The sequence below is a fragment of the Aquihabitans sp. McL0605 genome, assembly GCF_049993875.1.
Taxonomy (GTDB): Bacteria; Actinomycetota; Acidimicrobiia; order Acidimicrobiales; family Iamiaceae; genus Aquihabitans.
In genome coordinates this window covers 2,723,314-2,952,360 of record NZ_CP188252.1, presented here as the reverse complement: position 1 = coordinate 2,952,360, position 229,047 = coordinate 2,723,314, and the positions used below count along the sequence as shown (strand labels likewise).

Sequence of the window (229,047 nt, the reverse complement as noted above, 5' to 3'; positions counted from 1 at the left end):
CGCATCCGTCCGTCGGCAGCGCCGGGAGCTCGCCGTCTTGAAGGCCCTCGGGCTCACGCGGCGGCAAGTGGGTGCCACCCTCACCTGGCAGGCCGCGGTGACGGTGACCATCGGTGCGCTGGTGGGAGTGCCGGCCGGCATCATCGTGGGCCGCGCCCTGTGGGTGACGTTCGCCCACCAGCTCCACGCCGTGGTGCGTCCGGAGATCCCCGTGGTCGCCGTCGCCCTGGTCACGGCCGGCACCGTCATCGTGTCGGTGCTCGTCGCCGCCATCCCGGGTCGGGCGGCGGCACGCGTCCCCATCAGCGTGCTGCTCCGGAGCGAATGACCGACGCCCGATCGGTCGGCACCGGCACCCTCAGCCCTCCGACGCCCTCGCCTGCCAACGGTCGCCAGGAAGCCACGGTCCACGCGGCGGGGCGACGACTCCCGCTGCCGGTGCATCCGCCGTGCACGTACTGTTGGGGACCATGACGATCCGGGTCGTGGTGGCGGAGGACAACTACCTGCTCCGGGCCGGCGTCACCCGGTTGCTCGAGGCCTACGGCGAGATCCAGGTCGTCGGTTCCTGCGGCACGTTCGACGAGTTGCTGGAAGCGGTCCAAGACACGCTCCCCGACGTGGTGGTGACCGACATCCGGATGCCGCCGACCGGCACCGACGAAGGCATCAGGGCAGCCACCGAGCTCCGGTCCACCCATCCCGACATCGGCGTGGTGGTGCTGTCGCAGTACGCCACCCCCAGCTATGCCCTCGCGCTCTTCGAAGCCGGCTCCGACGGCCGCGCCTACCTGCTCAAGGACCGCGTCTCCGAACTGGACGAGCTGGTCACGGCCATCCAGGTCGTCGCCGACGGCGGCTCGGTCGTCGACCCGAAGGTGGTCGAGGAGCTGGTCAGCGCCCGGTCCGCACGGGCGTCGTCGCCGCTGAAGCACCTCACCGCACGCGAGCGGGAGGTGCTGGCAGAGCTCGCCACCGGCCGGTCCAACTCGGCGATCGCCGCGTCGCTGTTCCTCTCCGAACGAGCCGTGGAGAAGCACTCGAACTCGATCTTCTCCAAGCTCGGGCTGAACGAGGAGCCCAACGTGAACCGTCGGGTGAAAGCGGTGCTCGTGCACCTGGCCGCCAGCGACACATGACGACTCGTGGTAGCACCCCTCCAGAGCCGGAGCGGATGCGTCACGATGACCAGGTGGCTGTCAACGTCGTGGTCCGCGTCCTGATCGTCGACGATCAGCTGCCGTTCCGCAGCGCGGCGAGATCGGTGGTCGATCGCCTGTCGGGCTTCGAGGTGGTCGGCGAGGCCGAATCGGGCGAGGACGCCGTGACCATGGCGGCGGAGCTGACCCCGCACCTGGTCCTGATGGACATCAACATGGGCGCCATGGACGGCATCGAGGCGACGCGCCACCTCGTTGCCCAGGACCCGGCGGTGATGGTCGTCCTGCTGTCGACCTACGAGTTGAGCGACCTGCCGCCGGACGCCCGGACATCTGGCGCGTCGGCCTACGTCCCGAAGGACGACTTCGGCGGCCGAGAGATCCGAGCGCTGTGGGAGTCCGGAGGGGACGAGGGGTTCAGGCGTCCAACGGGATCTGGCCGCTGATGGTCGTCCCCGCACCGGGGCTCGATCGGACGTCGAGGCGACCGCCGATCGCTCCGAGGCGGTCGGTCATGTTCACGAAGCCGTGCCCGAGGTTCGCCGAGCCACCGATCTCGAACCCGGCGCCGTCATCGCGGACCTCGAACCGAAGGTCACGTGCGTCATCGTGGACCGCGACGACGATCGTCGCGCCATCCCCGGCGTGCTTGCCGGCGTTCTGCAGCGCTTCGAGGCAGCAGAAGTAGACGGTCGCCTCGATCTCGGCGCGGTACCGGCCCACTCCCTCGAGCTCGACCGTGGTCGGCAGCGCGGCCCTCGACGCGGCGGCGGGCAGCGCCTCGGTCAACCCGCCCGAGGACAGCAGCGGCGGGAAGATGCCGTGGGCGAGCGCTCGGAGCTCGGCGATCGCGTCCTTCAGATCGGCCCGCAGCTCGCCGATCACCGAGGCCGCCTCGCCCGGATCCTCGTCCGTCAGGTCCTCCGCCAGCCGCAGCTTCACCGCCATGGCCACCAGGTGTTGCTGGGCGCCGTCATGGAGGTCGCGTTCGAGCCGGCGGCGCTCGGCGTCGCCGGCGCTCACGATGCGGAGCCTGGAGCCCCTGAGCTCCTCGTTGGCCCGCTGCAGCTCCTCGAGCGACTCCTGGAGCGCGGAGTCGAGCTGGACGTTGTGGAGCGCGAGCCCCACCTGGCGCGCCAGCTCCACCACGACCCGGTCGTCCTCCGCAGAGAACGAACTGCCGTCGGCGCGGCGCTCCAGCACGATGAGGCCCAGGAGCTCGCCGCCGTGGGCGACGGGGCCCACCCGGATGAGCATCGGGTCACGCTGCGCCGCCAGCTCCGGCAGCCACACCTCGATCCAGGTTCCGCCCGACACCCCGGCACGAGCGACCACGGTCCGCTCCTTGTCGGCGATGCCCATGGAAGAGGCCTCGCGGTGGGGCACCCCGGCCGCGAGCTCGAGCCGCCCGTTCGCACCGGTCCAGACCTCCGCCGATGCCAGGTTCATCGTCTTGCGCAGCGACTCGGCGAGCTGCAGGAGCAGCTCCTCGAGCGGAATCGCCCGGCTCAGACGGGAGCCCCAGGTCCGAAGGGCCTCGTCCGGCGCGAACTGCTCGCCGTAGACCAGGCGGTTGGCCAGGGCGGTGAGCCGCTGGCGCGCCGGGATGTAGAGGAGAGCGGCGACAGCGGCGGCGACCATGGACGCCAGGAGCAACGACCGTTCGGTCCCGCTGGGGGTTCGACCCAGACCGATCACCACCACGACGTACGCGGCCAGCACGAGCGCGGTGAGCCCCGCCAGCGCCACGGTGTGGGCCAGCAGGTGGTCGACGCTGGCCAGGAGTCGTCGATCGGTCCCGGCGATCAGCGAGAGCGGGAGCAGTGCGCTCACCACCGCGACGATGAGCCAGGGCTGCGGCGGCCAGTCGGCGATCACCTCCAGGGCCGCCACCACCACGACGACCTCGGCCGAGACGGCCAGCGCCCACCCGATCCACTGCATCCTCCGACGCTCATCGGGACCGGCCCGACGGTACCGGTGGTTGGCCAGCGCCACGCCGCCCACCACGTACACGGCGACGAGGATCGCCCAGGCCCAGTCGAGCGCGCCGCTCGAGCTCCGCGAGAGCAGACCGCCGGCGACCGCGGCCGCGACGTAGCCGAGGGCCACGATCCAGCGCCGCGACGGCTCCGACAACCGACCGCTCGGCAGACCGACCAGCAGGTGGAGCAGACCGCCGCACGCCAGACCCGCCAAGACCCAGGAAAGGGTCCGCCAGGACGCGACCCCGCCGTCGGGGAGCCGGTGGAGCCACACGGCGTGGGCCAAGAGCGCCGCCCCGCCCAGCACGGCGATCGCGAGCACGATCGGCGCCTGCCGGTCGGTGCGCTGACGCAGGCCGATCAGCAGTCCGGCGACCGCCCAGATGCCGACCAGCACCGCCGCGACGATCGCTCCCCCGGCCACCCCGCGATCATCAGCCGCCAGCGAGAGGAGGGCAGCGGCCGCCAGCACGATGGCGAGCGGCGCCGCGAGCAGGCAGAACGCCGGCCCCAGCTCCGTCGGCTCGTCGGCGACGACACCGGCCGGCATGGACCGCGACGGGGAGTGGAGGGCCTGGCTCACCTGTCACCGGCGGCGGCGTCCACGCGTGTCGCAGCCGCCCCTACCAGCCCGTCATCGACCACCCGGCCATCGCGCATGCGCACGATGCGCTCCGCCGCATCGGCCACTGGCTGGTCGTGGGTGACCATCAGGATCGTCTGGCCCGCCGCGTGGAAGCGACGGAACAGCTCGAGCACCTCCTCGCCTCCCTCGGAGTCGAGCGCGCCCGTCGGCTCGTCGGCCAACAGGACCGTCGGCTCGTTCGCCAACGCCCGGGCGATGGCCAGCCGCTGGCGTTGACCGCCGGACAACGTGACCGGCGCCGCCTTGGCCTTGTCGCCCAGACCGAGGAGGTCGAGCAGGTCGCGCGCCCTCGTCTCGGCCGCCTTGCGCTTGGTGCCAGCAACCACCGCCGGCATCACCACGTTCTCCAGCGCGGTCATCCCCTCGAGCAGGTTGAAGAACTGGAACACCATCCCGATGTGCTGCCGTCGCATGCGCGCCAGGTCGTCCTCGCTCATCCCGGTGAGGAGCACACCGTCGATCGAGATATCGCCCTCGTCCGCCACATCGAGACCGGCGATCAGGTTGAGCAGGGTCGACTTGCCGCAGCCCGAGGGGCCCATCACCGCGACGAACTCCCCTCGTCGGACCTCGAGGTCGGCCCCGCGCAACGCTCGTACCGGTGCGAGGTCGGCCTCGAACGTGCGGTACGCGCCACGGACCGATGCCGCCGACACGTACGGGATGCTCAGGTCGACGCTCATCTCGGTCTCCTTCGTCTGGGATCATTGGATGCGACGTAGCGGCCGCGCGCAAGCAGGCTGCCCACATCGCGACCGGGTGCCAGCCACACCGTCATCCGGGCCTCAGCGCCTCGGCCGCGCGGGAGACCGGTCGCGCGCGGCGCTCACAGTGGTCCGATCCGCCACGGCGCGACCGGCGTGTCCCTGCCCTTGACCAGCTCTGGCGCGAGGTGCTCCGCATCCGTCGGGCGCTGAGACAACAGCTCCCAGGTGGGCTCGGAGATGACCACCTGCCCCGGCGCTGCGAGCTGCTGCAGCCGTTGGCTCAGGTTCACCGCATCGCCGACGACGGAGTACTCGACGCGCTCCTCGGACCCGAGGAGCGCAGCGGCCACGTCGCCCGTCGACAACCCGATGCCGAGGTCGAACACCGGCAGCCCCTCCTCCTCCCAGCCCCGGTTCACCGCGTGCTGGGCCTCGTGCATCGCCATCGACGCCTCGAGCGCGTCGTCGGCGTGCGCGGCCGACGGAGCCGGCGCACCGAACACGGCCATGACGGCATCACCGACGTACTGCATGACCGTGCCGTGGAAGTCGATGATGGCTCGGTTCATGGCCGAGCGGTGGGCGTTGAGCTGGCCGGCGAGACGAGACGGATCCGCGTGCTCCGCGATCGTCGAGTAGCCGCGGATGTCGGACATGACCACGGTGACGGTCAGCCGCTCGGTCTCGCCCACGCCCCGACCCTCGGCGAGGAGCTTGGCCGCTACGCCTCCGGGCAGCAGCCGGGACAACGACTCGCCCTGCTCCTCCCGGGTGACGATCGCCTCGTGCAGCACGCGCAGCCGTCGCACGGCACCGGCCGCCCCCGCCGACGCCCCCTCGGCGAGGGTCGCGAACAACCGATCGACATCGTTGCTCGCCGCCGCCGCCGTGGTTTTGCGGACGGCCGCGATCGCCTTGATCGGCTTGCCTTCGGCGAGCATGGCCAAGAGCGCCTCATCGTCCGGGGACAGCCCGTCGGTCGACGCGGTCACCGGCCGCAGCATGGCGTCGACGATCGAGGGGTCGAGCGACGAGCCACCGGACGCGACCGCCCGGATCGCCTGCGCCAGCTGATCGCCCTCGGCGATCCGGTCCTTGAGGAGGTAGGCGTAGCCGGCGGCCCCTTCGGAGAGGAGCTTGATCGCGTAGTCCGGATCGTCGAACTGGCTGAGGATCACGACGCCGGTGCCGGGGTGGCGCTTGCGGATCTCCTTGCAGGCATCGATGCCCTCGCTCTGGAACGCCGGCGGCATCCGGATGTCCGACACGACGACCTGGGGCGCGGCCTCGTCGGCGACGGCCACGAGGGTGTCGTAGTCCTCCGCGACCCCCACGATCTCCAGGTCGCGCTCGCGAGCCAGCATCGCCCGGACGCCCTCTCGGATGATCACGTTGTCGTCGGCCAGCACCACCGAGATCGAGCGGTCGGAGCCCACCTCGCTCACCGGGCGCTCACTCGGACAACGGGTGCTGCGAGGGACCGACGCGCCAAGAACGACATGGTGATATTCGACACCGTGCCGCGCGGAAGGAGAAGGGTGCTGGCACCAACTCCGCGCGGGGTGGCCCCTCCCTCAGGGAGCGAGCGGCAGCGCGCACCTGTGCGCCTACGTGCTCAGCGCCGCACCGCGAGCACATCGTTGGCCGCGAGGAGCCCGCACATCCCATGGACCCCCGCGCCCGGCGGCGTCGACGAGGAGCACAGCCACACCCCATCGATGGGCGTGCGCCACGGGTGCAGCCCAAAGGTCGGTCGAGCGATGAACTGCCGAAGGTCGGCGACGCCCCCGCCGATGTCGCCGCCGACGTAGTTGGCGTCGTGAGCCTCCATCGCCGCCGGCAGCATCACGTGGCGGTCCGCGATCACTTCGCGGAACCCTGGAGCGAACCGCTCGACCTGCGCCTCGATGCGACCGGACACGTCCAGCGTCGAGCCGTGGGGCACATGGCAGTAGGCCCATGCGGTGTGGGTGCCCTCGGGTGCCCGAGTGCGGTCGAACAACGTCGGCTGGACGAGCAGCACGAAGGGCCGCTCCGGATGCCGGCCCTTCTGCACCTCGCCCTCGGCGGCCACGACCTCCTCGAGCGCGCCTCCCAGGTGCACGGTCGCACTCCGGGAGCAATCCGGATCGGCCCACGGGATCGGCGCATCCAGCACCCAGTCGACCTTGCAGACACCCGGCCCGTAGCGGAACCGTTGCAGGGCCCGCCGGTAGCGCGCCGGGACGCGCTCGCCGGCGATCGCCAGGACCTGGCGCGGGGTCAGGTCGAGCAGCACGGCGCGGGTCGGTGGCAGCTCGTCGAGCGAGGCGATGCGCCGGCCGCACTCGACCGTGCCACCCAGCGAGACGAGCAACGACACCAGGGCGTCGGCGATGGCCTGGGAGCCGCCCTCGGCCATCGGCCAGCCCACGAGGTGGCCCAGCATCCCGAGCATCAGGCCGTACCCAGCGGTGGCGGGGGCACGCAGCGACAGGACCGAGTGGGCGGCGAGCCCGCCGAACAAGCCCTGGGCGGCGTCGCTGGAGAACCGTCGGCCGGCCAGCCCCCTTGCCGACCCGACACCGACGAGGCCGTACCGGGCCAGGGCGACCGGATGCTCCGGCGGGACCGTCAACGGCGCCAACAGGCCGTCGGTCAGGTCCAGACCCGACCGCATCAGGGGGTCGAACAGCCGGCGGTAGGCGGCCGCATCCTCCCCGAGCCCCGCAGCCGTCTCAGCGACCGACCGGTGGAGCGACGCGCTGCGGCCGCGGTCGAGCGCATGGACCAACGGGACATCGGGATGGATCCAGCGCAGCCCGTGCCGCTCGAGCGGCAGGTTGCGCAGCGCGGGCGAGCCGAGGCCGAGGGGATGGATCGCGGAGCAGATGTCGTGGGTCACCCCCGGCCGCATCAGCTCCATCGAGCGGGTCCCACCCCCTGGCCGATCAGCGGCTTCGACCACCAGGACCCGCTGGCCCGCCTGAGCCAAGGTGATCGCCGCCACCAAGCCGTTCGGTCCCGCGCCCACCACCACCGCATCCGGATCGATCACGACGCCATGCAATACGAACGCGCTCCCCCGGACAAGGGCATTGCTGTTGAACGGGAGGGGAAGCCAGCACCCCATCCGGACACCGGGTGGCCCCATCGTCCGCCAGGACCCCGATGCCTACCCTCCGAAGGGAGGGTCGACGCGACTGCTGCCGGCCACGAAACGGAGGCCGAGGGCCATGCGAGTCGAATCGAGTGTGACGAGTCTCTCCTGGATCCCGTCAGAGGCGGTGACGGGGCTGAACAAGGCCATCTTCGGAACCGGGTTCACCCACTACGACGACCCTCCACCCGACGAGATCCACGACCTCCACTCGCTGGCCGACACCGATCGGTTCCGCTTCGCGAACCACTTGGCGGCGTGGATCTCGGTCGAGGACGGCCAGATCATCGACGCCGGCTACTCCGGCAGCGGCGTCATGGGCGCGACCACCGTCGCCATCGGCCCCAAGCAGGCCACGTTCGCGGCGCTGTCGTTCCCCGACCTGACGCAGCCGGTCCAGATCGAGGGCTCCTCCGCACGGTTCGTGCAGACCGTGGGCGGGCACACCGCCATCCCTGCCCCCCGCCGGGTCAAGCGCCCGCCGTTCGTGGCCTTCCAGGCGCCCGTGGTCTGGACGACGCTCGCATTGACCATCCATGCGGATGGGACGTCGGAGCACGAGTTGGTGGGGGCGAGCCCGTTCCCCCGCCACTGGGTGTACGACGCCGAATCCAGGCTCACCGCCAAGGGGGGCCTCGCGGACTTCAAGGAGTGGTGGCGAACCTCGTTCGGCCTCCACACCCCCTGGGGTGACGAGGAGTCAGCGGCGCTGGTCACCGAGGTGGAGACGGCGCTCGAGCGCGAGGTCGCCGGCCGCATCATGCGCGGTGGCGAGAAGCCCTCGTACCGGCAGTTGCGAGAGGGCGAGCTGCTGACCACGGAAGGGGCGGCGGGTGCCGCCATCTACCTCCTGCTCAACGGAGTCCTGGCCGTGGACGTCGACGACGAGACCGTGGCAGAGGTGGGCCCTGGCGCGATCCTGGGCGAGCGCGCCGTGCTCGAAGGCGGGACGAGGACCTCGACGCTGCGAGCGCTCACCCGGGCGAAGGTCGCGATCGTGCAGGCCGACCAGGTCGATCCGGCGGCCCTCGCCGACATCAGCCAGGGTCACCGCCGAGAAGAGCACCGCGTCGGATCGGGCGGGGGAGCAGCCGACGGGTGAGGCTGCGCTTCTGCGGTGTGCGCGGCTCCACCCCCGCGCCGGGAACGGCGTTCGCACGGGTCGGAGGCAACACCAGCTGCGTCGCGGTCACCCCCCACGGGGAGGGCGCGCCCCGCCTTCTGCTCGACGCCGGCACCGGGATCCGCGCCGTGACCCCGATGCTCGGCGGAGATCCGTTCCGCGGCACGATCCTGCTGACGCACCTGCACTGGGACCACTGGCAAGGCCTGCCGTTCTTCTCCGCCGGCGACCGCGACGATTCCGAGGTCCGGCTCCTGGTTCCCGCCGGCTCGGACCAGCCGCTCGACGTCCTCCGCCACGCGATGTCGCCACCGCACTTCCCGATCGGCCCCGAGGGGCTGAAGGGACACTGGTCGTTCGGATCCATCGACCTGGGCACCAGCACGATCGAGGGGCTGACCGTCACGGCGGCGGACGTTCCCCACAAGGGAGGTCGCACGCTGGCCTACCGGGTCGAGGACGAGGGGTCTTCGTTCGCCTACCTCCCTGACCACCTGCCGGCGCGCACCGATCCCGAACGCCGAGCTGCGCTCGACCTGGCCGCGGGAGTGGATCTGCTGATCCACGACGCGCAGTTCATCACCGGGGAAGAAGCCGTCGCCGCGGAGTACGGCCACGCCACCATCGATCAGGCCCTGGCCTTCGCCATCGAGGTCGGTGCGGGCGAGCTGGTGCTGTTCCACCACTCCCCCGCCCGGACCGACGCGCAGATGGAGCGGATCGCTGCCGCGCTGGAGGCGTCGCCGATCACGGTGAGCATCGCCATCGAGGAGACCGACCGAGACCTGCCCCGACCGCGTGCGCTCGCCGCGCGCCGAACCAGCTCCGGGGCGGCCACCTGCCCTCGCCTACCATCGGACCTTCCGCCCGCGTGGGGCCGGTAGGAAACCCCTCCCGACCAGGTCCAGGCGTTGCCCGCAGCCTGCTTGGGGACGTTGCTTGGTGGATCAGGGACGCGCTTCGCTCGGGCGACCCGATCCGAGCCGAACATCGGTGAGCGGACACCCTCTCTGACCTGGGCATATGTGGTTGTCAAGGAGCGTTGGCCCTCGCTTAGCGGGACGTCGGCGTGTCCTGGTTTGTCCTGCTTTGTCCTGTTCCACTGCGGCTCCAAGGGTCGGGCGGCAGGTGGAGAACGGGGTTCAGGTAGTAGCGGGCCAGCAGGCACCACAGCTGACGGGCGCGGGTGACTTCGTCCGCCGCGAGCCTCGGGGAGACTCCCTTCGTGTCGCCACGGGCGATTCGATCGAGCTCATCGCGGGCGGCGATCCAACCGGGGCTGTTTGCCTCGTGGTTGAGCATCGCATGGACTGCCCGCGCTGCCAGGCTCCTGTTCTCGTCATGCACCGGCATCATGAAGCCCTCGATGAGGATCGGGAGGTGCTCCAATCCCTCCACCTGGGCCATGGCCTCCTCGCTCGTGACGACGTGGCGGAGGTCAGGGGGCTCCTCCTGCAGTGGGGTCAACTGAGCTTCCACCCGAGCCAGCCGTTGTTCAACCGTCGACATGGTGCACCTGCCCCGGCACTTCTGGGATGGGTGGGGGATTCCAGGCTGGGACCACGCCGGTGATCTGGAGCTTCGCCTCGACGGCGTCCAGCCGATCTTCGAGATCGGTCTGGGCAGCTAGCGTCCCGAGCTTGATCGCTATCGCTGCCGCGGCGAGCTGGACACGCTCGGACTCGGCGCCCGCCACTAGGTCGTTGATCACGTCCACGGCTGGGTTCATCGAGGCGATGAGCCGCACCCGGACGTTCTCTGCGAGGTCCCGCTGCGCCGAGCGGAACGCCGCCTGGAACGCAGGGCGCTTCTTGCGCCGAGAAGCGGTCCTCTCCGAGATGCCTGTGAGCGACGCAGCTCGAACGAGGGTGACGCCTTCGAGCAGGAGCTCCATCAGGCGCATGTCCTTGGGGCTCAGGTTGTCGCCGTCCGCATCAGCGTCAGCAGCGTTGGGCGCCGCCTGTTCCGGGGAGGGGGTCAGGATGTCGTCGTCATCGTTGTTGGGGTCTTCGGTCATCGGTGGTTCCTCTCTTTCGTCCTTTCCGCCGGACCCATGGGCGCTGGCACAGGACGTCGATCGAAGAAGTTCGTCGGGCCGAGAGGCAAGAAGCGCGAAGTTCACGTGCCGTCTGGCGGTATGCCACGGCCGACGACAGGGCCCGCAAGGTGACCAGAATTCGACGCGGCGCCCGAGAGCGGTGTCCGTAGCGTGGGCTGCGTGAACCCGTCTACCGGCACGCTCGCCGTGTGCACGCGCTGCGGCGGGCTCCGCGGAGAGGTCCTTCAGCACCCCAACCTTGTGCAGCACTGCGCCTGCCAAGCCGACGCCGACCAAGCGCCGTGGCCCGGCTTCGACTTCCGACGCCACAGCGAGCTTTGCGGGTTGTGCGCGGCGGTGGTGATCCCCTCGGGGAGCCGGTGGTCTTCCATGTTGTGCCCCGCATGCTCCGAGGTAGCCCAGTTGGCAAACGACGCGGTGGGCTTCGTGCTCGTGCCCGTGGGACGCCACTCCCTCGCCCATCGGATCGCCCTCCCTGCCCGATCGGCGGCCGACCCGAAGAAGCGGGGCAGGTTCGTCAACGGCCTCGGCGGACTTCGAGCTGGCATCGACGGACTCGGCGCCTGGAGGGCGCAACTGGTGGCGCGGCGCGTGCCAGACCAGCAAGACCCGGTCGCGCTCGACGCCTACATCAGGATCACCGGCGAAGAGCCGGCAGACCGAGGCAAGGTTCTCGACGAGTTCATCGGCTTCAGACGCAGTACCCCCCGGCCAGCCTGAACGAGACCAGAGGGCCGTGGGGAGATGGAGCGCCTTGGGAACGGATTGGTGCGAGGAAGCCCGGGCTGTTCAGCCCATCAAGTGACCGCCGGGATGGCGGCCTGGAAGGCCGATGCCGGCACTGCGAACTCGACGACCTCGTCGGGCTCGGGCAGGTGCTCGCCGATTGCACGGTCGAGGTTGCCCGAGAGGATGCTCACGATCTCATGAGCGTGCTTGCGGTCTTTCGAGCTGAATGGGTTCTTCCAGATGCTGGCGTCGATCTCGTTACGGGCGAGGGCGGCGAGCCGGTTGTGAAGGTCGAAGTAGTCGTGGCGGATGGACGAGCGCACGCCGTCGATGATCCGGAAGGCCGACATCGCATCACCTTCGGTGACCAGGAGAGCAGCCGATGCCGTCGAGATCCGCGCACGAGTGAGCATGGCCTGGAAGAACACCACCAGCTCCGCCACGGTCGTGGAGTTGTCCTCGACAAGGGCAGCGACGACTTCTGGAGTCCAGGTAACCGGCTTGCCGTCCTTACGGACAGCTTCGACCTGCCATCGCTCGAGGTCGACCTTGAAGCGCTCAACGAACCGGAGCCTTGATCGGTAGATCGCCTCCACCTGTCGATGGGCGACGGCCAGCTCGGCGCGGATCTGGGGTGCCAGGTCGCCGAACGCAGCGCGATCACCGATCACCTCGAGGAGCGCCTCCGCCCCCTGGAGCGTGCCGAAGTCGTCGTCACGGAGACGGGTCTCGATGCGGGCGAGCGCACGCTCGACGCCGGCGAAGGTCTGCTCTAGCCAGCGCTGCTGGGCCCAACTTGCGGCGAGCGCAGCACCCGCGGCGATGACGAGCGGAAGGGCAACGGTGGCCGTGATGCCCGTGGCACCCGCCACGCCGGCGGCTCCCGCTGCGCCAGCCGCGCCGGCACCCGCGACACCGGCACTCCCTACGCCGCTCGCTGCAACCACGCTTCCAGCGGCGGCGGTTGCACCGATGGCTCCGACCACCTCGGCGGTCTCGTCGAAGTGGCCGTTGAGGGTGTTCCTGACCTTCGGCAGCGTGCGGAGGCCGGTCCGCACCAATGCGTAGGAGCCATCGAGAAGGCCCTTGCGGATCTCGGGCGAGAACCGGACGACGAGGTCGCCCGCCTCGCCAACGGCCTCGACCCCCGCGCCGGCCACGGGCGCTGCCTTCTGCAGCAGACCAGCAAGCTCAGGGAGCGAAGTCGCGAGCGCCTGGGCGACGGCAATAGCGGCAGGGGGCGGGGCTGTCACCGAGGGCGTCGGCGCGAGATCGATGCGGGGCATCAGCTCCACGATCCAAGACCCAGTCGCCTCGCTCTCCAGCCAGATTGCACCATCGTCACCCTGCGCTGCTCGGACCAATCCGAACCCAGGGACCTCGATCGCTTCGCTCACAATGCCCTCCCGATCGTCGTGCGACGGCCACCCTCGTGCACGAAGCCGTGCATCCCGCCGCAGGAGGGGGATCCTTGCGTGGGCCGACATCCTCCGCAAGCGCTCTGCCATGCCCTCGCGAAGGAGGTCAGTCTGGGAGGACGGCGAGATCGGCCACCGTGACGAGGCGCTGGCTGATGGCGATCGACACCATGGTCTGACGAAGGTTCGGCGTGTACCGATCGAAGCCGAGCTGGTCCCTTACCTCGTCCATCAACCGACTGCCGATGACCTTCTCGCTCGTGACGAGTCGATGTGCGATCTGGGAGTTGGTCGGAACCACTGCGTCTGGAACGTGCCGGAGGAATGGCTCGCACATGGCGACAAGGGTCTGATACCACCGCAGCGGCTTGCCGGTGGTCGAATCCTTCCAACGGATCTCCCACGGGATGTGTGTCTCGCCCGGGGCAGGTGGCTGTGTCCCGTCGCCGATCGTCGACGCCCAAGACCCGGCCCATCCCGGTGCGCCAGGTCCCTCCACCGTTACTGCGTACCGCCTCAGCTTGACCTCGATAACCACCGAGGCACTGGCGAAGGGAACAACGACGGGGCCGACGCCTCGGCAGAGCAGCAGCCGAGACGGCGTCTCGTGGTCGTAGACCACGAGACCTGATCGGGTACCGGTGGCTTCCACCGTCCAATGGGCCTCGCCTGCTGTGATGATCCCGTGGCGTCGGCTGACCGTCCGGTCCTCTGCCCCCAGTTGTCCTGGCCCCGCATCGCGCCCGATCACGAGGTGGCCTCCATGGGCGAGGCGTAGAGGCCGCCCCTCGCCGACCCCCACCGTGACCGTCATAGCTGGACCTCCGCGACCTTCCGGGGGCCACGGTGGCTCCCGGTCGCCCGAGGCTAAGCGGACTGAGGCAACGGCATCGCGTCAACGAACGGGTGCACCGGGACGCCGGTGAGCCGTAGTGCGGCTGAGGTGCCGCCGGGTCGACCGACGACCTCGACCGGGACCGAACGTGCGAGCAAGCCGAGCACGGTACGAACGAAGATGTGGTCGCCCGATCCGATCACCACCCGGCGGTTCCTGCGAGCGACGTGATCCAGGTCGATCGAGTCGATGAGAGCCTGGTCGGCACCGTCGGGACCGCCACGGACGACGAGGCGGCCACCACCGATGGCGAGGCCGACCTCGAGTCCGATGCCAGGGTTGCACCCGACGATCAGGTGGTCGCCGACGGCGATGGGGACGATCGAGTCGTAGCGCTCAAGCAGCGCCGTGGCACGGCCGACGTTGAGCGTTCCCCGAGGGCATGCGCCGTGGAGGTTCTCGATGTCGATCAGGTGGAGGGTGGGCAGGACAATTGGGGTGGGCATTTCTGGCTCCGTTGGGTTCGGGTACCGCTTGCACCCTCATTTCCTCAGAGATCCAGGTCGCCAGGTAGTGGAACGTTCCACGGTCGACACTGCCGATGCCGCCCCACTTCAACCCCGAGCGGAGTTGTTCAGCGCGGCGGCGTGGTAGTCGGTGGCGCGGTGGTCGGCGCCACCGGGGGTATCCCACCGATCGTGGTCGTCGGCGGAGCGGTCGTGGCGGTATAGCCACCGTCGTCGGACCAGTCGGAGCCGCTTGGACCCAGCGTCGTCGTTGTTGCATCTGGGCTGGTGACCACCGTGCCAGCGCCATCGTCCACCCCACCTTGGTCGCCAGCGGCGCCGATGCAACTGAGGCTGCGGACATCCGCTCCGGCGCTCAGCCGCTGCGGCTTCTTCCCGTTTGCAGGCACCAATACCAGCCCATCCCCTCGAGTGGCCGTCACGATCCCTTCCGGGCACCACGCCACGGCGACTTCGTCCTCACTCGTGTACTCCACCTTGCCCTCCTCCTCGTTGCCAGGCGTCAGCACGGCGACGTCGCTGCTGCCGCTGCTGGTCTCGATAATGAGCACATAGTCGGAGTAGAAACCGTCCCGGCTGGGGCGGACCGCCATAGACCGGACACGCACGGTCTGGTCTTCGAGTCCTGGAAGGGCCGTCAGGTCGATCGACCAAGGTGCGGGCAGGTCATGCAGATTCGGCTCGCCATCGAGGTTGAGGTACTGGATGCCATCGGCATCGTGCCCACCGACGTCGGTGGGAGCGGAGGAGACGTAGTGGAGCCTCGTAACCGGACCCCCGGTCACCTCCTTCTCCTCCCAGACCGGGTCTCGCTCGTCCCAGGAATTGCCGGCGATGGTGACAACCTCCTCGGTGCTCAGGTCGAGCGCCATGACGTCGAGGTCACCGGTCGCGTCGCTCACGAACGCAACGAGGGTCCCGTCCGGCGACAAGGACGGCTCCGAGGCGTTGCCCGGCACGTCGTAGATCCTCGACCGATCGCTGCCAACGTCGCCGACCACGAGCGAGTCGCCGCCGTCTGTGGTCGTCGTGCCCACGTAGCGGCCCGATCTGGAGACCGAGAGGTCGCTGAGGGGAGCGGTGCCGGTCTCGACCTTCGTCGCCTCGTTCGTTGCTAGATCGAGTCGGTAGACACCGGATCCACCCGCGCTGGTTGGGATGAAGTACAGGCTCGACCCAGAACCTGGCGCAGGTCCCACCTCGGTCACCGGCGGGTCAGTCGTCACTACCGGGTCGCGAGCCTCTGTGGTGCTCGAGGATGCAACCGACTTTGGTGCCAGCGTCGTTGTCGCCGCCTGTTTGCCACCCTCCGAGCGCAGCCCTGGCCGCAATGCAGCGGCTGCAAACAGCGCAAAGACGAAGGCGCCTGCGAGGGCCGTCACCCGTCGCCTCCGCCGACGACGGGACAAGGAGGGGGCATCGGGGATGCATGCCGTAATCGCGTCAGAGACCGGCAAGCGGATCTTGCGGGGCAGCGCTCGGCGGATACGCACGCGCCCGCCGGAGGTGAACGGCAGCACACCAGTCGCCGCCAAGTGAACCGTGAGGGCCGCCGAGTAGCGGTCGTCAGCCACCGAGGCCCGACCGGTGCTCAGGACCCCCGGCGAGGAGTATGTACGGGTAGCCCCCGCGACCGCCGTGCGGCTGAGCCCGGCGGACACCTCCGCTGACATGCCGAAGTCGGCCAGCCTCCAGTCCGTGCCGTGGTCGGTGTCGTACACGAGCACGTTGGCGGGCTTGATGTCCCCGTGGACAACCTGCTGTTCCTCCAGGTACGTCAGCGCATCTGATAATTGGTGCCACAGACGAACGGCGGATGCCGCGCCGATCGGCCGAGAGGCGCTTCCAGCGCGTTCGTCGATCTGGTCCGCGAGCGAACCGCTCGCTCGCGGCATCACGATCCAGATCAGGTCCTCCCCCGGTTCTGGAGGGCGGTGAAGACCAAGGTCCCGCCAAAGGTCGGAGCTGAGGAACCCGAAGTCGCGATAGGTCGCGAGGTGACGGTGCTGGAGCTTGAGCAGTGCGTTCAGTTCGCTCTCACCGGTGCGAGACCAAGTGATCTTCACGGCGACTCGGGCACCCGCGGCTGCGTGCGACCCGGCACGACCGTTCGCTCCGTCGATGGGCTCGGCGGCGTACACGATGCCTTCCCCACCGCCGCCCAGACGTTCGCCGATCTGCCATCGGCCCGCAAGCGGAGGAATCGACGGGGGGACCTCGTCCACCGTGTCCTCGGAGATCATCGCTGCCCATCCCCGCGGCTGGATCTCGGCCAGAGGACCGGGTCCGCCAACCACGGATCGATGGGCGCGCACCAAGTGGTCCGACGCCTGAAGCCCGTGACGTGCTGACCCCCCGCAACCACCGATCCCTCCCCGGCGCAGCTCCAGCTGCAGCGCAGGCGAGCTTAGGAGGTGGCTGGTCTGGACGAACCAGCCAACGGAGCTGGGCAGTCGCCGGCATCACCTGCGTCAGGTCGGCGCCCGGTTCCCGGCCCATCGTCCCGTCGCGAGGACGGGATAGCCATGCGTGCTGGGGGTGGATCGTTCCACTGTCAGCCGGAATGCCATGGGCGGATGATGAGGCCGTGAACAACAACGCACATCACCCTCAATCCGAATCGCAGTGGTGGCTGGCCTCGGACGGCCGCTGGTATCGGCCGGAGTTGCGCTCGAGCCCCTTGCCTCCGCCCCCTCCGGGGTCGTCCTCCCTGCCAACCCAGGCCACGGGTGAGGTCGCCGGGGCTGCCAAGGTCACGGACGTGGTCGAGGGCGGCGTCGGCATCCGCCGAGCCCCCGAGGCGATGTCGGCCCGGAGCTGGCGCCTGTGGAGCTCACTCGCAGCTCTCGCCGTGTTGGTGGTTGTTGCGCTGGTCGCCGGCTCGATCTCATTGCCTTCCCGGGAGAAGGTCTTGGACAGACCTCACCCGCGCATCAAGGATCCGCTCGCCGAGATTCGTGCCGATGCCCATACGGCCATCCAGGCTCTCGGCACCAGCGATCTTGCGGCACTCGATGTCCAGCTAGCGGACCATCGAGGCCAGGCCGACTTCGCCTATCTCTTCGCATCACAGACCACCCCGCGAGCTCTTGGGGATGCACTCGCAGGTGTCGCGGGAAAGCGTGCCCCGCTGAAGGAAGGGATCGATGCCCATGCCTATGACGCCGCCCTCACCGACCTGGCGGGCACCCTGGGTCTGGCGACCTTCGGGACGGGTTACCGTGCCCTCCCGGCCAAGTGGACGGAAGACTTCATCACCGCGACGACCGATCCAGCGTCGCTGCCTCGAGAGGCGGCACGCGGTTCGGGCGATTCGGGGCGGGGTCGTGCCGACCAGGATCTTGCCAACAAGCAGAACCTGCTCTTGCTGCTGTCGCGGGCCTCCTGGTCAACCAGGTTCCTTGAAACCGTCACCGACGCGTACTGGCACTACGACCAATACAAGGGCGACGACCCGTGGCCCGACGCCTCCGTTGGAGACGCAAAGGTGGCCCCCGCGCCGACAGGCCACTACCTAACCGACGGCATCGTTGCTCTTACGGCCGCCCTCACTGCGAATCCGGAAGCCAGCGCTTGGGCGTTCACTGAATTCCAGCCGGGTACCCGACGGATCGATGGGTCGGACTTCGCCATTGGCAAGTTCACGTACTACCTGCTGTTCGAGCATCGCTTCCCTGAATCGTCCGGCGGCGAGAGCCTGGGCATGACCGCAACTCTCACCGCCTTGTCTTCAGCGATCGACGCCACGAGCGGGACCCCCGACGCGAAATCGGCGTCGTCCACACCGAAGGCGGCGGATGAGGCCGGTCCAAAGCACGACTCTGACGTCCTGCAGACCATAGCCCAGGAGCACTCCGACAAGAGCCAGTGCTCGTGGAGTCTCCGCGACTACTGGAACTGTGCTGTGGCCGTTGCCGACGCCGTGATGCACTTGATCGGGGACTGGGGGCACTTGGTGCTCGATGTCCTGACCTTCGCCCCGCCGCCCTTCGGAGTTGTAGCGGCAGTGACCAACGCGACTTGGTACGCCATCGACGGCGATTACGTCGCAGCCGGCCTATCGCTCGCTGCGGCGGTACCTAGCCTCGCGTTCGCCAAGATCGCCAAGAGCGCAAAGGCCGGAGATGTGGTGCTTGAGACAGCCGCTGAGGCCGACGACATTGCCAAGTCCGCGAACGAGTTTCGGACGGCGATTGGTGCCGAAAGCGAGGCGTCCAAGATTGTTCGGCCGACCCTCTCGGCGGCGACCAAGGACGAGGTCCTCGCGAGTGCCAAGCGGAATTGGCGTGGCAAGTTTGTTGACCCCAATACCGGGGAGGTGATTCGCGGGGAGTACGACTTTGGCCACAAGCCGGGCTACGAGTGGCGATGCTTGAAGGCAAAGGCGCTTGCTCTGGGCTGGACTCTCCAGGAGTTGAAAGATGCCTACAACAATCCGGCTCACCTCCAGATTGAAGATCGTGCCTCCAACCAGAGCCACCAGTACGAATCAGATGTTTGCGCAGCGTAGAACGGTGAATCCGCGAGCGGATAAGAGACCTCAGCGAGCAGGTCGTCGCCTTGCGACCTACCGGCACGGTCATGGGTCGGCATGCGGTGGATCGAGCTCGTGGGGCGTTGGTGGGGTTGGCGGTGGGTGACGCGGTCGGGACGACGCTCGAGTTCCTGCCACCGGGGTCTTTCGAGCCGATCGACGACATGGTGGGCGGCGGCCCGTTCCACCTGGAGCCCGGGCAGTGGACCGATGACACGTCGATGGCGCTGTGTCTGGCGGACTCGATCGTCACCGTCGGCGGGATGGACCTGGCCGACCAGCTGCGGCGCTACCTGCGCTGGCGCGACGAGGGGCTGTGGCCATCGAACGGGCGGTGCTTCGACATCGGAGGCACCACGAGCTGGCAGCTGCGCCGCTTCGAGCGCACCGGCGAGGCGATGGACCCCGACAGGAACGAGGAGCAGGCCGCCAACGGCTCGCTGATGCGGTTGACGCCGGTGCCGATCGCCTGGCACCGATCGGTCCCCGAAGCCGCCGTGCGGTCCGGCGAGTCGAGCCGCTCCACGCATGCGGCCACCCGGCCAGTCGATGCCTGCCGGCTCCACGGGGCGATGGTCGCCGCGGTGATCGGCGGCGCGTCGCTCGACGACGTGCTCGCCCCGACGTTCTGGGCGTGGGGTGAACTGCACCCGCAGGTGGCGGCGATCGCGGCCGGGTCGTTCCAGGAGAAGGAGCCGCCGGCCATCCGGGGCACCGGGTTCTGCATCGACGCGCTGGAGGCCGCTCTGTGGGCGGTGCACGGAGCGGACGACTTCCGCAGCGCCGTGCTTCGCGCCGCGAACCTCGGCGATGACGCCGACACCACGGCCGCCATCGCCGGACAGCTCGCCGGCGCCTAGTGGGGCCTGTCGGGCATCCCGAAGGAGTGGCGCTCGAAGCTGACGATGCTCGACGAGACCACTCAGCTCGCCAATGCCCTCCACGCTCTGTTCGACGAGGCGCCGACCGACATCGCGTCACAGCCGGGCGAGACCGAGGAGCGATGACCATGACGACCTGGCCTCACGACGATGTCGCCCATGCCTGGTGGGTGACCCCTGGCTCGGTGCTGGCAGGCGAGTACCCGACCGACAGGGAACGCACGACCGCCAAGCTGGACCTGCTGCTCGACGCAGGCGTCCGCACGTTCGTCGACCTGACCACGCCGAACGACGGACTCCACCCCTACGAGCCAATGCTCGCCCACCTGGCCGCCGAACGGGGCCTCGACGTGCGCCACGCACCGTTCCCGATCCCGGACCTGAGCGTGACCGACGTGGAGGGCTACACGCCGATCGTCGAGCTCATGGCGACGGAGGTCGACGCCGGCCGCCCGGTCTACGTGCACTGCTGGGGTGGCATCGGCCGCACTGGCACCGTGATCGGCTGCTGGCTCGTCCGCCACGGCCGCAGCGCCGACGAAGCCGTCGCCGAGATCGCCGACCTCCGGATGGGCACCCGCAGGCACCGCCGCCGATCCCCCGAGACCGACGAACAGATCCGCACGATCCAGCGCTGGGCGGCGCTCGATGCTCGCCGGCCCTGAGGGCCGTCGGCGGCTCTTCCCCTCGGGGTGCCTCCCAGCGAGCGCCACTCTGGCAGACCCCTGCGCGCCGGCCGCCGCGGCTGGTCCCGACCTCCGCCAGGCCTTCGAACGGCGACGTCATGCGCCCGAGCCCGGGCCGCCGGGCTGGCCCGGGCTGCCATCTAGGTCTGCAGCAACTCGGTGACGATGCCGCCGACGAGCTTCGAGAACGCCGCACGCAGATCCGCGAAGTCCTCGCGCACCCGCTCGGACCCCAACTTTCGCTGGACGTGGCGTCGGCATCGGTCCGTCCGGCTCGCTGTGTGGGGTCCTTCGGGCCGCACAGCCCGATCCGCAGCCGGCGGGATCTGGGGCGACGGCCGGATTCCCAAAGGGGGATCGTCCCGCCCCATAAGGCGGATGGGGCCCGCCGCCTGGTCCGGTGCCGTCCATGGCCCCGGTCGCGGATCCCCCGCATCGTCGAGCGCAGTGGTCATTTCCATGAGGTCTACCTTCGTTTCAGCTACGGACACGGGGATCGTGCCTGCTACGCTTATAACCATAGCCGTATACGACACGGCGTCAAGATGTCCTTCGCAGAAATGTATAATCGTCCGCATGGACCCTCACACGATTGCGTCGAACGCGGCGCTGAGGCGCCAATTCCTGAGCGAGATCGTCTACCGGGATCGCGTGCCTCCGTCGGAGGACGAGCAGCAGGGCGACCTCGAGGTGCTGGCGCGTTCGGACGGCCCCCTAGTCGTGGCGTGGCTCTGGCCGGGGCCCTTCTACGTGCGAGACGACCCTTTCGAGGAAGTCGCCCGCTACGACGAGGGGATGCTCGAGTGGGCAAGAAAGCAAGACCCGACCGACCCGTTCGCTGACGCGGCCAGGCTCCTCGATCGACGGCGGGTCGGCCCGCGCCGCATCATCGCCGAACGGTTCCGCAAGGTCCTCGACGCGGTGGCGCGTGCCATCCAGCGCTCGCCCGAGGACATCGCGACCCACCTCCATTGGTCGGTTCCCCTGACGCCGGCAACGCTGGATGGACTTCAGCGAGGGAGCATCCCCTTCGCGCTCACAGACGTCGCGGCCCTGTGTCAGGCCCTGCACCTGGACCTCGATGTCGGCTTCGGGCTGGTCGACCCGCAGGCACTCGCGCACCGCGTCGACCAGTCAGTGCTCGCCAGCGCCATCGCCGACCACCTCCACCGGCTCACGCCCGAACAGCTCACCGTCGTCGGCAAGCACCTCCCGAAGGGGTCACCGCCGGAACCCCGATCGGGCGGGCGGGAGGTGTTCCCCGCACCCGCCGCAGACGGCCGCTACTCATCGCTCTACGAAGCACTGGCCGCCGACGAGCGCGAACAACCGACCTACTCGTTCCCCGAGATCGACCGGATCCTCGCTGCTGCCGAGGAGAAGTCGCTCCCGCCGAGCGCCCGCGCCGATCGTTCGTGGTGGGCGGGAAGCGGCACGAAGCCCGATGGTCGCCCACAGGTGAGCGCGTGGTGGGGTGCTGGCTACCGCATCGGGCACATCGACACGGACCGGTCGGGCCAGGTGAAGTCCGTCGGATTCGAGGCCTTGCCCGGCCGCGACCGATGGTTCGCCGACCCGGCCCGCGTCGCACGTCGCGAGTACCGAGCGCCGGACCCAACCCGTGTTCCCCTTTATCCGATGGACGCCCAGTACCTGGACAACCTGCGGACGGCGCTCGAGCCGACCATGCGAGCACTCGACGCGTACATGGCGAAGATCGATGTCCGGGGAGCCGCCGCCATCCTCAAGGGCCTTGGCGAGGTAGCCGATGCAGCTCGAACCCAGGCGAGCGAACCGAGCGACCCTGACATGGTGGCACTGATCGCCTTCCTGACCGAACACGACGGCGCCGACCGCGCCGAGATCACCGATTACTTCCGCGAGGTGCAAGCGGAGCCCCTCGAAGCCGCCTGGGTCACGAACCTGCTGACGCGTGCCCGCCGGCAGGGCTGGGCCGTGAACACCGGGACGAGGAAACACCCTCGTTGGGTGGCGGTCGACCGGACGTGCCCCGAGTGTGGTGCGCACGCCCTCGAGCCTTTCGCCAAGGGCCAGCTCCACTGCACCGCGTGCGATGCGGTGGTGCCCCCGACACCGAAGGCGTGAGGGAGCTGTTCGCGCCGACCCGCCTCGACCGGCACCGATTCCCGGACTGGGACGGATGCGGCACCCGCTGGCCCAACATCGACCGGCGAGGTCACAGCCAGCCGCCCGGTCCACGTCACTTCTGGGGCGGCATCGATCGCACCGGCACGGTCATCGATGGCTGACTCGTCCGCAACGGCCGAACCGCGGACGAAGCCATCGCCGAGGTCACGCATTTCCGAGCTGGCACCCGCAAGGACCACCACCGCTCCCCCGAGACCTACGAGCAGATCCGAACGATCTACCGCTGGGCTGCGCTCGATCGACGAACGACACATGAGCCATCCGCACCATGGCGGCCGACTACCGGATCCGCGGACCCAGGCGGTAGCGATGAGGATGCGTCGAGGGGTCCTTCTCGGCGAGTTGGTGACGCACGAGCGCAGCAAGGGTCAGGTACACGTTCGGTTGATCGTAGGCCAGCGTCCGTGAGATCGATCCCGTGTCCGTCCCATCAGGCTCAGCAATCTCCAGAAGCTGGATGATCTCGGCTTGGCGCTCACCTAGTTGCGGGTGCGCTTTCCGAGCTCGTTCGACGGCGGTCGTGGACCCCGCTCCCTGTGCCTCAACGGCAGAACCCGGGCCTGAACCATGTGCGCGGGCTGCCGTTCGCAAGGAAGCTGCAGCGGCCTCCAGAGCATCAGCGAGAGCGGTAGCGAACTGGGCGTTGTCCATGGCTGGACTTTATACCTTAATTATGTAACTGTCTATAGGTACCCCTAACCGAAAGGCACAGCCGAGATGTCGATGGATGACCCAGGCTTCACGATCGCCCAGGTGGACGCGGCGATCGAATTCGTCACACGAAACGGAGCGGAGAACAGGGCGATGTCGGTGAACTACTCGCTCGTCTTCGATGCCGCTGATCTCCCGGCACCCCAGCAGCTGCACCAGGGCGGGGAGTCCGAGATCGTTACCCAGTTCATGGGCGCATTCCATCGCCGCTGCCTGGAGCTCGAGTATCCGCCCCTCGACTCCCTGGTCGTGCATGTCGCAGGTGAACGGGGAGGCGTGCCCGGCGGCGGTTACTTCCGCATCAATGGGGTGCCCGATCCGTTCGGCAAGCGCACCTCGGTCGAGGACCAAGCGACAAGCGGTCGGTTCCTCGAGGAACAACGCGCCAAATGCCGCTCATGGGGGGACGCCCGACGCCGCAGACGTCCGTGACCGATCCGGCACTCGACCCCAAGTTTATGGAGTCCACAGTCTCGCTTGTGCCGCCATCGACCTGCGACGCGAACTGACCAACGGCCTCCAAGGCGTCCGAACCTTGTCGAGGTTCAACGGGGGCAGAAGGGCTCGAAGCACCTCGGTCTCAACATCGTCGAGCACGACCGGTTGTTGGGGCGCCCACGTCGCCAGTCGTAGATGCTCGAGCATCCATTGGGTCAGCTGCGCGTCCCCCTTCGGCTCGAACGCAAAGCTCGAGAAGTACGCAGGTTTCGCTAGGTTTCGAGGTTGAGCCACCAGCCCAAGCTGATCAGCCAGCAGTGCTCCGACACTCCGGCGAAGCGTCGAGTGGCCGGTCTTGCCAGTGCCATAGTGGGTCGCGACGTCGCGACTCACCAGGCTTCTCTCCGCCTTCCCCACGTACAGCGGCCGGGAGTCAGGCGGATCACCCAGACCCAACTCACGCCACACCCATACAGATCCCCGGACCGCGTAGAGGCCAGGGGCGGTCGGCACCGAGGCCGCGTGGTTAATGATTGAGACACCGTCGAGTGCCAGGGCAGCCAGCGCCTGTTGAGCGACCTGCAAAAGATTCACCGGCCTGGGTCGACACGGGTCTCGGCCAGTGTCCGCAGGCGGGCCGCTGCGTCATCGGCCTTGAAGCTCTGGACCGTGTGTTGACTGTTCATCGTCCTCAACAGATCGGCTCCTAGGGTCGCCCGGTCGATGCCGACTCGCATCCACCTCACCGATCGGCGGTGTCGTGCTCGCTCGTCCCCGTCGGCGAAGTAGGTGTAAGGGCCTGAGAACTCGCCAACGGCGACCTTCCGGTCGCGGGTCCCGAGCACGACCACATCACCGACCTCGGCTTCCCACAGAAAGCGACGCCAGTAGCCCACATAGATGGCGATCGCGAGCGAAGGCTTCTCCGGCATCGACGCCGTCAGGAGGGCGCGGATCGCGTCCGCGTGTCGAACCTGCGAGAGGTCACTCAGCTCGTCCCCGCCGATGCTTACGAACCCGTCATCGAGCATCGCTCGCTCTAGCGCGCGGTCCTTCCATGCGTGGACCCGGTACGCCTGCGTTCCCACGGATGCAGGGCCTGGAACGTCGCGCTCGCCCATGTCAAACGCCCGGACCTGCAACTCGACCGCAGGCGGAGTGAGATCGACGCGCACCTTCGCGAGGAGCTCCATGAGCTCAGCGTCGGTCCGTTCCGCGTTGAGGAACTCGACGAGTTCCTCCTGCCGCGGCTGGCCGAAGGCCAGCCGGTACGCAGCCAACGTCCGACGCAACCGCGGAAGGGAGGTCGCATCGCGGCTGAACGGGAGCACCGGCACGTGCCGTTCGACCTTGGCTGGGCCGGCATGGAAGACCCAGTAGGGCACCATCTCGTCGTCGTGTGGGCCACGGGTCGCAGCCGCACGGGTGAAGAGTTCGTCCCAGGGGTCCAGCCCTGGCGGGAACCCCTCCGCTACGAGCGCCGGCCCGAGGGTCGCTGCAATGTTGCGGCGAACGGCGTGGCCCTTGAACCGGTGGACCCGACCCTCGCGCTGTTCCAGGTCGACCGGGTTCGATGGCAGGTTCCAGTGCACCACCGCGTGGCACCACAAGTGGAAGTCCAAGCCCTCCTGGCCAACTGAGGTCGACGTCAGCACGAACGGCCAGAACGGCGAGTTGAACGAGGTCGAGACTGATTCGACGCGGGCTTCTCCCCCGCCGTCGACCGACTGATTTCCGAACGCGACGGCGAAGCGCGACCGCATCCGGTGCTCCTGGAGGGCAATGCGGTCCTTCCGCCGACGGGGGATGTCGACCCGGAACGAAGAAGTGCGGACCTCGAGCGCATTCGCGAGAGACACGGCGATGTCATCCGCAGCCAGCGCCCGGCGTTCAGCACCGTCGAGATTGAGGTGGCCGAGCCAGTCACGGAGGACGTGGACGTGCTCGTCGAGCACGGCTTGGAGGTTCCCCTCGATCGAGTGTCGCACGACCTCCCGCCAGTAGCGGCCGGCGCTCTCGTCACTATTAGCGAGCTCCTCGCGTTGGCCGACGACGATGCCGGTGACCTCGGGGGCGTTGAAGAAGGCTCGGAAGGCAGAGCCGATCCAGGCCCCGTTCAGCAGGCAGGCATCCTCGGACACGGCGAGCCCGGTCACGGCGCTGAGTGCGCGAAGGGCGCACTGGCTGGGCCCGCCGACGGCGACCTCCGCCAGCACCTCGGCCAGATCATCGGGGGCTCGCCCCAGCGCCGCGGGCCCGTACGACAGCACCGCCCGTGCCTCAGCCAGGTGGGCGAGGAAGCCCTCGCCCACCTCGTTGCCTTCCCAATGCCGGCCTGCGTCAGGCGCCAGGAGAAGGTCGATGGCATACGGGTGGCTCTGCTGGTCGAGGAACAGCGGGGCCGCCCAGTACCAGCGAAGGTCGACGACGCCATCCGAGGATGCCGTCTCCAAGAGCGGACCAAGCCGTCGGCGCAGCGCCGCGGTGACCTCGGCGAGCACCTCGCTCACTTGTGGCGCCGAAACTCCTCCTCGGGGACGGGGGTCACCGATCTCCGCCAGCGTCGGGCTGGGCCAGACGAGGAGGAACGTGGTCATGGCGGCGGCTCGGCGTTTGGTCTCGGCCTCGCCCGGTCGAGTTTCGGCAGCGGTGCGTTCCGTCGTGCGGAACAGCAGCCGTTGACCCCCGCGCCGGCCGTAGTCGACCGAGTACCGATGGTCCCGACCCTGGTAGGCGCGCCGTTCGGCCTCGAAGCTGACCATCGACGAGACGACCTTCGGGACCACCGCCCACCCCGAGAAGATGAGGCGCTTGGTCAGCGATGCAGCCTCGGGCTCCTCGTAGACCGCACCGGTGTCGTAGTACCGGAGTGAGGGCGGCATCCAGAGCAACTCGAATGCACGTCGACGCTCGAGGTCGTCGAGCAGCCATCGCAGTCGGCCGTTCTGTGGATCCACGGCCTTGTAGGACTCGATATCGGCCCACGACAGCAACCCAGGGCCCGGGGCGAGCCGTTCGCCCTCGTCGAGAGTGCCGTTGGCCGCAGCCCGGTCGATGGCCTCCTTGAGCTTGTATCGCTCCATGAAGTTGACGAGGTAGGGCCCGGCCTTCCAGTACTCGGTCGGTTCGTGCTGCTCTACGGTCTCGGCCAGGTTTCCCAGACGGACATAGGCCCGTAGATCATCGGAGGCGATGGTGGCGAGCGCGTCGTGCTCGGTGAGCATTCCGTCCCGGTCGGGGGTGGCCGAGAGCCGCTCCGTGCGAGCCATGACCGACCGGAGCTTCACCCCGATGTCCTCGCAGATCGCCTCGGCGCCGGCGAGCGATTCGGTCGACGTCAGTGCGTTGCGCAGCGCGGCAAAGTCGTCAGCGACCGAAGCGACCTTCTCGTCATCCTGGAAGAGGAAGCCACACGTGGCGAGGAAGTCCTCGTAGTGGTCACCCCCGACGTCGTCCGCGGTGGTGTACATCCGATACGGCGTCGCAGAGAGCAGCAACGTCCGCGTCGGGCGCTCGCTGTCGGGGTCGACGTAGTTGAACAACCGGTAGGACAGCTCGGCCGCGAAGTTCTCAGCATCCGGCTCGAGCAGGTCCTTGAAGCGCTGGAACTCGTCGAGGATCACCAGATCCGGTTGCAGCGAGGAGATTCCGACGATCGCCATCGTCCGCCGTACCTCACCGATCAGATCCCGGCGCAGCTCTGCATGGTCGCCATCGATGGTGCGCTGCCACTTGAGCTGCTCCACCAGTTCGTCGAACATCTCGCGAACCGTCGGCTTGCCGAGGGATCGGCGCGCCGAGTCGAGGACAGCGAGTTCCTCAGAGAACGCCGCCCGGCACTGCTTTGTCACCCTCGACCGGTAGGAGGCGGCCCTCGACCGGAGACGCTCGTCGGGATCCCCGGCCTCAACGCCGTGCCAGAAGATCCGCCGAGCACGCGCGCTCATCGAGCCCGTCCCCCAGAGGCCCCGTAGGAACTCGTAAGCCAGGCATCGCTCGGGGAACGTACCCGTGCTTCGGCCGAACTTGAGCGACGTCCCCGGCGTGATCGCGAGCAGGTTGACCCCGGAGCGGCCCGCTCCTCCTTCGTCCAACGTTGCGAGCGGCAGCATCGTCAGCCGCTCGACGCTGTCAATCGGGTTGATGCCCTTCGGCACGAGCTTGCGAACGTTCTGTCGAGCGATCGCGCCGTTGGAGCAGACGTAGACGATGTCATGGCGCACGTCTCCCGCCCGCTGCAGATGATCGATGACTTGGGCGACGACGCCTTTGGCCACGTGGGTCTTGCCCAGCCCGACCTCATCGGCGACCAGGAACCGCATTGTTGGATCGGAGTCTTCGAACATGCGCCGGAACGCCCAAACAGCGGTGCGCTGCTGGAAGTCCTTCAGGTCGGCGAGCACGGCCTGCGGATCCACATGGCGTTCCGTCACGGCTGGGCCTCCCCTGCCAGGGCGACGTCGTAGATCGTCGACCAGAGCTCCGCGAAGCCTTCCGGAAGCGCATCATCGGCAGCGAGATCTGAGATGAGCGGATGAAGACCAGCAAGCTTCGATGGGTCGCGTCGCATGGTGCGCAGCAACTTCTCCAGCACGGGCCGGCTGAACGCGCCGGCCGTCTCGTCGCCATCGCCGTCGGTTCGCTCGACCGCATCGAGCAGGTCCATCCGCGTCGAATCCTCGTCGAGGAGCGCCAGCAGGTATCGCATGAACCGTTCCGCATTTCCGATGAGCGCCTTGAGGAGGAATCGCTCTCGGTGCTCGGGCACGCCGGTGAGCGGGACGGGTACGACGAACTCGGTGACCGTGCCGGTCTCGTGCTCGACTTCGAAGGCGAGGAACCCGCTCATGGTCTCGAGGCTGGTCTCAAAGCGCGCCTCGAACGGCTGCTCGGGTGGGACCAGACGGCGATGGCCGGCCGCGGCGAGCGGCCAGCAGTGCACCACTGCACCTCCAACCTGCGGCATCGGTCCGCTCGATCGGTAGGTCACCGCCCACCCGTCTTCGCTCTCCTCGACGAACCCCTCGATCGCGAGTCGGGCGATGCTGCGACGGGCGCCATCGAGCGACACAGACTCGTCGGCCTGCTCGCTTCCGTCGGGGCCGGTGTAGGTGTGGAAGAGGGAGCGGAGACCCACCTCGTCGTCGGTTCCGTCGCAGAGGCGATCGATGCCCAGCGTGGCTCGAGAGGCCACGAGCTCGAGGAGGATCTCCACGTTGCTACCAAACGCGGCATCGGTGGCGTTGGCCGAGCCGAGGAACAGGCGAGCCTGACCACCTTGTTCGAAGGCGAACACCTTCGCGTGGAGGCCGACGAGCGGGCGACCTGGATCGTCAGCGGCCAGATCGTCGGCGATGGCGAGCTCGGGCATGCTCCCGTCGTCGAAGCTGTACACAGAGCCGATGTGGCTGGTCGCCTTGGGCCCGAGCTGATCGAGCCACTCGGGTCGGCTGACCAACTCATCGATGGGAGCCCGGTGGATGTGGGTGAAGAACCGGTCGTTCACGAACGGCGAGATGATCAGCGAGCGATCGGTCGCCAGAGGCAGAGGTGAATCCGTCGTGGTGAGTCCCAGAACGTGAGCTCGGATGTCGTCCATTCCGGCGGGGAGGGCGAACTTGGCGGTGGCGAGCGCAGCCACGAGGGACTGCACCCGGTCCAAGTGGTCGGACGCGATCGGGATCTGTGCTTGGGCGACGAGCCCATCGAACAGTCCACCGATCTCCGGGAGTGCGACTCGCTTGCCCGTCGTTGTCTCGTCGAGCCGCACGACGGTGTCCCAGCTGGCGTCGAACGTGAGGTTGCGGCTGGCGCTCAGGACCCTCAGGCGACGCCCGGTCGCCGCTGGATCGTCGCTCGGTTCGTATCGCAGCACCCACACCTTCGGGTGCACCACGCCGCCACGGGGCGCGGTGACCGGGATCACGCATCGCTCGAGGAACGCAAACACTCGGCGCGATGGTGGCAGCGAGATCTCTCCCACTTGGCTAAACACTGTGATCTTCCCGGCGTTCGAGCGCAGGGCGTGCAGCAGCTCGATCGGTTCCTGGTTGCTGCCATCAGATGTGAGTCCGTCAGGCCCGGTCAGAGCGAAGGCGGCGGGAGCCGCTAGCAGTGCTCGGAGGTCGAGGGTGAAGGTGACCGCCATGGCGGACTCGAGGCGAAAGCCCGCCGGTGGGCGCATGGCGTCGATCAGCGTGAGCCGGTTGGTGGGCTGGAGCATCAGGTACCCAGCTCGAGGCCGGCCGCGAGATCCGCGAGGTATTCCTTGGTGATGGGCCACCGGTAGTTCAGCTGCCCGCCGAAGGGCACCTGGTTCCAGTTCTCCAACGCCGATCGGTGGGCCAGGCGAGCCCGCTTGCCCTTGAGTCGGATCTCACGGTCTCGGACCAAGCCTTGCATGACCGGATCATCGGCGAGTCCCGCCGGGTTGACCATTACTCGGGGAACCATCGACTCGATGAACGACCGGGTCGGGTCGCTGACCGCGTTCCCGCTGAGCAGCGCCCAGAACGACGGAAGGTCATCGGCCCAATCCCGAAGCTCGTCGTGGCGATCCGCCATCAGGTCGACCCAGTCGTCGAGCTTCAGCCGCTCGCTCGACTCCAGTTCCGACGTGTCCCACCCGAGGTCCTGGCGAGCCTTCTGGGCGAGCATCACGTTGTAGACGTGCTGCGGACCAACGGTGATCTCCGAGAAGCAACGGGCGTGTCGAAGCAGGTCCACGAGGTTGGCGGGCAGGCCGGACTCTGGCACCTCCCACGGGAACTCGGCCGCCGCAGCGGCTGACGGGTTCCCACACATGACGGCGAGCAGCGTCCCGGGGTGACGGCTCCGGATCAGGTCAGCCAGGAGCTCCGCCTCACTCAGCTCGAGGTCAAACGTGAGGTTGGCCTGCAAGAAGTCCGTCGGCGCATCAGGTACCTGCGCCCACATCGAGATCACACGCTCGGTCGTGTTGCCATCGTCATCGCGCTCGTGCTGCAGGCGACCCAGCGCCGATGAGCGCTGGGCATACTCAGCGAGGCTGTAACTAAGGCGGGCCAGACCCCAGCTACGCAGCCCACCCCAGTAGGCCTCGCTCGGCATCCGCTTGACCTTGTTGCCCGCCGAGAAGCCGACTACGCCGTTGTTCGGCCCGAGATGGCGAAGGCAGTCGATCAGCCGAGCCTCGTCACTGCGGAGCCGAGCGGCATAGCCGGCTGGGGCAATCCGTTCGGCTTCGAGCTGAGTGAAGATCCATGGCAGGAAGATGAAGTAGCGGAGCCGGGTCTGAATCGTCGACGTGCCCGGACTCAACATGGCGGAGAACGAATCTCGCACCGAACCAAGCCCTATGGCATCCAGCGTCCCTGGCTCCTCCAGGGCGCGCATCATCGTGCCGACGCGCTCGCTCGCGGCCGCATCGAAGTCCAGCCACCCCACCGAAGACGCCGGCGCATACGTACTCATCTCAACCTCCCGCACCCCAGCCCGCCGCTGCTCCCAACCCGCAGGAGGACAGTACGGGAGGAAGGTGATCTCCCGAGACATCGCCCCCGCCCACCTTGCTCTGTGCGTTCAGGGTCGCCCCTGTCAGCTCGAGGCGGAGGGGGCTCCGACGAGTTGCATCAGTTCGGTGTAATCGGTGACCACGTCGTAGACGACCGGCCTTGGATGCCCATCGGACAGAGCCGCAAAGAACTTGCGGGCGCACTCGATCTTGGCGTCCTCGATTCCCTTGAGCTGGAGGGTCGAAAGCGAGCCCTTCGTTTCTGCAACGAAGTAGACGTGCTGGACCAGTCCCTCTTTGAACGCGATCGCCCAATCCGGGTTGTAGTCGCCTACCGGCGTCGGGATGAAGAAGCCACGCGGCAGCTTGGCGTAGACGACGACCTCGGTGCCGGTGTCGAGCGCAGCGACGAACTGGCGCTCGACCTTCGAGTCGGTCACCACGTAGTCGTAGATGTGTTTCTGGAGCTTGTGGCCGGCGTTGGCGAAGTCCTGCGTGGTCTGATTCTCCGTGAAAATGGCGCTGTCATGGCGGTCGTTGAGCGGGTCGTAGGTGAGGTGCTCGACGATCACCGTGGCCTTCTGCTCGTTCACGAGACGGGCGCACTCGGTGATGAACTGTTCGGGGTTTTGCCGGTACTTGCTGAACGTCCCGGGCTGGATGCCTTGGAGGATCAGACTCACCGTCCGCCGTGTCAGCTGGGTCTTCTCGGCAATCTCTCCGAGGAGGTCGTAGCGGACATGGGAGGACGCCGTCTTGGTCTCGGTGTGGGTGGTGGTCGTGTCGACCTTGAAGCCCGAGCCGGCTGCAAGGTCATCCGCTTCGAGGTCGGCGACCTGGGTGCCCTTCTCGACCACGTACTGCAGGGGCGCGACGCGGAGCTTGGCGTCGAGCGTGGTGATGCACTTGTCGATGAGCTCGGCTGAATCGAACTCCACCTGGTACACGGCCTTGTGGTTGATGCGGTTCCACAGGTCCTGGAACTCCTGACGTGCGAAGTTCTTCTCGTTGAGTGGAACACGCTTGGGCTTGCGGCCATCGATGGGCAGAGGGATCCCCAGATCAAGCGAGTCCACGAGTTCAGCGACCTGGTAATGAAACGCGTCGAGGTCAGCGGGCAGCCGCGGGAGTTCAGCGTCTCCCCGCTGCAGCCAGGCCTCGGTGAGGTGCTGGTCGTAGTCGATGAAGCCGTTGACGGTGAGCCAGTGCTGCAGCTGCTTGGCCTGGTCGAGGGTGATGGCCACCCGCTCCCCCGAATGGACATCGACGAGCTCCTTGCCGACGAAGAACTCGGGGGTCGCCTTGCGGGGACGGGCCGAGAGCGACTCGACGATCTCCCTCTGGAGGCCCCCGACGAAGTCGGTGTACGACTCGTCGGTCACCACGGTGAGCACGTTGATGTCGTGGACGGTCGCTGGGTTGTCTTGGCGTTCGCCCTGCTGATCCACCGAGAGGCGCAGGCCTCGGCCGATCTCCTGACGGCGCGAGATCGTGTTGTCGCTCTTCTTCAGCATCCCCATCACGAACACGTTGGGGTTGTCCCACCCCTCTCGAAGCGCAGAGTGAGAGAAGATGAATCGCACGGGCTCCTCGAGGGAGAGCAGGCGTTCCTTGTCCTTGAGGATGAGGTCGTAGGCGCCAGCATCGGTCGACTGGCCCTTCTCATCGCCACTCTTCTTGATCTCGGGGTCGACGAGCTGCTTGGTCTTCCGGTCGATAGCGAAGTAGCCCTCATGGACGGTGCTGACGGAATCTCGCCGTAGGTACATCTGGTAGGCAGCAGTCGTCGGGTCCAGGGCGAGCTCGCCCAGGATGTCGGCGACCGCGTCGGCGTACTCCACTTCGAACACGCGGGCGTAGTCGCCCATGGTGTCTTCCTGGTCGTAGTCGCGATACTTGGCGACCTCATCGATGAAGAACAGGGACAGGACCTTGATCCCCTGGCTGAAGAGCTCTCGCTCCTTGTCGAGGTGAGCCTGGATCACCTCGCGGATCTGGATCCGCCGCTTCGACTCCTCAGTCACGTCGCGGTCGGCCAGCTGCCCGGCGATGACCTCATCGCCGTTGCTCAGCTCCAGCACGTCCTGCGTGGCGTCGATGTCGGTGACGAACAAGTCCTTGTATGCCTCGATGCCCCCGGAGAGGATGTGCAGGTTGCTTCCTTGTTCGAGACGCTTGGTTTGCCGCTTGATGCCGGTCTTGGTCTGGACCTCGATCTCGACCCGCGCCCGGGGCTTGGCACCCTTGGCCACCTCGATTCGGTCCAGGTAGAGGTAGGCGGAGGTCCCGGCCAGGCCCTTCACGGTGATACCTCGCACCGCAATCCGCTTCACCAACCTCTCCTTGTAGGCGTCGATGGCATCGAGGCGATGGACCTTGGTGTGTTCCATCCGGTGGGTAGCCGAGTACCGCAGCACCATCAACGCGTTGAAGCGAGACAGTGCTTCGAGGGACTTCGGCGCGCCGATCTTCTGTGGCTCGTCGATGATGACGATGGGCCGATTCGCACTGATGACGTCGATGGGCCGTCGCGACTGGAAGTCATCGAGCTCGTCGTAGATGCGACGGTTGTCCTTGCCGGTGGCATTGAAGGCCTGGATGTTGATGATCATCACTTGGACGCCCCCGTCGGAGCTGAAGCGCTCCAGCTCGTGCAGCTGAGACGAGTTGTAGATGAATGACCTGGGCTTGGTGCCGTAGAGCTCCTGGAAGTGATCAGCTGTTACCTCGAAGGTCTTCTGCACGCCTTCGCGGATCGCCACGCTCGGCACGACCACGATGAACTTGCTCCAGCCATAGCGCTGGTGCAGTTCCATCATCGTCTTGATGTACACGTAGGTCTTCCCAGTCCCCGTCTCCATCTCGATGTCCAGGTTGGGCGCCCCGGGGGCTGCCTTGCTGTCCACGAGCTGCTTTGAGAGCGGGAGCTCGCCAATTCGCTGGACCGCGTTGACGTTCTCACGGAGCTGCTGACCCTTCAGTGCGATCTCAGCGTTTCGCAGGCCTGAGTCCAGCCGGCCGTCAAGGTCGAGTGTTGGTTGGGGCGCCGACACTCGCGTTCCAGGGTCGATCAGGTATGAGACTCCGTCCGTCCGGGGTTGTCCTGCGAAGCAGTCCACCACGGCATCCGTAGCCTCCGTCTGAAACCCTTGCACCTTGAATCGAAGCTTCATGGGAGCTAGATGACCTTGACGTCGGTGTTCGGTGACACCTCAGCGAAGATCTGCTGGGCATTGATCCGATCGGCATCTGAGGTGAACCCGGAATCGCGAAACACGGCTCGGAGCGGGGTTCGAGCAGCGATCGCTTGGAGCACCTCGCGGTCTACTGAGGGATCGAAACATCCGATGAGAGCGCCACTCTCAACAACAAACAGATCGTGTCGGCCTATCCGATCGATCTCAATGGACATGGCGAGATCTAGGGCCCAATCAACGAGCACCTGGAACAACAAATCCTCAGACTTCCTATCGGCCTTTACGCTCGCCTCGAGCAATCCCAACTCATGCTGGATGAGATCGTCCGGCATCGATGTCAACTCGACAAGGTTCGTGGAATCGACTCGCAGCGCCCGGAAACCCAGGTCGCGACTTTGATCCTCGCCGCCCTCGGCAGCGAGGGTCTGCCCCACCCTAATCATTCGCTGCCTGGCAAGCTCAGCAATGTTCTGGATCCCCAGCTTCCCAGCCTCGGATGTAACCGGCACCGGATCGTCGATCTGGACCAACACGTATCTACGACTTCCGTGATCCTCTTCGTTCATCCGAAGTACCGCCTCGCCCAGGGAACCGGACCCGGCGAAGAAGTCCAGAACCAGGGAATCCGGGCGGGCTCCGATCTGCAGCAGGACTTGCAGTAGACCAACCGGCTTCGGCGTGTCGAACACGGCCACGCCGTCGAACAGCGCCTTCAGCTCGTTCTTGGCTGACTCGTTCGTCCCCGCCTCCGCTGCGAAGATCATGGTCTCTGGCGTGAGGCCTCGATCTTTGGCGTTCAGATAGGTCTTGATTCTTGGGACCCCATTGCCATCGCGTCCGAACCAAATGCGACCATCCTCGATGGCCGCATCCATTACTGCCTTTGTGTACGCCCAACAGCGGCCGCTCGGCAGTGCGTGGAGCCGCCCGTTCGGGGCAACGAGGTCGTAGAACTGCCCTGCGGTACCGTGCCCCGCCTGCGCGTGTGCCGGGTCCGACTTCCAGGCGCCACGCGGATCATTGTCGGGATTCGTGTACGCCGCGAGCGCTTTCTCAGACATTGGCAACTGTTGAATCGAGAGCGGATTGTCGGCATTGCGCCCGTAACAGAGGACGTAATCATGCCGATACGATACCACCTTGCGGTTCTCCCGATTCGTCCTCTTCTCCCACACGAACGTGGCGATGAAGTTCGCTGCACCAAAGATAGAGTCGCACAGCTGACGAGCGCGCGGACCTTCGTTGTCATCGATCGACATCATGATGACGCCATCCGGACTCAGAAGGTTGCGGGCCAACCGCAGCCGCGGATACATCATGCTCAGCCAGTCGGAATGGAACCTGCCATTCGATTCGGCATTCGCAACGAGCCTTGAGCCCTCCTCGTTGGCCTGACCCGAACGCTCCAGGTACTCTTCCGTGGATTCCGCGAAATCATCGTCATAGATGAAATCATTCCCAGTATTGTAGGGCGGATCGATATAAATGAATTTGACCTTGCCAAGGTACGGTTCCTGGAGGATCTTCAGAGCATCCAGGTTGTCGCCCTCGATGAAGAGGTTCTTCGTGGTGTCGAAATCCACCGATTCCGCGCGGACCGGACGCAAGGTCTTTGCAATCGGCGCGTTGGCAGCGAAAAGGGCAGCCCGCTTACCCGGCCAGTCCAGTCGATAGCGCTCCTGCGGTCCCTCCACCACGTGGTCTGAGAGTTCCTGGCGAAGCAGGTCGAAGTCGATTGCCTCGATGGGGTTCCCCTCCTCGTCCCGCCCCTCGGTGACGACGGCCGGGAAGAGCTCCTTGAGCCGCGTCACGTTCTCGGCTGTCAGGTCGGGCGAGTGCATCTTCAGCTTGTCCACGGAGTTCCCTTTCCGAGCGCGGGCTCGGCAGTGAGTGGTGCGGGTGCAGTGAGTGGTTCGGGTGCAGTGAGTGGTGCGGGTGCAGTGAGTTCGGCGAGCTCGACGGAGAGGGCACGGACCTGCCGCCGAAGTTCGATCTTGCGATTCAGTTGGGGTTCCGAGCCCATTCGGCGCTCGAGCGCGACGATCTGGCGCTCCAGCTTCCGAGCTTGCTCCAGCCTCACTGTCATCTCGGCCAGGCGCTCGCCGGGCAGGGGATCGAGGGGAAGAAGCGGCCCGAGTAATGCGGCGTAGAGGCCGGCGAGGTCGAGTGCGGTTGGCAATGGCTGGCGGGCACAACCGCTTGGCGCCCAGGGGGTGCTGACGTACGGGGCCAACCTGGGGGTTTTGCCATCGAGACGCTTGTAAGCCGCCACCATGCGGGTCTCGGCCTGCGCACCCGCAGCCCGAGTGACCTCGAACACGATGGGGAAGGGCACCGACCGATCAATGGCCGCCAACACCGTGTCACTGACCTCGTCGCCCTTCGCGTCGATGACGAACACCTGGATCTCGGGAACCTCGTCGCTGCCTCGGAGGTGAATGGTCGCGTCGGCCAGCTTGTAGGCCCAGGTGATTCGTTGGACCTCCGTCACGAACAGGTCACGCGCGGATGCTGAGACCCCCCCACGTTCGTAGAACTTTGTCTTCGGCACCACCCGCCCGAAGCGGGCAGCCGCCGGCCAGCGGTAGAGGATCACCTCGCTCATTCCGCTTCACCATGGTCCGGCTCGACCACTGCGAGAAACGCAATCAGCTCGAAGTCATCGAGCCCGTTGATGGCTTGACTCAGCGCCGAGGTCGATCCGGGAGTGAAGAGGCTGTCGAGATCCTGCTCGTCGGTCACCTCGACCATCGACCGGATCGCCGAGGTGAGCAGACCCGAGTAGTGGGACATGTCCGCGCCATCGTGCGTTGCCGCGTTGAATGCGTCGCAGACCGCTGCGATCGGCTCGTCCTGCGACCGGCACCCGACACGGATGAGGTCCAGCAGGTGCTTGACCTCGGTGTGGTCGGCGATCACGTTGCCATCGTCGTCGAGGTACAGGAGGTAGTGAGGGTGGAGGCGGTTACCCCGGTTGATGTGCTCGTCGGCTTGCGCGTTGCGCAACGCGAACAGCACTCCTGGGCGCAGCCCACGATCCGGCTGCGCGGGGATGACGGCGTGGAGGCCCTTGGGCGCGGCGGCAAGGTCCCCGTACTCCTTCACGTAGCCGAGGAGGTCCATCCGGAAGTCGTTGAGCCCGAGGTCCGTGATGGAGATACCGGTGCGCACGTCCTCGAGCTCGATGACCTCTTCCTGCAGCTTGCGCAGCTGCTCACGCCGGAAGGCGGTGTCACTCGATTCCTGGGTGAGTACGTTGTCGTCGGCGGTGGCGGCCAGGTCGGCGATCACCATCCGGTTCTCCACGCGCTCTTTGAGGTTGATGTACTCGTCGAGCGAGAGGTCAGGCCAGAAGTTGACGAGCTGGATTCGTGCGTTCGTCGAGCCGATGCGATCAATCCGGCCGAAGCGTTGGATGATCCGCACCGGGTTCCAATGGATGTCGTAGTTGACCAGGTAGTCGCAGTCCTGGAGGTTCTGCCCCTCACTGATGCAGTCGGTGCCAATCAACAGGTCGATCTCGCGTTGTTCTCCTGCCATCACGAGGTCGCGTGACTTGGAGCGGGGCGAGAACAGGGTGAGCACTTGCTGGAACGCGAAGCCCTTGCCCAGAGTGGTGCGGGGGCTTCCCCCACCGGTCACCACCGCTGTCTCGAGGCCCAGATCCGCCAGCCGTGGGGTCAGTTCTCGATAGAGGTAGTTGGCGGTATCGGTAAACGCTGAGAACAGCAGCACCTTGCGATTGGCTGGGTTCAGTGGGTCGGCGACCTTGGCTCGGATGCGCTTGGCGAGTTCCAGCAGCTTGAGATCGTGCTCTGGCGTAACCGGAGCGATGCCAGACAGGAGTTCAGCGATCACTGCTGCGTCGTGGTTGAGGTCTCGCCGGAACGATTCGATGTCGATGTCGGCGAGGTCGACCTGCACCTTGTTGCCAACCGTGTTTGCTGGTCCGATGTCGAAGTCGTCATCGTCCGCGTCGAAGTCGGCCAGGGAGGCGGCCAGATCAGTGAACGTGGCGCCGCCGCCATGATCCTCGACCGCCTGCACGGATTCGGCGACGGTCTCCTGCAAGCGGCCGAGCGTGAGCCGGAACGCTTCCACGGAGCTCTCCAGCCGCTTGAGCAGGTTCACCGTCATCAGCTTCTGGATGCCGCGCTCACGACTGGCCTGCCCCAGGTTCGACACGGCACCACCCCGTGTGTTCAGGCCGGCTGTCACGTTGCCGTACTGCTGCTCGTATTTGGCGATCCTGCTCGGGAACACGTAGGTGAGCGGCGCATACACGGCGAGGGTTAGCGAGGACAGAAGCTCGAACAAGTCGTTGAACGAAGGCACCTCGGGCAGGTCGGTGAGCGCCGACCGGATCGAGATCGGAGGAAGGCGTTCGGGGAACGCGCCGATCTCGGACGTGTCGTAGAACGCTTGGATGTGCTTGCGCGAGCGGGCGATGGTCACGGCATCGAGGATCTCGAAGAAGTCGAAGTCGAGCCGATCGAGGATCGTCTTGGTGGTCCGATCGGCGACGGGCAGCTTCGACCACTCGTTGAAGACTCGCTGGGCCTGGCGGAACACTTCTTCGATGCTTGTCGAGATCCCGAGCCGCGACGACAGCTGCTCCGAGTCCCCTTCGTAGGCAAGGGCCAGTTGATTTCGCAGATCAGTGAAGTGGTTGTTCACCGGAGTGGCCGACAGCATCAGGACCTTGGTCTTGACACCCTGCTGGATCACCTGGCGCATCAGTCGCTGATATCGGGATTCCTTCTCCTCAGAGAAGAGCGCGTTGCGGAAGTTGTGTGACTCGTCGATGACCACGAGGTCGTAGTTGCCCCAGTTGACCCGATCCAACGGGATCCCCAACGATTCACCTCGGGTCCTCGAGAGGTCCGTATGGGCCAGCACGTCGTAGTTGAAGCGGTCCGCCGCGAACAGGTTCGTGGTGAGGTTCGCGTTGTAGTTCGTCCAGTTCTCGGCGAGCTTCTTCGGTGCAAGGACCAAGACCGACTTGTTGCGCAGCTCGTAGTATTTGATGACTGCGAGCGCTGTGAAGGTCTTCCCGAGGCCGACGCTGTCGGCGAGGATGCAGCCGCTGAAGGTCTCGAGCTTGTTGATCACACCGGTGGCAGCGTCCCGCTGGAAGTTGTAGAGCGCCTTCCAGATCGCAGTCTCCTGGTAGCCGGTGAGGTCGTTGGGCAGTACGTCTTCGCTGATGTCTTCGAGGAAGTCCGCGAACAGGTTGTAGAGGATCAGGAAGTAGATCCGGGCAGGGCTGTTCTCGGCATACACCGAGGCGATGTGGTTGTGGACTGCCTCGGTTACGTCTTCGAGCTGTGTCGCGTTGTGCCAGATCTGATCGAACAGCGCCACATACTGCGCCGCCATCGGTGCCTCGTCGACCTTGGTCACCACATTCGATACCGCGTCGCCCCGTTCGTATCCGAGGTCGGCTGAGGTAAATCCCTGTAAGGGCAGGTACGCGGCGCGGTCGTCCACGACGGCGAACTGTTGCATCGGTGCACCAGTGGTGTTTGAACGGAACCGCACTTTCTCTCGCACCCAGGCAGCGCATTCCCGGGCGATGGCCCGCTGCGTCATTTTGTTGCGCAGCCGGATCTCGAACTCCGAGCCGTAGAGGCTCGACTCGCCATCGTGGGCGTGGGGGATGAAGAACTCGCGACGCTCCTTGGGCAACCGATCGGTGGCCTTGTCCTGCACGAACGACGGCGACGTGAAGATGAACTCGAGTTCCCCGATTCGCTCAAGCTCGTCGCGCAGCGCTTCGAACGCATAGATCGAGAAGGTGGACGCAGCGACCCGCAACTTCGAGCCGCTGCCAAGCTCGGAACGCAGATCGTCGCCAAGTAGTTCGTTGACGTTGTCGATGATCCGCACTCCCCGCCCCTCCCCATCCTGGCTCCGCGCTGGCCGAGCGTCCCATCTTGCCTGCCCTGGAAGCCTCGCGCTGCGGAGTCCGCCAGTCGCCAGAGATCATGCACCTTCAATCGAGGATGTGGTGAGACCAAATCGACCAGTCGGCCACAGCTGCAACGCCGGTGGCATGATCAGTGCCCGACCGTCCTCAGGTCGGGCCTGGGGAGGTTCACGTGGCGGAGCGACTGCTGACGCCGTCGAAGATCACGGCGTGGCTGGACTGCGCCCACTACCTGACGCTCAAGCATGAGGTAGAGGTCGGGACGCGTGCCGAACCGGCGCAGGTGTTCGGCACCTTCGCCGAGCTCCTGAAGCAGAAGGGCGAAGAGCACGAGGCCACCTGCCTCGCCGACTACGAGGCGCGGGGCAAGACCGTCCACCGCGTCGAACCCAGGGACTTCGCTGCGCATGAGACCTTCGCTGTCTGGACGGAACGAGTCCGCCCTGCCATCGACGCCGACGTGGACGTTCTCTTCCAGATGCCGTTCGTCCATGACGGCATCCGGGGCATCGCTGACTTTCTCGAGCGCACCATCGATCCCGTGACCGGAGCGACCACATGGGAACCGGTCGATGCCAAGCTCGCCCGGAAGGCGGCCAAGCCCGGCCACGTCCTGCAGCTCTGCTTCTACGCCGACGCCATCACGGCACTCACCGGCTCCAAGCCCACGTCGCTCAAAGTCTGGCTCGGCTCCGGCCGCACCGAGGTCATCAGCTACGAGGCCGTCCGTCCCTACTGGGACCGCCTGCGTAACCAGTTGCGCCAGGTGCTCGACGCCGACCCAGCCCCCGACGCCGACGCCTCGACCTACCCAGAACCGTGCGACCACTGCGACTTCTGCGAATTCGATCAGACCTGCAAGGACATCTGGGAAGAAGCCGACTCGCTCATCTACGTATCGGGCATCCGCAAGGCCGACCGTGAGGTTCTCGAGCCCGCTGGGGTTGTCACACTCACGGCCCTCGCCATCCGATCGGCCGAGGTCGCCGACCTGAAGGCCGACCGCCTCGACCGCCTCCAGGTCCAGGCCCAATTGCAGGTCCAGGCCAAGGCCGGTGCGGAGGCGCACGACCCACCGCCCCCACCTCCGTTCCGGCCGACCGTCCCGGTCGACGAATCGCCCTGGGGCCACGGCTTCGAGCAGCTCCCGGCACCGGACGCAGCAGACATCTTCCTGGATTTCGAAGGCCATCCGTTCTGGCGCGCGGACCGAGGCCTGTTTTTCCTGTTCGGCTACATCGCCAGCGACGACGGCGGCACTACGTGGGCGTTCCACCAGCTGTGGGCGCACGACGAGGCCGGCGAACGAGACCAGGTCAAGGCACTCGTTCAGTACATCGCCGACCGCCGGACCAGTCATCCCAGCATGCACGTGTACCACTACAACCACACCGAACGGTCCTCCCTGGAAGCGTTGACCGCCGAACACGCCGTGGCCGAGGGCGCCTTCGCCGAGCTCGTCAACGACGGCGTGTTCGTCGACCTCATGACCGTCGCCAAGAGCGCGGTTCAGGTCGGCGTGCGGTCCTACGGGCTCAAGCACCTCGAGCACTTGGCGGGGTACGAGCGAAGCCACGAGATCGACAAGGGCGCCGGCGCCGTCATCGCCTTCGACCAGTACGGCCACGACCACGACGAAGCCCACCTCACGTCGATCGCCGCCTACAACGAAGACGACGCCAGGGCCACCAAGGCGCTGCGGGACTGGCTCGTCGCCCAGCGACCGGCCGGCCTGGCCTGGCGCGTACTGGTCGAGGAGGACCCCGACGACCCGGTCGACCCGTCGGAGATCGACGAGCTGCTTGAGCGCCTCGCGCCCTTCGACGAAGGCTCGATCGAGCACCTCCTCGCCGACCTGCTCGGCTACTGGGGAAGGGAGTGGAGCGCTTACATCGCCCCGATCGTCGGCACGCTGTCCGGCGAGCCCGACCTGCTCATCGACCACCCCGAGGTGGTCGCCGGCCTTCGCGATCCGGAACCGGTCGGGCGCCTCACGCCGACCGGCAAGACGTCCACGGTTCCCGGACGCCGGTTGACCTTCCCGCCACAGAAGCTGTCGAACGACTTCACCAACCGGCCTCCGAGCAAGGCGATCTTCCTTGCGCCCGACGGAAAGGTCATCTTCATCGGCATCGACCCCGTCGACGTCGACGCCCATAAGTTGGTCCTGCAGTGGAACGCAGCCGCCGACGAGCGCCGCATCGTCCCCGGTGCTCTCGTGGCCGACGAGTGGTTCAACATCAGCTCCAAGCTGTCAGCGCTGGTCAACCTGACCAAGCAGGTGCTGGATTCCGCCGAGAACGGCGACCCCAATCCGGCAACCCTCGCCTTGCTCCACGCCGATTCCCCCGTTTTTTCACCAGGGGGCGGACCCGTGGGCGGGGCCTTCTCGGACCACGTCGAAGACCTGGCCACCTGGGTGACGCAGCTCGACGCCAGCGTCCTCGGTGTCCAGGGCCCACCTGGCACCGGCAAGACGTACCGCGGCGCCCACATCGCAAAGGCTCTTGTGAAGAAGGGAAAGCGAGTCGGCGTCACCGCCATGAGCCACCACGCCATCGGTAACTTCCTCGCGGAGATCGCCGATGTGTTCGCCCAAGATCCGGTCGTGCCGCTAAGGGCGATCCGCAAGCAAGACCATCCGGGCGAGCACATTCCCGGCGTAACCACCACCAAGAAGAACGGCGACCTAGCCAAGCCCGAGTTCGACGTGGTCGCCGCCACATCGTGGGGATTCGCCGGCAAGGACTTGCTGGGCGCTCCCGTCGACGTCTTGCTCATCGACGAAGCGGGTCAGCTGGCGTTGATCGACGCGGTCGTGTCGTCGATGTCGGCCCTCAGCGTGGTCCTGCTCGGCGACCCTCAACAGCTCCCACAGGTGGCCCAGGCGTCCCACCCTCGCCAGAGCGGTGACAGCGCTCTCGGCCATATCCTCGGCAACCACGCCACCATGCCCAGCGAACGCGGTGTGTTCATCAGCGAGACCCGACGCATGCATCCGGACGTCTGCGCCTTCATCTCCGACCGCATCTACGACGGCAAGCTCACCAGCCACGCCGATTGTGCCAAACAGGGCACTGACCTCGGCACGGGGCTGCGATGGATTGAGGTCGAACACACCGGCTGCTCCACCGAATCCGAGATCGAGGCCGATGCCGTCGTCGCCCAGATCCACGACGTCCTCGGCCAGCACTGGACCGACAAACACCGTGTCTCGCACACGATCACCGCGGATGACGTCATGGTCGTCGCCCCTTACAACGACCAGAAGGACCTGCTACGAGCCAAGCTCGACGCCGACCCCGCCACGAAAGGGCTGCAGGTCGGCACAGTCGACAAGTTCCAGGGACGCCAAGCGCCGATCGTGTTCTTCACGATGACGAGCTCCAGCGCAGAGGACATGCCACGCGGCACCGAGTTCCTCTTCTCCACCAACCGCCTCAACGTCGCGATCAGCCGAGCCCAGTGCTTGGCCTACCTGGTGTGCACAGAGAAACTGCTGGCAAGCCGCGCCAAGCGCGTCGAGGACATGCTCCTCATTGGCAACCTCTGCGCCTTCGTGGAATACGCAGAACGCTGAGGCCGACACCGCCAACTTCTCACCGACGTCTCCTCTTCCGCTTCTTCTGGGGTCTGCTCGTTCGTATCGGATCTGGTCCCCGACGTGCTCCTCTGCCGTGCAGATCATCGATGAGATCGTCGAGCTGGCGAAGACTGGCGGGTCCCCAGTCGAAGCACTTGCGACAGGCCTTGCGGTCTGCGCACACCGGAGAGCGAAGGGTCACAACGGAAACGACCGGGTCTGCCTCGTCGGGATGGCGGAACCCTCGCATGCCGTGGCAGTTGCTGTACATGTGGACCACGTTGCCAAGGGGCGTGATGTAGACCGACGTGTTGGGTCCCCAATCCCGGATAGCGGTCGGCCCAATGCCCCGCTTGATCGGGCTGATGGCGCCGCGCGCCGGCGAAGCTGGAGGAGGTTTGGGCTTCGAAGCCACACTCTGGGCCCCGGGCCGCACATGGGCAGGGCGGTCAAAAGTCGTTCGTAGCGGGGCCAACGAGAGGACCTGCCGAGCAAGCTGGCGAGGCTGTGGTCCATGGCGTATCGGCACGGCGTGAGCGGTCATGGCCGCCCGTAGGACCTTGAGCTCAGCCGGGATGATCGACAAACGCCTTGCAGTCAGGCTCGCTCGTTCCTTCGCCGAACCCGTGAGGTTCGATTCGGCGGCCTGAACCTGCTGACGGACGTACGTGAACTCATCGGGGATAAGGCCGAATGCGCTCGCCTGCATGCGGAGCCTTTCCGCCTTCCCCTTCGGGATGCGTGGTGCGATCGGCGGACCGAGCTGTGCGGCCCGTTTGGCCGCATTCGCCGCGGCCATGCGATTCCTCACGAAGGCCTCGGGGCTGACGTTCTTGGCGGCTTGAACCTTCGCCTCATCCACTTCAACACCCGCCTCGATCCAGCCTTGGATCTTGGCCCAACCCAGGCCGCTGCCATCCCACCTGGCACCGGCATGGGCGCCAACGCCATGCTCCCGGTACCAACCGGCGCGATTCGGCTTCCCGACCAGACGGCGGTAATCCGCCGCCTCCGCAGCGGGGATCCCGACACCCGACCACAGGATCGCCGCTTCAGGGTCGAACTTCCTCCCGATCCACAAGGGCCACTCAGTCGCCGGGAGGCCCGTGGTCACCCAGCGAGCCGCAGTCTCCGGGTCACCCACGCTTGCAGCCGCCACGGCCCGGTCCGCGGGCAACACCTTCGCGGCTCGCCAGCGAAGCGAAAGTTCAGGGCCAAGGCCCGTTTCGATCCAGGCAAGCGCTGCGAGCAGGTCCCAGCCGGCGCCGAGCCAGTCCAGGCCGGCGGTGGTGCTCGAGTACTGGACCCATGTCTCCGCCACGAGGACCGTTGCCCCCGTTGCCACCAAGGGCCCAGCGGGTGTCGAACCCTGGACGGTGGGGGGCAGGGCGAAAGTCTCCGGGGTCAGCCCCTGCTGCTTGGCCTGCCATGCCGCCATCGGCTTCGCGCCCGCTTGAAGCCAGGCCAGCGCCTCGGAGGCATCGAATCGGTTCAACCATTGCTTGAGCACTCCGTCGGGAATCCCATTGCTGGCAAATTCCTCAGCAAGGTTCTCGTCGTGACCACCGCGCCGCAATCTCGACCGCAACGCGGCAACGTGTTCGGGGACGGGTGTGGCCTGCCGGATGGGTGCCTTTTGAACTGGAGGCTGACGCGACGATGACGAGCGGCCGAGGATCCAGTCGATGGACACATCCAAGGTGGCGGCCAATGCATCCGCGACCTCGGTCTCGGGAACATCCTGGCCAGTCTCGAAGGCCCGAAGCATTGGCCAGTCGAGCTCTCCCGCCAGGCGACGGGACGCACCCCGAGCGACCTCGTCGCCCGTCTTGTTGGCTTGGGCCCTCGCCGTCCTGAGCTTGGACCCCACATGCCCGGCCGCAGCCGAGGCCGGCTTCGGCCGCTTCACTTGCACAACCCGAGCCGGGTGCCGACCATCTCCGGCGCGATCACCACGAGTTCGCTGACGGCTCGGCTCACGCCGACATAGAGCAGAGCGTCCGGGACCCCAGCACCTGCAACCAGGATCACGGTGTCGGACTCCAGGCCCTTCGCTCGGTGGACGTTCTCGCATAGAACGCCCTCGCCTCGGTGTTCCCAGCGCACAAAGCCCTGGCCGGCTAGGAGTCGATCCCGGATAGCGCTGGCGCAGCTCAACACGGAGATCCCCGTAGGTGAGCGACCTTCGTCCCCCACCAGCCACTCGAGCTCGTTGCACACCGCCTCCGCTGCGGCGCGCACATCGTCCACAGGCACCTCGATGAATCGCACGCCCAACGCCTCGGGCGCCACCGCCGGCGCCGCACCACCGCACAACCGGGCCCGCAGCAACCGGGCGATCTGGAACGAGTTGCGGCAGTTGCTGACCAGCTCGCACTGGGCCCAACCCTCGCCCTCGCCAGGCACGGTGAACCCGCGCGGGTAGATCTCCTGTGAGGCGTCAGCCACCAGTAGCAACCGGCCGTCCTGCTCGAGCAGCCCGTCGAGCCACGCCAGCCACTGCGGGCTGAAGTCCTGACCCTCGTCCACCACGATCGTGTCGAACCGCTCCGTGACCCTCGCCCAATTGTCGGCGAGGTGCTGCGGTGCGGTGATCGTCCACCAGTCGAAGTCGGCCTCATCTGGGATCGGCAGCGACGCCATCCCGTCCAACCCCAGCGCCACCCGCAGGAACGGTCCGACGGTGAGGTCCGGGTCGTCGGGCAACCGGGCGGCCACCGCATCGGAGAGCGGCTCGTTGTAACAGGTGAACAGCACTCGCTGACCGTCCATCAGCGCTCGCCGCGCCCACGCCTCGGCTAGGCGCGTCTTGCCCGTGCCCGCCGCGCCGAGCACCAGCACCCGCGCGTTGCGGTCCAGCGTCTCCAGCGCGCCAACCTGCGCGGCGCACAGGTTGTCGAGCCGGTTGCGAGCGAAGTCCACTCGAGCCGTCGGGTTCCAGACGAAGGTGGCGTCGGGCCTCAGCACGTCGATGATCGCCTGCACGTCATCGCCGTCGAGCATCAGCTGGCTCGCCCACATCGTCGCCACCCGCTCGACGGCGTCGGCCAGATCATCCAGCTGCGAGCCGACGATCACCTGCTCGGGCTTGAGGTCGGTGCCGAGATGCCCTTCGAGGCCAGATGCGTTCGGCAGCACGACGGCGTACGGGACCTTCAGTTTGCCGAGCGCTTCGATGTTCCGAAGCTTGTCCCGTAGTACATAGGAGTTGTCGTGCGCCTGCTTGGGCGGCTGTGGCTGCATTCGGGAACCACGAGCGAACCACACCCCTTGGCGCAGCTCCGGGCGGTGGCCCTTGACCTCCAGGTCGAGCACCCCGAACGTCTCGTGGACGAGCACAACATCGAGCTCATGGTCACGCGTCCCCGCCTTGATCACGACGTTGGGCAGCACCAGCCACCCATCGCTCAAGCCGTGGACGCAGGCGTCCACCACCCGTCGCTCTGCCTCGTTCTCGAGGCCGGCGACATCGAAGTCCTCCGGAACCAACACGCCCACCGAACGCCCCTCCCGCGCCGAGTCCGCGCAGCGTAGACGTGCACCGAATCGAACGCGCCGCTGGTGGGGTTACCCGTGACACGTTGGCCCCCCGATCGTGGGCCCTGGCGGCAGCCTCACCTCAGCGTGCACACAGAGATCGGCGGCTCCCGGACGGCCGCATGGTGCTGGCTGGATCTCGGAGTCTCCGGATGAAGCCGAGTCCGTCTTTCCTACGGGACGCGCCCCGTCGACCGAGCCCACCGCTCCACATCCGGCCAGACCCAAAGCAGACCCATGCTTAGGTGGGCGACGGGCACCGGGAAATCCGAGTATCGCCGCCTCCAGGCGTGGACGGCCTGAACCGAACAGTCGAGGCGCGCGGCAACCTCAGCAACCCCCACCAACTCACCCGGGTCCACCTTTCGCGTCACGCCGGCAACCCTACGACTGGGGTACGACACCCAACGTTTGCATGCGATCGCATACGGAGTATGCTGTAGATGATCATATGCAGTGGCCCCGGCGCAGTTGGCGCTGCCCGGGGCCTGGCCGGAACCTCGTGAAAGGTACCGACAGATGAATCGTACGCAACCCAACTCCCAGATCTCCGTGTCAGCCGCGGTCGACTTGGCGATCACCCACCTGGCCTCCGCCTGGCTCTCGACCGATCAACGGACGCGGGTCGCCCGGATCCTGGAGGGCTTCGTTGGGTTCTGCCGCAACGGTTTCGGTATCGGCCTTCTCAGCGACGTCACGGCGGACGTGGCTGCGAGCTTCGTACTGGCCACTGGGCCAAACCAGACCCTTCCGTCAGACCAACTCGTCCGTCTTCGCCGGACCTCCGTGCGGCTACTATTCCGAACCGCTCGGAAAGATGGTTTCGAGGTTGGCGATCCAACGCTCGACCTGGCGGTCCCAAGTCGACCGGGGCGTCAGACTCGGCCGCTCACGGACGAGGAAGTCGTGGCCTGCCGCGGGGCTTCGATGTGGTCCCTCACCGACACCCGCCGATCTGCGGCGTGGGCGCTCGCAGAGGCGACCTGTCGCACGGGCGAGCTTCCGTTCATCCGCGTTTGTGACGTCGATTTCGACAACCGTCGAGTCTGGCTCCACGGGGGCCGCCGCACGACTCCTCGCTGGGGGCTGCTGACCGATTGGGGCCTGCCGCACGTCGAGCGACGCCTTTCGAGGCTCGATTCGCAGGAACCTGATGCACAGCTCGTCTACCAGGGCCGGAACAACCTCGAAGGTGGACGCGTCTCATCCTCACTGGCGATCTTGGATGTTCTGCGCCGGGCAGGGGTCGCTGACGACCCAAGCGTGCGACCAGCGTCGATCAGCGCCTGGGCCGGACGGCAGATCCTGGAGGAGACCGGGCGCGTCGACGTGGTCGCCCAGCGACTCGGCCTGACCCGCCTTGATACTGCGGCCGACTTCATCGGCTGGAACTGGCGCGAGGATCCCCTCGATTGACCCGCCCCACGAAGGTTGGAGTCGGCTCACTCGACCGACTTGAAGCGCTCGTCGCCAACGACGCTCTCTTCGAGCTTGCCGTTGCTGTTCCGGCCACGCCCCCGGAGCACGGGGGGCGGCCTCGGATGTACCCGCCGTATGCCTGGGTGCTCTTCGACGCCCTCCTGTCCGTCTATGGCTCTGCCCGTAGAGCCGAAGCGGAGCTTGCCCACCCGATGGTGTGGGGACACCTCCGCGGACTCATCCGACGGAAGCTGCCGGACCAGCCCGAACTGTGGCTTCCCGCACAGCCGATGCGCCGACACCACTACTCCTACGGACGTACCGAGTGGCTGACACGGCCCGACGTCCTCGCTGAGCTCCGCCACATCCAGCAGGCCACCGCCATCCGCACAGCTCAAGCGATCGGACTGCTCGACCCCGTCGGTCCCGGATCGTGGACCCATCCCCACCTGAGCCGGATGCTGTACGCCGACGGAAAGGTGGTCACTCCGCTGTTCCGCGCAAAGCCCGGCGACACCAAGCTCGACCGCGAGACCGGCGAGCTGCGGCCCGTCCGAGCCGAAGCAGACGCGGGCCTGCACGTCGAGGGCACCGGCGAGATGGTGTGGGGCACCAAGTTCGTGATCGTCGCCGTGCGCACCACCGACATCCATGGCCGGGTGATCCTCGACGCCGACTGGGTCCCAAACCCGGGAGGCGAAGCGGCTACCGCCATGGGGTCATTCGCTCAGCTCGCACCGCAGTGTCCTGGTGCACAAGGAGTGATCTACGACACCGCCTTGCGGGGTGTTCACCACCAGACGCTGCTGCGCGACCTCGGGTGGCTGCCGGTCAACAAGGTCACCGCCGCCAAAGCCCGCGTCAAGAGGCCCCGTCGCAAGGGCGGCGAACGCACCGAGAAGTCCATCCACATCGAAGACCGAGTCATTACCCTGCCCGACGGATCCAGCCACACGATCTCCCTGTTCGCCCGCGGAGGAGCGCTCGGCATCGCAGGGCTCACCGACACGGGCGAGATGGCGTTCACCGAGCTCCCCCGGGTCCGAACCCACCGCCACACCGGCAAGGTTGGATACCGCTGGTACAACGACTACCGGCTCCCCGACCACCTCGGGGGCGGCACCCTCTCCATGCGGCTCCACGGCAACGAAGAGGACAAGAAGCGCCGATTCAACCGCACCGAGAACGTCCGGCCCATCCCTCCAACCGACCCGGACTTCAAGGCGCTCTACCGTCGCCGCAACGACGCCGAATCCATCAACCGGGCCCTCGACGACACCCTCTGGCTCCGCCGAGCGCACTCGATCGGCCACGAACGCCAGCTGCTCAACCAGCTCACCCACGCCTTGATGGTCAATTCGCTCGCCCTGCACCGGCACGCGCAGCGCACAAGCGACCCGCCGCTCACACAAGCGGCCTGACCGGCTCGAGCAACTGGCTCACGCCGGCTTCAGCGCGCCCACGCACCCGCTGGACCGCTCCAGCGGAGCAGAACGCGCCTAGAAGCGGCTCCGAGGCGGCGAACGGCCCTCGCCTACGATCGGTCCTTCAGCCGACGCCGAGCGCCGGAGGGGTTTCCTTCCACGTTTCGTGCCGGCCCCGCCCGCGTAGCTCAGTTGGCCAGAGCAGCCGCCTTGTAAGCGGCAGGTCGTCGGTTCGATTCCGACCGCGGGCTCCACGCGCGGCGCATCGACCCGCTGGCGAGGGACTACGAGGTGACGTGCCGCCCCGAGCTGCTCGCCGGGCTCCTCTACGCCGGCCCCGACCGCCCTGTCGACGCACCGGTGCTGCTGCTCATCGGGCTCCAGTGACGTCGCCATCGGGTGACGTTCATGTCACCCGAAAGGGGGAGAGATCTCTAAAGGATTGCGGCGATACTGCCGATTGCAGAAGGCGTTAGACCTACCCCGTCATCTGAAAGGGCTTCCCCCACCATGCTCACCACCTACGACTTCATCTCCAACTACCTGCGGGCCCGCTTCGGCGACGACGAGCGTGGCGCCTCCCTCGTGGAGTACGCCCTGCTCGTCGCGCTCATCGCCGTCGTGTGCATCGTCGCGGTGACCTTCCTCGGCACGTCGGCCAAGGGCAAGTTCGAGACCGTCGGCTCCTCGATCGGCGCCTGAGGGTTCCGATTCGATCCGCTTGATCGGCGATGCACGATGGCCGGGCCCGGTGCCCGGCCATCGTCGCGCCCAGGAACGGGCACCCTGGGCCCGTGCCTGGATCCGGCCCCTGACCGACCGGGCAAGGGACAGGTCGTCGGTTCGGTTCCGACTGCGGGCTCCACGCCCACCGCCGGCCGTCTCAGGGACTGGGCAGCGGGCAGTCGGCGGGGTCGACGTCGAGGCCCTCGGGGACGGCGTAGAGCACCTCCCTGCCGCTCCTCTGCACCAGCTCCAGCGGGGCGGCGTTCGCCGGGTCCAGCAGCGGCTCCCACGGGCCGCCGAGCACCGCGGGCGTGACCACCACGTAGTCGGTGCCGGTGCGGACCAGGCACGCCAGGGCCGACGACCGGGGCAGCGCCGCCAGCTCCTCGGCCAGCACCTGGGTCGACTCGGGGGCGAAGCCCGAGTAGCCGTTCAGGATCGGCCGGTGGTGGGTGGTGGAGCGGTAGACGTCGTCGGCGCCGTTGAGGATGACCCCGATCCCCGACTCGCCGATCGGGAGGTAGAGGACGGCACCGTCGCCCGGCCGGGAGGCGAGGGTCTCGTCGATCGGGGTGCGCGCGGCCGGCCCGGTCCCCTCCGGCTTGGCGGCGCCCTCGGCCACCACCGCCCCCGCGAGCACCAGCACGACGAGGCCGGTGGTGATCGCGGCCGGGACCCGCCGGCCGACGGCGGTACGAGCGATGGCGTCGACCAGCACCACCACGCCGCGCGCCGCCAGCACCACCAGGCCCAGCAGGCCGATCACCCACAGCCGGCCCGGCGCCCGCACCACCGAGAAGCCGGGCACGAACCGGAACAGCACGCCGAACGGCGACCACCGGCCGAGGCCCGAGCCGCTCGCACCGAGGGCCAGCACCGCACCCACCACGACGCACCAGATGCCGAGGCGGGCGGCGTCCCAGCCCGGCGCCGAACGGCCGTGCCGCCTCCGGCCGACCACCGCCGCCACCACACCCACCAGGGCCAGGACCGTGAGCGTGAGCCCGGCGAACGCCGGCAGCCCCTCGGTCACCGGTGCGAGGCCGCCCCACAGCCGGTTCGACGCCTCCACCTGGAACAGCCGCCCCCGGAACGCGACGGTCTCGTCGAGGGTGCGCTTGAACCCCTCGTAGCCGCGCACGTTGGCGAGGTAGGGCGGGAGGGTGAACGCCACCAGCACCCCACCGACCGCCGTCGCCGCCGCCACCAGCCCCACGCCGACGCGGCCGAGGTGGCGGACCCGCACGAGCACCACCACCACGAGCACCAGCCCGAGCGACACCGCGTCGTAGAACGACACCAGCCCCTGCCACGCCACCACCACGCCGAGCAGCACGGCGAGCCAGCGGTCCGACGGGAGGTGGGCCCACGCCCCCACGTCGCCGCGGCGGTCGGCGACGATCCACACGAGGGCCACGGCGACCGGCAGGCCGGGCCGCCAGAGCATGTGCAGCTGCAGGGCGAGCTGGTGCTGGAACGGCCCGGCGACGAACGCCACGCCCGCCACCAGCGCCGGGGCGCGGCGCCGGAGCAGCACGCGGATGAGGAGGTACGCGGCCCAGGCGTCGAGCACCGATCCGATCACGATCGCGGTGTTGAGCTGCGCCGCCGGCGAGAGGCCCAGGGCCCGCAGCGGCAGCAGAGCGGCCGACACGCCGAGCAGGTGGTCGGAGAACGCCAGCGACCGCGGCGACGGGTGGTAGATCCCGGCGTTCCACAGGGGGTGCTGGCGCAGGATCGCGCCCTGGACCCAGTCGATCGTCCACGCCTGGAACTGCCCGTCACCCCGCGTCGCGGTGCGGGTGGACCAGTGCCCGATCACCTCGCTCAGCCACACGAGCGCCATGGCGGTGGCGGCGACCGCCAGGGCGAGCAGATCGACGGGTGTGTGCCAGCGGGGACCCCGCTCCACCTGAACCGCCTCAGCCACGGCCGCACGCTACCGGCGCCCACCCAGCCGAGCCCGGGACCACCGGGCCCGGAGGCGACCACCGGCCGGCGGATCCCGTCCGCGCTCGTTTCCACCAGGTCAGAGCGGTCCACTACCGTCGTCGGAACGTGACCCCGAGGCCGGGGAGGGCCCGAGATCCGCTGGCACCGTCTCCCTCGACGACGCTCCGCGCTCCTGATCAGCACCGCGACCACCCTGGTGGCGCTGCTCGGCGCGCCCCTGATCGGCCCGGTCGCCGCCGGGGCCCAGGACGTGCCGCCCACGCTCAGCGCAGCCACCGAGGCTCCCACCACCGCACCGGCGACCACCACGACCACCGCGGTGCCGGCCCCCACGTCCACGCTCTCGGCCGGCGTCGGCGTCTACAGCCCGCCGCGCTGGCTGCCGCTGCGCCGCAACCGGCCCGGCGACGAGGTCAAGGTGGGCTGCACCTACGACTCGCACGGGTCGCAGTTCGGCTACGAGTGCGCCGGCCACCACGACCGCTGGGCCCTCGACTTCATCGCCGACCCCGGCACGCCCGTCTACGCCGCCGGCGCCGGGTTCGCCACCCTGCTCACCGGCAAGCCCGGCGGCAGCGGCTTCGGCAACGTGGTCCTCGTCGACCACGGCTACGGCATCTTCACGCTCTACGCCCACCTCACCGTGGCGATGATCCCGCCCGAGGGGAAGTGGGTCGACGCGACCACGTTCCTGGGCACCGTCGGCCAGACCGGCGCGGCCTCGGCCCCTCACCTCCACTTCGAGGAGTTCAAGGGCTCGCCCGGCAGCAGCGCCCACGAGTCGATCGATCCCGGACCGCTGTTCGCCTGCCGGGGTGCGTTCCTCGTGTCCTACCCCCAGGTCGCCGGCTTCCCGTCGTGGCAGGGACTGCCGTGGGGTGCGCTCACCGTCGCCAGCGCCGGCGACGCCTGCATCGCCCACCAGCCCGCGCCCGCGGCACCCGCCACGCCGGTCCCGTCGACCACCACGCCCTCGACCACGGCCCCCGGCGGCACCGCCGACGACGACGCCAACCCCTGGACCCACCTGCTCGACCCGGTCATCGACAGCGTCGACTCGTTCACCACCAAGGTCCGCCAGCTCAGCTGAGGCGGCGGGTCAGGCCCGCTCGAAGCGGACCACCACGGCCTTGGACACCGGGGTGTTGCTCTCCTCGGCCACCGATCCCAGGGGAACCAGCACGTTGGCTTCGGGGAAGTACGCGGCGCAGGTGCCCCGCGCCACGTCGTAGGCCACGAGGCGGAACCGCTCGGCCCGCCGCTCCACCCCGTCGGGCGCCTCGCTGATCACGTCGACGATGTCGCCGTCGGCCAGGCCCGATGCCGTGCCGGCGCTCAGCTCGACCAGGTCGTCGGCGTGGACGAACACCACCCGCCGCCCGTCCTTGATGCCTCGGTAGCGGTCGTCGAGGCCGTAGATCGTGGTGTTGAACTGGTCGTGCGATCGCAGGGTCTGCAGCAGCAGGCGACCCGCCGGGACGTCGTCGCCCACGAAGGTGTTGCAGGTGAGGCGGGCCTTGCCGGTGACCGTGGGGAAGACCTGCCGGTCCCGGGGCGGGTGCGGGAGGACGAACCCGCCGGGGTGGTCGATGCGGCGGTTGTAGGCGGTGAAGCCGGGGATCACCGCCTCGATGTGCTCCCGGATCCGGTCGTAGTCCGCGGCCAGCTCGGTCCACGCGACGGCGTCGCCGGCCCCGAGGATGCGCTCGGCCAGGCCGCACACGATCGCCACCTCGCTGCGCAGGTGCGGCGACGCCGGCTCCAACCGACCGGACGACGCATGGACCATGCTCATCGAGTCCTCGACCGTCACCCGCTGGACCCGGCCCCCGGTGCGGTCGATCTCGGTGCGCCCGAGGCACGGCAGGATCAGCGCCGCGGCCCCGCCGGTCACGTGCGAGCGGTTCAGCTTGGTGCTCACCTGCACCGTGAGCGCGGTGCGGGCGAGCGCGGCAGCGGTGACGCCGGTGTCGGGGGCGGCGGCCAGGAAGTTGCCGCCCATCGCCACGAACACGTCGACCTCGCCGCGGTGCATGGCGCCGATCGCGTCGACCGTGTCGTACCCGTGGTCGCGCGGCGGGTCGAACCCGAACTCGGCGCCGAGCGCATCGAGGAAGTCGTCGGCCGGCTTCTCGTAGATCCCCATCGTGCGGTCGCCCTGCACGTTGGAGTGGCCGCGCACCGGGCACACGCCGGCGCCCGGCTTGCCGATGCTGCCGCGCAGCAGGAGCGTGTTGACCATCTCGCGGATGGTGGGGACGGCCTGGCGGTGCTGGGTGATCCCCATCGCCCAGCAGATGACGATGCGCTCGTTGGCGGCCAGCAGCTGAGCGACGCGCTCGACCTCGTCGGCCCCCAGCCCGGTGGCCGCCAGCAGCGCGTCGGCGTCGACCGTCTTCACGTGGGCGAGCAGCTCGTCGACGCCGTCGCAGTGCTCGGCGAGGAACGGGCGGTCGAGGACGCCGCCACCCCGCTCGTCGTCGAGCTCGACCAGCCGCCGGTTGAGCAGCTGGAACAGGGCCAGATCAGCGCCCAGCTTCACCTGGAGGAACTCGTCGGCCAGCGCCGTGCCCTTGCCGATGATCCCCCGGACGTGCTGCGGGTTCTTGAAGCGGATCAGGCCGGCCTCGGGCATGGGGTTGATCGCCACGATCGACGCCCCGCGCCGCTTGGCCTGCTCGAGCGCGCTGAGCATCCGCGGGTGGTTCGTGCCCGGGTTCTGGCCGACGATCAGCAGCAGCTCGGCCTCGTGGATGTCGTCGAGCGTGACGCTGCCCTTGCCGATCCCGATGGTCTGGGTGAGGGCGACGCCGCTCGACTCGTGGCACATGTTCGAGCAGTCGGGCAGGTTGTTCGTGCCGATCCGGCGCACCAGCAGCTGGTAGACGAACGCGGCCTCGTTGCTGGTCCGGCCCGACGTGTAGAAGACGGCACGGTCGGGGTCGCCGCTGGCGGCCAGGGCGTCGGCCACCACGCTGAACGCCCCGTCCCAGCCGATCGGCCGGTAGTGCTGCTCGCCCTTCGGCCGGTACATCGGCTCGGTCAGGCGGCCCTGCTGGCCCAGCCAGTGGTCGGTGCGGCCGGCCAGGCTCTCGACCGAGTGGGTGGCGAAGAAGTCGGCGGTGATGCGCCGGACCGTGGCCTCCTCGGCGATCGCCTTGGCCCCGTTCTCGCAGAACTCGAAGTGCGTGGTGGTCCCCGGATCGGGCCAAGCGCACCCCGGGCAGTCGAACCCGTCGGGCTGGTTCAGCTTGAGCAGCGTCTTGGCGGTGCGCCTGGGCCCGAGCTGGGCCTGGGCGTGGCGCATCGACGCCACCACGCCCGGGATCCCGGCCGCCGACTCCTTCCGGGGCCCGACCTTCAAGCCCACCTCGTCGTCGCGATCGTCATCGCCCGGTGCCCTGGTCGTCATCACCTCCGTTCTACCCGGAACCGCCGCAGACCAGCCCGCCCCCGCCGATCTCGTGCGAGCCGCCTGGGGCGGATGGGCGAAGATGGCCGGGCCATGGCTGCGATCAACGTCTCCGGCGCGGCCTACGCGCACCCGGGAGGGAACCTCCTGTTCTCCGACGTGTCGTTCCGCGTCCGGTCGGGCCAGCACGCCGCGCTCGTCGGGGCCAACGGCGTCGGCAAGTCCACCCTCCTCCACTGCATCCTGGGCGACCTCCCGCTCGACGACGGCCAGATCCGCACCGATGCCACCGTCGCCCTGATGCCCCAGTCGATCGGCACCGGCGACGACGCATCCACCACCGTCCGCGAGCTGCTCGTGCGGTTCGCCACCACCCAGATCCGCGACGCCGGCCTGGCGCTGGCGGCCGCCGAAGCCGCCAACCACGCCGCACCCACCGACCAGACCGGCACCGCCCTCGCCACCGCCTACATCGACTGGTCCGAGGTCGGCGGCTACGACCAGGAGGCCCGCTGGGACGCCGTCTGCACCTCGGTCCTCGGCAAGGGGCTCGACGACGCCGGCGACCGTCCCATCTCCAAGGTGTCGGGCGGCCAGCGCAAGCGCCTCGTCCTGGAATCGCTGCTCGGATCCGACGCCGAGATCCTGCTGCTCGACGAGCCCGACAACTTCCTCGACATCCCCGGCAAGCGCTGGCTCGAGCAGCGGCTCATCGAGACGAAGAAGACCATCCTGCTCATCAGCCACGACCGCGAGCTGCTCGCGGCCGCCGCCGATGCGGTCATCACCATCGAGGGCAACGGCGCCTGGACCCATCCCGGCAGCTGGGCCACCTACGACGACGCCCGCACCGCCCGGAACGAATCGCTGGGCGACGCCCTGGCGCGCTGGAACGCCGAGGAGCGCCGCCTCTTCCACCTGTTCAAGGAGATGAAGCAGCGCGCCTCGTACGCCGAGTCGAGCGCCCGCAAGGCCGAGGTGATGGAGGCGCGCTGGGAGCGCTTCGTCGCCGCCGGCCCGCCCCCACCGCCCCCCACCACCAAGACCGTGCGCATGCGCCTCGACGGCGCCGACAGCGGCAAGGTCGCGCTCGTGTGCGACGGCCTCGAACTGGCCGGGCTCACCGAGGCGTTCGACCTCGAGGTGCACCTGGGCGACCGCGTTGCCGTGCTCGGCCCCAACGGCACCGGCAAGTCGCACCTCCTGCGCCTGCTCGGCGGCGACCCCACCGTCGAGCACGAGGGCACGTTCCGCCTCGGCGCCCGCGTGCGGCCCGGACTGTTCCACCAGACCGACGAGCACCCGGAGTTCGCCGGCCGCACCCCCATCGCCATCCTCGGCGATCGAGACCTCAACGAGCACGCCGCCCTCTCCGCGCTCGGCCGCTACGGCATCGCCGAGTGCGGCGACCGCCCCTACGAGACCATGTCGGGTGGCCAGCGCGCCCGGCTCCAGGTCCTGCACCTCGAGCTGCTCGGGGTCAACCTCCTCCTGCTCGACGAGCCCACCGACAACCTCGACCTGCAATCAGCCGAGGCCCTCGAAGCCGCCCTCCAGGAGTTCACCGGCACGGTCCTCGCCGTCACCCACGACCGCTGGTTCCTGCGCGGCTTCGACCGCTTCGTCATCCTCGACGACGACTGCTCGGTCGCCGAGGCGCTCGACCGCGACGCCGCCCTCCGCGTCATCACCGGCGACGAGGCCTACGAGTTCAGCCCCGCCAAGCTCGTCCCCCTCAGCACCTGACCGCCGGTCGCCCCCCGTCTTCTGGTCGATCTTCCCCGCACGAGGGGGACGATCGACCAGCAGCGCCGCCGCCCCCCGTCTTGTGGTCGATCTTCCCCGCATGAGGTGGACGATCGACCAGCAGCGCCAGGGCGCTGCGCCGGCTCAGCCTCCGGTGTAGAGGTTGACCCGGCCGGGGCGGGCGAAGCCGGCGAGGGTGATGCCCGCGCGCGTGGCGGCTTCGATGGCGAGCGAGCTGGGCGCGCTCACCGCGACCACCGTGCCGAAGCCGGCGGCCCAGGCCTTCTGGATGATCTCGAAGCTGGTCCGGCCGCTCACGAAGAGGCCGAGCGCGCTCGCCGGCAGGGCGCCGTCGAGGACCAACCGGCCCACCACCTTGTCGACGGCGTTGTGGCGGCCGATGTCTTCGCGGACCAGCACCACGGCGCCATCGGCGTCGAACGCCGCGGCGGCATGGACCCCGCCCGTGGCGGCGAACAGCTCCTGGTGGGGGGCCACCCGCTCGGGCAGGTCGGCGAGGAGGGCGGGGGCGAACGACACCCGGTCGCCGGCGAGCGGGGTCAGCCGCCCCGCCACGTCGTCGACCTGGTCGGTGCCGCACCACCCGCACGACGACGTGGTCGTGGTCAGCCTCGGCGTGGGCTCGGGCGCGGCGCCTCCGGTCTCGACCGTGACCACGTTGAACGCGGTGTCGACCGCGGAGCCGGTGGCGCAGTACCGGACGGTCTGGACCGGCGCCCCGGCGAGCAGCCCCTCGGTGAAGCAGAAGCCGACGGCCAGCTCGTAGTCGTGGCCCGGCGTGCGCATGGTGGTGGTGACGCGGGTGCCGTCGAGGCGGATCTCGAGGGGCTCCTCGACGATCACCTGGTCGGGCGAGCGGCCGGACGACTCACCGTCGTGCTTCCGCACGATCTGCGACACCGTGCGCCCTCGACCCATGCCCGCCAACCTACCGACTCCCCTCCCGACCCCGACCGCCCCGCTCCACCCCACGAACTTGTTGCCGCCAGTGTCGAGGGGAGCCTTCGCGGCAACAGGTTCGAGCGCGGCCGGCCCACCCCGACGAACTTGTTGCAGCCAGCGCTCCCTGGAGCACTCGGTGCAACAAGTTCCGGGTAGATGGTTGCCGTGGAAGGTAGTTGGCCGTAAGGTACCTGCCATGGCAACTACCCGTCGTCCGACCCCCGGCTTCCTCGTCTGGCGCCTCAGCCTCAAGTGGCAGGCGGCGGTCGACCGGACGGTGGCGCCCCACGGGCTGACCCACGCCCAGTACTCGCTGCTGGCGTCGCTGCGGTCGATGACCTGGTCGGGTGCCACGCCCACGCAGCGGGAGCTGGCCGACCAGACCGGTCTCGACGAGATCTTCGTGTCCAAGCTCATCCGCACGCTCGAAGCCAATGCGCTGGTCGTCCGCAGCCCGCACCCCACCGATGCCCGGGCCCGCCAGCTGTCGCTCACCGAAGGCGGCATCGAGGTCATCGACCGGGCCGTGGTCGACGTGCACGACCTGCTCGAGCAGCTCACCGCGCCGCTCGGCGGCCTCGACGATCCCCAGACCAACGCCCTGGTCGACACGCTGCAGCTCCTGCTCGACGTGCCGGCCCCCACCAAGGAGGAAGCGCCATGACCACGTCCACACCCCCGCCGCCCGCACCCACGCTCAACGGGTTCATCATCGGCCAGGCCGAGCGGGCCACCCGGGCCCTGCTCGATCGCCTGCTCGACGAGGTCGACACCCCGTTCGAGACCTGGGTGGTCCTCAACCTGCTCGGCCAGGCCGGGGGCACCAGCCCGAGCGACGCGCTCATCGATCGGATGGTCGACGGCCTCCGTGTCGGCGAGCTCGACGCCTGGGTCGCGGTCGACGACGCCCGCCGGCGCGGCCTCGCCGAAGGCACCGACGTCCTCCACCTCACCGACGCGGGCCAGGAGCGGTTCGCCACGATCACCGCCGGCACCAAGGCGATCACCGGCCGGCTCTACTCCGGCTTCCCCGCCGAGGAGCTCGAGGTTGCGGCCAGGATCCTGCTGACGGTCACCGACCGGGCGAAGGCCGAGCTCCCCGCCTCGCGCTGACCCCTCGCCTCGCCCGACCGGCCGCGCGAGGCTGGTCGGGCGATGACCGCTGCCGACGCCATCCCCTCGCCCACCGGGGCCCGCCTCGCCCTGCTGAAGCAGCTCGGCTTCGGCGAGCTGACCCACGACTCGCACGTGCCGTTCCTCTCCCACCTGCTCGGCACCCGCCGCGTGCTGGTCGAGTGGGGCGAGCGGGCGGCGATGTGCGACGCCGGGCTGTTCCACTCGGCCTACGGCACCGAGTACTTCCCCGTCGACACCTCCGTCGACCGGGCCGACGTGAGCGCGGTGATCGGCGCCGACGCCGAGGAGATCGCCCACGCCTGGTGCACCATCCGCCGCGACACCATCGAGCTCGGCCCGCCCGCGTCGGTCATCGACCGGACCACCGACGAGCGCATCGAGCTGACCGACCAGCTGACGGCCGACATCGCCACGCTGTGGGCCGCCGACACGGTCGAGCAGATCCACCGGATGGACGACGACGAGCGCGCCTTCGCCGACAGCTTGGGCCGGGTGCTGCACCTCGCCCGCCCCGCGGCCCGGGCCGCGGTGGCCGCCACGCTCGGGCCCCTCGGCGAGCGCTGAGCAGCCCGCTCCCCCCGCCGGCGCCGCAGCCCGCCAGGGATCGCCATCGAAAACCCCTTGGCCCACGGCCCCATCGCGCAGCAACGTGCCTCCGGCGACGTGCCACCAACGGCTGCCCGCCACCCGGCACACTGAAGAAGGGAGCCAGAGCGATGCACACCTTGCTGTTGAACGCCAGCTACGAGCCGCTGACCGTCATCCCGGTCCGCCGCGCCATCGTCCTGGTCCTCGCCGACAAGGCCGATCTGGTCGCCACCGGGGAAGGCCACTTCCGGTCGCCGTCCACCTCGGTGCCCACGCCGTCGGTCATCCGGCTGCGCGGGTTCGTCCGCGTGCCGTACCGGGCCACCCTCCCGCTGAACCGGCGGAACCTGGTGGCGCGCGACGGCGGGCGCTGCGCCTACTGCCACGACCGGGGTGACACCGTCGACCACGTCGTGCCGCGCTCCCGCGGGGGCGAGCACGTGTGGACCAACGTGGTGGCCGCCTGCCAGCCGTGCAACGGCCACAAGGGCGACCGCCTTCTGTCGGAGCTCGGCTGGGCGCTGCGCACCACCCCCGCCGCCCCGCGCGGCTGGTCGTGGATGCTGGTCGGCATCGGCACCACCGACCCCGCCTGGTCGGAGTGGCTCACCCCCGCCGGGGCCTGAGCCACCCGGCCCGACGGGCCACCACCGGTCCCCTCGAACCCGCCCACCCCTCCGGGCTCGTTGCCCTTCTCGTTGCCGAGCAACGAAGACGGCTACGAGCTCGGTGGGAGGTGGCGGGCCAGGGCTGGCGGGCCAGGGCTGGCGGGTCAGGGCTGGCGGGCCAGGGCTGGCGGGTCAGGGCTGGTGGGTCAGACCGACTCGGTGACGTGGCCGGCGGCGACGTGGAGGCGGCGGGTGATCCGCACCCGCTCCATGAAGGCCCGGTCGTGGCTGACCAGGAGGACCGTGCCGACGAAGCGGTCGAGGGCCTGCTCGAGCTGCTCGATGGCGACGAGGTCGAGGTGGTTGGTGGGCTCGTCGAGGATGAGGCAGTTGACGCCCTCGGCCATGAACAGCGCCAAGTTGGCCCGGGTGCGCTCGCCCGGTGAGAGCAGGCGCGACGGCTTGTTCACGTGCTCGGAGCTGAGCCCGAACTTGGCGAGCAGCGAGCGGACCTCGTTGGCCTGCTGCCCGGTGGCCCCGCTCATCACCTCGAACAGCGAGCGGTCGGTGGAGAACCGGTCCCGCCGCTGCGACAGCTCGCCCACCACCACGCCCGGCCCCACGAACGACTCGCCCGACGACAGGGCGGTGCGGCCCAGCAGGGCGTCGAGCAGCGTGGTCTTGCCGGCGCCGTTCTCGCCGATGATCGCCACCCGGTCGGCCCACCCGATCTCCAGGTCGACCGGCCCGAGCCGGAACGCGCCGCGCTCCACCACCGCGTCGGAGAGCGTGGCCACCACGTCGCCGCTGCGGGCCGCCATGCCGATCTCGAAGCGCAGCTCCCAGCTCTCCCACGGCTTGTCGACCTTCTCCAGCCGCTCCATCGCCTTCTCGGTGGCCTTGGCCTTGTGGGCCACCTTCTCCGAGTCGGCGGTGTTCTTGAAGCGGATGTTCTTGTCGCGCTCGTCGGAGCCCTTGGCCTTCTTGACGCCCTGGACCGACCACTCGCGCTGGGTGCGGGCCCGGGCGGTGAGCTCGCCCTTCTTGGCCTGGTAGGTGGCGTAGCCCTCTTCGGCGTGCTGGCGGGCCACGGCCTTGTCGGCCAGGTAGGCGGACCAGCCGCCGGCGAAGAGGGAGGCCTGGTGGGTGTGCTCGTCGAGGTCGAGCACGTGGGTGACGACCCGCTCCAGGAACGCCCGGTCGTGGCTGACCACGACGGTGGCGGCCGGCAGCCCGACGAGGAAGTCCTCGAGGGTGGCGAGCCCGGCGAAGTCGAGGTCGTTGGTGGGCTCGTCGAGGAGGAACACGTCGAAGCGGCTGAGCAGGGTGGCGGCCAGCGAGACCCGGGCGGCTTGCCCGCCCGAGAGCGTGGCGGTGGCCTGCGATGCGATGGCGCCGTCGAGCCCGAGGTCGGCGAGGGTCTGGCCGATGCGTGCGTCGAGGTCGGGGCCCCCGAGCGCCAGCCAACGGTCGAGCGCATCGCTGTAGCGGTCGTCGGCGCCGGGCTCCCCGGTGGAGAGCGCGGTGGTGGCGGCGTCGAGCTCGGCGGTGGCGGTGCCCACCCCGGTGCGGCGCTGGATGAACCCGGAGACCGACTCGCCCTCGTGCCGGTCGGGCTCCTGGGGCAGAAGCCCGATCGAGGCCGACGGCGGCGCGCACGTGACCGACCCGGCCTCGGGCTCGAGCTGCCCCGCGATCACCTTGAGCAGGGTGGACTTGCCGGTGCCGTTGGGCCCGACGACGCCGATGCGCTGCCCGGGCGCCACGGTGAACGACACGTCCGCCAGGACGGGCCCCGCGCCGAACGAGAGGGACACCCCACGGGCGTGCACGGTTGCCATGACCCGCCCAGTCTCCCCGACCGGTCCCCCGCGCCCCGATTCGGTTTCTGGTCGATCTTCCCCCTCACGCGGGGAACATCGACCAGCGACCGGGCGGCCTCGGCTTTTGTGGTCGATCCTCCCCCTCACGCGGGGAAGATCGACCAGAGAACCGGCCTGGATCGGCCCGATCAGCTCGACGGGGTCAGCGGGCGGCGAGCCAGGCGGCGGCGAGGGTGACCGAGTTGGTGGCGAGGCGGGCGATGAGGGTCGAGGACGTCAGCGCTGGCGCCGGGCACGGGCGATCTCGAAGCACGCCAACGTGCCGGCCGTGCCGACGTTGAGGCTGGCGACCCTCCCCCGCATGGGGATCGAGACCAGCTCGTCGCAGCGCTCGCGGACCAGGCGGGAGAGCCCGGGGCCCTCGGCGCCCAGGACCAGGGCGACCGGCGCGTCGTCCATGGTGAGGTCCCACAGGGTCTTCTCGGCCCGCTCGTCGAGGCCGACCACCCAGATGCCGGCGTCCTTCATGGTCTTGATGGCCGTGGGCATGCCGCCGACGGTGGTGATCGGCAGGTGCTCGATGGCGCCGGCCGCCGCCTTCGTGACGGTGGGGGTGATGTGCACGGCACGGTGCTGCGGGAGCACCACGCCGGTGACGCCCGCGCACTCGGCCGAGCGCAGCAGGGCGCCCAGGTTTCCGGGATCGGTGATGCCGTCGCTGCACAGCAGGAACGGCGGCGGCTGGCCCGACCGGCGGGCGATCAGGTCATCGAGCTCGGCCTCGGGCAGCGGCTTGGCGAAGGCGATGACGCCCTGCGGCGCATCGGTGCGGGCGGCGGCGTCGAGCTTGCCCCGACCCACCTCCTTGACGACGACGCGGGCCTCGGCGGCCAGCTCGCGGATGTCCTCGATGACCGGGGCCGGATCGAGGTTCTCGGCCAGCCAGATCTCGCGGGTGTCGCGGCGGTTGGCCAGCAGCAGCTCGCGGACGGCCTGGCGACCCTCGACCTGCTCGCCGCCCAGGCCGCTGGTGGCGGTGGACCGGGGTGCCTTGCCCTGCGGCCCCATGCTGCTCAGCGGGTTGCGACCCCCGCCGCCCGGCTTGCGGCCGCGAGGAGCGCCGGAGCCACCGGGCTTCGACCCGCCGCTCGACCCGCCGCTGGGCGCGCCCGACCGGCCCTTCGGCGCCGGGCCGCCTCGGCCCTTGGGCGCGGGGCCACCTCGGCTCGACCCGCTGCTGGCGCCGCGCGAGCCGCCCTTGCCACCCGACGGTCGACCGCCCTTGCCACCACCACGCGGCGGGGTCACGGCTGGGTCACCACGGCGACGGCCCAGCAGGCCACGCCCTCACCGCGGCCCAAGGCGCCGAGGCCCTCGGGTCGTCGGCCCTTGACGGTGACGGGGGCACCTACGGCGGTGGACAGGTTGTGCTGCATCTGTGTGCGGGCGGGCGCCAGCTTCGGGTGGTCGGTGACCACCGAAGCGTCGACGTTGCCCGGCTCCCACCCGGCGGCTCGCACCCGGCGCGTGGCTTCGGCCAGCAGCTCGATGCTGTCGGCGCCGGCCCACGCCGGGTCGGTGTCGGGGAAGTGCTCGCCGATGTCGCCCAGGCCGGCCGCGCCCAGCAGGGCATCGGCGCAGGCGTGGGCGATCACGTCGGCATCGCTGTGGCCCTTGAGGGCCCGCTCGCTGGGGAACGTGACGCCGCCGAGCACGAGGGGCCGGTCGGCGTCGTCGACGAACGGGTGGACGTCGAAGCCCTGGCCCACGCGCACCGGCATCAGCGCTGCTCCATCAGGGCTTCGGCGACGGTGAGGTCGTCGGGCTCGGTGATCTTGAGGTTCCAGCGTTCACCTTGCACGGGGCGAAGCCTGCCACCTCCGGCCACGACCAGCGAAGCGTCGTCGGTGGCCTCGGGCCGCGCCGCGTGCACCGCGCGCAGGGCATCGGCCCGGAACCCCTGGGGCGTCTGGACCGCCCGGAGGGCGTCTCGGTCGACCGGGACGCCGTGCAGGTCGGTGATGGTGTCGACCACGTCGATGACCGGGACGACCGCATCGGCGCCGGCCAGGACGGCATCGACCACCGAGCGGAACAGGGCGTGCGAGGCCGTGGGCCGGGCCCCGTCGTGGACCAGGACGACGGCGGCGTCGGAGGGCACTGCGTCGAGCCCGGCGCGCACCGAGGCCGACCGGGTGGCGCCTCCCGCCACGACGATGTCGACCGCCGGCTCCGCGGCGTCGGCCTCGTCGGGCGCGGCCACCAGGACCACGCCATCGGCGACGGAGCGCGCCGCGTCGATGGACCAGTCGATGACGCGGCGACCGGCGAGCGGCGCGTACTGCTTGGCCCCGCCGAAGCGGCTCCCCGAACCGGCGGCGACCACGATCACCCACACGAGGGGCTGCGGATCGGTCGCATCGCTGGTCATCACCCAACGGTACGACACCCGGTTGGCCTGGTCCGATGCCGTGAAGTCGGTACGATGCCCGCGTGGTTGACATCGACCTGCTCCAAGACGTGCAACTGCTCGATGAGCTCAGCGACGACGAGATGGCGCGGGTGGCCGCTTCGGCCGAGACCCACCGCTACTTGCGCGGCGATGTCGTGTTCGGCGAAGGCGACGAGCCCGACTGCCTCTGCGTGGTCGCCTCGGGCCGCATCGCCATCGCCAAACGGTCGATCGACGGGCGGGAATCGATGGTCGCGCTGATGGAGCGCGGCGACGTGTTCGGCGAGATGGGCCTGTTCGACGGGCTCGGCAGATCCGCCGAGGCGCGCGCCCTCGAACCGTCGGAGCTGGTGATCCTCCCGTACGCGCCGCTGAAGGCCGTCTACGAGTCTCGGCCCACCCTCTTGTGGGGCGTGGTCCGGCTGCTCGCCGGGCGGCTGCGCAACACCGACGCCGCCTTGGCCGACTCGGTCTTCCTCGACGTGACCGGCCGCACCGCCAAGCGGCTGCTGGAGCTGGCCGGCGAGGCCGACGAGTTCGCCCTGCCCATCACCCAGGAAGAGCTCGCCGGCATGGTCGGCGCCTCCCGCGAGCGCGTCAACAAGGCCATCGCCAGCTTCGTGCGCCTCCGCTGGATCGAGCAGCAGGACCGCCGTTACCGCATCACCAACCGCGAAGAGCTCGAGCGCCGCGCTCGCTGAGCCCTAGGCCACCAGCAACGACGGAGCCCCCTCGAAGACCTTGTCTGTGGTCACCAGCGTCGCTCCGATGTGAACCGCCGACGCCGCGATCCATAGGTCCGCGTTGTGCACTCGCTGGGCCAGAGGATGGCCGATCGATCGGCAGGCGAGGCGAAGGGTCGCGGTGGCCGTCATCGAGGTGCGGGTGACCTGGACGATCGTGGTGGAGGCGATCGCCGCTTCGAGCCGGGCGACACGGGCATCCCCCCACCTCGCCAGCATGGCGCCGTACCGGAGCTCAGCGACGGTTTGTGCGGCGAGGAACACCTGCTGCTGATCGAGGCCCACGAGGTCGGCAACGCCTCCGGAGATCTCACGCCGTCCCAGCGATGCGCTGAAGACCCCGGTGTCGACGACGAGCCTCACTCGTTGATGGCAGCCAGGAAGCGGCAATACTCCTCGTCCGTCAGACCGTCGATGACCAGGTCTTGGACGGACTCCAACACGGGGGCGGCATCGAGCTCCTCAGGGGTGAGGTCGCGCGGCAGGGCACCCGCGGCGAAGGGCTCCCGACCCGTGGACGACTCGGTGGTGCTCATGCGTGCAGGGTATCGGCGGACGGTCGAGGCCGAAAGGCGTTGGAACCATTCGAGATCCGTCAGCAGCGCTCGGCTCCCCCCTTCTTCCCTGAGCGGTGGTGCCGATGGGAACCGGTGGAGACCACCGTGGATGCACCCGACGTCGACGACGATCCGGCACCCCGATCGACGCGGACCGGACCACCGCGCTGGGTGGCGGTCGTCGTCGTCCTGCTGCTGGCGGGGAGCGCCGCAGTGTGGTGGGCGAAGCGAGAGATCGATCCGCGCCGGCTCGGCGACCGGGGCCACGTCACCGCCGAGGTCGACCAGTTCTGCCAGGTGGTCCACGTCGACATCGACGGCCTGGTCCTCGAGGGCCACTACCAGCGGAGCAGCGACGGCCGCACCGTCCCGGGCTGGATGGGCCGCAGCAACATCGATGCGAACGGCGCCATCCGGACGCCCGGCGGCAAGGAGACCACCGGCGCCGTCGAGGGCCGGCTCCACCTCGACCGGAAGTCGGGCGAGTGGGCGGTGAAGGGCACGTTCACCGCGGACGACGGCACGGTGATCCCGGTCTCCGGTGGCATCGAGGGGAAGGTCTTCTTCACCCTCGCCTGCACCATCGGCTGAGCTCCCGGCCCGAGCGCCTGACGATCAGTAGCGGTCGAGGATGGCGGACTCGGCCAGGCGGCTGAGGCCCTCCTTGATGGCCCGGGCCCGGGTGGCGCCCACGCCTTCGACATCGTCGAGGTCGTCGATGGTGGCCCGCATGATCTTCTGCAGGTTGCCGAAACGGGTGACGATGTTCTGGATGATCTGGTCGGGCAGCCGAGGGATCTTGGCGAGCATCCGGTAGCCGCGCGGCGCGATGCCGGCGTCGACCGCGGTGGTGGGGAGGCGCATGGCGTTGGCCACCTCGGCCGGGTCGATCAGGTCTTCGGTGGTGAGCGCCGAGAGGTCGTCGAGCACCTGGTCGAGCGGGATGGTCTTGTCGTCGCCGCGGTAGTCGCGGACGATGTGGCGGCGGTCGTGCTGCACGCCGCCGACCAGCTCGACGAGCTGGAGGCGGACCAGGCGGCCCTCCTCGCCCAGCTCGACGATGTAGCGCTCGAGCTCCTCGGCGATGCGCTCGACGCCCTCGAGCACCTGGACGACGTTGATGACGTCTCTGATGGTGACCAGGTCCTCGATCTCGAGCGTGGACAGGGCGGCGGCGTCGGTGTCGAGGCGGGTGCGGTAGCGCTCGAGCGTGGAGATGGCCTGGTTGGCCCGGTTGACGAGGCGCGGCACCGGCTCGATCTCGTGCTTGTGGTCGCCCACGTAGACCGTGATGGTGTTCATGCGGTGCGAGACCGCGATGACCGGCACGTTCAGCGAGCGGGCGACCCGCTCGGCCGTGCGGTGGCGGGTGCCGGTCTCCGACGTGTGGATGTTGGAGTCGGGCACCAGGTGGACGTTGGCGCGGGCGATGCGGCTGCCGTCGGCCGCCAGGATCAGGGCGCCGTCCATCTTGGCCAGCTCGGAGAGGCGCTGGGGGCTGAAGGCGGCATCGAGCAGGAACCCGCCGGAGCAGATGTTGAGCACGGCGGGCCCGTCGCCCACCACGACCAGGCCGCCCATGCCGGCCTGCATGATGCGGTCGATGCCGTCGCGCAGGGGCCGGCCCGGCGAGACCTGGGCCAGCCCGGCCCGGAGCTCAGCGGGGTATCGGGCGGCCATGGGCCTGGAGGTTACCGGACGACCTGGTCCGTTCCGGAGTGAGCCGTCCCACGAGGGCTCAGGCGGGGAGCAGGTCGAGGCGCTCCACCGCGTCGATCAGGGTGCCCACCCGGATGGCGACGATGCCCGGCGGCGGCGCCGGTGCCGAGAACGGGAGGATGGCCCGCTTGAAACCCAGCCGGGAGGCCTCGGCGAGGCGGCGGGGGGTGTGGGCCACCTGGCGGAGCTCGCCCCCCAGGCCCACCTCACCGCACGCCACGAGGTCTGCGGGCAGGGGGACGCCGGTGAGCGACGACACCAGGGCCAGGCCGAGGGCCAGGTCGGCTCCCGGCTCGACGATCTTCACCCCGCCCACGGCGAGGGCGTAGACGTCGACCTGGCCGGTGGGCACCCCGACGCGCTGCTGGAGCACGGCCAGCAGCAGCGACAGGCGGCCGTTGTCGATCCCCTGGGCGGACCGGCGCGGCGACGGGAGGGTGCTGGGCGTGGTGAGGGCCTGGAGCTCCACCAGCAGCGGCCGGGCCCCCTCGAGCGTGGGCACCACCACCGAGCCGGGGATGCCGAGACGACGGTCGGCCAGGAACATGCCGCTGGCATCGGGGACGCCCTTGAGGCCCTTCTCGGCCATCTCGAACAGGCCCAGCTCCTGGGTGGAGCCGAAGCGGTGCTTGACCACGCGGAGGAGGCGCAGGGCGTGGTGGCGGTCGCCCTCGAACGACAGGACCGTGTCGACCATGTGCTCGAGCACCCGGGGCCCGGCCAGGGCGCCTTCCTTGGTGACGTGGCCGACCAGGACGATGGCGCAGCCGCGCCGCTTGGCCTCCTGGACCAGCCGGTGGGTGCACTCGCGCACCTGGGCCACCGATCCGGGCGTGGAGGCCAGATCGGGGTTGAGCAGCGTCTGCACCGAGTCGACGATCACCAGCTCGGGCTCGACCTCGGCGATGGCGCCGAGCACCTGCGGGAGCGCCACCTCGGTGGCCAGCCACAGCATGGGGTGCAGGGCCCCGAGCCGCTCGGCCCGGAGGCGCACCTGCTGGGCCGACTCCTCGCCCGACAGGTACAGCACCTTGCGGCCGCTGGCCGCCACCTCGGCGGCGGCCTGGAGCAGGACGGTGGACTTGCCGATGCCCGGCTCGCCGCCGAGCAGGGTCACCGAGCCGGGGATCAGCCCGCCGCCGAGCACCCGGTCGAGCTCGGCCACGCCGGTGGGCTTGGGGTTGAACTCGGTGGGATCGACGTCGCTGATCTGGATGGGCGGCGACGAGGGCGGGAGCATGGTGACCGGGGCGCCGGCGCCCGTGCCTCCGGTGAGCTCCTCGATGAGCGTGCCCCATGCCTCGCACCCGTTGCAGCGGCCGGTCCACTTGGGCTCGGTGGAGCCGCACTCGGAGCAGCGGTAGAGCGTCTTGGTACGGGCCATGAGCGAAACCCTACTGGGAGGGGGTGACAGTCGAACGCATGTTCGTCGGCGCCCGGGAGGCGGGAGCCGGGCGGCAAGACTCTGCCGATGCGCCCGGAACGAGCCCTCGCCTGGTTGGCCCGCCTGGCGTGGCTGCTCACCTGGCCGTTCGTGCGCTTCGACATCGGCGGCGGCGACACCGTGAACCGCGACATCGAGACGGGGATCATCGCGGTCGACCACCGCAGCCTGTTCGACGTGGTCGCCGGGCTCATCGTGTTCCACCGGTTCCGGCGCTACCCCCGCGTCCTCATCGAGAAGAAGTACGTCGACAGCAAGTGGACCCGGCCCTTCGCCCGGGCCATCGGGGCCATCCCCGTCGACCGCGGGGCCGGCCGGGGCGAGGCGTTCCGGGCAGCGGCCGAAGCCCTGCAGTCGGGCATCACGATCCTCCTGCTGCCCGAGGGCCGCATCCACTGGGACCCCGAGCACCCCCTGTCCACCGGGCCGTCGTCGACGGGGGTGTCGCGCCTGGCCGAGGTGTCGGGTGCACCGGTGGTGGCCGCCGGGATGATCGGAACGGAGGCGGTGTGGCCGGCCGACCGCAGCCTCCCCTACCTCAACCCGTTCCGCCGCCGGAAGGTGATCACCGTCCGGGTGAGCAACACCCCGGTGGCCTTCGAGGGCGACGACCACGCCGTCCGCACCGAGCAGGTGATGGCCGAGGTGCGCCGGATGATGGCCGAGTGCCAGGCCGCAACGGTGCGAGCGCTGGCCCCGCCCACCGCGGTGTGATCAGGCGTCGATGAGCGCGTCGGCCTCGGGGCCCTCGGTGGGCCGCTCGGTGTCGCCCGGATCGCTGGTGCGGAACCGGAAGTAGGCCCAGAAGGAGCCGGCGAAGAGGGTGAACCCGACGAACAGCACGACGGCGCTGGTGAAGCTGTCGCCGTCGACCTTCGTGCCGGGCCGCACCATGGAGTGCACGAACGCGAACATGCCGAGGCCGTACACCGCGGCCCAGCCGGCCTTGCTCCAGTAGAGGACCTTCTCGCCGTCGAGGAACCGCAGCGGCATCAGGCCGAACACGATCGTCTGGATGCCGACCACCCAGATCGTGGCGAGCGTGGTGTCGAGGAAGAGGGGGACGAACCCGGCGTAGGGCTTGGCGGCCGCGTTGGCGACGGGGATCCACAGGAACCAGCTGGCCACGGCGATCCCGAACAGCCAGACGGCGGCGGCAGCGACGCCCCGCCCGTCGTGGCGGCGGTCGATCTCCCGGGAGAAGCCGAGCGCCGTGAACACGCCGAAGAGGTAGCCGGGGGTGAAGTGGGCGGCCCGGGAGAACACCACGAGGATGATGCCGATGAACACGCCGATCGGGTAGCCGCGGAGGCTGCTGACGTAGCCGTAGTGGTGGTGCAGGTAGCGCTTGCGGGCCACGTCGTAGACGCCGGAGATCGTCAGCGTCGACGCGAACAGGCCGAGGAAGAGCGCGGCCGACGGCATGTTCAGCCCGATGTTCGGATCGAGGAACGAGTAGAGGATGGCCCCGATGAGGCCCGAGAGGCCCAGCACGATCGGAGCCGGGATCTTGCCCCGCTTCGACCGGAACCGCTCGATGCGCCGGTCGACGGGCCCGAACCAGCCGAGGACCTCGTCGTAGTTCTCCGCCAGCGTGTTGTTGATGATGTAGGCGGGGTAGACGCTGAACAGCAGCAGGAACATCGTCAGCAGGACGTTCTGGAGCACGAACCCGGGGTCCGTCGAGATCTCGGTGGGGTCGGCGGTCGACATGGCGAGGGCGGACCGGCCCCACTTCGCCGACAGCGACCGCTGGTGCTCGATGCTGCTGGCGTCGACGCCCCGGCCCGAGCCCTGGGCCGACACGCCGGCACCGGCGCCCGAACCGGAGGCGGACGGGTCGTCGGTTGCCCCGGCCTTCGTCCCGGATGCGTCCTCGTTCGTCCCGCCGCCCGCCGCGGTGGTGACGGTCGTGCCCGAGTCGGTGCCGCTGCCTCCGGGGACGGTCGTGCTGCCGCCCGCCGCCTCGCCGGTGATCCCGGGACCGCCGCCGCCGGTGCCGCCCGCCCCGCCGGGGATGGTGGTGCCGACCAGCGGCGTGGAGGTGCCGGTGGTCGGCGTGGTCGTGGTCGTCACGGTCGGGGGCGGCGTGTCGCCGGGGAGGGAGACGGTGTCGCCGTCGATGCCCACCTGGATGGGATCGGACTGGTAGGCGTCGAAGTCGTCGTCACCGGGGTAGCCGGCCACCACCTCGATCGCGGAGGCCGACAGCTGGGCGACGAGGCCGCTCCGGGCCGCGATCGGCACGGCGGGCGTGGCGGGGGCGGCGGTCGGCGCCGCGCCGGGCACGACCGTGGGCACCGGGCCGCCCTCGGTGGTGGTCGGGCCCTGGGTGGTGGTCGTCCGCGGCGGATCCGTGGTGGAGGTGGTGGACGACGTGGTCGTGGGCGAGGTGGTCGTGGTGGAGGTGCTGGTCGACGACGTCGTCGTGGTGGGGGCGGTGGTCGTGGTGGTGGTCGGCGGCGCGCACACGGGGGTGAAGCACTGCAGGATGACGGCGCGGCCGTCGACGAGGCGGCCGGTGCCGATGACCACGCCGTCCTGGCGCAGCTCGATGGCTCCGCCCGGCGCGCTCGATGCCGGGGGCTGGGCCTTGGCCAGGACGAGGAACGTCACCGTCCCGGGCTTGGTGGGGTCGAGCACCGCGGAGGTGGTGAACGAGCCCTGGGCCTTGCCGACCACCATGGTCACCGCCGCCGAGTCGCTCGGCAGCGCGAAGGTCGATCCGAGGTAGCCGGCGGTCAGCTGGTGGGTGCCGCCGCCGATCCCGTGGGCGAGGTGGAAGGTGGCGCGGCCGTCGCTGCCGACCGTGGCGGTGGCCCGGACGGTGGCTCCCTCGCGGAGCTCGATGCCACCCGGCACGGCCCCGCCGGCGGGGACCGTGGCCACCTGGGCGGAGAGGTCGAACGGCTGCGTCGCCACCATGCCCGTGGGCGCGGCGTCGAGCGTCGTGACCGTCTGCACCACGGGCACCTGCACGACCTGGACGACGGCGGGCGAGCTCGACGCGGCCCGGTCGGCGTCGCCGTCGTAGGTGGCCACCACCGGGTGGGACCCGACCGCCAACGAGGTGGTGCTGAACTGCGCCAGGCCGGCGGGGCTCACCGCCGAGGTCCCCAGGACGGTAGCGCCCTCGGTGAACGTGACTGTGCCGGTGGCGACGCCGGTCGCCGGCAGGTCGACCGTGACGGTCACCGAGAAGATCACGGCCTGGGCCGGCGCCGAGGGGTTGGGCGAGCTGGTCAGCGCCGTCGACGTCGCCCCGAGCACGACCACCTGGTCGAGGGCGGCGGACGCCGAGCCGGTCAGGTTGGCGTCGCCGCCGTAGGTCGCCACCACGGGGTGCGTCCCGACGGCGAGGGTCGTGAGGTCCAGCACGGCGTCACCAGCCGCGGACACCGTCGCCGTGCCCAGGACCGTGGCGCCCTCCCTGAAGGTCACCGTGCCCGTCGGAGCGGGCGACCCGGGCGCGGCGGTCACGGTCGCGGCGAACGCCACGGACTGGCCCGCCACCGACGGGTTCGGCGTGGCGGCCAAGCCGGTGGTGGTCGACCCGGCGCCGACCGCCTGGTCCAGCGCGGCGGAGGCCGAGCCGGCCATCGCCGCGTCACCGGAGTAGGTGGCCACGATCGGGTGGGTCCCGACCGTCAGCGAGGTGGTCGCCAGCTGGGCCGCGCCGAGGGCGGAGACGGGCGAGGTGCCCAGGACGGTGGCGCCCTCGGTGAAGGTCACCGTGCCCGTCGGCGTGCCCGCGCCCGGGGCCGTCACGGCCACGGTCGCGGTGAAGGTCACGGACTGCGCAGGCAGCGATGGGTTGGGCGTGCTGGTCAGCCCGGTGGTCGTCCCCGCCTGGGCGACCAGCTGGTCGAGCGCCGCCGACGCCGATCCGGCCAGCGCCGCATCGCCTGAGTAGGTCGCCACGATCGGGTGGGTGCCGACGGTGAGCGACGACGTGGCCAGCTGCGCATCGCCGGCGGCCGAGACGGGCGAGGTCCCCAGCACGGTGGCGCCCTCGGTGAACGTCACGGTGCCCGTCGGCGTGCCCGTTGCCGGGGCCACCGGCGCGATGGTCGCCGTGAGCGTCACGCCCTGGCCCGAAGCGGAGGGGTTGGCGGAGCTGGACAGCGTCGTGGTGCTCGCGCCGGCGGCCACCACCTGGTCCACGGCCGTCGAGGCCGAACCGGCATGGGCCCCGTCGCCGCCGTAGGTGGCGGTCACCGAGTGGGAGCCCACCCCCAGCGCCGTGGTGGAGAGCTGGGCCAGGCCCGCCGGCGACACCGCTCCCGTGCCCAGGACCGTGGCGCCCTCGGAGAAGGTGACCGTGCCGGTCGCGGCGCCCGTCGCTGGGGCCACGGTCGTCACGGTCACGCTGAAGACCACCGCCTGCGCGGGCACCGAGGGGTTCGGGCTGCTCGACAGCGCCGTCGTCGTCGACGCCTGGTCGACCACCTGATCCTCTGCCGACGATGCCGAGCCCGCCACCGTCGCCGAGCCGCCGTAGGTGGCCACCACCGGATGGGTGCCCACCGACAGGGTCGAGGTGGTCAGCTCGGCGGAGCCTGCGGTCACCGGCGCCGTCCCCAGGACCGTCGCCCCCTCGGTGAACGTGACCGTGCCCGTGGCCGTGCCCGTTCCCGGGGGCAGCACCAGGACGTCGGCCGTGAACGTCACCGGCTCCCCCGCGACCGACGGGGTCGGCGCGACCGACAAGAAGGTCAGGGTCGACGCCCGCACCACCGCCTGGTTGAACGCGCTCGACGCCGAGCCCGTGAAGTCGGCGTCGCCCCCGTAGGTCGCCACGATCGAGTGGTCTCCGACCGCGAGGGCCGTCGTGCTGAAGGCGGCGTTCCAGCCGGCGTCGACCGGGGCGGTGCCCAGCACCGTGGCGCCATCGGTGAACGTCACCGTGCCGGTCGGTGTCGGCGCCCCGAACGCCGGGGTGACCTTCGCAGAGAAGGTCACCGACTGGTTGGGAACCGACGGGCTCGTGTCGCTGGCCAGCGTCGTGGTGGTGGAGGCCTGGGCGACCACCTGGCCGAGGGCCGACGACGCCGAACCGCCGACGTTGGCGTCGCCGCCGTAGGTCGCGACGATCGGGTGGGTGCCGACGGCGAGCGTGGAGCGGGTGATCGACGCTTGGCCCGTGCCCTGGACGGGTGCGGTGCCCAGCAGCGTGGCGCCCTCGGTGAACGTCACGGTTCCGGTCGGGATGCCCGTGGCCGGTGCGACCGGGGCCACGGTCGCCGTGAGCGTCACGGCCTGCCCCGAGGCGGAGGGGTTGGCCGAGCTCGCCAGCGTGGTCGTGCTGGTGCCCGCGGCCACCACCTGATCGACCGCCAGGGAGGTCGACGCGGTCAGCTCGGCATCACCGGAGTAGGTGGCGGTCACCGAGTGGGTGCCGGAGGTGAGCGCCGTGGTCATGAACTGGGCCTCGCCCGATCCGTCCACGGCGCTGGTGCCGAGCACCGTGGCGCCCTCCTTGAACGTGACCGTGCCGGTGGCGAGGCCGTGGCCGGGGGCATCGACGGTCACCGCGGCGGTGAAGGTGACGGCCTCCGCCGGCAGGGAGGGGTTGGGCGTGCTGGCCAACGCGGTCGAGGTCGCCGCCTGGGTCACCACCTGGGTCACGGTGCTCGACGTCGAGTCACCCAGCCCGGAGACGCCGGTGTAGGTGGCCACCAGCGAGTGCGTGCCGACCTGCAGCCCCGTCGTGGAGAGCTGGGCCACGCCGGAGCTCACCAGGGCGCTCCCGAGGAACGAACCGTCGGAGGTGAAGTCCACGGTGCCGGCACCGACCGTGGGCCCGGCGGTCGTGACCGTCGCGGTGAGGGTGACGAACTCCGCCGACACCGAGGGGTTCGGGGTGCTCGCCAGCGAGGTGCTGGTCGGGAGCTGGTTCACCACCTGCGTGCGGACCGTGGAGGCCGAGCCCGTCATGGCGCTGTCGCCGCCGTACGTGGCGATGACGGAGTGGCTCCCGACCGGCAGCGACGAGGTGGCGAGCACGGCCACGCCGGCCGGCGAGACCGGTGCGGTGCCCAGGGTGAAGGGGCCGTCGGTGAACGTGACGTCGCCGGTGGGCACGCCCACGCCGGGAGCGACCACGGAGACCGTCGCCGTGAACGTCACCTGCTGGAAGGCCACCGACGGGTTCGGCGCGCTGGTCAGCGCCGTCGTGGTGGCGAGCGTGGTCACGTCCTGGGTGAGGGTGTTCGAGGTGGAGCCCAGGTGCTGGGTATCACCCGCATAGGCCGCACCGATCGAGTGGCTGCCCACCGGGAGCGTGTCGATGCTCAGGTGGGCGTCGCCGCTGGCATCGACCGAACCGGTGCCGAGCACGGTCGCGCCTTCGGTGAACGTGACCGGGCCCGTGGGCGTGCCGCCGCCGGGGCTGGTCACCGCCACGTGGGCGGTGAAGGCCACCATCTGGCCGAGCGACGACGGGCTCGGCGCGCTCGACAGGGCGGTCGTGGTGGACGCCTTCGAGACGGTCAGGGTCTGGCCCGACGACGTCGAGCCCATCAGGTCGGCGCTGCCCGAGTACTGGGCGGTGATGGAGCTGGACCCGACGGGCACGGCGGAGGTGGTCAGGCCGGCGAAGCCGGTGGCATCGACCGACGAGGCCCCGAGGACCGTCGCGCCGGCTCGGAAGGTCATGGTGCCGGTGAACGGTGCGGCTCCCGGCGCCGAGATGAAGACCTGCGACGAGAGCATGACCGGCTCGCCGGCCACCGCCAGGCTCGGGGCCAGCCCGACGCCCACTGCGGTCGATGCCTGGTCGACCACCTGGGTCAGCGGCGTGGAGGCCGACGGGCTGAACGACGGGTCACCCCCGTAGGACGCGGTGATCGTGTGGGAGCCGACGGCCAGCGCGGTGGTGGGGAGCTGCGCCACGCCCGCCGCGTCGACCGAGACCGTGCCGATGGTGGTGGCGCCGTCGGTGAACGTCACCGTCCCGGTCGGGACGGCCGCCGACGGGCCGGCGACCGTGGCGGTGAGCACCACCGACTGGCCCACCAGCGAGGGGTTCGCCGCGCTCGACAGCGAGGTGGTGGTCGCGGCCAGGCCGACCACCTGGTCCACGGTCGTGGAGGACGAGCCGGCGATGCCCGTGACCCCTTGGTACGTGGCCACGACGTGATGGGTGCCCGACGGCAGGGATGTGGTGCTGAACTGCGCCACCCCTGCCGGCGTCAGGGTGCTCGTGCCCAGGACGGTCGCCCCTTCGGTGAACTGGACGGCACCGGTCGGGGTGGAGCCGCTCGGAGCCGCCACCGCCACCGTCGCCGTGAACACCACCAGCTCGGCCGACTGGGAGGGGTTGGGTGAGCTCGACAGGCCCGTCGTGGTGGATGCCGCGGCCACGGTCACGTCGAACGCCGGTGAGACCGAGAGCGTGAAGGTGAAGTCGCCAAGGTAGGTGGCCACGACGTGGCGGGTGCCGAACGCCAGCTGGGAGGTGGTGATGGAGGCCACACCGGCGGCGTTGATGGGGACGGTGCCCAGCACGGTCGCGCCATCGGTGAACTGGACGTTGCCGGTGGGCGTGCCCGATGCCGGCGGGGTGACGGTCGTCGTGGACGTCAACGTCACGGACTGACCGAACACCACCGAGCTGGGCGTGGCGACGAGCGAGGTCGTGTTGTCGGCCGCCTGGACGAACAGGGCCCCGGAGTTCTGGCTCGAGGTGAGGTAGTTGGCGGTGCCGTTGAACGTCGCGATGATCGTGTGGCTGCCCGAGGCGAAGCCGCTCGAGGAGAACGTCGCCACCGCGCTCGCGTCCAGGGTGGCGGTCCCGAGCGATGTCGCCCCGTCGAAGAAGGTGACCGTTCCGTTCGGCGTGAGGCCGCTGGGCGCGACGGGCGACACCGTCGCCTTGATCGTCACCGTCTGGCCGCTGGTGGCGGGGTTGGGCAGCTTGATCACCGAGACGGTGGTCGACGCCTTGTTCACCACCTGGGTGACGGTCGACGACGAGGAGACGTCGTCGCCGGCATCGCCCAGGTACGACGCCACGATCGGGTGCGAGCCGGCCGGCAGGGTCGCCGTGGTGAGCGTGGCCACGCCGCTGCCGTTGACCGTCACGGTCCCGAGGACGGTGGCGCCATCGGTGAACTGGACCTGGCCGGTGGGCGTCCCGCCGGCCGGGACCGTCGCCACCGTCGCCTTCAGCGCGACGGCCTCGCCGAACACCGACGGGTTGGCGGTGGCGGTCAGGGCCGTGGTGGTCGGCGTCCTCGCCACCACCTGATCGGTCGGAAGCGAGTCGGAGCCCGCCCAGTTGGCATCGCCCGAGTAGCTGGCGTGGACGCTGTGGGTCCCGAGCGACAACCCGCTCCTGGTGAGCTGCGCCACCCCACCGGTCGGCACCACCGCGCCCAGCATCGAGGGGCCGTCCCAGAAGGCGACCACCCCGGTCGGGACGCCCCCGCCGGGCGCATCGACGGTGGTGGTCGCGGTGAACGTGACGGTGTCCGCCGGCTGGGCCGGGTTGGGCGTGCTCGAGATCGTGGTGGTGGTCGGGGCCGGGTCCACCTGGTGGGCGACGACGGGCGCCTCGCTCGACGCGACGTACTGGTCACTCGTGTAATAGGCGTTGAGCGATGCCGTCGCGTTCCCGGGGAGCGCGGTCGTCACGAGCGTGGCCACGCCGCTGCTGTTCACGGGGGCGAAGCCGAGCTGGGTGGTGCCGTCCTGGAAGCCCACGAAGCCGGTCAGCGTCGAGGAGTTCGGCGGGAGCACGGTCACGGTCGCCGTCAGGGTGACCGGCTGGCCGTACACCGTCGCCGTCGACGGGCTGGCGCCGAGCGTCGTCTGGCTCGGCATGAGGACCGCCAGCCGCATGGAGCTGAAGGTGGCCTGCTGGACGTAGTCGATGCCCCCGGCGACCAGCGTGTCGAACTCGTAGTGGTCGATGATGTCGGCGTAGGTGAACAGGGTGAACGTGCTGCTGTAGGGCGGCGCGAACGTCTCGTCCGGGTCGAGGGTGCCGCCCAGCGTGATGGTGCCCGACACGGCCACGCTCCCGTTGTTGCTCGGGGTGAGGGTCGGGACCACCGTGCCGCTGCTCTGGAGGACGACGTCGCCCGTGAGCGTGAGCGGGGCCAGGGCCTGCAGGTTGATGGTCCCCGAGTTCTGCACCGTGGTGGTGGTCAGCGAGCGGGAGCCGGTCGTGCCGTCGGCCGAGGTGAAGGTCCCGGCGTTGGTGAAGGTCCCGCCGACCGCGAGCTCCACGTGGGGCCCGCCCCCTGAGCAGCCCGTCGACGTCGAGGTCAGCACGATGGTGCCGGAGTTCGTGAAGCTGCCGGGGGTGGTCACGGTGGTGTCGGCCGCGCACCCGGCCGTGTCGAGGGTGACCGTCGCACCGGCCGGCACGTCGCCGCTCAGCACGCTGGCCCCCTGGACCGCGAAGTACGTCTGCCCCGAGGCCCCGGCTGCGAACGCGAGGTCGGCGTCGTCGAGCACGATCGGGTTGCCGTCGGCGCCTCCCTGGTCCTGGGCGAACGTGGTGCCGGGCGACAGCGTCACCACGCCGCTCCCGGCCGCCTGGATCGAGCCGGAGGTGCTGTCGAAGTCGTCGGCCACCAGCAGCGGCGCGGTCACGTTCAGGGTGCCCTGGTTGTCGAACGTGCCCCCGACCCCGCCGTAGGTGAGGGCGGCGCTGACGGTGAACGTGGCGCGGTTCGTCACCGATCCCGTGATCGACGCCGAGCCGGCCGTGCTGGTGGCCCGGACGGTGCCGTCGTTGGTGAGCCCGCCGGTGCCGAGCGCCGTGCTGGCCGTGGCGCAGGTGGAGGCCAGGGTGATCCGGCCCCGGGCGAACACCTCGGCGGTGGTGGCCACGTCGAGCGCGGCGGTCGTGGCGCACCCCGTGTCCTGGACGGTGAGGTCGGCGAGGCCCGCGCCGGTCGACCCCAGCTGCAGCGAGTTGGCGGTGGCGTGGACGTTGTCGAGCACGGTGTACGTGCCGGTCGCGGTGATGCACACGTCGTCGGTGCCGGCGGGGGCGCCCGCCGGCGTCCACTTCGTCCCATCGGACCACGACCCGCTCACCGCCGAGGTCCAGGTCTTGGTGCACGTGGGCCCCGCCTCGGACGGGCTGCTGCGGGCGAAGAGCACGCCGACGCCCACGACCAGCAGCCCACCGACCACCAGGGCCAGCGCGCCGAACCGGCCCAGCCGCCGGAGCCCCCGTCGAGCGAGCTTCATGAGCCCACTCGCTTGCAAGAGCGAGGTAGCGGTTCCGAACCGGGAGCGCGTCGGCGCGAGCAGGGGCTGACTCGCGCTACGGGCATCGACCCCACCCCTCCTTGAGGCTCGGTCCAGACACTGAAAGCTACAGCAGGTTCACCCGATCGGGTGGCGCTGGTACGTGAACGACGCGTTTCGCGTTCCTGGCCCGATCACCACGTCAGCCCGGACGCGACGAGGCCCCGCCATCGGGCGGGGCCTCGCTCAGGTGCTGGTGGCTCGGACGAGCCGGTGGGTCAACCGATCAGATCGCCGGCGGCGCCGGTGCCCGTGGCCGTGGCCGATTCGGCCAGCTCCGGGGTGGTGGGCTCGAAGCCCTCGACCGCCCGGAACACGATGCCGTTCTCGCCGGTGTCGGGATCGATCCCGGTGTCGACGATGATGATCTCGCCGGCCCGGAACTGCTTGTAGAGCAGCCGCTCGGACATCGGATCCTCGACGTAGCGCTGGATGGCCCGACGGAGGGGACGAGCACCCATGGTGGGGTCGTAGCCCTTCTCCACCAGGTACAGCTTGGCGTCGTCGGTGAGCTCGATGCCGATGCCCTGCGCCTCCAGCTGGATGCTGGTGCGCTTGATGAGCAGGTCGACGATGGTGGTCACCTCGGCCCGCGACAGCTCGTGGAACACGATGATGTCGTCGATGCGGTTCAGGAACTCCGGCCGGAAGTGCTGCTTCAGGGCGTCGTTGACCTTCTCCTTCATCTTCTCGTAGGAGATGGCCTCGTCGTTCTTGCCGAAGCCGACGTTGGCCTTGCGGAGATCCTGGGTGCCCAGGTTGGAGGTCATGATCAGCACGGTGTTGCGGAAGTCGACCGAGCGGCCCTGGGAGTCGGTCAGGCGACCTTCCTCCAGGATCTGCAGCAGCGTGTTGAAGACGTCGGGGTGGGCCTTCTCGATCTCGTCGAACAGGACCACGGAGAACGGCTTGCGGCGGACGGCCTCGGTGAGCTGGCCGCCCTCCTCGTAGCCCACGTACCCGGGCGGCGAACCGACCAGGCGGCTGACCGTGTGCTTCTCCATGTACTCCGACATGTCGAGGCTGATCAGGCTCTGCTCGTCGCCGAACAGGAACTCGGTGAGCGTCTTGGCCAGCTCGGTCTTGCCGACGCCCGAGGGCCCCAGGAAGATGAACGAGCCGGACGGGCGCTTCGGGTCCTTGAGCCCGGCGCGGGTGCGGCGGATGGCCTGGGAGACCGACTTGATGGCCTGCTCCTGGCCGATGACCCGCCGGTGGAGCTCTTCCTCCATGCGGAGGAGCTTGGCCGTCTCGGCCTCGGTGAGCTTGTAGACGGGGATGCCCGTCCACAGCGAGAGGACCTCGGCGATGGCTTCCTCGTCGACCTCGTCGAACAGGTCGACGCCCGACGCCTTGATCTCGATCTCCTTGGCGTCCTTCTCGGCCAGGAGCTCCTTCTCGCGGTCGCGCAGACGGCCGGCCTCTTCGAAGTTCTGCGCTTCGACGGCCTCCTTCTTCTGCTGGACCACCTGCGAGATGGAGTTCTCGAGCTCCTTGTAGTCGGGCGGGGTCTCCATGCGCTTGATGCGCAGGCGCGAGCCGGCCTCGTCGATGAGGTCGATGGCCTTGTCGGGGAGGTGGCGGTCGGAGATGTACCGGTCGGCCAGGTTGGCCGCGGCCACCAGCGCCTGATCGGTGATGGTGACCCGGTGGTGCTGCTCGTAGCGGTCCCGGAGGCCCTTGAGGATCTCGATGGTGTGGGCCACGGTGGGCTCCTCCACCTTGACCGGCTGGAAGCGGCGCTCGAGGGCGGCGTCCTTCTCGAGGTGCTTGCGGTACTCGTCGAGCGTGGTGGCTCCGATGGTCTGGAGCTCGCCGCGGGCCAGCATCGGCTTGAGGATGCTGGCGGCATCGATGGCGCCTTCGGCGGCACCCGCACCCACCAGGGTGTGGATCTCGTCGATGAACAAGATGATGTCGCCGCGGGTGCGGATCTCCTTGAGCACCTTCTTGAGGCGCTCCTCGAAGTCGCCCCGGTAGCGGGACCCGGCGACGAGGGCGCCGAGGTCGAGCGTGTAGAGCTGCTTGCCGGTGAGCGTCTCGGGGACGTTGTCGGCCGCGATGGCCTGGGCGAGGCCCTCGACGATGGCGGTCTTGCCGACGCCGGGCTCGCCGATGAGCACCGGGTTGTTCTTGGTGCGGCGGCTGAGGACCTGCATCACGCGCTCGGTCTCACGGGCGCGGCCGATCACCGGGTCGAGCTTCTTGTCCTTCGCGAGCTGCGTGAGGTTTCGACCGAACTGGTCGAGCACCAACGAGCCCGAGGGGGTCTCGCCGCTGGCCTGGCCGGCGGCGGCACCGGCCTTCTCGCCCGAGCCGGGGCTGCCCTGCGGGCCCGAGCCCGAGTAGCCCGACAGCAGCTGGATGACCTGCTGGCGCACGCGGGACAGGTCGGCCCCGAGCTTGACCAGCACCTGGGCCGCCACGCCCTCGCCCTCACGGATGAGGCCGAGGAGGATGTGCTCGGTGCCGATGTAGTTGTGGCCGAGCTGGAGGGCCTCTCGCAGGGAGAGCTCCAGCACCTTCTTGGCGCGCGGGGTGAAGGGGATGTGCCCGGACGGCGACGAGCCGCCCTGGCCGATGATCTCCTCGACCTGGCTGCGAACCGCTTCGAGCGAGATGCCCAGCGATTCCAGGGCCTTGGCGGCCACGCCCTCACCCTCGTGGATGAGCCCGAGCAGGATGTGCTCGGTACCGATGTAGTTGTGGTTGAGGAGACGAGCCTCCTCTTGTGCCAGCACCACCACACGGCGGGCCCGGTCGGTGAATCGTTCGAACAAGTTCCTGCCTCCCAATCAGCGGGATTCGTGGGGCGAGTGTACCGCCCGTCCCCGACATCCCCGTCGGCATCCGTGACAGGACCGTGAACTCCGATCGGGCCCAGCGAGTTCCGCCGGTGGGCCAGATCGCCCGTAACCTGCGCTGATGGCTGAGAACCCGCTGCTGGCCCTCCCCCATGCCGACACCGATCGGGCGCTCGTGGAGTCGGAGCTCCTGGTGGCGGTCGCCGCCCCCACCGAGGCGATGACCGAGATGGCGGGCCACCTCCTGGGCGCCGGCGGCAAGCGGGTCCGGCCCCTCTTCGCCATCGCGGCCGGCGGCTGCCTGCCCGGCGCCGACGGCCCGGCGCCCCTCGACGTGGTGCGCGGCGGCGTGTCGGTCGAGCTGGTCCACGTGGGCTCGCTGCTCCACGACGACGTGATCGATGAGGCCGTCACCCGCCGCGGGATCGAGAGCGTGAACGCCCGCTGGGGCAACCTGCGGGCCATCCTCGCCGGAGATTTCCTCCTGGCGAAGGCGTCGGAGATCGCGGCGTCGCTCGGCACCGAGGTGGCGGGCCTGCTGGCGGCCACCATCGGGGAGCTGTGCACCGGCGAGGTCCTCGAGCTGGACGACGCCTACAACGTGGCCCGCACCGAGGAGAGCTACCTCCAGGCCATCGAGGGGAAGACCGCCTCGTTGCTGTCGACGGCGTGCCGCATCGGCGGGATCGTCGGCGGCCTCGACCGCCCCGACATCGACCGCCTCACCGAGTTCGGCCGGGTGTACGGCATGGCGTTCCAGATCGTCGACGACGTGCTCGACGTGATCGCCACCGACGAGCAGCTCGGCAAGCCGGCCGGCCACGACCTCGTCGAGGGCGCCTACAACCTGCCCACGCTCCGAGCGCTGGCGGGCCCCCAGGGCGACGAGCTCCGCTCGGTCCTGGGCGCACCCATCGAGGGCGAGGCATGGGCCCAGGCCCGGGCGCTGGTCCGACAGGGCGATGCGGTCGACGAGGCCATCGCCGTGGCCCAGGCCTACGTCGACGAGGCGTGCGACCTGCTCGCCCCGTTCGAGGGCCGACCCTCGGCCGCCGGCCTGCAGGGCGCCAGCCGCCACCTCATCGCCAGCCTCGAAGCGGTCCGCGCCACCGCCTGACCCGACCCTCCCCGGTCCCGTTCAGGGCTTGGGCTGGAGGGTGGTGCCCGGGGTCTGACGGGTGGCGAGCACCGCCGCGGTGCGGTCGTAGCTGGCGATGAGCAGGGCGCGCAGGCCCGCCGGGATCGCCGGGTCCTGGAGGGTGCGGACGATGGGGAGCACCCGGAACGTGCCGGGCTCGATCCAGGTGGGGACGGCCTCGATCCCGGCCACCTGGTAGCGGCCGTCGAGGCGCTGCTTCGCCGTGAGCACCACGGTGATGCCATCGCTCTTGGGGACGGCCGGCTGGTCTGCGAGCTGGTTGCCCATCCCCCACACCACGTACGTGCCCGCCACCTGCTCGATCGGCTGCACGACGTGGGCGTGGTGCCCGATGATCACGTCGATGTCGGGCGATGGCAGCAGCTGGGCGGCCGTGCCCTTCTGGAACTGGTCCGGCTCGTGCTGGTACTCGGTGCCCCAGTGGAGGCTCACCACCACCAGCTGGGCGCCGGCCTCACGGGCGCGCTTGGCGTCGGCGTGGATGCGGGCCACGTCGATCAGGTTGGCGGCGAACGGCGCGTCAGCGGGGAGGCGGTAGCCGTTGAAGCCGTAGGCGTAGCTGAGGTGGGCGACCTTGGCCCCCCTCACGTCGTACATCGTGATGGCGGCCCCCTCCTCGGGGCTGCGGGCGGTGCCGGCGTGCTCCATGCCGTCCTGGTCGAACCGGGCCAGGGTGGCGTCGATGCCGGCGCGGCCCTGGTCGAGGCTGTGGTTCGACGCGGTGGAGCAGCCGTCGTACCCGGTGTCCCTGGCCGCGTCGATCAGCTGGGCCGGCGCGCCGAACGCCGGGTAGCCCGACAGGTGGGCCTGGTCGGCGGCGAGCGGCGTCTCCATGTGGCAGATGGCCAGGTCGGCGCCGGCGATGACCGGCTTCATCGGGTCGAGCATGGGGTGGAAGTCGTAGGGCTGCCCGGTGGCGCGGCCGTAGGTGGCGGCCTGGGCGTCGAGCGGGAGGTGCGGGAGCAGGTCGCCGGCGAACGCCAGGGTCATCGACGGGGGCCCGGGCAGGGCGGTCGTGGTGGTGGGGGGCGCCGTCGTGGTGGTGGGCGGCGCCGTCGTGGTGGTGCGCTCGGTGGTGGTGGACGGTGGCACCGAGGAGGTGGTGGCCGGCGCTCCGGCCGCCGCCACCGACGCGGCCCCCTCGTCGTCGGACGAGCGCACCAGCACGATCCCGAGCCCGAGCAGCACCACCACGGCACCGACGGCCGCCAGCCCGAGGCGGCGCCTCGAAGGCCGGGACCCGTCGGCCGCCGTCACCTCGCCATCGCTCACCCGATCGACGCTACGCACCCCTGATGTCCGGTTCGGGCACCCCCGCCCACCTCGATCGACCAGCCCATCGACCTACAGTTCCGCCATGGCGGCCCCCTCCTCCTCGGCTCGGCGCCAGCCCACCGACCTCGAGTGGGGCGTGGCCCGGGGCATCGCCGGGTTCCGCTGGCTGGCCCTCGCCTGGGCCGCTGTGGTCCTCGCCCTCACCCGGAACCACGTGGGCAACCCTGCGCTCGGGATCGTCCTGCTCGGCCTCGCCCTGGCGGTGACCGCCGCCACCACCGAGGCCTCGATCCGCCGGCGGTGGTGGCTGTTCCACCCGGGTGCGGTCGTGGCCGAGCTGGCCGTGGGCGGTTCGCTGCTGCTGCTCGACGGGCGGGTCTACGACGGGGGCCACAGCCAGAGCCTCGGCTCGGCCTGGCCCGTCGCAGGGATCCTGGCGGCGGCGCTGGTCGGCGGCCCCGTCGCGGGGGCGGTGGCCGGGCTGGCCCTGGGCCTGGCCCGGTGGGGCGGCAACGAGCTGGCGATCGCTCCCGATGGCCAGGCCAACCTGAAGCTGCTGTCGAGCGCGGTGCTCTTCGTGATCGCGGGTGGTGCGGCCGGTGCGGCCATCGAGCGGGTGCGCCAGGCCGAGACCGCGGTGGCCCAGGTCCGGGCACGCGAGGAGGTGGCCCGGACCCTCCACGACGGCGTGCTCCAGACCCTGGCCGTCGTCCAGCGCCGCTCCGCCGACGAGGAGCTGGTGGCGCTGGCGCGGGAGCAGGAGCTGGAGCTGCGCGCCTACCTGGCCGGCGACCGGGGCCGGGCCGAGCAGTTCGACGACCTGGGCGCCGCCCTCCGGCACGTGGCCGCCCGAGTGGAGCGCCGCGACGGCCTGCGCGTCGAGGTCCTCCTCATCGACGACGACCACCCGCAGGTGGCCCCCACCGTCGTCGAGGCCGTGACCGGCGCCGTCGGCGAGGCGCTCACCAACGCCCACAAGCACGGCGGGGCCACCCGGGCCACCGTCTTCGTCGACGTCGACGCCGAGGTCTTCTGCTCGGTCAAGGACGACGGCTCCGGCTTCGACCCGGCCACCACCGCGGCCGGCTCGGGCATCACCAGCTCGATCACCGGGCGCCTGGCCGAGGTGGGCGGCACCGCCGAGGTCGACGGCCGCCCCGGCCGCGGCGTCGAGGTCCGCATCCACGCCCCCCTCCGACCCAAGCGCTGACCCCTCCCCTCCCCGTTCGCGATCGAACTCTCTGTGATGAGCCGGGCCTCGGCAGTGGTCAGCACAGAAAGTTCGGCGGGGTCGGTCGGGAGTGGCCGGGGTCACTCGTACCCTGCCGAGCATGACGAACCTCAAGGTCGGGGTGCAGCTGCACCCCCAGGCAACAACCGTGGCGAACCTGCGCGAGGCGTGGAAGGCCGCCGACGCCATGGGCGTCGACTCCATCTGGATCTGGGACCACTTCTACCCGCTCTACGGCGACCCCAGCGCCCCGCACTTCGAGGCCTACACGCTGCTGGCCGCCCTGGCCGCCGACACCTCGCACGCCCGCCTCGGCGCCCTGGTCACCTGCAACAGCTACCGCAACCCACAGCTCCTGGCCGACATGTCGCGCACCATCGACCACATCAGCGACGGCCGCTTCACCCTCGGCATCGGCTCGGGCTGGTTCGAGCGCGACTACGAGGAGTACGGCTACGCGTTCGGCACCGCCATCGAGCGCCTGCACAAGCTCCGCGACGACCTGCCCGTCATCAAGGACCGGCTGGCCAAGCTCACCCCGCCGCCCATGGGCCCGCTGCCCATCCTCATCGGCGGATCCGGTGAGAAGGTCACGCTGAAGCTGGTGGCCGAGCACGCCGACGGCTGGAACACCTTCGGCCCGGCCGAGAACTTCGCCGCCAAGAACGCCATCTTGGACGAGTGGTGCCAGAAGGTCGGCCGCAACCCCGCCGACATCGAGCGCACCGTCGCCATCGGCGCCACCGACATCGACCAGTGGGAGGGCCTCGCCGAGGCCGGCGCCACCCACTTCATCGTGATGACCGGCGATCCGTTCGACCTCGACCCGGTCGCCCAGCTGCAGGCCGCCGTCCACGCCTGATCCGTTCCGGTCACCGAGCCACCGCCACGTGGCTCGGTGCCCCGAACGCCGCGGTGGGACGGCGGGGCACGGTCCGGTCCACACCCGCTGGCAGACTGGCCGACGTGGCTGAGCTCCGGGCGGTGCGGGTGGTCGTCGCCGACGACCACCAGATCTGGCGATCGGGCCTGCGGGCCGACCTGGGCGACGCGTTCGCCGTGGTGGGCGAGGCCGCCGACGCCGACGAGGCCATCGCGGTGATCCGCCGCGAGAAGCCCGACCTGGTGGTGTGCGACCTCCACATGCCCAACGGCGGCGGCATCAAGGTGGCCAAGGAGTGCGGCGAGCAGACCAGCATCGTCATGCTCACCGTGTCCGAGGCCGAGCGCGACCTGCTCGACGCGGTGGCCGCCGGCGCCCAGGGCTACCTGGTCAAGAGCACCCCGGTCGACGAGCTGCGCACAGCGCTGTACCAGGCCGCGCAGGGAGAGCCCGTGTTCAGCCCCAGCCTCGCCGCCCTGGTGCTGGGCGAGTTCCGCCGCATGCACAAGGGATCGGGCGGCACCCAGGCGCTCTCCGACCGCGAGCGGGAGGTCCTCCAGTACGTGGCCCGCGGCCACACCTACCGCGAGATCGGCGCCGAGCTGTTCATCGCCGAGAAGACGGTCGAGAACCACGTCCGCAACATCTTGACCAAGCTCCACCTCAACCGGAAGCAGGAGCTGATCCGCTACGCCCTCGACCACGGCATCGAATAGGGCCGCCGGCCCTCTCGTCACTCGCTCGCTGCGCTCGCTCCGTTCCTCGAACTTGGGGAACGGCTGACGCCGCTGCCTTCACTCCTCGGCACGACTTCGTCGCACCTCGTCGATCGAGGGGCGCTCCGCAGGCTCCGCCCCCTCAACCTCCCCCGGGGCTCGCTTCGCTCGGTACCCCGCCTCGCTCTCGCTGCTCACCTTGCCCTCGGGGAGCGACCGGGGGTGCTCGAGCCCCCGCCTCGCGCTGGAGGGTCAGACGGGGGTGGCTAGGTGGAGGATGTGCTCGGGGGAGGTGACTCGGTCGAGGAAGTCGCCGACGGTGCGGTTGAAGGCACCGGCCTGCTCCACCATGAACAGGTGGGCGCCGCCGCGGACGACGGCGAGCTCCGACCCGGGGATGAGCGACGCGATCTCCTCGCTGTCGCCCTGGGTGGTGAGCACGTCCTGGCTCCCGCACAGCACGAGCGTGGGCGCGGCCACCCCGGTGAGCTCGGCGCGCAGGGTGTCCTCGATGTTGAGGATCGCCTGGATCTGGGCGACGAACGACGCCACCGGCACGTTGAACGCGAGCGGTCCGAGGACGGCCATCGCCGGCCACGTGCGCTGGAGCGACCGCGGGCCGACCATCCACTTGAGGTTGCGGCGCACGAACTCGCGCATGCCGTAGGCCTGGGCTTGGTCGGCCCACTCGCTGAGCAGCTCCCGGCGCCAGGAGAAGTGGCGGCAGGCGGTGCACGCCAGCGTGAGCGACCGGACCCGGTCGGGGTGGCGCACGCCGATCACCTGGCTGATGATCCCGCCCATCGAGGCGCCGACCACGTGGGCCGACCCGTAGCCGGCATCGTCGAGCACGGCGATGGCGTCGGCGGCCATCACCTCCAGGTCGTAGGGGCCCTCGGCCCGGTCGGACCGGCCGACGCCGCGGTTGTCGACCATGACCAGCCGGTACCTCGATCCGAGCGCCCGCTTCTGCATGATCCAGCCGCGGGTGTCGGCCCCGAGCCCGTGGATCATCAGCAGCGGCTCGCCGTCGCGCCGGCCATCGAGCGCGTACGAGATCTTCGTCCCATCGGCAACGACGACTGACGGCATCGTCAAAGCGTACAACCAGGTGAACAGGGCCCCTGACCAACCACCCCCAGGTGAACACCACCGACAAGACCCAACCGCAAGCGCAAGGCCGACGTCGAGGCCGAGGTCGGGGTCGAGGTCGGGGTTGCCGAGCGAAGCGAGCCCAGGGGGTTTGGGGGACGGAGCTTGCGGAGTCCCCCAAGACGAAGGGGTGCGACGAAGTCGTGCCCCTGAGCGAGATCAGCCGGCCGTCAGGCCGGCCCCCGGTTCGAGGAACGGAGCGAGCGCAGCGAGCGAGTGACGAGAGGGCGAGCGGAGCGAGCCCCTAGAACCACCAGCTGGTGGGGAGGGACTCGTCGAGCAGCACCTGGGCGGCCTGGTGGGTGGACTCGGCCAGCTCCGCCGCCGCGAGCGGGCCGCCGTCGACCGGGGGGACCACGGGGTCGCCCACCACGATGCGCCAGCTGCGACCGAGCTCCCGGCCGACCAGGGCGATCGGGACCACCGGGCACCCGGTCTCGATGGCGGCTTCGAGGCGCTCGACCTCGAGCTGCCCGACGCGCTCGCGGGTGCGGAGGTCGCGCGACATGGGCAGCCCGACCAGCTGGCCGGCACGCAGGAGGCCTGCGATCTCGTCGGTGCGGTCGAGCACGCCACCGAAGCGGCGGACGAACGGCCCGATGGGGGCCACGTCGGGGACGCCGACCGTGCGGACGAAGCGGCCGGTGGCCTGGCGGATGCCCCGGGCGACCACCCACGGCTCGCTGATCCCGAACCGCCGGTTGAACACGAGCACGGCACCACCGAGGGCGGGGAGCTGGTCGGCGCCGTGCACGTCGATGTCCCAGCGGAGGCCGAAGATGGGGTTGGCCAGCGACACCAGCTCGGGGTCGAGGCCCCACTCGTCGATGTCGTAGGCGCCGACGGCGCGGCGGCGGACGTGGGCGACGACGGTGGCGCCGGGCACGCCGCGGCGCAACAGGCTGGTGCTCATCGGCGCGCCGCCTGGTCGGAGGGCTCGGGATGGGCGACGGTGTCCCAGCGGTAGAGCTGCGAGACCACGTCGTGGGTGGAGCGGGGCTCGATGCCCAGCACCGAACGGGCGAGGGCTCCGTCGGCGGTGCAGCCCCGCACGAGGATCTCGCGGGCGTGCGCGGGCAGCGGCGCGCCCTGCATCTCGGCCACCGCCGCGGCCGCGAGCCAGCCCGGGCCGAACACCGGCACCGGGATGCGCCGGCCCATCAGGACCGCCTGGGTGGCGGTGACCGCGCCGGCTCCCACCACGTTGAGCGGGCCGTCGTGGCGGGCCCATGCCGCCGCCACCATGGCCTGGCAGGCGTCTTCCTGGTGCAGCAGGCTGAACGGCATCTCCGACAGCGGATCGACGGCCACCGCCGGGAGGCGCAGGTACCGCCCCAGGGGGCTGGGGATGCTGGGCCCGACGATCGGCGCCAACCGCAGGCTGGTGACGGGCACGCCGGCCACGTCGCCGGCTTCGTTGGCCACCTGCTCGACGTGGGCGAGCGACGCTCCGAACGGCGAGGTGGGGTCGAGCGCCGCCCCCTCGTCGGGCCGGGTGGGGGCGCCGCGGCGGCGCCCGTAGGCCTCGACCCCCGAGCGCACCACGATGGAGGTGAGCGACGGGCACTTGGCGGCGGCACCGAGCACCGACACCGCGGAGGCCGCGGTGCTCCGCTGGGCCTCGGTGGGGTTGGTGCGCGAGTGCGGCTCGAACACGCCGAGGTGCAAGATCACCTCGGGGTCGAAGTCGCGGACGAGGTGCACGGCCTTGCGGCGGTCGGTGGGCTCCACGCGGTGGAACTCCGAGCGGAAGATGCGGCGCCGGGGCGGGAACAGGTCGATGCCGAGGATCTCGGTGACCGACTCGTCCTCTTCGAGCAGGTTGGCGACGCGGGTGCCGAGCTCGCCGCCCATGCCGGTGATCAGAACGCGCATCGCCTGCCTCCCCGGCCGCTCACTCGTCGCTGGCCTCCATGGTGCCAGAGCTGGGCTCCTGCTCCGGGCGAAGCGTCGGGAACAGCACCACGTCGCGGATGGTGGCAGCGTCGGTGAGCAGCATCACGAGCCGGTCGATCCCGATGCCGAGGCCGCCGGTGGGCGGCAGGCCGAACTCCAGCGCGCGCAGGTAGTCCTCGTCCACCGCCATGGCTTCCTCGTCGCCGTTGTCGCGCTCGCGGACCTGATCGAGGAAGCGGTCGCGCTGGTCGTCGGGGTCGAGCAGCTCGCTGAACGCGTTGCACAGCTCGCGGCCGGCGACGATGCACTCGAAGCGCTCGGTCATGCCGGGGATCTCGCGGTGCGGGCGGGCCAGCGGCGACACCTCGACCGGGTACTCCGTGACGAAGACGGGCTGCCACTGGGCGGCTTCGGCGGTCTTCTCGTAGAGCTCGAGCATGAGCTTGCCGACGCCGTAGCTGTCCTTCCACGGCACGTCGTGCTCGTCGCACAGCGCCCGCATCTCGTCGACGGGGGTGTCCATGCCGACGGCGACACCGATCTGCTCCTCGATGAGCGATGCCATGGTGGCCCGCTTCCAGGGCACGGACAGGTCGAGCTCCTGCTCCTGGTACGTGATGGTGGTGCTGCCGGTGATCTCCACCGCGAGGTACGAGACGAGGTTCTCGACCAGCTCCATGATGTCGGTCCAGTCGGCGTACGCCTGGTAGAGCTCGAGCATCGTGAACTCGGGGTTGTGCCGGGGCGAGATGCCCTCGTTGCGGAACACCCGGGCGATCTCGTACACCCGCTCGAAGCCGCCGACGACGAGGCGCTTCAGGTACAGCTCCGGCGCGATGCGCAGGAACATCTCGACGTCGAGCGCGTTGTGGTGCGTGGTGAACGGGCGGGCCAGCGCGCCGCCGGGGACGGGGTGGAAGACGGGGGTCTCCACCTCCATGAAGTCGCGGTCCTCGAGCCAGCGGCGGGTGAGCGACACGATCTTGGAGCGGGCCTGCAGGGTGGCGCGGGCCTCGTCGGTGACCCAGAGGTCGACGTAGCGCTGGCGGTAGCGGGTGTCGGGGTCGGTGATGCCGTGCCACTTGTCGGGGAACGGACGGCGGGTCTCGGCGAGGATCGTCCACTCGAGGACCTTCACCGACAGCTCGCCCTTGCGGGTGGTCATGACCTCGCCGCTGACCCCGATCCAGTCGCCGAGGGAGAGCTTGCCGAACTCCTCGAACCGGGGCGTCTCGTCGGCCGGGGCGAACAGCTGGATGCGCCCGGTGGAGTCGGCGAGCTGGCCGAACACGAGCTTTCCCTGGCCGCGGCGCAGCATGAGCCGCCCGGCGATGACCACCCGGTCGCCGGTCTCGACGCCGGCCTCGAGGTCGCCGTACTTCTGCTTCAGCCCCGACGCGGTGGCATCAGGATCGAAGCGGTACGGCACGGAAGAACGATCGGTCACGGCAGACAGCCTGCCCGCTGCAGCCGACGAGGTCCCAACCTTTCCCCCTTCATGATGGAGATCGGACCCCCGACGACGAGCACCCGGCCACTGGCGAGGACGGGGGTTCCGAGCGAAGCGAGCCCGGGGGAGCCTGAGGGGGCGGAGCCTGCGGAGCCCCTTCAGCCGAAGGGGTGCGACGCAGTCGTTCCCCTGAGCGGAAGCAGCCGGCCGTCAGGCCGTCCACCAGTTCGAGGAACGGAGTGAGCGCAGCGAACGAGTGACGAGAGGGGCTACTGGTTGCGCTCGAACACGACCCTCAGGCCGTGGAGGGTGAGCCAGGGCTCGACCCGGCGGATCGACGACGTGTACGGCGCGATCAGCTCGGCCAGGCCGCCGGTGGCGACGATGGTGGGATCGCCCAGCTCGTCGGCGAGCCGGCGGCAGATCCCGTCGACCTGACCGGCGAAGCCGAACACCGCACCGGACTGGATCGACTCGACGGTGGTGCGGCCGATCACGTTGCGGGGCTCGACCAGCTCGACGCGCCGCAGGGCCGCGGCGCGGGTGTAGAGCGCGTCGAGGCTGATCTCGATGCCCGGTGCGATGGCGCCGCCGAGGTACTCGCCCTTGGCGGACAGCGCGTCGTAGGTGGTGGCCGTGCCGAAGTCGATGATGATCGCCGGGCCGCCGTACAGGTCGAGGGCGGCGACGGCGTTGGCGATGCGGTCGGCGCCGACCTCGCGGGGGTTCTCGGTGAGGATCGGCAGGCCCGTCTTCACGCCCGGCTCGATCACGACCGGGCGGAAGCCGAAGTACTTCTCGGTCATCTCGCGGAACGCCGCGGTGGTGCGGGGCACCACCGACGAGATGGCGATGCCGTCGATGTCGTCGTCGAACGAGAAGCCGTGGAAGCCCAGGAACTCCTGCACCACCAGGGCGTGCTCGTCAGAGGTGCGCTCGGCGTTGGTGGAGATGCGCCAGTGGTCGAGCAGGCCCGCCTCGGCCGCACCCGAGCCGGAGCGGGGGACGAGATCGTCGAGCTCCGCGTCGCCCTCGTCGCTGAAGAGGCCGATCACCGTCTGGGTGTTGCCGATGTCGATGGCGAGCAGCATGGGCTAGAGCCTGGCGGGAGGGAGGCCGGGGCCGCCAACCGGCGGGCTGGCGGGCTGGACGGGGCCGATGCGGTCGCCGGGGTTCACCAGCACGGTGATGAGCAGCAGGAGCGCGACCACGGCCACGATGATCGTGACGTAGAGCCACTGCGGCAGCGAGCGGATCCAGCGGGCCACCGGGGACGGGCGCGAGCGGGCGGAGGTGTCGGTCACGGCGCCGCCCACCAGGCTTCGAGGCGGCCGACGCGGTGCGGGACCAGGCCCCACGACCGGGCCCAGGAGCGCCACTGGTCGACCGATGCCGCGGGCACGGCGTCGGTCAGCGACGGGTCGAGCACCACCATCTGGGCCGGCACCGTGCCGTCGTCGAACGGCGCGAGCGAGTCGATGGCGCCCGGGAAGTACGGCGCGACCGACTCGCCGTAGACCAGGACCTTCGTGGGCGCCACGCCGTCGGCCGCGGCCTCCTGCGCCAGGTGCCGGTAGTCGCCGTCGCCCATCGTGGCCAGCTGCACCATCGACCCGGCGCCGACCACCACCAGCACGGCCAGGGCGACGGCGGCGATCACGGGCCCGGGCGCCAGCCGGGTGGTGGTGCCGCGGCGCAGGCGCTCGACCTGCTCGGTGAGCCCGATCGCGATCAGCAGGATCAGCGGCGCCGTCCAGATCGCCCGGTAGTGCGGCAGGGCCACCGGCGACGACATCGCCGTGAACACCAGGGCCAGCGTGGCGGCGAGCAGGTAGACCACGACCAGCCGGCGCCGGCTGAGGAGCACGAACGCCAGGCCGACGAGCAGGGCCGCCACCAGGATCGGGCCATCGGCATCGAGCTGGTAGCGGAGGTTCGCCCACCAGGGGCTGCGGACGTAGACGCTCGACCCGAGCACGAGCTGGTGGCCGCCGCGAGCCCGCTCGGCCGGGAACCGGAGGGTCTGGTCGACCTGGTCCCACGCCCGCCGGCCGAACACGGCGAACGGCAGCAGGAACGCCACCACCGCCGAGGCGACCACCGCCGCGGTCTCCGCCGCCAGCCGGGCGCGGCCCCACACGTACGCCACGCCCACCACCACGACGGGGACGATCACGATCAGCGCGTTGAGCTTCGACGCCCCGGCCAGGCCGAGCACCACGCCGGTCGCCACCGCCCAGCGCATCCCGCCGTCGACGATCCAGCGCCAGCCCAGCCACAAGCCCACCAGGACCAGCGTGCCGGCCACCGCCTCCAGCATGCCGTAGCGGTCGATGCGCAGCTCGGCCACCTGCCAGCCGCCCACCACCATCGTCCGGGGGACCACCGCGAACAGCCCGGCCGCCACGATGCCGGTCCACCACCCGGCGACCCGCCGGCCGAACACGAACAGCACCGCGATGGCGCCCAGGAACCCGAGCGCCGACACCGTCCGCACCGCGGCCAGGTTCTGCCCGAGCACCACCTGGGCGCCGCCGAACAGGAGCTTGGCGAAGGGGGGATGGCCGAGGTTGGGGTCGATCCCCTGGTGCACGAGCACCCAGCCCGCCTGGGCGTAGGCGTCCTCGTCGAGCTTCCAGTCGGCCCGGTCGAGGCGCCAGAACGCCGAGAACACGCCGAGCAGGCCCACCGCGGCCAGCGCCGCCACCCCGAACCGGGGCGGCTCGGCGAGCGCCGGTCGGCGCCGGGTGCCGGCATCGACCGCGTCGGTCGCGTCGGTCGCGTCGACCGCGCCGGTCGCGTGATCGCCCTCGGCGGTGGCGCTCACCTCAGGGTCACGTGGCCACGTCGATGTCGAGACCGATGTCGAGGACGGGCGACGAGTTGGTCAGCGAGCCGCTCGACACCACGTCGGCGCCGGTGCGGGCGTAGCTGCCCACGGTCTCGAGCGTGATCCCACCCGACACCTCGAGCAGGGCGCGCCGCGTGCCGACCGACGCGGCGTGGTCGTCGGCCACGGCCACGCAGGCCGCCACCTCCACGGGCGTCATGTTGTCGAGCAGGAGCGCGTCGGCGCCGGCCTCGAGCGCCTCGACGACCTGCTCCATCCGCTCGCACTCGACGTGGACCGTTCGGCCCGGCCACGTGTCGCGCGCCGACGCCACGGCTTCGACGATGCCCAGCGCGGTGAGGTGGTTGTCCTTGAACATCACCCAGTCGCTGAGGTTGCCGCGGTGGTTGCGGGCGCCGCCGGCGCGCACCGCGGCCTTCTCGAGCGAGCGCAGGCCCGGGGTGGTCTTGCGGGTGTCCCACACGCGCAGCGGAGCGGCGGCGTCGACGAACGCCCGGGTGCGGGTGGCGATGCCGCTGAGGTGGCCCAGGAAGTTGAGGGCCGTGCGCTCGGCGGTGAGCACCGGGGCGAGCGGCCCAGTGACCGTGCCGAGCACCTGGCGGGCCGTGACCCGGTCACCGTCGGCCACGTGCCACGTCACCACGACCGCGGGATCGACCTGGCGGAACGCCTCGGTGGCGCAGGCCGTGCCGGAGATGACGCCGTCGGTGCGCACGACGAACTCGGCCGTGGCGGTGGCCGACGCCGGGAGCAGCGCGGCGCTGAGGTCGCCCAGCGGGAGCAGGTCCTCGTCGAGGGCGCGGCCCACCAGGTCGGAGACCACGCGAGCCGGCACGTCGTACGGACCGATCGTCATCGGAGCTCGACTGCCGGATCAGACGGGACCATCAACGTTCCTCCGCGGGGCTCGGTGCCGACGACGACGGGTGGCCGGCACGAGAGCCTGTCACCCTTCGGCGAGGGGAAGGTAGCCCAGCAGGTCGAAGGCGGTGCCGGGCGAGGTGGCGACCACGCCCACCGAGTGGCCCACCTGATCGCCAGCCGGGATCGCGACGGTCCGCTCCAGGTGCTCGAACGTCACCGTGGCCTTGGTGCCCACGCGCGCCAGCTGGACGGCGACGTGACGGGTCGGCGCCTCGAAGGTGGCCAGCACCACCCGGCCGTCGCTCGCCACCCGCTCCAGCTGCCAGCCGGTCCCGGCGGCGTCGACCACGAGCTGCAGGCCCACGGCGTCGGGCCCCGCCCCCGCGGCACCGATCGTGATCCCTCCACCCGGCATGGCCGCCACCACCTGGGCGTAGACCACCACCTGGTCGGTGCTGGTGCCGACGTGCAGCGCGCTGGGCGCGGCGGCGTAGGACTCCAGCACCCCGTCGGTGACCGTCCACCCGCCACCGACGGCCTGCCAGGTGCCGAACCCGGTCACCTCGCCCGGCGTGCCCTCCCGGTCGAACGGGTCGAGCGCGGCGCCGCGCGGCGCCAGCAGGTCGGTGCGCCACGCCTGGCCCGGGTAGCCGGACCCGTCGGCCGAGCCGGCCTGGACGACCAGCACCGCGCCGACGACGACGACGGCCGCCACGCCGACGGCGACCGCCAGCCGAGCCCGACGGGACAGCGTGGTGGGCGCCTTGAACGACACCCCAGCCGACCCGGACACGGTCGGTAACGTACCCGCGTGCGCATCGTCGGGACGGGGTTCGGTCGGTGGGTGCTGGCGGCCACCGTGCTGGGCGCCGTGGTGCGCATCGCCTGGCTGATCAACCAGTGGAACAACCCGATCGGGTTCGAGGACGCGTTCTTCTACCACCACCAGGCCAACCTGCTCGCCGACGGCCACGGCTTCATCAGCCCGTTCCCGTTCCTCAGCTCGGGCATCGCCAGCCCGGCCGCCGAGCACCCGCCCCTGTACTCGCTGTACCTCTCGGTCTTCTCGTTCCTCGGGGCGACATCGGTGGGCTGGCACCAGCTCGCCACCACCCTCCTGGGCATCGCCACCGTCCCGCTGATCGGGCTCGCCGGACGGGAGGCGGGCGGTGAACGGGTCGGCGTGATCGCCGCGGTCATCGCCGCCATCTACCCGCACCTCTGGTACCAGGACGGCATCGTGTGGGCCGAGGCGTCGGCCCAGGCGTGCGTCGCCCTGTTCGTGCTGGTCGCCTACCGCTACGTCCGCCGGCCGTCGCTGCGGAACCTGGCCACGCTCGGTCTGGCCTCGGCGCTGGCCGCCATGGCCCGCACCGAGCTGGTCCTGCTGCTGCCGCTCGGCGTGATCCCGCTCGCCCTGCTCACCCAGGGCCTCCCCCGCGCCCGGCGCATCTCGTGGGCGGCGGTGGCGATGGCGGTCGGGGTCGCCGCGCTGCTGCCGTGGATCGCGTTCAACCTGGCGCGCTTCGACGAGCCCACCACGCTGTCGTCGAACCTCGGGCTCACGCTCGCCAGCGCCAACTGCGACAGCACCTGGTACGGCCCCACCATCGGCTACTGGGACTTCGCCTGCGCCCAGACCGCCGGCGAGCAGGCCGCGCTGACCGGTGGCGACCCTTCCGCGGTCGACGCCCAGGCCCGCGCCGAGGCCCTCCGCTACATCAGCGACAACCGGGGCCGGCTGCCGGCGGTGATGGCTGCTCGCATGGGCCGGATCAGCGGCATCTGGAGCCCCGCGCAGCAGGTGCGCATCGACGTCATCGAGCACCGCCCCAAGCGGGTGGCCCAGTCCGGCGTGGCCTTGTGGTGGCTGGTGCTGGCCCTCGCCCTCGTCGGCGTCGGCGCCCTCCGCAAGGCCAAGATCCCGTCGTGGCCGGCCGTCGCGCCGGTCGTCGTGATGCTGATCGGCGTGGCCACCGCGTTCGCCAGCACCCGCTACCGCGCCAGCGCCGAGCCCGCCATGGTGGTGCTCGCCGCCGCCGGCGCCGTCTCGCTCCTCGACCGCTGGTTCGCCCGCCGTCCTGGCCACGCCGCGCCCGACGTCGACCCCGAGCGTCGAGCCCCAACCCCGGCGCCTGCCACCGTCAGCTGATCAGCCAGCCCAGCAAGGCGACCACCAGGAACACGACGACGACGGCGGCCACGCCCACCTGGAGGCGCCAGTCGGGGTCGGCGCTCACCACCGCGGTGAGCTTGGGCGCAGCGACCGGCGCCGACGCACCCGAGTCGCCGTCGACGGGGAGCGCCAGGACCGAGCCCTCGCCGTGCTCGACGCGGACGGCGCCCAGGGCGCGCACGTCGGCGCGCAGCTCGTCGGGCGTCACGGTGAAGCCGTGGGCCTCGAGCCGATCGGCCAGGACGCGCAGGCCCGGCACGTCGCCGGCCGCCAGCTCCTGGCGCACCTGCGCCCGGCGCTCGGTGGTGGCGGCCACCTAGTTGAAGCCCCGGGCGTCTTGCTTGAGCGCGGTGTCGACGCTGACCGCGGTGGCCACGACCAGGCTCCGCAGCGGTTCGGCGAGCGGGCGGTGGATCTGCACCACGTAGTTGTCGGCCTGGGTGAACACGGCCCGGGTGAGCCCCGAGAACGTCTTGGTGATGCGGGCGATCTCGGTGCCCGTGGCGTCTTGGATGTTCCAGTTCCACGCCCGCCAGTTCTCGCCGTTGATGCTGCCGATGCGCTGCTCGCCGACCACCAGGCCGAAGCGGATCTTGCCGATCACGTTCTCCTGCACGATCTGGCCGATCTCGGCCCCGGTGCCGTCTTGGACGATCACCTTCGACTTCACGACCTTGGCCGGGCGCGTGAGCTGGAGGATCACCTGGTGGTTGTGGTCGACCACCTGGAGCTTGTGGGTCATGAACTGGTCGTAGCTGGTCACCAGGCGCATGACCTTCTTGGCCGTGCTCTGGCCCACCTGCCGGACCGCCCCGATCTGGTTGCCGTTCTGGTCGGAGATCGCGTACTCGTTGCTGAGCTCGATGAGCTTGGCCTTCTGGTTGACCACGAGGACCGGCTCGTTGAGCAGGTGGCCGCCGCCGGCGGCCGCGCCTTGGACCACACCTGCCTTCACCAGGTCCTGGGCGATCTTCTCGGGCTTCACGTCGCGGACGGGCACGTTGGCCGCGGCCTGGACCGGGTCGACCGACGGACGGCCGTGGGAGCTCACCTGATCGGTCCAGATGCTGCCGTCGAACCACCGGTACTCGTGGCGGCCCATCGGGTCGGGGTACCAGTTCGGCTGGTGGCCCCCGCTCTCGGTGTCGGTCATCGCTGCTCCTGCGTCATCGGCGCCCGGTCGAACCTCCGAGGACGATACCCCCGACCCTGGCCTGGCCTGGCCTGGCCTGGCCTGGCCTGGCCTGGCCTGGCCTCGGTCAGACGAAGACGATGCGGTGCTTGAACTCGGCGCTGGTCTGCGGGAAGTCCTCGCGGGTGTGGGCGCCGCGGCTCTCCTCGCGGCGCAGCGCGGCATCGACGGCGGCGCGGGCGACGGTGGCGAGGTTGCGCAGCTCGTGATCGGCGACGGTCTCGGCGCGGGGCGACGCCATCGTGTCGGCCACCACCTTGGCGGCCTGCTCGAGCGACGACGCGTCGCGGAGGACGCCGGCGTGGGTGGTGAGCTCGCGCTGCATGTGGTTGCGCAGGACGGCGGGATCCTCGGCCGGCGAGTCGGCGGCGATGACGATGGGCTCCAGGTGGACGAAGCGCCCGCCGATCACCCCGGGGGGGACCTCGTCGGGCCGGTCGGGGTCCATCCCGAGGACCGTGCGCATCGCTCCGGTGGCCTCTGGGCCCGAGCCCCCGGCCTCGATGGCCTCGACGGCGCGCGGCCCGAAGACCATGCCCTCGAGCAGCGAGTTCGACGCCAGGCGGTTGGCTCCGTGGACGCCCGAGCACGACGCCTCGCCCGCGGCCCACAGTCCAGGGATCGACGACGAGCCGCGCAGGTCGGTGACGATGCCGCCGCACGTGTAGTGCGCAGCGGGCGCGACGGGGAGCCAGTCCTTGGCCGGATCGAGGCCCACCGCGGCCAGCTCCTTGGCGATGTTGGGGAACCGCTGCTCGAACTGCTCCAGCCCCGTGGCGTCGAGGAAGACGTGGTCGGCACCGAGCTCGAGCATGCGCCGGGTCTCGGCGCGCGACACGACGTCGCGCGGCTGGAGCTCGTCGACGAACCGCTCGCCCGTGGTGTCGCGCAGCAGCGCGCCGTGGCCGCGCAGGGCCTCGGTGAGCAGCGGACGCGGCATGGAGTCGACCGACAGGGCGGTGGGGTGGAACTGGGTGAACTCGATGTCGGCCACCGCCACGCCCGCTCGCAGCGCCATGGCGATGCCGTCGCCCGTGGCCTCGAGCGGGTTGGTGGTGACCGCGTACAGCTGGCCGGCGCCGCCGGTGGTGACGAGCACGTTGGTGGCCCGCACCTCCTGGACCGATCCGTCGGGGAACCGGGCGGTGATGCCGCGGCAACGACCCCCCTCGATGATGAGCTCCAGCGCGAACGCGTGCTCGTAGATGGCGGCCATGGTGGCCTGCACGGCCTCGACCAGCGCCCGCTCCACCTCCGCTCCGGTCTGCGATCCGCCCGCGTGCACGATCCGCGCCAGGGTGTGGCCGCCTTCTCGGGCCAGCTCCAGCTCGCCCCGCGCGTCGCGATCGAACATGGCCCCGAGGGCGATCAGCTCGTTGACCCGGTTGGGGCCCTCGTCGACCAGCACCCGGACCGCCTCGGCATCGCACAGCCCCGCGCCGGCCTGGAGCGTGTCGGCCAGGTGGAGGTCGGTGGAGTCGGGGTCGCCGTGCAGCACCGCAGCCACACCGCCCTGGGCCCAGCGGGTGGTGGCCTGGGGCAGCTCGCCCTTGGTCAGCACGCCCACGCGCATCTTGTGGGTCTCGGCGGCCCGCACCGCCGCCGACAGGCCGGCCACGCCGCTGCCGAGGACGAGCAGGTCCAGCTCCGTGTCGCTCATCCGGTCAGTCTGGCCCGCCGACCCTCCAACCCGCACCCCGAAACCCTCGACCACCCCATCCCGCCGGACTTCGGGTGGATCCGGGCCACCGCTGGACGGGATCCCCACGACGTCCGGGTCAGGCGGGGGCCGGGACCTCGACGTAGCGGCGGGGCGCGGGCGCGTGGAGCGCGGCGAGGGCGGTGGCGGTGGCCTCGTCGACGATCCCGTTGGCGGTGTCGACGTGGACGATCGCCGGCTCGTAGGTGGCCAGCTCAGCGTCGTCGTAGTCGGCGTAGCTGATGAGGATGACCTTGTCGCCGGGCGCCACCAGGCGGGCGGCGGCACCGTTGAGGCACAGGTCGCCCGACCCGCGCACCCCGGCGATGACATAGGTCTCGAGCCGGGCACCGTTGTCGATGTCGACCACGGCCACCTGCTCGAACTCCACCAGGTCGGCGGCGTCCATCAGGTCCTGGTCGACCGTGACCGACCCCACGTAGTGCAGGTCGGCATCGGTCACCGTGGCGCGGTGGATCTTCGACTTCATCATCCGTCGTCGCATGGGAGCTCCCTGGGTGGTGGACGCCGATCGCTCGGTCGCCCCCGGATCTGGAACCCCCTCAGTCTGCCCATCCTCGTCTGTACCAGTACAAATCTCCCCTTTGCCCCCACCATGGACTCGGCACCCTTCACGGACACGACGGTCCTGGATCGGTGCCAGGTTCGGGAGGGGGGGAGGCGGGTCAGGTGGTGATGGCGGTGTTGTCGAGGAGGCGGGTGGTGCCGAAGCGGGCGGCGACAAGAAGGCGCTGCTCGCCATCCACCGCGGCGGCGGGCTCGAGGGTGGCGGCGTCGACGAGGGCGGCGTAGTCGAGCACGGCCTCGGGCTCGGCCCCGATGGCATCGGCGACGATCGCCTCCACCGCGGCCGCGGAGCGCTGGCCGGCGGCGACGGCGGCCGCCGCGGCGTCGAGCGCGCGGTGGATCACGGGGGCCGCCGCGCGCTGGTCCGGTGAGAGGTAGACGTTGCGGCTCGACAGGGCGAGCCCGTCGGCCTCGCGCACGATCGGGCAGCCGACCACCTCGATGGGCATCGACAGGTCGGCGGCCATGCGGCGGACGACGGCGAGCTGCTGGAAGTCCTTCTCCCCGAAGTACGACCGGCTCGGCCCGACGATCGAGAACAGCTTGGAGACGACGGTGGCGACCCCGGCGAAGTGCTCGGGGCGGGCGGCCCCCTCGAAGCGGGCGGTGATGTCGGCGACCGTCACGGTGGTGAGCACCGGGCGGGGGTACATCTCCTCCACGGAGGGCACCAGGACGTGGGCCACGCCGCACGCGTCGGCCAGCGCCAGGTCCCGGTCGAGGTCTCGGGGGTAGTCGCTCAGGTCCTCGCTCGCCGCGAACTGCAGCGGGTTCACGAAGATCGACGCGGCGGCCACGGCGCACTCGGCCGCCGCGGCCCGCATCAGCGAGGCATGGCCCTCGTGCAGGTAGCCCATGGTGGGCACGAAGCCCACGTCGGCGCCCGCCGCCCGGGAGGCATCGAGCGCAGCGCGGAACCCGGCGATGGTGGCGTGGACCTCGGGCACGGTCAGCGGCCGGTCAGCTCGGGAGGGAGACCGTCGTCGTCGACGAGGCGGCGGGCCGCGGCGGCCAGGGCCAGGTACGCAGGGCGCTCTGAGGGGTCGATGGCATCGAGGTGGCGGGCGATGGTGGCCCAGTCGCCCCGCGCGGCCGGTCCGGTGAGGGCGGCGGCCGGGCCGACCTCGGCCACGTTCTGGAGCGCGCCGGCCGCGAGGTGCAGGTAGGCCTCGCCGGGCACGCCGATGCCACCGGCGATGCGCTCGACCTGGCCCATCAGGGCGACGAGGTGGTTGGAGGCCACCACCGCGGCGGCGTGGTAGGCCGCCCGGTCCTGGTCGGCCACCTCGAACCACCGGCCACCGAGGTCGGCGGCCGCTCGCTGCACGATCGGGTCGCCGGCCAGGGCGAACCACGACCCGAACAGGCGCTCGGCCCCTCGTTCGGGATCGGGCAGCGCGACCAGCGGGTGGATCGCCGCGGTGCGCGGGTGGCCCGCCAGCACGTCCAGCCCGAGCGAGCCCGCCGCATGGGCGATCACCGGCTGGGGCGTCGGCTCGATGGCGGCGGCGACCTCGGCGATGACGGCGTCGGGGGTGGTGATCAGCACCAGGTCGGCGCCGGCGCCGGCGCCCCGGAGGTCGTCGTCGCGGCCGAGCAGGCCGACGACCTGCCACCCGGCCCGCTGCAGCGCCGACCCGAGCGAGCGGCCCGCCCGGCCGGGCCCGACGATCCGCAGCCGCGGCGCCACGGTCATGGCTCGGTGGGCTCCCACCCGACGAGCGGCTCGACCTGGTGGACCTGGCCCTGCGCCCGGGCGTACACGTCGGGATCGACCAGCTCGGGCGCGAGGTCGGCGAGCGGGGCCAGCACGAAGGTGCGCTCGGACCAGCGCGGGTGCGGGATGGTCAGGTCGGGGTCGTCGACGGTGGTGCCGTCGATCCAGATGATGTCGACGTCGAGCGTGCGCGGCCCCCAGTGCTGGGTGCGGACGCGCTGGGCCGCCGACTCCAGGCGGTGGCACACCGCCAGCAGCTCGCGCGGCGCCAGGTCGGTCTCGAGCTGCACGACCAGGTTGAGGAACCGGCCCTGCTCGGGGCCGCCGACCGGGTCGGTCTCGTAGACGGGCGAGACGGCGGTGACCGACGACCCCAGGGACCCCACGGCCTCCTGGAGGAACTGGCGGCGGTCGCCCAGGTTGGACCCGAGCGACAAGAAGGCGCGGGTCATCGGACCCGGCGGATCCGCACGCCCGAGGTGGCCAGCGCGTGGGGCACCGGCGGGCGGAGCTTGCGCACGGCGACGGTGACCGCCGCGGCCCGCTCGTCGACCGCCAGCACGGCGTCGGCGATCTGGGCGGCGAGGTGCTCGAGCAGCTGGGGCGCCCCGCCGTGCACCACCGCGACCGCGGCGTCGCACAGGGCGCCGTAGTCGATGGTGTCGGCCAGCACATCGGTGCCGCCGGCGACCGAGAGGTCGGCCTCGACGAGGAGGTCGATCTCGAGCGGCTGGGCGCGGTCGCGCTCCTCGGGGAGCGCGCCGCAGATCCCCACGACCTCGAGCCCGTGGAGCTCGATCAGGTCGCCCGGTCCGCCGCCGGCTTCAGGCATGGCCGGCGAGCTCCATGGCCACGGTGACCAGCTCCCGGGCCGGCGGGCCGAGCTGGCGGTGCAGCAGGCGCTCGGTGAGCGAGATGGCCTTGGGCCCCGACGGGACCAGGCCCGTCCACACCAGGTAGCCGGCGATGATCCCGGAGAGGCGGTCGCCGAGCTCCTCGCCGTGGATGAGCACCTTGGCCTCGGGCACCGACAGCAGGCCCTTGAGCTCGGGGAAGAACGACGACAGGTAGGCGGCCGGGTCGTCGTGGTTGCCGAACGGACGGTGCGTCCAGGTGACGCCGAGCTCGTCGTAGTTGTGCAGGTTGGCGGGCGAGGCGACGATCGAGATGACCGGCGAGAACCCCTGCTCGCGCACCCAGATGATCTCTTCTTGGCGGCGCACCCGTCGGTGGTTCGACCCGTAGCCGCCCGGCCGCTCGCACACTGCGAGGCTGCCCTTGATCACCCAACGGAAGTTGCGGGGCTCGATGCCCTGCGCCCATTTGCCCTTCACAGCCACCGGCTGCTCTCCCTCTGTTCGTGGTCGACCGCGTCGGTCGACGTTCCTTCAGAACCTGCGGCACCGAGCGCCGCCACCGTGGCGGCGACGTCGTGCACGCGAACCATCGATGCGCCCGAGCCGGCGGCGCACAGCGCGGTGGCCACCGAGCCTTCGAGGCGATCGTCGACACCGGCCGGACCGGCGCTGCCGTCGGCCTGGGCCATCGCGGCCCCCAGGAACCCCTTGCGGCTGGTGCCCACCGCGACCGGCAGCCCGGAGGCGCACAGGTGCGAGAGGCCCGACAGGAGCGCCCAGTTGTGGGCGGCGGTCTTGCCGAAGCCGATCCCCGGATCGATCCACACCTCGGGCACGCCCGCAGCCAGCGCCGCCTCGGCCCGGGCCACCAGGAAGGCCTCGACCTCGGCCACGACGTCGCCGTAGGCGGGATCGACCTGCATGGTGCGGGGCTCGCCCTGCATGTGCATGGCCACCCAGCCCACCTGCTGCTCGGCGGCCACGTCGTGGAGCGAGGCGGTGACGTCGTTGATCAACGAGGCGCCCGCAGCCACCGCGGCCCGGGCGACAGCTGGCTTGGCCGTGTCGATCGACACCCGGACGTGGGGGGCGAGGGCCTCGATGACGGGCACCACGCGCGCCAGCTCGGTGGCCTCATCGACGGGCTGGGCGCCTGGTCGGGTGGACTCGCCACCGACGTCGACGATCCCTGCACCCTGGCGGGCCAGCTCGAGGCCGTGGTCGATGGCGCGAGCCACATCGGAGAAGCGGCCGCCGTCGCTGAACGAGTCGGGTGTCACGTTCAGGATTCCCATGACCAGCGGACGCACGGGCACCAACAGTACCGAGGGCGTCAAATCGACGCCGGGGAACCTCGGTGCATCTCAGTTGCGCTGGATGAACCGCATGGCTTCCTCGCGGGTGGCGACGTTGCTGCGGAAGAGGCCCCGCACCGCGGACGTGACCGTGGTGGAGCCGGCCTGCTTGACGCCCCGCATCGACATGCACAGGTGCTCGGCCTCGATGACCACCATGACGCCCTTGGGGTCGAGGCTGTTCTGCATGGCGTCGGCGATCTGACTGGTCAGACGCTCCTGCACCTGCGGGCGCCGGGCGTAGCCGTCGACCAGGCGGGCGAACTTGGACAGGCCGATGACCCGGCCGTCGTTGCCCGGGATGTAGGCCACGTGGGCCTTGCCGATGAACGGGGCCAGGTGGTGCTCGCACAGCGAGTACATCGGGATGTCGCGCACCATGACCATCTCGTCGTGCTCGGCCTCGAACACGGTCCGGAGGTGCTCGTCGGGGTTCTGGTGCAGACCGCCGCAGATCTCGGCGTACATGCGGGCGACGCGGGCGGGCGTGTTCAGCAGGCCGTCGCGGGTGGGGTCCTCGCCGATGGCCGCGAGGATCTCCTTGACGGCGGCCTCGATGCGGGGCTGATCGACCCCTGGGCTCTCGTTGCTGCGGTCTTCGAAGGCGCTCATGACAGCTTGTCGACTCCGGCGGTGGCGAGCAGGGACATGGCGTCGAGCCCGATGGGCTTCAGCGACCCGCTGGCCCGGCTCGACAACGTGAGGAGATAGGGCCCGGTGCGCACCTGCAGGACCGTGCTGTCGTCGGCGACGGTGGCGAAGGCGGCGTCGCCGAGCGACTCGACGGGCTGGTTGTCGATCGCCGCGGTGCGCAGCGTCTCGAACTGGGCGGCGAGGGCGGCGGTGTCGGTGCCGAAGTCGCGCGCCTCGATGCGCAGGCTGAGCGAGTCGCCGTTGGGATCGGTGCGCTGCCAGGCGCAGGCTTCGCCGTGGACCTTGTCGTCCTTGGTGCCGATGGCTGCGGGGGCGAGCTGCTTGAAGTCCTCGTCGCCGCCGATGAGCGCCTTCATCTGCTTGAGGTCGTAGGCGTAGCAGAGGCCCAGGTCGGTGGAGCCGGCCGGCGGGTCGGCGAACGCGATCACGCCCCGGTCGCTCGACGTGGCCTTCTTCTCGTCTTTGCTGCACGCCGATGCACCCAGGACCACCGAAGCGATCAGGACGCCGGCACCCAGGACCCGCAACCGTGACATGAGGGGCGACGCTAGTGCCGCGGCACCGCCGTCCCAACGTCGGCGGCGGACGGCATCACTCGAGGTAGGACGCGACGTACGGCAGGTTGCGGTAGCGGTCCGAGACGTCGAGGCCGTAGCCCACCACGAAGTCGGGCGGGATGCGGAAGCCGACGTAGCGCAGGTCGGGGTCGCGCTTCTGGAGCCCGTCGCGCACGAGCAGGGCGCAGACCTCGACGCTGGCGGGGTGCCGGGCGAGCAGGTTCTTGCGGAGGTACGCCAGCGTGAGGCCGCTGTCGATGATGTCTTCCACGATCAGCACGTGGCGGCCGCTCAGGTCGAGGTCGAGGTCCTTGACGATGCGGACCACGCCGCTCGACTTGGTGGCGTTGCCGTAGGACGACACGGCCATGAAGTCGAACTCCACCGGAAGGGCGATCTCGCGGGCGAGGTCGGCCATGAACATGATCGCCCCCTTCAGCACGCCGACGAGGAGCGGGGCCCGCCCCTCGTAGTCGGCCGTGATCTCGGCCCCCAGCTGGCGGACCCGCTTCTGCAGCTCCTCGGTCCCCACCACGACGTCGCCGATGTGCGGGTCGCCCTCGTAGGGCGTGGCCGGGAGGTCAGTCATGGGCGGCATCCTGCCATGCACCGGGAGGACGCACCGACAGCCGGCCACCCGACCGGCTCACGCGCCAACCGCCCGCCACCTCGGTGGCGACGTGGGCGCCCCGGGCCACGTCGAGCACCCGACCGACGGACGCGGCGTCGACGCCGTACCCCTCGCCCACGCCCACGGCCACCAGCCAGGCCCGGACCGCGGCCCCCGCCACCGCCTCCGGCGCGGCGGCCAGTTCGGCGGCCGAGGTGGGGTCGATCGTGGCGGCCTGCGCGGCGAGCGCCTCGTCGACCAGGGCGAAGAGGTCGGCCTGGCGGACCAGGACCGGGACCGGGTCGCGATCGCCGATGTCGGCGAGGAGCGGCAGCAGCTCGTGGCGCACCCGGTTGCGCCGGAAGCGGGCGTCGCGGTTCGACGGGTCGTCGACGGGCTCGAGGTCGAGCGCCGCGCACAGCGCGACCGTCTCGGTGCGCCGGAGGTCGAGCAGGGGTCGCGACGGCGAACGGGCCATGCCCACCGCGCCGGCCGGACCGGCGCCGCGGAGGAGGTGGAGCAGCACCGTCTCGGCCCGGTCGTCGGCGGTGTGGCCGGTGAGCACGCCGGCCGGGAGCGCGCCGAAGCGGGCGGCGCGGGCGCGGGCCTCGAGGTTGGGCCCGTCGGCCACCTCCACCCGCACGGACCGGAACGCGGCGCCGAGCGACCCGGCGACCTCGGCCACCACATCGGCTTCGCCGGCCGATCCGGGCCGCAGCCCGTGGTCGACGTGCACCGCGGTGGCCGGGCACCCCGCAGCGACCGCGAGCACGAGGAGCGCCAGCGAGTCGGGGCCGCCGGACACCGCGCAGGTGACCGGGTTCCCGGCCGCGGGGAACCCGGTGCGCGCCAGCAGGTCGGCCACCATCGGGTGGTGGGGGCCCGAAGCCAGCGTCAGGCTGCGACCGTGGGCACGACCCGAGCGATCCACGCCTGCGGGTCCCGGATCTCTTCGATGCTCGGCAGGTTCGAGGGCTCGACCCAGGCCAGGTCGAGCAGCTCGGTGCCGCCCTCCTTCTCGACCGCCTCGATGAAGCGCTCGCCCTGCTCGTACTGCTTCATCTTCGCTTCGAGCCCGATGAACTTCTGCAGGAACTTGGCGAACGGGTTGGCCTCGGCCCGGCGCTGGCGCAGCACGGCGCCGAACCGGTCGGCGCTCGGGATCTGGTCGGCACCGGCGCGGTCCATGGTGACGTCGCCGTGGCCTTCGAGCAGGCTCATCAGCCCGGCCACCTGGTCGAGCACGAGCTTCTGGTCGGGCGAGGCGAGCAGTGCCATGACCCCACCGTCGTCGAGGGGGTTCTTGCCGCTGCGGGCCTCGGCAGCCACGCGGCCGAGCGCATCGAGGAACCGCTTGGGGTCGGGGTCGACCGCGTCGACGGTCTGGCCGACGAGGCCCAAGAAGTGCTCGCGCATCCAGGGGATGCCGGTGAACTGGGCCCGGTGGGTGACCTCGTGGAGGGCCAGCCAGTGCCGGAACTCACGAGGGGGGAAGGCGAAGCGCTTCTCGAGCCCGATGATGTTGGGCCCGACGTAGTACACGATGTCCTGCTCTTCGGGGTGCTCGTCCTCGATGACGAGCAGGTCGTACTGGCCGAGGACCCGGGTGGACATCCAGCCGAGCACCATGCCCATCTCGGCGCCGGCGACGCGGCTGGCGACGGGGGCCAAGGGGTTCGACGACAGGTTGTCCTCGAGGCGGTCGGTGATGGGGCGCAGCAGCCGCTGGAACGACGCGATGTTGGCGCGCACCCAGCCTTGGCGGTCGGTGACGCGCGCCCGGGCGAGGCCCGAGTGGCTGCGCAGGCCGGTGGTGAGGGCCACCTGCTCCTCCGCCCTGGCGGTGAGCTCCTCGAAGTCGGTGCTCAGCGAGGCGTAGTGGTACGACTCGGCGAACGGTTCGCGGCCGGCGGCTCGAACCGCGACCTTCTCCGCCAGCCCCCAGTCGACCGCTGCGCCCATCGGGTCAGCTCCGGCCGCGCGGCGGGTACTTCGGCTTCACGACCTTGTTGAGGTACCCGACGATGGTCGCCACGATGAAGAGGATGGCTCCCAGCGTGAGCGGCACCGCGATCCAGTAGTGCCAGACGGTCTTCGCGAACAGCATGCGGCGATCCTACGGTCGGTTGCCGTGACCGCGGAACTCGGCCCCGGAGACCGGGCTACGCCTCACGCTCGAGCGCGTTGGCGATGCGGGCCCGAAGGGCCTCGGGCACCTGGTCGACGCACCGGCTCTTGACCACGATCCGCAGCTCCGCCTCGAAGTCGTAGGCCTCCAGGCAGGGGGAGCAACCGTCGAGGTGCTGGAGGATGTGCACCCGATCGTCCTCCGTGAGCTGCCCATCGAGGTAGAGGTACAGCTCCTTCAGAGTTTCGTTGCAGTCGGACATTTCGGTTCCTGGTCAGTGGTCGGTGCCGGCGGCACTGGAGACGGGTTCAGATGAGGAGCGTTCGTCGTCGGGGCGATCAGCGAGCCCGTGGGTGACGGCATACTCGTACAACGCCTTCTGCAACGCCTTTCTTCCCCGGTGCAGCCGGCTCATCACGGTGCCGATCGGGATGTCGAGGATCTCGGCGATCTCCTTGTAGGCGAAGCCCTCGACGTCGGCGAGCAGGACGGCCATGCGGAAGTTCTCGGGGAGCGCCTCGATGGCCGCCTTGACCTCGGCCTCGCTGAAGGTGTCCATCAGCTCGTCCTCGGCGCTGCGCCCGGCCCGGGCCGCTTCCAGCCCGCCCAGGCGCCGGTACAGGTACAGGTCCTCGACCTCTTCGAGATCGGTCTCGTCGGGCCGGCGCTGCTTGGCCCGGTACGAGTTGATGTACGTGTTGGTGAGGATGCGGTAGAGCCAGGCCTTGAGGTTGGTGCCCTCCTGGAACCCGCCGAAGCCGCGGTAGGCGCGGAGGTACGTCTCCTGGACGAGGTCCTCAGCGTCGGCGGGGTTGCGGGTCATGCGCAGGGCACCGGAGTACAGCGAGCTCATGAGCGGCATGGCCTGCTCGGCGAACGTCGCTTGGTCAGCCATGCCCCGCAACCTAGCGGCCGGGTCGCGCTGTCGTCTCCTGCCGGCCCGCCACGGGGCCCGCTCCTCCCGTCCGAGATGGGTCCAACGACCACAAGACAGCGGAGGGTGGTCGGTGGCACACTGTGCGGAGCGAAAAATGCGTTGGAGGGCGTCATGGGCGGAACCGGTGAGCGCGGAGAGGTCGCAGCGTCCGAGCGCTGGTTCCGCAGCTTGCTGTCCAACATCAGCGACACCGTCTCCATCACGGACGGCGACGGCAAGCTGCTGTTCTCGTCCGGCACCGACAACAACCTCCTCGGGTACCCCGACGACTTCTGGCTCGGGCGGCAACCGATCTCCCTCGTGCACCCCGACGACATGGACCGCGCCGTCGGCGGGTGGGAGCGGGCCCTCGCCAACCCCGGGATGGAGGTCTACGAAGAGGTCCGCATGCGCGAGGCCAACGGCACGTGGCAGGACATCGCCATCACCGGCGTCAACCTGATCGACGACCCGGAGGTGGGCGGCATCGTCGTCACCTCGCGCAACATCACCGATCTCCGCCGGGCCCAGCGCCTCTCCACCAGCCAGGCGTCGGTGCTGGAGCTGATCGCCCGCGGCGAGTCGCTCACGACGGTCGGCGAGGCGTGCGTCCAGCTCCTGGTCGACAACGGGTTCAGCGGCAACTCGGCGATCTACCTGCTCGAGGAGGATCGCCTCGAGATCCGGGCCGGGTCGGCGCCCGCCGCCCTGGTGGAGTGGATGCGCGAGGCCGAGCGCAGCATCGACCGCAGCCTGTGCGACCGCGCCATCCTCACCGAGGACGCCGTCATCGTGAGCGATGTCCGCGCCGCCACCCTCGCCGAGGGGCTCGGGTACATCGCCGCGAACGAGGACATCAAGGCGGCGTGGTCGCAACCGATCCTCTCGATCGCCAGCGGCCGGCCGGTCGGATCCCTGTCGACGCTCTACGACGAGATCCACGTCCCGAGCGAGCACGAGCGCCACACCGCTGATGTGGCCTGCAGCCTCGTCGCCATCGCCCTCGAGCGCGCCGACACCGAGGCGCAGCTGGCGCACCAGGCGCTCCACGACGGGCTGACCGGGCTGCCGAACCGCACGCTGCTGCTGGACCGGCTCGACCACGCGCTGGCCCGCCGCGAGCGCACGGGCACCGACATCGCCCTGCTGTTCTGCGACATCGACCGGTTCAAGGTGGTCAACGACAGCATGGGCCACAACGTGGGCGACCAGCTGCTGGTGGCGTTCGCCCAGCGGTTCCGCTCCGTCGTGGCGCCGAGCGACACCGTCGCGCGGTTCGGCGGCGACGAGTTCGTGGTCCTGATCGAGGACGTGACCACTGACGACCATCCCGTCCGGGTGGCCGAGGAGCTGGCCGAGGCGCTCGCCCACCCGTTCCTCCTGCCCGCCGGCAACGAGGTCTTCCTCACCGTCAGCATCGGCCTGGCGCTCGCCACCGACCACCGCTCCGGTGACGGGTGGCTGCGCGACGCCGACGCCGCCATGTACCGAGCCAAGGAGGCCGGCCGGAACCGGCTGGCGGCGTTCGACACCGACATGCGCGACGCGGCGATGATCCGGCTGCAGATCGAGAGCGACCTGCGGCGCGCCGTGGAGCGCGACGAGCTCGTCGTCCACTACCAGCCGGTGATCGACCTCGTGACCGGGCGGATCTCCGGGGCCGAGGCGCTGGTGCGGTGGCAGCACCCCGAGCGTGGGCTCCTGCCCCCGGGCGACTTCATCGAGGTCGCCGAGGACACCGGCACGATCAACGGCATCGGCCGCCACGTCCTGGAGACCGCGGTCCGCGAGATCAGCCGCCTCGTGGACCACACCCGCGACCGGCCGTTCCAGCTGGGCGTCAACGTCTCGGCCCGCCAGCTCAGCTCCGGCGACCTCGACGAGCTGGTGCGCTCCGTGCTGGCCGGCAGCGGCTGGCCCGGCCCGTCGCTGCTGCTCGAGCTGACCGAGAGCGCGCTGCTCCACGGCCTCGACGAGCCCATCGGCGTGATGCGCCGGCTCCACGACCTCGGGGTGTCGCTGGCGATCGACGACTTCGGCACCGGCTACTCGTCGCTCGCCCGCCTGGGCCACCTCCCCGTCGACCAGGTGAAGATCGACCAGTCCTTCGTGGGTGCCATCGGCCGGCCCGACGACCGCCTCGGCCGCATCGTCGACGCCGTCATCGCCATCGCCGTCGCGCTCGACCACCGCACCACCGCGGAAGGCGTCGAGACCGACGCCCAGCTCGACTACCTGCGGCGCATGCGGTGCGACTACGCGCAGGGCTTCCTGTTCTCCAAGCCGCTGCCGTTCGACGAGTTCGCGGCGCTGCTCGAGTCCGACCCGCGCTGGTAGCCGGCGCCGTTCGCCGTCCCGTCGCCTTCCGGTCGTCGGGCGGACACCCGCGCGCTGCCGGGCGGATCTACGGTGACCGCTCATGGCCAAGGGGATCAGCAGGCGACGAGTGCTGCAGGGGTTGGGTGCGGGAGCGGGGCTGGCGCTCACCGGAGGACTGCGAGGGCCGGCGGTGTGGGCCGCGCCGGGCGTGCTCGGCCCGGGCTCACGACCCGACCCGAGCAAGCCCGAAGGCATCGACACCATCCCGCAGATCGATCACATCGTGATCTACATGCAGGAGAACCACTCCTACGACTCGTACTTCGGGAAGCTCGACGTGGGCGATGGCTACTCGCTCGACGGCAGCGGCAACCCCACCAACTCGAACCCCGACCCGGCCAACGGTGGCGCGGCGCTCAAGGCATTCCTCGCCACCGAGGGGTGCCAGCTCGGCAAGGGCGTCAGCCAGTCGTGGAACGCCACCCACATCCAGTACGCGAACGGCGCCATGGACGGCTTCGTCACCGCGTCGGGCGCCAACGCCATGAAGTACTGGGACGAGAGCCAGCTGCCCTTCTACTACGACCTGGCGCGCACGTTCCCGCTGTGCGACCGGTGGTTCGCGTCGGCGCCGTGCCAGACGTACCCCAACCGCCGCTACCTCCAGGCCGCCACCTCGGTGGGCCTCGTCTCCACCGACACCGCGGCGGTCCTCGCCACCCCGAGCGCTCCCAACGGCACCATCTGGGACCGGCTCAACGACCACGGCATCACCTGGGCCGACTACTGCTTCGACCTGCCCGACATCCTCCTGTTCCCCGAGACCCACGCCTCGAACCAGGAGAAGGTCAAGACCATCCCCCAGTTCCTCTTCGACGCCGCCAACGGCAAGCTGCCCCAGGTCTCGATCGTGAGCCCGGGCTTCCAGCGGTACACCGAGGAGAACCCCCACGACGTCCAGCTCGGCGAGGCCTACAGCGCCCGCATCATCAACGCCGTGCTCCAGGGCGCGGCGTGGGAGCGCACCCTGATGGTCTTCACCTACGACGAGCACGGCGGCTACTACGACCACGTCGCGCCGCCGGCCGCGGTCGCGCCCGACTCGATCGTCCCCGACATCGAGGTCCCGCCGGATCAGCCCGGCCTGTTCGACCGCTACGGCATGCGCGTGCCGGGGTTCGTCATCTCGCCGTACGCCAAGGCGAACCACGTGTCGTCCACCGTCTACGACCACACCTCGATCCTCCGGATGATCGAGACGAAGTTCAACCTCGGCGCGCTCACCTTCCGCGACGCCAACGCCGAGAACCTGCTCGACACCGTCGACTTCACCACCAAGACGTTCGGCGATCCGCCCACGCTCGCCGAGCCGGGCCTGGGCGACGGCGAGAGCGCGTGCGAGCCCGGGGTCCCCAACCCCAAGACCATCGTCGCCGCCGACACGGCGTCCACCACGACCACCACCACGACGGTCGCCGGCGGCACCGCCACCACCGTGCCCGGCGGCGCGGCCACCGCGCCCGGAGCCACGCCCATCACCGGCGAGCTCGCCCTCACCGGTGCCGACATGACCGGGCCCACGATCTTCGGCGTCTCGGCCGTGGCCACCGGGCTCATCGCCCTCGCCGCCCGCCAGCGCCTCCTCGACCAGCAGGCTGCCGCCGCGGCCGCGGCCGGCACCGAGCCCCCGCCGGCGACCTAGGCCCGCTGCCCGCGGCCGGCGCCGCGGAGCCGGAGCCGATTGCCGCAGGTGGGTGACCGGCAGCGGCCAACATCAAGGGTGATGCACGGGGACCTGCGATGAGCGTGCCAGCGGTCGACGCGCTGAGCGGCGCGTCGATGTGGTCGCGGCCGCGGCGGCTGCGGCTGTACTCGTCGGTCCGGCACCGGCCGCGCGCCCGACGGGCCACCGACGTGCTGCTGCTGGTGTCGGCTGCGCTCGGCATCGCCGCGCTCGTCTCATCGGCCGAGCCCCCCACGCAGTTCGAGCAGGCGCTCATCGACCTGGCCAACAGCCTGCCCAGCTTCCTCGATGTGGTCTGGGACGTCCTGGCCGGAGCGCTGCTGATCTGGGCGGGGCTGCTGCTCGTCCTCTCGCTGGCCCGTTGGCGCATCGACATCAGCAGGGACCTGGTGCTCTCGTCGCTGACCGCGGCGATCGTGGCGACGGCGGTCGACCGGCTCGCGCTCGACAGCGGCCACGAGAGCACCTGGTCGTCGCTCGTGTCGACGGGCCCGCCGGCCGACGCGGTGTCGGTGCGGATGGCGGTCGTCGTGGCCGCCACGGTGGTGGCTTCGCCGCACATCACCCGCCCGTTCCGCGCGCTCAGCCGCTGGCTCGTCGTGTTCGGTGCCACCAGCCTGGTGATCCTGGACGCCACCACGCCCACGGGTGCGCTCATCGGGATCCTGTGCGGCACCGCCAGCGCGGCGGCGTTCCACCTCCTGCTCGGCTCGGCCGGAGGCGAGCCCTCGCTCAGCGAGGTGGCCGATGCCCTGGCCGAGCTGGAGATCGAGACGGGGGAGCTCTCCGAGGCCCACCGCCAGACCGCGGGGGTGTTCCTCGTCGACACCACCAGCAGCACCGGCGAGCCCCTGCTCGTCAAGGTGTACGGGCGCGACGCGTGGGACTCCCAGCTCCTGGCCAAGGGCTGGCGCGCCCTCTGGTACCGCGACACCGACGCCCTCACCCTCACCCGCCTCCAGCAGGCCGAGCACGAGGCCTTCGTCACCCTGCTCGCCGCCCGCGACGGCGTCCCCGTCGACCACGTGGTCAAGGCCGGCCGCAGCGCCAGCAACGACGCGCTCATCGTGCTGCGCCGTGCCGGTGCGGCCATGCCCGACCTGTCCGGGCGCGACGACCGGGCCCAGATCCTCGGCCAGGTCTGGGACACGGTCATCGGGCTGCAGGCCTGCGGGATCGCCCACCGGGACCTGGCGCCTGGCCGCTTCCGCTTCGAGGGCGGCCGAGTGGCGCTCAGTGGCTTCGAGGGCGCCACCGTCTCCCCCACCGGCGACCAGCGCCACAGCGACCTGGCCCAGCTGCTCGTCACCTCGGCCCTCCTCGTCGGCATCGACGAGGCCGTCGCCACAGCCCGGGAACGGCTCGGCGCCGAGGGGATCGAGGCGGTCATCCCGTACCTCCAGATCGCCGCGCTCGGCCCGCAGCTGCGCAACGAGGTCCGGGCCGCCGACCTCGACCTCGACGACGTGCGCTCGGCCGCGGCGGCCGCCGCCGAGGTCGATGAGCCATCGCTCGCCAAGCTGCGCCGGGTGTCGCGCTCGACGCTCCTGCAGGCGGCGCTGCTGTCGGCCGCCGCCTACTTCTTGATCAGCTCGCTGTCGGGCATCGACTTCGCGCAGGTCTGGGACCAGATGCAGGGGGCGGTCTGGTGGATCCTCGTGGTGGCCCTGTTCTTCGGGCAGACCCCGCGGTTCTCCCAGGCCGAATCCACCCGGGGGGCGTGCCCGCGGCCGGTCGCGTACGGGCCGCTGGTGCTGCTGCAGTTCAGCATCTCGTTCATCAACCTGGTCCTGCCGTCGACCGCCGCCCGGGTCGCGGTGAACGTCCGGTTCTTCCAGAAGCAGGGCATCCCGCCCGCGTCGGCCGTGTCGATCGGCGTGATCGACAGCGTCGGCGGGTTCGTGGTCCAGCTGATCATCCTGGCCAGCGTGTTCCTGTTCGGGCTGGGCGACATCCACCTCGAGCTGCCGGCCGACAGCACGTTCGGCCACGGCAACCTCCTCACCGTGCTGGCCGCCATCGCCGCCGCGGTGCTGCTCGCGGTGCTGGTCGGGCTGGCCTTCAAGAGCGTGCGGCACCGGATCGCCGAGCGGGTGCGGCCCTGGATCCACGAGGTGCGCGAGACGGTGGGGAGCCTGCGCTCGCCCACCAAGGTGGCCCAGGTGATCGGCGGCAACCTCGGCGCCGAGCTCCTGTTCGCCAGCACCCTGGCGATGGTGCTGGCCGCGTTCCACTCGCCGGTCCCGCTGGGCACCCTGCTCGTCATCAACGTGTGCGTGTCGCTGTTCGCCGGGCTCATGCCGGTGCCGGGCGGCATCGGTGTCACCGAGGGAGCGCTCATCACCGGCCTGAGCGCGGCAGGGGTCGATCAGGCCACCGCCTTCGCCGCCACCATCTGCTACCGGATGATCACGTTCTACCTGCCGCCCATCTGGGGCGCGGCGTGCTTCCACCGGCTCGAGCGCGCCGGCTACCTGTAGCCCGCTCCGACCCCGGGCGACGACAGGCACGCGAGACTGCGACCGTGCCCGCCGACCCGAGCAAGGACGGACCGGCGATCCCGCCGAGGAGGATGCGGTGAAGGGCGAGGGGCCCCTCGCGTCCGCGTGGGCGGCGGTGCGATCGGTCGCCCCGGAGCGCGCCACGCTCCGCGACGACGCGCTCGCCGGCCTGTCGGGCGCCATCGGCGCCGTGCCCGACGGCATGTCGGGCGCGGTCCTGGCCGGCGTCAACCCGGTCCACGGGCTCTACGCCAGCTTCGCCGGGCGCATCAGCGGCGGCCTCACCACCAGCTCGCGCCTGATGGTCGTCACCACCACGGGCGCCGCCGCCCTCGCCGCCGGGTCTGCGCTCCGCAACGTCGACAGCGCCGACCGGCCCGGCGCGCTCTTCCTCCTCACGGCCATCTCCGGCATCGCGCTGGTCGCCGCCGGGATCCTGCGGTTCGGGCGCTTCACGCGCTTCGTCCCGCACTCGGTGATGATCGGCTTCCTCAGCGGGGTGGCGGTCAACATCGCGTGCGGACAGCTCCCCAACCTCACCGGGGTCGACGCCTCGGGCGCCAACGCCGTGTCGAAGGCGCTCTACGTGGTGACCCATCCCGGCCAGATCGACGGCCCCTCCCTCATCACCGGGCTCGCGGCGCTGGCGATCGTGAGCGTGCTGGCCCGCACCCGCCTGTCGACCCTCGGTGCCCTGCTCGCGCTGATCATCCCGAGCGTGTTCGTCGCCGCCGTCTGGTCGAGCAAGGTCTTCCTGGTCTCCGACGAGGGATCGATCCCCACCGGCCTGCCCCTGCCGGCCCTCCCGCACCTGCGGTACTTCACGTTCGACCTGCTCACGGGCGCGTTCGCCGTCGCGGCCCTGGTGCTGGTGCAGGGGGCCGGGGTCAGCGAGTCGGTCCCCAACCTCGACGGCTCGCCGTCCGACGCCGACCGGGACCTCCGGGCGCAGGGCATCGGCAACCTGGTGGCCAGCGCCCTCAGCGGCCAGCCCGTGGGCGGCTCCGTCGGGCAGACCGCGCTGAACCGGGCGGCAGGGGCGAAGTCGCGCTGGGGCGGGATCTTCTCGGGCATCTGGCTCGTCGCCATCTTGCTGGTGCTGTCGGAGGCGGTCGGCCACGTGGCCACGCCCACCCTGGCGGCCGTGCTGATCTTCGCCGCCGCTGGCGCGCTGCGCCCTCGAGAGGCCGAAGCCATCTTCCACACCAGCTCCACGTCGACCGTGGCGATGATCACCACGTTCATCGCCACCCTGCTCCTGCCCGTGGCGGCCGCGGTGGGCATCGGCCTGGCGCTCTCGCTCATGATGCAGCTCAACCAGGAGGCGCTCGACCTCCGCGTAGTGCAGCTCGAGCTCCTCGACGACGGGCGCTTCCGCGAGCACCCGGCCGGCGACGCGCTGCCCTCCCACGAGGTCACCGTGCTCGACGTCTACGGCTCGCTGCTCTACGCCGGCTCCCGCACCCTCCAGGCCAAGCTGCCCGACCCGTCGCTGGCCGACCGGCCGGTGGTGGTGCTGCGCCTCCGCGGCCGCACCGCGCTCGGTGCCACCTTCTTCGTCGTGGTCTCGGGCTACGCCGCCAAGCTGGCCGAGCGCGGCGGCAAGCTCTACATCAGCGGCGCCGACCCGCACCTGATCGAGCAGATGCACCGCAACGGCAAGATCGCGGTCGAGGGCCCCGTGGCGGTGTACGAGGCGGGCGAGGTGATCGGCGACTCCACGGTCCTGGCGGCAACCGACGCCCGCACCTGGTTGATCGAGCAGGGCCCGCACCCGGAAGGGCCCGAGCCGGGCGACGCCGACGAGGCCTGACGCCGGTTGGCTACCCGGCCACGGCGTCGGGGGTGGGCGGGGCCACCGGGCCGTCGGCGTCGGGATCGGGGCCCTCGTCACCGGGCCCACCGCCATCCTCGAGGGCCGCACCGCGGGTGGCGAGCTGCGCCACGAGCACCTCCCAGCCGGCGACCACCAGCAGGATCAGGAAGAACGTGAGCCACGTGAGGTTCACGAACCAGAGCAGCAGCACGCCGACCACCGCCCCCGCGATGCGCAGGGCGTCGAGGTTGTGCAGCACCCAGAGGAGGGTCTGGTCGTCCTGGGCCCGGCCGCTGACCGCCGTGGTGGCCGAGCCGAACGCCCGGGCGATGGTGCTGCGGATCGACACCATCCAGCCGTAGGGGCCGGTGACGATGGCGATGAACGCGATGATCCCGATCACCCAGAGGGCCACCTCGGCGCCGTGCGTGAGCGGGTTGGCGAAGGTGCTGACCACCACCGTGGCCGCCGGTCTGTTCACCGCCACCTTCACCACGTGGGTGACGTCGTCCTGGAGCATGAAGACCGCCCGCCGCACGAGGATGCACACCGCCGCGGCCACACCCGCCAGCTGCAGCAGCGTGCGGCGCCGGCGCACCGAGACCGCCAGCGCCCCCACGAACGAGAGCACCACGAGGATGGTCGACAGCACCACGACCTTGTCGAAGACCTTGACCACCTGTTGGGCGGTGCTGAGCTTCCCCTGGTCGTAGACGGTGATCTGGCCGAAGTTGGGGCCGAGGTCGACGCCGAGCGCATCGCCGAGCCGCTGCCGGGCCTGGTCGGGGACGTCGTCGACGGTGATCTTGGGGAGCTTGGCGTCGCTGCCCACCAGCCCGGGGGCGGCCTTCAGGATCTCGGCCAGGACCTCGTCGATGAGCGGGATCAGGTTGAGCGTGATCTTGTCGCCGTCGGCCGTCACCGCGGGGGCGTCGCCGCGCAGGGTCTTGATGGCGGCATCGTGGGCCCGGGTGGCCGCCACGGTCCACAACCGGACGAACGCGTCCGACGCGTAGAACTCGTCGACCTTCTCGGCCACGAACTGCTCGACCGCCGCGCTCAGCGGGACCGCCAAGATCTGCGCCCGCTCGGGCAGGGCCTCCTTGAACAGGTCCTGGGGCTTCACCGCCTTCATCAGCTGATCGGTGGTGTAGGCGGCGAGGGCTGCCTGCACGTCGGGGTCCTCGCCCAGCGGGACCACGCGCTCGCTCCACACATCGCTGTTGAGCGTGTTGCGGTGGAGCCAGATGCCCACGCCCGACGCGAGGAACGTGATGCCGAACACGACGACCAGGACCACCGCGATGATCTTGCGGGTGCGGTGCTTGCTCACCTTCTGGTGCGACAGCTGCTCCACCTGCTGGGCCAGCGCGTCGCGCTCGGCGAGCAGCTCCGCCACATCGGGCGGGCCCGCCTCGACCGGAGGCGCGACGCCTTCGGGATTGGTGGCGTCCTCGGGTCCATCTGCGTCCATGGGTCGTCCTGAGCGTCTCGGGGTGGAGGGACGTCACCCGTCGTGGGGCGATGACCTGGTGGCCGAACCGTAGCTCTGGACTCGCAGTCGGTGAGGGAAGCGGTGGTCACCCGCTCCAGTGGCTCAGGAGTGCGAGGGCGACGAACCGCCGCCCGTCTCGAACATCAGCTCGTCGGCGTAGCACCACCACCACTCCTCCCCCGGCTCGTACGAGCGGATGAGCGGGTGGCTGGTCTCGTGCCAGTGGGCGGTGGCGTGCTTGTTGGGCGAGCTGTCGCAGCACCCGACGTGGCCGCACTCCTGGCACATGCGCAGGTGGACCCAGCGGCCGCCGGTGCGCAGGCAGTCCTCGCACCCGTCGGCCGACGGGCTCACATCGGCCACCGTGTCGAGGTGGCTGCAGTCCTTGGCCATGGGTTCGTCCTTCGTCCGAGGGGGTCCGGGTGGCCGTCACGGTACGGCAGGGCGCCGCCGATCGGCGCGTGGGCCGCTCAGGAGCCGGCGGGGAGGGCGTCGGCGACCCGCTGGCCCAGGGCCTGGGCCTTGGGCGTGAGCTCGGCCGCCCGCTCGCTGGCGAACTCGCTGGCATGGTCCACCGCCGCCTGCACCTTCGGGGTCAGCTCGACGGCGAGGTCGCTCGCCCGCTCGGCCGCGGCCTGGATCTTGGGACCGAGGTCGGCGGCGCGATCGCTGGCCCGGTCGGCGGCGGCCTGGATCTTGGGGCTCAGCTCGCCCGCGAGCTCGCGGGCGTACTCGAGGGCGGCCTGCACCACCGGGACCAGGTCGGATGCGGTGTCGGCCACGGCGTGGCCGGCAACGGCCGCACCCCGGCCGGCCACGGCGGCACCGGCCTTGGCCGCGCCGGCGGCCACCACGGCGTCGCGGTGGGCATCGTGGCGGGCGTGACGGGCCCGCCACGCCAGGTCGGGTGCGCCCCCGGTGTCGACGGCAGCCAGGATCAGGCCGCCCAGGAGGCTGAGGTTCTTGGCGAACTGGAGCTGCTGGGCTCGACGAGCGTCACCCTCGAGCTCCCAGAACCGGTGGCCGGCGAAGGTGGTCGGCACCAAGGTGGCCGCCAGGACGGCGGAGGCCACGCGGGGCACCCGGCCGAAGGCGAGCAGCAGACCGGCCCCAACCTGGACGGCACCGTTGGCGCGCACGTACGTCTCGTCCTCGAACGGCAGCCCCCGACCGGCCGCCACCTGGTGGACCGCGTCGCTCGTCTGGTGGGCGGCCGACGACACCCGCTCCACCACCGGCTCGCTGCCGTCGAAGGGCGAGGCCTCGATCGTGGCGTCGACGGCGCTCGCAGCAGCGTCGGCGGTGCGGCCGGCCGCCACCGCCACCTTCTGGGCCACGGGAGCCGCCGCGTCGCTCACGAGGTCGATCACGGGTTCGGCCGCCTTCACCTTGGCCGAGGGGCGGCGGACGGCGTCGATCCCACCGGCGATGAAGATCGAGGAGAGCAGGGGCCTGGCGATGCGACGGATGATCATGGCCACCCGGTTCCCGTTCCGGCCGACCGCTAACCCTCCGATCGTCTCGGGCCGGTTCCGATCAATCGAGCCCGGCGTGCTCAGGGCGCAGCGGGGCCAGGGTGGCCCCGCGCCGCCGTCGGCGCCCCGACCACATCGCGGGCACCGCGTCGATGTGCTCCGCCAGCCCGTACGCGGGCACCTCGTAGTTGACCCGCCACCCCTGGAAGTCGGCGACCGCTTCGTCCTCGGGCTGCTCCAGGACCATGCCGGCGGCGACCAGGTGGGCGAAGGCCGCCCGGATGTCGGCGTCGGTCAGGTCGCTGACGGCCTCGTCGGCCGACGGCGCCGGAGGCACGCCCACCGCTTCGGCGATGTCCTGCATGCTGCGGTACCCGACGCGCAGGAGCCGGCGGGCCGACAGGGGCGCGGTGTCGGGGCAGGCGGCGAGGTGCAGCGCGGCGGCGTCGAGGACGGCGAGGAAGGCGATGACCCACGACCGGGTCGGCTTCGGCGAGCGGAAGTAGATGAGCGACTTGTAGGCGGCGTGGCTCTCGCTCAGGTCGGCCGCCCACTCCATCCACCGCACGTACAGCAGGTCCATGCCGTCGAGGCCGCCGATGAGCGAGAAGCGGGCCAAGATCTCGGGCCCCCAGGCGGGCGAGCCGCCCAACGAGTCGAGGATGGTGACCTGGACCTCGCGGCGGTTGTAGGCGCTGTAGAGCGTGGGCAGGTAGGCGATCTGCAGGGCAACCACCACCAGTCCGGTGGCCGCGCCGATGAACACGAAGCCGAGCGGCACCACGTGGTTCGGGATGGCCACGCCGAGCGTCAGCAGCGACGACCCGGCCACCAGGAACGCCTCCTCGAGGTCGCCGTGGGCGAACGGCAGCATCACGAGCGTCAGCGCCGCGAGGAGCAGGACGAGCCACACCACGAGCAGCGTCATCAAGAACACCGGACCGCTGAGCGCCCACACCCGATCGCGCCGCTCCCACTGCTGGAACCGGTCGGCGATGTACTGGAAGGTCGACTGGACCGAGCTCGCCACGGCCGCGGTGATCCTCGACTTGGTCCCGCGCGGGACGACGGTGGTCTCCACCACGCTGGAGACGGTGGCGATCCAGCCCACCACCCCGAGGACGAACGCGACCCACGAGAGCATCCGCAATGCCTACCCGCTCCCGAGGCCCGTTCCCACCGGATCCCAGCCCGAGCGGTCTCGCCGCCTTCGGTGGCCGAGGGGAATTCCTCGATCGTGTAAAGGGAACTGCCCTGTCCAGGCTCTACCTGTTCAGGCTCTACTTGTACCCGTGAGCGACGAGGGCGGGTTCGAGGATTGGTACGGGCGGGAGCACGCCCGACTCGTCACCTCGCTCACCATGGTCACGGGCGACCGGGACCAAGCCGAAGACATCGCGGCCGAGGCGTTCGCTCGCTGCCTCGAACGGTGGGACAGCGAGCGGCAACCCACCAACCCATCCGCATGGACCTACACCGTGGCCATCAACCTCCTTCGCCGCCGCTGGCGGTACCGGCAGCGTGAGTCGGCGTTCCTGGCCGCCGGCGGAGCACCCGTGCCCGAGGAGATCGACGACCCGGCGATCGAGCTCTGGCGGGCGGTGGGGAGCCTGTCGAAGCGGGCCCGCATGGCGGTCGCCCTGCGCTACATCGGCGGGCTGACCGAGCGGGAGGTCGCCGACGCCATGAGCATCGCGCCCGGCACCGTCGCCGCCACGCTGTCGAGGGCCCGCGCCGACCTCGCCGACCGGCTCCGGAGCGAGGGCCTCGATCCGGTCCAGCCCGCGCCTTCCGCACCTGACGACGGGAGGCCCTCGGATGGATGACGACGCCCTCTCCTCTGCGTTCGACCGGATCGCCGCGGCCGACCGCTCGCAGGCACCGAGCATCGAGGCGCTCCGGCGACGCAGCCGCCGGCGGCACCGGCGGCGCGCGATCCAGGCCTCGGTCCTGGTGGTGACGGTGCTCGGCATCGGCGCCTCGGTCGTGGCGCTGACCCGCTCCACCGGCCAGCACGTGGTGCAGGTCGCCGGCCCCGGTGGCGGAGGCCGCTCGTCCGTCGCCCCCGATCCCGACCGGGTGTTCACCGTGGGGGCCGTCCCACCGTCGCTGGCGTACCAGTCGTGCGTCGGCGGGGCCTCCGAGGCCGACCCCGACGGGATCGGCGTCATCACCTGCACGTACGACGACCCGGCCACGCCCAACGTCGACGGGCTGCGCATCACCCGGGTCATCGGCGGGGCCACCGCGGCCGCCACGAGGGCGTGGGGCTCCGGTGACGGGCTCCGAGCCGCCACCGCGTCGGGCGGGGCCGACGCCACCACCGACCCGCACCTCGTCACGATCAGCGACAAGACCGTGCTGCAGCTCGGCTCGCCCGGCCACGGCGAGACCAGCATCAGCCCGGTCGAGCAGGCCGCACCCGCCTACCGCCTGCTGGTCGGCACCGACCTCGTCGACCTCGGGACCCAGGGCCTCTCGCTGGCCGACGTGGACACCGTCGTCGCCGGCCTGACCGACGCGGCCCCTCGGCCCGAGGTGAAGGCCGCCCTCGTCGCCCTGCCCCGTGGATCGGTCGCGCTGGTGCAGGGGGCTCGGCCCTCGTGGATCCTGACCACCTCGGCCCGCAGCGCCCCTACCCCGTTCGGGGGCACCACCACGGGGGCGCTGCTCCTCGCCCCCTCCACCACGACGCCGGTCGACATCGCCGTCACCACCGGCATCGACGCCGGCCCCATCGTCGACGTGCTCCGAGCCCTCGGCGACACCCACCTCGCCGACGCCCGGATCGGCGGCCGGCCGGCCGTGGTGATCGATGCCGGCGGCCAACTGCCCAGGTCGGTCCCCGGCCCCCGGTCCGGGCCCCAGGTCCTCATCGCCACCGGCGATCGCCGGCTGGTGCGCGTCGGCGGCACCGGTGCACCGATCGCCTCGCTCCGGAGCCTGGCCGAGGCCCTGCTCTAGACCTCCGACCAGGGCCGGAGGAATTTTCACCACGCGTGTAAAGAGATCAGGGCCGCCGAGGCTCTTACTGGCTGTGCGAGCGACCTGTCGCTTCGCACCCGTCACCAGGCGGCGGACCGAGGACGGTGTGGGTGGCTGGATCTCCGCCACCTGCACCGTCCGCCGGTCCTCCGGGCGCGATCGGCCCCGGGGCGCGAACGAGGTCTCCACCCGCGCTCACCAAGCGGCGGATCTCAGGAGCGCCGGTGGAGACCCATGTCCGATCGTACCGGCGAACACCCGATCCGTGAAGGGGCAAACCTGGCGCGACCGCGGCCGGGCGCGGGCTCGCGGGAACCGAGCGACCGCTCCCCTCGCCCCGCCGACCAGGGCCCGGGCGGCGCCAGCCAGAGCGCCGGCACTCCAGTGGTGCCGGCGCTCGCCCCTGGGTTCAGTACGTGCTGGGCCGCTTGGCGGCCGAGGGCCGCGCCTCGTCGTAGCGGAGCAGGATGTCGTGCTCCATCTGAGCGACCACATCGGGCGACGGCCTCTCGAGCAGGAAGTGCTCCGCGGCACCCGCCGCTTCGACGTGGCGATCGGCGGTGAGCCACCCGAGCGCCTGGCGGCTCGATCCCACCATCCGGTGGAAGTTCGGGTGCCGGTGCAGTGGCATCGGGGTGTCTGGAAGTTCCATCCCAGCTCCTGACGTGGTGCGGTCCGGAGGGATGCCACCATGTTCCGCCTGCACGTCGGACCGGTCAAGGCCGCCGACCTGCAGTCCTGCACGAGGCGGCGGGACGCAGGCCCCAGGCCGAACGCGGCCCGAGCCCACCGAGCCCGCCAGGAGCCCGTCCGCCCAAGGGGTCCGACAGGCGTCGAACCGTCAGTCGGGCCGGAGCCCCGGCAGGCCGGGCGCCGCCCCCGCGCTCGCCGCCGTGTCGGGGCGCTCCCGCAGCGAGATGCTGCAGGTGAGGTGGTACACGATCAGCCCCAGCATCGGGGCTTCGGCTCCTCGGAAGGGCACGGTCCGCGCCAGGAGGCTCGGGTGGAGCCCGACCAGCCGCTGCAACCCGGCCACCTGTTCGAAGACCAGCTGGGTGTACTCCTCGATCGGTACCTCCGGGAGACGGAACCAGCCGGCCATGGCCAGCATCGCCAGGCAGAGCACCTGCACCGAGTCCCGCCAATCGTCGAGCGCGCCGGCCAGGGCGGTCCGTGCCTCTGGGTCGATCGCCGGCAGCGTGCACGCGAAGGCCGAGGTGGGCAGGTAGCGGGTGCCGCAGTCCACCGCGGCCTGGAAACAGGAGGCGAGCAGGTGGGCGAAGGTCTCGTAGGGCGCCTCGAGGCCGAGGCGCAGGGCCTCCATCACCACCTCCTCGGTGTCCAGCCGAGTCCGCTCGAGGATGGCGACGGTGAGCTCGGCGTTGAAGGACGCCGCTGACGGCCACAGCTGGTAGAGGCGTCGGTCGGAGATGCCGAGACGGCGGGCCAGGCGCGCGATGTCGACCAGCCGCTGGGGTGCGGGGAAGCCCGGATCACCGAAGCTCGACCGAAGGACGCACTCCTCCACGGCCTGGAAGATCCGCTGCTTCACCTCGGGCACGTCGGCGAACGGCAAGGTGATCACTGGCGCCGCCTTCGCCGGCGGCCCGTCCCCGGCTGGCTCCGCGCCGACGGTCAGCGATGCGACCAGCCGGCTGCACGCGGCCACCAGACCGGGGACCGACTCGGCGAGCCACGCCTCCGGGACGATGCCGTGACGCATCGCGACCAGCAGGAACCGACCGTTGACGAGCCCGGTGATGGCGACCGCCAACAGCTCGGATGATGCCTCTGGTCCGGGGGCCCTTCCATGGGCCGCCAGGTGAGCCTCGAGCCACGTGGCGAACGCGGCCAGCCACTGCTCCTCCCATGCCTCGGCTCCCGCCCGAGCCGTGGACGTGCTCGGCCACGAGACGATGACCGACAGGCACGGGACCCCGAGCGCGTCCACCGGCTGGCCCAGCGCGGTCTCGAGGGCGAGCTCGAACGAGGTGGAGGGGTCGGTGTCGAGGAGCCGGCGGCACCAACCCATCGATTGGGTGACGGTGGACCAGACCAGGTCCTCGTTGAGCTCGCTGGCGGTGTCCCAGCGCCGGTAGATCGTCGACCGGGTGACCCCAGCGGCATGCGCCACGCCACCGATGGTGAGACCGATCCCGGTCTCCGCCGGGCCCCAGTCGTCGAGCGCAGCGAGCGCTTCATCGACGTACTCGCTCGGCGTGCGCCGGCCGCCGCCCAGCAGTCTCGGGTCGGTCATGTGAACGCTCCATCGACCGCTCCACCAGCGCCACGGATCCGGCCGCGTGCGACGCGAGCTGAACCTCCGGGTTCGGGCAACGCACCTTGTCGGATCACGTCGATCCTCGTCATCGTGACGTGGTCTCGCGGCGGAGCCTCGCTCGCCGCCTCTGGCCTCTGCCTCGACGCGCCCCCGTACCTGGAAGTTCGATGCCCACCTCCACCGCTCTGCTCCCCCCTGCCGCTCCGAGTCCGATCGGCGACCGTCTTGCTCGTGGCCTGACCGATGAGCAGCTGCTCGTGCTCGTGCGCACCGGCAGCGCCTCTGCGTACAGCGAGCTCTACCGTCGCCATGCCACCGAGGTCCGGCGCTTCGCCCGCACCCTGGTGCCGGCGAGCGATGTCGACGACATCGTGTCCGATGCCTTCATGAGGACCCTGCAGGCGATCAGCCGAGGCCACGGCCCCGTCGACAGCCCCATCCGCTACCTCATGGTCACGGTCCGCAACGTGAGCCTCACGCTCCACGCGGCGCGAGCGCGAGATCTGGCCGCGACGCTGGCCGACAAGCCCGAGCGGACCGCCCGGGCCGCCGACGCGTCGGAGACCGACGAACGCATGATCGCGGCGTTCGGCTCGCTCCACCCTCGCTGGCGCCAGGTCCTGTGGTGGATCGACGTGGAGGGGTTCACGGCCGCCGAGGTCGCCGCCGAGGTGGACACGTCCCCGAACGCCGTCTCCGCGCTCGTGTACCGGGCGCGCACCGCGCTCCGGGCGGCCTACGTGGCCGAAGGCGACCGCGCCCGGGCCCGGGCCGACGCGTAGCGATCGACGCGCCATCCCGCCTCGGCGGCCACGGCCTGCGAGGGCTCGCTCCTGGTTCACCTGGGTCACCACCGGTCCGGCCATCTCGATGCAGCTCCCGCCCAGCTCTCGGGCTCGACCAAGGGTGTCGCCGGCGCGGTGCACGACAGGCTCGGGCGTGCGGCCCGAGGTACCCGCGGAGGATACGTCGATCGCGATCACCCCGCCGCAGCGGACACCCTGGAGACGCCGCTCGACGCAGCAGGTCAGGGCGAGCTCCTGAGGCCGTCGACCCCGGCCCGGAGGCATGGCCCCACCCGTGCGTGGCACGGGTGGGGCCTGGCGCCGCCGCCTGGTGATCTACGGGCCCGGCCGGGTCGAGCACGACCGGGCGCCCGAGGCCCGCCGAGAAGATCTCGGTGCCTGCCTGGGGTCTCCACAGATGCACCAAGCTCACGGAGGGCGTCGATCTGACGAAGTGTGCCCACTTCGTCGGTGACTTGGGTCATAGCGCGACGCGACGGCCAGGTCCGAACGCCGAGCGGAGCGCCCCATCGCCCGCGGCGCCGGCGGGAGCGGCATGCGGTCGACCTGCGGCGCCTTCACGCAGGTCGCCCTGGTCTATCCCGGACCCGGCAGGAGCCGTTCCCCGGGGTGGTGGCTGAGAGCCCAAGAAGGGAATCGAACCCTTGACCTTCTCATTACGAGTGAGATGCTCTGCCGACTGAGCTACTTGGGCGGAGTCGAAACGGTACCCGACCGACCTGGCCGGTGAGCAACCCGTTGCCGCTCCGGGCGGAACCGCCAGGATTACAGGAGGCCGGGGAGCCGCACCGCCAGGGCGATGAGCTGGAGCTCCTCGTTGGGGTTGAACTCCAGGCGCTCGGCGGTGTCCTGGATGGCGGCGAGGGCCTCGAGCGCCACCTTCGGATCGGCCGCCACGGCCAGCTCGTCGCGGTAGGCGGAGGCGAGGGCACCGAGACCCATCCGCAGCTCATCGGTGCGCAGCCGGCGGCTCTCGCGCTTCTGGCGCGCCGTGAAGTCGGTCATGCCCGAGCCCCGTTGGCCGTAGCGCTCGACGCGCTCCTGGAGCGCGGCCAGCTCGGCCTCGTGGCGGGCCTTGAGCGGGGCTTCGGCGTCGTCGATGGCGGCGCGCAGATCGGCGATGGTGGCCGCGGCCGTGCTGCCCGACCCGTCGAGGCGGCGGGGCAGGTCGCGCCAGGCCGCCAAGCGGAGGGCGAGGCGCTCGTCGGTGGCCAGCAGACGGGCCCGGTCGAGGTCGCCGCCGGCGAACGCCGCCGCCTCCGCGGCCCGGTCCGCCGAGAGGCCCTCGAGCTCGAGCCGCTGGGCGATCAGCGGTGCGGTGAGCGGGGCGAAGTCGACGCGGACGCAGCGCGAGGCGATGGTGATCAGGTCCGGGGTGACCTCGTCGGCCAGCACCAGGAAGAACGTGCCCGCGGGCGGCTCCTCGATGGTCTTGAGCAGCTTCGGCCCGGCGTCGCGGTGGATCAGGTGGAACTCGTCGAGCAGCAGCACCTTGCGCGAGCCCTCGATCGGCGAACGGCTCGCCCGGGTGATCACATCGGCGGCCTGGGCGACGGAGATCGTGGCGCCGACCCGCTCGGTGATGATCAGGTCGGGGTGCTGCTCCTGGCGGGCGAGCAGCCGCGCCCGCTCGGCCCCGTCGACGTCGCCCGCCGCCGCGGGCTCGGCCGCCAGCAGGTCGCCGGCGAACGCCCGGGCCGCGGCCCGCTTGCCCGACCCGTGGGGGCCCACGAACAGCCAGGCGTGCGGTGCGTCGCCCTCGGCGGCGTGGCGCAGCATCGCCACCGCCGCCTCCTGGCCCACCACGTCGGACCAGGCGTCGCCTACGGACGCCTCACCGGTCACGGTGCTCACGCGCCCATCGCCGACGGCAGCCGAGCCTCGATCGCTTCTCGCACCCGCGCTTCGACCTCGGCGATCTCGCCACCACCGTCGACCACCACCCAGCGGTCGGGGTCGTGGGCCGCCAGCATGGCGTAGCCCTCGGCGACGCGCTGGTGGAACTCGTCGCCGGCCGCTTCGAGCCGGTCGGGCTTGCCGGCCGCCGCCAGCCGGGTGCCGGCCTCGGCGGGGGTCACCACGAGCAGGACCACCAGGTCGGGGACCAGCCCGTCGGTGGCGAAGGTCGACAGCGAGAGCACCGCGTCGACGCCCAGATCACGGCCGTAGCCCTGGTACGCCAACGACGATCCCACGAAGCGGTCGCAGATCACGTCCTTGCCGCGGTTGAGGGCGGGGCGGATCTTGGTGGACACGTGGTGGGCCCGGTCGGCCGCCATGAGCAGCGCCTCGGCGCGGGGGTCGAGGTCGCCCGTCTCGGGGCTCAGCAGGATCTCGCGGAGGCGCTGGCCCACGTCGGTGCCGCCCGGCTCGAACGTGAGCAGCGCGCCCCACCGGTCGGCCAGCAGGCGCGCCTGGGTGGACTTGCCCGACCCCTCGCCTCCCTCGAACACCACGAACCGGCCCATGCCCGCCGAACGTTACCCAGTCCCGGCGAGCCCCTCGCCCGGCCCCGCCCAACGCCCGCCCGCGACTCGGCGCGTCAGCGGCTCGGACCGGGTCGGGCGTGCAGGACCGTGTCGCTGCGACACGCAACTGCACACCACCGCCGTTGCGGGCTGCGTGGTGCGGGGTGGGTCAGAAGGGGGCGTCGTCGTCGGGGGCGGTCTCGGGACCGGCCCCGTTGACGGTGGCGGACGGGGCCGCCTTCTTCGCCGCGGCCTTCTTCGCCGGCGCCTTCTTGGCCGGCGCCTTCTTCTTGGCGGCCTTCTTCTTGGCGGGCGCCTTCTTCTTCGAGGCCTTCTTCTTGCCGCCGCCCTCGGCGATGCGGTCGCGGCGGGCCTGGAGCAGCTCGGAGGCCCGCTCGTCGGAGATGGTCTCGAGCTGGTCGGCCTTCTGGAGCGAGGCGTTGACGTCGCCGTCGGTGACGTAGAGGCCGAAGCGGCCGTCCTTGATCGTCATCTGCTTCTCGGAGACCGGGTCGATGCCAAGCTCCCGCAGCGGCGCGGCGACGGTCTGGTTCCGGCCCCGCTTGGGCTGGGCCAGGATCGACAGCGCCTTGTCGAGCGTGACGTCGAAGATCTGCTCCTCGGTCTCGAGCGACCGGGTGTCGGTCTTGGCCGCGCCGGTCTCGGGGTCGGTGAACTCCTTGGTGATGTACGGGCCGTAGCGGCCGTTCTGGGCCCGGATCTGGCCACCATCGGCGGGGTCGACACCGACCACGCGGGGCAGCGACAGGAGCTGCATCGCCTCTTCGAACGTGAGCCGCTCGACGGTCATGGTCTTGAACAGCGACGCCGTCTTGGGCTTGTCCTCGGGCTTGATCTTGCCCTTGCCCTCGGGCATCTCGCCGACCTGGACGTAGGGGCCGAAGCGCCCGGCCTTGACCACCACGTCGAGCCCGGACTCGGGGTCGACGCCGAGGACCCGGTCGCCGTTGGGGGCATCGAGAAGCTCCATGGCCTTGAAGACGTCGAGCTCATCGGGGGTGAGGTCATCGGGGATCGAGGCCGAGTCCTCGCCGCGCTTGAGGTACGGGCCGAACTTGCCCGGCTTGACGAGGATCTCCTCGCCATCGGGCGTCACGAACCGGCCGACGACGTTGATCTCGGCGGGGTCGATGGTCTCCTTGCCCCGCTCGACCAGGACCTTGAGGCCCGGGGAGCCGGGGTTGACGTCTGCTAGCTCATCGGGGAGCACGTCGCCGGCGGCGTCGCCGAACCAGAAGTTGTTGAGCCACGGCTCGCGCTCGACCTGCCCCTGGGCGATGCCGTCGAGCTCGTCCTCCATGCGGGCGGTGAACGCGTAGTCGACCAGCTCGCCGAAGTACTGCTCCAGGAGCTGGATCACCGCGAACGCGGTCCACGTGGGGACGAGGGCGGTGCCCTTCTTCCAGACGTAGCCGCGGTCCTGGATCGTCTGCATGATCGATGCGTAGGTCGACGGGCGGCCGATGCCCAGCTCCTCGAGCCGCTTGACCAGCGACGCCTCGGTGAAGCGGGCCGGCGGCGAGGTGCTGTGGCCCTTGGCCTCGAGCTCGGGGCTCGGCAGCGCCTGGCCGACGGCGAGGACCGGCAGCAGGGTCTCGCGGTCGTCGAGCGCGCCATCGGGATCGTCGCTGCCCTCCACGTAGGCCCGCAGGTAGCCCGGGAACGTGATCGATCGGCCGGAGGCGGCGAACTCGGCGTCGCGGCCGTCGGAGGCGGTGGCGCCGATGCGCACCTGGACCGACTGGCCCCGGGCATCGACCATCTGGGAGGCGACCGTGCGCATCCAGATCAGCTCGTAGAGGCGCAGCTGATCCTGCCGGAGCTCGCCGCGGAGCGAGTCGGGGGTGCGGAAGGTGTCGCCCGCGGGACGGATGGCCTCGTGGGCCTCCTGCGCGTTCTTGACCTTGCGGTCGTAGGTGCGTGGTGCATCGGGCACGTACTCGGCCCCGTACAGCGATCGGGCCTGGGAGCGGGCGGCGTTGAGGGCCGTCTCCGACAGCGTGGTGCTGTCGGTCCGCATGTAGGTGATGTACCCGTTCTGGTAGAGGTCCTGGGCGACGCGCATGACCTGGGCCGAGGTCATGCGGAGCTTGCGGCCCCCCTCCTGCTGGAGGGTGGAGGTCATGAACGGCGGCTTCGGCTTGGAGGAGAAGGGCTTCTCCTCCACCGAGCGCACGGCGAAGCTCGACGAGGCCAGGCCGGCCTTGAGGGCGACCGCCTCCTCCTCGGTGAGGACGGTGACGTCCTTGGTGAGGTGGCCGGTGTCGTCGAAGTCCTTGCCGCTGGCGATGCGCTTGCCCTCGAGCCCGACGAGCGTGGCCGAGAAGGCGGGGTCGGACGGGAAGGCGGCGTCGAGGTCCCAGTACTCGGCCGAGTTGAAGGCGATGCGCTCCCGCTCGCGCTCGACCACGAGGCGGACGGCGGGCGACTGCACCCGGCCGGCGGACAGCCCCGCGTTGACCTTGCGCCAGAGCACCTCGGAGACCGGGTAGCCGAAGAGCCGGTCGACGATGCGCCGGGTCTCCTGGGCGTCGACGAGGCCCTCGTCGATGTCGCGCCAGTTCTCGACGGCGTGCTCGATGGCCGACGGGGTGATCTCGTGGAACACCATCCGCTTGACCGGCACCTTGGGCTGGAGCACCTGGAGGAGGTGCCAGCTGATGGCCTCTCCCTCGCGATCCTCATCGGTTGCGAGATAGAGCTCGTCGGCGTCCTTGAGCAGCGCCTTCAACCGCTTGATCACATCCTTCTTGGATGCGTGCACCTCGTAGGTGGGCGTGAAGTGGTCGTCGACGTCGATCGACAGGCCCTTCGACGGCAGGTCGCGGATGTGGCCCACCGACGATTCGACGTTGTAGTCGTCGCCGAGGAAGCCCGCGATGGTGCGGGCTTTGGCGGGGCTCTCGACGATCACCAGTGGCTTGGGCACGCGCAGTAGAGAACGGCACGCGATGCCCTGCTGTCAACCGAGAGGTTGGTTCGGCACCGCTTCGGGAGCTAGGCCAGACGACGTGTCCGTGGTCCTGACCCCCTCGACGCGGTCCCAACGAGACCGCCTCCTGCGCCTCGGCGTGATGATCCTGGTGGCCTCGATCCCGATCGCCGCCATCCTCTTCGCGCTGGTGAACTGGCAGGTCGCGCTGGGCTTCGTGGTGATCTGGACGGTGGGGCTGATGTTCGGGGTGGGGCAGCAGCGCACCATCTCCCTGAAGGTCGACGGCAACGGCCTCCAGTACGAGGCGGGCACGTTCGTTCTCCGCACCACGTGGGCCGACCTCGACCGGATCGGCGAGGCCACCCTGCCCTCCGGCAAGACCCTGGCCATCGTGTTGAAGCGGGGCGGCCTCCGCTGGGCGCACACCGCCCAGACCCGGGCCCAGGTGCAGCAGCGGGGATGGGACCGCATCATCCCGATCGACGACTTCGCCCCCAAGTGGCCCGCCGGCCGCCTCGGCGATGCCATCCGCGAGCACCGTCCCGACCTGCTCGAGGCCTGAGCACCGGCCCGAGAGATCGGGGCGACGTCATCTCGCCCCCGCCGGATCCAGCGCACGGCTCGCCGCGGCGCCGTAGCCTTGCCGAGCGGTCCCCGGCGGACCGGCGACAGAACCGAGGGCGCCATGACGGATCGTGGACAGCTGGTGCGGGTCGGGGCGGCCCTGTTCGCCGTCATGGGTCTCGTGGTGGTCGGCGCGCCGGGAGCGTCGGCCCGGGCCTCGCGCCCGTCCACCACCACCCCGCACGGGACCGTGGCGATCAGCTTCACCACCTCGAGCGGGACGATCGATGCCACCGACCCGTTCGTGGCGCCGGGCCGGACCCCGCTGGTCGGCGACTTCGTCGGGGACACGTCGCCCACGGGCGAGCTCGACGACATCCTCTGGTACACGCCCGGGGCCGGGGGTGACGAGCTCTGGCGGACCAACGGCGACCGGTCGTGGACCGCGACGAACGTGTCCATCAGCCGCTCGTACCGGCCGATCGTCGGGCAGTTCTCCGGTGATTCGAAGGCCGACATCTTCTGGTACTCCCCCGGCAGCGCGCCCGACTACCTGTGGGACTTCGAGGAGGACGGCTCGATCACCAAGACCACCTACCAGGTCAACGGGACCTACACGCCGGTCGTGGGCCGGTTCACCGCCGACGGCGCGGACGACATCGTCTGGTACGGGCCGGGCTCGGCGCCCGACGCCTGGTGGGACTTCGACGGCCACGGCGGCCTGGTCCGGCGGCCGCTGCGCGTCAACGGGACGTACACGCCGGTGGTCGGGATGTTCGGTGGCTTCGGCCCCGCCGCCAGCCCCTGGGCCGCCGACATCCTGTGGTACGCCCCGGGCCCGGCACGGGACTCGCTGTGGGACTTCGACGGCGACGCTGCGCCCATCACCAAGATCCCGCTGCGGATCGACGGGACCTACATCCCGGTCCCCGGCAACTACAACCGGGACCGGTTCACCGACGTCATCTGGTACGCCCCGGGCCCGGCGCCCGACCTGCTCTGGACGTTCGACTTCGATGGGAAGCACGGCGACTCGGTCCTGGAGATCAACGGGACCTACACGCCGGTGGTGGGGAGCGGCTTCGGCCTCCAGAGCAGCGCGACCGACATCTGGTGGTTCGGCGCCGGCTCCAAGCCCGACTCCATGTGGGCGTTCACGAGCGAGTCGAAGCCGATCGTCCAGCCGGTCTCGCTCACCGGCGACCTCCCGCCGGTGCTGGCCAGCTTCGAGGTGCTCAACGTCCTCGGGACCATGTACCCGCTGCCCGCCATCATCGACCGGCACTCGTAGGCGGCCCCGCCGAGGTCACTCGGAGGTGGGCCGGCGGCGGTTGGCCTTGGTCTCGGAGCGCTGCTTCTTGCCCTGGAGGCGGCGCTCCTTGGCGCCCTTCGACGGCTTGGTCTTGCGGCGCGGCGCCTCGACGTGGAGCGCGGCCGCCAGCCGTCCGACGAGGCGCTCCTCGGCGATCGCCCGGTTGCGCAGCTGGCTGCGCTCGTCGTCGACGACCACCCGGACCACGGGTCCGAGCCGCTCCATCACCCGCTCGCGCTGCACGGGAAGGAAGGCCGAGGAGTGCTCGACGTCGAAGAGGAGCTCGACGCGGGTGGCCGTCTTGTTGGCGTGCTGGCCGCCCGGACCACCGGACGCGCTGAACGACACCACCAGCTCCCTGCGGGGGATGCGCACCCCGCGAGACACGGGAAGGTCGTCGTCGGCCATGGCCCGATGCTCGCGTGCGAGCGGCCCTCGCCCCAGCGACTTGCCGCAAAACGAGAACACGTTCTTGTTTCGGCCTAGGGTCGGCCGCCCAGCGCACCGGGCCGATGCCCGGTCCCCCGCACACCCAGACGGAGTCGCACACCCATGACCGCAGGCACCCGATTCGATGGACGCACCGCCCTGGTGACCGGGGCCGCCTCCGGCATCGGCCGGGCCACCGCCCTGCGCCTGGCGGCCGACGGCGCGTCGGTGGGCTGCCTCGACCTGGCCGACGGCGTCGACCAGACCGCGGCGGACATCGTCGCCGCGGGCGGACGCGCCGTCGCGGTGCGGGTCAACGTCACCGACCCCGACAGCATCGCTGCCGGCGTCGCCGCCGTGGAGGCCGAGTTCGGACCCACCCGCATCCTCGCCAACGTGGCCGGCGTGCTGCGCTTCTCCATCCTCGAGGAGTCGAGCGTCGAGGACTTCGACCTCCAGCTCGCCGTCAACCTCAAGGGCCCGTTCCTCATGGCGCGCGCCGTCGTCCCGTCGATGCTCGCCAACGGCGGCGGCGTGATCACGAACGTGGCGTCGTCGGCCGGCGTGTTCGGCCAGGCCTACCTGGCCGGGTACGCAGCCTCGAAGGGCGGCGTGGCCATGCTCACCCGCGCCCTCGCCTGGGAGTTCCTCAAGCGCGACATCCGGGTGAACGCCATCGCCCCCGGCGGCGTCGACACGCCGATGACCAACGTCGTCGACTTCCCCCAGGGCATGGACTTCCAGCTCATCGAGAAGTCGATGGCCCCCGGCAACAAGATGATGGATCCGTCCGAGCCCGCCGGCCTGATCGCCTTCCTCTCCTCCGACGAGGCCAAGGCCATGACCGGCGTGGTCATCCCCATCGACCACGGCATCACGACGTGACCTGATGGGGTCGCTGCGGCCGGCGGTGCTGCCGGAGGTGTCACCCCTCCCCGCGATCGTCGGCGGACCCGTTCCGTGGGTGGGCGCGGCCGGCGGGATGCTGCGCAACCCCACCGGGTGGTTCTCGGCGCAGCGCGAGCACCACGGCGACACGTTCGTGGTCGACGCGCTCGGCCACCGGTTCTTCTGCGTCTTCGGGCCGGTCGGGGTGGCGTCGCTCTACGCCGCACCGGAGCGCGAGGCGTCGTTCGGGCTGGCCACGTACGCCATGGTCAGGACCAAGGTCCCCGAGGAGCTGTTCTCGGAGATCCGCAACCCACCGCACAAGCTGTTCGGCAACCAGAAGGTCGAGGGCTACCTGCGCAACCTCGACGCGGCGATGGCCGCCGAGATCGCGGCGCTCGGCGCTGCCGGCACGTTCGACCTGTTCGACGAGTGCCGGCGCATCGGCCACCGCCTGGGGCTGGCGTCGTGGGCCGGCCACGAGGCGGCGTCGCCGCCCTACATCGAGCCGCTGATCGACGCGCTCGACCGGCTCGACACCTCCGAGTCGTTCGTCCACCCGCTCCGCACCGCGGTCACCCTCGCCACCAAGAAGCGCCGCGAGCGCACCGCGATGGCGGAGATCGAGGTCCTCATCGGCCGGATCCTCGCCACCCGTCGAGCGCACCCCAGCGATCGCGCGGGCGACTTCCTCGACCAGATCGACGAGTCGTTCGCGGATGTCGAGGACCGCCGGCGTCGGGACCAGCTCGTGGCCCGCGACGTGATCGTGCTGCACCTGGGATCGCAGTCGAACCTGTTCGCGGCGCTGGCGTGGACCCTGGCCAACCTCCTCGCCCGCCCCGACGACCTCGACGCGGTCCGCGGCGGCGACGACGACCTGCTGACCCGGATCGCCTACGAGTCGATCCGCACCGCCCAGCGCTCGATCACCCTGCGCCAGGTGCTGCGCCCGATCGACTTCCAGGCGGACGACGGCGTCCACCGCCTCGATCCCGGCGTGCTCATCACGACGATGCTCTCGGTCACCAACCCCACTGCAGCACCCGACCTCAGGACCTTCGATCCCGACCACTACGACGGCCGCAAGCTCACCGCCGAGGTCCTCGACCGGATGCCCACCAAGGAGCTGGTCAGCACGTTCGGCCACGGCAGCCACACCTGCCCGGCGCAGCGCTTCTCGATCTCCGCGATCCGCACCGCGGTCCACGCCCTGGTCGAGGCCTACGACCTCTTCCCCCGCTTCGCCGACCCCCGGCCGCTGACCCGCCAGATCGGCGGCGTGGCGCGCGCCGACCGCCCCACCCCCGTCAGCTACCGCCGCCCCTGACCCCGCCGCCCGCTCTTGTGGTCGATCTTCCACCTCACGCGGGGAACATCGACCAGAGACGGGAGCGCCCTCGGTCTTGTGGTCGATCTTCCACCTCACGCGGGGAACATCGACCAGAGGCCCCACGGTTTTGTGGTCGATCCTCCACCTGGCGCGGGGAACATCGACCAGAAGACGGAGGGCGGCCGTTGGTCGCTACGGGACGGCGGGCGGTGACGGGTCGGGCGGCGGCGGACCGTCGTCGGCCGCATCCGGATCGGCCGTGAGGATCAGCATCACGGAGCCGGCGATGGCAGCCACCATCGAGGCCAGGAGGATCCCGATCTTGGCGTCACGCAGCTCGGAGCCGAAGTCGAACGCCAGGCTCGACACGAACAGCGACACGGTGAACCCGATGCCCGCCAGCATGGCGATGCCCACCAGCTGGATGAACCGCACGCCCTCGGGCAGCACGCCGAGCCGGAGCTTCACGGCGAGCCACGAGAACAGGCTGACGCCCACGGTCTTGCCCACCACCAGGCCGACGATGACGCCGAGGGTGATGCTCGACGGGTTGGTCAGGCCGTGGGAGGTGACGACGATGCCGGCGTTGGCGAGGGCGAACACGGGCACGATGAGGTAGCTCGTCCACGGGTGCAGCAGGTGCTCGAGCCGCTCGGTCAGCGGTACCGCCTCGGAGATGAGGATCGACACGCGGTGCACGTCGGCCGCGGTGAGGTCGTCGCGGTCCTCGAGCTCGTCGACCACGATCTGGGCATCATCGTCGGACAGGGTGGCGATGGCCGGGGTCAACAGGCCCATGATCACACCGGCGATGGTGGCGTGGACCCCCGACTCGAGGATGCAGAACCACAGCGCGGCGCCGAGCACCACGTACACGACGTGGTAGCGGACCTTCGCCCGGCGCGCCGCCATCACCGCCAGGATCACGAGGCCCGCCCCCAGCAGCCAGCGGCCGGCGAAGTCGTCCGTGTAGAAGACGGCGATCACGATGATGGCGCCGATGTCGTCGACGATGGCCAGCGTCAGCAGGAAGATCTTGAGCGGGCTCGGGACCCGGCTGCCCAGCAGCGCCACCACGCCCAAGGCGAACGCGATGTCGGTGGCCATCGGGATGCCCCACCCATCGGCCCCGGCGCCGCCCGCGTTGAACGCCAGGTAGATGAGCGCGGGCACGATCATGCCGCCCAGCGCGGCGACCGCCGGGAGGATCGCCGCGCGCCGGTCGCGCAGCTCGCCTGCCACCCACTCCCGCTTGATCTCCAACCCGACCACGAAGAAGAACAGGGCCATCAGCCCGTCGTTGATGAAGTGGACGAGCGTCTCGTTGTAGTGGAACGACCCGAGGTCGACGTTCAGGTGGGTGTGGAAGACCGTGACGTACGACGCCTGCCACGGCGAGTTGGCCCACACCATCGCGACCACCGCGGCCGCGACCAGGACGATGCCGCCGGACGCCTCGATGCCCATGAACTGCTGGACGGGCCGGCCCACCGCTCGCGCCAGCGGACGGTCGCTGTCGATCCAGGTGCGGGGCAGATCTGGCGAGGTGCCGATCGACGGCTGGTCCATGGAGCGAATCCTGTTCTCGGGCGACGTGAACGATGACGCCGACCAGACTTCCCGGCACTCCGGGGCCGGACACTACCCGTCGGCGGCGGCGCCCTCGATGCCGTTGATGCCGTCGAGGCCCTCGCCGAGCACCGGGCCGAGGCCGGGGGCGCGGGGCTCGAAGCGCATCACGACGGTGGTGCCGTCGCCGGTGGGGTGGAACTCGAGGTGGTCGGAGAGCATCTTGATGAGCGGGATGCCGAGCCCGCCCTCGTAGTTGAGGCGGTCGGGGTCGGTGACCTCGGGGTGCACCTCGAGATCGCCCGGGTCGAACCCACCGCCGTGGTCGGTGACCGTGACCTCGATCTGGCCGTCGGCCAGCACGCAGCGCATGAGGATCGGCTCGTTCGAGGCGCTCTCCGGGTGGTCCTCCTGCTCGGCCAGCTCGGCCTGGATCGCGTTGGTGCACGCCTCGGACACCGCGAGGCGGAGGTCGGCGCTGCGCTCCTCGTCGAACAGCGGGTCGGCGGCGACGAGGGCCCCGATGACCAGACGGGCGACCGACACGACCTCAGGCCGCGCCGGGAGCTCGAGCTCCACGACATCGCCAGGGCGGGCCGGGTCGAAGGTCACCGTGCGGCCTGGTGCCTCATGCCGCGACGGCTTCTTCGATGGTGGCGTACACCTTGAAGACGGCCAGCAGGCCGGTGATCTCGAAGACCTTGAGGATGCGGGGCTCGGTGCACACCAGGGCGAACTCGCCGTCGTGCATGCGCACCCGCTTGAGACCGCTGATCAGCACGCCGAGGCCGGTGGAGTCGATGAAGTCGACCGCCTCGAGGCTGACGATGATCTGGTACTCCTGCTTGTTGACCAGGGTGATGAGCTGCTCGCGCAGCCGCGGCGCCGTGGCCACGTCGATCTCGCCTCCGACCTCGACCACGGACCAGCCGCCCTGCTTGCTGACCTCGAGTCGTAGATCCATCCACCGCTCCTGCTGATCGCTCCGCCCCTCACGCTATCGCCAGCGGCCCATCGGCTCAGGTCTGCCCTCCGACCAGCGCCGACGCGAGCAACCAGACGGGGAAGGACAACGGTGGAACTACAGCGCTAGGATTGCGAACGCCTGTTCCCTTCCCGAGCTGTGCCCGATGGCCCTCACCTCGCACGATCCCGCAGAATCTCTGCTCCACGCCCTGGGCCAGCGGCTGGGAGACCACGGCCTGGTGCACGTCGAGCGGCTGCCGCCCCGCCCGGCGCGCACGGGCGGGCTGGAGCGGCCGCTGCCGGGCTGGCTGGATGAACGGCTGGGCGAGCTGGGCTACCAAGGGCTCTGGTCGCACCAGGCCCAGGCCATCGACCTGTTGCGCGCCCGAACCAGCGCGGTGGTGGCCACGGGCACGGCGTCGGGCAAGTCGCTCTGCTACCAGGTGCCCATCGCCGAGGCGGTCAACGACCCCATCAAGCCCGGCACCGCGCTCGCCCTGTTCCCCACCAAGGCGCTGGCGCAGGACCAGCTCAAGGGGTTCGGCCACCTGTCCGCGCCCAACCTGATCGCCGCCACCTACGACGGCGACACCGACCCCGATCAGCGGGCCTGGGTGCGGCGGAACGCCAACGTGGTGCTCACCAACCCCGAGATGCTCCACTGCGCCCTGCTTCCGCACCACGACAAGTGGGCCACGTTCTTCATGCGCCTCCGCTACATCGTCATCGACGAGCTGCACGTGCTGCGCGGCGTGTTCGGCACCCACGTCGGCCACCTGCTCCGGCGCCTGCGCCGCCTGTGCGAGCACTACGGCTCGTCGCCCACGTTCGTGTTCTCGTCGGCCACCATCGGCCATCCCGGCGAGCTGGCCGCCGACCTGTGCGGCCTCCCGGTCGACGAGGTGATGGCCGACGGGTCCCCCCGCGGCGAGCGGCTCGTGGCGCTGGTCGACCCCACCGCCATCGGCGGGCCCAAGGCGGCGCGCTCGTCCAACCAGGTGACCGCCTCGCTGGTGGCCGACCTGGTCCGCAGCGGCCATCGCACGCTCGCGTTCTGCCGCAGCCGGGCGGGCACCGAGGTGGTGGCGGCCGAGGTGGTGCGCCGCCACCCCGACCTCAACGGCCGGGTGCGCCCCTACCGCGGTGGGTACCTGGCGGCCGAGCGGCGAGAGATCGAGGCCCAGCTCTTCAGCGGGCAGCTCGGCGCGGTGGTGGCCACGTCCGCGCTCGAGCTGGGCATCGACGTCGGCGGCCTCGACGCCTGCATCCTCAACGGCTTCCCCGGCACCATCGCCTCCATGTGGCAGCAGATGGGCCGGGCCGGGCGCGAGGGCCAGCCGTCGCTGTCGGTCCTGGTGGCCGGCGAGGACCAGCTCGACCGCTACTTCCTCGCCCATCCCGACGAGGTGTTCTCCCGGTCGCCCGAGCCGGCGGTGGTCAACCTGGCCAACCCGTTCGTGCTCGACCCGCACCTGGCCTGCGCCGCCTACGAGACGCCGCTCGGCCACCGCGACGAGCGGTGGTGGGGCGACCACCTCCACGACGGAGTCCACCGCCTCGTGCTCGACGACCGCCTGCGCCTGCGGTCGCGCGCCGATCGCATCCGCGCCTTCTGGGCCGCGCGCGGCCGACCATCGTCGAACATGGGGCTGCGCAGCGGGTCGATGCGGGAGATCCGCATCGCCTTCGCCGACGGCACGCTCATCGGCACGGTCGACGGCAGCCGGGCCTGCGAGATGGTCCACCCCGGCGCCATCTACCTCCACCAGGGTCGGCCGCACCGGGTGCTCTCGCTCGACCTGGTCGACGGCGCCGCCATCGTCGAGCCGGCCGACGGGCTGGAGTACACGCTGGCCCGCTCCTCGGTGGAGCTGCGCATCTTGTCGGTCGACACCAGCCGGCCGTTCGGCGACCTGGAACTGGGCCTGGGCGCCATCGAGGTGACCAGCCAGGTGACGGGCTACCAACGCCGCGAGGTGCTCACCGGGAAGATCCTGGGTGCGGTCGACCTCGACCTCCCGCCTCAGCACCTCATCACCCGCGGCTACTGGTGGATGGTCCCGCCGTCGGTGCTGGCGAAGGCCCGCATCTCCGAGGCCCAGGTCCCCGGCGCACTGCACGCCGTCGAGCACGCCGCCATCGGCATCTTGCCGCTGTTCACCATCTGCGACCGCTGGGACGTGGGCGGCGTGTCCACCCCCTGGCTCGACGATCTGGGTGGACCGTCGATCGTGATCTACGACGGCCACCCCGGCGGCGCCGGCATCGCCGAGATGGGCCACCGCTTCGCCGCCACCCAGCTCCAGGCCACGCTCGACGTGCTGGACCGCTGCACCTGCAAGGACGGCTGCCCGAGCTGCGTCCAGTCCCCCAAGTGCGGCAACTGGAACGAGCCCCTCGACAAGCACGCCGCCGCCCGCCTCATCCGCGCCGCCGGCCTCCCGACCTGACCCACCGCTGCTCGTCACCCCGACACCGCCCGCACGATCGCGAAGGGCCGAGGCCACGGTACGGGTCTCCTGGCTCAGGTCAGCCCGGGTCTTCGCGGAGCATGGCCACCTCGGCGGTGAGGGTGGGGTCGCCCAGGAGGGCGCCGGCCAACGGGACGTCGGTGGCAGCGCGGTAGCGGACGTGCACCCTGACCACCTCGCCGTCCACCCCCGGCGCGGGCTCGGTGGAGACCTGCACGTCCATGCGGCTGGGGTCGAGGCCGGGCGTGGATCGGGCTGCCGGAGCGGCCGCGTCGGGGCCGCTCACGGCGGCCGCCCGGGCACCCTGGCGGGCGGCATCGACCACCAGCACGTGGGCCCGGGCGACGAGCCCGATCTGGATCACCAGGAGCAGGGCCAGCACGATCACCGGCAGGCACAGGACCAGCTCGACGGTGGCCTGCCCCCGCTGACGGGGAGGGGTCACTTGGCCTTGTCGACGAGCTGATCGACGACGGCGTCGAACAGCCGGGAGATGGCGCCGGACTTGGCCGCCCACGCCGCGAGCAGCAGGGCGATGGCGGCGGCGCCGAGCAGGACGAGGGCGTACTCGGCGGTGGCCTGGCCGCGCTGGCCCGCCGGGCGGAGGCGGCGGTGGATGAAGGTCTGGGTGGCGACGGTGGTGCGGACGATGAGGGCAAGCACGTGGGTGCTCCTTCGGGGAACCGGGTTGGGTGCGGCACCCGAGGTGCGAAGGAGGTCGCCGTGCGACGGGGAGACGCTCAGAAGGCGAGCGACGAGATCGATGCGGCCAGCACCGGCACCACGGCGAGCAGCACCGCCGCCGGGAGGATGCAGGCCACGAGGGGGAACAGCATGGTGACGGGCAGGCGGCGGGCCTGCTCCTGGGCCCGCCGGCGACGCTGGTCGCGGGCGGTGCGGGCCACGCCTTCGAGCAGGGGCACGAGCGGCACCCCCGAGGCCGCGGCCTGGGCCAGCGAATCGGTGAGCGATCCGCCGGCCGGACCGAGGTCTCCCCCGAGCCGGGCCAAGCACTCCGCCAGGGGGAGACCTCGGTGGAACCGCTGGGTGGCGCGACCGATCGCCGGCTGGAGGGGTGGAGGTGCCCGCGGCTCGACCACGACCAGCGAGGCCGCCACCGGGTGGCCGGCCGACGCCGAGATCAGGAACAGGTCGACGAGATCGGGCACGGCACCGGCGACCGCCGCATCGGCGCGGCGCCGGGCCGAGCGCACCAGGGCGCTCCGGGCGAGCAGCACGGCACCGGCCGCGACGAGGGTGAGGACGGGGCCGACCGCAGCCACCGCGAGAACGACCCCCGCGATGCCGGCAGCGGCGGAGCGCCACCGGCGTGGCACCGACCGCCGCGCCCGCACCTCTCCGGCGTCGACCCTCGGTCGATGCTCGACCGGGCGGCCGCGGGCTGCGAGGAGCAGGACCACCAGGGCGGCACAGAGCGCGGCGCCGAGCGCGCTCATGCGACGGACCGGACGAGCCGGTGCATCCACCACCCGCCGGCCCCGTCGAGCGCGCTGCCGGCGAAGATGCACAGCGGACCGAGCGGCGACCCGAACGTGAACGCCCGCACCCTCGGGTCGAGCACGCTCACCGCGACGGCGAACGCGAGGGGCATCACCACGAGGACGACGGCCGACGACCTGGCCTGCGACGCCAGCGCCCGCACCTCCCGGCGCAGCGCAGCTCGGTCTCGAACCGCGTCGATCACCGCGTCGATCGCCCGCACCTGGGAACCGCCCGTGGCCGAGGCGATGGCGAGCGCATCGGCCAGCAGGGCCACCGTGGGATCGGGATCCTCGTCGACCCACTGGTCGAGCGCCTCCTGGACCGATGCGCCCGCGCGGCACCGGCGGATGAGCCGACGGGCCGGCTCGTCCCAGGGACCATCCGCACCGGCCACCGCCTCGAACGCCTGACCCAACGACGCACCCCGCTCGATCGCGGTGCGCAGGTGGAGGAGCGCGGTCGGCTCGCCGTGGCCGGCCGGCTCCGATCCGGCGAGCACGGCCAACGGGTGGGTGATCGTGCCGATCGCCCACTCCCGACCGATCGACGCCACCAGGGCGCCGGCGGAGCGGTGGACCGACGCCGCGGCAGCGCGACGAGCCAGCGCACCGGTGACGGCGACGAGCAGGGCGGCCAGCACCCCGACGAACAGCGGCGACCTCACGCCGCCGCCTCGGGCGCGAACGGCACGACGCCAGGCCGGCGGCCGGCGGTGGTGGGCCGGCCGAGGACGCGGTCGTGCTGCGCGATGCGCCGGATGGCCCCCGGCTCGCCCATCGCGCCGGCAGCGAGCTCCACCACCTCGGCGACGTGCCGGCCGCCCTCGCCGTCGCGCTCGAGGTGGACCACGAGATCGATCGCGGCCAGGAGCTGCGTCCGCACTGCGGCATCGGGCAGCCCGACACCAGCCATCAGCACGAGGGTCTCGAGCCGGTGGACGGCATCCGCAGCGCCGTTGGCGTGGACGGTGGACATGGACCCGTCGTGGCCGGTGTTCATGGCGCTGAGCAGCTCGAGCGCCTCCGGGCCCCTCACCTCGCCGACGATGAGCCGGTCGGGCCGCATGCGCAGGGCGTTGCGGACCAGGTCTCGGATGGTGACGGGCGCGGCGCCGTCGGGCGAGGCCGGGCGGCTCTCCAGGCGCACCACGTGCGGGGCGGCCAAGCGGAGCTCGGCCGCATCCTCGACCGTGATGATCCGCTCGCCGACGGGCACGTAGCCGGCCAGGGCGTTGAGCAGCGTGGTCTTGCCCGAGCCCGTGGAGCCGGACACGACGATGTTGCACCGGGCATCGACCGCCCAGCGCAGGAGGGCCGCGACCGGCTCGGACGCGATCAGCACCAGGGGCACCGGTTGCACGGAGAACCGGCGGATGGTGATGCACGGCCCATCGACGGCCAGCGGCGGCACCACCACGTGGACCCGCGACCCGTCGGCCAGGCGCGCGTCGACCAGGGCGTGGACCGGATCGGCCCGCCGGCCGAGCGGGGCGACGATCCGCTCGACCAGCAGGTCGATCTGCGCCCGGTCGAGCACCACGCCCGTCTGCACCACCTGGCCCGCCCGCTCGACCCACACCGGGCCGGGACCGTTGACCATCACGTCGGTGACGAGCCGGTCTCGCAACAGCGGCTCGAGCAGGCCCAGCCCGTCGAGGTGGGCCTGGATGGTGGACACCGATCGGGAGACCTCGGCCACCGGCCGCAGCGGGTCGCCGGCCCGCACCAGCGCGGCGATGCCGGCGGCGTCGGGCACATCTCCGTGCGCGTCCTGGGCCAGGCGCCGGTGGATCTGCACCTCGAGGTCGGTCATGCCAGCCCCCCGATCACCCGCAGGAACTGGCGAGGGAGCGACCGCCGGGTGAACCCGGCATCGACGGCCGCGGCCACGGCCGGATCGATGTCGACCGTGGCCAGGACCGGAGCGCCGCACGCGGCCTCGACCTCCGGCCACGTGACCGCCCGCCGCGGGTCTCGCACCACGACGACCCCATCGGGCGGCAAGGGGAGCGACGCCAACCGCCGCAGCGCCAGGGGGCAGGCCCGGGTGACGAGGATCGAGCGGTCGGCCCGGGCGGTCAGCAGCGCGCCGGTGCTGCCGGGTACCACCACCCCGGCGTCGATCAGGACCGGGCGGGGATCGGCGCGCAACGCCGCCGCCAGCTCCTCGACCCGACCGGGGACGAGCGCGCCGTGGCCCCGGGGGAGGACCGACAGGCCGGGCGCGACCGCGCCCTCGAGGCGGACGAGGGCGTCATCGGGCACATCGGGCCCGGCTCCGAGCCAGCCGGCCAACCCCGGCCACGGCGGGTCGTCGACGCCGAACAGCGCCGACACGTCACCGCCCAGATCGACCACGAGCGGCTCGTCGCCGCGAGACACCACGGCGACGGCCAGGGCCCCGACCACCACCGTGGTCCCGACACCGCCTTGGACGGACCAGCACGCGAGCACCACCAACACCTCCCGGATCGTGAAGAACGAACGGGGAAGGCGGAGGGAACCTACTGCCGGGGTAGGAGAAGTGTCAAGACAGCACGAAACGGGCGCAGATGCGCCCCAGGATCACACGGCCGAACACCAGGTCCGGCCCGCAGGATCAGACGGTCCGGACCTTCTTGGCCGCAACAGCGGCGAGGGCGACCAGGACGACGAGGATCAGCAGCTTCTTCATGGCTTCGCACCTTACGCCCTCGGACGACACCCTGCTCACAGCGGGTCCCGGACGCGAAAGGACCGGCCGCCCGCAGGTGCAGACGGCCGGTCCCAGACGGTGGATCAGACGGCGAGCAGGTCCCGTGCGCCCGTGTCCGAAGACGGGTGGCGCAGCTTGGACATGGCGCGAGCCTCGATCTGGCGGATGCGCTCGCGGGTGAGGTTGAAGTGCTCGCCCACCTCTTCCAGCGTGCGGGGCTCGCCCCGATCGAGGCCGAAGCGGAGCTTCAGGATCTCTCGCTCGCGCTCGTCGAGCGGCGACAGCAGGCGGGAGATCTCCTCGGGCAGCAGCGCGGTGGCGGCCACCTCGAAGGGCGACTCGGCCGAGCGGTCCTCGACCACATCGCCCAGCTCGGCGTCGCCGTCTTCACGAAGGGGCTCGGACAGCGAGAGGGGCTCGGCGGCGAAGCGCAGGGCCTCGGTGACCTTGTCCTCGGGCATCTCCACCTCGGCGGAGAGCTCGGCGAGGGTGGCCGGGCGGCCCATCTTCAGCTCCAGGCGGGCCCGAGCCTTCTGCAGGCGGGCCAGCGTGTCGCCCGCGTGGACGGGGAGGCGGATGGTGCGGCCGGTGTTGGCGATGCCGCGGGTGATGGCCTGGCGGATCCACCACGTGGCGTACGTGGAGAACTTGAAGCCCTTGCGCCAGTCGAACTTCTCGACGGCGTGCATCAGGCCGAGGTTGCCCTCCTGGATGAGGTCCAGCAGCGGCAGGCCGGAGGCCTGGTACTTCTTGGCAATCGACACGACGAGGCGCAGGTTGGACTGCACGAAGGTGCGCTCGGCGCGCTCGCCCTCGCGGGAGAGCCGGCGCAGCTCCCGCTTCCGGGCAGCCGTCAGCTCCTTGGTGGCGTTCTCCATCTCCTCGCGCGCCGTGTTGCCCGCTTCGATGGCCTGGGCCAAGCGGACCTCGTCGTCCTTGGTGAGCAAGGGGTACTGGCCGATGTCGGTGAGGTAAAGCCGGACGAGGTCTTCTTCGTCCCGCTCAACACGCTCTTTCGCCATCTTGCACCTTTTCTGTTGGAACTGAGGGCCCGGTCACCCCGACCGGAGGGGGTGGATCCGCCCCTCAGGAGGAGGAACGATCTACCCTGGGCATGAATCCGGGCTTCCCTTACGATACCGACCGGGTCAAGACCACCAAACATCCGGATTTCATGAGCGACGCCACCCCCGCCTCCACCCGTCCCATCGTGCCTGCTGAGTGGGGTCTTCTCGATGCTGAGGCGCAGCACGAGGCCTTTCCCGACACGTTCCCCATCCCCACCGTCGGCGAGCGCCAGGCGCTCCGGGCGGGCGACATGGTGAAGCTCGTGTTCGTGCTCGATCCGCCCCCCGCCTCGGGCCCCAACGCCGAGCGGATGTGGGTCGAGGTGCGCTCCACGCTCCCCGACAGCGCCTACGAGGGCTGGCTCACCAACCGCCCCAAGGTGATCACGTCGCTCGAGCCGTCGGCCGTCGTGGCCTTCGAGGCCCGCCACGTGGCCGGGATCGCGCTCCGCAAGGAAGACGTCACGTTCGACGTGAAGCTGCGCGCCGTCGTCAGCACCCGCGTGCGGGAGGTCCCCGGCCCGCCCGGATGGGCCGGGTTCGACACCCCGCTCGACGCCACCGACAGCGGGTGGAGCATCACCGCCGGCGACGAGGCCGAAGACTTCTTCGGCGACGGCGACGGCACGGGCACCGAGGCCATGGCCCTGGGCGAGCTGGTCCAGCGCTTCCCGGCGCTGGTCGAGGTGTTCCAGGCCGGCGTGGGCGAGTGGGTCTACCGACCCGACCACCGCCGCTACGTGCGCCTCAAGAACACCTAGCCGCTACGGCAGGCCGCCGGCTGCGTCCACTGCTTCGGTCCACGCCGGGTCGGGGTCGAAGCCGCCCACGCCGAAGGTCGACCGGAGCGCTGCGTTCAGGGTGGTGGCCGTCGGCCCGTCGGCCGGCCCCACCACCACGTCCTGGTGGGCGTGGTAGCCGAGGCGCAGGCCCCGCAGGACCGCCGCCAGGGCCCCGCGCCGCAGCTCGGTGCCCTCGGGCGCATCCAGGACGGTCAGGTCGTTGAACAGGTCCGCCACCGCATCGGACGAGGCGTTGATGAACGACTCGCGCGGGAACTCGCGCAGCTCGGGGAGGCGGCGGTGCCAGCCCTCGGCGCGGTCGGCGGCGTCGGACCGCTCCGCCCAGAACACAGCCGAGGCCGCGGGGTCGGGCTCGACCGCCAGCCAGTGCGTGAGCATCAGGCTCAGGCGCAGCTCGGCCCAGCACGCCCGGCCGACCCAGCCCGCGGCATCGAGGATCGGGAGACCAGGCGGGGTGATCACCGGGGCGTCGGAGAGGTCAGTCACGACCCGGAGGTTGGTCCGTGTCCGACTCGTCGTCAACATGCAGGAGGACGAACTCGGCTCCCACCGCCGCTGGATGGCTGCGCCCACCCAGCTCCGCGACCAGCACGGCCACCAGGATCAGGGCGGCGCCGACCACGCCCGAGAGCCCGAGGTGCTCGCCCACCAGCGCGCCCAGCACGCCCGCCGACACCGGCTCGAGGAGCAAGATGATCGCCGCCTGCGACTCCGGGACCACCCGCTGCGCCCACGACATGCACCAGAACGCGGCGGCCGTGGCCCCGACACCGCAGAACGCGGCTGCCGCCCACACGCCGGCGTCGAACGAGTAGCCGCCCGGCGCGAACTGGCCGGGGCCGAAGCAGCACGCGCCCACCGTGACCGCCTGCCACATGGTGAGGCGGATCGGGTCGTGGTGGCCGGACACCTCGCCGAGCACGACGATGTGGAGGGCGAAGAAGAACGCCCCGCCCACGGTGAGCAGCTCGCCCCGGCCGATGCCGTCGATCCCACCCGACAGCAGGAACAGCCCGGCGACGGCCAGCACCACGCCGATGACGACGTTGGTGGCCGGCGCGGTGCGGGTCCGGGCCACGCCGATGAGCGGGACGATCACGACGAGCAGGTAGGTGATGAACGCGGACGTGGCCGAGGTGGTGCTGCGCAGGCCCGCCGTCTGGAACAGGAACCCGGCGAGCAGCGTCAGCCCGGCCAGCACGCCGTGGCGCAGCTCGTCGGGCGTGGACGGCCGGCGCCGCGCCAGCGGCCACAGCACCGCGCCACCGATCAGGAACCGGGCGGCGAGGAACGGGAACACCGCGGCGCGCTCGATGGCGTCCTGCACCACCAGGAACGTCGACCCGAACAAGAACCCCGCCAGCGCCAGCGCGGCCGCCCCCCGGGCGCGCGAGGGCAGCACGGATGACTCCGGAGCGGGCATCACGACCGATCAGCTCGAACCTTCTGTGCGAACCGTTGCCCGGCAACGGCAGCCACAGGTGGTTCGACGGGGGTGGGGCGGAGCGGCCGGACTGGTCCTGCGGCTGGTACCGGGCGGGGCGGGATGGCGGGAGGAGTGAAGACGAGAACGGCTGCCGCTGGAGCCGAGCCCGGAGGGGTCGGGTTCAGCGGTAGCCGTTCGTGATGGGGAGGCGGCGGTCCTTGCCGAAGGCCTTGGCGGTGACCTTCACGCCGATGGGGCTCTGGCGCCGCTTGTACTCGGCGTTGTCGACCAGCCGGGTGACGCGGCGGACCGTGGCCTCGTCGTGGCCGCGGGCGATGAGCTCGCTCACGGTGCGGTCGTGCTCGATGTAGCCCTCGAGGATGGGGTCGAGCACGTCGTAGGGCGGCAGCGACTGGTCGTCGCGCTGGTCGGGCCGCAGCTCGGCCGACGGGGGCTTGGTGATGACGCCCTCGGGGATCACCGGCGAGGGGCCCTGGGTGTTGCGCCAGCGGCAGAGGTCGTACACCCGGGTCTTGTAGACGTCCTTCAGCAGCGAGTAGCCGCCGACCGTGTCGCCGTAGAGGGTGGCGTAGCCGACGGCCACCTCCGACTTGTTGCCGGTGGAGAGGACGATCCAGCCGAACTTGTTCGAGAGCGCCATGAGCGTCATGCCGCGGAGGCGGCTCTGCAGGTTCTCCTCGGTGAGGTCGGCGTCGCGGCCCTCGAACGACGGCGCCAGCATTTCGAGCAGCGCCGAGTGGCCCGGCTCGATGGCGATGGTGCGGAAGTCGGCCATGCCGAGGTTGCGGGCGAGCAGCTCGGCATCGCTCTTGGAGTGGTCGCTGGAGTAGCGCGACGGCATCGACACGCCGTGCACGTGGTCGGCCCCGATGGCGTCGACCGCGATGGCGGCGACGAGCGTGGAGTCGATGCCGCCCGACAGGCCGATCACCACATCGCTGAAGCCGTTCTTGACGAGGTAGTCGCGGGTGCCGAGGACGATGGCCCGGTACACCTCCTCGTCGGGATCGAGCGCGTCGGCGACGGGGGCCGGTGCGAGCGGGGCCTCGGTGCTGTTGCGGGCGGTCTCGCTGGCCTCGATCTCCTCGCCGCGGGTGGCCTCGATGGGCAGCAGCACGTCGGTCGGCCGACCCCGCGGGTCGAGCAGGCGCTTGCGGTAGACGGGCTCCACCTCGAGATCGACGATCAGCACGTCCTCGACGAACTGCGGCGACCGGGCGATGAGCGTGCCCTCGGCGTCGAACACCATCGACCCACCGTCGAACACCAGCTCGTCCTGCCCACCCACCTGGTTGACGTAGATCAGGGCGCAGGACGCATCGGCCGCCCGGGTGGCCATCATCCGCTCGCGGCGGGCGAGCTTTCCCTCGGCGTACGGCGACGAGTTGAGGTTGACGATCAGCTCGGCGCCGCTGTCGGCCTGGTCGAGGATGGGCCCGGCCGGGTTCCACGCGTCTTCGCAGATCGAGATGCCCACGCTGATCCCGCCCACCGACCACAGCTGGGCCGGCTCGGCCCCCCGGGCGAAGTAGCGGGCCTCGTCGAACACGGCGTAGTTGGGCAGCTCGCGCTTGTGGTACACCCCGACCACCTCGCCGTGGGCGCAGACGGCGGCGGCGTTCCAGAGGTCACGGCCGGCATCGACGAAGCCCACCACCGCCACGCAGCTGCGGGTCTCGGCGGCCACCTTCTCGAGGGCCGCCCGGTTGTCGGCGATGAAGCCCGGCTTCAGCAGCAGGTCCTCGGGCGGGTAGCCGGTGACCGCCAGCTCGGGGAAGACGGCCAGGTCGCACCCGGCCTCCTCGGCCGTGCGCAGCGCCTCGACGATGGCGTCCGTGTTGTGGTCGAGCGCGCCCACCCGCGTGTTGATCTGGCAGCTGGCGATCCGGAGGCGACCCATGGAGAAAGTGTGTCACGGCCCGGCCCCGCCCACGCCGGTCCGGGCCCAGACGCAGCTCTGGCGCAGGTCCACGTCGACCCTCCGACGGAGACCTGCGCCAGACGCCCATGTGGGTCCGATGCGGTGGGGGTCAGTTGCCCCGGCGCTGGCGCAGGCGCTCCCGGAGGCCGCCGCCCGTGCCGTCGGCGTTCACGATCTTGTCGACGGCCTTGTCGAGGTTGGCCTTGGCCTGGTCGGCCCGCTCCTGGGTGAGCTTGCCGTCCTTGACCGCCGCATCGAGGCGGGTGGTGAGCTCGCCCTTGATGGCCGCGTCGACCCCCGCGATGTCGACGCCCTTGTCCTTGGCCTGGGTGGCGATGGACTTGTGGTCCTTGAACCCGGCCTTCACGTCGGCGGGCGTGGAGCCCAGCGCCTTGGAGACGACGGCGAGCAGCTCGGTGCGGCGCTCGGTGCGCTTCTCCCTGCGGGCCTCCACGGCCGTCTTGGCTTCGGCCTTGGTGGTGGAGGCCACCTTGTCGGCCTGGGCCTGGGTGAGGGTGCCGTCGGCGACGAGCTTGGCCAGCGCCCGGGCCAGCGGCCCGTCGTGGGCTGCCTTCTGGCCGGTGCTGGTGGTGACGGCGGCCGGTGCGTCCTGCGCCCCTGCCACCCCGAGGGGGTTGATGGCGGCGACGGTGAAGCCACCGACGGTGACCGCTGCGGCCATGCCGACAGCTGCGAGCTTCTTGCCCATGAGGTTCTCCTGCGATTCCGGCCCCACCTGCGGGGCCTCGTGGAACCCACTCTGGACCCCAGGTGTGAAGGATTCGTGAGCCGTTCGCGATCGTTCCGAATCGGCGGGGATCAGGCCGGTCCGCCCACCTCAGGGTGGTCCTTGCGCACCTTCGGCGGCGCCTTGACGAGCCACGAGTCGGTGATGAGCTCGGTCAGCTCGTCGGCGTCGACCGCCTCCAGGTGCACCAGGACCGACGGATGGCCGTCGTAGTGCGGGGTGGTGAAGAACTTCTGCGGGTCCGACGCGAGCAGCGCGTCCTTGTCGCCGAGATCGCCGACGAACACCAGCAGACCGCCTTCGGCATCGGTGCGGATCCGCAGGAACAGCTTGTCCTTCACCCGAAACCCGGGCGTGCCGTACGACGGCTTCTCGATCACCTCGGGGAGGGACAGCGCGATGCGCCGGACATCGTCCTCGGTCGCCATGGCGATCACGGTACGACGATCCTCCGGTTCCCGCAGACCGGCCGCCCGCGCGTACGTAGGCTCCGGCCATGGAGCTGATCTCGCTCGCCCTCGCCGGCGGCCCGGCCCAGGTGCTCACCCAGGACCGGCCCGTGCTCGACGGACCGCACGGCGTCATGGGGCTCGACGTCGGCAGCCGCACGATCGACGGCCACCACTGGACCGTGGTGCAGCTCCTCCTCGACGACGACCACCCGCTGTTCGACCGCACGCTCCTCGACGCGCCCATCGTCGCCGAGGTCCGCACCCACGGGCACCGCGACGGCGGCCCGGTGGCGCTGGCGCTCGAGCCGTTCGACCACGACGGGTTCCGTCGGCAGCTGGCGCTCGAGCACGCCGCCGGCGAGTCGACCACCCGCGGCGTGCTGGTGCGGACGGGCGGCGAGCTGCCCCCGGCGTACGTGCGCCTGGCGTTCCTGCCCATCGAGCTGGCCGCCACCGCCGGCGCCGATCTCCTGGTCCGCCGCACCACGGTGGCCGAGCTGGTGGCCGGAGTCGAGGAGGCCTACGCCAAGGCCGCGATCACCGACGACGAGCGCCGGGCCCTGCTGATCTCGATCGAGCAGCGCCACCCGACCCCGAGCGCGTGAACCCACTGGCCGCCGACAGGACCGGCCGACCAGACTCCCGCCCCGTGCTGATCCGACCCACCGACGACGGCGACGCCGAGGTGGTGCTCCGCCTCCGCCTCGCCTTCATCGCCGAGTTCCGTGAGATCGAAGTCGCCGAACTGACGTCGGCGTTCGTCGACGCCACGCGCGCCTACCTGGCCGACGTGACCGCCCGCGACCGCCTCCGGTCGTGGGTGGCCGAGGCCGACGGCGAGCCCGTGGGGCTGGTGAGCGTGCTCACCCAGGACGCGCCGCCGCTCCCCGAGGAGCTCCGGGCCCACGAGGGCTACATCGTGAACATGTACGTGGCGCCGAGCGCCCGGAAGCAGGGCATCGCCCGCCAGCTGCTCGCCGCCACCACCGGTGCGGCGCGGGCCGAGGGCTGGCGACGCCTCTACCTGTACGCCACCGATGCCGGCCGCCCCTTGTACGAGCACACCGGGTTCGCCCCTGACGACCGCTGGATGGACCTCCGCCTGCCCTGACCTGCGCCAGCGCGCCGCTCACCTACGTGTCGAGCGGGAAGACCTCGCCGGCCGGGAAGCGGGCCATGGAGCGGTAGCGACGGGCGGCGATCCGCCAGGTCCCGTCGACCTTCCGGTACGTGTCGCGGTACAGGCCGAACGCCTCGCTGCGCTCGCCCTCCGCGGGGTCGTGGCGCAGCTCGCACATGAACACGCGGGCGGTGGCGGCCGATCGGTCATCACCGGGCCAGAGCTCGATGTGGGCGTTGAGGATCACGAACTCGAAGAAGTCGAACCGCTCGATCGCCGCCGCCACGAACGAGGTGAGCGCCTCCGGGCCGACGTGCTCCATCGGCGGCCTGGTCACCAGGTCGAGCGTCACCACCGCGTCAGGGAGGAACAGCGCCGCCACCGCCGGCCAGTCGCGCCGCGTGACCCCGTCGGCGTACGCCTGCTGGAGCCGCGTGACCGCGACGTGGTCGATCGTCTCCGCCATCCGGTCGGGATCGATCGGTTCGGGTGCGCCAGCCATGTGCCGCAGCCTGCCCCATCGCTGGGCCGCGCGCGCCACGCCGTGACGACGGGCGCCCGCGGCGACCGCGGCGCCCCCTGATCGTCGGGAAGGCAGGCCGCGAGGGGTCTGCCAAGATGTCGAGGTGAGCACGGGAGGGGGCGCCGACCAGCCGGCGACCAGCTCGCCCGCCGCCCTCGGGTCCTCGGTCTACGACGTGCTCCGGCCCGGCCCGCGCAACCGCGGCATGGCCCAGCTGCGAAGCGCGCTGCGCTCGGCGGTCCAGCTGGTGTGGGCGGCCGCCCGGAGCCTGCTGATCCTCGTCCTGGCCCTGCAGGTGGTGATGTCGCTCCTGCTGTTCGTCCAGGTGTTCCTCGCGCGCGCCGTGCTCGACGAGCTGCTCGCATCGGAGTCGTCCGGGCACCCCACCGGCCCCCTGGTGGGGCTGCTGGTGGCGATGGGCATCGTCATCAGCCTGTACGCAGTGGTCCTGGCCTGCACGCCGGAGCTGCAGCGCCTGCTGACCCAGCGAGTCGCCGGCCACGCCATGCGCACCCTGCTCGGAGCCTCGTCCGGGGTCGACTACGCCGCGTTCGACGATGCCACCTTCGAGGACGCGCTGCTCCGGGCGCGGATCAGCTCGCAGAACCGGCCCTCCCAGGTGGTCAACGGCCTGATCACGCTGGTCCAGGCGGTCCTCACCGCCGGGGCCATGGTCCTGAGCATGATCGTGCTGACGCCCCAGATCCTTCCGGTCCTGATCCTCGGTCACCTGGCGGCGCCGTGGCTGGCGCGCCGCAACGCCGACGAGATCCACCAGGCCGAAGCCGACCTCACGGCCATCGACCGGGAGCGCTACTCCATCGAGGAGCTGATGACCGTGCGGGCCGGCGCCAAGGAGGTCCGGTCGTACCGGCTGCAGCGGTTCCTCCTCGAGCGCCACGAGCGGCTCTGGACGATCCGGATCGACCGCAGCGACGAGGTCGCCAAGGCCCGCGGGCGCCGGCTCGCGGTCGGCGGCGTGCTCTCCGGGGCCGCGTTCATGGCGGCCGTGGGGGTCCTCATCTGGCTGGTGCTCTCCAAGCGCGTCGAAGCGGCCTCGGCGGCGACGATCGCCGTGCTGATCCCGGCGCTCGCCGGACGGCTTCGGTCGGTGGGCACCGGGGCGGCGAGCCTCTACGAGTGCGCGCTGTTCACCGGTGACCTCGACCGGTTCATCGAGGTCGCCGGCGGCTCCGCATCGAACGCCGCCTCCCGCGACGGCGAGCCCGAGCCCCTCCGGGAGCTGCGGGTCGAGGGCCTCGACTTCCAGTACCCGGGCACGGACCGCCTGGCTCTGCACGGCGTCTCGGCGGAGATGGCGCGCGGCCAGGTGGTGGCGCTGGTCGGTGAGAACGGGTCGGGCAAGACCACGCTCGCCCTCCTCCTGGCTGGGCTCTACCAGCAGACAGACGGGGAGATCCGCTGGAACGGCGTCGCCTACGACCACCTCCGGACCGACCTGCTCGCCGCTCGCATCGCCGTGGTCAACCAGGACTTCGTGCGGTTCGAGATGTCGGCCGCCATGAACATCGCCCTCGGTCGCCACGAGTGGGTCGGGGACATGGACCGGGTCCGAGCGGCGGCCAAGCTGGCCGGCGCCGACGCCTTCATCGAGGACCTCCCGCTCGGCTACGACACGCTGCTGACCCGCAAGTTCGAGGGCGGCAGCCAGCTCTCCGGCGGGCAGTGGCAGCGGATCGCCCTGGCCCGTGCGCTGTTCGCCGAGCCCGACCTGCTCATCCTCGACGAGCCCAGCGCCGCGCTCGACCCGCGGGCCGAGTTCGAGCTCTACCAGCGGGTGCGCTCGCTCGCCGAGGACCGGACGATCCTGCTCATCTCGCACCGCCTGGCGAGCTGCCGGTCGGCCGACCGCATCTACGTGCTCGAAGAAGGCCGCGTCACCGAGGAGGGCACCCACGACGAGCTGATCGCCAACGGCGGGCTCTACGACGAGCTGTACCGGCTCCAGGTGTCGTCGTTCGCGGCCGACGCGACCTGATCGGTGCCGCCGCGGCTCGTGCCAGACTCCGCCCTGTGACCGACGACGGCGTGCTGATCGGTCGACGGGTCGCGATCGTGGGGTGCGGCGGTGCCGGGCGCCTTCACGCCGAGGCCCTCACCCGGGCTGGGCTGGCACCAGCCGTCCTCATCGACCCGCACGCCGGTCGTCGGTCCGACCTCGCCCGCTCGTTCCCGGACGCCGCCCTCGGAGCCGAGGTGGGCCCCGCCCTCGATGCCTTCGATGCGGCCGTGGTCGCGGTGCCCGACGAGCTGCACGCGCCCCTCGCCATCGAGCTCCTCGCCGCGGGGAAGGACGTCCTCGTCGACAAGCCCATCGCCGGCACCCGAGCCGAGGCGGAGGCCATGGCGGCGGCTGCGGCCGCGGCCGGGCGCGCCCTGGCCGTCGGCCACGTGCGCCGCCACCTGCCGGTGCTCGGGTCGACGGCCGCCCTCCTCCGATCCGGATCGCTCGGCAAGGTGCTGCGCGTCGACGCCGCGCACGGCGGTCGGGACGACTGGATCGCGACCAGCTCGGGGTACGTCGTCGGTGCGGCCGGCGGCGTCATCGCCAACCAGGGCGCCCACACCATCGATGTGCTGGCGTGGTGGTTCGGGCCGCTCGAGGTGGTCTCGTGCGTCGACGACGGCCACGGCGGCCAGGAGGCCGACGCCACCATCGAGCTCCTGGCGGGCGACGTCCCCCTGCACCTCCAGCTGAGCCGGATCCGGTCGTTGCGCAACACGATCCGGGTCCACACCGAGCGCGGTCTCGTCGAGGTGGCCCTCGACCACTACCAGCCGGCGCAGGTGGTCAGCCTCCCTGATGGGGTCGATCCCGCACTGCTCCACGACGACCCCCTCGACCTGCCGGACCAGTTCGACCGCCAGCTCGTGGCCTGGTCCGAGGCGCTCGACGGCAGGTGGCCACCGACGCTCGCCACCCCCGCCCAGGGGATCGTGGTGGCCGCACTGATCGAAGCGTGCCATCGGGTCCGGACCACCGACGAGCCGTGGTGGATGACCTCGGCAGCCCGCTCGTGACCCGCGTCGCGGTGCTGGGCGGCACCGGTGCCATCGGGGGCCGGTTCGTCGAGGTCGTCGCGGGTCAGGACCGCGCCGAGGTCGAGGTCCTGGTCCACCGCTGGTGGCACACCGCCCGGGTCCTGCGCTACGCCGTCGGGCTGCACGACGCACCACCCCTCGACGACGGCACCGAGCCCGAGGCCTTCGCGGCGGTCCTCGCCGGTTGCGACGCGGCGGTCAGCTTCGTCGACGGCCCCGGCGTCCGCGCCTCGACCGCCGCCGCCCTCGTCATCGGCTGCGCTCGGGCCGGGGTGCCCCGCCTGGTCCACCTGGGCGCGCTCCGGCCCTCCGATGCCGGCGGCCCGGTCGCGGCGCGGCCCGACGAGGCGGGCGCACGGCGCGAGGCGTTCGAGCAGGCCCTCGTGGCCGCCGGCGCCGAAGCAGGGGTGGAGGTCACGGTCGTGGCCGCCCCGCTGGTCTACGGGCCCTTCACCCGGGAAGGGGCCATCCACCTTCGAGATCAGGTCGAACGGGGTCGGGTGGCGGTGGCCCGCGGCAGCGGGCCGTGCCACCTCATCTACGTCGACGATGTGGTGGAGGCCGTGTGGGCCGCCGCCAGCGGTCCGCCGCGGAGCTCGGGGCGGATCCCCGTCTCCGGTCCGGGGCCCATCACGTGGGTCGAGCTCTTCGAAGCGTTCGGACAGGTCGTCGGCCGACCGGCGGTGGCCGTGCTGCCTGACGACGAGCTCGACGCGCTGGCCGCCATCGAGAGCGGCGCTCGAGCCGAGGTGCGCTGGCCGGCGCGGCCCGGCACGGCCCACCGGCTGCTCCGCGCCGTCGACCGACGGACCCTGCGCCGCGCCGCTCCTCTGCCGGCGCGGCGACGGCTGGTCGTGCCCAGCGCGGCGGAGCTCGCGCCGCGGCGGGCGCACCTCGACGTGCCGCTCGGTCGAGCCGCCGCCGAGCTGGGCTGGGCTCCCGTGGTCGGCTTCGACGAGGGGATGCGCCGCACCGAGGCCTACCTGCGCTGGGCCGATCCCCGCTAGCTAGCGGACCTGCGCCACGGCCCGGCGGACCCGCAGCACCGAGCGCGCGCCGCCCACGAGCCCCTGGCCGGCCGCGTGCCCCGCCCACGTCCGACCCACGCCCGCGACCGGCCCGGGGAGCGACCACAGCGCCTCGACCGCGCCTCGACGCGTCCGGTCGAGCGCGGCGCGTGCGGACGAGACCGCCGGGTCGTCCAGGACGTCGGCCACCACATCGAGCCGCTCGCGCAGGACGCCGCTCAAGCCGAGCGATCGAGCACGAGATGCGAAGCGCGCGGGGCCAGCGTTCGGGTCGACCCCGAGCTCGGGCTGCGCCACCTCCAGCCGGCGCGCCAGCGCCACGACCTCGACGATCCAACCGGGCCCGAGGTCGTCCGGGGCGTTCCACAGCCGCTCGACCAAGGCGTCCGCCGGGTGGAGCAGGTGCACCCGCGCCGACCCGACCGTGGTGCTCAGCGCGGCCCCCCGCAGCTGCTCGTCGGCGACCTGGGAACCGATGCCGCGCAGCAGCTGCCAGCGGATCGACACCCAGTTGCCGGCGGCGTCGGTCGCCTGCCAGCGCCCCACCAGACCGGCTCGGGTCCACGCGAGCAGGCGGGGGGTCAGGTGATCGACGGGCCAGCCGGTGCTCGCCAACGCCGACCGGACACCGGCCACGGCCTCGGCGTGGAGGGCGAGCTCGATGCGGTGCCAGGGCCGAGCGCCCCACGCGCCATCGAACGCGGGGACCAGCGCGGTGGGCGGGAGCAGGAGCGGCGGTCCCGCCACCGTGCCGAGCCGGTCGACCAGCGGGCGCACGGCCGACCACAGGACCTGGTTGCCGGCCCAGGTCTGACGCTGGACGCCCCGCACCCGGCCGTCGATGGCGTCGCCGGCGTGGAGCTCGGGCAGGTTCCGGGCCACGAGGCCGAGCAGCGCGGTGGCCCCGTCCTCGAGGTCCTCGAAGTCGACGGCCGCGAGCCACGACCGCCACGCCTCCGCCGCCTGATCCCGCGGCAGGAGCGCGGCCGCCAGGAGCAGCCGCATGGTCGACGACACCGCGGCGACGGGAGTCGCCGAGTCCTCACCGCGGGCGGAGGCGGGCATGGTGGGCACGCACGACCTGCAGGAGCTCGGCGTTGCGCGCCGACTGGTCCTGGCGGCCGAGGTTCGACGCGTGGATGCGGCGGTGGAGGACGAGGGCGTCCACGAACGCGAACGCCAGCTGCTCGTGGCGCGCACGGGACATCCAATCGATGGCCGACCCGGTGCGCAGGTCTTCGTCGAGGGGGCCGACCCGCTCGAAGGCGTCGGCCCGGACGACGGCGGCGGCCAGGACCTCGGCCCGGAACGGGCGCTCGTGGAGGCGGATGCCGGAGGCGTCGGCGTCGGAGAGGTCGGGCGAGAGGAAGTTCTGGGTGGCGCCCACGACGATGTCAGCCGGGTCACCCACGGCGAGGCGGTCGAGGCGGTCGAGGCGGTCGCCCAGCGAGGTGGCGCTCCAGAGATCGTCGGCGTCGAGGAACGCGAGCAGCGAGGAGCGGGCGGCGGCCACGCCCCGGTTGACCGCCGCGGCGTAGCCCGAGGGCGGCTGCACGATGACCCGAGCCGTCGGCGCGCACGCCGCCGCCACCGCACCCGAACCATCGGTGGAGCCGTCGTCCACGACGATCACCTCCGCGGGCAGCACCGACTGGCCCGCCACCGACGCGAGCGCCTCGGGCAGGTAGCGGGCGCCATCGCGCACGGCCACGATCACCGTGACGTCGACGGTCACGCCGCCTCGATCGCGGCAGCCACGGCCTCGGCCACGCCGTCGACATCGGTGCCGAGCAGCAGCCGGTACGACGGCACGGTGCGCACGACCCGTGTCATCTCCTGCAGGGCGCGGCCACCCAGGCCACCGCCCTCACGGATCGATCCGGGCACGAGGGTGCGCAGCACCTCGGTGCGGGGCAGCTCCTCCACCCGCGTCTCGCGCCGGCCGGTGACCTGGGGGAGCAGCAGGACGCGGGCCGGCGCCCGCTTGACGGCGCCCGCTGGTTCCGTGAGGAGCGGGCCGCCGTCGGGGCCGGGCCCCAGCCCCAGCCGGCGGGCCGCGTCGGGCTCCAGCTTCGAACGCCCGTAGACGGCGTGGACCATCGGTCCTCCTGCGGCGTCGAGGTCGACGATGCAGGCGTCGTCGCAGAGGAAGGCGAACCCGGCCAGCACGCACGTCATGGCCGTGGTCGACTTGCCCGACCCGCTGCTGCCGGCGATGAGCGCCGCGCCCCGCTCGGTGGCGACGCACGACGAGTGCATCATCGACAGGCCGAGATCGGTGGCCCACCATCCGATGAACGTGCGGAACGGCGCCCGGTCGGTCCAGGGCGGCACCGCGTTCGGGCTCGAGGCGTGGACCAGGCCCCGCGCCTGGCGACCGTCGTAGAGGTGCAGCAGCCCCTCGGACTGCTGGTAGGTGACCCGCACGTCCCCGGTGGTGTGGCCGCGGACGCGATCGCGGTGCAGCAGGTTCTCGTCGATCCAGGGGAGCTCGGGCAGGCCCACGCCGGCGGTAGCCGTGTCCCAGCAGCCGATGGTCAGCGCGGGCGGTGCCTCCCCACCGACGGTCGGTCCGAGCTCGGACGAGAGGGTGGCAGCGCGGTAGCGCGCGGCGATCTCGGGAGACCGGAAGCGGATCGAAACCTCCCGGTCGGCGATGCCGAGGCGGCGCACCTCGACGGGCGCGTCGGCGCACGCGTGCTCGAACGCCTCGAAGCTGCGGCCGACGAACTCGTCGACCTGCTCCGGGGGTGGTGCGGGTGGGAGACGCTGGCGCACGGTCAGCCCACCGCGGGCCAGCCCTCCGGGCCGATGTCGTGGATCGGATCGAGGAGCAGGAGCTCCTCGAGGTCGTCGTGCTTCTCGATCTGCGGCGGCCGGTAGGCCGCACGGGGGATGGCCGCCACGGGCGGGGCGATCGCGACAGCTGGCGCCTCCGGCGACCAGCTCAGGATGCTCTCGTCGACGAGGCTGCGCAGGAAGGCATCGACATCGACGGCGGCCTGCGCCCGGTCGACCTCGAACCCGGCCACCAGCACCTGCACGAGGTCCTCGGGCCCGGCGCCCTCGACGAGCGCCGACCAGCAGTCCGCGGCCGCCTGCTCCAAGGCGAAGTACGCCCCGGTCTCGAGGTTGATCATCATCACCTGATCATCGAGGCGCTCGTGGGTCATCCACGGCTCCACGACGAACCTGCCCGCTTCCAACATGGTTGGCTCGCCCCTCCGGTCGTTCGTCGGGACGATACTCGACGCTCAGGAGGCCTCGGCCCGGTGACCTGCGACGACGCGCCGGTACACGGCCTCGTACTGGTCGACCGTCGCACCGATCGACCACTCCTGCTCGACGCGGGCGCGCGCCGCCCGGCCGAGCGCACTCGCTCGTGCGGTCGACCCGAGCACCTCGGCCATGGCGGCGGCCAAGCCCGGGACATCGCCGGGCGGGACGAGCAGGCCGGTGACGCCGTCGACCACGGCCTCGGCCAAGCCGGGCCCCGCCATGGCCACCACCGCCCGGGCCGACCACGCCGCCTCGAGCGACACGAGGGGCAGGCCCTCGTAGCGCGACGGCATCACCAGGGCCCGCGCTTGCGCCAGCAGCTCGGGCACCCGGTGGGGCTCGACCCGGCCGACCAGCTCGACCCGGTCGCCGACGCCGAGCGCCTGGGCCTGCGCGACCAGGTCGTCACGGTCCGGGCCGGTCCCCACGATCTGCAGCCGGGCCCACGGGAACGCGGGCGCCACCGAGGCGAACGCCGCGATGGCCATGTCGAACCCCTTCTGCGGGACGAGCCGGCCGACGCAGATCAGCGGTGCGTGCGCCGCGATCGGCTGCGGCTCGCCCGGAGGCGCCTGCACGGCGTTGCGCACGAGCGAGAGCCGGTCGGCCACGTCGGGGAAGAGCGCGGCGGTGTCATCGACCACGTCCTGGGACACGCCCGTGACCCACGACGCCTCGGCGACCATGGCGGCGACCGGAGCGAGCTCGTCGCCCAGGTGGGCGCTCATGACGTTGTGGACGGTGGCCACCAGCGGGCGCTTGTGGCGCTCGGTCCGCAGGTACATCCACAGCGCGGTGGAGCCATCGTGGGTGTGGACCACGTCGGGGGCCAGGTCCCGGGTGAAGCGACCGATCTCGACGGCCCGCCGCAGCACCGCGGCGCCGTCGTTGCGGGCCAGCGCCTCCTGGGCGCCGGTGCGCAGCACCGGCACGCCGTTCACCTCATCGAGCCCGGCGTCGACGGCTGCGTGCGGGCACGTGATGAGCCCCACCTCGCTCCCCCGGCGCTGCAGCTCGGCCAGGAGCTGCGAAGCCAGCACCTCGAGGCCCCCGAGCCACGGCAGGTACGCCGGGGTGATGAACAGCACGCGCGGTCGGCGCTCCCCGCTCACGGTGACGTCCGCGAGGGCGTCAGGCGGCTCCCCGCCCAGCGGCGGCCGCGGCGCACGACCGCAGCCGGCACGTGGCGGGTGCGGTCGACGCGCAGCAGGTCGGCGGTGAACCGCGGGGTCGCCAGCACGGCGCGGCCCGGACCGACCGCCGTGCGCAGCCGCACCCATCGGGCCCGCCGGATGGCGCCGATCCCCATGGGCCCGTCGTCGGCCGGGCCGGTGAGGAGGTCGAAGCGCCGCCGATCCCCCGCGGAGGCCACCGCCGCCCACAGCGCCCACAGGGCATCGGCGGGGACCGGGGCGTCGAACTCGTCCACCAGGTAGCGCAGCGCGCTCCGGACGGGCAGGACCACCCGGTGGCGCCGGGCGTGCTCGACCAACCGGTCCCAGTCGACGGACTGGGTGCGCAGCAGCACGACCGCGTCGGCCACCCAGCGCGACGACCATCCCGGGATGCTCGTCACGCCGTGCACGATGACGTTGAGCAGCAGATCCTCGGGCGCGGGAAGGGCGATGGCCCGGCCCACCAGCTCGCTCGGCCGCTGCCCGGCCCAGATCTCGGGGACGGAGGCCCGGCCCTCGGTGCGACCCATGAAGGGCACACCAGGGACGTGGTGCAGGTCGATGTGGCCCCCTTCGGGGTGGACGAGGGGGACGCTGTGGCGGGCGCGCCACGAGCGCGGGAGCGGGTTGGCCTCGCCGCAGACCCATCCGTCGCGGACGAGCAGATCGACCGCCCGGGCGATGTCGGGCGACGGGACCAGCACGTCGACGTCGCTCATCGGGCGCCGACCGAGGTCGGGGTAGGCGTGCAGGGCCAGCGGCAGGCCCTTGAGGAGCATGACCGCGACCCGGCCCTGCTGCAGCGGATCGAGCCACGACGGTGCGTGGTGGAGGTGGAGGGTGTTGTCCCGGAAGGCCTCGCGGTGGAGGCGCTTCATGGTGGGGGCGTCGTCGCCCGCAGCCTCGGCACCGATGGTGTGGAGCACGAGCGGCAGCAGCCGGGAGCGGTCCGCCATGGCGTCGTCGCGCAGGTCGATGTCGCCGCGGACGCGCGTCCATGCGGCGCGGGCCTCGTCCGGAGGCAGCAGAGCGGCGCGGAGGACCTCCTCGGTGACCGGGCCCGGCCAGCACGAGCCGTCGAGCCCGGGCCGCCTCACGACACCGCCCGCTTCCGCCGGACCCGCCGGCCCAGGGCATCGAGCATGGAGCGCCGCAGGCCATCGGTGTCGTAGGTGAGGTTGCCGCCGTGGATGCGCCGCACCCGGCCCACGTCGTCGCGGACCTCGATCGTGGCGCCGGCCTCGTTGGCCCGCATCAGCCAGTCGAGGTCCTCGCTCAGGCGCAGGTCCGGATCGAACGGTCCGACCCGCTCGAACAGCTCGCGCCGGAAGACGCCGGCGAACACCGACGGGCGCGAGACCTCGCCAGGCTCTCCCACCCGATCGGCCACCGCCCACGCCGGCAGCGCCACCCCATCGAGGACCTCGTAGGACTGCATGCCGAGCACGCCGTCGATCGCGGGGTCCTGGGTCAGGTGCTCGATCTGGCGCAGGAGGGCACCGGGCGGGATCAGGTCGTCGCAGTCGAGGAACGCCACCAGGGGAGCGGTGGCCGCCGCGATCCCTGCGTTGCGGGCGGCGGCGGGCCCGGCCTGCGCCTGGCGCAGGCAGATCACCCCGTGACCGACCGCGATCGCGGCGCTGGCATCGGTGGACCCGTCGTCGATGACGATGACCTCGAGGTCGAGCGCCTGGTCGGCGACGCTGCGGAGCGCGTCGGCCAGGAACCGCTCGCCGTCGTGGATCGGGATGACCACGGTTGCGAGCGGTGCCATGGCTCCCCAAGGTAGGGCACCGGAAGAAGGGCCTGAGCAGGTCCGGAGCGGGTCGGTCCGCCCGCGACCGAGGCCGCGACGGTCGCGCCGAGCTCCCAGCACGCGTCGGTGGCGACCGGATCCACCGGCCCGATCACGCCCACGGGCGCCGACGGTTTGGAAGACTCGCCTCCTCGGCGACCAGGGGGACGAGGCGTGGAGCAACAGACCAGCAGCAGGGGACGGGCGCGACGGATCGCGGTGGCGGCGGCCGCCGCGCTGCTCGTGGCCGCCGTGCTCGCACCCGGCCCGGCATCCGCGACACCTCAGGGTGCGCCGCCCCCAGACGTGATCGCCGCCGCGCTGAACGGGAGCGTCACCTCGGTGACCGGCTGCGACGGGGTCACCCGCAGCAGCTCCAACACCGGGTTCCTGAAGGTCGAGCGCCCCAACGCCACATCGGGCGACATCTCGGTGGACGTGTCCTACGGCGGCACGCTCGTCGCCGGCACCGACTACGACGCGCTGCCCGACCCGGTCACCATCGCGGCCGGGCACGAAGCCACGGTCCTCTTCATCGACCCGACGCGGTCCGGCACCATCACGCTGACGGTCGAGCCGGGCCCGGGCTACGTCGTGGGCGAACCGGCCACCGCCACCGTCGACTTCCCACTCACCCACGTCGACGCCGCCTGCCTGGCGCCGAACGAGCAGACCGTCCCGGTCGGCGGCACCCCGCACGGCGTCGACGTCACCGCCCACGGCTTCTCCCAGATCGTCGACTCCCACTTCGAGACCGTCGGCGACCTGCCACCGGGGTTGGACTTCCACGTCGACGGCACGTGGACCGGTGCCGCCACCACCGCAGGGGTCTACGGGTTCACCGCCCGCTGGTGCCTGCTCGACGGCAGCACCAACAGCCAGTGCTTCTTGGAGATCCCGTTCGAGATCACCGTGGTGGGCGCCGGCACCGACGTGCCGCAGCTCCAGCCGCCGGTGGTCGAGGCTCCGGCCACCCCCGCCACGCCGATCAGCGACACCGCGAGCTACACCGGCTGATCGCTCACCGTCGCCGCCATGGTGGCGCCGAGCTCCCAGCACGCGTCGGTGGCGACCGGGTCGACCGGCCCGATCACGCGCACGGGCGCAGCGACGGCCCGCCACCCGAGGCCGGTGACGATGCGCTCGATGTCGCGGATCGCCCCGTCGACGTCGTTGTTCCCGTGCACGTACAGGCCCCACGGCCGCCGCTGCGCCGCCTCGAGGCACGGGTAGTAGATCGTGTCGAAGAAGTGCTTGAGCGCCCCGCTCATGGACCCGAGGTTGGCGGGCGTTCCCAGCACGTAGCCATCGGCCTCGAGGACATCCACGGGCGACGCGGTCAGCGCCGGTCGGGCCACCACCTCGACGTCGGGCAGCTCCGGCCGAGCCGCGCCGTCTAGCACGGCTCGCAGGAGGGTGTCGAGCGGCGGGGACACCGTGTGGTGCACGACCAGGATGCGAGGCACCCCACCAGTGTCCCAGAGCGGCTCCGCACCGAGAGGCGGCGCCGACCCGGATGGCCCCGAGCACGCGCCCGGGTCGATCGCCACCGACGCCGGACGCGCCACTGCCGGCCCCCGAAGGGACCGGCAGCAGGCACAACCGATCAGGCCGGAGCCCGTCGGACAGGGTGGATCAGACGGCGGCCGAGCAGACCGTGTCGGTGATCAAGCGGGCCACCAGGTACGGGTCCATGTTGGCGTTGGGACGACGATCCTCGGCGTAGCCCTTCTTCTCGACGGCCACCTGCCACGGGATGCGGATGGAAGCGCCACGGTTGGACACGCCGTAGGAGAACTCGGTCCACGGGGCGGTCTCGTGGGCGCCGGTCAGGCGATCCTCGATGCCGTGGCCGTAGGCCCGGACCATCTCCTCGGCCCGGGCGCCGAGCGCCTCGCAGGCAGCGATGATCGGGTCGTAGCCCTCGCGCATGGCCTTGGTGGAGAAGTTGGTGTGGCAGCCGGCGCCGTTCCAGTCGCCCTTGACGGGCTTGGGGTCGACGGTGGCCGAGATGCCGAACTCCTCGGCGATGCGGTAGAGCAGCCAGCGAGCGACCCACAGGTGGTCGCCCACATCGAGCGGACCGAGCGGGCCGACCTGGAACTCCCACTGGCCAGGCATGACCTCGGCGTTGATGCCCGAGAGGCCGATGCCGGCTTCGAGGCAGGCCTCCATGTGGGCCTCGACGACGTCGCGGCCGAAGACCTCATCGGCGCCGACGCCGCAGTAGTAGAAGCCCTGCGGGGCGGGGAAGCCGTTGACCGGGAAGCCGAGCGGCCGACCGTCCTTGAAGAACGTGTACTCCTGCTCGATGCCGAACCACATGTCCTGGTCGGCGTACTTCTCGGCGATGGCGCGCAGGGGGGCGCGGGAGTTGGTCGGGTGCGGGGTGTCGTCGACGAGGAAGACCTCGCACATCACCAAGATGTCGTCGCCGCCACGGATCGGGTCCGGGAAGACCGCGACGGGCTTGAGCACGCAGTCGGAGTTGTCGCCAGGCGCCTGGTTGGTGCTGGACCCGTCGAAGCCCCAGATGGGCAGGTTGTCGTGCGCACGATCGTCTTCGAGGATGCGGGTCTTGGAGCGAAGGCGAGCGGTGGGCTCGGTGCCATCGATCCAGATGTATTCGGCCTTGTAAACCACGGAAGTCATCTCCAGTTGTTGCGCCAGCCCCTGTGCAGGCAGGCAGATCCGTTGTGCGGGAGGGACCCTAGGAGGGTTCACGCGCGAGGTCATTTCCCGTATGTGAACGGTCTGTGAACCGGTACGTTCGGCAGACAGGGTGTCCCGGCCGCCACTCGGCCCGCCTCCGCCCGCCCGGCGTGGATGGTCAACGCATCCGATCGCCCGGGACCGCTCCGCCCCGAGGGCGTTTCCGGGCCGTCACGAGGTACTTGCACCTTTGTGAACGGAACGTGAACCCGCCCCCTCTCGGGTTGCTCCGCGTCACGTCCGGGCGTGAGGATGGCCCGGTGGATCGCCAGAGGGAGTACGTGCTGCGCACGGTCGAGGAGCGGGGGGTGCGCCTGGTGCGCCTCTGGTTCACCGATGTGCTCGGCCAGCTGAAGTCGTTCGCCATCTCACCGGCGGAGCTCGAGAACGCCTTCGAGGAGGGCATGCGCTTCGACGGCTCGGCCATCGACGGCTTCAGCCGCATCCAGGAGAGCGACGTCCTCGCCCGCCCCGATGCCCGCACGTTCGAGCTGCTGCCGTGGCACGAGCGCGACGAGACCTCGGCTCGCATGTTCTGCGACCTCACCACCCTCGACGGCACGCCCTTCGCCGGCGATCCCCGGCAGGTGCTGCGCCGCAACCTCGACAACGCACGGGAGCGGGGCTACTCGTTCTTCGTCGCCCCGGAGATGGAGTTCTTCTACTTCGGCTCCGGCGACCCGTCGCAGCCGCTCGAGCCGCTCGACACCGGCGGCTACTTCGACCTCACCACGGCCGACGTCAGCTCCGACCTCCGCAAGAAGACCATCCACCACCTCGAGGCCATGGGCATCCCGGTGGAGTACTCGTTCCACGAGGACAGCCCCAGCCAGCACGAGATCGACCTGCGATACACCGACGCGCTGAGCATGGCCGACAACGTCATGACCTTCCGCCTCGTCGTGCGGGAGACGGCCATGGAGCAGGGCGTGTACGCCACGTTCATGCCGAAGCCGCTCACCGGAGTCCAGGGCTCGGGCATGCACACCCACCTGTCGCTGTTCGAGGGCGACAGCAACGTGTTCCACGACCCGGGCGACGACCACCCGCTGTCGAAGACCGGTCAGGCGTTCGTCGCCGGCCTGCTGCACCACGCCGCGGAGATCACCGCCGTCACCAACCAGCTGGTGAACTCGTACAAGCGGCTGATCGTGGGCACCGAGGCCCCGTCGCACATCACCTGGGCCCAGAACCACCGCGCTGCGCTGGTGCGGGTGCCGATGCAGAAGCCCGGCAAGGAGTCGGGGGTGCGCATCGAGTACCGCTCGCCCGACCCGGCGTGCAACCCGTACCTGGCCTACTCGGTGCTGCTCGCTGCCGGCCTCAAGGGCATCGACGAGGGCTACACGCTCCCCGACGAGGCCACCTCGTTCCTCGACCTCTCCCCCGCCGAGCGCCACGCCGCCGGGGTGAAGGACCTGCCGCAGTCGCTCAGCGAGGCGCTCGACGCCATGGAAGGATCCACCCTCGTGCGCGAGGCCCTGGGCGACCACATCTTCGAGTGGTTCCTGCGCAACAAGCGGGCGGAGTGGGCCGACTACAAGGCCCAGGTCACGCCCTTCGAGCTCGCTCGGTACCTGCCCACCTGGTGACTGGACCCATGGAACCGCTGCTCGTCCATCCCGACCCGCCCCCCTCCGAGCTGGCCCGCCTGCTCGATCTGGGCGGCTACGCCTGGAAGCCCATCGCCGATGAGCGCATGGCGATCAGCGAGACCCCCGACGACGGCTGGGGCGGCGCCATCGTCGTCATCACCGAGCAGAGCGACGCGGCCTGGGCCCTCTGCCGCGCCATCCGCAAGGGCGACCTTCCGGTCGAGCCGCTGCTGCTGCTCATCGGCGGCAACCGCCTCGACGAGCTCGACCTGCGCGACGAGCTCTACGACGACTTCTGCCTCGACCCGTTCCACCCTCGCGAGCTGGAGGCCCGGCTCCGCCACCTGTTCTGGCGCACGGGCTTCGGCACCGCCCCCGAGCTCGTGGAGTACGGCGGCCTCGTGCTCAACCTGGAGACCTACCAGGCGGTCATCGACGGCGACCCGCTCGACCTCACCTACATGGAGTACGAGCTGCTCAAGTTCCTGGCGCAGCACCCCGGCAAGGTGTTCACCCGCGAGACGCTGCTCAGCCGGGTCTGGGGCTACGAGTACTACGGCGGCGCCCGCACGGTCGACGTCCACATCCGGCGCCTGCGCGCCAAGCTCGGCGAGGAGCACGCCAACCTGATCGCCACCGTGCGCTCGGTGGGCTACCGCTTCGGCCAGTCGCGCTGGGGTGGCTGAAGCCTCTCAGGCTCCGCCACATCGCTCGATCTCCGGCTTGCAGCTCGGCCTTCGCAAGCCCCTGCGGTCGCCACTCACGGCCTCCTCTCCCCGCCTTCGGCGAAAGCTGGGGCTGGCTCACGAGCGGCACCACCAATCGTTCGCCCGCTACGGGCCCGACGCGTCGCCCGTGGCCGGGACGCCCGACGTGGTCGGGGTGGTGCTGGTGGTCGGCGGCGGTGGCGGCGCCACGTCGAACGCGGCCCCCATCTGGCCGGCGAGCCAGCTGTTCCAGAACCACACCGCGGTGTCGTGCTGGAAGTGGGCACCGTCCTCGCGCAGCGGCAGGCCGGTGGGCGTCTTGACGAACGCCTTGCCCGACGCGTCGCACAGCTGAGGCCCCGGGTCGATCAGCCGCACCCAGCCCTTGTTGCGCTGGGCCACCTTGCGGACCCGCTCGTTGACCCAGTCGATGCGCTTGGGTTGGAGCCGCTCCTTGCCGAGGCGGGTGACGGTGGTCCCGAAGCACGGGACGACGGGCATCACGGTGGGCACGCCGACCGACCGGTACCGGTCGACGCGCTCCTGGATGCGCTGCTCGACCAGGTGGGCGAACGCCTTGGTGCCGACCTGGTAGCGGGTGCCGTCGAGCTGCTGGTCGTAGACCTCCCACGCCCCGACCCACAGGAGCACCGCATCGGGCTTGTCGGCCAGGCCCTTCAGCTCGGCGACGTCGACCTTCTGGCACGCCGGTGGGTAGTCCTCGCCGCTGTGGCCGCCGACGATGAACTGGGCGCGGTACGGCATCAGCCCGCAGCCGATGATCGCCCGGTTGTCGACGGAGACGGTGGGCGAGAGCGTGGGCCCGAGCTCCCAGCCGAGCGACCAGCCCACGGAGTCACCGGTGAGGAGCACCTTCAGGGGCCGGCCGAGGCGGGCCGAGGGATCGACCGAGGCGGTCGGGCTGACGACCAGGCTCCGGGCTCCGGTGAACGGGCCGGGCGGGCCCTCGTCGATGGGCTCGGTGGTGGAGGTGGTCCGCAGGAGCTTCGCCTCCTCGGCCGCGCTGATGTCGCCGACGGCGGCGTCGAGGACCGCTTTGTCGCTCACCGACGCGTACGTGGGCGCGGGCGGCGCCCCTGCCGACGTGCCCACGACGACCCCGATCACCAGCAGGAAGGCCATCGCCGACCACGCCGCCCGAGGCACCCGCGGGGTGCGGTCGGGCCGGTGGCCCCGCCGCCGCGCCAGCCCGCCCAGGCCGGCCGGGAGGGTGCCGGTGCGGATCGGCTCCTCCACCAGCCAGAACGACAACGTGGCGAACGAGACCGCGACCACGACCACCGAAGCGTCGAGGGCCAGGCCCGACACCCCGAAGTGCTCGGCGAGGAACACCTGGGCCGGCCACGACCAGAGGTAGATCCCGTAGGACCGGCGCCCGAGCCAGACCAGGACGGGGTTGGCCAGCACCGCCGCCTGCGGGCCCCGCCCGGTGGCCACGCCCGCCACCACCAGCACCGACAGCACCGCCAGGAGCTGGAAGCCCCACTGGTAGAAGCCGGCGTGGGCGTTGGAGCCCAGGAAGAAGAACGCCACCACGGGGACCAGCGCGAGCGCGCCCACCACGGCCCAGCGCTGGGCCCAGCGCCGACGAGCGCCGTGCGTCTCTCCCCGACGCGAGGCCGGATCCCACCAGCACCCGAGCAGCGCCCCGCCGAACAGGGCGAAGACCCGGGTGTCGGTGCCGTAGTAGATCCTCGACAGGTCCATGCCGAGCGAGGACGAGACCGCCATCCAGCCGGCCGAGGCGAGCGCAGCGACCCCGGCCACCACGGCGACGGACCGGCGGAGGTGGGTGGTGACCTTGCCCAGCCCCACCACCACCAACGGCCACACCAGGTAGAACTGCTCCTCGATCGCCAGCGACCAGGTGTGGCGCAGCGGCGTCGGGACGATCCCCGATGCGAAGTACGACTGGCCGCTCAGGATGAAGCGCCAGTTGGCCACGTAGGCGAGCGCGGCGAGGGCGTCGCCGCGGATGGCACCCAGGCGCCATGCCGGCAGCCACAGCCGGGCGCCGATCGCCACCGCGACCAGCACGACCAGCAGGGCGGGCAGGAGCCGCTTGAAGCGCCGGATCCAGAACGAGCCGAGGGCGATCCCACCCCGCCGCTCGCGCTCGGCGAGCAGCAGGCGGGTGATGAGGAACCCGCTGATCACGAAGAACACGTCGACGCCGAGGAAGCCGCCGCCCAGGATCTCGAGGTGGTACGCCACGACGGCGAACACGGCGACGGCCCGCAGGCCGTCGAGGCCGGGGATGTAGCCGGGCTTGGGCGGCGAGGCCGCCGGAGGGGCGGGGGACATCACCTCGGGGTCGACCGCGAGGGCGGCCTGGCGAGCAGCGCGAGGCGGGGTGACGGGCCGAGCCGGGTCCTGGGATCGGGGCGGGAGCCCACCCGCGACCGGGCGCGGCGTGGGCCTGGGTCCCCGCGACGGAGAGCTCGGTGGCGACGACGAACCCATGCAGCAGCCACGGTACCGCTGGGCGTCGTTGCGCTCCGAACCGCCGTCAGGTCAAGATGGGGCCATGCCCGGTGCCATCGCAATCATCATCGTCTTGGTCGTGGCCATCCCCGTCACGGTGCTGATCTCGGGCGGCATCGCCTCGGCGCTGCTCGGGTACGTCCTCAAGGAAGAGGTCGACACGGCCAACGAGGGCAGCGAGCTCATCGCCACCAACATCTAGCCCCGGTACGCCCAGGCCTCGATCTCGACGTTCGCGTCGAACGGGAGCCGGGCCACCTGGAAGGCGGACCGGGCGGGGCGCGGCTCGGCGAACGCCAGGGCGTAGCGCTCGTTGAACTCGCCGAACCGATCGAGGTCGGCCAGGAAGCAGGTGGTCTTCACCACGTGCTCGAGCCCGAGCCCGTGCTCGGCCAGGCGATCGCGCAGGTTGGCCAGCACCGCGTCGACCTCGGCGGCGAAGCCCTCCACCAGCACGCCGTCGACGAGGCCGAGCTGGCCGGACACCACCACCCAGTCCCCGGCCGCGACGGCGGGCGTGTACGGAAGTCCGGTGGGGTGCGGCATCAGAGGGCTCCTCGGGTGGGCCAGTCGGTGGGGCAACCTTGGTGCAGCCAGACGGCGGCTGCCACCGCCGCGAAGACCGCGTCGGACCCGTTGACGGCGGGGCCGGGCGTGGCGTCGATCTCGACGTCGATCGGCGGCGTGTCGATGGCCCGCGGGATGCCGAACGAGCGGATGGTGAGGTCGTGCACCTCGCCGGAGGCGTCGACGGCGATGCCCTCGCTGGTGACCCAGCCGAACGCCATGTGGGCGGCGCCGATGGCGTAGGACCGCAGGACCACCTCGTCGAGCGGGTCGCCCGCCGCCACCTTCACCTGGATGCGCCCGTCGACGATCGCAGCCTCGGCCACCCCGCCGGAGGGGCCTCGGACCGGCTCCAGCGCGCCGCGGGCGCCGGCCAGCAGCACCACGGCCTCGGCCCAGCCCGCGGCACGGGGTGCCGCTGTCGTGGGAGGGCCGGCCAGGTCGACCTGATCGACGACCAGGCCCGGGGCCACCCGTGCGATGGCGTCGGCGATGCCCGGGGTGCGAGCCACGGTGATCCGGCCGGTCCCGTCGGAGCGAGCCCCGCCCGCCACCGGCGGGCGCTTCACGCCCAGCCGCACCACGTCCTCGCGAGACCACAGCACCCGGACGGCACGTCCGTGCTGGTCGGCCAGCTGCCGAGCCACCGCGCCGAGGCTGTCGGGCTGCTTGGCGCCGAACGCCCCGCCGTTGGCCAGCGACGACGCCGGCTCGCCCCCCGGCTCGCACCACGACGCATCGGTCTCGAGGTAGCCGGGCTCGACCCAGCACGTGCGCAGGGCCGCGTCCCAATCGCCCTCGGGCACGGCGAGCGGTGGAGCGGCGTCGACCGTGGTGCGCCGGCCCTGGACCTTGCCGGCCGCGGCGCGGGCCGCCTCGACCGTCTCACCCACCGCCCACGATCCGTCGGCAGCCCGGACCGCCACCAGGGCACCGGAGGGCGCCAGGTCGTCGGCGAACCCGCCTCGGCCCTCGGCCACCGTGGGCGACACCGCTTGGGGGGCCCCGCCCTCGAGCTCCGCCCGGGCCGACGCGGCGGCGAGATCCCGCGGCGGGTGCGGGCGGTCGAGCGCGTCCCAGGCCTCGACGATGGTCTGCCAGCCCGTGCAGCGGCACAGGTGGGCCTGGAGCGCCCGCTCGACCGGCGCGTGGTCGGCGATGTCGGTGGCCTTCTGCCGCAGGGCGTCGAGCCGGACGAGGATCCCCGGCGTGCAGAAGCCGCACTGGCTGCCGCCCGTGGCGCACAAGGCCCCCGCCCACGACTCGCGGGCCGAAGGGTCGAGCCCGTCGACGGTGGTGATGGTGCGCCCGGCCACCCGCCGGACGGGCGTCACGCACGACACGCGCGGCGCGCCGTCGACCAGCACCGTGCAGCAGCCGCACTGGCCCTGCGGGCTGCACCCGTCCTTCACCGACCGGATGCCCAACTGGTCACGAAGGGCGCACAGCAAGGACCCACCGGTGTCGCGCACCTCGACCGCGACACCGTCGACGGTCAGCGCGATCTGGGATTCCGGTGCGGTCGACGAAGGCAGGGACACGGCGCCGACACTAGGCCCGGCACCGGGGGGCATCCGCGTCCCGAGGGGGGCGCGTGAGTAGAACGTTGCTGGGCCCTTTGGGCCGATGTTGATCGTTCTCGTTCCCCCTCTTTTCGTCGCCACCCCGCAGGAGCATCCGTGGAGTCGGGTCTGCGCACCCCCGATACTCCGGGCGAGACCGGAGGGCTGATCGTCATGGTCCGCCCCGATCCCGCCCATGCGGCGCGGGCCATCGCCGACGATCTCCACGCCGAGCTGGCCATCGGCGGCGCCGAGACCGAGCTGGCCCTGGCCCGGCTGAGCGCCCGGCAGCTCGAGCACCGGGACCTCGACGGCCTGGCGGCCGCCATGCGCCGCGCCGAGCTGATCCGCGACCGAACCCGCGACTCGGTGTCGGCCCGCCTCTCCAAGAGCCTCAACACGCGCGTCGCCATCCACCCCGACACCATCCGCCGCGCCGCCATCGAGGTCCTCGCGGCCGACACGGCCCTGCAGCTCGCCATCGCCCACGACACCAAGCGCACCACCCGGCGCCGGCGCCTCGGCACCGGAGCCGGGACCGGCGTGGCTGCCGCGGGCGTGGCCGTGGCGGCGCTGGCGGTGCCCCCGGTCGGCGTGGCCATCGCCACCGTCGGCGTGGCCGGGGCCGGCCTCAGCCACCTGCGCGCCCGCCGGGCCACCCCCGCCGAGCACGCCAGCCTCCGCCAGTTCTGCTCGGTCACCCGATCCCGCTGGGAGCAGGTGGCCGGCGTCGGGGCCGACCCCACCCAGGTCGACGACATCATCCACCGCTACGACCCGCAGGATGCGGTGATCGCCGGCCTGCTGGGCGACAACCCGGCCGTGCGGGCCGCCGAGCGGGTGGTGGTGCAGCGGCGCATGGCGTGGGTGGCGGCGTGGCGCCGAGAGGTGGGCGACTCCACCCCGATCACCGACCCGGCCGTCCAGGCCCTCCTCCAGCGCGAGCGCACCGAGCTGTGGCTCACCTCCGGCGCCGACCTCGACACCGACCAGGCCGACACGCTGGTGGTGGCGGCCCCCTACTCCGATCTCTCCGAGGAACGGGCCAAGGAGCTGCACCGCCGGCTCCTCGGACTCCCCCGCGGCCAGCGGGTCATCGTGGTGCTCGCGCCCGATCCCGACGCACCCACCGGCGTGAAGATCCCCGGCGTGGGCTGGGTTCCCGCACTCGAGGCTTCGCCTCAAGAGCAGGATGTCCGGCCCGCACCGCCGTCGATCTCACGCTGATCGCGGCGCACGCGCTCCTCTCCCCGCCTTCGGCGAAAGCTGGCGCTGGTCACCGCCCAGGCAGGCGCCGGCACGCGCCAAGCGCGACGAAGGCGGGCCCTGAGGCCCGCCTCCGGTCAGATCGGTCGGTTGCTCCGGGTCAGCTGAAGGAGGAGCCGCAGCCGCAGGTGCGCTGGGCGTTGGGGTTGTCGATGGAGAACCCGGCCTGCTGGAGGCCGTCCTTGTAGTCGAGGGTGGCACCGGTGAGCAGCTGGGCGCTCGACGGGTCGACGACGACCTTGACGCCGCCCTTCTCCGTGATCAGGTCATCGGCCGCCATGTCGGAGTCGAAGAACATCTCGTAGCTGAACCCCGAGCACCCGCCGGGGCGCACGGCCACGCGCAGCGCGAGCGACGTGTCGCCTTCGGCCGAGATGAGCTCGGCGACCTTGGATGCTGCGTTGTCGGTGAGCGCAATCACAGGGGCTTCCTCCTGATCGGAACAATCACGGCCATCGTACCGCTCGGCGCGGCCGACGCACCCCATCAGGGCAAGGGATCCTGGGCCGGGCGCCGGTAGGATCGAACTCGTGTCCGCCCCGTCCAACGCCCTTCCGTCGCCCGACGACGTCCGCAGCCTGCTGCGGGGCGTGATCGACCCCGAGCTGGGGAGCGACATCGTCGAGCTGGGCATGGTCAAGGGCGTCGACGTGGGCGAAGACGGCCACGTCACCGTCACCATCGCCCTCACCACCTCGGGCTGCCCGCTCCGCGCCCAGATCCAACGAGACGTCCGCACCCGGGTGGCCTCCCACCCCGGGGTCACCTCGGTGAAGCTCGACTGGACCGAGATGACCCAGGCAGAGAAGTCGCGGGCCATGGAGAAGGCCCGCTTCAACGTGTCCCAGCGAGACGAGGACACCGCCATCGGCCCCACCACCCGGGTGGTGCTCGTGGCGTCGGGCAAGGGCGGCGTGGGCAAGTCGTCGGTCACCGCCAACCTGGCTGCGGCCCTGGCCGATCGGGGCCTCAAGGTGGGCGTCCTCGACGCCGACGTCTGGGGCTTCTCGATCCCGCGCATGCTCGGCGTGTCGGGCCGCCTCGAAGGCCGCGTCGAGGGCAACCGCAAGGTCATGCTCCCGATCGAGCGCAAGATCGGTGCCGGCGTGGTCCGCATCGTGTCGATGGGGTTCCTCGTCGAGGACGAGGAGACCGCGCTCATGTGGCGGGGGCTCATGCTCAACCGCGGCGTGCAGCACTTCCTCCAGGACGTGGAGTGGGGCGACGACCTCGACTACCTCCTGGTCGACATGCCGCCCGGGACCGGCGACGTGCAGATGGGCGTGGCCAAGCTCGTGCCGCGCGCCGAGGTCATCGTCGTCACCACGCCGGCGGTGGGCGCCCAGAAGGTGGCCATCCGCGCCGTGTCGATGGCCCGAAAGAGCTTCCTGCGCGTGGCGGGCGTGGTCGAGAACATGAGCTCGTTCACCGACAACCACGGCGAGGCCCACGCCCTCTTCGGCACCGGCGGCGGCCAGACGCTCGCCGACGACGCCGGCGTGCCGCTGCTGGGGCAGATCCCCATCGAACCGCTCGTGTCGGCCGGCGGCGACGCGGGCGAGCCCGAGGTGCTGGGCACCTCACCGGCCGCTCAGGCGTTCCGCGACCTGGCCGACCGCCTGGTCACCGAGGCCGTCCCGCCCGCCGAGCTGGCCGGCTGCTCCGCCCGGATGCTCGAGATGGCCATGGCCGCGCTCGACGCCGACGACGCTGCCACCGCGGCCGGCGCCTGACGCTCCCCGTCGGGGCCTCAGCGCATCCGGATGCCGCGGAGCGCCTCGGGCAGCTCACCCACCACCGGGCGCAGCACGGGCGGGCCCGCGGGCGCGGCGCACACCTGCGGCTCCTGCGACGAGTCGAACCCGGCCCCGCGCAGGATCAGCCGGCACCCCAGCTCGGTCTCGACCGACAGCGACTCGCCCAGCTCCTGGTTGACGTCGAGCACCACCCCGTCGTCGCCGGGGTACTGCGTGCGCAGGTACTCGGGGGCGTAGACCACCACGCCGCCCACCTCGCCCACCGGCTCCTGATCGGGCCCCGGCCAGAAGTCCTCGTAGAGGAAGGGGGCGGTGGACTCGCAGCAGCCGGTGCCGATCGTGATGGTGAGGGTGCCCGCTCGGCGGGTGCCCATCTCGGCGATCACGGCGGCAGCTCGATCGGTCGAGGTCACCAGCATGGGCCCAGGCTACGCAGCGGGGTCCGGGACCGCACCGAGGTCCGCTCGCTACCGTGATCCGACGCGACGCAAGGTCTCCACGGCCCGAGCACGCGCCGCGGCACCCACCCACACCACACGTTCCAGGAGACCAGCGATGAAGACCCGTGCTCTGATGGTCGTAGCGGCCGCCCTGCTCCTGCCGGTGCTCGTCACCGGCTGCGGCGGCACCGACGACACCAACTCGGGCTCGCGCCCGTCGGTCGAGGAGCTGACGGCCGGCATCGGCAAGAGCCTGCCCACCGGCACCGACGGCTCGATCGCCTCCTGCATCGGCAAGGCGCTCGAGGCCTCTGACCTGCCCGACGGACTGCTGCGGGCGATCGCCAAGGGCGACACCACGGCCAGCATCGACAAGCGCAACAAGAAGGAGTACGAGCAGATCCTCTCCGACTCCATGCAGTCCTGCGCGCTGGGCGCCATCACCACCACCACGGGCGGCTGACGCCCAGGCCCGAGCGCGGAGGAGCCCGGACCGCTCGGCCCGGGCTCCTCGCGTTCCGTCAGGTGCGGGCGCTGATCAGATGTTGCCGCTCAGCGCCGAGAAGTGGATGTAGTTGTCGCGCGTGCCACCGGGGTTGGCGTGGACGTGCTTCACCTGCTGGTAGGCGCGGAGGCCGTTGAGGCCGAGCTCCCGGCCGATGCCCGACTGCTTGTACCCGCCGAAGGGGCGCTCCGGGCTGATGAGGTGGTAGTCGTTGATCCACACCGTGCCGGTGCGCATGCGGTTGGCCACCGAGCGGGCCCGCTCCATGTTCGTCGACTGCACGCCACCGGCCAGGCCGTAGATCGAGTCGTTGGCGATGGCGATGGCCTCGTCGTCGGTCTCGTAGGGGATGACCGACAGGACCGGGCCGAAGATCTCCTCCTGGGCGATCTTGGCGGAGTTGGGCACCCCGGCAAAGATCGTCGGCGTGTAGAACGCGGCCGGGTCGAGGCCCTCGGCGAGGCCCTCGGGGCGGGAGCCGCCGCAGATGGGCTCACCCACCTCGTCGCGGCCGAGCTGCACGTAGCGCTCGACGGTCTCCACCTGGCTGCGGCTCACCAGCGGGCCGAGGTCGGTGTTGAAGTCCATCTGGTTGCCGATGACGATCTTGCCGGCGCGGTCGACGAGCAGCGAGAGGAACTCGTCGTAGATGCTCTTGTGGACGAGGGCACGGGTGCCCGACTCGCACACCTGGCCGTTGTGGAAGAAGGTGCCCCACAGGACGCACGCGGCAGCGAGGTCGAGGTCGGCGTCGTCGAGCACGATGTTGGCGCTCTTGCCGCCGAGCTCGAGGGTCACGGGCTTCACGGTGCCCGAGGCGAGCTGCATGATGCGGCGGCCGACCTCGGTGGAGCCGGTGAAGGCGGTCTTGTCGACCAGCGGGTTGACGGCGAGCTCCTCGCCGCAGGTGCCGCCGGGGCCGGCGACGATGTTGGCCACGCCCGGCGGGAGGTCGACCTCCTGGAACACCTCACCGAGCATCAGGGCGGTGATCGAGGTGAACGAGGCCGGCTTCAGCACGGCGCAGTTGCCGGCGGCGAGCGACGGCCCCAGCTTCCACGCCGCCATGATGAACGGGAAGTTCCACGGGATGATCCCGGTGGTCACGCCGTGGGGCTCGTAGCGGACCCAGTTCTGCGAGGGCGGGAACGGGGTGCCGGGCACCTCGACCTCCTCGGCCTCCTCGGTGGCGAGCTTGGCGAACCAGCGGAACGCGCCCACGGCACCGGGGATGTCGGCGAACATCGCCTTCTTGATGGTGCCACCGCCGTCGCGGGCCTCCATCTCGGAGAACTTCTCGGCCTTGGCCTCGATGGCGTCGGCGATCTCGTTGATCTTGGCGCCGCGCTCGGCGCCGCTCATCTTGGGCCAGGGGCCCTCGTCGAACGCCTTGCGGGCCGCTTCGATGGCTCGCACCGAATCCTCCCGGCCGGCCTTGGCGATCTCGCCGATGGCCTCGCCGGTGGCGGGATCGGTGGTGGTGAAGGTCTCCCCGGACTGGGCATCGACGTACTCGCCGTCGATGAAGAGCTGGTAATCGGCCATGGCCGTTCCCCTTGTGGATGGTGGGCGTGGAGCGGCCGGATCCCCTGACCCGGCGGTCAAGGACGCTACCGCGCCCCCAGCACCGACGCTTCCCGACCGCGGCCCTGGGGTTGGGTCGCACGAATAGATCGTACTACGATCTATTCTCACCATGTTGCCGACCGTGACCTTCGACGACCGCCGGGTCCGCCTGGGTGTCCTGGTCGTCGTGGTCGGCCTCGGCGGCGGCCTGGTCGGAGCCGCCTACCTGGCCGCGCTCGACCTGGTCCGCCACCTGCTCGGTCCCGGTCGGTGGAGCGACGGCGCCCACCTCGCCATCCTCGTGGCGATCGGGCTGTCGGTGACCGTGCTCAGCAAGGTGCTCGGCACTCCGGGCGATGTCGAGCTCCTGGTCGACAACATCCACGTCGAGGGCGGGCGCGACGACGTCCGCAGCCTCCGCTCCCTCATCCCGATCTCCCTCCTGTGCGTCGGCGCCGGCGGACCGCTCGGACCCGAGGCACCGCTGGTCACCACCACCGGCACCCTGGCGTCGTGGCTCGGGGTGCGCGGCCGCCTGGACCGCCGCGACCTGCGCATCGTCGCCATCACGGGCATGGCGGCCGGGTTCACCGTCCTGTTCGCCGCCCCGCTCGGCTCGGCCGTGTTCGCCCTCGAGATCCTCCACCGCCGCGGCCTCGAGTACTACGAGGCCCTGCTGCCGGCCGCCGTCGGATCCCTCTGCGGCTACGCCGTGTCGATCACGGTCGCGGGTGCCGGCCTCGAGCCGATCTGGCACCTGCCGGCGCCGGCGCACCTCCACGCGATCGACCTCCTGCTCGCCGTGGGTGCAGGCATCGTCGGGGCCCTCGTCGCCATCGCCTTCACCTACGCGTGCATCGGCCTCCGAGCGGTCGCCGACCGGCTGCCCCGCGGCTCGCAGCCGGCGATCGGCGGGGCGCTGCTGGGCCTCTTGGCGATCGCTTCGCCCTACGCCCTCACCAACGGCGAGGTCCAGCTCGACCACCTCAGCGTCGGCCGCGTCGCGGCCCTCACCTTCCTGGTGGCCGCCGTGGCCAAGCTGGTTGCCGCCGCGATCGCCATGGCCACGGGCTGGCGCGGCGGCTTCATCATCCCGCTGTTCTTCATCGGCTTCTGCCTGGGGCGCGCCGCCGACGGCCACCTCGGGGCCGGCAACACCTGGGTGCTCGCCACCGCGCTCATGGTGGCCTGCAACGTCGGGGTCACCAAGACCCCGCTCGGATCGACGCTGGTCGTCACCGAGATGAGCGGCGCGGCTCTGCTGCCCACCACGCTCATCGCCGCCCTGGTCAGCCTGGCCCTCACGTCGCAGGTGGGGCTGATCCACAGCCAGCAGCGGCGCTACACCGGCGTGCCTGCGGCCGACGAGGACCTCCGCACCGAGGAGAGCGTCCCGCCACCGGACGCCGGCGTCCGCTCCGGACCGGCCGACCCGCACCTCCTCGCCGACGAGGGCCCTCACGTCGAGATCGCCGGCGAGGCCGCCGGCGACGAGCGCCCCGGGACGGACCCCGAATGACCACCCGGCCCTTGTCCGACCGCGACTACCGCTCCCTCGCCGCGTTCCGTCACGCCCTGCGCGGGTTCCTCGCCTTCTCCGAGGGCGGGGCCAAGGCGGCCGGCCTCACGCCCGCCCACCACCAGCTGCTGCTCGCCATCCGCGGCCACGACGGTCCACCACCGTCGGTCACCGAGATCGCCGACGCGCTCCAGATCAAGGTCCACTCCGCCACCGAGCTGGTCGCCCGGGCCGAGGCCAAGGGCCTGGTGGCCCGGGCCCACGACGACCCCGGCGATGCCCGCCGCGCCGTCCTCACGCTCACCGACGACGGGGCCGCCAAGCTCGCCGCCCTCTCCTACCTCCACCGCGAGGAGCTCCGCCGCTTCCGCGACCAGCTGAACGACATCCTCGGCGCCCTCGGCTGACCCGGTCCCAGCGCATCCGGGGTGTGCGGTTCCGCGTCCCTGCGACCAGGTGCTGCACAGCCCACCGTCACGGCCACCGGGCCCGGCGGCGATCACCCCGATCCGGCGCGTGCAGTTCCGTACCGCCCGGACACGCAACGGCACAGCCCCCGCCCGGCGAGCGCCGGGACGCGCCTCAGGCGGTGGCGGTCCAGCGGGTGTCGGGGTCGTCGCGGTCGACCGCTGACGTGGTGCCCTCCTGGTCGAGCTTGCGGAGGTGGGCCCACACGCTGAAGCGGGCGACGGGCCAGAGGAACTCGGGCACGTCGGTGTAGATGGCCTCGACCAGCTGGGCGGTGTCGGCCCCCGTGGCCCCGAAGCCCTGGAGCGTGGCCAGCACCTGGGCCTCCCGCTCGAGGCGGTGCGTGAGGTAGTCGTCGAGCTTGGCGGCCGGATCGTCGATGACGTGGCCGTGGGCCGGCGCGATGGCCTTCAGCGACGGGCGCCACGCTTGGAGCCGCTCGATGGACGCCAGGTAGTCGCCCATGTCGCCGTCGAGCGGGGTGATGACCACCGTGGAGCCGTCCATCACGTGGTCTCCGGTGAAGAGCAGGCGGTCTCGTTCGAGCAGGAAGCAGATGTGGTTGGCGGCGTGGCCCGGGGTGTGGATCACGCGGAGCGTGAACTCGGTGCCCTCGATGGTGTCGCCATCGGCGAGGTGCCGATCGCAGACCAGGCCGTCTCGGTCGGCGAAGGCCAGGACCTCGGCGCCGGTGCGCTCCTTGAGGCCGGCCGCGCCTGGCGAGTGGTCGCCGTGGGTGTGGGTGCAGAGGATCCACTTGATGCGGCCGCTGCCGGCGGCGGCGATGGCGTCGAGGTGGACCGGGTCGTCGGGGCCGGGGTCGATCACGGCGATCTCGTCGATGCCCACCAGGTACGTGTTGGTGCCCGGGCCGGTCATCATCCCGGGGTTGTTGCACAGGATGCGGCGGACGAGCTTGCCGAGGGCGATGGGGACGTCGGGGATCAGATCGGGGCGCTCCGCCTCGGTCTCTGCCGTGCTCACGCCCCCTCCCCTCCGCCGAAGCCGGTCACGAGGCGGGAGTCGGCCACGGTCATCCAATCGGTCGAGGCATCCGGGATGCCAGGGGGAGCGTCGTAGGACGGGTCGCCGGGGAGCACGATGCGCACGCCGCCGCCATCGGCGATCACCCGGGGCAGCACCTCGGGGACGTGCGAGATCTCCCTCGCAGCTTCGAGCGCCTCGGCCGCCGTCTCGAACCGCGAGACGGCCCGCAGGCTGGAGACGGTGGGCGGCATCATCACCAGCTCGCCGGACTCGACCCGGGCGATGCCGTCGAGCGGACGCAGCCACTCGTTGGCGATCACCTCGTGGTCGTCGTGCAGCGGGGTCTGGTTGGGCGGCGCGGCGGCGAGGAAGAAGCGGGTGTCGTAGCGGCGGGGGGCACCGACGGGCGTCACCCAGTGGCTGAAGTAGTGCATGCCGTCGACGGCGAGGCGCAGGCCCTCGAGGCGGCACAGATCGACCATGGTCAGCTGGCCGGCGTCGACCTGCTGGCGGTGGCGCGCCCACCGGGCGACGGACTCGGCGTCGTCGAGGTCGACCAGGCCGTCGAGGTCGTAGGCCAGCAGCACGCCGGCCTCCTCGAAGCTCTCGCGGATGGCCGCCACCCAGAACGCCAGGCCACCGGACTCGATGCCCAGGCGACGGGAGGCATCGGCGTCGCTGCGCCCCTCGCACACCGGCTCGAGGTTGAGGTGCCGGTCGTCGGGGTCGACCGCACCGCCGGGGAACACGTAGGCGCCGCCGACGAAGTCGGAGTTGAGGTTGCGGCGGAGCATGAAGACCTCGAGGCCGTCGGCCCCGTCGCGCAGGATCAGCACGGTGGCCGCGTCCCGCATCGGCACCTCGGCGACCTCGGTCACGGGTTGAGCTCGCCGCTGGGAGGGTCGACCGGGGTCGACGACCCGGTGGTGTCGAAGACCGAACCGCGGCCGGCACGGAAGCTCCCCACGAAGCGGGCTCCGCCCGGTCCGGCGGTGGACGCCGCGAAGAACCCCGCGTAGTCGCCCTTCTGGAACCGGCGGCGAAGGAGGGCCCGGAACGGCAGGCGGGTGAAGGGGATGATGAGCAGGAAGCCGAGGACGTCGCCGATGAAGCCGGGGGCGAGCATCAGCGCACCGGCCACCAGGAGCAGCAGGCCGTCGAGCAGCTCGTTGCTCGGCACCCGGCCCTCCGAGACCGCCGTGGAGATCTTCCCGAGCGTGGCCAGGCCCTGGCGCTTCAGGAGCCAGGCGCCGATGGCGCTCTCGACGATGAGCAGGGCGATGGTCTCCCAACCGCCGATCACCGACGCCACCTGGATGATCACGTAGAGCTCCGCCAGGGGCGCCACGATGAACAGCAGGATGAGCCAGAGCATGGGCGCAGGCTACTGGCGCCTTCCGGCGGGTGTTACGGCGTGTGACGCTCGGCCAGCCGCCCGAGGCGCTCGTCCCAGGCCACACCCACCGAAGCCATCCACGCCGCCGCGTCATCGAGCGGCGCCGGGGTGAGGCGGTAGCGCTGCTCGCGACCCACCTTCTCCGCCTGGACCAGACCGGCGGCGGCCAGGAGCTGGAGGTGCTTGACGACGGCCTGGCGGCTCAGGGGCCGGTCGGCGGCGAGCTCGGTGGCGGTGACCGATCCGGCGGCGCCGACGGCCGCGAACAGCTCGCGGCGGGTGCCGTCGCCGAGCGCATCGAAGACCGCCGCGGCGCGCCGCGAGGAGGCGGACGGTGCGGTCACACGCAGGCGGCGGCGAGGGCCGGCTCGCCGGCGCCCACGAGCGCGCGGAGCCGGCGGTCCCAGTGGGCCTCGACCGAGCCGAGGTCGGCGACGGTGGCAGCACCCAGGTGGGCGACGCCGGCGCCGGCCAGGCGCTCGGTGACCGTGACGATCGACCCGTCGCCCTGGGCGTCGGCCTCGACGGAGATGGTGACGACCGACGCGTCGGCCGGCTGCGCCTCGTCCCACCACACGAACCCGACCGACCGCCCGGCCTCGACCTCGGTGACGACCATGCGCCGGGTGGTGCCGCCGTCGGTGGCGGTGCCGGCCTGCCCGGGCGCCACCACGACGCGCACGTCGTCGGCCAACCAGCCCGACAGCCCGCGCTCGTCGGCCAGGGACGCCCACACGTCGTGGGGGGCGGCGGCGAGGTGGAGCGAGCGGGTCACGGTGGCAGCAGGCATGCCCGAAGCATACCCGCAACCGAACGGTTGCAATTGGTGGCCCCCCGCCGTACATTCGCAACTGTTCAGTTGCACATCAGGAGTGACCCATGAGCCTGCTCGTCCCCACCGTCATCGAACAGACCGCCAAGGGCGAGCGCGCCTTCGACATCTGGTCCCGGCTGCTCAACCAGCGCCTGATCTTCTTCGGCACCCAGCTCGACGACACGGTGGCCAACCTGATCATCGCCCAGCTCCTGCACCTCGAAGCCGAGGACCCCGGCAAGGACATCCGGCTCTACATCAACTCCCCCGGCGGCGACATGACCGCCCTGTTCGCCATCTACGACACCATGCAGCTCCTGCGCTGCGATGTGGCGACCTTCTGCATCGGCCAGGCGGCGTCGGCCGCTGCCGTGATCCTGGCCGGCGGCACCAAGGGCAAGCGCTTCGCCCTGCCCAACAGCCGGGTGCTGATCCACCAGCCCCACGGCGGCGCCCAGGGCCAGACCAAGGACATGGAGCTGGCGGTCAAGGAGATGGTCCTCATGCGGGAGCGGATGACGCTCGCGCTCGCCGAGGACACCGGCCAGTCCATCGAGCAGATCGCCGCCGACATCGACCGCGACTTCATCCTGCGCGGCGAAGACGCCGTGGCCTACGGCTTGGTCGACGAGATCCTCACCAAGCCGGAGGCCCTCCCGGTGGAAGCCCTGCGCTGACCCGACGAACCTCGTGTGGAACCGGCGCACGCACGGACCAGATCCACACGAAGCTCAGGGGAGGCGGGCCTCGAGCTCGGCGATCCGCGGGGTCCACAGGACCGCGCCGGCGCGCTCGGCCAGCTGCCGGGCCGAGGCCGCGTGGACCCGCGCCGCGTCGTGGTCGCCCAGCGCCTCCTGAGCCAGGGCGAGGGCGAAGTCGACCGGCCCGAACATCGGACCGCCGTTGCCCATGACCGCGAGGTGGCCGGCGAGCGGCTCCAACGTCGCCAGGTGGCGCTGCAGGAAGCGCCGGTCACCGATGGTCGCCGCGGTCAGGACGCCCGCGGTCGTGATCGTCAGCCGCAGCCAGTCGTCGGGGATGGGCCCGTCCCATCGGTGCAGGGCGACCGCGGCCTCGTCGTGCAGCCCGTTCGACGCCAGGAGCCAGGCGGAGAACCACTGCGACGACCGGTCGTAGGGCGGGTGGTTCAACGGCTCGAACGCGCGCAGCACATCGTCGATGCGCCCCATCTCGTACAGCACGGCCGAGCGCATCGCCGCGTGGGTGAACTCGGCGGTGAACCGCCGGACCCGCCAGGCGGCCGTGAAGAGCTCGTCGGTCTGGGCCAGAGCCCGATCCAGCTCGCCCCGCAGCAGCGACAGCGAGGCCTCCGTCCACAGCAGGTGCATCCAGGCGACCGGCGTGCGGCCGGGGTCCACCCTGGCGCGAGCCGCGGCGACGGCCTCGTCCACCACGTCGATCTCCCCTCGCTCGAAGGCCGCGGAGACCCGGGCCAGGTGCGCCAGGGGCGTGAAGGTCGACGGAAGGGCGCCGGAGTCGGCGAGCTGGACCAGCCGGGCCCCGATGGCGGCCCGCTCCTCCCAGGCCGACGGCGACGAGATCGCCCAGAACCGCATGAGCAGGACCCGCTGGAGGAGCTGGGGGTCGCCGTGGAGCTCCGCCTCGATCGCCGCCTGGCCGGACAGCTCCGCGGCGCGCACCGGATCGCTGTAGACGATCTCGGCTGACAGGTCGGCCCGCAGCGCGGTCCCGGCCGGGGTGGGTTCGGCCGGCTCATCCGCCAGCACCCGCTCGACCAAGGCGACCGCCCGCTGGTCCGACAGCGACCAGTCGATCGCGGCCCACAGATCGATCGGGCTGAGCAGCGCCAGGGCCGCCGCCACCGAATCGGGGTCGCCGAGAGCCTCGGCGGCGAGGGCAGCGTCCACCAGCGCGTTGCGGCCGGCGAGGACATCGCCCAGGTCGCGCAGGGCCGCACCCATCCGGATCAGGAGCTCGACGCGCTCCGCGGCCCGCTCGTCCCCGCCTGCGGGCTGGACGGCGAGCGCCCGGCGCAGGTGCTCCGCCTCGTCGCCGGAGGCACGGGCCGCGTGGGCGGCGGCGGCGGCCGCGAGCGAGTACGCGAACGCCTGGCGGGCGGTGCCGGCCGAGGCGCCCTCGCACGCGTGGTGGGCCAGATCCTCCAGCGAGCCCTCGATCCGGCCGGCGCGCAGGTCCTCGAGGGCCCAGGTGATCTGGGCGTGGAGCTGAGCCAGGCGGGTCGGGTTCTGCTCCGCGACCAGCGTCTCCGCCACCAGGGCGTGCGAGAAGCCGTAGCGGCCCGCCACCGCGTCGTCGAGCTCGACGAGCCCGGCGTCGACCGCCGGGGCCAAGACGTCGAGCACGCGAGCCGGGTCGAGCCCGGCGACCCGGGCGAGGACGTCGAGATCGAAGCGCCGGCCGATGACCGCGGCGGCGGCCATGAGCTGCTGGGTCTCCGGGGGCTGCCGCGACGTGCGGCGCCGGATCACGTCCTGGACCGCGGCGGGGACCGAACCGGCGGGGACCGAGCCGGCACGGGCCGATCCGCCATCGCCGCCCAGCCGGCCCTCGGTGTCGAGCAGCGCGATCAGCTCCCGCAGGTAGAACGGGTTGCCGTCGGTCGTCGCCGCGAGCAGGTCGTCGAGACCGGCCGGAGGCTCGCGGTCGACCGCGCGGGCGAGCCACTCGTGCACGTCGTCGGACGTGAGGCCCTCCAGCGCCACCTGCACGTTCCCGTCGACGCGCGCCAGCTCGGCCAAGCAGTCCCGCACCGGCTGGCGCAGCTCGCTCGAGCCCGAACGCCGGACCGACAGGGCGAGGACGAGCGGCACGGTGTCGAGCTCGGCCGCCAGGAACTCGAGCAGCGCGAGGGTGGCGTCGTCCGCCCACTGGACGTCGTCGATGACCAGCACCAGCGGCGTCTCGGTGTCCTGGAGCACCTCGGCGATGGCGAGGTGGGTGACGAGCCGGCCGGCGGTCGGGTCATCGGCCAGGTCGCCGTCGGCCTGGGCGAGCGCGGACACCAGCTCCGACGGACCGCCGCGGGATGCGGCCTGGCGCGCCGCCATCTTCCACGAGCGGTAGGGCGCATCGGACGCCGACTCGGGGCACCGGCCCCAACCGACCGCGACCCCCGCATGGGCCGCCTCGTCGACGAGCCGGCGCAGGAGTGCGGTCTTCCCGATGCCGGCCTCGCCACCGACCACGACCACACCCCCGGCCGGCAGGCGCCGCAGGGGCTCGACGATGAGGTCCAGCTCCCGACCCCGCCCGAAGAGTTCGGTCTGCGGGCGGACCGAGGCAGCCGGCTCGCTCCTGGCGGCCGGTGCATCGGCCACGGCCGCGGCCGACCACGCCAGCGCGGGGTCGTGGGCGAGGATCCGGCCCTCGATCGCGCGCAGCTCCGGGCCCGGATCCACGCCGACGTCATCGATCAGCAGGCGCCGGGCCTCCTCGATGGACCGCAGTGCTCGGACCTGGTCGCCCGATCGGTACAGCGCGGTCGCCAGTTGCACCCGGAGGCCCTCGCGGTACGGGTACCGCGCCACGAAGCCGAGCAGCTCGGGCCCGACGGTGTCGTGCTCGCCCAGGTCGAGCCGCACCTGGGTCAGCAGCTCGGCGGCTTCGCCGCGGCGCTGCTCGATGCCGGCGATCACCTGATCGAGGTGGAGCTCGTCGGCCAGCGCGCCGAAGGGCCGGTCCGACGACAGCTCGAGCGCCGCCGCCAGCGCATCGCGAGCCCCCTCGAGGTCACCGGAGCGGAGGAGCGCCCGACCCTCCAGGACCGCCTGCTGGAAGCGGTGGAGGTCGATGGCCTCCGGATCGACGAGCAGCACGTAGCCCCGGTCACGGAAGTCGATCGCCGCCTCCCCGTCCAGCGCCGAGGCCAGCGGCTTGCGCAGGTTGGAGATGTAGCCGCGGACCGACACCTCGGCCCGGGCCGGCGCGCCGTCGCCCCAGATGGTGTCGATGATGCGATCGACCGACACGACCACTCCCGGCTCGACCAGCAGGAGGGCCAGGACGGCGCGCTGCTTGGGGCCGCCCAGGTCGGCATCGCCGTCGGGACCGCTCGCCCCCACCCCACCGAAGATCCGCAGACCCGGCCCTCGCCCTGCCGTCATGGCCTCCATGCTCCCACGCAGGTCAACGCCCCTGCGCCGCCGCTCCCACCGACCTCCGATGCCCTTCCAATCGCCCCGTCGCACGATGCGTCCATGGACACCACCAGCACCCTCACCACCACCCCCGACCTGACGTTCTTCTTCGCCGTCCACCGCCACATGCGCGCCGACCTGGTCCGCTACGTGGCGACGGTCGAGGCCCTGACGCCGGCCGACCGAGCCCGCCGGATCCCCGCCCTCAAGCGGTGGGTCAAGGGCTTCACGTTCGAGCTGGAGGAGCACCACTACGTCGAGGACGCCGTCTTCTTCCCCGAGCTGCGCACCCGGATCCCCGCGGTCGGCCCGATCATCGATCGGCTCGGGACCGATCACAAGGCCATGGACGACCTCCTTGCCCGCTGGCCCGCGCTCATGGCCGCGCTCGCCGACCCGAAGGCACCGTTCGAGCCGGCGAAGGCCGCCGCCCTCGAGATGGGCCGGGAGCTCAACACCCTGATCCACGCCCACCTCGAGGTCGAAGACGACGACGTGCTCCCGATGTACTGGCGGCACTACACGGCCGACGAGTACGACGCCCTCCAGCAGCGGGCGATCAAGGACGGGAAGAAGAAGGGCTTCATGTTCGTGGCCCCCTGGTCGGTCGAGTCGATCGACGGAGCCGAGCGGGAGGCGTTCTTCGCCCAGGTCCCGGCGGCGATGCGCCTCTTCCACCGGCTCGTGAAGCCGCGATACGACCGGCTGATCGAGGCCGCCTACGGACCGTCGGACCCTGGGGCCTGAGCCACCGGCTCGGCCATCGTGGGGAGCTGCTCGAGCCACCAGCCGAGCAGCTCCTCGTCGTCGACCAGCCCGTACGCCTCGTCCATCAGGCGGCCGACGGTCTGCAGGTGGGCGCGGTGGCCGGCCAGGTCGAACGGGTGGCCCGACGCGCGCAGCACCGCCGCGGTGCGCAGCAAGGTGGCCGCCCCATCCCAGCGATCGAGGTCGGCGGGGATCGGCAGGTCCAGCACCTCTTGGGCCCGCAGCCGCATCGACCGCGAGTTGCGGCCCGAGCCCAGGTGCCGGCGGGCCGCCTCGAGCGCCACGGCCGGGCACGTCAGCACGGCGGCGACGCGCCACAGGTCTCCCGGTGACGCCACCACCGAGATCACCGGCACCGACGGCACGAGGAGGCCGTGGTCGTCGACCACCGCCTCCAGCACGCGGGTCTGCGTGGCGAGCAGCACCTTCGGCACCAGCCGCGTGCGGGCCCAGTGTCGGAGCTTCGGATCGAGCGCGGCCAGGTCGACGCGAGGGTGCTGGTAGGTCGCCTTGTTGAAGCGGGTGGACCGGCGCCCCCACGCCAGGTCGGCCGGGTCGATGAGGCCAGACGTGACGAGCCGAGGGCGCACGGCGTCGTCGGCCACCTGCTGATCGACGACGTGCGGAGCCAGGCCGTAGTACTGGTCGCGGAAGTCGGCGGTGGCCGACGCCAGGCCGCCGAGGGTGCCGGACGTCTCGAGCGTCCGCCGGGGCAGGCCCCCGTGGTCGGCGAGCAGCGCGGACCACGAGCGGTCGGCCCCCTTGGGCGGAGCGACGAGCACCCCGGGAACGCGCTCGCGACCGGTGTGGAGGAGGGTCCGGGTGGCGACCGACGAGCGCACGATCACCGGCGCGCACACCTCCACCGAGGCATCGAACACGCCCTCGCCCAGCACCCACAGGTCGGTCAGCGCCGAGCCCTCGAGCACCGCCGCCCGTGCCCCCGACGCATCGCGCGCCGTCAGCACCGACATCGGTTCGATCATGGCCAGCACCCCGCCGTCGCGGCGCGCCAGCCGGTGGCCGAGCACCAGGAACAGCGCAGCCGGATCGGTGTAGCTCGCCACCGCGTCGCCGTAGCGGGTCCGCAGCGCGGCACCGCCCTGCACGCCGCGCGCGGTCGAGGCGTCGAGCTGGCTGAGGAACGGCGGGTTGCCCACCACCACGTCGAAGGTGCCCTCGCGCGCCAGCGAGGGGTCGAGCAGCGCGTCGCCGCGCTTCACCTGGCGCCCGCTGCACGACGGGTCGATCTCGCGGAGGTGGGCCCGGCACAGGCGGGCGGTGGCGGCATCGATCTCGATGCCCCGGACGCAGCGCACCGCGTCGACCGCGGCCCGGTGCTCGTCGACGCCCAGCTCCTCGAGCACCGCGACGATGCGCCTCGCGGCCGCGACGAGGAAGTTGCCGGTGCCGCACGCCGGGTCGATCAGCCGCAGCGTGGCCACCGCATCGGGGCCACCCACCTCCAGGGCGCGGAGCACGGGATCGAGCGCCAGGTCGAGCAGCCCCTCCACCACGTCGGCCGGCGTGTAGTACGCCCCGAGCCCCTTGCGGACCCCGCTGGCGTCGAGCGAACGCTCGTGGTCCGTGGCCATCGGTGCAGCCTGGCAGGCGCCGCACTGTGGGACCAGGCCTTCGGACGCCTAGCCTGGATGGCTCATCCGTTCGAGTCACACGACGACCCCCGCGCCGCCTCCGGCCCTGCACGTCGACCGGCTCACCGCTGTGGAGCCAGACATGACCGACGATTCCGTTTCCCCTTCGCCTGCCGCGACCGAGGAGAGCACCACCACGTTCGCCGACCTCGGCCTGCGCGTGGAGCTGCTCGACGCCCTCAACGCCCTCGGGTACGAGGAGCCCACGCCCATCCAGGCCGAGTCGATACCGCCCGTGATGAGCGGCCGCGACCTGCTCGGCCAGGCCGCCACGGGCACCGGCAAGACGGCGGCGTTCGCGCTGCCGATCCTCGAGCGCATCGTCGCCGGGGCGGCCGCCGAGCCGCTCGCGCTGGTCCTCGTGCCCACCCGCGAGCTGGCGGTGCAGGTCTCCGAGGCCATCTACAAGTACGGCCGCGAGCTCGACGCCCACGTGCTGCCCATCTACGGCGGCCAGCCGATCGTGCACCAGCTCAAGGTGCTCAAGCGCGGCGTGCACGTGGTGGTGGCCACCCCCGGCCGCGCCGTCGACCACATCAACCGCGGCACGCTCCCCCTCGACGCGGTGGAGCTGGTGGTGCTCGACGAGGCCGACGAGATGCTCGACATGGGCTTCGCGGAGGACATCGACGCCATCCTCGATGCCTGCCCCTTCGAGCGGCAGACCGTCCTCTTCTCGGCCACCATGCCGCCGCGGATCGCGTCCATCGCCAAGCGCCACCTCAAGGACCCGATCCGGATCCAGATCGACCGGGAGACCGTCGCCGCCGGTGAGGCGCCCCGCGTCCGCCAGAGCGCCTACCTCGTCGCCCGCACCCACAAGGCGGCGGCCCTCGGGCGCATCCTCGACGTCGAGTCGCCCACCGCCGCCATCGTGTTCTGCAAGACCCGCGGCGAGGTCGACGAGCTCACCGAGACGCTCAACGGCCGCGGCTACCGGGCCGAGGCCCTCCACGGCGGCATGAACCAGGAGCAGCGCGACCGGGTCATGAGCCGCCTCCGCTCGGGCACCGCCGAGCTGCTCGTCGCCACCGACGTGGCCGCCCGCGGGCTCGACGTCGATCAGCTGACCCACGTCGTCAACTTCGACGTGCCGTCGGCCCCCGAGTCGTACGTGCACCGCATCGGCCGCGTGGGCCGCGCCGGGCGCGAGGGCGTGGCCATCACCCTGGCCGAGCCCCGCCAGCGCCGCCTGCTCGACAACATCGAGCGGCTCACCAAGCAGACCATCAAGATCGAGAAGATCCCCACGGTCGCCGACCTGCGCGCCCGCCAGATGGAGCTCACCCTCGATCAGGTGCGAGAGGCCCTGGAGTCCGGCGACGACCTCAACCGCTTCCGTGCCGTCGTCGACGCCCTGGCCGACGAGTTCGAGCTGGCCGACGTGGCCCTCGCCGCGGTGAAGCTGGTCCACGAGGCCAGCGGCGCCACCGAGGACGTCGAGGAGATCCCCGACATCGCCACCCGCGACAAGCCCAAGGGCGACAAGTGGGACAAGGGCGCCAAGGGCAAGGGCGCCAAGGCCTGGGACAAGGACAAGCCCGGCAAGCCCTACAAGGGCAAGAAGGACCGCGACGACCGCGGTGATCGGGGTCCGCGCGGCCCGCAGGGCGACACCTCCCGGCTCTACGTCGGGGCGGGCCGCGGCGACGGCGTGCGCCCCCAGGACCTGGTCGGTGCCATCGCCGGCGAGACCCACCTGCGCGGCAACGACATCGGCGCCATCCGCATCTTCGACCGCTTCGCCCTGGTGGAGGTGCCCACCGATTCCGTCGACCGGGTCATCAGCGCCATGTCGGCCACCACCATCCGAGGGAAGAAGGCGGCGGTCCGCAAGGACCGCGGCGACCACGACTGATCCCCGCGAGACTGCCTCCCATGGCAGCGAACGTGAGCAAGTGGCTGAAGTACGCCCAGGCCAAGCTCGACGGCCTGGTCAGCTCGGGCAACGCCGAGCTCGACGGGCTCGAGGCCGAGCAGCAGGCCAAGGCCGCCGACAAGCCGTGGCTCGCCAGCGACGGCGCCGCGCCCACGCTCGACGAGGCACGCGCCCGCATCGAGTGGGAGACCGAGCACCAGGCCGAGGCGGCCGAGGCGGCCGCGAAGCCGGACCAGCCCGCACCGGCCCCGGCGGCGACGCCGGGCGCGGCAGCACCGGCACCCTCCCCCGAGGACGCCGAGGTGTCCGAGGCGCGTCTGGAGCTGGAGCGCCGCGAGCGCGAGGGCAAGGCCCGCCTCGATGCGATCCGCAAGGAGCTCGGGGTGGATGCACCACCTGATCCGCCGAAGGCCTGAGGCCCGAGGGGATCAGACCGCTTGGATCATCAAGCCCTTGCGCTCGGCCTCGTTGAGGCCGCCCCAGATGCCGTGCGGCTCACGAATGGACACCGCGTAGTCGAGGCACGGACGCTTCGATGGACAGGTGCGGCAGATCTCCTTCGCCCTGCCCTCCCGCGCCAGCTTCTCGTCCTTGCGCTCGAACGTCCCCGGAGGGAAGAACACCGCAGCCTGCGGTCCCCTGCATGCAGCCCGGAGCTGCCATTCGTCACCAGATCGTTGTGCACTCACCAGAAAGCCCCCTTTCGGTGAAAGGGGACGGTAGAACCGGTCATGACCGGGCACAACCCCCAACTTTCGCGAGCGCGTTGGGCAACTCTTGCGAGCGCGAGGTCAAGCGTGACCGGGGCGTCGCCCCAGGTCAGAGGTCGTCGAGGGGTTTGCCGTCGATGAGCACCCGGCCGTCGTCGGTGGCCTCGTCGGGATCGCCATCGGCGTCCTCGCCCCGGCGCTTCTCGCGGTAGTCGACGGCTCCGCCCTCGAGCGGCTCGACCTCGAGCAGGAGCCCGTCGACCTCGACCACCCGGATGCCGGACCGCAGGTCGATGGGGGTGGCCCGGTTGGTGCGGGCCCGCCAGAGGGCGCCTCGGACGCGCACGACGCCGTCAGGCGAGACGTTGGTGACGGCTTCGCCCTCCTCGCCGATCATCCACTCACGGCCGATGGTGGGCGTGGAGAACCGGGTGCGCACCATCGCCGGCATGCCCGCCACCATCGCCATCGTGACGCCGACGATCCCGACGAGCAGGGTGATCCACGACAGCTCGAACCCGTCGTAGAGGGTGAACGAGCCGATGATCAGCGCCCCCACCCCGATGGCCGACCACAGCCGGGGCACGCCCGTCTGCACGTCGACCGCGAACCCGAACATGGCCAGGACCAGCAGCCCCAGCGCCACCGGCCGGACCGGCAGGTTGGCCAACCCGTAGCACGACATCACGAAGCAGCCGGCGCCCACCAGGCCGGCCACGCCCACGCCGGCGGTGAAGAACTCGAAGATGATCAGCGACAGCCCGATGATCAGCAGCAGGTAGGCCGCCGGCGGGCTCGACACGGTGTGGAACAGCTGGTCCTGCACGGGGAGCGACGAGAACACGGGCGTGGTCACCGGCTGGAGGCGGATCTTGCCGCCCTCGTGCACCTGCTTGGTCTGCACGCCCGGGATGCCGATCACGAACTGGCCGATGATGGCCTGGTCGCCCTTGGAGGTGAGGCCGAGCTTGCGGGCCTCGGCCGGGTTCACCGTGCCCGTCTCGAGGCGGGCCTGCGCCTTCACGAACGCCGGGGACAGGTCGGCCTCGGGGACGACGAGCGGGCCGGTCTTGCCCAGCCGGGTGCCCGGGGCCATGCCCAGGCGCTGGGCCGATCCCGCCAGCTGGGCGGCGCCGCCCGTGGCGCTGGAACCGCTGGGGCCCACCCACACGGTGACGGGCACGGTGGCGTTGTGGATGTGGTCGGCGAGGTCGGCGAGGACCTGGTCGCTGACGATCGAGTCGGAGCTGTCCATCTGGAGGACGACGGCCACCACGTTCGCCGCTTCGCCGTCGGAGATTGAGTGGTCGATGAAGTCGGCCATGACCGGATCGATCAGGCCCTCGACCTTGATGATGCTCACCCGGCCCGGGTCGTCGGCGCTCGACTGCTGGGGCGCGCGGGGACGGGCCGCGACCGGGTTGGCCAGGGCCAACACGGTGCCCAGCGCCACAGCCAACGTGGCAAGGGCGACAACGGGGGTGGGTAGTCTGCGCAACGCGAGTGCCTCCGGATGAAGCCAACGGTGAGGGGAACTGGAGTGGATCCAGCACAGTTCTTCACGGCTTCTCGTCTCGTCATCGTCGCGGGCAAGGGAGGTGTGGGCAAAACCACCGTCTCGGCCACCCTGGCGCGCGCCGCCGCCCGCTCGGGCCTGTCGTCGCTCATCATCGAGGTGGAGGGCAAGTCGGGCCTGGCGTCGATGTACGGCTGCCCTGCCTTCTCCTACGACGAGGTCACCCTGGCCCCCGCCGATCCCGCCAGCGGGCGCGCCGATGTGCGGGCCCGCACCGTCACCCCCGATGAATCGCTCGTCGAGTACCTCGAGGACTCCGACATGGGCCGCATCTCGAAGCGGCTCATGACCAGCGGGGCGCTCGACATGGTGTCCACCGCCATCCCCGGCATCCGCGACATCCTCGTGCTGGGGAAGATCAAGCAGATGGAGCGCGCCGGCCTGGCCGATCTGCTCATCCTCGACGCGCCGGCGGCCGGGCACGCCATCACGTTCCTCCAGTCGGCCAGCGGCCTGGCCGACGCCGTGCCCATCGGGCCGATCAACGCCCAGGCCAAGGACGTGCTGGGGCTCCTCTCCGACCCCGACCGCTGCCAGGTGGTGCTCGTCACCCTCCCCGAGGAGACACCGGTCAACGAGCTGGTGGAGACGGCGTACCAGCTCGAGGACCGCGTCGGCATCAGCCTCGGGCCAGTGGTGGTCAACGGCTGCTACCCGGTCCTGCCGGGCCTCGACGTGGCGCCCGCTGCCGCCGCGAAGGCGGTCGGCGCCTCCCTCCGCCCCGGCGAGGCCGAGGCGCTCGAGGCCGCGGCCGGGTTCCGCCGCGAGCGCATGGCGCTGCAGGCCGAGCAGGTCGCCCGCCTCGCCGACGCCCTCCCGCTCCCCCAGCTGGCGCTGCCCTACCTGTTCGACGCCGAGCTCGGCCCCACCCAGCTCGACCTGCTGGCCGACTCGCTGCTCGGCGGCATCGGGGCGCTCCCATGACCGACACCACCAGCGCCGCCGACGCCGCCCCGGAGCCCGCGCCGGGCCTCGACGAGCTGGTGGCCACCAGCCGCATCGTGATCTGCTCGGGGTCCGGCGGCGTGGGCAAGACCACCACCGCCGCGGTGGTGGCCATCGAGGCCGCGGCCAAGGGCCGGCGGGCGGTCGTCGTGACCATCGACCCGGCCAAGCGGCTCGCCGACGCCCTCGGCCTCGACGGCATCGGCAACACGCCCAAGGCGATCGACGGCCCCTGGCCCGGCGAGCTGTCCGCGGTGATGCTCGACACCAAGAGCACCTTCGACGGCCTGGTCACCACCTACTCGTCCGATCCCGAGCAGGCCGAGCGGATCCTCGCCAACCGCTTCTACAAGAACATCTCCGGAGCGCTCTCGGGCACCCAGGAGTACATGGCCATGGAGAAGCTCTACGAGCTGCACAACGACGACGCGTTCGACATCGTCGTGGTCGACACACCGCCCAGCCGCAACGCCCTCGACTTCCTCGATGCCCCCCGGCGCCTCACCCGCTTCCTCGACCACCGCCTCTACCGGGTGCTGATGGCCCCCACCCGCGGCGTGATGAAGGCGGTGAACGTGGCCGCCCAGGCGTTCGTGCGGCAGGTGTCGAAGGTGGTGGGCGCCAGCGTGTTCGAGGACGCCATCACCTTCTTCCAGGCCTTCGACGGCATGGAAGCCGGGTTCAAGGAGCGCGCCGAGAAGGTGCTCGACCTCCTCACCAGCCCGGCCACGTCGTACGTGCTGGTGGCCTCGCCCAAGCGCGACACCGTGGCCGAGGCCCAGTTCTTCGCCGAGAAGCTGGCCGAGGCCGACATCCCCATCTCGGCGCTGATCGTGAACCGCATGCACCCCCACTTCACCGACGAGATGCCCGAAGCCCTGCGGGAGCGGGCGCAGACGTTCGAGGGCGGCGACCTCGGCGGGCTCTACCGCAACCTGGCCGATTTCTCGCTGGTGGCGCACCGCGAGGAGGACCACCTCACCGGCCTGGCCCAGATGGTCGACCCGGCGCCGGTGATCCGGGTGCCGTTCCTGCGCTCCGACGTGCACGACCTCACCGGCCTGGCCCTGGTGGGCGACCACCTCTTCGGACGGGCATGAGCGGGCCCCGCACCACCACCGTCCCGGTCCTGCCCGTGGCCGACGTGATCCGGTCGACCGCCTGGTACCAGCGCCTGGGCTTCGAGCTCCGGGCCGAGTACGACGGCTACGCCATCCTCGCCCTCGACGACGCCGAGCTGCACCTGGTCGAGCTCGATCCCACGATGGCCGGAGGCCAGAGCGCGTCGGGGGCCTACCTCCGCGTGGCCGACGTCGACGCGGTGCACGCCCACTGGGCCGCGGTGGGCGCCCGCATCATCGCCGAGCCCGAGGACCAGTTCTACGGGATCCGCGAGTTCGCCACGGAAGACCTCGACGGCAACCTGTGGCGGGTCGGCTCGCCGGTGGGCGGTGTCGAGCCCGACGCCGCCTTCGACGGTTCCACCACCGAGCCCGTCCCGAGCGACGCTCCACGGCCACCAGCACCCTCCGAGCCCGAGCCCGTGGCGGCGCAGGCGGCGGCCGACGACGCCCGCACCGACGGCGGGCCGGGCACGGTCGAGGAGGCCTGGTACCCGCTGGTCGCCGACGGCCAGCGCTGCGCCGGCTGCGGGCTGCCCAACGGCGAGCTGGCCGCCCGCGCCATCGGCGCCCAGGTGCGCGACGAGGTCCACTCGTTCGGCGACCTGCTGGCCGCGGCCGACGACGACGACGTGCGCCGCCGCCCGGCTCCCGGGTCGTGGTCCGCGCTCGAGCACGGCGTGCACACCCGCGACGCGCTCGCCGTGTTCGCCGAGCGCGTGATCCGCACCCTCGCCGAGCACCAGCCCGAGCTGGGGTGGTGGGACCACGAGGCCGACATCGCCGACGGCATGGCCAACGAGTCCGACGTGGGCGCCGTGGTCGACGATCTGGGCCGCAACGCCGCCAAGCTCTCCGAGGCCCTGCGCCTGGTGACCGACGACGACTGGGAGCGCTCCGCCACGCGCCGGGGGCGCGAGCGGTTCACGATCGAGCTGCTGGCGCGCTTCGCGCTCCACGAGGTGGTGCACCACCGCTGGGACGCCCGACGGGCGCTGGACGCGGCGGCCGGCGGCTGACCGTCAGGTGACGGGCGAGGCCACCGCCGCGATGGCGGCGTCGACCGTGTCGGTGACCGGGACGATGCGGTCGAACCCGGTGGTGTGCAGCAGGCGCGTGAGGGTGGGGCGGCTGCAGGCCACGGCCACCTCGCCGCCCTGCTCGCGCGCCCGGCGGATGCCGCCGATGAGCGCGCCGAGGCCGGCCGAGTCCATGAACGGGACCTCCGAGAGGTCGATCACCACCCGAGGTTGGTGCGCCAGCTCGCCCAGCGCATCTCGGAAGTTGGCCACCGTGTACGCATCGAGCTCGCCCACGGGGCGGCACAGCGTGTGGCTCTCGGTGTGGTCGACTTCGATCTCCAGCACCCGGTGATCGTACCCAAGCCCCCCGATGTCCGGTTCCCGGGATTCGGTTAGGGGACGGTGAGCAGGCCTTTTGCTCGATGGAGCCGAGGGTGGGGCGGGGGCTAGCGTGTCGCCGTGCCACGCGTGCTGCTCGCCACCGATGCTGACTGGATCCACGAAGAGATCGACGCCGCCCTCGCGGGCGACGACATCGAGGTCCTCCGGGTCCGCCAGGGGGTCGACGTGCTCCCGGCCGTGCACCAGCTCGACCCCGACCTGGTGGTCCTCGACCTCCAGATCGGCAACATGGGCGGCATGGCGGCCTGCATGGACATCCGGCTCGACGAGTCGGTCGACCTGCTTCCGCACATCCCGGTGATGATCCTGCTCGACCGCGATGTCGACGCCTTCCTCGCCAACCGGGCCGAGGCCGACGGCTGGATCGTCAAGCCGCTCGACTCGTTCCGCCTCCGCCGGGCCGCCACCGCGCTGCTCGCCGGCGAGACGTACCAGGAGGGCATGGCCACCTCCCCCGAGGTGGGCACGGCCAGCTGATTCCAGATGGAGGGACCGCCAGCCCGCGGGCTACGGTTGCCCTCCGCACAACACCGGGGTGTGGCTCAGCTTGGTAGAGCGCTGCGTTCGGGACGCAGAGGTCGTGGGTTCAAATCCCGCCACCCCGACCAGATCACGATGGAGCCCCATCCCCTCGCAGGGGTGGGGCTCCTTCGATGCTGGCCTGGATGCCGCTGAGCACCCGGTCGAGGCCCAAGCGGAACGTCCGGTCGTCCTGATCGGGGGCGTGGGGGCCTTCGGCCTCGAGCATCACCCGCACCACCAGCGGGTACTCGTTGGCCTCGATGATGGTGCTGCCGTACGGCAGCATCGTCTCCATCCAGGCCTCCTGGTCGAGGCCTGACCGCCGGGTGGCCTCCTGGTCGGCCAGCTCGCTCATGACGAACCCGTGGACGAGGGCCAGGACGGTGGAGAGCACGATCACCATGTCGTCGATGTCGAGGCCGAGGCCATCGACGATCGAGAGCCCGTGCTCGAGGTTCCGCAGGTTCTGGGGCCCGAGGCCGGTGCGCCCCGTCGGGAGCCGGAGGAGCCACGGGTGGCGCTTCAGCTGCTCGCGCTCGCGCTCGGCCAGGGCGCGGAGGTCGGCGACCCAGTCGCCGGTGGTGGTGGCGTGCGGGAGCTCTCCGGCGGCCGCGTCGACCATGAGCTCGAACAGCTCGTCCTTCTTGGCCACGTAGCGGTAGAGCGAGGTGGCGGCCACCTGCAGCTCGCCGGCGACCCGGCGCATGGAGACGGCATCGATGCCTTCGGCGTCGGCGATGGCGATGGCTGCAGCGGTGATCTCGTCGCGGGTGTGCGTGGGCTTGGGGCCGCGCGTCGAGCGCTCGGGGCGGGCCCAGATGGGCGCGGGGACCGGCGGCGGGGCCGAGCGGTCAGGGGGAGGGGCGGCAGCCATGGAGCCTCACGATACGAACTGGCTTATTGCGAACAGTGTTCGCAGTGTGTACATTGACTGCGCACAGTGTACGCAGTCAATGACCGAGAGAGGAAGAGCACATGACCGACGACGTGATCATCGTGGAGGGGTTGGTGAAGCAGTACGAGGAGAAGCGCGCCGTCGACGGCCTCGACCTGCGGGTGCCCCGCGGCACCGTCCAGGGCCTCCTCGGCCCGAACGGCGCGGGGAAGACCACCCTCGTCCGGGTCCTGTCGACGCTCGCTGCGATCGACGGCGGACGAGCCGAGATCGACGGGTTCGACGTGGCCACCGAGGCCGAGGCCGTGCGCTACCGCATCGGGCTCGCGGGCCAGCACGCGTCGGTGGACGAGGTGCTGAGCGGCCGGGCCAACCTCGTCATGTTCGGGCGCCTGTTCCACCTCACGCCGTGCCAGGCCCGGGCCCGCGCCGACGCCCTGCTGGAGCAGTTCCGGCTCACCGACGCGGCCGACCGCCCCGTCCGCACGTACTCGGGGGGCATGCGCCGCCGGCTCGACCTCGCCGCCAGCCTCCTGATCGCCCCGCCGGTCCTGTTCCTCGACGAGCCCACCACCGGGCTCGACCCGCGGGCCCGCGCCGAGATCTGGGAGTCGGTGCGGGCGCTGGTCGACGACGGCACCACCGTGCTGCTGACCACCCAGTACCTCGACGAGGCCGACCAGCTCGCCGACCACATCGCCGTGATCGACGGCGGCCGGATCATCGCCGAGGGCTCGCCCGACGTGCTGAAGCAGACCATCGGCAGCCACGTCGAGGTGGTGCTCAGCGACGCCGCCCTGCTCGGGCAGGGGACCGAGATCGTGGGTCGGGTCACCGGCTCGACGCCCACCATCGAGCGCGACGACCGGCGCATCCTCGCCGCCACCGACGGCGGCTCGCTCGCCCTCATCGACGTGGTGCGCGAGCTGGACCGCTGCGCCATCGGGATCGAGGACGTGGCGATGCGCCGCCCCACGCTCGACGAGGTGTTCCTCCAGCTGACCGACGAAGAGAAGGTGACCGCATGATGACCGACCTGACCCACCTGCCCACCCCACCGGCCACCACGGCCGAGCGGATCCGCTGGACGATCGCCGACGGCTGGACGGTGGTGCGCCGCAACCTCGACCACCTCCGCGCCCAGCCGGGCGAGATCGCCGCCGAGCTCATGTTCCCCGCCCTCATGGTGGTGCTGTTCGGCTACGTCCTGGGCAGCGCGATCCGCGTGCCGGGCGGCGGCAACTACCGCCTGTACCTGATGCCCGGCCTGTTCGCCATGACCGCCATCTCTGGCGGCATCTCCACGATGATGTCGGTCGCCTCCGACCAGGGCCGGGGCGTGATGGACCGGTTCCGCTCCATGCCGATGGCCCGGTCCGCCGTCCTGGTCGGCCAGACCGGCGCCGACATCATCCTCGGCGTCCTGGCCATGCTCGTGATGGTCGGGTTCGGCTACCTGGTCGGCTGGCACCCCACGAACGGGCCCGGCCCCGCCGTGGCCGCCTTCGGGCTGCTGGTCCTGTTCCGCTACGCCGTGAGCTGGGGCGGCACCCTGCTCGGCCTGACGCTCAAGGAGGAGACCGCCGACAAGCTCATCCCGCTGGTGTTCCCGATCACCATGCTCTCGAACGCCTTCGTGCCCACCGAGAACATGCCGACGCTGCTGCGGGTCCTCGCCAACTGGAACCCGGTCAGCGCGCTCGTCACCGCCTGCCGCCAGCTGTTCATGGGGACCGCGTCCGTCCCCACCAGCGGGTCGCTCCCCCTCCCGCTCCAGCACCCCGTGGCCGCCTCGCTGCTGTGGGCCGTCGTGCTGCTCGCCGTGTTCGTCACCCTGTCGGTCCGGAGGTTCAAGGCGGCCGGCCGGTGACGATCGCTCGGTCGCCTACCGTCGAACGCATGCTCGACGCGGTGCTGTTCGACCTCGATGGAACGCTGACCGACCCCGCCGAGGGGATCACCGGGGCGTTCCGCCACGCGGTCGCCTCGGTGGGCCACCCGGCCGACGACGACGCCGACCTCACGTGGATCATCGGGCCGGCGGTGCGCGACAACCTCGACCGCTACGGGCTGCCCACCGAGCACCACGACGTGGTGGTGAAGGCGTTCCGGGCCCACATGACCGAGGTCGGCCTGTTCCAGGCTGCGGTCATCGCCGGGATCGTCTCGGTGCTCACCGACCTCGGCGAGGCCGGGGTGCCGCTGGCGCTCGCCACCGCCAAGCCGGTGTACCAAGCGGAGACCACGCTCGAGCACTTCGACCTGCGCCGCCACTTCCAGGTGGTGGCCGGTGGGGTGGCCGACGGCCATCCCCGCTCCAAGTCCGTCATCGTCGGCGACGCCCTGGCGCAGCTCGGCCAGCCCGATCCGACGCGCGTGGCGATGGTCGGCGACCGCCACCACGACATCGACGGCGCCAAGGCCAACGGCTGCATCGCCGTCGCCGTCACGTGGGGCTACGCCGAGCCCGGCGAGCACGATGCGGCCAAGCCCGACCACATCGTCGCCACCCCTGCCGCCCTCGGCGAGCTGCTCCTGCGCCTGCCCTGACCCGCGGCGCTCAGGCGCCGAGGCGCCGAGGCGCGCCCACGGGTCGTCGTCGAGACGGGATGCCACCTGATGGGGAGACCCGGACCGTCGTGCCGACGCCCCGTCAGGGGAGGGCTACCCCGGCCGAGGCGGCTCGCCGCCGGCCGAGCCACTGGCACGCGCAAAGGTTGCGCAATACAATATTGATGCCGTTGTCACCGGGGAGGAGATCATGGCTCGCAGGTCTCATCGTCGTCGCAAGGTCGCTTCACCGGCTCAGCTGCGGATCCTGCGCGCGGCGGGCTGGCGCTTCTCTCCCACCCGCGATGCCTGGGTGCACCGGGTGCTCGGCGGTCGCATCGGTCCGGTCTTCCGCGACCAGGACGCGATCGAGGGTCCCGCCCGGATCGACGATGATCTCGCCCGCTCGATGCACGCCGCCATCGAGGGCTGGCAGGAGCCTGCACCGTTGCCCACGCGGCCCGACGCGACGGATCCGGCCGACCAGGCCCCGCCGACCACCCCGGCGACCCGCCCGACGTTGACCCGCGTCCTCGCCCAGCTGGCGCCCGACGAGCTGCCCCGCACCGTGCTCGTCGACGGCCGGCCGCCCCGGCCCGGGACGGTGCCGGAGCAACCGGTGCTCACGGTCGCGACCGACACGGAGCGCGCCACCGCCTGAGCGGCCCGGCACGCGACGGCTCGTGGGTCAGCGCCGCCAGTCGTGCAGCTCGGACACCCGGGCCAGGACGCGGGCGAACGCCTCCTCGTCGAGCGCGGCGCCCTCCCGCCGGACCGCAGTGGGCTCCACCCGCAGCAGCCGGCTGGCATCGCAGTAGCTGACGCGGCGCTCGGGGTCCCACGCGCCGCGGCCGACCTCGATCCACTCGTGGGCGTCGCGGCGCGCCGAGTGGTCCTTGCTCGACAGCTGCACGGCGGCCAGCAGCGGGCCGTCCCACCCGAGCACGAGCACCGGGCGGTCCTTGCCCTGGGACGGATCGTCCTCGAACGGGACCCACGTCCAGACCACCTCGCCGGGATCGGCCGCGCCGTTGCGCACCGGCCGGTAGGAGACCTCGATGCCCCCGGTGGCCGACGTGTCGGTGGCCGGAGCGCCGCTGCCGCCCCGCCGGATCGAGCCCGCCACCTTGTCCTTGAAGCGCTTGAGCGCACCCGTTCCCGGCATCGCCGGAGACTAGGACGGCCCTACGCTCCGGTCGTGCACCTCGACGAGTTCCAAGCCACCATCGCCCAGACCTACGGCGAGCGCGACCGGGAGCGCGGCACGGCCGCCACCGTGGCCTGGCTGTGCGAGGAGCTGGGCGAGCTGGCCCAGGCGGTGCGCAAGGGCACGGTGGACCAGCAGCGCCACGAGCTCTCGGATGTCTTGGCCTGGCTGGCGTCGCTGGCCCACCAGCTCGACCTGTCGCTCGAGGATGCCGCGGCCCGCTACGCCGACGGCTGCCCTCGCTGCGGCACCATCCCCTGCTCCTGCCCCTAGGCGGATCGCTGTTCGGCGGCCTCGCCCAGGCGGTCGGGGCGGCCCAGCCCGACCTGCTCGACGCCGCTACGAGTTGAGCTCGGCCGAGACCAGCTCCGCCACCTGCACGGCGTTGAGGGCCGCGCCCTTGCGCAGGTTGTCGTTGGAGAGGAACAGCGCCAGGCCGTTGGGCACCGTGGCGTCGACGCGGATGCGCCCCACGTAGGTGGGGTCCTGGCCCGCGGCCATCAGCGGCGTGGGCACGTCGGCCAGCTCGACGCTGGGGGCGTAGTCGAGGATCTGGCGGGCGAGATCGGGCGAGATCGGCCGCTCGAACGACGCGTTGATCGACAGGGAGTGCCCGGTGAAGACCGGCACCCGCACGCACGTGCCCGAGACCGCCAGCTCCGGGATGTCGAGGATCTTGCGGGTCTCGTTGCGGAGCTTCTGCTCCTCGTCGGTCTCATCGAGGCCGTCGTCGACGATGGAGCCGGCCTTCGGGATGACGTTGAACGCGATGGGAGCGGGGAACTTCTGCGGCTCGGGGAACTCGACCGCAGCGCCGTCGAACGTGAGGCCGGCGGCCTGATCGACCACCTTCTTGACCTGCTCGTCGAGCTCGGCGACGCCGGCGAGGCCGCCGCCCGAGACCGCCTGGTACGTGGACACCACGAGGCTCTTGAGACCGGCCTCCCGGTGGAGCGGGCCGAGCACCGGCATGGCCGCCATGGTGGTGCAGTTGGGGTTGGCGATGATGCCCTTGGGGCGCACGGAGGCAGCGTGGCCGTTGACCTCGGCCACCACCAGCGGCACGTCGGGGTCCATGCGCCACGCCGATGAGTTGTCGATGACGACGGCCCCGGCGGCCGCCACGCGCGGGGCGAGCTCCTTGGAGGTGGCGCCACCGGCGCTGAACAGCACGATGTCGAGGCCCTCGAAGCTGGCCGTGGCGGCGTCTTCGATGACCACCTCGCCACCGGCCCACGGCAGCGCCCGGCCGGCCGAGCGCGCCGAAGCGAACAGGCGGAGCTCGGTCACGGGGAAGGCGCGCTCCTCGAGGATCCTCAGCATGACGCCGCCGACCTGACCAGTTGCTCCAACGATCCCTACGCGCATCGTCCCAGGCTACCGGCGACCCCAGGGCCGCCCCCAAGGCGATTCAGGCGGGGCTCAGGGGGTGGTGAGGTCGAGGCCGAAGGCGGTGTGGAGCGCGGCCACGGCGGCGTCGCACTCCTCCCCCGCCACCACGCACGAGATGCGGATGGCCGAGGTGGAGATCATCTCGATGTTGATGTGGTTGGCGGCCAGCGTCTCGAAGACGGTGGCGGCCACGCCGGGGTTGGTCTTCATGCCCGCGCCGACCAGCGAGACCTTGGCGATGGACGGGTCGTAGGTGACCCCGTCGGCGCCGATGGCGGGAGCCACGCGCTCGGCGATGGCGACGCTGGCCTCGAGCCCTTCGGCGGGGACGGTGAAGGAGATGTCGGTGATCCCGGCCTCGGACACGTTCTGCACGATCATGTCGACGTTCACGTCGGCGTCGGCCAGGGCCCGGAACAGCACGGCCGACACGCCCGGACGGTCGGGCACGCCGGTGATGGTGACCTTGGCCTCGGAGTCGTCGCCGACGATCCCGGAGACGATGGCATCTTCCATGTTGGGTTCCTCCTCGGTGATCCACGTCCCTGGCTCCCAGGTGAACGCGGACCGGACGTGCAGCTTGACCTTGTGGGTGCGGGCGAACTCGACGGCGCGCATGGCGGGCTTGGGGCAGCCGGCCGCGCACATCTCGAGCATCTCGTCGAACGAGATGTGGTTCATGCGGCGGGCGACGGGCACTACCCGCGGATCGGTGGTGAACACGCCCGACACGTCGGTGTAGAGCTCGCACACCCCGCCCAGCGCCTCGGCCAGGGCGACCGCCGTGGTGTCGGAGCCGCCGCGGCCCAGGAAGGTCACGTCGTTGTCGGTGGACACGCCCTGGGCCCCGCCCACCACCGGGACGTGCCCGGCCTCGACGGCGGCGCGCACGCGGTCGGCGCGCACCTCGAGGATCTTGGCGTTCATGTGGTTGGTGTCGGTGATGAACCCCGCCTGGCTGCCGGTGAAGGAGTCGGCGTGGATGTCCATGTCGTGCAGGGCCATGCACAGCAGGGCCGTGGCCTTGCGCTCGCCGGCGGTGATGAGCATGTCCATCTCGCGGCCGGGCCGGGTCTTGGAGACCTGCGAGGCCAGGTGCAGCAGCTCGTCGGTCTCCTTGCCCATGGCGGACACGACGACGACCACCTGGTCGCCGCGGCGGAGGGTGCGCGCCACGTGGTTGGCCACCTCACGGATGCGCTCGGGGTCGGCAACGGACGTGCCACCGAACTTCTGGACGACGAGACCCACGGCCGGGGACGGTACCTGACCGAGGTCAGAGACGGCCAAGGGGATCGTTGGGGATCTCCGGCCCGTCGATCATGACGCCCCAGGACCGGAGCTGGGCGACGCCGGTGGGGATGTCGCCGCCCACCAGGGTGCAGAGCGCCTTCAGGTCGTCGTGGCGCAGCGAGAGGACCCGCCCGTTGAAGTCGCCACGAGCCTCGATGATCGACTGCACGAACCGCCGTATCGGCGCCGCCGGATCGATCTTGGCCAGGGCGACCAGGTCGAGGACGATCTTGCGGCGCTCGACCGCCGACTCGACGGGGAGCGGCTCGCCCAGCAGGACGGCCACCGGCACCTTGTAGAAGTCGGCCAGGCTCTTGAGCCGGGGCAGCGACAGGGTGCGGAAGCCGCGCTCGTAGGCCCCCACGGCCGACGCGCTCCACCGGCCCTCTGAGCGGGCCTCCACCTCGGCGAGCGACAGGCCCTGGGCCTGCCGGATGGCTCGCAGGCGCTGGCCGACCGACGCGCTGAAGGCCTTGTCGTCGGGATCGGCGAGCACATCGTCGTCGGGGTCGATGGGGTCATCGGCGTGGTCCTCGGCGCGCATCGGTCCATTCTGGCCGTTCTCCGAGCGCCTGAACAGCCGAACTGCTACGAGCAGCGTTCGCGCCGCTACGAGGCGGAGCGGATCGGGGCCGTCGGCGCGCCCTCCGCACCGGGTGCCGACGGATAGGGTCTCGGCCTCATGGGAACCGACAAGCGGGATCGTCAGAAGGCCAACAAGGCCGCCAAGCTCGAGGCCGAGCGCCTCGCCGAGGCCAAGGCCCGGCGCAACCAGACCATCCGCACCGTGGTCATCGCCGGCGTCCTCATCGTCGCGGTGTTCCTCCTCGTCAACGTGCTGACGGGCTGCTCGTCGTCGGCCAGCGACGGTGCGGCCGAGACCACCAGCACCACGGCCGCCGCCTCCTCCGGCGCCAAGGCGTGCACGACCTCCGACACCGGCAAGGCGGTGATCGACTACGACAAGGCACCCACCTTCGAGATCGATCCGGCGAAGACCTACACCGCCACGGTGAAGACCACGGAGGGCACGGTGGTGCTCGAGCTCGACACCAAGCGCACCCCCGACACCACGGCGAACTTCATCGCCCTCAGCCGCAACTGCTACTTCGACGGCACCGACCTGTTCCGCACCGAGGCCAACACCGGGATCATCCAGGGCGGCTCGCCCCACACCCAGGACAACAGCGACCAGGGCCCCGGCTACACGATCGCCGACGAGGGCGGTCCCTTCAGCTCCGCCGACTACGCCCCCGGCACCATCGCCATGGCCAACACGGGCCAGCCCAACAGCGGCAGCGCCCAGTTCTTCTTCCTGGCCAACGAAGGCGGGGCCTACCTGGGCGACACCGCTCAGCTCGGCTCCTCGGCCGGCACCTACACGGTGTTCGGCAAGACCACCGAGGGCCTCGACGTCCTCCAGAAGATCGCGGCCCTCGACAGCGGCGACGGGCAGGGCACGCCGTCGAAGCAGGTCACCATCGAGTCGGTGACCGTCAAGGAGAGCTGAGGGCCTTCGGCCTCAGCTCTCCTTCGGTGCGAGGGCGGACCAAGACCACGCCCGGCCTCGCCGGGGTCTCCTCTCCCCGACTTCGTCGTTGAGCTACCCATGCCGTACTGATCCGCTCTGGGTGCTTCCGGCCCTGGCGGGCCTCCAGCACCGGGCCGCTCGGGCCCATCGCCTTCGGCGAAAGCCGGCGCTGGGTTCAGCTGGGCAGGGCGGTCAGATCGGCGGGCTCGCCGCCCACGAACACCACGACGTCGCCGGCGCCCTCGGCGCTCCACGTGCCCTCGGGATCGCGGATCAGGGCCGTGCGCTCGTCGATGCCGGCGAGCACGAGCGCGGCCGGGCTCATCTGCCGGGTGCGGTGGGCCGCATCCTCGGACCAGTGGTCGTGGGCCGGGATGACCGCCACGCCGGGCAGCAGCCCGAGGCCCAGGGTGAAGGCGCCGCCGCGCGGATCGACCATCGGATCGCACAGGACCATGGCCCCGGCCGCCGAGCCGGCGAGCACACCGCCCCCGGCCCAGGCCGACGAGATGGCGTCCCACGCCGGCGAGTCCTTGATGACCGAGCGCAGGTGCAGCGGCGAGCCGCCCACGAGGTAGGTGAACCTCGACGCGGCGAGCGCGTCGACCACGGCCGGGTCGGAGGCATCGGGGCGCGCCAGGAGGTCGAGGCCGGTCGCCTTGACCCCGAGCTGGTCGAACCAGCTGACCGCCCGCTCGACGAGCCGCTGGGGGTGCTCGTAGGCCGCCGCCGTGGGCACCACGAGGACCTCGGCGCCCCCGCTGGCCTGCACCAACCCCGCGTCGAAGGTGCACCCCTCGGTGAACTCGCCACCACCGACCAACGCCAGATGTCCAGACATGGCCCGACCCTAGTGAGGCATGGGTTGGGCGCTGGACCTGACCGCTCGGTAACTTGACCGCCCATGACGATCAAGCGCGTTGGCATTCTGGGTTCGGGGATCATGGGGTCGGGCATCGCCGAGGTGGCGGCCAAGACCGGCCACGAGGTGGTCCTGCGGTCCCGCAAGCAGGCGACGGCCGAGGCCATGGTGGCCTCGCTCACCAAGTCGCTGGCCAAGCAGGTCGAGCGGGGCAAGCTCTCCGAGGAGGACCGCGACGCCACCCTGGCCCGGGTCACCGCCACCGACCACATCGGTGCCGTCGCCGACTGCGACCTCGTGATCGAGTCGGTCGTCGAGGACATGGACGTCAAGAAGGCGCTGTTCGCCGAGCTCGACGGCATCGTCAAGGACGGGGCCATCTTGGCCACCAACACCTCCACCCTCTCGGTGATCGACATGGCCGTCGCCACCGCCCGCCCCGACAAGGTCGTCGGCGTCCACTTCTTCAACCCGGCCCCGATGATGTCGCTCGTCGAGATCGTCCGGCCGCTCACCGCCTCCGACGAGACGGTGGCCGAGGTCACCGAGTTCGCCCGCACCTGCGGCAAGGACCCGGTCGAGGTCAAGGACCGCGCCGGCTTCATCGTGAACGCGCTGCTGTTCCCCTACCTGAACAACGCCGTGCGCATGCTCGAGAACGGCACGGCCAGCCGCGACGACATCGACACCGCCATGAAGGGCGGCTGCAACTTCCCGATGGGCCCGCTCGCCCTGCTCGACCTCGTCGGCCTCGACACCTCGCTGAGCATCCTCGACGCCCTCTACAACGAGTTCCGCGACCCGAACTACGCCGCCGTGCCCGCCCTGCGCCGCATGGTCACCGCCGGCCAGCTCGGCCGGAAGTCCGGCCTCGGCTTCTACGACTACTCGCGCTGAGGTAGCTCCTGCCGCCGGGGGTCGCCTTCGGACGGTACGGCCCCGTCGTCGGCCGGCTCAGGATCCGTGATCGAGGCCCCGGCCCTGCGCCGGGGCCTCGGCGCGTCAGGCGTCGGGGTTGGGGCCCCAGAACATGCGCTCGGAGCCCGTGCCCTGGCGGAGCCAGTAGATGTCGTTGTGGCCGTCGCCGTCGAAGTCGCCGGTCTGGGGCTGGTAGCCCGGCCCCATGTCGGTGTTGTTGGCCAGGGTGCTGTAGTCCCACGTGCCGGGCGCGCCCTGCGGGAGCCAGAAGTCGTCGGGGCCCGTCGGCGAGTACCAGTAGATCGGCTCGTCGGGGATCAAGAAGCTGCCCACCACGGGGGTGTAGCCCGAGCCGATCGAGGCGCCGAACGCGTCCTGCGCGCCGGTGTCGGGATCGCCGAGCCACACCGAGTCGGCGCCCGACGACGAGTACCAGAAGATGTCGTCGACGCCGTAGCCGTCGAACAGGCCGACGAACGGCTTGTAGGTGCCGTTGACGGTCTTGGGGATCTTGGTCCAGGTGCCGTCGTTGTGGCCGTTCCACAGCGAGTCGGCCGCCTTGCCGGGGGCGTACCAGAAGATGTCGACGCTGAGGTCGACGCTGCCCCCGTAGGCCGAGCCGGTCTTGGGCGTGAAGCCGCCGACCAGCGGGGTGAAGCTGCCGTTGACGGTCTGGGGGATGGCGTGGAAGTGGCTGCCGCCGGTGGCCTCCCACAGCGAGTCGGCGGCGGTGCCGGGGGCGTACCAGAAGATGTCGAGGGCGCCGTCGGGGTCGCCCGCCTCCCGGACGAAGTCGCCCACGATCGGCTTGAACGTGCCGTTGACGGTCTTGGGCACCACGGTCTTGGAGCCGCCCGGGTGGAACGCCCACAGCGTGTCGGCCGCGGGCCCCGGGGCGTACCAGAAGATGTCGGTCACGCCGTTGCCGTCGAAGTCGCCGACCAACGGCTGGTACGTGCCCTTCACCTGGTAGGTGGCGGCGGTGGAGGTGCTGAACGTGCGCGAGTTCTGGCCCCACTTCACGGTCTCGGTGGCGGCGCCGGGCCGGTACAGGAACAGGTCGTCGTTGCCGTCGCCGTTGAAGTCGCCCACCAGCGGGGTGGCCCCGGTGCCGTCGTAGCTGGCCGAGGTGGGGGCCGACTCGGCGAAGAACTGCAGCGGCGCGCCGTGCGCGACCGACGGCAGCAGCAGGCCGGCGCAGATCGTGGCGGCAGCGGCGAAAGAGCGAGCGGCGCGCATGCTGGGTGTCCTCCTGGTCAGACGGGCCCCGCGACCCGCTCGGACCACTGTGACCGCCGAGGCGGTCCGAGGCAAGGATGCGCAGGCCATACTCACCTTCGACCATGACCCTGCCGCTCGAGCCCCCACCGTCATCCTGGGAGATGCCCGACCCGGACCGCGCCGACGAATCGGGCCTGGTGGCCATCGGTGCCGACCTCGCGCCCGGCACGATCCTGGCGGCGTACCGGTCCGGGCTGTTCCCCATGCCGGTGCGCTGGAGCCGGGCCCCGGGCTGGTGGTCGCCCGACCCCCGGGGGATCATCCCGCTCGAGGGGCTGCGGGTGAGCCGGTCGCTCCGCAAGGCCACCGAGCGGTTCGAGGTCCGCATCGACACCGAGTTCGATCAGGTCATCGATGCGTGCGGCGATCCCCGGCGCCCGCACGGCTGGATCAACCGGGCCATCAAGGACGCCTACCGCGACCTGCACCGGCGGGGCTGGGCCCACAGCGTCGAGACGTGGTCGGCCGACGGCGAGCTGGTCGGCGGCCTGTACGGGATCGCCATCGGAGGCCTGTTCGCCGGCGAGTCGATGTTCCACCGGGCCACCGATGCGTCGAAGGTGGCGCTCGTGGGCCTGGTCGAGGCCCTGCTCGCCGGGGGCGCCGAGCTCCTCGACGTGCAGTGGAAGACCGACCACCTCGCCACCCTCGGGGCGGTCGAGATCCCTCGCTCGCAGTACCTCGAGCTCCTCCCACACGCCGTGCGCGGACCGCTGCCGACGGCGTTCCAGTCGTGAGCCGGCCCGACCGGCGGTAGACAGGGAACCTCGACGACCCAGGGAGATCCCGTGACCGAACGACTCGATGGCACCGTCGCGCTGGTGACCGGTGCGAGCAGCGGCATCGGCGAGGCCACGGCCCGCCAGCTCGCCGAGGCCGGCGCTTCGGTGGCCGTGCTCGCCCGCCGGGTCGACCGGCTCGATGCGCTCGTGGCCGAGATCGGTGCCGCCGGGGGCACCGCGCTCGCCATCGAGAGCGATGTGACGGCCGACGGCGAGGCCGCCGCGGCGGTGGCCCAGACGGTGGAGCACTTCGGCCGCCTCGACACGCTGGTCAACAACGCCGGGGTGATGCTGCTGGGCCCGATCGTCGACGCGCCGGTCAGCGACTGGGACCGCATGGTGGCGCTCAACGTCCAGGCCCTGCTCGCGTGCACCCACGCCGCCCTGCCCCACCTGCTGCGCGCCGCGGAGGACTCGCCGCGCCGGGTGGCCGACCTCGTCAACATCAGCTCCGTGGCCGGCCGCGTCCCCCGCCTCGGCAGCGGCGTCTACAACCTGACCAAGCACGGCATCGGCGCCTTCAGCGAGTCGCTGCGCCAGGAGGTCACCGGCCGCTCCGTGCGGGTGTCGCTCGTGGAGCCGGGAGCGGTGGCCACCGAGCTGGCCACGCACCTGAGCGAAGGCGCTCGAGCGGTCCTCGAGCAGCGCATGGCCACGGTCGAGCGGCTGCAGGCCACCGACATCGCCGACGCCATCTCCTTCATCGTCACCCGGCCCCGCCACATGGCCGTCAACGAGATCCTCATCCGCCCCACCGACCAGGAAGGCTGATCCCGATGTGCCGCAACATCACCACCCTGCGAGGCCTCGAGCCCCACGCCACCCACGAGGAGATCGAGGCGGCCGCCCGCCAGTACGTCCGCAAGATCAGCGGCGTGCAGAAGACCTCCGAGGCCACCGAGGAGGCGTTCGAGCGGGCCGTGGCGATCATCACCGAGGCCTCGCACGACCTCCTGCACGCGCTGCCGCCGCGCAAGGTCCCGCCCAAGTACGACCCGCCGATCCGCCGCATCAAGGCGAAGAAGGAAGCCGAGGCCGAGGCCACGGCCGCCGCCTCCTGACCGTCAGGCGATGAGCCCCGCCACCAGGGCGGGGAGCGCCTCGCCGATCGGCTCGCGGATGACGCGCGTGGCCAGCTGGTCGTAGGGCGTGGGGTCGCGGTTGACCACGATCAGCTGGGCGCCGCGGTCCACCGCCACCTCGCACAGGGTGGCGGCCGGGGTGACCTGCAGGGTGGAGCCCACCGCCACGAACACGTCGCAGCGCTGCGCAGCGATCGCGGCCGCCTCCAGCACCTTGGGGTCGAGCGCCTGCCCGAACATGATCGTGGCCGTCTTCAGGATCCCGCCGCAGACGAGGCACGCCGGATCGGGGTCGCCGGCGTCGAGGCGGGCGAGCGCCTCCTGCGTGAGGCTGCGCGCACCGCAGTCCCAGCAGACCGCGTCGACCATGTTCCCGTGCACCTCGATGACCAGCTCGGGCGACGAGCCCGCCTTCAGGTGGAGCCGGTCGGTGTTCTGGGTGATGAGGCCGCGCAGCGCGCCGGCGTGCTCGAGGTCGACGAGCGCGCGGTGGCCGGCGTTCGGTTCCGCGCCCCACGCCGGGTTCTCCCGCCGGGCCAGCCACGAACGGCGGCGGATGTCGGGATCGGCCAGGTAGTTCTGGATCGTGAACAGCTTCTCGGCGGCCGGGTCGAGGGTCCACACCCCGTTGGGACCGCGGAAGTCGCGGATGCCGGAGTCGGTGGAGATGCCCGCGCCGGTCAGCACGGTCACCATCGGCGGGGCCATCAGCCGGCTCCGACCAGGCCGCGCGTGGTGCGGTCGAGCTGGTGCTCGAAGAAGGCGTCGTAGTCGGTGATCCCGTTGTGGAGGTGGCCGAACAGCTCGTAGCTGATGTGGCCGAGCAGGCCGGTCCAGGCGGCGATGGCCCGGGCCATGACCTCGTCGGGGATGGCGATGTCCATGCCGGCGCGGATCAGGGTGAAGTCGGCGTGGACCGGGCGGGCGACGGGCGAGGTGGGCGTCACGTCGATCTCACCGGCCTCCACGCCTTCCGCCACGACGGTCATGGCGGCGACGGTGACCCGCAGCGCCGGGCTCACCGTGTCGGCCGGGGCCTGGTAGCCGGGGACCGGGCTGCCGTAGACGAGTGCGTAGTCGTGGGGGTGGGCCAGCGACCAGGCCCGGACCGAGCGGGCGACGAGCGCCCACCGCTCGCCGACCGGGCGGCCGACGGAGGCGGCCGCGGCGTGCTCCGCCACGGCGCCCACCGCGTCGTACCCGTCGATGATGAGCGCGGTGAGGAGCTCGTCGCGGCTGGCGAAGTAGCGGTAGACCGCCGACGACACCACCCCCAGCTCCCGGGCCACGGCGCGCAGCGACACGCCGTCGGGGCCCACCTCGACGAGCTGGCGGTGGGCGGCGACCTTGATGTCGTTGGTCATCTCCACCCGGGCGCGGGCTCGGGCGGTGGTCGGCTGGATGGGCACGGCACCACCCTAGCCAAAGTTGCGAGAGCACTGCTCTTGACAATTCGGCGGATCGGGTGAACACTGCTCGACAACGAGAGCACCGCTCTCCCAACCGAGAGAAGGATCCCATGATCGCCACCGACGCCCCCTCGCCCGCCGATGCCCGCTACCTCGCCCCCTCGAAGGGCGACCTGATCTTCAACCGCATCGCCCGCCGCCTCACCGCCATGGGCCTCAGCCTCAAGGGGTCACGGGAGCTGCGGATCGTCGGCCGGAAGTCGGGCGAGGTCCGCACCAACGTGGTGAACCTGCTGACCCTCGACGGCGAGCGCTACCTCGTCGCCCCCCGGGGCACCACCGAGTGGGTGCGCAACCTCCGGGCCGCCGGCGGCGGCGAGCTCAAGGTGGGCCGCAAGGTCGAGGCGTTCCGCGCCGAAGAGGTGGCCGACGCCGACAAGCCCGCCATCCTCCACGAGTACCTCGTGCGCTGGGCCTTCGAGGTCGGACGCTTCTTCGAGGGCATCGACGCCGACTCCACCGACGAGGAGCTGGCGGCCGCCGCCTCCGGGTTCCCGGCGTTCCGGCTGGTGCCCGCAGCCTGACCCGGTGGCAGTACGGTCACGCCGTGCACCGAGGGCCCTATGCAGATGGACCACCGCCCGAGGCGCTCGAGGTGCACGCTCCGCCGCTCGACAAGTTCGGGTTCGCCGAGCTGCGGCGGATGCTGCTGATCGGGTTCGTCCTCACCGCCGCGGTCCTCCGGGCCTCGGCCTCGTGGGTCTTCCGCCGGCGGGGCCGCTCCTTCGCCACCGCCGCGTCGGAAGGGGTGGTGGAGGGCTTCGACCAGCTCGGGCCCACGTTCGTGAAGCTCGGCCAGCTGATCGCCTCGTCGCCGAGCCTGTTCCCGACGCCGCTCGCCGACGCCTGCCTCAAGATGCTCGACGAGGTCCGGCCGTTCGACCAGGCCACGGTGCGCCGGCTGGTCACGGAGCAGCTGGGCCGGCCGCCCGAGGAGGTCTTCGCGTCGTTCGACGACACGCCCCTGTCGGCCGCGTCGATCGCCCAGGTCCACGCCTGCGTGCTCCCCGACGGCCGCGATGCGGTCATCAAGCTGCAGCGCCCCGACATCGCCCACCGGATGAACACCGACCTGCGCATCCAGTACTTCTTCGCCACCAAGCTGCTGCGCCGGTTCACGTTCGCCCAGCGCGCCAACGTGGTCGGCATGGTGCAGGACCTCCACGAGGTCACCAACCAGGAGCTCAACGCCGCGCTGGAAGCGCACCGGCAGACGTACTTCCGCGACCACATCGGCGCGTTCGGCGACAACGAGGGCATCACCGCCCCCGAGGTCTACTGGGACTTCTGCGCCCCCCACCTGATCTGCATGGAGCGCATGGTCGGCGTGCCCATGGACGACTTCGAGCGCATCGCCGAGCTGGGGGTCGACGGCGAGCTGGTGCTGCGCCGGGGCATCAAGGTCTGGGTGGAGGCGGCCCTGGTCCACGGCACGTTCCACGGCGACCTGCACGCCGGCAACCTGTGGGTCCTCGAGGACGGGCGGGCCAGCTACCTCGACTTCGGGATCATGGGCGAGCTCCCCGAGCTCTGGCGCGAGACGATGCGCGACATCCTGTTCACGTCGACGATCGACCAGGACTACCGGCGCGTCGTGCGGGCCTACCAGCGCGTCGGCGTGATCCCCGCCGACGTCGACCCCGAGGTGGCCGGACCCGCCATCGCCATGGTCATGGAGCCGATGCTCAACCAGGGCATGAGCACGATGAGCCTGGGCGACCAGCTCAAGGCCAACCTCGACCTGGCCAACCAGTTCGGGGCGACGGCCCCCAAGGAGCTGCTGCTCGTGTCGAAGCAGCTCATGTACTTCGAGCGCTACGCCCGCATCCTGGCGCCCGACTACGTGCTGGCGCGCGACCTGTTCCTGCTCAAGAACGTCTTCCCCGAAGCGGTGGCCGCGGCAGCAGCCGAGCGAGGCGTCAGCCTGCCGGAGTGATCAGTTGGCGGGGGCCACGACCGGCGGGGCCGGCCACTCGGTGCCCGACGCCTCGCCCGGGGCCGGCAGGGTGCCCGTCGCCTCGTCGAGGCTCGTGGCGAAGTCCCGGCGGATGGTCGCCAGCGCGGCGTCCTCGGCTGCGGTGGGCTGCGCATCGGGGAGGTCGGCGGGGAACTCGTCGATCTCGCCCTCTTCGAACCAGATGACCTCGTCGACCACGCACGCGTCGACGGTCTCGAGCCCCGTGTCGGCCCCATCGCCCGGCTGGCCCTCGTCGACCTCGTCGACGTCGGTCGGGACCGTGATGGTCACCATGAGGCGGTCGCACATCGGGCAGGCCCGGCCGGTGACCGGCTCGGACGCCACCCAGGACGCCTTGGCCAGCGACCAGAGCCGGTGGATCTCGTCTTCCTGCATCCGCTCGTAGAGCTCCGACAAGGTGGCGGCGCGGCCGTGGCCCGCCGGGCAGACCCACGAGTTGAACTCGCCGTCGGGGGTCAGTTGCAGGGACGCCTTGCAGATGGGGCACGGCACGGTGGAAGACACCCTGTCCCATCGGCACGAACCCCCGCGACGTTGAGCATCAGCTGTTCGGCGGGGCCGCGACGATCGCCACGGCCAAGACGACGACACCGGCCGTGAACAGGCCGAGCATCGTCCCCACCACCTTCGTGGCCCGCCCGCGACCGAAGCCGGCACCGATCAAGGTGATCGCCGTGGCGATCGGGACGAGGAACAGCCCGACGTACGCACCCGCGAACAGCACGCCGTCGCGCGGCGACAGCGTGCACCCCCAGCCGATCCCCTCGCACCGGTCGCCCACCACGTCCGGCGAGATCGCCATGGCGGTGAGCCAGACGGCGGACGCCCAGATCGCCACCGGCCCGAACAGGGCCAGGAGCCAGGCGGCTGCGCTGGCCTGGTCGGCGGGACGGACGGGGCGGACGGGTGCGTGCTGCGGTGATGCCATCGTCCCAGCCCACCCGAATCGGACATGGCCGACCCTGGGGGTCGGCCCCTACCCTCGCCTGGGCGTGACACAGACGGGCGCGACAGCGGAGAATGGGCGGATGACCGAGCAGCGCAAGCCGGACCGCCCCTGGATGATGCGGACGTACTCCGGCCACTCGACGGCCAAGGCGTCCAACGAGCTGTACCGGACCAACCTGGCCAAGGGCCAGACCGGCCTGTCCATCGCCTTCGACCTGCCCACCCAGACCGGGTACGACAGCGACGACGTCATGGCGCGCGGCGAGGTCGGCAAGGTCGGCGTGCCCGTCAGCCACATCGGCCACATGGAGACGCTGCTCGACCAGATCCCCGTCGGCGAGATGAACACGTCGATGACCATCAACGCCGTCGCCGCGTGGATGCTCGGCCTCTACACCGCCAACGCCGAGCGCCAGGGCGTGAAGTCCCAGCTGCTCCGGGGCACCACCCAGAACGACATCGTCAAGGAGTACCTCTCCCGCGGCACGTACATCTACCCGCCGCTGCCCTCGCGCCGCCTGATCGTCGACATGTTCGCGTTCTGCCAGGAGTGGATCCCGTTCTGGAACCCCATGAACGTCTGCAGCTACCACCTGCAGGAAGCGGGAGCCACGCCCGTCCAGGAGATCGCCTACTCCCTCGCCACCGCCATCGACGTGCTCGACGCCGTCCGAGACTCCGGCCAGGTGCCGCCCGACCGCATGGTCAACGTGGTCGCCTCGATCTCCTTCTTCGTCAACGCCGGCATCCGGTTCGTCGAGGAGACCTGCAAGATGCGGGCCTTCACCCAGATGTGGGATCGGATCTGCGAGGAGCGCTACGGCATCACCGACCCCAAGGCGCGCCGGTTCCGCTACGGCGTGCAGGTCAACAGCCTCGGGCTCACCGAAGCCCAGCCCGAGAACAACGTGCAGCGCATCGTGCTCGAGGCGCTCGGCGTGACCCTCTCCAGGGATGCCCGGGCCCGCTCGCTGCAGCTCCCCGCCTGGAACGAGGCGCTGGGCCTGCCCCGGCCCTGGGACCAGCAGTGGGCGCTGCGCATCCAGCAGGTCCTGGCGTTCGAGACCGACCTGCTCGAGTACGACGACATCTTCGCCGGCTCGCACGTGATCGAGGCCAAGACCGCCTCGCTCATCGAGGAGTCGCAGGCCGAGCTCGACGAGGTCCTGGCCCTGGGCGGCGCGTTCGAGGCCATCGAGGAGCTCAAGGGCCGCCTGGTCCGCAGCCACGCCGAGCGCATGCGCAAGATCGAGTCGGGCGAGCTCACGGTCGTCGGCGTCAACAAGTTCACCGAGACGGCCCCGTCGCCCCTCGACGGCGACGACAACATCCTCAAGGTCGACCCGGGCGTGCAGGAAGCCGCCATCATCGAGCTCGACGAGTGGCGCGCCAACCGCGACAACGACGCCGTGAAGCGCAGCCTCGACGAGCTGCGCCGGGTGGCCCGCTCGGGCGAGAACGTGATGCCCGCATCGATCGACCTGGCCCACGCCGGCGGCACCACCGGCGAGTGGGCGGCCGTGCTGCGCGAGGAGTTCGGCGAGTACCGCGCCCCCACCGGCGTGTCGGCCGCGGCCGGGGCCGGCGGCGGGTCCGACGGCCTGCGCGCCGTCGCCGAGCGGGTCAAGGGCCTGGCCGGGGGCCCGCCACGGTTCCTGGTGGCCAAGCCCGGCCTCGACGGCCACTCCAACGGGGCCGAGCAGATCGCCGTCGCCGCCCGCGACGCCGGGTTCGAGGTCATCTACCAGGGCATCCGCCTCACCCCCGAGCAGATCGCGGCCGTGGGCCGGGACGAGGACGTCGGGCTGGTGGGCCTGTCGATCCTGTCGGGCAGCCACCTCGAGCTGGTCCCCGAGGTGGTCCGCCTCCTGCGCGCCGAGGGCGTGACCGCCCCCGTCATCGCCGGCGGGATCATCCCCGAAGACGACCGCCCCCGGCTCCTCGACGCCGGCGTGGCCGCGGTCTACACCCCCAAGGACTTCGAGATCGTCAAGATCATGGGTGAGCTGGTCGACCTCGTGGAGGCCGACCGCGCTCGCTGAGTTCTCCACAGAAGTGAGCTGACCCTGTGCAAATCTCACGCTTGGTGGCGAAGTTCCCACGGAACGCGCAAGGAATCCTGTGAACGGCGGCGAATCTGCCGATGGTTCGCCCATGTTCGATCGACGGGCGCTGCCCGGCACCATCGCGGGGTTCCTCGGCCTGCTGCTCGCGATGGCCGCGATCATCACGAAGGAGCCGGTCCTGGTGGTCATCGCCGGCGTGCTCACCGCCATCTGCGTGGTGCTCGTGCTCACGCTCCCCAACCGCGCCCCGGTGCGGTACAAGGAGCGCATGGACCTCCAGGAGGAGGCCGACAAGCTCGCCCGCGAGAACGACCAGATGGCTGCCCGGGCCGCCAAGTTCGAGGCCGAGGCCATCGCGGCGCGCGAGAAGCTGGCGACGGCGATGCTGGCCGAGCGGTCGCAGCCCGTCGGCGCCGACCCGTCGCCCGCCGTCCCCACGCCGCCCCGTGACCCCAGCGACGACATCACCGATCCCGCCACCGGCGTGTTCACCCAGGTGTTCTTCGACGCCTCGCTCGGCAAGCGCATCTCCGCCGCCCGGCGGGGCCTGCGCCCGCTGACCGTCGCCATGATGGAGGTGGTCGAGAAGGTCGGCGAGCCCGGCATGGTCCAGACCACCCCCAAGCCCGTCGCCGAGATCCTGACCGAGACCCTCCGAGAGGCCGACACCGTGGCCCGGATGGACTCGGGCGTGTTCGCCGTGCTGCTCGAGGACACCCCCGAGAACGGGGCCATCTGGACGCTCGAGCGGATCCGCCGCCGCATCAGCGAAGACCTCCAGGGCTGCACCGTGCGCGCCGGCATGTCGTGCTACCCGGCCTACGCCTTCGACGCCCAGCAGCTCGTCGACCAGGCGCTCGGCGCCCTCGACGCCGCCCGCGAGTGGCGTCAGGACCGCATCGAGGTCACCACCGCCAACCCCGACGACTGACCGCTCCCCACCCCGCCGCTCCCTGCCCCGTGCAGCTCGGTGCCGCCCGGACACGGACCTGCCCAGCGCAGCCGGGTCTGGGAGCTTCGTGGCTCAGGGTTCGTCGAGCTCGGGCCAGACGGTCTGCGCATCGGCGTCGAGGGGGCGGCCGGCCCAGCGGAGGCGGCCTGGGGTCTCGCTGAGCCGGGCGACCAGGCCCTGCATCGGGGTGCCGTCGAGGTCGGCCACCGAGCCGCGGGCCACCACGTGGGGGTCGACGGCCAGCTGGGCCATGTCGTACACGGGGGCGGCGGCGGCGTGGGCGGCCTCGAACGTGGCGAGGACGTCGTCGAGGGTCCGCTCGGCGCACCAGGCGCCGAGGCACTCGTCGATCTCCTCGCGGTGGGCGATGCGGCCGGCGAACCCGGCGAAGCGCGGATCGCCACCCAGGCCGATCAGGTCCATGACGCGCACCGCCACCGACTCGGCCGACGTGGAGATCGCCACCCACTGGCCGTCGCGGCACCGGTAGGTGCCCCGGGGCACGGAGTAGGCGATGCCGGAACCGAGGCGCGGCACCAGCTCGCCGCGCAGCTCCCAGAGGCTCATCAGCGGGCCCATCAGCTGGAACAGCGACTCGAGCAGGTTGACGTCGACCACCTGACCGACCCCGGAGTGCAGGGCGACCATGGTGGCGAACGCCGCGGTCAGCGCGGTGACCTCGTCGGTGAGCGCGATGGGCGGCAGCAGCGGCGCGCCCTCGGGCTCGCCGTTGCTGGCGGCGAAGCCCGACATGGCCTCGGCCAGGGTGGCGAAGCCGGGCCGCTGCGCATAGGGCCCGTCCTGACCGAAGCCGGTGACCCGGGTGATCACGAGCTCGGGGTTCGAGGCGATCAGGTCGTCGGGCCGGAGGCCGAGGCGCTCCAGCGTGCCGGGCCGGAAGTTCTCGACCAGCACGTCGGCGGTGTCGATGAGCCGGCGCACCCGAGCGAGATCGTCGGGGTCCTTGAGGTCGGCGACCACCGACCGCTTGTTGCGGCCGGCGAGCTTCCACCAGAGGGTCACGTCGTCGTCGGGGTGGGTCCAGCCCATGGCGCGGGTGGTGTCGCCCGATCCCGGTCGCTCGACCTTGATCACGTCGGCACCGAAGTCGGCGAGGTAGCGGGCGCAGCCGGGCCCCGCCACCACCGTGGCGAGGTCGACGACGCGGAGGTCGTGCAGGGGGCCGTCGGCGGGGACCGGTCGACCGACCGGAGCGGTCATGCCAGCACGTCGTGGAGCGGGAGGGCGCCCGACCGGCCGGTGAGCAGCCGCAAGATGGTGGCCACGTCGGTGCCGCTGGCCAGGTCGATCAGCACGTCGAGCGAGATGCGCGCCGCCGACAGCGGAGGCGCGGACGGGATCCCGATGGCCTCGGCCAGGTCGCCACCGTGCACCACCAGCTCCACGATCCGCGTGGCGAGGTACTGGCCGATCTCCATCTCGCCGACGAACAGGTGGACGTCGGTGTCGCCGGGCACGTTCGACACCACCAGCTCGGCGCTGGCCCACAGCTTGTCGGTGGCCGCCACCCAGTCGGCCTCCTCGCGTGCCTCCTTGCGGGCCCGGTTGGCGATGTGCACGTGCGGGGTCTGCTCGGCCAGCACGATGCCGAAGTACTGGGCCGCCGTGTCGATGCGCGTCGGGTCCTTGGTGTCGCCCTCGATGTACTCGGACACGGTCCGGAACGCCCGCGCCCCGTGGGCCACGAGCTCGCGGACCGTCCACTCGCCGAGCGCCATGAGGTCCCACTGGTGGTCGTCGACCCCGCCCACGAGCGAGCGCCACCAGTGCCCGGCCTCCCGGTAGGCGGTCAGCGTGTCGACCGGGTCGAAGGTGCGATCGGACATGTGCGGTTCCTCAGCGAGCGGCGGGTGCGGTGGAGATGGCGAAGCAGCGGTCGGCGAGCTGGCCGAACGCGTAGTCGTGGTAGAGCCCGTGGTACATGTGCCGGGTCTGCTCGGTCCAGGCGAGCGCTTCGGGCGTCGAGATGCGGTGGGCGATCTGGAGGATCCCGCCCTCGTGCACGCGGTACTCGGCCCACGTGCCCGGGTAGTCCTTCACGCACGCCACCTCGACCCACGGGACGTCGCCGGTGGGAGCGAAGCGTCGGACCCGGTTCCGGTGGGTGTGGCCCGCGAAGTAGCCGCGGATGGCGGGGCGGCGGGCCACGAGGGCGAGCAGCAGGGCCGAGGCGTCGAGATCGATGCCGAAGGTGTGATCGGCCTTCTCCGGCGAGTCGGGGTCGCCGAGGTGGTGGTGCCCGAACACCAGGACCGGCCGGTCGGTCGACGCGGCCAGGGCGTCGAGCCAGTCGAGCTCCTCCGCGGTGACCGTGCCGCCGACAGCACCGTCGACGGAGGTGTCGATGACCGCCAGGACCGCACCGGGCAGGGTGACCGCCTGGGTGGGCACGGCGGCGAACGGCGAGCGGGGGTAGCTCTCGTGGTTGCCGCGGACCACGGTGAGGCGACCGGAGAACGGCGGCTCGTACGCGGCGAGGAAGGCGTCGTATTCGGACCGCGTCCCGTGGGAGGTGAGGTCGCCCTTCACCACCACCGCGTCGGGATCGATGGCGCGGATCTCGGTCACGGCACCGCGGTTCATGACCTCGGGGAACGGGTCGTCGCCGGGGGCCGAACGGAACACCGGGCCCACGTCGGAGCCGTCGATCAAGCCGCAGATCTCCTCCCCGAAGTGCACGTCGTTGACGGTGGCGAAGGTGGCGAGCAGCTCGCCGGGCTCGGGCAGCGTGCGGAAGGCGAAGCCCTCGAGGTCGTGGTCGGTGTCGGGGGCGAGGTCGTCGTAGCGGCGCACCTGGCGGTCCTCGTGGACCACGGCGAACGTGGGCCCCACCGTGGTGAGCTCGGGGGGCGAGGCGGCGTGCGTGACGGCATCCACCCAGTCGTCGACCGGATCCATGCGGCGACCCTACCGGTGGCCCTCGCGCTCGTTCGTGGCGGTTGCGCTGGCGCGGACGAGGTGAAGGGCGTCGCTCCGGCTCCGGGTCATCCCCTCCGCGAACGCATCGGCGTAGGCCTCGGCTCCCAGCGCGCGGGCCACGAGCGCGGCCACGTCGGCCTCCCCCCGCCGCGTGGTGGGCCAGGCCTGGAGGCCCGAGCGCTCCCGGAGCGCGTGCACCGCCCCCAGGGCGACCGCCGCCGACCGCTCGTCGCCCTCGGCCACCAGGAGCCGAGCCGTGGCGATGAGGGCGAACGTGATGGTCAGCGTGCTCATCTGGGCGTCGTCGTCGAACGCGACTGCGGCAGCCACCAGGTGCCGGGCCTCGACGAGATCGCCGTCGGCGATGGCGATCGCGGCCAGCTGGGCGCCGGCGGCGGCCTCGAGCCACCGGTTGTCGGACCACCGACCCAGCTCGGCCACCTCGGTGAGGCAGGACCGGGCTTCGTCCTGGCGACCCATCGCCAGGTCGAGGATCCCGACCGTGAGCATGGCGAAGGCCAGGAACGGCTCGTCGCCGGCGCGGAACCCGGTGAGGGCATCGGTGGCCGCGGCGAGCGCGCCGTCGAAGTCGTCTCGGATCGGGAGGGTCCACGACAGGGCCAGGGACCCGACCCGCTGCAGGTAGGGGTCGGTGATGCCGGGAGCCAGCTGCTCGATCTCGGCGGTCATCGCGAGGGCGCCGCCGTCGTCGCCGACCTCGACCGCCGTGAGGGACGAGGTCAGCAGCAGCTCGAACCGGGCCTGGTCGTCGAGCTCGTCGGACCGCCGCTGCAGCTCGTCGGTCCAGGCGCGGCCCTCGGGCATGCGGTCGCTCACCTGCCAGAACAACCAGAGCATGTGGAAGAGGTGGGGCAGCGGGGTGACGTCGTGCTCGAAGAACCAGCGGATCGCAGCCCGCAGGTTCTCCTCGTCGGCCCGCAGCCGGGCCGCCCAGGCGGCTTGGCGCTCGGCGGGCCACTCGGCGCCGTCGACCAGCGCTCGGAAGCAGGCGGCGTGGCGCTGCCGCACGGCGTCGAGGTGGCCGCCGGCCGCCAGGCGCTCGGCGGCGATGTCGCGCACCGAGGTCAGCATGCGGAAGCGCGGGCCGGCGGCGGTGGCCTCGATCTGCACGAGGCTCTGCCCGGCCAGGGCATCGAGCAGGTCGAGCGTGCGGTCCTCACCGAGCCCGGCCACGTCGACCGCAGCGTCGAGCGTCCACCCGTCGACGAACACCGACAGGCGCGCCAGCAGCTCCTGCTCGTCCTCTCCGAGCAGACCGATGCTCCACTCGACCGTCGCTCGCAGGGTGCGCTGGCGCTCCGGGAGGTCGACCGGACCGGTGCCCAGGGCGTCGAGGCTGGTGGCCAGGCGGGCGAGCAGCGCCGCGGGATCGAGCAGCCGGGTGCGGGCGGCGGCCAGCTCGATGGCGAGCGGCAGGCCGTCGAGCCGCCGGCAGATCTCGACGACCGCGGCGGCGTTGTCGGCGGTCAGCGCGAAGTCGTAGCGCACGGCCTGGGCCCGGTCGACGAACAGCGCGACCGCAGCGGAGGACGCGAGCTGGTCGAGGATCGGACCATCGGTGGCCGCCGGCACCGCGAGCGTGCTGACGGGGTAGTCGCGCTCGGCCCGCAGCCGCAGCACCGTCCGGCTGGTGGCCAGCACGGTGAGGTCGGGGGCGCAGGCGAGCAGTTCGTCGAGGACCGGAGCAGCACCGGTCACCTGCTCGAGGTTGTCGAGCACGACCAGTGCGGGCGCACCGGCGAAGTGCTCGGCGAGGACGTCGAGCGCCGTACGGGCTCCCTCGATGCTGGCGCCCACCGCGGCGGCGACGCGCGGGAGCACCGCGGCCGGGTCGGTCACCGAAGCGAGCGGCACGAACGTGGCGGTCCACCGGTCCCGCGCCTCGAGCCGACCGGCCACCGCGACCGCCAGCCGGGTCTTGCCCACGCCGCCCGGACCGGTGAGCGTGACCAACCGGACCGCCGGGTCGACCAGCAGCGTGGTCACCGCGGCGATGTCGTCGTCGCGCCCGACCAGCGAGGTGGACGGGGCCGGCAACGACAGGCGGGTCCGGTGCTCGCTCGCCGCCGCGCCCACGGATCCCGCCGGGGCGGCACCGCCCGCCGCGAACCGTTCGCTCAGGAGCAGCGCCAGGTCGTCGCGGACGAGCCGACCCAGCTCCCGCGGGGTCCGGAACGGCCGGTAGGCGTCGGTCCCCTCGGTCTGGAGCTCCTCGATCATGGCGGTGAGGCGGGGCTCGCGCTCGGGGGCGGGGTCCTTCACGTAGAGCAGCCGAGGGATCGATCCCGACAACCGGAACTCGTCCTCGAGGCCCGAGATGTCCATGCCGGGGCCGACCCACCCGTACCGCTCCCAGTACAGGCCGACGAAGATGTCGGACTGCGCCAGGTAGGCGCGGTACAGCTCCTGCGGCGGGTGCGGGCGGGCGCCGAGCTCGAACAGCACCGGGGTGAGCCCCACCGCCGAGATGGCCTTCGCCACGGCCGCCCGCTCATCGGCCAGCTCCGCCAGCGTGGAGCTGACGAAGACGCGCAGGCGCTGGTCGGGCGTGCGGATAGCGGCGTGGGGGTCGTCGGTCATGCATCCGTCCTGGTGGGCCGGCTCGCAGTCTGGACGGTCCGTCCTCGCCGCGCCAAGGAAGCCGCCTGAGCTGGACACCGCCTGCACCGAGGAGGTGCTGGTGGCGGTGCGAGGACCCTCGATGCATCCCGGGGTCGCCCGGCTGCGGGCGATGATCGCCTCCGGAGGCGAGGAGCTGCGCTCAGGGAGCCGGAGCTACCAGGGACGGACGCGGCGCTGCGGGATGGGGCGGGTCCACCAGCGGCCCGACCAGCGCCAGCGGGGCATGCCACCGGGAGCCGCCGGAGCACCGGCGCGCGGGGTGGCCACCTCGATGGCGGCCACGATGGCAGCCACCTCCTCGTCGGAGGGCTCGGGGGTGATGTGCAGGTCGGGCATGGGAGGCACCGCTAGAGCGGCATGTTCCCGTGCTTGCGGGGCGGGAGCTCTTCCTTCTTCGACTCCAGCATGCGGAAGCCGTCGATGAGCATCTGGCGGGTGACCGACGGATCGATCACGTCGTCGACGTAGCCCCGCTCGGCCGCCACGTACGGGTTCAGCCACTTCTCGGAGTAGGCGTCGATGAGCTCGGCCTTCTTGGCGTCCTTGTCGTCGGCCGCGGCGATCTCGCCGCGGTTGAGGATCTCGACGGCACCCGAGGCGCCCATGACGGCGAGCTCGGCGGAGGGCCAGGCGTAGGCGAGGTCGGCGCCGATGGACTTGGAGTCCATCACCACGTAGGCGCCGCCGTAGGCCTTGCGGGTGATGACCTGGATGCGGGGCACGGTGGCCTCGCAGTAGGCGTAGAGCAGCTTGGCGCCGTGGCGGATGATGCCGTTGTACTCCTGGTCGACACCGGGCAGGAACCCGGGGACGTCGACGAAGGTCACGAGCGGGATGTTGAACGAGTCACAGGTGCGGACGAAACGCGCCGCCTTCTCGGAGGCCTCGATGTCGAGCACGCCGGCGTACGCCGACGGCTGGTTGCCCACCACGCCGATGGACTGCCCGCCGAGGCGGAT

207 protein-coding genes and 3 tRNA genes (2 of these 210 cut by a window edge) are annotated in these 229,047 nt (G+C 71.3%); 80 read left to right on the top strand and 130 right to left on the bottom strand.

The features are described from left to right. From ACPPVX_RS13690 to ACPPVX_RS13680, 3 genes are all read left to right on the top strand, one after another. Positions 1-328, top strand: the end of a protein-coding gene (locus ACPPVX_RS13690; RefSeq protein WP_426571116.1) for an ABC transporter permease. 2,114 nt of this gene lie to the left of the window's left edge; only the last 328 of its 2,442 coding nucleotides appear in the window; its start codon lies off the left edge, out of view; its stop codon occupies positions 326-328. 142 nt (positions 329-470) lie between these two features. Beyond that, positions 471-1,139, top strand: a complete 669-nt coding sequence (locus ACPPVX_RS13685) for a response regulator transcription factor (protein WP_426571115.1) — start codon at positions 471-473, stop codon at positions 1,137-1,139. 53 nt (positions 1,140-1,192) lie between these two features. Beyond that, positions 1,193-1,606, top strand: coding sequence for a response regulator (locus ACPPVX_RS13680; RefSeq protein WP_426571114.1), 414 nt, complete (start codon positions 1,193-1,195; stop codon positions 1,604-1,606). Here ACPPVX_RS13680 and ACPPVX_RS13675 read toward each other — a convergent pair. From ACPPVX_RS13675 to ACPPVX_RS13660, 4 genes are all read right to left on the bottom strand, one after another. Further along, entirely contained in the window at positions 1,578-3,695 is a 2,118-nt protein-coding gene (locus ACPPVX_RS13675; protein ID WP_426571113.1) for a histidine kinase, read from the bottom strand. The two genes, ACPPVX_RS13680 and ACPPVX_RS13675, sit on opposite strands and share 29 nt — an antisense overlap. 29 nt (positions 3,696-3,724) lie before the next feature. Beyond that, positions 3,725-4,381 carry an ABC transporter ATP-binding protein gene (locus tag ACPPVX_RS13670; RefSeq protein WP_426571112.1) on the bottom strand — a complete coding sequence of 219 codons (657 nt, stop codon included), beginning with the start codon at positions 4,379-4,381 and terminating at the stop codon, positions 3,725-3,727. Between the two features lie 236 nt (positions 4,382-4,617). Then, entirely contained in the window at positions 4,618-5,943 is a 1,326-nt protein-coding gene (locus tag ACPPVX_RS13665) for an adenylate/guanylate cyclase domain-containing protein (protein WP_426571111.1), read from the bottom strand. A gap of 170 nt (positions 5,944-6,113) precedes the next feature. After that, positions 6,114-7,610, bottom strand: coding sequence for a phytoene desaturase family protein (locus ACPPVX_RS13660; protein WP_426571110.1), 1,497 nt, complete (start codon positions 7,608-7,610; stop codon positions 6,114-6,116). 154 nt (positions 7,611-7,764) lie between these two features. Here ACPPVX_RS13660 and ACPPVX_RS13655 point away from each other — a divergent pair, with 154 nt between their 5' ends. Both ACPPVX_RS13655 and ACPPVX_RS13650 read left to right on the top strand, forming a co-directional pair. Further along, complete coding sequence (locus ACPPVX_RS13655) at positions 7,765-8,739, top strand: cyclic nucleotide-binding domain-containing protein (RefSeq protein WP_426571109.1); 975 nt, start codon at positions 7,765-7,767, stop codon at positions 8,737-8,739. Beyond that, positions 8,736-9,644: an MBL fold metallo-hydrolase gene (locus tag ACPPVX_RS13650; RefSeq protein WP_426571108.1), complete on the top strand. Its 909-nt coding sequence runs from the start codon at positions 8,736-8,738 to the stop codon at positions 9,642-9,644. The genes ACPPVX_RS13655 and ACPPVX_RS13650 overlap by 4 nt, the downstream gene beginning before the upstream one ends. A 169-nt stretch (positions 9,645-9,813) precedes the next feature. Here ACPPVX_RS13650 and ACPPVX_RS13645 read toward each other — a convergent pair whose 3' ends face one another. Both ACPPVX_RS13645 and ACPPVX_RS13640 read right to left on the bottom strand, forming a co-directional pair. Beyond that, positions 9,814-10,269 carry a hypothetical protein gene (locus tag ACPPVX_RS13645; RefSeq protein ID WP_426571107.1) on the bottom strand — a complete coding sequence of 152 codons (456 nt, stop codon included), beginning with the start codon at positions 10,267-10,269 and terminating at the stop codon, positions 9,814-9,816. Further along, positions 10,256-10,777: a helix-turn-helix transcriptional regulator gene (locus ACPPVX_RS13640; protein WP_426571106.1), complete on the bottom strand. Its 522-nt coding sequence runs from the start codon at positions 10,775-10,777 to the stop codon at positions 10,256-10,258. The genes ACPPVX_RS13645 and ACPPVX_RS13640 overlap by 14 nt, the downstream gene beginning before the upstream one ends. A gap of 444 nt (positions 10,778-11,221) precedes the next feature. Here ACPPVX_RS13640 and ACPPVX_RS13635 point away from each other — a divergent pair, with 444 nt between their 5' ends. Continuing rightward, positions 11,222-11,539: a hypothetical protein gene (locus ACPPVX_RS13635; RefSeq protein WP_426571105.1), complete on the top strand. Its 318-nt coding sequence runs from the start codon at positions 11,222-11,224 to the stop codon at positions 11,537-11,539. A gap of 77 nt (positions 11,540-11,616) precedes the next feature. Here the strand turns inward: ACPPVX_RS13635 and ACPPVX_RS13630 are convergent, their stop codons facing one another. The 4 genes from ACPPVX_RS13630 to ACPPVX_RS13615 form a co-directional block, all read right to left on the bottom strand. Continuing rightward, positions 11,617-12,834 (bottom strand): hypothetical protein, encoded by a 1,218-nt coding sequence (locus ACPPVX_RS13630; protein ID WP_426571104.1) that lies wholly within the window; start codon positions 12,832-12,834, stop codon positions 11,617-11,619. 238 nt (positions 12,835-13,072) lie between these two features. After that, entirely contained in the window at positions 13,073-13,780 is a 708-nt protein-coding gene (locus ACPPVX_RS13625; protein ID WP_426571103.1) for a hypothetical protein, read from the bottom strand. A 53-nt stretch (positions 13,781-13,833) separates the two neighbouring features. After that, the gene (locus ACPPVX_RS13620) at positions 13,834-14,307 is read right to left on the bottom strand and encodes a hypothetical protein (protein WP_426571102.1); all 474 of its coding nucleotides are present in this window, start codon (positions 14,305-14,307) and stop codon (positions 13,834-13,836) included. A 128-nt stretch (positions 14,308-14,435) separates the two neighbouring features. After that, entirely contained in the window at positions 14,436-16,571 is a 2,136-nt protein-coding gene (locus tag ACPPVX_RS13615) for a protein kinase domain-containing protein (protein ID WP_426571101.1), read from the bottom strand. A 344-nt stretch (positions 16,572-16,915) separates the two neighbouring features. Here ACPPVX_RS13615 and ACPPVX_RS13610 point away from each other — a divergent pair, with 344 nt between their 5' ends. The 5 genes from ACPPVX_RS13610 to ACPPVX_RS13590 all read left to right on the top strand — a co-directional run bounded on the left by ACPPVX_RS13610 (position 16,916) and on the right by ACPPVX_RS13590 (position 23,741). Continuing rightward, positions 16,916-18,838 (top strand): GH-E family nuclease, encoded by a 1,923-nt coding sequence (locus tag ACPPVX_RS13610; protein WP_426571100.1) that lies wholly within the window; start codon positions 16,916-16,918, stop codon positions 18,836-18,838. Positions 18,839-18,909: 71 nt separating this feature from the next. Continuing rightward, entirely contained in the window at positions 18,910-19,722 is an 813-nt protein-coding gene (locus ACPPVX_RS13605) for an ADP-ribosylglycohydrolase family protein (protein WP_426571099.1), read from the top strand. A 149-nt stretch (positions 19,723-19,871) separates the two neighbouring features. Then, the gene (locus tag ACPPVX_RS13600) at positions 19,872-20,408 is read left to right on the top strand and encodes a protein-tyrosine phosphatase family protein (RefSeq protein ID WP_426571098.1); all 537 of its coding nucleotides are present in this window, start codon (positions 19,872-19,874) and stop codon (positions 20,406-20,408) included. Between the two features lie 597 nt (positions 20,409-21,005). Beyond that, positions 21,006-22,535: a hypothetical protein gene (locus ACPPVX_RS13595; protein WP_426571097.1), complete on the top strand. Its 1,530-nt coding sequence runs from the start codon at positions 21,006-21,008 to the stop codon at positions 22,533-22,535. Between the two features lie 780 nt (positions 22,536-23,315). After that, positions 23,316-23,741: a hypothetical protein gene (locus ACPPVX_RS13590; protein ID WP_426571096.1), complete on the top strand. Its 426-nt coding sequence runs from the start codon at positions 23,316-23,318 to the stop codon at positions 23,739-23,741. Positions 23,742-23,765: 24 nt separating this feature from the next. Here the strand turns inward: ACPPVX_RS13590 and ACPPVX_RS13585 are convergent, their stop codons facing one another. From ACPPVX_RS13585 to ACPPVX_RS13550, 8 genes are all read right to left on the bottom strand, one after another. Beyond that, positions 23,766-24,164, bottom strand: a complete 399-nt coding sequence (locus ACPPVX_RS13585; protein WP_426575038.1) for a GIY-YIG nuclease family protein — start codon at positions 24,162-24,164, stop codon at positions 23,766-23,768. Between the two features lie 173 nt (positions 24,165-24,337). Beyond that, complete coding sequence (locus ACPPVX_RS13580) at positions 24,338-28,180, bottom strand: helicase-related protein (RefSeq protein WP_426571095.1); 3,843 nt, start codon at positions 28,178-28,180, stop codon at positions 24,338-24,340. Then, positions 28,177-29,970, bottom strand: coding sequence for a phospholipase D family protein (locus ACPPVX_RS13575; RefSeq protein ID WP_426571094.1), 1,794 nt, complete (start codon positions 29,968-29,970; stop codon positions 28,177-28,179). The genes ACPPVX_RS13580 and ACPPVX_RS13575 overlap by 4 nt, the downstream gene beginning before the upstream one ends. Further along, a complete protein-coding gene (locus tag ACPPVX_RS13570; protein WP_426571093.1) occupies positions 29,970-31,172 on the bottom strand; it encodes a DUF6361 family protein in 1,203 nt (400 codons plus the stop codon). The genes ACPPVX_RS13575 and ACPPVX_RS13570 overlap by 1 nt, the downstream gene beginning before the upstream one ends. A gap of 150 nt (positions 31,173-31,322) precedes the next feature. Beyond that, positions 31,323-34,412 (bottom strand): type III restriction-modification system endonuclease, encoded by a 3,090-nt coding sequence (locus ACPPVX_RS13565; RefSeq protein WP_426571092.1) that lies wholly within the window; start codon positions 34,410-34,412, stop codon positions 31,323-31,325. A gap of 5 nt (positions 34,413-34,417) precedes the next feature. Further along, positions 34,418-36,292 carry a site-specific DNA-methyltransferase gene (locus tag ACPPVX_RS13560; RefSeq protein WP_426571091.1) on the bottom strand — a complete coding sequence of 625 codons (1,875 nt, stop codon included), beginning with the start codon at positions 36,290-36,292 and terminating at the stop codon, positions 34,418-34,420. Then, complete coding sequence (locus ACPPVX_RS13555; RefSeq protein ID WP_426571090.1) at positions 36,280-37,041, bottom strand: DUF4391 domain-containing protein; 762 nt, start codon at positions 37,039-37,041, stop codon at positions 36,280-36,282. The genes ACPPVX_RS13560 and ACPPVX_RS13555 overlap by 13 nt, the downstream gene beginning before the upstream one ends. Next, positions 37,038-40,325 carry a helicase-related protein gene (locus ACPPVX_RS13550; protein WP_426571089.1) on the bottom strand — a complete coding sequence of 1,096 codons (3,288 nt, stop codon included), beginning with the start codon at positions 40,323-40,325 and terminating at the stop codon, positions 37,038-37,040. Before ACPPVX_RS13550 ends, ACPPVX_RS13555 begins: the two co-directional genes overlap by 4 nt. 212 nt (positions 40,326-40,537) lie before the next feature. On the opposite strand from ACPPVX_RS13550, the gene ACPPVX_RS13545 reads away from it, so the two are divergent. Then, a complete protein-coding gene (locus ACPPVX_RS13545) occupies positions 40,538-43,945 on the top strand; it encodes a TM0106 family RecB-like putative nuclease (protein ID WP_426571088.1) in 3,408 nt (1,135 codons plus the stop codon). A 19-nt stretch (positions 43,946-43,964) separates the two neighbouring features. Here ACPPVX_RS13545 and ACPPVX_RS13540 read toward each other — a convergent pair whose 3' ends face one another. Continuing rightward, positions 43,965-45,857: a helix-turn-helix domain-containing protein gene (locus ACPPVX_RS13540; protein WP_426571087.1), complete on the bottom strand. Its 1,893-nt coding sequence runs from the start codon at positions 45,855-45,857 to the stop codon at positions 43,965-43,967. Beyond that, positions 45,854-47,446, bottom strand: coding sequence for an NERD domain-containing protein (locus ACPPVX_RS13535; RefSeq protein ID WP_426571086.1), 1,593 nt, complete (start codon positions 47,444-47,446; stop codon positions 45,854-45,856). Before ACPPVX_RS13535 ends, ACPPVX_RS13540 begins: the two co-directional genes overlap by 4 nt. A 609-nt stretch (positions 47,447-48,055) precedes the next feature. Between ACPPVX_RS13535 and ACPPVX_RS13530 the strand changes: the two genes are divergently transcribed. The 4 genes from ACPPVX_RS13530 (at position 48,056) to ACPPVX_RS13515 (ending at position 51,030) form a co-directional block, all read left to right on the top strand. Then, positions 48,056-48,901, top strand: coding sequence for a hypothetical protein (locus ACPPVX_RS13530; protein WP_426571085.1), 846 nt, complete (start codon positions 48,056-48,058; stop codon positions 48,899-48,901). After that, complete coding sequence (locus tag ACPPVX_RS13525; RefSeq protein WP_426571084.1) at positions 48,898-50,325, top strand: hypothetical protein; 1,428 nt, start codon at positions 48,898-48,900, stop codon at positions 50,323-50,325. The genes ACPPVX_RS13530 and ACPPVX_RS13525 overlap by 4 nt, the downstream gene beginning before the upstream one ends. 180 nt (positions 50,326-50,505) lie before the next feature. Further along, positions 50,506-50,582, top strand: a tRNA-Thr gene (locus ACPPVX_RS13520). Between the two features lie 256 nt (positions 50,583-50,838). Further along, the gene (locus ACPPVX_RS13515; protein WP_426571083.1) at positions 50,839-51,030 is read left to right on the top strand and encodes a Flp family type IVb pilin; all 192 of its coding nucleotides are present in this window, start codon (positions 50,839-50,841) and stop codon (positions 51,028-51,030) included. 181 nt (positions 51,031-51,211) lie between these two features. Here the strand turns inward: ACPPVX_RS13515 and ACPPVX_RS13510 are convergent, their stop codons facing one another. After that, a complete protein-coding gene (locus ACPPVX_RS13510; protein WP_426571082.1) occupies positions 51,212-52,984 on the bottom strand; it encodes a hypothetical protein in 1,773 nt (590 codons plus the stop codon). 219 nt (positions 52,985-53,203) lie between these two features. Between ACPPVX_RS13510 and ACPPVX_RS13505 the strand changes: the two genes are divergently transcribed. Beyond that, positions 53,204-54,097 (top strand): M23 family metallopeptidase, encoded by an 894-nt coding sequence (locus tag ACPPVX_RS13505; RefSeq protein WP_426571081.1) that lies wholly within the window; start codon positions 53,204-53,206, stop codon positions 54,095-54,097. A gap of 9 nt (positions 54,098-54,106) precedes the next feature. On the opposite strand, the gene ACPPVX_RS13500 is transcribed toward ACPPVX_RS13505, so the two are convergent. After that, a complete protein-coding gene (locus ACPPVX_RS13500) occupies positions 54,107-56,419 on the bottom strand; it encodes an FdhF/YdeP family oxidoreductase (RefSeq protein WP_426571080.1) in 2,313 nt (770 codons plus the stop codon). Between the two features lie 93 nt (positions 56,420-56,512). Here ACPPVX_RS13500 and ACPPVX_RS13495 point away from each other — a divergent pair, with 93 nt between their 5' ends. Continuing rightward, entirely contained in the window at positions 56,513-58,165 is a 1,653-nt protein-coding gene (locus ACPPVX_RS13495) for an ATP-binding cassette domain-containing protein (RefSeq protein WP_426571079.1), read from the top strand. A gap of 144 nt (positions 58,166-58,309) precedes the next feature. Here the strand turns inward: ACPPVX_RS13495 and fdhD are convergent, their stop codons facing one another. Beyond that, entirely contained in the window at positions 58,310-59,104 is a 795-nt protein-coding gene (gene fdhD / locus ACPPVX_RS13490) for a formate dehydrogenase accessory sulfurtransferase FdhD (protein WP_426571078.1), read from the bottom strand. A 220-nt stretch (positions 59,105-59,324) separates the two neighbouring features. Between fdhD and ACPPVX_RS13485 the strand changes: the two genes are divergently transcribed. The 4 genes from ACPPVX_RS13485 (at position 59,325) to ACPPVX_RS13470 (ending at position 61,479) form a co-directional block, all read left to right on the top strand. Continuing rightward, positions 59,325-59,792, top strand: a complete 468-nt coding sequence (locus tag ACPPVX_RS13485) for a MarR family winged helix-turn-helix transcriptional regulator (RefSeq protein WP_426571077.1) — start codon at positions 59,325-59,327, stop codon at positions 59,790-59,792. After that, positions 59,789-60,241, top strand: a complete 453-nt coding sequence (locus ACPPVX_RS13480) for a MarR family transcriptional regulator (RefSeq protein WP_426571076.1) — start codon at positions 59,789-59,791, stop codon at positions 60,239-60,241. Before ACPPVX_RS13485 ends, ACPPVX_RS13480 begins: the two co-directional genes overlap by 4 nt. Positions 60,242-60,283: 42 nt before the next feature. After that, entirely contained in the window at positions 60,284-60,829 is a 546-nt protein-coding gene (locus ACPPVX_RS13475; RefSeq protein WP_426571075.1) for a DUF6817 domain-containing protein, read from the top strand. Between the two features lie 152 nt (positions 60,830-60,981). Further along, positions 60,982-61,479: an HNH endonuclease gene (locus ACPPVX_RS13470; RefSeq protein WP_426571074.1), complete on the top strand. Its 498-nt coding sequence runs from the start codon at positions 60,982-60,984 to the stop codon at positions 61,477-61,479. A 188-nt stretch (positions 61,480-61,667) separates the two neighbouring features. On the opposite strand, the gene abc-f is transcribed toward ACPPVX_RS13470, so the two are convergent. The 4 genes from abc-f to ACPPVX_RS13450 form a co-directional block, all read right to left on the bottom strand. Beyond that, positions 61,668-63,302, bottom strand: coding sequence for a ribosomal protection-like ABC-F family protein (gene abc-f, locus ACPPVX_RS13465; protein ID WP_426571073.1), 1,635 nt, complete (start codon positions 63,300-63,302; stop codon positions 61,668-61,670). Between the two features lie 258 nt (positions 63,303-63,560). Continuing rightward, positions 63,561-64,592: a 23S rRNA (guanosine(2251)-2'-O)-methyltransferase RlmB gene (gene rlmB, locus ACPPVX_RS13460; RefSeq protein ID WP_426571072.1), complete on the bottom strand. Its 1,032-nt coding sequence runs from the start codon at positions 64,590-64,592 to the stop codon at positions 63,561-63,563. Further along, a complete protein-coding gene (gene ispF / locus ACPPVX_RS13455; RefSeq protein ID WP_426571071.1) occupies positions 64,589-65,065 on the bottom strand; it encodes a 2-C-methyl-D-erythritol 2,4-cyclodiphosphate synthase in 477 nt (158 codons plus the stop codon). The genes rlmB and ispF overlap by 4 nt, the downstream gene beginning before the upstream one ends. Further along, the gene (locus ACPPVX_RS13450) at positions 65,065-65,715 is read right to left on the bottom strand and encodes an IspD/TarI family cytidylyltransferase (RefSeq protein WP_426571070.1); all 651 of its coding nucleotides are present in this window, start codon (positions 65,713-65,715) and stop codon (positions 65,065-65,067) included. The genes ispF and ACPPVX_RS13450 overlap by 1 nt, the downstream gene beginning before the upstream one ends. 62 nt (positions 65,716-65,777) lie before the next feature. Here ACPPVX_RS13450 and ACPPVX_RS13445 point away from each other — a divergent pair, with 62 nt between their 5' ends. Further along, on the top strand, positions 65,778-66,437 hold the full coding sequence (locus ACPPVX_RS13445) for a Crp/Fnr family transcriptional regulator (RefSeq protein ID WP_426571069.1): 660 nt from the start codon (positions 65,778-65,780) through the stop codon (positions 66,435-66,437). A gap of 3 nt (positions 66,438-66,440) precedes the next feature. Here the strand turns inward: ACPPVX_RS13445 and ACPPVX_RS13440 are convergent, their stop codons facing one another. Continuing rightward, positions 66,441-66,842, bottom strand: a complete 402-nt coding sequence (locus tag ACPPVX_RS13440; RefSeq protein ID WP_426575037.1) for a type II toxin-antitoxin system VapC family toxin — start codon at positions 66,840-66,842, stop codon at positions 66,441-66,443. Continuing rightward, entirely contained in the window at positions 66,839-67,015 is a 177-nt protein-coding gene (locus ACPPVX_RS13435; RefSeq protein ID WP_426571068.1) for a hypothetical protein, read from the bottom strand. Before ACPPVX_RS13435 ends, ACPPVX_RS13440 begins: the two co-directional genes overlap by 4 nt. A 126-nt stretch (positions 67,016-67,141) precedes the next feature. On the opposite strand from ACPPVX_RS13435, the gene ACPPVX_RS13430 reads away from it, so the two are divergent. Continuing rightward, entirely contained in the window at positions 67,142-67,627 is a 486-nt protein-coding gene (locus tag ACPPVX_RS13430; RefSeq protein WP_426571067.1) for a hypothetical protein, read from the top strand. 24 nt (positions 67,628-67,651) lie between these two features. Here the strand turns inward: ACPPVX_RS13430 and disA are convergent, their stop codons facing one another. Then, positions 67,652-68,716, bottom strand: coding sequence for a DNA integrity scanning diadenylate cyclase DisA (gene disA / locus ACPPVX_RS13425; RefSeq protein WP_426571066.1), 1,065 nt, complete (start codon positions 68,714-68,716; stop codon positions 67,652-67,654). Positions 68,717-68,774: 58 nt separating this feature from the next. Beyond that, positions 68,775-70,139 (bottom strand): DNA repair protein RadA, encoded by a 1,365-nt coding sequence (gene radA / locus ACPPVX_RS13420; RefSeq protein ID WP_426571065.1) that lies wholly within the window; start codon positions 70,137-70,139, stop codon positions 68,775-68,777. A gap of 87 nt (positions 70,140-70,226) precedes the next feature. On the opposite strand from radA, the gene ACPPVX_RS13415 reads away from it, so the two are divergent. Next, complete coding sequence (locus ACPPVX_RS13415) at positions 70,227-70,913, top strand: lysophospholipid acyltransferase family protein (RefSeq protein ID WP_426571064.1); 687 nt, start codon at positions 70,227-70,229, stop codon at positions 70,911-70,913. Here ACPPVX_RS13415 and ACPPVX_RS13410 read toward each other — a convergent pair whose 3' ends face one another. Together ACPPVX_RS13410 and ACPPVX_RS13405 are read right to left on the bottom strand one after the other, a co-directional pair. Then, positions 70,914-80,408: an Ig-like domain repeat protein gene (locus ACPPVX_RS13410; RefSeq protein WP_426571063.1), complete on the bottom strand. Its 9,495-nt coding sequence runs from the start codon at positions 80,406-80,408 to the stop codon at positions 70,914-70,916. Between the two features lie 278 nt (positions 80,409-80,686). Continuing rightward, positions 80,687-83,248: an ATP-dependent Clp protease ATP-binding subunit gene (locus tag ACPPVX_RS13405; protein ID WP_426571062.1), complete on the bottom strand. Its 2,562-nt coding sequence runs from the start codon at positions 83,246-83,248 to the stop codon at positions 80,687-80,689. Positions 83,249-83,393: 145 nt separating this feature from the next. On the opposite strand from ACPPVX_RS13405, the gene ACPPVX_RS13400 reads away from it, so the two are divergent. After that, positions 83,394-84,389 (top strand): polyprenyl synthetase family protein, encoded by a 996-nt coding sequence (locus ACPPVX_RS13400; RefSeq protein ID WP_426571061.1) that lies wholly within the window; start codon positions 83,394-83,396, stop codon positions 84,387-84,389. A gap of 21 nt (positions 84,390-84,410) precedes the next feature. Here ACPPVX_RS13400 and ACPPVX_RS13395 read toward each other — a convergent pair whose 3' ends face one another. After that, on the bottom strand, positions 84,411-85,703 hold the full coding sequence (locus ACPPVX_RS13395; RefSeq protein ID WP_426571060.1) for a CapA family protein: 1,293 nt from the start codon (positions 85,701-85,703) through the stop codon (positions 84,411-84,413). A gap of 85 nt (positions 85,704-85,788) precedes the next feature. On the opposite strand from ACPPVX_RS13395, the gene ACPPVX_RS13390 reads away from it, so the two are divergent. The 3 genes from ACPPVX_RS13390 to ACPPVX_RS13380 all read left to right on the top strand — a co-directional run bounded on the left by ACPPVX_RS13390 (position 85,789) and on the right by ACPPVX_RS13380 (position 88,536). Further along, positions 85,789-86,916 carry a sensor histidine kinase gene (locus ACPPVX_RS13390; RefSeq protein WP_426571059.1) on the top strand — a complete coding sequence of 376 codons (1,128 nt, stop codon included), beginning with the start codon at positions 85,789-85,791 and terminating at the stop codon, positions 86,914-86,916. 121 nt (positions 86,917-87,037) lie between these two features. Next, positions 87,038-87,799: an LLM class F420-dependent oxidoreductase gene (locus tag ACPPVX_RS13385; protein WP_426571058.1), complete on the top strand. Its 762-nt coding sequence runs from the start codon at positions 87,038-87,040 to the stop codon at positions 87,797-87,799. Between the two features lie 104 nt (positions 87,800-87,903). Continuing rightward, on the top strand, positions 87,904-88,536 hold the full coding sequence (locus tag ACPPVX_RS13380; RefSeq protein WP_426571057.1) for a response regulator: 633 nt from the start codon (positions 87,904-87,906) through the stop codon (positions 88,534-88,536). Positions 88,537-88,788: 252 nt separating this feature from the next. Here the strand turns inward: ACPPVX_RS13380 and ACPPVX_RS13375 are convergent, their stop codons facing one another. From ACPPVX_RS13375 to ACPPVX_RS13335, 9 genes are all read right to left on the bottom strand, one after another. Then, a complete protein-coding gene (locus tag ACPPVX_RS13375; protein WP_426571056.1) occupies positions 88,789-89,628 on the bottom strand; it encodes an alpha/beta fold hydrolase in 840 nt (279 codons plus the stop codon). 304 nt (positions 89,629-89,932) lie between these two features. Next, on the bottom strand, positions 89,933-90,601 hold the full coding sequence (locus ACPPVX_RS13370; RefSeq protein ID WP_426571055.1) for a hypothetical protein: 669 nt from the start codon (positions 90,599-90,601) through the stop codon (positions 89,933-89,935). Beyond that, positions 90,598-91,563, bottom strand: coding sequence for an NAD-dependent epimerase/dehydratase family protein (locus ACPPVX_RS13365; RefSeq protein ID WP_426571054.1), 966 nt, complete (start codon positions 91,561-91,563; stop codon positions 90,598-90,600). The genes ACPPVX_RS13370 and ACPPVX_RS13365 overlap by 4 nt, the downstream gene beginning before the upstream one ends. A 19-nt stretch (positions 91,564-91,582) precedes the next feature. After that, positions 91,583-93,031 (bottom strand): lysine--tRNA ligase, encoded by a 1,449-nt coding sequence (lysS, locus tag ACPPVX_RS13360; RefSeq protein WP_426571053.1) that lies wholly within the window; start codon positions 93,029-93,031, stop codon positions 91,583-91,585. A gap of 272 nt (positions 93,032-93,303) precedes the next feature. Then, positions 93,304-94,125: a type III pantothenate kinase gene (locus tag ACPPVX_RS13355; RefSeq protein ID WP_426571052.1), complete on the bottom strand. Its 822-nt coding sequence runs from the start codon at positions 94,123-94,125 to the stop codon at positions 93,304-93,306. 3 nt (positions 94,126-94,128) lie between these two features. Continuing rightward, the gene (locus tag ACPPVX_RS13350; protein WP_426571051.1) at positions 94,129-94,338 is read right to left on the bottom strand and encodes a hypothetical protein; all 210 of its coding nucleotides are present in this window, start codon (positions 94,336-94,338) and stop codon (positions 94,129-94,131) included. Next, positions 94,335-95,861: an ArnT family glycosyltransferase gene (locus tag ACPPVX_RS13345; protein ID WP_426571050.1), complete on the bottom strand. Its 1,527-nt coding sequence runs from the start codon at positions 95,859-95,861 to the stop codon at positions 94,335-94,337. The genes ACPPVX_RS13350 and ACPPVX_RS13345 overlap by 4 nt, the downstream gene beginning before the upstream one ends. A gap of 7 nt (positions 95,862-95,868) precedes the next feature. Next, positions 95,869-96,741: a carboxylating nicotinate-nucleotide diphosphorylase gene (nadC, locus tag ACPPVX_RS13340; protein WP_426571049.1), complete on the bottom strand. Its 873-nt coding sequence runs from the start codon at positions 96,739-96,741 to the stop codon at positions 95,869-95,871. A gap of 90 nt (positions 96,742-96,831) precedes the next feature. Continuing rightward, complete coding sequence (locus tag ACPPVX_RS13335) at positions 96,832-97,542, bottom strand: hypothetical protein (protein ID WP_426571048.1); 711 nt, start codon at positions 97,540-97,542, stop codon at positions 96,832-96,834. Positions 97,543-97,560: 18 nt separating this feature from the next. Here ACPPVX_RS13335 and ACPPVX_RS13330 point away from each other — a divergent pair, with 18 nt between their 5' ends. Continuing rightward, the gene (locus tag ACPPVX_RS13330) at positions 97,561-98,901 is read left to right on the top strand and encodes an ArnT family glycosyltransferase (RefSeq protein WP_426571047.1); all 1,341 of its coding nucleotides are present in this window, start codon (positions 97,561-97,563) and stop codon (positions 98,899-98,901) included. On the opposite strand, the gene ACPPVX_RS13325 is transcribed toward ACPPVX_RS13330, so the two are convergent. The 18 genes from ACPPVX_RS13325 to ACPPVX_RS13240 all read right to left on the bottom strand — a co-directional run bounded on the left by ACPPVX_RS13325 (position 98,894) and on the right by ACPPVX_RS13240 (position 111,177). After that, positions 98,894-99,241, bottom strand: a complete 348-nt coding sequence (locus ACPPVX_RS13325; protein WP_426571046.1) for a hypothetical protein — start codon at positions 99,239-99,241, stop codon at positions 98,894-98,896. The two genes, ACPPVX_RS13330 and ACPPVX_RS13325, sit on opposite strands and share 8 nt — an antisense overlap. Next, the gene (locus ACPPVX_RS13320; RefSeq protein WP_426571044.1) at positions 99,242-100,078 is read right to left on the bottom strand and encodes a phospholipid scramblase-related protein; all 837 of its coding nucleotides are present in this window, start codon (positions 100,076-100,078) and stop codon (positions 99,242-99,244) included. A 106-nt stretch (positions 100,079-100,184) separates the two neighbouring features. Then, a complete protein-coding gene (nadB, locus tag ACPPVX_RS13315; RefSeq protein ID WP_426571043.1) occupies positions 100,185-101,777 on the bottom strand; it encodes an L-aspartate oxidase in 1,593 nt (530 codons plus the stop codon). Between the two features lie 118 nt (positions 101,778-101,895). Continuing rightward, a complete protein-coding gene (gene panD / locus ACPPVX_RS13310; protein WP_426571042.1) occupies positions 101,896-102,321 on the bottom strand; it encodes an aspartate 1-decarboxylase in 426 nt (141 codons plus the stop codon). A gap of 181 nt (positions 102,322-102,502) precedes the next feature. Next, positions 102,503-103,351 carry a pantoate--beta-alanine ligase gene (gene panC, locus ACPPVX_RS13305; protein WP_426571041.1) on the bottom strand — a complete coding sequence of 283 codons (849 nt, stop codon included), beginning with the start codon at positions 103,349-103,351 and terminating at the stop codon, positions 102,503-102,505. A gap of 2 nt (positions 103,352-103,353) precedes the next feature. Further along, the gene (locus ACPPVX_RS13300) at positions 103,354-104,100 is read right to left on the bottom strand and encodes a DUF2520 domain-containing protein (RefSeq protein WP_426571040.1); all 747 of its coding nucleotides are present in this window, start codon (positions 104,098-104,100) and stop codon (positions 103,354-103,356) included. Next, the gene (folK, locus tag ACPPVX_RS13295; protein WP_426571039.1) at positions 104,097-104,573 is read right to left on the bottom strand and encodes a 2-amino-4-hydroxy-6-hydroxymethyldihydropteridine diphosphokinase; all 477 of its coding nucleotides are present in this window, start codon (positions 104,571-104,573) and stop codon (positions 104,097-104,099) included. The genes ACPPVX_RS13300 and folK overlap by 4 nt, the downstream gene beginning before the upstream one ends. Further along, a complete protein-coding gene (gene folB / locus ACPPVX_RS13290) occupies positions 104,570-104,953 on the bottom strand; it encodes a dihydroneopterin aldolase (RefSeq protein ID WP_426571038.1) in 384 nt (127 codons plus the stop codon). The genes folK and folB overlap by 4 nt, the downstream gene beginning before the upstream one ends. Continuing rightward, a complete protein-coding gene (locus ACPPVX_RS13285; RefSeq protein ID WP_426571037.1) occupies positions 104,946-105,461 on the bottom strand; it encodes a hypothetical protein in 516 nt (171 codons plus the stop codon). Before ACPPVX_RS13285 ends, folB begins: the two co-directional genes overlap by 8 nt. Next, positions 105,452-106,288, bottom strand: coding sequence for a dihydropteroate synthase (gene folP / locus ACPPVX_RS13280; RefSeq protein ID WP_426571036.1), 837 nt, complete (start codon positions 106,286-106,288; stop codon positions 105,452-105,454). The genes ACPPVX_RS13285 and folP overlap by 10 nt, the downstream gene beginning before the upstream one ends. A 54-nt stretch (positions 106,289-106,342) precedes the next feature. Further along, positions 106,343-106,945 (bottom strand): GTP cyclohydrolase I FolE, encoded by a 603-nt coding sequence (gene folE, locus ACPPVX_RS13275; protein ID WP_426571035.1) that lies wholly within the window; start codon positions 106,943-106,945, stop codon positions 106,343-106,345. Beyond that, positions 106,942-107,523: a hypothetical protein gene (locus ACPPVX_RS13270; protein WP_426571034.1), complete on the bottom strand. Its 582-nt coding sequence runs from the start codon at positions 107,521-107,523 to the stop codon at positions 106,942-106,944. The genes folE and ACPPVX_RS13270 overlap by 4 nt, the downstream gene beginning before the upstream one ends. Before the next feature lie 55 nt (positions 107,524-107,578). Beyond that, entirely contained in the window at positions 107,579-108,133 is a 555-nt protein-coding gene (gene hpt, locus ACPPVX_RS13265; protein ID WP_426571033.1) for a hypoxanthine phosphoribosyltransferase, read from the bottom strand. Next, positions 108,126-109,085 (bottom strand): tRNA lysidine(34) synthetase TilS, encoded by a 960-nt coding sequence (gene tilS, locus ACPPVX_RS13260; RefSeq protein WP_426571032.1) that lies wholly within the window; start codon positions 109,083-109,085, stop codon positions 108,126-108,128. Before tilS ends, hpt begins: the two co-directional genes overlap by 8 nt. Beyond that, complete coding sequence (locus ACPPVX_RS13255; RefSeq protein WP_426571031.1) at positions 109,049-110,116, bottom strand: zinc-dependent metalloprotease; 1,068 nt, start codon at positions 110,114-110,116, stop codon at positions 109,049-109,051. The genes tilS and ACPPVX_RS13255 overlap by 37 nt, the downstream gene beginning before the upstream one ends. A 4-nt stretch (positions 110,117-110,120) precedes the next feature. Beyond that, a complete protein-coding gene (locus tag ACPPVX_RS13250; protein ID WP_426571030.1) occupies positions 110,121-110,261 on the bottom strand; it encodes a hypothetical protein in 141 nt (46 codons plus the stop codon). Positions 110,262-110,316: 55 nt separating this feature from the next. After that, the gene (rsrA, locus tag ACPPVX_RS13245; protein ID WP_426571029.1) at positions 110,317-110,544 is read right to left on the bottom strand and encodes a mycothiol system anti-sigma-R factor; all 228 of its coding nucleotides are present in this window, start codon (positions 110,542-110,544) and stop codon (positions 110,317-110,319) included. Positions 110,545-110,556: 12 nt separating this feature from the next. Next, entirely contained in the window at positions 110,557-111,177 is a 621-nt protein-coding gene (locus tag ACPPVX_RS13240) for a sigma-70 family RNA polymerase sigma factor (protein WP_426571028.1), read from the bottom strand. A 153-nt stretch (positions 111,178-111,330) separates the two neighbouring features. Here ACPPVX_RS13240 and ACPPVX_RS13235 point away from each other — a divergent pair, with 153 nt between their 5' ends. The 4 genes from ACPPVX_RS13235 to ACPPVX_RS13220 all read left to right on the top strand — a co-directional run bounded on the left by ACPPVX_RS13235 (position 111,331) and on the right by ACPPVX_RS13220 (position 119,575). After that, a complete protein-coding gene (locus ACPPVX_RS13235) occupies positions 111,331-113,535 on the top strand; it encodes a sensor domain-containing protein (protein WP_426571027.1) in 2,205 nt (734 codons plus the stop codon). 82 nt (positions 113,536-113,617) lie between these two features. Further along, entirely contained in the window at positions 113,618-115,219 is a 1,602-nt protein-coding gene (locus ACPPVX_RS13230) for an alkaline phosphatase family protein (RefSeq protein WP_426571026.1), read from the top strand. A gap of 98 nt (positions 115,220-115,317) precedes the next feature. After that, a complete protein-coding gene (locus ACPPVX_RS13225) occupies positions 115,318-117,741 on the top strand; it encodes a flippase-like domain-containing protein (RefSeq protein WP_426571025.1) in 2,424 nt (807 codons plus the stop codon). 97 nt (positions 117,742-117,838) lie between these two features. Then, positions 117,839-119,575, top strand: coding sequence for a SulP family inorganic anion transporter (locus ACPPVX_RS13220; RefSeq protein WP_426571024.1), 1,737 nt, complete (start codon positions 117,839-117,841; stop codon positions 119,573-119,575). 10 nt (positions 119,576-119,585) lie between these two features. On the opposite strand, the gene ACPPVX_RS13215 is transcribed toward ACPPVX_RS13220, so the two are convergent. The 4 genes from ACPPVX_RS13215 to ACPPVX_RS13200 form a co-directional block, all read right to left on the bottom strand. Then, a complete protein-coding gene (locus ACPPVX_RS13215; RefSeq protein WP_426571023.1) occupies positions 119,586-121,052 on the bottom strand; it encodes a hypothetical protein in 1,467 nt (488 codons plus the stop codon). A 123-nt stretch (positions 121,053-121,175) separates the two neighbouring features. Next, the gene (locus ACPPVX_RS13210; RefSeq protein ID WP_426571022.1) at positions 121,176-121,466 is read right to left on the bottom strand and encodes a UBP-type zinc finger domain-containing protein; all 291 of its coding nucleotides are present in this window, start codon (positions 121,464-121,466) and stop codon (positions 121,176-121,178) included. A gap of 77 nt (positions 121,467-121,543) precedes the next feature. Continuing rightward, the gene (locus ACPPVX_RS13205) at positions 121,544-122,548 is read right to left on the bottom strand and encodes a DoxX family protein (RefSeq protein WP_426575036.1); all 1,005 of its coding nucleotides are present in this window, start codon (positions 122,546-122,548) and stop codon (positions 121,544-121,546) included. Between the two features lie 61 nt (positions 122,549-122,609). Then, the gene (locus tag ACPPVX_RS13200; protein WP_426571021.1) at positions 122,610-123,692 is read right to left on the bottom strand and encodes a hypothetical protein; all 1,083 of its coding nucleotides are present in this window, start codon (positions 123,690-123,692) and stop codon (positions 122,610-122,612) included. A gap of 148 nt (positions 123,693-123,840) precedes the next feature. On the opposite strand from ACPPVX_RS13200, the gene ACPPVX_RS13195 reads away from it, so the two are divergent. Together ACPPVX_RS13195 and ACPPVX_RS13190 are read left to right on the top strand one after the other, a co-directional pair. Then, positions 123,841-124,374, top strand: a complete 534-nt coding sequence (locus ACPPVX_RS13195) for an RNA polymerase sigma factor (protein WP_426571020.1) — start codon at positions 123,841-123,843, stop codon at positions 124,372-124,374. Then, entirely contained in the window at positions 124,367-125,512 is a 1,146-nt protein-coding gene (locus tag ACPPVX_RS13190; protein ID WP_426571019.1) for a hypothetical protein, read from the top strand. The genes ACPPVX_RS13195 and ACPPVX_RS13190 overlap by 8 nt, the downstream gene beginning before the upstream one ends. A 430-nt stretch (positions 125,513-125,942) precedes the next feature. On the opposite strand, the gene ACPPVX_RS13185 is transcribed toward ACPPVX_RS13190, so the two are convergent. After that, positions 125,943-126,185 carry a hypothetical protein gene (locus ACPPVX_RS13185; protein ID WP_426571018.1) on the bottom strand — a complete coding sequence of 81 codons (243 nt, stop codon included), beginning with the start codon at positions 126,183-126,185 and terminating at the stop codon, positions 125,943-125,945. 189 nt (positions 126,186-126,374) lie between these two features. Then, positions 126,375-127,790: a TetR/AcrR family transcriptional regulator gene (locus tag ACPPVX_RS13180; RefSeq protein ID WP_426571017.1), complete on the bottom strand. Its 1,416-nt coding sequence runs from the start codon at positions 127,788-127,790 to the stop codon at positions 126,375-126,377. A gap of 191 nt (positions 127,791-127,981) precedes the next feature. Between ACPPVX_RS13180 and ACPPVX_RS13175 the strand changes: the two genes are divergently transcribed. After that, complete coding sequence (locus ACPPVX_RS13175; RefSeq protein ID WP_426571016.1) at positions 127,982-128,596, top strand: RNA polymerase sigma factor; 615 nt, start codon at positions 127,982-127,984, stop codon at positions 128,594-128,596. A gap of 645 nt (positions 128,597-129,241) precedes the next feature. Here the strand turns inward: ACPPVX_RS13175 and ACPPVX_RS13170 are convergent. The 4 genes from ACPPVX_RS13170 to topA all read right to left on the bottom strand — a co-directional run bounded on the left by ACPPVX_RS13170 (position 129,242) and on the right by topA (position 134,038). After that, positions 129,242-129,314: transfer RNA gene (locus tag ACPPVX_RS13170), tRNA-Thr, on the bottom strand. Between the two features lie 71 nt (positions 129,315-129,385). After that, complete coding sequence (locus ACPPVX_RS13165) at positions 129,386-130,474, bottom strand: ATP-binding protein (RefSeq protein ID WP_426571015.1); 1,089 nt, start codon at positions 130,472-130,474, stop codon at positions 129,386-129,388. Then, positions 130,471-131,088, bottom strand: coding sequence for a dTMP kinase (gene tmk / locus ACPPVX_RS13160; RefSeq protein WP_426571014.1), 618 nt, complete (start codon positions 131,086-131,088; stop codon positions 130,471-130,473). The genes ACPPVX_RS13165 and tmk overlap by 4 nt, the downstream gene beginning before the upstream one ends. A 169-nt stretch (positions 131,089-131,257) precedes the next feature. After that, the gene (gene topA, locus ACPPVX_RS13155; RefSeq protein ID WP_426571013.1) at positions 131,258-134,038 is read right to left on the bottom strand and encodes a type I DNA topoisomerase; all 2,781 of its coding nucleotides are present in this window, start codon (positions 134,036-134,038) and stop codon (positions 131,258-131,260) included. Between the two features lie 82 nt (positions 134,039-134,120). On the opposite strand from topA, the gene ACPPVX_RS13150 reads away from it, so the two are divergent. Both ACPPVX_RS13150 and ACPPVX_RS13145 read left to right on the top strand, forming a co-directional pair. Then, on the top strand, positions 134,121-134,606 hold the full coding sequence (locus tag ACPPVX_RS13150) for a hypothetical protein (RefSeq protein WP_426571012.1): 486 nt from the start codon (positions 134,121-134,123) through the stop codon (positions 134,604-134,606). 123 nt (positions 134,607-134,729) lie between these two features. Next, complete coding sequence (locus ACPPVX_RS13145) at positions 134,730-135,899, top strand: hypothetical protein (protein ID WP_426571011.1); 1,170 nt, start codon at positions 134,730-134,732, stop codon at positions 135,897-135,899. Between the two features lie 15 nt (positions 135,900-135,914). Here ACPPVX_RS13145 and arfB read toward each other — a convergent pair whose 3' ends face one another. After that, the gene (gene arfB, locus ACPPVX_RS13140) at positions 135,915-136,328 is read right to left on the bottom strand and encodes an alternative ribosome rescue aminoacyl-tRNA hydrolase ArfB (protein ID WP_426571010.1); all 414 of its coding nucleotides are present in this window, start codon (positions 136,326-136,328) and stop codon (positions 135,915-135,917) included. Between the two features lie 144 nt (positions 136,329-136,472). Between arfB and ACPPVX_RS13135 the strand changes: the two genes are divergently transcribed. Next, complete coding sequence (locus ACPPVX_RS13135) at positions 136,473-137,234, top strand: SDR family NAD(P)-dependent oxidoreductase (protein WP_426571009.1); 762 nt, start codon at positions 136,473-136,475, stop codon at positions 137,232-137,234. A gap of 4 nt (positions 137,235-137,238) precedes the next feature. Continuing rightward, entirely contained in the window at positions 137,239-138,567 is a 1,329-nt protein-coding gene (locus tag ACPPVX_RS13130; RefSeq protein ID WP_426571008.1) for a cytochrome P450, read from the top strand. A gap of 195 nt (positions 138,568-138,762) precedes the next feature. On the opposite strand, the gene nhaA is transcribed toward ACPPVX_RS13130, so the two are convergent. The 3 genes from nhaA to ACPPVX_RS13115 form a co-directional block, all read right to left on the bottom strand. Then, positions 138,763-140,139 carry a Na+/H+ antiporter NhaA gene (nhaA, locus tag ACPPVX_RS13125; protein WP_426571007.1) on the bottom strand — a complete coding sequence of 459 codons (1,377 nt, stop codon included), beginning with the start codon at positions 140,137-140,139 and terminating at the stop codon, positions 138,763-138,765. 72 nt (positions 140,140-140,211) lie between these two features. Continuing rightward, positions 140,212-140,751 (bottom strand): ATP-binding protein, encoded by a 540-nt coding sequence (locus ACPPVX_RS13120; RefSeq protein ID WP_426571006.1) that lies wholly within the window; start codon positions 140,749-140,751, stop codon positions 140,212-140,214. 16 nt (positions 140,752-140,767) lie between these two features. Beyond that, entirely contained in the window at positions 140,768-141,103 is a 336-nt protein-coding gene (locus ACPPVX_RS13115) for an anti-sigma factor antagonist (RefSeq protein WP_426571005.1), read from the bottom strand. Between the two features lie 166 nt (positions 141,104-141,269). Between ACPPVX_RS13115 and ACPPVX_RS13110 the strand changes: the two genes are divergently transcribed. Continuing rightward, complete coding sequence (locus tag ACPPVX_RS13110; protein ID WP_426571004.1) at positions 141,270-143,555, top strand: DEAD/DEAH box helicase; 2,286 nt, start codon at positions 141,270-141,272, stop codon at positions 143,553-143,555. 79 nt (positions 143,556-143,634) lie between these two features. Here the strand turns inward: ACPPVX_RS13110 and ACPPVX_RS13105 are convergent, their stop codons facing one another. The 7 genes from ACPPVX_RS13105 to ACPPVX_RS13075 form a co-directional block, all read right to left on the bottom strand. Then, positions 143,635-144,021, bottom strand: coding sequence for a TadE family protein (locus ACPPVX_RS13105; RefSeq protein ID WP_426571003.1), 387 nt, complete (start codon positions 144,019-144,021; stop codon positions 143,635-143,637). Continuing rightward, positions 144,018-144,239 (bottom strand): DUF4244 domain-containing protein, encoded by a 222-nt coding sequence (locus tag ACPPVX_RS13100; RefSeq protein ID WP_426571002.1) that lies wholly within the window; start codon positions 144,237-144,239, stop codon positions 144,018-144,020. The genes ACPPVX_RS13105 and ACPPVX_RS13100 overlap by 4 nt, the downstream gene beginning before the upstream one ends. A gap of 77 nt (positions 144,240-144,316) precedes the next feature. Further along, positions 144,317-145,033 carry a type II secretion system F family protein gene (locus ACPPVX_RS13095; RefSeq protein ID WP_426571001.1) on the bottom strand — a complete coding sequence of 239 codons (717 nt, stop codon included), beginning with the start codon at positions 145,031-145,033 and terminating at the stop codon, positions 144,317-144,319. Beyond that, a complete protein-coding gene (locus ACPPVX_RS13090; protein WP_426571000.1) occupies positions 145,030-145,743 on the bottom strand; it encodes a type II secretion system F family protein in 714 nt (237 codons plus the stop codon). Before ACPPVX_RS13090 ends, ACPPVX_RS13095 begins: the two co-directional genes overlap by 4 nt. Beyond that, a complete protein-coding gene (locus tag ACPPVX_RS13085; RefSeq protein WP_426570999.1) occupies positions 145,740-146,891 on the bottom strand; it encodes a CpaF family protein in 1,152 nt (383 codons plus the stop codon). The genes ACPPVX_RS13090 and ACPPVX_RS13085 overlap by 4 nt, the downstream gene beginning before the upstream one ends. Continuing rightward, on the bottom strand, positions 146,888-147,541 hold the full coding sequence (locus ACPPVX_RS13080; RefSeq protein WP_426570998.1) for a cellulose synthase operon protein YhjQ/BcsQ: 654 nt from the start codon (positions 147,539-147,541) through the stop codon (positions 146,888-146,890). The genes ACPPVX_RS13085 and ACPPVX_RS13080 overlap by 4 nt, the downstream gene beginning before the upstream one ends. A 315-nt stretch (positions 147,542-147,856) precedes the next feature. Further along, a complete protein-coding gene (locus ACPPVX_RS13075; RefSeq protein WP_426570997.1) occupies positions 147,857-148,795 on the bottom strand; it encodes a sigma-70 family RNA polymerase sigma factor in 939 nt (312 codons plus the stop codon). Positions 148,796-148,947: 152 nt separating this feature from the next. On the opposite strand from ACPPVX_RS13075, the gene ACPPVX_RS13070 reads away from it, so the two are divergent. Further along, on the top strand, positions 148,948-149,601 hold the full coding sequence (locus tag ACPPVX_RS13070) for an immunity protein Imm33 domain-containing protein (protein ID WP_426570996.1): 654 nt from the start codon (positions 148,948-148,950) through the stop codon (positions 149,599-149,601). Between the two features lie 3 nt (positions 149,602-149,604). Here the strand turns inward: ACPPVX_RS13070 and ACPPVX_RS13065 are convergent, their stop codons facing one another. From ACPPVX_RS13065 to ACPPVX_RS13045, 5 genes are all read right to left on the bottom strand, one after another. Beyond that, complete coding sequence (locus tag ACPPVX_RS13065) at positions 149,605-150,129, bottom strand: hypothetical protein (RefSeq protein ID WP_426570995.1); 525 nt, start codon at positions 150,127-150,129, stop codon at positions 149,605-149,607. Further along, the gene (locus ACPPVX_RS13060) at positions 150,122-151,045 is read right to left on the bottom strand and encodes a DMT family transporter (protein ID WP_426570994.1); all 924 of its coding nucleotides are present in this window, start codon (positions 151,043-151,045) and stop codon (positions 150,122-150,124) included. The genes ACPPVX_RS13065 and ACPPVX_RS13060 overlap by 8 nt, the downstream gene beginning before the upstream one ends. A 205-nt stretch (positions 151,046-151,250) precedes the next feature. Then, positions 151,251-152,990 (bottom strand): NAD+ synthase, encoded by a 1,740-nt coding sequence (locus ACPPVX_RS13055; protein WP_426570993.1) that lies wholly within the window; start codon positions 152,988-152,990, stop codon positions 151,251-151,253. 130 nt (positions 152,991-153,120) lie between these two features. Continuing rightward, complete coding sequence (locus ACPPVX_RS13050; RefSeq protein ID WP_426570992.1) at positions 153,121-153,720, bottom strand: hypothetical protein; 600 nt, start codon at positions 153,718-153,720, stop codon at positions 153,121-153,123. A 110-nt stretch (positions 153,721-153,830) separates the two neighbouring features. After that, positions 153,831-154,187 (bottom strand): MmcQ/YjbR family DNA-binding protein, encoded by a 357-nt coding sequence (locus ACPPVX_RS13045; RefSeq protein ID WP_426570991.1) that lies wholly within the window; start codon positions 154,185-154,187, stop codon positions 153,831-153,833. A 68-nt stretch (positions 154,188-154,255) separates the two neighbouring features. Between ACPPVX_RS13045 and ACPPVX_RS13040 the strand changes: the two genes are divergently transcribed. Both ACPPVX_RS13040 and ACPPVX_RS13035 read left to right on the top strand, forming a co-directional pair. Further along, on the top strand, positions 154,256-154,816 hold the full coding sequence (locus tag ACPPVX_RS13040; RefSeq protein ID WP_426570990.1) for a hypothetical protein: 561 nt from the start codon (positions 154,256-154,258) through the stop codon (positions 154,814-154,816). A gap of 44 nt (positions 154,817-154,860) precedes the next feature. Then, positions 154,861-155,322, top strand: a complete 462-nt coding sequence (locus ACPPVX_RS13035; RefSeq protein WP_426570989.1) for an N-acetyltransferase family protein — start codon at positions 154,861-154,863, stop codon at positions 155,320-155,322. A 22-nt stretch (positions 155,323-155,344) separates the two neighbouring features. Here ACPPVX_RS13035 and ACPPVX_RS13030 read toward each other — a convergent pair whose 3' ends face one another. Next, on the bottom strand, positions 155,345-155,833 hold the full coding sequence (locus ACPPVX_RS13030; protein WP_426570988.1) for a nuclear transport factor 2 family protein: 489 nt from the start codon (positions 155,831-155,833) through the stop codon (positions 155,345-155,347). A 124-nt stretch (positions 155,834-155,957) separates the two neighbouring features. Here ACPPVX_RS13030 and ACPPVX_RS13025 point away from each other — a divergent pair, with 124 nt between their 5' ends. The 3 genes from ACPPVX_RS13025 to ACPPVX_RS13015 are packed head-to-tail and all read left to right on the top strand — an operon-like array spanning position 155,958 to position 159,924. Then, entirely contained in the window at positions 155,958-157,853 is a 1,896-nt protein-coding gene (locus ACPPVX_RS13025) for an ABC transporter ATP-binding protein (protein WP_426570987.1), read from the top strand. Positions 157,854-157,888: 35 nt separating this feature from the next. Beyond that, positions 157,889-158,896, top strand: coding sequence for a Gfo/Idh/MocA family protein (locus tag ACPPVX_RS13020; RefSeq protein WP_426570986.1), 1,008 nt, complete (start codon positions 157,889-157,891; stop codon positions 158,894-158,896). Further along, positions 158,869-159,924 (top strand): NAD-dependent epimerase/dehydratase family protein, encoded by a 1,056-nt coding sequence (locus ACPPVX_RS13015; protein WP_426570985.1) that lies wholly within the window; start codon positions 158,869-158,871, stop codon positions 159,922-159,924. The genes ACPPVX_RS13020 and ACPPVX_RS13015 overlap by 28 nt, the downstream gene beginning before the upstream one ends. Here ACPPVX_RS13015 and ACPPVX_RS13010 read toward each other — a convergent pair whose 3' ends face one another. The 7 genes from ACPPVX_RS13010 to ACPPVX_RS12980 form a co-directional block, all read right to left on the bottom strand. Beyond that, the gene (locus ACPPVX_RS13010; RefSeq protein ID WP_426570984.1) at positions 159,925-161,019 is read right to left on the bottom strand and encodes a hypothetical protein; all 1,095 of its coding nucleotides are present in this window, start codon (positions 161,017-161,019) and stop codon (positions 159,925-159,927) included. Further along, positions 160,988-161,680 carry a glycosyltransferase family 2 protein gene (locus tag ACPPVX_RS13005; RefSeq protein ID WP_426570983.1) on the bottom strand — a complete coding sequence of 231 codons (693 nt, stop codon included), beginning with the start codon at positions 161,678-161,680 and terminating at the stop codon, positions 160,988-160,990. Before ACPPVX_RS13005 ends, ACPPVX_RS13010 begins: the two co-directional genes overlap by 32 nt. Continuing rightward, complete coding sequence (locus tag ACPPVX_RS13000; RefSeq protein ID WP_426570982.1) at positions 161,677-162,723, bottom strand: hypothetical protein; 1,047 nt, start codon at positions 162,721-162,723, stop codon at positions 161,677-161,679. Before ACPPVX_RS13000 ends, ACPPVX_RS13005 begins: the two co-directional genes overlap by 4 nt. 2 nt (positions 162,724-162,725) lie before the next feature. Next, the gene (locus ACPPVX_RS12995; protein WP_426570981.1) at positions 162,726-163,118 is read right to left on the bottom strand and encodes a PqqD family protein; all 393 of its coding nucleotides are present in this window, start codon (positions 163,116-163,118) and stop codon (positions 162,726-162,728) included. Between the two features lie 81 nt (positions 163,119-163,199). Then, positions 163,200-164,336 (bottom strand): glycosyltransferase family 4 protein, encoded by a 1,137-nt coding sequence (locus ACPPVX_RS12990; RefSeq protein ID WP_426570980.1) that lies wholly within the window; start codon positions 164,334-164,336, stop codon positions 163,200-163,202. After that, positions 164,333-165,496 (bottom strand): nucleotidyltransferase family protein, encoded by a 1,164-nt coding sequence (locus ACPPVX_RS12985; protein ID WP_426570979.1) that lies wholly within the window; start codon positions 165,494-165,496, stop codon positions 164,333-164,335. The genes ACPPVX_RS12990 and ACPPVX_RS12985 overlap by 4 nt, the downstream gene beginning before the upstream one ends. After that, on the bottom strand, positions 165,493-166,173 hold the full coding sequence (locus tag ACPPVX_RS12980) for a glycosyltransferase family A protein (RefSeq protein ID WP_426570978.1): 681 nt from the start codon (positions 166,171-166,173) through the stop codon (positions 165,493-165,495). Before ACPPVX_RS12980 ends, ACPPVX_RS12985 begins: the two co-directional genes overlap by 4 nt. A gap of 195 nt (positions 166,174-166,368) precedes the next feature. On the opposite strand from ACPPVX_RS12980, the gene ACPPVX_RS12975 reads away from it, so the two are divergent. Further along, positions 166,369-167,211 (top strand): hypothetical protein, encoded by an 843-nt coding sequence (locus tag ACPPVX_RS12975; protein ID WP_426570977.1) that lies wholly within the window; start codon positions 166,369-166,371, stop codon positions 167,209-167,211. Here ACPPVX_RS12975 and ACPPVX_RS12970 read toward each other — a convergent pair. Continuing rightward, on the bottom strand, positions 167,199-167,660 hold the full coding sequence (locus tag ACPPVX_RS12970) for a flavodoxin family protein (RefSeq protein WP_426570976.1): 462 nt from the start codon (positions 167,658-167,660) through the stop codon (positions 167,199-167,201). The genes ACPPVX_RS12975 and ACPPVX_RS12970 overlap by 13 nt on opposite strands. Positions 167,661-167,829: 169 nt before the next feature. After that, positions 167,830-168,837: a glutamine synthetase GlnII gene (gene glnII / locus ACPPVX_RS12965; RefSeq protein WP_426575035.1), complete on the bottom strand. Its 1,008-nt coding sequence runs from the start codon at positions 168,835-168,837 to the stop codon at positions 167,830-167,832. Between the two features lie 329 nt (positions 168,838-169,166). Between glnII and ACPPVX_RS12960 the strand changes: the two genes are divergently transcribed. Both ACPPVX_RS12960 and ACPPVX_RS12955 read left to right on the top strand, forming a co-directional pair. Continuing rightward, entirely contained in the window at positions 169,167-170,498 is a 1,332-nt protein-coding gene (locus tag ACPPVX_RS12960) for a glutamine synthetase family protein (RefSeq protein ID WP_426570975.1), read from the top strand. An 8-nt stretch (positions 170,499-170,506) separates the two neighbouring features. Beyond that, positions 170,507-171,187 carry a winged helix-turn-helix domain-containing protein gene (locus ACPPVX_RS12955; RefSeq protein ID WP_426570974.1) on the top strand — a complete coding sequence of 227 codons (681 nt, stop codon included), beginning with the start codon at positions 170,507-170,509 and terminating at the stop codon, positions 171,185-171,187. Positions 171,188-171,334: 147 nt separating this feature from the next. On the opposite strand, the gene ACPPVX_RS12950 is transcribed toward ACPPVX_RS12955, so the two are convergent. Then, a complete protein-coding gene (locus ACPPVX_RS12950) occupies positions 171,335-173,533 on the bottom strand; it encodes an acyltransferase family protein (RefSeq protein WP_426570973.1) in 2,199 nt (732 codons plus the stop codon). A 223-nt stretch (positions 173,534-173,756) separates the two neighbouring features. Here ACPPVX_RS12950 and ACPPVX_RS12945 point away from each other — a divergent pair, with 223 nt between their 5' ends. Beyond that, positions 173,757-173,915: a hypothetical protein gene (locus ACPPVX_RS12945; RefSeq protein WP_426570972.1), complete on the top strand. Its 159-nt coding sequence runs from the start codon at positions 173,757-173,759 to the stop codon at positions 173,913-173,915. On the opposite strand, the gene ACPPVX_RS12940 is transcribed toward ACPPVX_RS12945, so the two are convergent. Further along, complete coding sequence (locus ACPPVX_RS12940; RefSeq protein WP_426570971.1) at positions 173,912-174,259, bottom strand: RidA family protein; 348 nt, start codon at positions 174,257-174,259, stop codon at positions 173,912-173,914. The two genes, ACPPVX_RS12945 and ACPPVX_RS12940, sit on opposite strands and share 4 nt — an antisense overlap. Further along, positions 174,259-175,821 carry a 2Fe-2S iron-sulfur cluster-binding protein gene (locus tag ACPPVX_RS12935; protein ID WP_426570970.1) on the bottom strand — a complete coding sequence of 521 codons (1,563 nt, stop codon included), beginning with the start codon at positions 175,819-175,821 and terminating at the stop codon, positions 174,259-174,261. Before ACPPVX_RS12935 ends, ACPPVX_RS12940 begins: the two co-directional genes overlap by 1 nt. Positions 175,822-175,959: 138 nt before the next feature. Here ACPPVX_RS12935 and ACPPVX_RS12930 point away from each other — a divergent pair, with 138 nt between their 5' ends. Next, positions 175,960-177,069, top strand: coding sequence for a hypothetical protein (locus ACPPVX_RS12930; RefSeq protein ID WP_426570969.1), 1,110 nt, complete (start codon positions 175,960-175,962; stop codon positions 177,067-177,069). A gap of 139 nt (positions 177,070-177,208) precedes the next feature. Here ACPPVX_RS12930 and erpA read toward each other — a convergent pair whose 3' ends face one another. Continuing rightward, positions 177,209-177,595, bottom strand: coding sequence for an iron-sulfur cluster insertion protein ErpA (gene erpA, locus ACPPVX_RS12925; protein ID WP_426570968.1), 387 nt, complete (start codon positions 177,593-177,595; stop codon positions 177,209-177,211). A gap of 43 nt (positions 177,596-177,638) precedes the next feature. On the opposite strand from erpA, the gene ACPPVX_RS12920 reads away from it, so the two are divergent. Beyond that, positions 177,639-178,841 (top strand): Mrp/NBP35 family ATP-binding protein, encoded by a 1,203-nt coding sequence (locus tag ACPPVX_RS12920; RefSeq protein WP_426570967.1) that lies wholly within the window; start codon positions 177,639-177,641, stop codon positions 178,839-178,841. A 17-nt stretch (positions 178,842-178,858) separates the two neighbouring features. Here ACPPVX_RS12920 and ACPPVX_RS12915 read toward each other — a convergent pair whose 3' ends face one another. Next, entirely contained in the window at positions 178,859-179,284 is a 426-nt protein-coding gene (locus ACPPVX_RS12915; protein WP_426570966.1) for a DUF779 domain-containing protein, read from the bottom strand. A gap of 136 nt (positions 179,285-179,420) precedes the next feature. Here ACPPVX_RS12915 and ACPPVX_RS12910 point away from each other — a divergent pair, with 136 nt between their 5' ends. Then, positions 179,421-179,768, top strand: a complete 348-nt coding sequence (locus tag ACPPVX_RS12910) for a hypothetical protein (RefSeq protein WP_426570965.1) — start codon at positions 179,421-179,423, stop codon at positions 179,766-179,768. A 75-nt stretch (positions 179,769-179,843) separates the two neighbouring features. Here the strand turns inward: ACPPVX_RS12910 and ACPPVX_RS12905 are convergent, their stop codons facing one another. Then, positions 179,844-181,355 (bottom strand): aldehyde dehydrogenase family protein, encoded by a 1,512-nt coding sequence (locus tag ACPPVX_RS12905; RefSeq protein WP_426570964.1) that lies wholly within the window; start codon positions 181,353-181,355, stop codon positions 179,844-179,846. Positions 181,356-181,506: 151 nt separating this feature from the next. On the opposite strand from ACPPVX_RS12905, the gene ACPPVX_RS12900 reads away from it, so the two are divergent. After that, on the top strand, positions 181,507-182,895 hold the full coding sequence (locus ACPPVX_RS12900; RefSeq protein ID WP_426570963.1) for a chloride channel protein: 1,389 nt from the start codon (positions 181,507-181,509) through the stop codon (positions 182,893-182,895). Then, positions 182,892-183,302, top strand: a complete 411-nt coding sequence (locus tag ACPPVX_RS12895) for a MarR family winged helix-turn-helix transcriptional regulator (protein WP_426570962.1) — start codon at positions 182,892-182,894, stop codon at positions 183,300-183,302. The genes ACPPVX_RS12900 and ACPPVX_RS12895 overlap by 4 nt, the downstream gene beginning before the upstream one ends. A gap of 175 nt (positions 183,303-183,477) precedes the next feature. Here the strand turns inward: ACPPVX_RS12895 and ACPPVX_RS12890 are convergent, their stop codons facing one another. The 5 genes from ACPPVX_RS12890 to ACPPVX_RS12870 are packed head-to-tail and all read right to left on the bottom strand — an operon-like array spanning position 183,478 to position 186,536. Beyond that, positions 183,478-184,347, bottom strand: a complete 870-nt coding sequence (locus ACPPVX_RS12890) for an MBL fold metallo-hydrolase (protein WP_426570961.1) — start codon at positions 184,345-184,347, stop codon at positions 183,478-183,480. Further along, on the bottom strand, positions 184,344-185,228 hold the full coding sequence (locus tag ACPPVX_RS12885) for an NUDIX hydrolase (protein ID WP_426570960.1): 885 nt from the start codon (positions 185,226-185,228) through the stop codon (positions 184,344-184,346). The genes ACPPVX_RS12890 and ACPPVX_RS12885 overlap by 4 nt, the downstream gene beginning before the upstream one ends. Then, positions 185,225-185,725 carry an FxsA family protein gene (locus ACPPVX_RS12880; RefSeq protein ID WP_426570959.1) on the bottom strand — a complete coding sequence of 167 codons (501 nt, stop codon included), beginning with the start codon at positions 185,723-185,725 and terminating at the stop codon, positions 185,225-185,227. The genes ACPPVX_RS12885 and ACPPVX_RS12880 overlap by 4 nt, the downstream gene beginning before the upstream one ends. Before the next feature lie 32 nt (positions 185,726-185,757). Further along, on the bottom strand, positions 185,758-186,090 hold the full coding sequence (locus tag ACPPVX_RS12875) for an ArsR/SmtB family transcription factor (RefSeq protein WP_426570958.1): 333 nt from the start codon (positions 186,088-186,090) through the stop codon (positions 185,758-185,760). Next, positions 186,087-186,536 carry an SRPBCC family protein gene (locus tag ACPPVX_RS12870; protein WP_426570957.1) on the bottom strand — a complete coding sequence of 150 codons (450 nt, stop codon included), beginning with the start codon at positions 186,534-186,536 and terminating at the stop codon, positions 186,087-186,089. The genes ACPPVX_RS12875 and ACPPVX_RS12870 overlap by 4 nt, the downstream gene beginning before the upstream one ends. Before the next feature lie 89 nt (positions 186,537-186,625). Between ACPPVX_RS12870 and ACPPVX_RS12865 the strand changes: the two genes are divergently transcribed. Continuing rightward, positions 186,626-187,237, top strand: a complete 612-nt coding sequence (locus tag ACPPVX_RS12865; protein WP_426570956.1) for an ATP-dependent Clp protease proteolytic subunit — start codon at positions 186,626-186,628, stop codon at positions 187,235-187,237. A 54-nt stretch (positions 187,238-187,291) separates the two neighbouring features. Here the strand turns inward: ACPPVX_RS12865 and ACPPVX_RS12860 are convergent, their stop codons facing one another. Then, on the bottom strand, positions 187,292-190,666 hold the full coding sequence (locus ACPPVX_RS12860) for a BTAD domain-containing putative transcriptional regulator (RefSeq protein WP_426570955.1): 3,375 nt from the start codon (positions 190,664-190,666) through the stop codon (positions 187,292-187,294). 93 nt (positions 190,667-190,759) lie between these two features. Between ACPPVX_RS12860 and ACPPVX_RS12855 the strand changes: the two genes are divergently transcribed. After that, positions 190,760-191,446 (top strand): hemerythrin domain-containing protein, encoded by a 687-nt coding sequence (locus ACPPVX_RS12855; protein WP_426570954.1) that lies wholly within the window; start codon positions 190,760-190,762, stop codon positions 191,444-191,446. Here ACPPVX_RS12855 and ACPPVX_RS12850 read toward each other — a convergent pair. Then, positions 191,419-193,062 carry an HsdM family class I SAM-dependent methyltransferase gene (locus tag ACPPVX_RS12850; protein ID WP_426570953.1) on the bottom strand — a complete coding sequence of 548 codons (1,644 nt, stop codon included), beginning with the start codon at positions 193,060-193,062 and terminating at the stop codon, positions 191,419-191,421. The two genes, ACPPVX_RS12855 and ACPPVX_RS12850, sit on opposite strands and share 28 nt — an antisense overlap. A 142-nt stretch (positions 193,063-193,204) precedes the next feature. Here ACPPVX_RS12850 and ACPPVX_RS12845 point away from each other — a divergent pair, with 142 nt between their 5' ends. Both ACPPVX_RS12845 and ACPPVX_RS12840 read left to right on the top strand, forming a co-directional pair. Beyond that, on the top strand, positions 193,205-194,980 hold the full coding sequence (locus ACPPVX_RS12845) for a DEAD/DEAH box helicase (RefSeq protein ID WP_426570952.1): 1,776 nt from the start codon (positions 193,205-193,207) through the stop codon (positions 194,978-194,980). Between the two features lie 20 nt (positions 194,981-195,000). Next, on the top strand, positions 195,001-195,417 hold the full coding sequence (locus ACPPVX_RS12840) for a hypothetical protein (RefSeq protein WP_426570951.1): 417 nt from the start codon (positions 195,001-195,003) through the stop codon (positions 195,415-195,417). A 12-nt stretch (positions 195,418-195,429) separates the two neighbouring features. Here ACPPVX_RS12840 and ACPPVX_RS12835 read toward each other — a convergent pair whose 3' ends face one another. After that, complete coding sequence (locus ACPPVX_RS12835) at positions 195,430-195,690, bottom strand: WhiB family transcriptional regulator (RefSeq protein ID WP_426570950.1); 261 nt, start codon at positions 195,688-195,690, stop codon at positions 195,430-195,432. Between the two features lie 130 nt (positions 195,691-195,820). Next, a complete protein-coding gene (locus ACPPVX_RS12830) occupies positions 195,821-197,164 on the bottom strand; it encodes an NfeD family protein (RefSeq protein WP_426575034.1) in 1,344 nt (447 codons plus the stop codon). A gap of 87 nt (positions 197,165-197,251) precedes the next feature. Between ACPPVX_RS12830 and ACPPVX_RS12825 the strand changes: the two genes are divergently transcribed. The 3 genes from ACPPVX_RS12825 to ACPPVX_RS12815 are packed head-to-tail and all read left to right on the top strand — an operon-like array spanning position 197,252 to position 200,372. Continuing rightward, on the top strand, positions 197,252-198,211 hold the full coding sequence (locus ACPPVX_RS12825; protein WP_426570949.1) for an ArsA family ATPase: 960 nt from the start codon (positions 197,252-197,254) through the stop codon (positions 198,209-198,211). After that, complete coding sequence (locus tag ACPPVX_RS12820) at positions 198,208-199,332, top strand: ArsA family ATPase (protein ID WP_426570948.1); 1,125 nt, start codon at positions 198,208-198,210, stop codon at positions 199,330-199,332. The genes ACPPVX_RS12825 and ACPPVX_RS12820 overlap by 4 nt, the downstream gene beginning before the upstream one ends. Then, the gene (locus ACPPVX_RS12815) at positions 199,329-200,372 is read left to right on the top strand and encodes a DinB family protein (protein WP_426570947.1); all 1,044 of its coding nucleotides are present in this window, start codon (positions 199,329-199,331) and stop codon (positions 200,370-200,372) included. Before ACPPVX_RS12820 ends, ACPPVX_RS12815 begins: the two co-directional genes overlap by 4 nt. Before the next feature lie 3 nt (positions 200,373-200,375). Here ACPPVX_RS12815 and ACPPVX_RS12810 read toward each other — a convergent pair whose 3' ends face one another. Beyond that, on the bottom strand, positions 200,376-200,720 hold the full coding sequence (locus ACPPVX_RS12810) for an STAS domain-containing protein (RefSeq protein ID WP_426570946.1): 345 nt from the start codon (positions 200,718-200,720) through the stop codon (positions 200,376-200,378). 114 nt (positions 200,721-200,834) lie between these two features. Between ACPPVX_RS12810 and ACPPVX_RS12805 the strand changes: the two genes are divergently transcribed. Together ACPPVX_RS12805 and ACPPVX_RS12800 are read left to right on the top strand one after the other, a co-directional pair. Continuing rightward, complete coding sequence (locus tag ACPPVX_RS12805; RefSeq protein WP_426570945.1) at positions 200,835-201,254, top strand: response regulator; 420 nt, start codon at positions 200,835-200,837, stop codon at positions 201,252-201,254. Between the two features lie 54 nt (positions 201,255-201,308). Continuing rightward, positions 201,309-201,385, top strand: a tRNA-Pro gene (locus tag ACPPVX_RS12800). A 2-nt stretch (positions 201,386-201,387) separates the two neighbouring features. Here ACPPVX_RS12800 and ACPPVX_RS12795 read toward each other — a convergent pair. Beyond that, positions 201,388-202,173 (bottom strand): TetR/AcrR family transcriptional regulator, encoded by a 786-nt coding sequence (locus ACPPVX_RS12795; RefSeq protein WP_426570944.1) that lies wholly within the window; start codon positions 202,171-202,173, stop codon positions 201,388-201,390. A gap of 101 nt (positions 202,174-202,274) precedes the next feature. Here ACPPVX_RS12795 and ACPPVX_RS12790 point away from each other — a divergent pair, with 101 nt between their 5' ends. The 4 genes from ACPPVX_RS12790 (at position 202,275) to ACPPVX_RS12775 (ending at position 205,405) form a co-directional block, all read left to right on the top strand. Further along, positions 202,275-203,222, top strand: coding sequence for an ATP-binding cassette domain-containing protein (locus ACPPVX_RS12790; protein WP_426570943.1), 948 nt, complete (start codon positions 202,275-202,277; stop codon positions 203,220-203,222). Then, positions 203,219-204,064: an ABC transporter permease gene (locus tag ACPPVX_RS12785; RefSeq protein WP_426570942.1), complete on the top strand. Its 846-nt coding sequence runs from the start codon at positions 203,219-203,221 to the stop codon at positions 204,062-204,064. Before ACPPVX_RS12790 ends, ACPPVX_RS12785 begins: the two co-directional genes overlap by 4 nt. Before the next feature lie 29 nt (positions 204,065-204,093). After that, complete coding sequence (locus ACPPVX_RS12780) at positions 204,094-204,744, top strand: HAD hydrolase-like protein (protein ID WP_426570941.1); 651 nt, start codon at positions 204,094-204,096, stop codon at positions 204,742-204,744. Positions 204,745-204,955: 211 nt separating this feature from the next. Then, entirely contained in the window at positions 204,956-205,405 is a 450-nt protein-coding gene (locus tag ACPPVX_RS12775; protein ID WP_426570940.1) for a hypothetical protein, read from the top strand. A gap of 27 nt (positions 205,406-205,432) precedes the next feature. On the opposite strand, the gene ACPPVX_RS12770 is transcribed toward ACPPVX_RS12775, so the two are convergent. Next, the gene (locus ACPPVX_RS12770; RefSeq protein WP_426570939.1) at positions 205,433-205,909 is read right to left on the bottom strand and encodes a type II toxin-antitoxin system PemK/MazF family toxin; all 477 of its coding nucleotides are present in this window, start codon (positions 205,907-205,909) and stop codon (positions 205,433-205,435) included. Positions 205,910-205,942: 33 nt separating this feature from the next. On the opposite strand from ACPPVX_RS12770, the gene ACPPVX_RS12765 reads away from it, so the two are divergent. Then, positions 205,943-206,224 carry a MazG nucleotide pyrophosphohydrolase domain-containing protein gene (locus ACPPVX_RS12765; protein WP_426570938.1) on the top strand — a complete coding sequence of 94 codons (282 nt, stop codon included), beginning with the start codon at positions 205,943-205,945 and terminating at the stop codon, positions 206,222-206,224. A gap of 66 nt (positions 206,225-206,290) precedes the next feature. Here the strand turns inward: ACPPVX_RS12765 and ACPPVX_RS12760 are convergent, their stop codons facing one another. The 3 genes from ACPPVX_RS12760 to ACPPVX_RS12750 are packed head-to-tail and all read right to left on the bottom strand — an operon-like array spanning position 206,291 to position 209,180. Beyond that, on the bottom strand, positions 206,291-207,319 hold the full coding sequence (locus ACPPVX_RS12760; protein WP_426570937.1) for an aspartate-semialdehyde dehydrogenase: 1,029 nt from the start codon (positions 207,317-207,319) through the stop codon (positions 206,291-206,293). Positions 207,320-207,373: 54 nt separating this feature from the next. After that, positions 207,374-208,594 (bottom strand): aspartate kinase, encoded by a 1,221-nt coding sequence (locus tag ACPPVX_RS12755; RefSeq protein WP_426570936.1) that lies wholly within the window; start codon positions 208,592-208,594, stop codon positions 207,374-207,376. A gap of 25 nt (positions 208,595-208,619) precedes the next feature. After that, complete coding sequence (locus ACPPVX_RS12750; protein WP_426570935.1) at positions 208,620-209,180, bottom strand: transcriptional regulator; 561 nt, start codon at positions 209,178-209,180, stop codon at positions 208,620-208,622. A 138-nt stretch (positions 209,181-209,318) separates the two neighbouring features. Here ACPPVX_RS12750 and ACPPVX_RS12745 point away from each other — a divergent pair, with 138 nt between their 5' ends. Continuing rightward, entirely contained in the window at positions 209,319-210,146 is an 828-nt protein-coding gene (locus ACPPVX_RS12745) for a peptidylprolyl isomerase (protein WP_426570934.1), read from the top strand. Positions 210,147-210,342: 196 nt separating this feature from the next. Here ACPPVX_RS12745 and ACPPVX_RS12740 read toward each other — a convergent pair whose 3' ends face one another. Beyond that, a complete protein-coding gene (locus ACPPVX_RS12740) occupies positions 210,343-211,008 on the bottom strand; it encodes a Type 1 glutamine amidotransferase-like domain-containing protein (RefSeq protein WP_426570933.1) in 666 nt (221 codons plus the stop codon). 63 nt (positions 211,009-211,071) lie between these two features. Between ACPPVX_RS12740 and ACPPVX_RS12735 the strand changes: the two genes are divergently transcribed. After that, a complete protein-coding gene (locus ACPPVX_RS12735; RefSeq protein WP_426570932.1) occupies positions 211,072-211,926 on the top strand; it encodes a 3-hydroxyacyl-CoA dehydrogenase family protein in 855 nt (284 codons plus the stop codon). A gap of 105 nt (positions 211,927-212,031) precedes the next feature. On the opposite strand, the gene ACPPVX_RS12730 is transcribed toward ACPPVX_RS12735, so the two are convergent. Beyond that, on the bottom strand, positions 212,032-213,186 hold the full coding sequence (locus ACPPVX_RS12730) for an FG-GAP repeat domain-containing protein (protein WP_426570931.1): 1,155 nt from the start codon (positions 213,184-213,186) through the stop codon (positions 212,032-212,034). Between the two features lie 104 nt (positions 213,187-213,290). Here ACPPVX_RS12730 and aat point away from each other — a divergent pair, with 104 nt between their 5' ends. From aat to ACPPVX_RS12715, 3 genes are read left to right on the top strand one after another with little or no spacing between them, the layout of a single operon-like run. Continuing rightward, the gene (aat, locus tag ACPPVX_RS12725) at positions 213,291-213,965 is read left to right on the top strand and encodes a leucyl/phenylalanyl-tRNA--protein transferase (protein WP_426570930.1); all 675 of its coding nucleotides are present in this window, start codon (positions 213,291-213,293) and stop codon (positions 213,963-213,965) included. Positions 213,966-214,016: 51 nt separating this feature from the next. Further along, entirely contained in the window at positions 214,017-214,781 is a 765-nt protein-coding gene (locus ACPPVX_RS12720; protein ID WP_426570929.1) for an SDR family NAD(P)-dependent oxidoreductase, read from the top strand. Positions 214,782-214,786: 5 nt separating this feature from the next. Further along, positions 214,787-215,071, top strand: coding sequence for a DUF2277 domain-containing protein (locus tag ACPPVX_RS12715; protein ID WP_426570928.1), 285 nt, complete (start codon positions 214,787-214,789; stop codon positions 215,069-215,071). A gap of 3 nt (positions 215,072-215,074) precedes the next feature. On the opposite strand, the gene ACPPVX_RS12710 is transcribed toward ACPPVX_RS12715, so the two are convergent. After that, positions 215,075-215,800 (bottom strand): SIR2 family NAD-dependent protein deacylase, encoded by a 726-nt coding sequence (locus tag ACPPVX_RS12710; protein ID WP_426570927.1) that lies wholly within the window; start codon positions 215,798-215,800, stop codon positions 215,075-215,077. Continuing rightward, positions 215,800-216,501, bottom strand: coding sequence for a TetR/AcrR family transcriptional regulator (locus tag ACPPVX_RS12705; protein ID WP_426570926.1), 702 nt, complete (start codon positions 216,499-216,501; stop codon positions 215,800-215,802). The genes ACPPVX_RS12710 and ACPPVX_RS12705 overlap by 1 nt, the downstream gene beginning before the upstream one ends. A gap of 110 nt (positions 216,502-216,611) precedes the next feature. On the opposite strand from ACPPVX_RS12705, the gene ACPPVX_RS12700 reads away from it, so the two are divergent. Further along, positions 216,612-217,085, top strand: coding sequence for a nitroreductase family deazaflavin-dependent oxidoreductase (locus tag ACPPVX_RS12700; RefSeq protein WP_426570925.1), 474 nt, complete (start codon positions 216,612-216,614; stop codon positions 217,083-217,085). 23 nt (positions 217,086-217,108) lie between these two features. Then, complete coding sequence (locus ACPPVX_RS12695; protein ID WP_426570924.1) at positions 217,109-218,497, top strand: ABC1 kinase family protein; 1,389 nt, start codon at positions 217,109-217,111, stop codon at positions 218,495-218,497. Here the strand turns inward: ACPPVX_RS12695 and ACPPVX_RS12690 are convergent, their stop codons facing one another. Both ACPPVX_RS12690 and ACPPVX_RS12685 read right to left on the bottom strand, forming a co-directional pair. Beyond that, positions 218,498-219,043 (bottom strand): hypothetical protein, encoded by a 546-nt coding sequence (locus tag ACPPVX_RS12690; RefSeq protein ID WP_426570923.1) that lies wholly within the window; start codon positions 219,041-219,043, stop codon positions 218,498-218,500. Between the two features lie 37 nt (positions 219,044-219,080). Continuing rightward, entirely contained in the window at positions 219,081-219,467 is a 387-nt protein-coding gene (locus ACPPVX_RS12685) for a hypothetical protein (RefSeq protein WP_426570922.1), read from the bottom strand. Positions 219,468-219,567: 100 nt separating this feature from the next. Here ACPPVX_RS12685 and ACPPVX_RS12680 point away from each other — a divergent pair, with 100 nt between their 5' ends. Together ACPPVX_RS12680 and ACPPVX_RS12675 are read left to right on the top strand one after the other, a co-directional pair. Then, entirely contained in the window at positions 219,568-221,529 is a 1,962-nt protein-coding gene (locus tag ACPPVX_RS12680) for a protein meaA (protein ID WP_426570921.1), read from the top strand. A 112-nt stretch (positions 221,530-221,641) separates the two neighbouring features. Continuing rightward, positions 221,642-222,484, top strand: coding sequence for a GGDEF domain-containing protein (locus ACPPVX_RS12675; RefSeq protein WP_426570920.1), 843 nt, complete (start codon positions 221,642-221,644; stop codon positions 222,482-222,484). 93 nt (positions 222,485-222,577) lie between these two features. Here the strand turns inward: ACPPVX_RS12675 and ACPPVX_RS12670 are convergent, their stop codons facing one another. The 6 genes from ACPPVX_RS12670 to ACPPVX_RS12645 all read right to left on the bottom strand — a co-directional run. Continuing rightward, positions 222,578-223,726, bottom strand: coding sequence for a CaiB/BaiF CoA transferase family protein (locus ACPPVX_RS12670; protein WP_426570919.1), 1,149 nt, complete (start codon positions 223,724-223,726; stop codon positions 222,578-222,580). Next, positions 223,723-224,352: a maleylpyruvate isomerase N-terminal domain-containing protein gene (locus ACPPVX_RS12665; RefSeq protein WP_426570918.1), complete on the bottom strand. Its 630-nt coding sequence runs from the start codon at positions 224,350-224,352 to the stop codon at positions 223,723-223,725. The genes ACPPVX_RS12670 and ACPPVX_RS12665 overlap by 4 nt, the downstream gene beginning before the upstream one ends. A gap of 10 nt (positions 224,353-224,362) precedes the next feature. After that, positions 224,363-225,424: a metallophosphoesterase family protein gene (locus ACPPVX_RS12660; protein ID WP_426570917.1), complete on the bottom strand. Its 1,062-nt coding sequence runs from the start codon at positions 225,422-225,424 to the stop codon at positions 224,363-224,365. Positions 225,425-225,433: 9 nt separating this feature from the next. Next, complete coding sequence (locus ACPPVX_RS12655) at positions 225,434-228,046, bottom strand: DUF4062 domain-containing protein (protein WP_426570916.1); 2,613 nt, start codon at positions 228,044-228,046, stop codon at positions 225,434-225,436. A gap of 195 nt (positions 228,047-228,241) precedes the next feature. After that, positions 228,242-228,424 (bottom strand): hypothetical protein, encoded by a 183-nt coding sequence (locus tag ACPPVX_RS12650; RefSeq protein WP_426570915.1) that lies wholly within the window; start codon positions 228,422-228,424, stop codon positions 228,242-228,244. A gap of 11 nt (positions 228,425-228,435) precedes the next feature. Further along, a protein-coding gene (locus tag ACPPVX_RS12645) for an acyl-CoA carboxylase subunit beta (RefSeq protein WP_426570914.1) crosses the window boundary here: on the bottom strand, positions 228,436-229,047 show its final stretch. It continues 939 nt past the right edge of the window; 612 of the gene's 1,551 nt are visible here — the last part of the coding sequence; its start codon lies beyond the right edge, outside the window; its stop codon occupies positions 228,436-228,438.

Bases quoted from the DNA above. Each gene is read 5' to 3' on its own strand.
- ACPPVX_RS13685 (WP_426571115.1), top strand. From the start codon at position 471: ATGACGATCCGGGTCGTGGTGGCGGAGGACAACTACCTGCTCCGGGCC.
- ACPPVX_RS13675 (WP_426571113.1), bottom strand. From the start codon at position 3,695: ATGCCGGCCGGTGTCGTCGCCGACGAGCCGACGGAGCTGGGGCCGGCG.
- ACPPVX_RS13660 (WP_426571110.1), bottom strand. From the start codon at position 7,610: ATGGGGTGCTGGCTTCCCCTCCCGTTCAACAGCAATGCCCTTGTCCGG.
- ACPPVX_RS13645 (WP_426571107.1), bottom strand. From the start codon at position 10,269: ATGTCGACGGTTGAACAACGGCTGGCTCGGGTGGAAGCTCAGTTGACC.
- ACPPVX_RS13640 (WP_426571106.1), bottom strand. From the start codon at position 10,777: ATGACCGAAGACCCCAACAACGATGACGACGACATCCTGACCCCCTCC.
- ACPPVX_RS13630 (WP_426571104.1), bottom strand. From the start codon at position 12,834: ATGCCCCGCATCGATCTCGCGCCGACGCCCTCGGTGACAGCCCCGCCC.
- ACPPVX_RS13625 (WP_426571103.1), bottom strand. From the start codon at position 13,780: ATGACGGTCACGGTGGGGGTCGGCGAGGGGCGGCCTCTACGCCTCGCC.
- ACPPVX_RS13620 (WP_426571102.1), bottom strand. From the start codon at position 14,307: ATGCCCACCCCAATTGTCCTGCCCACCCTCCACCTGATCGACATCGAG.
- ACPPVX_RS13615 (WP_426571101.1), bottom strand. From the start codon at position 16,571: ATGATCTCCGAGGACACGGTGGACGAGGTCCCCCCGTCGATTCCTCCG.
- ACPPVX_RS13605 (WP_426571099.1), top strand. From the start codon at position 18,910: ATGGGTCGGCATGCGGTGGATCGAGCTCGTGGGGCGTTGGTGGGGTTG.
- ACPPVX_RS13600 (WP_426571098.1), top strand. From the start codon at position 19,872: ATGACGACCTGGCCTCACGACGATGTCGCCCATGCCTGGTGGGTGACC.
- ACPPVX_RS13595 (WP_426571097.1), top strand. From the start codon at position 21,006: ATGGACCCTCACACGATTGCGTCGAACGCGGCGCTGAGGCGCCAATTC.
- ACPPVX_RS13590 (WP_426571096.1), top strand. From the start codon at position 23,316: ATGTCGATGGATGACCCAGGCTTCACGATCGCCCAGGTGGACGCGGCG.
- ACPPVX_RS13575 (WP_426571094.1), bottom strand. From the start codon at position 29,970: ATGCTCCAGCCCACCAACCGGCTCACGCTGATCGACGCCATGCGCCCA.
- ACPPVX_RS13565 (WP_426571092.1), bottom strand. From the start codon at position 34,412: ATGAAGCTTCGATTCAAGGTGCAAGGGTTTCAGACGGAGGCTACGGAT.
- ACPPVX_RS13555 (WP_426571090.1), bottom strand. From the start codon at position 37,041: ATGAGCGAGGTGATCCTCTACCGCTGGCCGGCGGCTGCCCGCTTCGGG.
- ACPPVX_RS13515 (WP_426571083.1), top strand. From the start codon at position 50,839: ATGCTCACCACCTACGACTTCATCTCCAACTACCTGCGGGCCCGCTTC.
- ACPPVX_RS13500 (WP_426571080.1), bottom strand. From the start codon at position 56,419: ATGACGACCAGGGCACCGGGCGATGACGATCGCGACGACGAGGTGGGC.
- ACPPVX_RS13495 (WP_426571079.1), top strand. From the start codon at position 56,513: ATGGCTGCGATCAACGTCTCCGGCGCGGCCTACGCGCACCCGGGAGGG.
- fdhD (WP_426571078.1), bottom strand. From the start codon at position 59,104: ATGGGTCGAGGGCGCACGGTGTCGCAGATCGTGCGGAAGCACGACGGT.
- ACPPVX_RS13485 (WP_426571077.1), top strand. From the start codon at position 59,325: ATGGCAACTACCCGTCGTCCGACCCCCGGCTTCCTCGTCTGGCGCCTC.
- ACPPVX_RS13480 (WP_426571076.1), top strand. From the start codon at position 59,789: ATGACCACGTCCACACCCCCGCCGCCCGCACCCACGCTCAACGGGTTC.
- ACPPVX_RS13475 (WP_426571075.1), top strand. From the start codon at position 60,284: ATGACCGCTGCCGACGCCATCCCCTCGCCCACCGGGGCCCGCCTCGCC.
- ACPPVX_RS13470 (WP_426571074.1), top strand. From the start codon at position 60,982: ATGCACACCTTGCTGTTGAACGCCAGCTACGAGCCGCTGACCGTCATC.
- abc-f (WP_426571073.1), bottom strand. From the start codon at position 63,302: ATGGCAACCGTGCACGCCCGTGGGGTGTCCCTCTCGTTCGGCGCGGGG.
- ispF (WP_426571071.1), bottom strand. From the start codon at position 65,065: ATGCCGGTGCGCGTGGGCCAGGGCTTCGACGTCCACCCGTTCGTCGAC.
- ACPPVX_RS13450 (WP_426571070.1), bottom strand. From the start codon at position 65,715: ATGACCAGCGATGCGACCGATCCGCAGCCCCTCGTGTGGGTGATCGTG.
- ACPPVX_RS13435 (WP_426571068.1), bottom strand. From the start codon at position 67,015: ATGAGCACCACCGAGTCGTCCACGGGTCGGGAGCCCTTCGCCGCGGGT.
- disA (WP_426571066.1), bottom strand. From the start codon at position 68,716: ATGGCCGCCCGATACCCCGCTGAGCTCCGGGCCGGGCTGGCCCAGGTC.
- radA (WP_426571065.1), bottom strand. From the start codon at position 70,139: ATGGCCCGTACCAAGACGCTCTACCGCTGCTCCGAGTGCGGCTCCACC.
- ACPPVX_RS13415 (WP_426571064.1), top strand. From the start codon at position 70,227: ATGCGCCCGGAACGAGCCCTCGCCTGGTTGGCCCGCCTGGCGTGGCTG.
- ACPPVX_RS13410 (WP_426571063.1), bottom strand. From the start codon at position 80,408: ATGAAGCTCGCTCGACGGGGGCTCCGGCGGCTGGGCCGGTTCGGCGCG.
- ACPPVX_RS13400 (WP_426571061.1), top strand. From the start codon at position 83,394: ATGGCTGAGAACCCGCTGCTGGCCCTCCCCCATGCCGACACCGATCGG.
- ACPPVX_RS13390 (WP_426571059.1), top strand. From the start codon at position 85,789: ATGGCGGCCCCCTCCTCCTCGGCTCGGCGCCAGCCCACCGACCTCGAG.
- ACPPVX_RS13385 (WP_426571058.1), top strand. From the start codon at position 87,038: ATGACGAACCTCAAGGTCGGGGTGCAGCTGCACCCCCAGGCAACAACC.
- ACPPVX_RS13375 (WP_426571056.1), bottom strand. From the start codon at position 89,628: ATGCCGTCAGTCGTCGTTGCCGATGGGACGAAGATCTCGTACGCGCTC.
- ACPPVX_RS13370 (WP_426571055.1), bottom strand. From the start codon at position 90,601: ATGAGCACCAGCCTGTTGCGCCGCGGCGTGCCCGGCGCCACCGTCGTC.
- ACPPVX_RS13365 (WP_426571054.1), bottom strand. From the start codon at position 91,563: ATGCGCGTTCTGATCACCGGCATGGGCGGCGAGCTCGGCACCCGCGTC.
- ACPPVX_RS13355 (WP_426571052.1), bottom strand. From the start codon at position 94,125: ATGCTGCTCGCCATCGACATCGGCAACACCCAGACGGTGATCGGCCTC.
- nadC (WP_426571049.1), bottom strand. From the start codon at position 96,741: ATGACGATCGGTCCGTACGACGTGCCGGCTCGCGTGGTCTCCGACCTG.
- ACPPVX_RS13320 (WP_426571044.1), bottom strand. From the start codon at position 100,078: ATGACCGACACCGAGAGCGGGGGCCACCAGCCGAACTGGTACCCCGAC.
- nadB (WP_426571043.1), bottom strand. From the start codon at position 101,777: ATGAGCGACACGGAGCTGGACCTGCTCGTCCTCGGCAGCGGCGTGGCC.
- panD (WP_426571042.1), bottom strand. From the start codon at position 102,321: ATGCGACGACGGATGATGAAGTCGAAGATCCACCGCGCCACGGTGACC.
- ACPPVX_RS13300 (WP_426571040.1), bottom strand. From the start codon at position 104,100: ATGACCGTGGCGCCGCGGCTGCGGATCGTCGGGCCCGGCCGGGCGGGC.
- folK (WP_426571039.1), bottom strand. From the start codon at position 104,573: ATGACCCGCGCCTTCTTGTCGCTCGGGTCCAACCTGGGCGACCGCCGC.
- folB (WP_426571038.1), bottom strand. From the start codon at position 104,953: ATGCCTGAAGCCGGCGGCGGACCGGGCGACCTGATCGAGCTCCACGGG.
- folE (WP_426571035.1), bottom strand. From the start codon at position 106,945: ATGAGCGCCTTCGAAGACCGCAGCAACGAGAGCCCAGGGGTCGATCAG.
- ACPPVX_RS13270 (WP_426571034.1), bottom strand. From the start codon at position 107,523: ATGTCACGGTTGCGGGTCCTGGGTGCCGGCGTCCTGATCGCTTCGGTG.
- hpt (WP_426571033.1), bottom strand. From the start codon at position 108,133: ATGACTGACCTCCCGGCCACGCCCTACGAGGGCGACCCGCACATCGGC.
- ACPPVX_RS13255 (WP_426571031.1), bottom strand. From the start codon at position 110,116: ATGGGCGCAGCGGTCGACTGGGGGCTGGCGGAGAAGGTCGCGGTTCGA.
- ACPPVX_RS13250 (WP_426571030.1), bottom strand. From the start codon at position 110,261: ATGCTGTTCGCGAAGACCGTCTGGCACTACTGGATCGCGGTGCCGCTC.
- rsrA (WP_426571029.1), bottom strand. From the start codon at position 110,544: ATGTCCGACTGCAACGAAACTCTGAAGGAGCTGTACCTCTACCTCGAT.
- ACPPVX_RS13240 (WP_426571028.1), bottom strand. From the start codon at position 111,177: ATGGCTGACCAAGCGACGTTCGCCGAGCAGGCCATGCCGCTCATGAGC.
- ACPPVX_RS13235 (WP_426571027.1), top strand. From the start codon at position 111,331: ATGGGCGGAACCGGTGAGCGCGGAGAGGTCGCAGCGTCCGAGCGCTGG.
- ACPPVX_RS13230 (WP_426571026.1), top strand. From the start codon at position 113,618: ATGGCCAAGGGGATCAGCAGGCGACGAGTGCTGCAGGGGTTGGGTGCG.
- ACPPVX_RS13225 (WP_426571025.1), top strand. From the start codon at position 115,318: ATGAGCGTGCCAGCGGTCGACGCGCTGAGCGGCGCGTCGATGTGGTCG.
- ACPPVX_RS13215 (WP_426571023.1), bottom strand. From the start codon at position 121,052: ATGGACGCAGATGGACCCGAGGACGCCACCAATCCCGAAGGCGTCGCG.
- ACPPVX_RS13210 (WP_426571022.1), bottom strand. From the start codon at position 121,466: ATGGCCAAGGACTGCAGCCACCTCGACACGGTGGCCGATGTGAGCCCG.
- ACPPVX_RS13205 (WP_426575036.1), bottom strand. From the start codon at position 122,548: ATGATCATCCGTCGCATCGCCAGGCCCCTGCTCTCCTCGATCTTCATC.
- ACPPVX_RS13200 (WP_426571021.1), bottom strand. From the start codon at position 123,692: ATGCTCTCGTGGGTCGCGTTCGTCCTCGGGGTGGTGGGCTGGATCGCC.
- ACPPVX_RS13190 (WP_426571019.1), top strand. From the start codon at position 124,367: ATGGATGACGACGCCCTCTCCTCTGCGTTCGACCGGATCGCCGCGGCC.
- ACPPVX_RS13185 (WP_426571018.1), bottom strand. From the start codon at position 126,185: ATGGAACTTCCAGACACCCCGATGCCACTGCACCGGCACCCGAACTTC.
- ACPPVX_RS13180 (WP_426571017.1), bottom strand. From the start codon at position 127,790: ATGACCGACCCGAGACTGCTGGGCGGCGGCCGGCGCACGCCGAGCGAG.
- ACPPVX_RS13175 (WP_426571016.1), top strand. From the start codon at position 127,982: ATGCCCACCTCCACCGCTCTGCTCCCCCCTGCCGCTCCGAGTCCGATC.
- tmk (WP_426571014.1), bottom strand. From the start codon at position 131,088: ATGGGCCGGTTCGTGGTGTTCGAGGGAGGCGAGGGGTCGGGCAAGTCC.
- ACPPVX_RS13145 (WP_426571011.1), top strand. From the start codon at position 134,730: ATGACGGATCGTGGACAGCTGGTGCGGGTCGGGGCGGCCCTGTTCGCC.
- arfB (WP_426571010.1), bottom strand. From the start codon at position 136,328: ATGGCCGACGACGACCTTCCCGTGTCTCGCGGGGTGCGCATCCCCCGC.
- ACPPVX_RS13135 (WP_426571009.1), top strand. From the start codon at position 136,473: ATGACCGCAGGCACCCGATTCGATGGACGCACCGCCCTGGTGACCGGG.
- ACPPVX_RS13130 (WP_426571008.1), top strand. From the start codon at position 137,239: ATGGGGTCGCTGCGGCCGGCGGTGCTGCCGGAGGTGTCACCCCTCCCC.
- nhaA (WP_426571007.1), bottom strand. From the start codon at position 140,139: ATGGACCAGCCGTCGATCGGCACCTCGCCAGATCTGCCCCGCACCTGG.
- ACPPVX_RS13115 (WP_426571005.1), bottom strand. From the start codon at position 141,103: ATGGATCTACGACTCGAGGTCAGCAAGCAGGGCGGCTGGTCCGTGGTC.
- ACPPVX_RS13110 (WP_426571004.1), top strand. From the start codon at position 141,270: ATGGCCCTCACCTCGCACGATCCCGCAGAATCTCTGCTCCACGCCCTG.
- ACPPVX_RS13095 (WP_426571001.1), bottom strand. From the start codon at position 145,033: ATGAGCGCGCTCGGCGCCGCGCTCTGTGCCGCCCTGGTGGTCCTGCTC.
- ACPPVX_RS13085 (WP_426570999.1), bottom strand. From the start codon at position 146,891: ATGACCGACCTCGAGGTGCAGATCCACCGGCGCCTGGCCCAGGACGCG.
- ACPPVX_RS13075 (WP_426570997.1), bottom strand. From the start codon at position 148,795: ATGGCGAAAGAGCGTGTTGAGCGGGACGAAGAAGACCTCGTCCGGCTT.
- ACPPVX_RS13070 (WP_426570996.1), top strand. From the start codon at position 148,948: ATGAGCGACGCCACCCCCGCCTCCACCCGTCCCATCGTGCCTGCTGAG.
- ACPPVX_RS13055 (WP_426570993.1), bottom strand. From the start codon at position 152,990: ATGGGTCGCCTCCGGATCGCCAGCTGCCAGATCAACACGCGGGTGGGC.
- ACPPVX_RS13050 (WP_426570992.1), bottom strand. From the start codon at position 153,720: ATGGGCAAGAAGCTCGCAGCTGTCGGCATGGCCGCAGCGGTCACCGTC.
- ACPPVX_RS13045 (WP_426570991.1), bottom strand. From the start codon at position 154,187: ATGGCGACCGAGGACGATGTCCGGCGCATCGCGCTGTCCCTCCCCGAG.
- ACPPVX_RS13040 (WP_426570990.1), top strand. From the start codon at position 154,256: ATGGAGCTGATCTCGCTCGCCCTCGCCGGCGGCCCGGCCCAGGTGCTC.
- ACPPVX_RS13030 (WP_426570988.1), bottom strand. From the start codon at position 155,833: ATGGCTGGCGCACCCGAACCGATCGATCCCGACCGGATGGCGGAGACG.
- ACPPVX_RS12995 (WP_426570981.1), bottom strand. From the start codon at position 163,118: ATGACCCACGAGCGCCTCGATGATCAGGTGATGATGATCAACCTCGAG.
- ACPPVX_RS12980 (WP_426570978.1), bottom strand. From the start codon at position 166,173: ATGGCACCGCTCGCAACCGTGGTCATCCCGATCCACGACGGCGAGCGG.
- ACPPVX_RS12955 (WP_426570974.1), top strand. From the start codon at position 170,507: ATGGAACCGCTGCTCGTCCATCCCGACCCGCCCCCCTCCGAGCTGGCC.
- ACPPVX_RS12950 (WP_426570973.1), bottom strand. From the start codon at position 173,533: ATGTCCCCCGCCCCTCCGGCGGCCTCGCCGCCCAAGCCCGGCTACATC.
- ACPPVX_RS12945 (WP_426570972.1), top strand. From the start codon at position 173,757: ATGCCCGGTGCCATCGCAATCATCATCGTCTTGGTCGTGGCCATCCCC.
- ACPPVX_RS12940 (WP_426570971.1), bottom strand. From the start codon at position 174,259: ATGCCGCACCCCACCGGACTTCCGTACACGCCCGCCGTCGCGGCCGGG.
- erpA (WP_426570968.1), bottom strand. From the start codon at position 177,595: ATGGGGTGCGTCGGCCGCGCCGAGCGGTACGATGGCCGTGATTGTTCC.
- ACPPVX_RS12915 (WP_426570966.1), bottom strand. From the start codon at position 179,284: ATGCTGGTGACCTCGACCGATCGAGCTGCCGCCGTGATCGCCGAGATG.
- ACPPVX_RS12910 (WP_426570965.1), top strand. From the start codon at position 179,421: ATGAAGACCCGTGCTCTGATGGTCGTAGCGGCCGCCCTGCTCCTGCCG.
- ACPPVX_RS12905 (WP_426570964.1), bottom strand. From the start codon at position 181,355: ATGGCCGATTACCAGCTCTTCATCGACGGCGAGTACGTCGATGCCCAG.
- ACPPVX_RS12900 (WP_426570963.1), top strand. From the start codon at position 181,507: ATGTTGCCGACCGTGACCTTCGACGACCGCCGGGTCCGCCTGGGTGTC.
- ACPPVX_RS12895 (WP_426570962.1), top strand. From the start codon at position 182,892: ATGACCACCCGGCCCTTGTCCGACCGCGACTACCGCTCCCTCGCCGCG.
- ACPPVX_RS12880 (WP_426570959.1), bottom strand. From the start codon at position 185,725: ATGCTCTGGCTCATCCTGCTGTTCATCGTGGCGCCCCTGGCGGAGCTC.
- ACPPVX_RS12870 (WP_426570957.1), bottom strand. From the start codon at position 186,536: ATGCCTGCTGCCACCGTGACCCGCTCGCTCCACCTCGCCGCCGCCCCC.
- ACPPVX_RS12865 (WP_426570956.1), top strand. From the start codon at position 186,626: ATGAGCCTGCTCGTCCCCACCGTCATCGAACAGACCGCCAAGGGCGAG.
- ACPPVX_RS12860 (WP_426570955.1), bottom strand. From the start codon at position 190,666: ATGACGGCAGGGCGAGGGCCGGGTCTGCGGATCTTCGGTGGGGTGGGG.
- ACPPVX_RS12855 (WP_426570954.1), top strand. From the start codon at position 190,760: ATGGACACCACCAGCACCCTCACCACCACCCCCGACCTGACGTTCTTC.
- ACPPVX_RS12850 (WP_426570953.1), bottom strand. From the start codon at position 193,062: ATGGCCACGGACCACGAGCGTTCGCTCGACGCCAGCGGGGTCCGCAAG.
- ACPPVX_RS12845 (WP_426570952.1), top strand. From the start codon at position 193,205: ATGACCGACGATTCCGTTTCCCCTTCGCCTGCCGCGACCGAGGAGAGC.
- ACPPVX_RS12840 (WP_426570951.1), top strand. From the start codon at position 195,001: ATGGCAGCGAACGTGAGCAAGTGGCTGAAGTACGCCCAGGCCAAGCTC.
- ACPPVX_RS12820 (WP_426570948.1), top strand. From the start codon at position 198,208: ATGACCGACACCACCAGCGCCGCCGACGCCGCCCCGGAGCCCGCGCCG.
- ACPPVX_RS12815 (WP_426570947.1), top strand. From the start codon at position 199,329: ATGAGCGGGCCCCGCACCACCACCGTCCCGGTCCTGCCCGTGGCCGAC.
- ACPPVX_RS12795 (WP_426570944.1), bottom strand. From the start codon at position 202,173: ATGGCTGCCGCCCCTCCCCCTGACCGCTCGGCCCCGCCGCCGGTCCCC.
- ACPPVX_RS12790 (WP_426570943.1), top strand. From the start codon at position 202,275: ATGACCGACGACGTGATCATCGTGGAGGGGTTGGTGAAGCAGTACGAG.
- ACPPVX_RS12785 (WP_426570942.1), top strand. From the start codon at position 203,219: ATGATGACCGACCTGACCCACCTGCCCACCCCACCGGCCACCACGGCC.
- ACPPVX_RS12780 (WP_426570941.1), top strand. From the start codon at position 204,094: ATGCTCGACGCGGTGCTGTTCGACCTCGATGGAACGCTGACCGACCCC.
- ACPPVX_RS12775 (WP_426570940.1), top strand. From the start codon at position 204,956: ATGGCTCGCAGGTCTCATCGTCGTCGCAAGGTCGCTTCACCGGCTCAG.
- ACPPVX_RS12770 (WP_426570939.1), bottom strand. From the start codon at position 205,909: ATGCCGGGAACGGGTGCGCTCAAGCGCTTCAAGGACAAGGTGGCGGGC.
- ACPPVX_RS12760 (WP_426570937.1), bottom strand. From the start codon at position 207,319: ATGCGCGTAGGGATCGTTGGAGCAACTGGTCAGGTCGGCGGCGTCATG.
- ACPPVX_RS12750 (WP_426570935.1), bottom strand. From the start codon at position 209,180: ATGCGCGCCGAGGACCACGCCGATGACCCCATCGACCCCGACGACGAT.
- ACPPVX_RS12745 (WP_426570934.1), top strand. From the start codon at position 209,319: ATGGGAACCGACAAGCGGGATCGTCAGAAGGCCAACAAGGCCGCCAAG.
- ACPPVX_RS12740 (WP_426570933.1), bottom strand. From the start codon at position 211,008: ATGTCTGGACATCTGGCGTTGGTCGGTGGTGGCGAGTTCACCGAGGGG.
- ACPPVX_RS12735 (WP_426570932.1), top strand. From the start codon at position 211,072: ATGACGATCAAGCGCGTTGGCATTCTGGGTTCGGGGATCATGGGGTCG.
- ACPPVX_RS12730 (WP_426570931.1), bottom strand. From the start codon at position 213,186: ATGCGCGCCGCTCGCTCTTTCGCCGCTGCCGCCACGATCTGCGCCGGC.
- aat (WP_426570930.1), top strand. From the start codon at position 213,291: ATGACCCTGCCGCTCGAGCCCCCACCGTCATCCTGGGAGATGCCCGAC.
- ACPPVX_RS12715 (WP_426570928.1), top strand. From the start codon at position 214,787: ATGTGCCGCAACATCACCACCCTGCGAGGCCTCGAGCCCCACGCCACC.
- ACPPVX_RS12710 (WP_426570927.1), bottom strand. From the start codon at position 215,800: ATGGCCCCGCCGATGGTGACCGTGCTGACCGGCGCGGGCATCTCCACC.
- ACPPVX_RS12700 (WP_426570925.1), top strand. From the start codon at position 216,612: ATGATCGCCACCGACGCCCCCTCGCCCGCCGATGCCCGCTACCTCGCC.
- ACPPVX_RS12685 (WP_426570922.1), bottom strand. From the start codon at position 219,467: ATGGCATCACCGCAGCACGCACCCGTCCGCCCCGTCCGTCCCGCCGAC.
- ACPPVX_RS12680 (WP_426570921.1), top strand. From the start codon at position 219,568: ATGACCGAGCAGCGCAAGCCGGACCGCCCCTGGATGATGCGGACGTAC.
- ACPPVX_RS12675 (WP_426570920.1), top strand. From the start codon at position 221,642: ATGTTCGATCGACGGGCGCTGCCCGGCACCATCGCGGGGTTCCTCGGC.
- ACPPVX_RS12670 (WP_426570919.1), bottom strand. From the start codon at position 223,726: ATGACCGCTCCGGTCGGTCGACCGGTCCCCGCCGACGGCCCCCTGCAC.
- ACPPVX_RS12665 (WP_426570918.1), bottom strand. From the start codon at position 224,352: ATGTCCGATCGCACCTTCGACCCGGTCGACACGCTGACCGCCTACCGG.
- ACPPVX_RS12660 (WP_426570917.1), bottom strand. From the start codon at position 225,424: ATGGATCCGGTCGACGACTGGGTGGATGCCGTCACGCACGCCGCCTCG.
- ACPPVX_RS12655 (WP_426570916.1), bottom strand. From the start codon at position 228,046: ATGACCGACGACCCCCACGCCGCTATCCGCACGCCCGACCAGCGCCTG.
- ACPPVX_RS12650 (WP_426570915.1), bottom strand. From the start codon at position 228,424: ATGCCCGACCTGCACATCACCCCCGAGCCCTCCGACGAGGAGGTGGCT.